The organism is Gulosibacter chungangensis, from assembly GCF_008831155.1.
GTDB lineage: Bacteria > Actinomycetota > Actinomycetes > Actinomycetales > Microbacteriaceae > Gulosibacter > Gulosibacter chungangensis.
Map to the genome: position 1 here is coordinate 1 of NZ_WBKB01000005.1, position 230,686 is coordinate 230,686.

Consider the following 230,686-nt stretch of genomic DNA (forward strand, 5'->3'; position numbering starts at 1 on the left):
AGTGGGTTGTACTCACTGTGGTTGCGGACGGTGTGAACGCAGAAGACATAGATGTCTGCGTTATAGGTAATTTCGGCGGAATACTTCCCGGATGGCAGCAGGATGCGTGATTTGAGTCCGCCGAACGAGATTCGGGAAGGTGCGCGCTGGTCCCATAGCTGCAAGTAGGCGCTGCTCTTGACCTCGATATTGAGGCCCTGCCAGCGAACGTCGGCAACATCCCACTCAACGCGAGCCGCGTTGACGCCGAGTGCTTTATGGACAAGGAACTCAGCAAGGTAGCCCCGGGCATTGTTCATTCGTAGGTCGGGCAGCGCGAATCGCCAGAAATCCAGCACTGTCGCGTCGACACCTTGGAATTCCTCGTTGCCCGTCAACGGATCAAGTTTGACCGGGCTCAGCATCAGTTCTGGCACCGTCGTTGGATTCATACCGTCGTCTTCAACCGGCAAGTTTCGCCTCCTCATCTCTGCTATTCCTTGGCCGCCACTAATGGTGCCAACGCCATTCCTATATTCTCGTGCGTTACCTCGCCGGGTGCGTCTTGTTAGCGACAGACGTTTGGTTGAGCCAAACTAGAGGGGTTGCCATAGAAGGAGTCCCAATGAGTACTGTGCAGTTCAGCCCCGTCGCTACCCAGCACACGGAGTTTGACCGCCTGCTTCAAAAGCTTCGGGATCTCGCCGATTCAACGCGAATGCAGGGCAACTACTTTGAAGAGCTCGTCCGGCACTTCCTCATGCAGGACGCCACTTGGGGCACGCAACACGACGAGGTCTGGCTATGGAATGACTGGCCCGATAAGAACGGCACGGATACGGGAATCGATTTGGTTGCCCGGCGCAAAGACGGCGGGTTGACGGCCATTCAGTGCAAGTTCTTTCGCGAAGACCGCAAGGTGCAGAAGGGCGACCTCGACTCCTTCCTCGAAGCGCTCGGCCGTGAACCGTTCACCGACGGAATCTGGGTAGACACCACAGCGGTGCCCTGGTCGGGTAACGCGACTGAGGCGCTGAAGAACCGGAACAAGAAGGTTCGCACGGTCGGCCTCGAGCAGTTCCGGCACTCCAACATTGACTGGTCGACCTACGAAGTCCTCGACCCGCGAACTGCACCGCAGACATTTGACCGTAAACAGCTGCGGCCGCACCAATTCAAAGCGGTTCAGTCAGTGATGTCGGCATTCGACGATGACGTCACGCGCGGCAAGATGATCATGGCCTGCGGAACCGGTAAGACGTTCACCGCGCTGAAGCTGGCGGAAGAAGTCACCCGCAAACACGGGCGAGGTTATTCAACGATTCTTTTCCTCGTCCCGTCGCTCGCGCTATTGCAACAAACCCTCGAAGAGTGGTCGGTCGAGCACGACCCAGAGCTTCCGATGACAGCGTTTGTCGTGGGCTCTGACCAAACCGTGGGCCGTACAAAGACTGGCGACATTACAAGCGTCGCCATCGAGGAACTGGCAGTGCCAGCGACGACCGATGGGAAATCGCTGGCACGTGATTTTGATCACCGAGCTGATACCGCTGAGGGAATGACGGTGGTGTTCTCGACGTATCAGTCGCTGCAGGCTGTGCACGAAGCTCAGCAGATCAGCCTGCCCACTTTCGACCTTGTGATCTGTGACGAGGCGCACCGCACGACTGGCGTGACGCTCAGTGAAGAGGACGAGTCTTCGTTCGTGAAGATCCACGACGAGGATTACATCGACGCCGAGCGCCGCATCTACATGACGGCAACACCGCGTATTTACAACGACACAGTGAAGAACACGGCACGCGAAAAAGAGGCCGTGCTCGTGTCGATGGACAACGAGGAACTGTTCGGCAAGACGCTGTACCGACTCTCATTCGGTGAAGCGGTCGAGCAGAACCTGCTTACCGACTACAAGGTGCTCGTGCTCGGGGTGACCGAGGATCAGGTCACCGATTCCTTCCAGTCACAGCTTGCGGACTCGACCTACGAGTTGCCGCTCAAAGACGTTACGAAGCTTGTCGGATGCTGGAACGGCTTGGCGAAGCGACAGTCGGGTGATTTCTCGGATGGTTTCGGTACCGACCGGGCTCCGATGAGACGCGCGGTGGCGTTCTTGAAGGACATCAAGACTTCAAAGCGCGCGGCGAGTGAGTTCCCGGCGCTGGTCGACGACCACCTGTCGAATATCACGAACGACGATCCGACGGATGACCTCGCGGTACAGGTACGGCACGTCGATGGCACGATGCGGTCGGTGGAGCGGCAAGAGGCGCTGGACTGGCTCAAGGAAGACATCGGTGAGGACTCGCTGGGGCGACCGGTGACGCGGATCCTTACGAACGCGCGCTGCTTGAGTGAGGGTGTCGACGTACCGAGCCTGGACGCGGTCTTGTTCCTCAACCCGCGCAAGTCCCAGGTGGATGTGGTGCAGGCGGTTGGCCGCGTAATGCGACGTTCTAAGGGTAAGCAGTTCGGGTACATCATCTTGCCGATCGCGATTCCGGTTGGGGTTTCAGCGGAAGCTGCGCTGGGTCAGAACGAGCCGTACGAAGTTGTGTGGCAGGTGCTGCAGGCGCTTCGCGCGCATGACGAGCGGCTGGATGCGCAGATCAACCAGATGGCGATCTCGGGCAAGGCTCCAGAGACGGTGGTGGTCAGCACGATAGATTTGAACCGGAAGTCCACTGGCGAGGGCGACTCGATGGGCCAGCCGGCCGCCGAGCCCGAACGAGAGCGGGACTCCGGGTCGCACTCGCAAGATTCGGCGCGGATGCTCACAGGCTTGAGCGCGGAGTTCGACGAAGCCTGGAAAGACGGCGTCTACGCGAAGCTCGTAAAGAACGTTGGCGACCGCATGTATTGGGACGACTGGGCTCGCGATATCAACGAGATCGCAAGCCGGTTCATCCGGTTGATCTCAGCGCACCTCGAAGCGCCGGCCACCGATCGTCGTCCATTTGATCGGTTTGTGCAGGCATTGACGAAAACGGTGAACCCAGAGGTCACGGACTCCGAGGCCATCGAGATGCTCGCGCAGCACATGATTACGCGCCCGATTTTTGATGCGATGTTCCCAGAGCATGAGTTTTCGGAAGAGAACCCGATCTCGAGCGCAATGGGCAAGGTAGTTGCGGCATTCAGCGAGAACGCGGCGTTTGAGAAGGAGATGGAGCCGCTCGAAGGGTTCTACGCGAAGGTCACCGACCGAATTCGGGGCCTGGATGATGTGACGTCAAAGCAGAAGATGCTCGTCATGCTCTACGACCGGTTCTTCTCGCAGGCCTTCCCGCGGCTGCGGGACAAGATGGGTATCGTGTTCACCCCGATTGAAGTGGTGGATTACATTATTCACTCGGCGGATGTGCTGACTCAGAGCGCGTTTGGCAAGTCCTTGTCGGACGAAGGCGTGAAGATCCTCGACCCGTTCATTGGCACAGGCACGTTCATGACACGTCTGTTGCAGTCTGGAATTATCCGACCCGAGGATTTGCAGCGGAAGTATCGTCACGAATTGTTCGCGAATGAGATCGTGCTGCTGAGCTATTACATCGCGGCCGTCAACGTCGAGGCCGTGTATCGCGAGGTCTGCGAGGAACAGGGGCTGGATGCAGGGGACTCGAGCTTCCCGGGGATTTCGTTGGTGGATACCTTCGCGATGTATGACCGGGAACGTCGACTGGCCGGGGACGTATTCCCCGCGAACACGAAGCGGATCGAGAAGCAGCGCGACTCAAAAATCAGCGTGATTATGATGAACCCGCCGTATTCGGTGGGACAGTCGAGCGCGAACGACAACAACCAGAACGAGTCGTATCCGCTGGTCGATGATCGCATTCGCAATACGTACGCTGCCCGGTCGACGGCGCAGAATAAGAATGGTCTGTACGACTCGTATTATCGGGCGCTGCGGTGGGCTACCGACCGCTTGAACGGGCGCGGGATCATCGCGTTCGTGTCGAACAGCGGCTTTGTGGACGGCAACACCGCTGACGGAGTGCGGCTTTCATGGCAGCAGGAATTTGACGAGATTTTCGTATTCAACCTGCGTGGAAATGCTCGGACACAAGGCGAGTCCCGTCGAAAAGAAGGCGGCAACGTCTTCGGTGAGGGGAGTCGGACGGGCGTCACGATCACGTTCCTGGTGAAGACTAGCGAGAACACCGAACCCGCGCAGATTCACTACTGCGATATCGGTGACTACCTCACGCGTGAAGAAAAGCTTGAGCGGCTTGCGCGCGACCGTGACGTCACGGGTACTGAGTACGTCGCGATCACGCCGAATAAGCACGGTGACTGGATCAACCAGCGTGATGAGCGCTTTACGACCTACCAGCCGATCGGGGACTCAGATACCGCGCTGACGCGGGGCATATTTGACCTCTATTCGCGTGGCCTAGCAACCTCGCGCGACGCTTGGTGTTACGGATTCTCTCGCAGAGCGGTTGAACACAATATGGAGCGGCTGGTCCTCAATTACAACGCGTTTGTCGACGGTGACGTTACACAGGATGATCCGTCGAAGATCAACTGGAATCGGGGCTTGCGGGCTGACGCAAAACGAGGTCGCCTTCATGAATATCGACCTGAAGCAATTCGGATCTCGACGTATCGACCGTTCACGAAGCAGTGGGCATATTTTGATCGACCGTTGAACGACATGGTTTATCAGCTGCACCGACTCTGGCCAACAAATCGCACTGAGAATCTTGGGATTTACCAGGTCGGCGCTGGCTCGGCAGTGAGATTTAGTGTGTTCATGACCTCACTGTTACCTGATCTGCACGTTACCGGTGCAGGCAGCGGTGGTCAGGTCTTCGCCCGCTGGCGGTGGGAACCTGTCGACGCTGACGATGGCGGCCTGAACCTCGACGCGCTCGACGCATCCGAAGACGACGTCGTTGTCGACGGGCACCGGCGACTCGATAACATCACCGACGAGACCTTCGACCTGTATCGAGCGACCTACGCGAACGAGCCAGGCGGTGATGAACTATCGAAGGACGACATCTTCTACTATGTCTACGCGCTGCTGCACCACCCCGAGTATCGCGAGCGGTACGAAGCCGACCTCAAGAAGCTGCTCCCGCACATCCCTTGCTGCCGTGGATTCTTCGAGTACGTGCGCATCGGTCGCGAGCTTGCCGATCTGCACGTGAACTATGAACAGGTTCCTGTCTGGGAGGGGCTCGAGTACGAGTACAAGGTAGACACAGATCTTGACCCGTACCGGCTCTACCGTATTGGCATGAAGCGCATGTCGTGGACTGCCCGCAACAAACGCACAGGGCTCAAGTACAACGAGAACCTCACGATCACCAACATTCCGGCCGAGGCGGACGAATACAAGATCGGCGGTCGCAGCCCGCTCGAGTGGATCGTGGACCGCTACTACGTCAAGACAGATAAGGCATCGGGCATCGTCAACGACCCGAACGATTGGCTCCGTGAGCAAGACAACCCGTCATATGTCGTCGACCTAATCGGCTCGCTCGTGACGGTCTCGATGGAGACACAGCGACTTGTCGGCGAGCTGCCGGAATTTGAAGTAGTCAGTTAGCGTGACCAAATTCGTCAGTCGGCTGGGGCGAACGACTAATCCAAGTTGCTGCGGCTTTCTTGAGGGAAGCTGCAGCACGTTCTTGAGAAAGATCAATTGATACGATCCGAATCCGTGGGCCTCCGTTCGCAACAACGTAGTTGCTTTCACCACTACTGATGTTCGCATGCAACAGGGTGCCTTCTGGGAGGCCTGTCGCAGTGAGGTAAGCTAAGAGCTGATAGACGTCGGCTTGATTGGGCCCGGTGCTATCAAGAAATTTGTATTTCACATCACCAACAAACCGCCAGGTGCCAGAAGTCCGTACCGCGAGATCTGGATAGAGCGGAATCTGCTTGCCCTCATCAAGCCAAAGTTTGCCGCGCCAGCTGTCTGGCATCTCTCGCTCACTGAGAGCCCACGCTTGCCGTAACTGAACTCTTGCCCACTGCTCAACTACCGCTGGCATATTCACCACGAAACCGGGTACCGCGATCTCTTGTCCGTCCACGATGATGGAGCCCGCAGCGAGAACGAGCTTTGCGAGCATAATGGCCGGTTCATACCTGCGGTTGTGACGACTCCATTGGATGCGCTCAGCGTCTTTCAACGGGTCTCGGAGCTCGGTGACGTGGCGCACCTCACGCCACTCGCGGTGAGCGGCCACGCGAACGGATTGTGAGATCGTCGTATCCACACGTAGACGCTGGAGTGCTGCCGCTAGTACTTGGTTCTCGAGGACATCGTCATCGAAGACTTCGGCCTCCACCGCGACCGGTACTGGGCTCGGCCGGCGGATGGTCTGAGGGATCAATATCTTCCCTCGCACAAACCTCAAGTCCTGCCTTTCCCGTCGATAAGACCGGTGCAGACCCCTTGAAAACGTGTGGTGACAAGCTCGGATGAAAAGCACTGCCACAGCATCCTCTACGGACCAATCTGCTTGGACCTGAAGATCGAGATCGAGCCATCGATACGGGTCTATCGACTCAGCTATGAGCGCAAGTACGCGATGAACGGGTAGCTTCGGTCGTACTGTGACGTTAAGGCCATCAACGTTGCTGCCGCCAACCCGACTCCCGGGAATTACAACGACCTTTCCGTCTGGTGCGGGCTCAAGAGTTGCGTGAAACCAGTCCTTGAGTTTTCTCTGCTGACTTGGCGTTAACTCAACGGGATCACTCCTACGGTGCTCACTCAGTTTCAACATCGTCAACTGCACCCATTGCACGAGCTCGGAGAGTGTCGAACTGGAGCTTCTCAACGACTTCAGGCTGCCCGTAGAAAAATTCGCGAAGCGTGGGCATCACCGTGAATTCCCACGCGCGCATTGCGTTTTCGTCCGTGAGCTTGTCGTCCGGCAGTAAGAAATGGCTTGGGCCGATGTGCTGATCGGGATCACCAATGAGCTCATTGGCATGGGTTAGCAAGGTTGACAGCCAAGTGAGTTCGGGTGCCCGAGTGGAGAGCCATTGGTCTAGGACACCGTCCATGGGGAGTTCCCCCGGTCGTAAATCTCGGATGACGAATCGACGACGGAGCGCTGCATCAATTGAAGCAACGGAACGATCAGCGGTGTTCATAGTTCCGATAAACAGCAAGTTTGGCGGTAACCGGAAAGTATCACCGTAGTTCAGCGTCACTTCTTCATTCCGATACTCAAGTAAGAAGTACAACTCACCAAAGACAGCGGGTAAGTTTGCGCGGTTGATCTCATCGATGATGATGACGTGTGTTTCAGAGGGTTCTTGGCGTGCTTGGTCCGCTGCCTTCAGTAACGGACCATCCAAGAGGTCGAACCTGCCGCTTTGTTCGCGTGAAGGACGGAGCCCCTGCACGAAATCTTCATACGAAGTGGCGGGATGGAATTGAACGAGCGTTACGCGGCTGGGATCTTGGGCAAGGAAATTGGCGAGTTTGCGTGCGACAAAAGTCTTACCTGTGCCCGGCGGGCCCTGAAGAATCAGCTGACGTTTCTCAGTGAGGAGATCTCGCGTGAGCTCTAACCAGGTCTTGCTTCCTGGTGACACGAAGTTGAGTGAATGTGCCAGAGCATCAATTGTCTGGGGTACGGACGGCTGCGCGGTTTGGTTCGGTGCTACGCGTTGAGGTGTGTGATCTTCCGGTAATGACTCGACGTCATCAGGGGAGATACGTTTTCTTCCATCTCGCCAGTCGCGGAACGCCTGTTGGAGTTCCAGGCTCCAATCAGTGTCGGACGGGTTTAAACCCAAAGTTTCTTGCGCAAGGTTCGCGAGCGATGCAATCGTGAGGTCGAGACCTTCCCGGTCGAGGAGCCCTGCGCTGAGTGATTCCATTGCTTCGAGAAGGACTTGGAAGGCTTCACCAGGTGTGGCGTTTGAAGAGAGATGAATATTGCCGAGCTTTTCCACGATTGTTGGGACGTGGGTACGGAAGAAGACTGGAACGCTTGGATCGAGAGCGTTTAAGAGCACAGTTGCTGCCTCGACGAACTCCGCGGTATCGCCCCTAAAGCGCACGTTGTCGCAAAATTGGTCGATATATCTCGCAGGCTCCGCAGTTTCCGCCTTTGCGAGGAAAGCTGCCGCGGCCTCATCTTCTTCGAGCCACGTCAGAATCGCGCTCGCTGCATCGGTGTGAAGTTCCACCAGCGGGCTGCGAAGACCATTGAGATCGTTCGGAGCAATCGGAAGGTGGACAGTAGCCTCGGTAGTCCCTTCAAGCACGAGTGTTGCCCACCCGGCCCAATCCCTGAGTGATTCGCCTACTTCTTTCCATAAGAATCGATGAGGCGCGGCGTATAAGTTCAGCTCATGCCTATCCCCGTAATGAAGGTTGGCGTCGAGAACCGCTACGAGAGAATTTGGATCACCATCAAAGTCGACTATCTCGGAGAACGCAGACGCCATCTTATTGCGGTCTTCAGTGCTCGAGCTGGCCATGGCGTGGTCAGGGAAGAGCATGTGTTCAACGAGTTGTCGGATGGACTTTGAAGCGGGGACATCAATTGATGACGAGATCGACCGGAACGAGTGCCAATCTGACAGTGCCTGTCGACGTGCTGCCATGTCTTGATTCGCGAGAGCTGCGGTTAGCCGAATAAGAAATTCGAGTCCGCGCCATCGATATGTGAGGTAAGCAGTGCCGACATTCACGATGCCGGAGTTAAGTGCGGCAATTCGTGCGTCGGGCACTGTCTGTAGGTCTGCACGCCATGTCAGTACGGTGTTCAGCTGCTTCATCTTCGTGTCGCCGCGCATGCTATCGGGCAACATTGGTAAGACATACAGATATAACAACTCCGCAGTCAGTTGGACAGCAACGCTCGACGCCGGTGTCAATTGACTCTCGAGCTTCTCGAAGAAAGACGCATTACTCAGATCCGGGGAATCAATGTAATGGGTAACCAGTTCTGCGGTTGCCGCACGATAGTCAAGCGGCTCGCCCGTAAAAAGCGACTGATCATTGATGAGCGCATCTCGCCAGGCATTAGCCGCCTCGTAAACCGGGTCGGCCGACGGCCGCGAAGCACGAAACGAAACAATGTCGGAGATCTGCCATTCCTTCTTTGCAGCATCCCGGTAGCGTGACCAGAAGTCAAAGGTCAAGAAAAGATCGATGTTTTGAGGTTCGTCTTCAAAAATGAATCGGAGTAGAGGCTGAACGTAGCGGTCTTTCGACGGGTTCGGACTCACTCACCATACGCTGACTCCAGATGTATAGAAGAACCATTCACGGGGTGTGAAGTCCTTGTCCCATTCGACGAGAACCCGGTCGTCGAGAATCGCAGTAACGGTGCCACGAGCCTTGATGAGCATTGACGAGACTCGCTGCCCGTAATTCTCAAACGGAACATCAGTTGTGCGGATACTTTGACGCTTGACGGCGATGCGATCACCGGGGCGTATCTGGAGGGCCTTGCCGGACAATCCGTCGGCTAAATTCCAATAGCCATCCACCACAAATTGCTTGGTGAGGTCTATGCTGCCGTGATTAGCATTGACCAACCAAACACTCTGTACTGTGTCTTTGGTGTCACCATGTTCTTGGGCCATGAGGGTGCGTGCGACCTCGGGGTTAGCTGCGAGCGACTCGAAAAGTTCGGGCTGTTGGTGGATGCGCGACAGGGTGGAGATACTGGCCAAGCTCAGCGCGGCTTCGGGTGGGAGAGCAGAGCGCGGGAAATCTGTGAGCGCCCAAGTCACTGGTAGCCGATGTCGGTGCGTTGGTTCGCCGTCTGCATGAAAATAGGGGCCCGATACGTGCCCAATCCTGAGTCGTGTTCCATCTGAATGAGGCGCGACGACGACGTCACCTTCGTGTACTTCTTGATAAAAGCGACGGAGGGTGCCAGCCCACGCGCGTAGGGCGTTTACTGATTTGTCGCGACGTGTCTGCTCTAAGCGGTCAACGAGGGACTCTGTATCGAGCGACATCGAGGAGAGATCAGGAACGTCATCCCAGCCAATTGAAATGAAACTCTGTTCTTCGAGCTCTGCATCGAACACATCATTCCGAACGAGCCACACCGTCGTCATCTTGAACCCTCTCGCGTTGCTTCAACTGAGCTTATTCCTTCTTTCTTGGCCAACGACGCGGCTCAAGTCGGTTCCATTGCGTCAGACATTGCCGCAGCGTGTGGCGGCTTAAAGGTGTGTGATTCGTGTTGTTTGGCTTTGCGCAGAAGCGTTGGCTACATGCTCAAGCAGCGTTGTCTGACGCTTATTCAACTCATACTGCTGGTCGAAATGCGCGGCGACGCCGTAGAGAACGAGTGCGACGCTGACGATAAACAGCACAGTAGAAATGACACCGATCCCGATAAGGAGGATCCAGAGAAGGTCCATGCTTGCTGGGTCCACATTTGAAGGGATTCGGCTCGTGAGGACAGCAGCGACCGCCCACAAAATAATATCGAGTACGAATAATGCCGCTGCGGTGCGGAGTTTCCCGGAAGCCCGATTCTCAATCATTGCTTCAGGCTAGCTCAGGGTTGTGAAGAGAGATTTGCTGCCTGTGGCGAGCAGTTACGTAGTCTCGCTCTCCTCAAGCCGCTCCTGCAGGATCTCCTTCAGTCGCGCGAAGTTTGCCATGATGTGTGCCGTCACGAGCTCTGACGCTTCCGCCCGCCGGCCGCGACGAATGGCTTCCACGATTTCCGTATGCCGGGCGAGGATCGGCTCGTCGGGGTTGGCGTATTCCTCGTCGGCGTACGACAGCACCGTGAAGTAGAAGATCATCTCTTTGCTGATCTGCTCGTAGAACGCGCTGAGACGTTCGCTCTCGAGTAGGCCGACGATGGCGTGGTGGAAGGCGAGGTCAGCGTTAACGATCGGCTCGACTTCCTTAGACTCGACGCTTTCCTTCAACTGCTCGAAGGTGCGCTCGACCTCCTCGAGTGCCTCGGGGGAGGGGATCTCCTGCACTGCCATGGTCTCGAGCATCAACCTCGTGCGGTAGAGATCGTCGAGGTCCTTCAGGGTGGGTGTGCTCACAACGGCGCCGCGGTGCACCTCATACTTCACGAGGCGGCTCTGTTCGAGCAGGCGAATGCCCTCGCGCAGCGAATTTCGGGAAATACCGAGTCGGGTGGCCAAGCTGCTCTCACGCAGTGGCGCTCCGGCCTTCAGTTCGCCCTCGACGATGAGACGCATCAACGTGTCGGAGACCACCTCTGCTGTGCTCCGGCGCTGGAGCGAAATGTCAGTGGGTGTGCTCATGGGCTCTAGTCTAACAATGTGGGTCTAAAAGTAGGATCGTAGGACAACTCTTGTCAGAATTTAGTTTTGATTGTAGTTTTGTAGGACAGTAGGGCGGTTAGTGCAAAGCTGGCCGAATGTTACCCCTACGTGCGTACCCATCACCGTCGATCTCGACGCACCCACCAACGAATCGGAGCCCATCTATGAGCCTGACGAACGTCGCATCCGACCGCCTTCGTGCATCCGACGAAGCCCTCGCGAGCATTCCCGATTTCTCAAACCATGAGCCGGGCGCGAATGAGTTTGCGATTCTTGACCCCTCAACCGAGGAACGCATCGCGACCCTCCCGAGCTACTCGACCGAGTACGCCATCGAGCAGCTCGGGATCGCCGACGAGGCCGGCCGCGCCTGGGCGAAGACCACGCCGCGCCACCGTTCGGACACGCTCCACAACGCCTACTCGATCCTGATCGCCAACCGCGACCGGCTCGCGTATGTGATCAGCCGCGAAATGGGGAAGACCCTCGCCGAAGCGCAGGGCGAAGTGCAGTACGCGGCCGACTATGTGCGCTGGTATGCCGACGAACTGCTGCGCCCGGCCGGTGGTTTCCGCGAGAACCCAGCGGGGAATTCCACGATCCTCACCCGTCGCGCACCGATCGGCACCGCGCTGCTCATTGCACCGTGGAACTTCCCGATGGCGATGATCACCCGCAAGATCGCGCCGGCCATCGCTGCCGGTTGCGGCGCGGTCATCAAGCCTGCCAAGCTCACGCCGCTGACCACTCTTGTGACGGTAGAACTGCTCGCTGAAGCCGGTATCCCGCGCGAACTCATGCGCGTGGTGACCACGACCGACTCGGGCGCGTTCAGCGAGGCGCTGTTGAGTGACCCGCGCGTGCGCAAGCTCTCGTTTACCGGCTCGACCGGCGTCGGCAGCACCCTCATGGAGCTTGCAGCGAAGAACATCGTCAAGAGCTCGATGGAGCTCGGCGGCAATGCGCCGTTGATTGTTTTTGATGACGCCGACCTCGAGCGCGCGGTTGAGGGCGCGTACCTTGCGAAGCTGCGCAACGGTGGCCAGTCGTGCATCGCCGCGAACCGCATCTTCGTGCAGGACGGCATCGCGGACGCCTTCGTCGAAGGCCTCGCTGAAAAGATGTCGCAGGTGCGCGTTGGTCGCTCGATTGATGACGGTGTTGACCTCGGTCCGCTAGTCGACGACCGCGCGGCTGTGAGCATGCAGCGTCTCGTCGCGGATGCGGTGGTCAAAGGCGCAGACCTCCGTGCCGGCGGCAGCGCGCCAGAAGGTGCGGGCTACTTCTTCGAGGCCACCGTCCTTGACAAGGTCCCGACGGACGCGGACATCGCGAACACGGAAATCTTCGGGCCGGTCGCAGCAGTGAGCCGCTTCTCTTCGCAAGAAGAAGTGCTCGCCGCGGCGAACGACACCCCGTTCGGGCTCGCCGGATACGTCTTCACCGAGAACCTCGACCGGGCGCTGAACGTTGCCGACGCGCTCGAAACCGGGCTTGTTGGCATCAACAACGGTGTTCCTTCGAGTGCCGCGGCACCGTTCGGGGGTATGAAGCAGTCCGGCCAGGGCCGAGAGGGCTCCGGCGAGGGGCTCGAGGAATACCAGGAGATCCGCTTCTACAACATCGCGCGGCGCGAAACCTTCTAAGCCGCATACGGGAGCCGACCTTTCGGCATCCCGAACTTCACAGCATCCAACCGTTCAACCCCAAACTTTTACACCCCAAACTTTCGAAGGAGAAAGCATGACCACCACGACCACCAGCCGCCGAATCCGCACCGAAATCCCCGGACCGCGCTCGAAAGAACTCGCCGCCGCGAAGGAACAGTACGTGTCGAGCTCGGTGAACCCGGCGACACCGATGTACATCGAGTCGGCCTCGGGCTCGATCCTCACCGACGTTGATGGCAACGAGTTCATCGATTTCGCCTCGGGCATCGGTGTGACCTCGCTCGGGCACGTGAACCCGGAAGCGATTGCGGCGGCGATCGAGCAGACGCAGAAGGTGACCCACACGCTGTTCTCGGTCTCGCCCTACGAGTCGTATGTTGAGGTTTCGCGCCGGCTCGCGGAGCTCACTCCCGGAGATTTCGCGAAGAAGTCGGCGCTCAGCTCGACCGGTGCCGAGGCGATCGAGAACGCGGTGAAGATTGCGCGCGCGTACACGCGTCGCAACGGGATCGCGGTCGTCGACCACGGGTACCACGGTCGCACGAACCTCACGCTGGGGCTGAACTACAAGGCGCAGCCGTACTCGGCGGGCGTTGGTCCGCGGCCGGGGGAGATCTACCGTGCGGCGAACTCGTACCCGTTCATCGACGGGCTCGACGGGGTGACCGCAGCGCGCCGGGCCATTGCGCACCTCGAGAAAATTTCGGGTGCCGACAACCTCGCCTGCCTCGTGATCGAGCCAATTCAGGGTGAGGGCGGCGTGATCATTCCGGCGGAGGGGTACTTGACGACCCTCCAGGAATGGGCCGCCGCGAACGGGATCGTCACGATTGCCGATGAGATTCAGACCGGCCTCGGCCGCACCGGCACCATGTTCGCGAGCGAGCACTTCGGGTTCGTTCCGGACCTCGTCGTCACCGCGAAGGCGATCGGTGCAGGCTTCCCGCTGTCGGCCGTGACCGGTCGTGCCGAGATTATGGATGCGATCCCGGCTGGGGGCCTGAGCGGCACCTTCTCGGGGAACCCGGTTGCGTGCGCCGCGGCGCTGAAGATCTTCGACCAGCTTGAAGCGCCCGGCACGCTCGAGCGCGCGGTTGCCGTGGGGGAGCGGATCCAGGCGGGGCTGCGCGCCCTCAAGGAACGCTTCGCGGTGATTGGGGATGTTCGCGGACTCGGCGGGCTGCACGGCATTGAGCTGGTGGATGCAGACGGTGCGCCGAATGCCGCGGCGTTCAAGCAGGCGAGCCGCGCGGCATACGAGCGAGGACTGCTCGTACTGCCAGGCGGTAGCGATGGACACGTGCTGCGACTGCTGCCAGCGATCAACATCTCGGATGCGCTGATTGATGAGGCGCTGGAGATTCTGGAGGAGGCGTTTGCGACGGTGAAGTAACGCGTCGCTGCCGGTCTGTGGGGTGCTTCGCATTGAGCGAAGCACCCCACAGTTTGCGTTAAGCGGTGTTGTGTTTGACAGACGGAGTCTGTGCTACTTGGGGCGGAAATTGCTCGATCGTTGCTGCGCTTTTGATACCAAAACGGGGCATGTCGGTGGCTCAACTTAGTGTGTGGTTAAGCATCGAAAGGAAACACATGTCTGCCAATCAGCCGCCCTCGGGTTGGAACCCGAATCCGCATCCACAGCCTCCATACGGCCAGCAGCCGGGGTGCTCGCAGCCGCAGTCCGGGTACGGACAACCGCAGCAGAATTATGCGCAGCCTGGTGGTTCGCAAGCCGAGTTCGACGCGCCAACGCAGGTATTTACGCAACCGCCGAGTCTGACGCCGCCCCAGTATTACAGCGCGACTGCTCAGCACGACCCGTATGCACCTGGTGGCGGCAGCGGTTGGGAAGCCCAGCTGCCTCATTCGGATCGGGAATACAACACCACTTGGCTGTTAGCGCTGTTTCTCGGAGGTCTCGGCGTCGACCGTTTCTATCTCGGCAAGTTCGGCTCTGGCATCGCCAAACTCCTGACCTTGGGCGGCGTCGGAATCTGGTGGCTCGTGGATGTCATTGTCTCGGTTAGCGGAAATGCCAAGGACGCGGCAGGACTGAAAGTTCGGCCTGCAAAGCCCGAACACCGTGTAGTCGGTTGGGTGACGGCCTCTGCGCTCATCGTCATCAGTCTCATCATGGGCGGCGTGAATTCTGACGACGAGGTAGAACACATTGCCGAAGAGCCGGCTGCGTTGATGTCTACGCAAGACGAGGAGGTCGCAGTGGAGGTTGAGCCTGAAACTGTTGACGCCGAACCAGTTGAGGAAGAACCTTCACCCGATCCTGTCGCGGCTGATAACTCTCCGTCGATCACCGTAAGTCAGAGCGAAGCTCTCGAAAGTGCGCAGAGCTATCTCTCTTTCATGGCGTTTTCAAGAGAAGGCCTCATCGACCAGCTGGAGTATGAAGGCTTTTCGAAGGAAGACGCAACCTTTGCTGCAGACAACGTTGGTGCCGACTGGATGGAACAGGCGGTGAAGTCAGCGGAGAGTTATTTGCGCACGATGGCTTTTTCGAAAGAGGGACTCATCGACCAGCTGCTTTATGAAGGCTTTACGCAGGAACAAGCCGAGTACGGCGTGGAGCAGGCTTACGGCGACCCCACCACCCAGGCGATCGAGTCGGCGGAGAGTTATCTACGCACCATGCCGTTCTCCCGAAGCGGGCTAATCGACCAGCTCGTATATGAGGGGTTCACCGTGGATGAAGCGACCACTGCCGTCGACTCGCTCACCGTCGACTGGAATGAGCAGGCTGCGGAGCAAGCCGAAAGCTATTTGCGATTCACGTCATTCTCGCGCTCCGGGCTAATCGATCAGTTGCTCTACGAAGGGTTCACTCAATCGCAGGCGGAGTATGGGGCGAACGCGGTCGGGCTGTAAAGGCTGTGATCGAACGTGGTGAACGGTGACCGTGTCACCACGCTACTTTCGATCGATCTGCCCCGTGCGAGGTCGACTTCGCAGGCTGCTCGCGGGAGCGCAAAGTACATCGATCAAGGAAATAACGGCGCAGTCGACAGCTTGGGATTTTCCCAATTTATCGCGTTATGGTAGGAGCATGAACACGATTGGAGAGCGTGTTCGAGCCGCGCTAGAGCGAGACGGCCGCACGCAAAATGAAGTTGCATCTGAGGTGGGCATCGCCCCGGATGCTTTTTCGCGCGCCATAAACGGCAAGCGCGGATTTGGGGCATTGGAATTGGCCGATATAGCGCGTGCCCTGGGAGTCTCCGTGCACTGGTTGATTACTGGTGAACGGGATCCATTCGAACTCGTGCTGTCTGCTCGACACGAAACGAAACCGGGGACTTTCGACCGACGGGTGTCTGGGGCGGTCGCTGATGAATCGGTTCTTACGAATATTGCGCTTGCATATCATCAGTGCGGTGACCAGATTGAGTCGACGTCATTGCCTGAGTCTCTTGCTGAGCTAACGGAGGATCTCGACGGTGACTTCGTGCCTCGATTTATCGAGCAGATCGAAACACTAGGCATCGACGTGATACGGGTAGAGCAGCTATCCACTGCGTATTCGTTTCAGATCGATGGGCGTGCTGTAATTGCATTGAACTCTTCGGGGAACTGGTTTCATCAAAACTGGAGTGTCGCTCACGAACTCGGGCATCTCATCATGAAGCACGAGAACGTGATGCCGGGTAATGGTGATGTCGGTCGTCTGGAGGCGGAAGCGAATCGTTTTGCTGCCGAACTACTGCTACCAGGCAGCGAGATGAAACTGATTGATTGGGCCACCATCTCGAAAGCGGAAGTAGCAGATTTCCTCTGGGATCGTGGAGTCTCGGCCGCGGCGCTCTCTCTGAGGCTGCAAAAACTCGATCTGTGCATTTCTGACGAAATCGTGGAATTACTTTCACAGAAGACACAGGGAGTGATTCGTCGGCACAGCACCGAAGCTAGTAGTGCGGATATTAATGCTCGGATGGTTGGTTCGACCGAGCGCAAATTTCCATCTTGGTTGATCGGCGCACACGTATCGGCGATTGCAGCAGGGAAAGTGGGAAAAGCCACACTGGCTTGGATGCTGGATGTTGACGTTGCTGGCCTAGATGTCGAAGAGCCAGAAAGCCCGGACCTTCTCAGCGCCAACGACCTAATCGAGCTGTTTGGATGAGCAGTCCACTTCTCCTTTTCCCTGACACGACGGTCCTCATCAATTTCCGCATCTGCGAGGAACTTCATACCTTTGAGCGACTCGTTGGAAGGAACGGGAGATGGACGAACACGATTGCGCGAGAATGCGGTCGGAAGGAAGTAGATTTGAATCTGCCTGGGCTGCGGGCAGAGGCCGAGAGCGTTCTTGGCGACCCGATAGTTCCTCACGGCAGCGAGCATCGCTCAATACGCGGATTGCGGATATTGATGGCAGAACCCGACGATCACGCCGACCAACACCTTGGGGAAGCTGAAGCAATTACGATTCTCGAACACCGACGAATACATGCTGTATTTATTACGGACGACAGTAAGGTGAGTAAGCATACGAATGTTCCTTGCGTTATGACCTGGGATTTGCTTGGTATTGGTTTGGTGCGCGGAATCATTGAGCCGGAACGTGTGCGTCAGATCAGGACGAAACTATTACAAGTGAGACGCGTTCATTTGGCACATATACGCGATGAAACGCAATTTGAACGTTGGATTGAGGAAAAACTACTCAGTCGGCGCGGCTGAAGTTATGTCAGCGATGCGCTGGCTATCTTTCCTAGTCACAAGGCAATTGCGTCAGCGAGTGCGGACTCTGAAATAGATTCTTTGAGAAGCTGCACGGGAAAAATGTCAATGTTGTCATTGCCGAAGAGAGCCCGGGTTTCTTCCATTAGGCCTGATGCACGCATGAGTACATTGCCGTCCACCGGATTCATCTCGACGATGATGTCGATGTCGATGTCGATGTCGCTGTCGCGATGGGCTGTACCGCGGGCAACTGAACCGAATAAGCGTGGCTTCGTGGCAGCATATTTTGACAAGAGAGCGTAAAACTCGTCCCGGTGCGCGTCAAGCAGCTCACGCAGGGCGAACGACTCAGGCGTTGCGGCGGGCACGGACATGCCCCCAGGGTACCTGGCAACCCAAAGATCTTGATGAGTTCGATTCAAAGCGACCTGCCAAGGACACGGTTGATTGAGATCAATCATTCCGCCTACGGTGGCGAACCCCGACCCATCGCGGCACGCGCGCCGCATAATCGCGATACTCGGTGCAAAACTTGCGCCGCGAGGCGCAGCGCTCAAAACGCTCGGTAGTCGATCTTTTCGAGGCGGGGTCCGCGACGATCTCGTCGCGGACCAGTTGCCAGGATGAGTCGGAGCGCGCGGAACCGGTGACCGCGCCAAGGTTCGAGGGCGACGAGCATTTCTTCGTCGGTGAAATCGCGCCCTTCGAGCGCGTGCCCGACGTGCTTTCGTAAGTGGAAGTCGCCAACCGATACCGCATCCGCATCGCCCAGTGCACGCTGGGCGACTTCAGCGCTCGTCCACGCACCCACGCCGGGGAGCGACTCGAGCCTTGCCCGAGCATCCGCCGCATCGAAGCGCGTGAGTCGATCGATTGCTGCTGCGCGCTCAGCCAGCTGCACCACGGTGCGGCTTCTCGAAGGGTCGACTCCGGCTCGGTGCCAGGCCCAGCTTGGGATGCGCCGCCACGTTGCAGCATCCGGTGCCACGCGCATCCGCGCCGCGAGGTCTGCAGGAAGTGGACCCGGTGCTTGCTCGCCGAAGCGCATGACCAATCGCCGGTAGGAAGCAACAGCCTGCACGACGAGAACCTTTTGTTCAAGCACTACCGGCACGAGCTCGGCGAAGACCTCACCCGTGCGGGGAATGCGCATACCGCGGCGATGGCGATGCTCTGACTCGAGTTCCGGAAGAAGCGGCTCGAACCTTGAATCGTCGTCGGTTGCACCGCAGATATCGGGTGCGCGATCCAACGCTATCTCGGCACCGGGGCCCCACGCATGGGCACGGATGGAATCGCCCGATAGCTGTGTGAGCTGCAGTGTCGCCGGTCGACCGTTGAAACGTCGGGTAATGAGCGCATCCTGCCCAGGCGTAAGCCACTGAAACGTCGGATCGTACGCGCCATGCTGCAGCGACGACACTGTCGCACCCAAATCAGTGGGGTGCGGCGGCGTCCAGACGCGTTCGAGGTGTTCACTCATGCGCCAATCATCATGCCACCATCCGACGTTACGTTCGTTCGGTCTTGGTACGTGCGTTTTCATGAATGTCGGTGGCTTGTGATCAGATGTTCTTGGAACAAGGGAACGTTCCAAATTATTCACTGTGGCCGTCATAGCTCGGCCAATGCACGGAAGAGGACGAATCGAAATTGAACGCGAGCGGCAATAATGCTCAACCAGGTTGGTATCCAGACCCGAGCGGGCAGCTTCGCTATTGGGACGGGAGTACTTGGCTGAATATCCCGGCACCGGCGCAAAACTCGGCTGCGCCTGGCACGGTTCCGGGGACTCCCATGCCTGGTGTTGTCCCGAATCTGGGAGCTGGGCCTACGAGCAATAAGCCGCGCCGCAGAATGAGCAAGAACGCTCGTCGTTGGCTCATTATTGGGATCATCGCAGCCGTGGTTCTTGTTGGTGGAAGCGCAATCGGGGTCGCGATTGGGCAGGCCAACAAGGAAGCAGCAATCGCCGAAGAAGAACAGCGCCAGCAGGAAGAACAAGACCGCGAGGAAGCCGATGCAATTGCCGCGCAAGAAGCCGAAGATGAAGACGAGCGGGAATTCCGTCGAGAACAAGTGGCGTTTATCGAGTCAAGAATCCAAAGCATGGCTGAGGAGCACGCGGCCGAAGGCTACATCGACGGTCCGATCATTGACGTTTCGTGCGCGCCCACGAATGGCGGTTCAACTGATGACCTCACCGCGAAAACCACTGTCTTTGAGTGTTTCGTAGCAAATGAAGATAACGGTGACGGCACGATGCGCGGGCACTACTACAACGCAACGATGAATTGGACTGACGGCACGTTCACCTATGGGATGGGGCGCGCTTAGCGGAGGCCTGAACCCGCTGAAGAACAACCGGCTTTAGCCAGGTTCGGGCAGTTTGCTAGAGTGTCGACGAACGCCCCGGTGTTGCCTCTGCTTTAGCATGCACCCGGGGCTCTTACGTTACTTCTGGTAAAACTGGCCCGGCTTGGTCAAGGTAGTGGGCGGCCTGGGAGTGGTTGCACTGAAGTGGTCACCCTGATGTATAAACGCGCTTTCGACCACTCAAATATCAGGTGCATCGCTCGTAGCCGACTCGCGAATCTGCCGCGCCTGTTCGATGTCCTTCGCGTGACGCGCTGCACGCTTATCGCTCGCCCTCGTATCGCGCGGTGGCAGCTGGATTTCGTACTCGGCGTGAATTCCAGCCTGCAGCTGGCGGCGACGCTCGAGTTCGCTATCGAGCTGGGCACCGAACAGCAGAATCGCGTTGATGATGTAGAGCCACATCAGCAGGATGATCACACCGGCAAGCGCACCATAGGTCGCGTTGTAGTTCGCAAAGTTCGCGACATAAATCACGAACCCTATCGTGGCCAACACCGAGACTGCGATCGCGAGGAGCGCACCGATGCTCAGCCAACGGAACTTCGGCTGCTTCACGTTTGGCGTGACGTAATAAAGGAGCGCCACCACAAACACCACAATCCCCGCGAGGATGAACCACTTCACCACATTCCAAATCGCGAGCGTCAGCGGAGCTAACCCGAACGCATCCCCAAACGCCTCGGCGACCGGACCCGACAGCACCAGGATCGAGACCGAGATCGTACCGAGCACAAGCAGCAGCACAGTCCACAAATACATCTGTGCGTAGTACTTGATGAAGCTGCGGCCCTCGGTGGTGTCGTAGATTCGATTCATCGCTCGACCAAACGCGCGCACGTAGCCCGAAGATGACCACATCGCGACCACGAGACCGGCAATCAGACCCGTGCCGGGAGCGGGCGCCGTGAGGATTGCGGCGACCGTGGGATACACGGCCGTCCACGTCGTTTCGGTCACAAGACCGCTGGCGTGCTCGAGCGCGGAGGACAGCGCATCCGGGCTCTGCCCAAACAAGCTCAGGATCGCGACGATCGCGATCAGCGCGGGGAAGAGCGAAAGTAGCGAGCGGAAGCTCAGCCCTGCAGCTAGGTCGAGGCAACCATCCGCGAGAAACTCGCGATAGGCATATCGGCCCACGATCAACCAGCTGGATTTCGGGGTGGCTGCGGTGTCGCTCGGGGTGGCTGCAGGGGGCTGCTCATCCTGGGAACTCATGGCGGGATCTCACTAACCGGGTCGACGCTGCTCGTTGCTGTCTATCGTCCCAGGCCGCAGGCGATTCGGTTGTCGAGACACGACTTCGGGCTTGAGCGGTGGACGCCGGATGTGGTTTCCGAACGCGGTAACGTATTCCGCCGATTTTGCAATCACCTGGTCCGCAGTATTCCGAGAAATTCTTGAGTTCACCCCAATCTTTACCAATGAAGGACTACGAATGACTCGCACATATATTGTCACCGGCGCCGGCTCTGGAATCGGTAAGAAAACAGCTGAGCTTCTTCGCGAACAAGGCCACCGCGTGATCGGTGTCGACCTGCGCGGCACCGACGTTGACGGTGACCTTGGCACTCCCGACGGTCGGCAGGCCGCAGTCAAGGCCGCGCTCGAGGCGGCCGATAACAAAGTGGATGCGGTGATCGCCTGTGCGGGAATCTCCCACCCGATCCCGGCGACTGCGGCCGTCAATTACTTCGGTATGACCGAGTTCCTTGAAGGAGTTCGCCCAGTTCTTGCGCAGTCGGATGCGCCGCGCGCTGCCCTGATCTCTTCGATGTCGTCGCTGCAGCCACACTTCCCACAATTAACCGATGCACTGCTTGAGAATGACGAACCAAAGTCGCTTGAAATCGCGGCCAAGCTCGCCGAGGACCCGCAGCTCGGGAACCTCATCTATGCATCCTCGAAGCGTGCAATCTCACGCTGGGTACGCGCACAGTCAGTGACGGCTGACTGGGCCGGGGCAGGTATCCCGCTCAACGCCGTCGGGCCGGGCGTCGTCAATACGCCGATGACGGCCGAGCTGCTGAGCAACGAGGAATCGGTCAAATTCCTCGACGCTGTTGTGCCGATGCCGCTCAACTCGCACCAGCCGCCAGAATCGATCGCCAACCTGTTGATCTGGCTCACCTCAGTTGCGAACACGCTCTGCGCAGGCCAGACCATCTACTGCGACGGCGGCGCGGACGTGGTCCTGCGCGGTGAGGACGCCTGGAGCTGGGCCGACGAACGGGTCGCGGAGTACTTCTCGAAGCTTGGCTAAATGAGACCCTTCTCAGTCAGCCACTGGCTGGCGATGTCGGCCGGTGACATTTGCTCCTCGGTGCTCTGCACACCCATTGCGACGAGGCCGTCTTCGGTGAGCTGCGCGCTAACCGCATTAATCACATCGGCGATTTCTGGGGCAACATCGGTCGAGGCGATCGGGACCACGTTGGATGCGAGGATCAGGTTCTCGGGGTCTTCCAACGCCACGATGTCCTCGGTCTGGAAGGCGGGTGAGGCGGTGTAAATATCCGCGACCTGCACCTCACCGGCGAGCAAGGCCTCAAGCGTCGTGTCGCCGGTCGCAGAGAATGCCAGGTCCACGCCGTACACGTCCTTCGCACCGGCGGGACCGTACGGGCGCTGCTCGAATTCGGGTGCTGCCCCGATCGTCACCTGCTCCGGCACGTTGGTGAGATCCGCAATTGTCGTGAGATTGTGCTCAGCGGCGAATTCCTGTGTGACGGTATAGGTGTCTTGATCGCTCGCCTCCGAGTAATTAAGCGCGGTCAACTGTTCGGGCAGCGCATCCTGCAACGCAGCATAGACATTCTCCGGGCTCGTGGCCTCGACCGCATCGTCATAGAACTCCAGCAGGTTCCCGGTGTACTCCGGGAACAGATCAATCGCGCCCGACTCGAGTTCGGGCATATACGCATCCCGCTGGCCGACATTGAACTGCCGCTCGACCGTGAAGCCGGCATTCTCGAGTGCCTGCGCGTAAATCTCGGCCACGATCTCATTCGAATAGTAGGCCTGCGAACCGACCACAATGGTCGAAGCGTCGCCGTCGGCCGCATCGGTCGGCTCGTCGAGTGGGTTGCCACTCGCGCAACCTGAGAGCACTAATGCGAGGGCCAACGCGCCACCGGTCGCCATCGCGAGGCGCGAACCTGATCGTGAATTTCGTCGCTTGAACATGAGCTTCCTCTCGATTGTGATTTAGGTCGTAGCTTCGGCGGGAATTTTGGCCCGGATGCCTTTGGGCACGACGGCGCGTTGCACGAGGGCGAGGATGAGATCGACGATGAGTGCGAGCACCGCGACGAGGATCGCCCCGCCGAGCACCTGGTCGAAGCGACGCAGCGGGATGCCCTGAATAATCGGCCAGCCGAGCCCGCCGAGATTCACGTACGCGGCGATCGTCACGGTCGCGATCACCTGCAGCGTCGCCGATCGCAGGCCACCGATCAAAAGCGGCAACCCGAGCGGCACCTCCACCTTCCACAGCACCTGCCACTGCGTCATACCAGATGCGCGGGCCGCGTCGACGACTTTGCGATCCACCGCCTCGAACCCGGTATAGGCACCCGCAAGCAGCGACGGAATGGCGAGCAACACGAAGGTGATCGTCGCGGCTTCCGGAACCCGCAGCACACCCAGCAGCAGCACGAGCAGGACCATCAACCCGAAGGAAGGCACCGCGCGGGCAGCACCCGAAAATGTGACCGCCACCTCCCGGCCGCGACCGGTGTGGCCGATCCACCAGCCGACGGGGACGGCGATAACAGCCGCGAGCAGCACGGCAATCGCGGTGTAGAACAGGTGCTGTCCGAGTAGCACTGGCAGGGCATACGCGCCCTCGAATCGTTCGGGGGAGAAGAGCCAAGCGAACGCTTCTGCGAAGAGATTCATGCTGTGTGCTCCGCGATTGTGGAGCGTTCTGCGCTCGCAGTGTTGCCCTCGGTCTGCGGGGCCGCTGCCCGCAACCACGGCATCAGGATGCGGCCGGCGACTACCAGCAGCAGGTCAATCACGAGCGCCACGATGACCACGGCGACGACACCGGCGAAGACCTCTGCGATCAGTCTTCGCTGCAGTCCATTTGTAAACAGGTAGCCGAGGTTTGTGACGCCGATGAGGATGCCCACGGTGGCAAGTGAAATCGTGCTCACGGCGGCAACGCGCAGGCCCGCCAGGATCACCGGTCCCGCAAGCGGTAGATCGACCGCCCAAAACCGGCGACCACCCGCGTAACCCATCGCGGTCGCCGATTGCCGCACATCCGCATCCACCGAATCGAGACCATCGGCGACCGAACGCACCAAAATCGCCACCGCATAAATCGTCAGCGCGATCACAAGATTTATCTCGCTGATCGCAGAATAACCAAGCACCGCGGGCAGCAGCACGAGCAGCGCGAGCGACGGGATCGTGTACAGCAGGCCCGTGAGCACAATGATCGGGCCGCGCACGAGCCGGAAGCGCCACGCGAGCCAGCCGAGGGGCACCGAGAGCACAAGGCCGAGCAGGATTGGGATGACGCTCTGCCGCAAGTGGATGAGCGTGAGTTCGAGAATGAGCCCGAGATTGTCGGCGACCCAGGTCACGTCACTCGCCGCCTTCGGGTGTGGATGCATGGTCGTCGGGACTCTCGCGCAAGACGCCCTGCGTGCGCCCCTGCTCGTCAACGAGCACCCGACCGTTCGGGGTCTGCTTGATGTGCAGCGCGCGGCGGCCGCGTTCGGCGCCGATGAATGATGCGACGAACTCGTTGGCGGGAGCCTCTAGGATCTCGCTGGGGCTTCCGACCTGGATGATTTGCGCACCCTTGCCGAGGATTACCACCTGATCGCCCAGCAGGAACGCCTCGTCGATATCGTGGGTTACGAACACCACGGTCTTGTCGAGTTCGCGCTGCAGCCGGATGAGTTCCTGCTGCAGATCGGCGCGGACGATCGGGTCAACCGCACCGAAGGGCTCATCCATGAGCAGGATGTTCGGGTCGGCAGCAAGCCCCCGTGCGACGCCCACACGCTGTTGCTGCCCGCCGGAAAGCTGGCTCGGATAACGCTTCGCGAGATTCTGGTCGAGACCCACCGTGTCGAGCAGCTCGCGGGCGCGTTCATGTGCTTCCCGCTTTTTCGTGCCGCCCAGCCTCAGCACCGTGGCGATATTGTCGAGCACCGTGAAGTGGGGGAGTAACCCCGAGTTCTGCATCACGTAACCGATGCTCCGGCGCAGCGCCACCGGGTCCTTGCTGAGCACGCTCTCGCCGTCGATCGCGACATCGCCTGACGTGGGTTCAACCATCCGGTTGATCATCCGCAGCAGCGTGGTCTTGCCGCATCCCGAAGAGCCAACGAACACCGTGGTCTTGCGGCATGGGATCACGAGACTGAATTCCCGGACAGCCTCGGTGCCATCGGGAAAACGCTTCGTCACCGCGCGGAACTTGATCATGAGGCAGGCACACTTCGGGTTCGGAACTGCAAAAACCCTGATGTAGCGATCAACGGCTCGCCTCCTCGCATGCTCTTCGAGCGTATCGCAGAAGCCCCAAGAACCCTGCGAAACCGGTAAGCACAGCCATCACCCAGCAAATTTATCTTGACATCAAGATAAATTTGGCCTGTACTGGAATCACTTAGGTAAGGCTTACCTAAGTTTGCAATCAGTAGGAGGGCAACCGTGAAAACAGAAGTCACCCAGCTCGCCGAATTCGTGGCCAAGGCCTCGTTCGACGACCTCAGCGCAGAAGCGCTCGAGCAGCTCAAGATCCGCGTTCTCGACACCCTTGGCGTCGCCATCGGCGCAATCGACGCCGAACCGATCGTCGCAATTCGTGGCCTCGTCGAAGACCTTGGCGGAGCACCCGCAGCCACCCTCATTGGCGGTGGCAAGACCGCGCCCGACCGCGCGGCGTTCTACAACAGCGCACTGAGTCGCTACCTCGACTTCATGGACTCGTACCTCGCTAAGGGCGAAACGAACCACCCGTCAGACAACTTCGGGGCCGTGCTCGCGGCCGCCGAATCGGTCGGCGCATCCGGCAAGGAATTGCTTACCGCATTCGGCGTCGCCTACCAGGTCCACGCACGTCTCTCAGATGTCGCGCCGGTGCGCGCCAAGGGCTTTGACCACACCACCCAAGGTGCCTATGCTGCAGCCGCCTCGGCGGCGAATTGAACCCCGCGCAGTATGCGCCCGAGCGCATCGTGGCCGATGACGTGCAGACGCTGATGAAGAAGATCACCATCGTGCCGTCTGATGAATATTCGGCACGCTTCCCCGACGAGATGCCAGCCTTCCTCGAAGTGGAACTCGCAGACGGCAAGGTGCTCAGCTCCGAACGCAACTCCTACGAGGGCTTCCACGACGACCCGCTCAGCTGGGAAGGTGCGCGCCGCAAGTTCGACGCGCTCACCACGCCGTTCGCGGATCTCGACCTGCGCGAGCAGATCGCCGCAATCGTGAACGATCTCGAAAACCGCGACGTCGCCGAACTCACCGAGGTACTCGCCCGCGTGAGTCTCACCCGCTGCGAAGTCCAGCCCGCCCTCGCCTAATCGACTCCAGACCTAAGGAAACACCTATGAGTAACGCAATTCCCTTTGACGTCTCCTGCAACTTCGTGCCGCGCGCACACCGCCCGGAGAAGCCGCGCACTTTCGGCCTCACCGAAATCCGTGCCCCCTACTACGCCACCTTCGGCACTCGCCACCTGCAGGACGTCTTCGACGTCGCCGCTCCCTGGGTTGACGGCATTAAGTGGGCCGGTGGCTCCTTCTCACTCGTCCCACCCGAGCAGGTCAAGGCCATGAGCGAGATCGCTCACGCAAACGACGCCTATGTCTCCTCGGGCGGCTGGATCGAAACCGTGCTCCGCTACGGTCCGGATGCCGTTGACCACTACCTCAAAGAGGCCAAGGAACTCGGCTTCGACGTGATCGAAATCTCCACCGGCTTCATTATGCTGCCGACCTCGGGCCTACAGCGACTGGTCGAGCGCGTCGTGAAGGCTGGCCTCAAGGCCAAGCCGGAGCTGGGCATCCAGATCGGTTCGGGTGGCGACTCGGGTGAGGCCGAACTCGCCGCCGAGACCAAGAAGGACGTTGGCGATCTCATCGACCGCGGCAAGGCGGCACTCGATGCCGGCGCCTCGATCATCATGATCGAATCCGAAGGCATCACCGAGAACGTGACCGAGTGGAACACCGGCGCCGCCGCATCCATCATCAACGGGCTGGGCCTCGAGAACGTCATGTTCGAAGCTGCCGACGGGCCGGTCTTCGAGTGGTACATCAAGAACTACGGCAACGAGGTCAACCTCTTCGTCGACCACTCGCAAATCCTGCAGCTCGAAGGCTTGCGCCAGAACATCTGGGGCAACAAGTCGACGTGGGGCCGCGTCATCAACCCGGCGTGGTAGAGGGCAGTTCATTGACCATCACAGAAGTGACCAACATCAGCTGGAACGGCGGGCTGCAGTATCAAGCACTCGATATTCTGCGCCAGGAAGGTGGGGTCGTCGTCAGCCCGACCAAGGTTGGCTACATCATCGTCACCACCGACGAGCAGGGGCTGCAGCGAAAATTTGAGCTGAAGAACCGCCCGCTGCGCAAGCCCGGCGTCGTCCTGTGTGGATCCCTCGAGCAGCTCTTTGAGCTCGCCGAGGTGAACGACGAGATTCGCGAGTTCTACGAGACGCACTGGCGACAGGATGTGCTGATGGGATGCATCCTGCCCTGGAAATCGAGCGGGCTGGACTTCATCCCCGAAGGTGCTGAGCCCTATGTTCGGGATGCTCGCGGCACCAGCTGCTTCGTCGTCCGCTTCGGCACTCCGGCCGAGAAACTCGCGTCTGAGCTCTGGGAAAAGGATCGCTCGCTGCTGTTCGCCAGCTCGGCGAACCCTTCCGGTAAGGGCAACCGCGGTGTCGTCTCGGGCATCGGCGAACGCATCGCCGGGGGTGTCGACCTTGTCGTTGAGGGGGACGAGTATGTCCGCTCGATTCAACCGGACACGGCCGGTCGATACGAGCAAGGCGTGATGGTCTCGTTCGTGGATGCTGAGGGTCGACTCGTGCCTGAACAGCGCGGCGAGGCGCGTCGCGGTGAAGTGGTGGATGCGGGGGAGGAGTTGCCGACGCTGATTCGTGCTGGCCTCTCGCTGCCGCAGATCCTGCTCAACCTCGCTGAACAGTTCCCCCGCTGGAACTACCGCCACGGTCAGTACTACTAGCTACTGCCAAACGAAAGCTCCTTTCGGTGCGGGTCGTCGCATACCGGCTTGCGCCGGAGGGCGGTCCCCGAGTAGCGCGTAGCGCGTATCGAAGGGTGGTCCCTGAGTGCGCTTCGCGCGTATCGAAGGGGGCGACACCCGGTCGCGCAGGTGCGGAAGGGTGCTCGTGCGCTCGCTCACGCACGGGTGCCTTTCTGCACCTGCGCGACTTTTCTTGAGCTGAGGGGTTGCGTACAAGTAGACGAGACCTTGTTCTGGCTTGCGAAATAGTTTTCGGACGGGAGAAGCTCGGTATGGATTAGCGACGAAGCTGGCAAGCTCCTTCAATCTCGCGATGCACAACTTGCCGCGACGGGATCGACATCAGTCTCGCTTGGAGACCCTGCCAAACGGTTAGCCATAGCCTTGTCACGCGTCACACGCGTCACACGCGTCACACGCGTCGCGAATAGTCCTCTTTGTGGGTGTGGATGTGCGTCCAGGTCTCGAACTTGTCGATGCTTGGCAACGAAAGGATCGACTCAATTCGCTCGTGGATGGTCTGGAAATCCTTGCTGACGAGTGTGCCAATCACGTCAAACCGACCGACGCATTCCGCGACAAATTCCACGTCGGAATGTTCTTTCAAGTGGCCAATAAGGGGCTCGAGACTATCGGAGGAATTAATGCCGAAGCCGACCGAGACCTGGCGCCCAGTCACGCCTCGGCTCTCGACTACCCCGAACTGAATTACCTGCGCCTCCTCGAGGCGCTGGATTCGGGAGCGCACGGTAGTCGCGGTGAGTGACACACGGGGCGAAATCGACGTATAAGAAGCGCGACCGTCACGCTGCAAAATTTCCATAATTTCCCGGTCAGCATCATCAATGCGCACCTCGCTGACGTCTCTCGAGGAGTGATACCCCTTCCGCACGTTCGAGTAGATGAGGGTGTCAATGCGGGCAACGTTTGAATGCAGTCGTATTTCTGATAGCAGTGAATGAAGGTCGGCATGCGTGCCTGTGCGAAGTTCTGCCACGACTGAATGGCTTCCGGTGATCGACGTGACGAGCACGGATTCATGGAGCGACGCGATGAATTCGGCGATGGGAGTCACCGGGCCACGCGGTTCGATTGACACATGCGCGATGACGTGGATCCCGAGGAAGCTCGGATTCACCGCTGCAACGATGCGGATCGTGTCGCTCGACAAGAGGGAATCCACGGTCTGAGCGACGACTGCACGAGGTGCCTGGAGATTCTGAGCGATCGCAGTCACGCTCATTCTCGGATCGTCTCGAAGCGCCGAAATTACCTGGTGAGTCAGCTCGTGGCGCGGTCTTGTCGAGGTATTCTCAGGAATTTTCTCCATGCGAAGAACCTATTGGGGTGCCAATCAAATATCAAGAAATTACGGTAGCTGAGTGTAGGTAAATTTCGAAAAGGTGTCTGAGTCTAAGAAAAACACAAATATGCAGCGTTTGAGGCAAATGTATTGCTCTTGAATCAGGCGAAGATTCGGCCTACGCTCTGGGCAATTGCTCGACTCAGGTACCGCAATGACGCTTCTGTCCGCGCCACACGTGTCGCAGCTACCAGTCACGATCAAAGGTGTTCCATGACGACCCATTTGCCTCCCGCCCAAGAATTCAGTCACAAGCGTGCGCTGCGTGCTGGATTTGCTTCGTTCGTCGGTACGGCGATCGAGTTCTACGACTTCTATGTGTATGCGACGGCTGCTGCTCTCGTATTCCCGGCGCTGTTCTTTCCTGAAGGTGATCCATTCCTCGCGGTGCTCTCTTCCTTCGGGATTTACGCGGTTGGATTCTTCGCGCGGCCGTTCGGCGCCATCGTGTTCGGTCACATCGGTGACCGGCTCGGTCGTCGTCTTTCGCTGATGCTCACGTTGGTGCTGATGGGGGTTGGCACCGCACTCGTCGGTGTTCTCCCGACATACGCACTCGTTGGTATCTGGGCACCGATCCTGCTCGTGATCCTCCGCATCGCGCAGGGCCTCGCGATTGGTGGTGAGTGGGGCGGTGCTGTCCTCATGTCCGTCGAAAACGCGCCCGACAAGTACAAAGGCTTCTACGGGTCTTTCCCGCAGCTCGGTAACCCGATGGGAGCGCTCCTCGCCGCCGGAATTTTCTCGCTCCTGACAATTGGTGGCGACGACTTTCTCATGAATGGTGGCTGGCGCATCCCGTTCTTGCTCTCCATCGTCCTCATCGGCGTTGGGTTCTGGGTTCGATATGCGGTCGAGGAGACTCCGGTCTTCCAGGAGGAAGCGAAGCGGTGGAAGGAAGAAGGTGTCAAGCCCGAGCTTCCGCTCAAAATCGCCATCAAGAACAACTGGCGCCAAATGCTCCTCGCAATGGGCCTCATCCCAATCTCAACGGGTGGGTATTACATCGTCACCACCTTCGCGACCTCGTACGCGACCGATCCCGGCATTAGCGATATCAACATGCCGGAAAACACGTTCCTTAACGTGCTCTCGATTGCAGCGCTGTGCGAGCTAATCTCGACGCTCTTTATCGGTGCGTTGTCTGACCGGATCGGTCGAAAGCGCACCTTCGCGATCGCACTCGTCGGTACATCCTTGCTGGCGATTCCGATGTTCCTCTCGCTCGAAGGCGATCAACTCTGGCTTGTGTTCCTGCTGTTCGCAGCCGTTCGAGTCGTGATGAACGGCACCTGGGCACCGATGGCTTCGGTCCTGTCGCAGATGTTTGCGCCCGACTCGCGACAGACAAGCCTCTCGTTCTCCTACAGCCTGGGCAACGCGATTTGGGCGGGGCTTTCGCCGCTCGTCGCCACGGCGCTGTACGGCCTCACCGGTTCAATCTGGTCGGTTATCGGGATGCTCGCAGCGATGGCAGCGCTGAGCCTGGTCTGCCTCGCATTCGCGCCACAGCGGAAGGACTACATCTTCGATCCGAAGACCGTCGCGGTGCCCACACCAGACGAGCAGACCCCCGACGTACAGAAATAGGAAAAACGACATGCGTAAACTCCACACCTTTGACTCGGTTCCGGACTCGTACCGTCCCCGCATCCTGCGTGCCCGTCGCATTCGCACGATGGATGCGCAGACTCCTGAAACCGAAGCGATTCTTATCGCGGGTGGCCGAATCGTGGCAACCGGGACCGTCGACGCGCTCGGCAGCGCCGCATCCTCTCTGGGCCTCACTAAGCCAGAAGTTGAAGACCTCGGGGACGCAACCATTCTCCCTGGATTCGTCGACCCACACACGCATCCCCTCATGCACGGACAAATGATGATGTGGGTTGATTGTGGCCCATCCAAGGCACGGAGCATCCCAGAGATTGTCGCGCTGCTGAAAGCCCGTGCCGCAGCGACCCCGGGTAATACACCGGTGCGGGGATACGGGTATGAGCAGTCGAATCTCGTGGAGCGTCGCCACCCGACTCGACAAGAACTTGATGAGGTCGCAACCGACCGCGAGGTTTATCTCATGAACGGGTCCGGACACGGTGGAGTCGTTAACTCGTACACGTTCGCGAAGTATGGCGTTACGCGTGATACCCCGAACCCTCCTGGCGGCACGTACTTCCGTGATGATCACGGTGAACTCACGGGTGAGCTATCAGACGCGGCCTGCAACATTCTGACTGGCATCGATGGGGTCAAGATCGGTAATCACGGGCCGAACTTGCATCTTGGCGACAGCGTCGCTGATCACATCCATCAGCTCGAACTCGCACAGGCTTCGTTCGTCGCCGGGGGAGTGACCACGGTCGGTGACTGCCAGGTCACCCGCCGCGAGTTTGATATGTACCTGCGCCTCGCAGAGGCGGGTGGGCTTGGCATTCGCTACTCAATGTATTTCCTCTCGCACCTGCTCGATGAAGGTCTCGAGATCGGGATGCGTGGGGCGTTCGGCAACGCTTTCCTCAGTTTTGCAGGGTTCAAGTTCTATGCCGACGGCACACTCGGCGGCTGGACTGCTTACTTCCCAGACGGCTATAACGGCGACCCCTGCCGCACCGGCATGCTTTACCACGAGCCTGCCGAGTACCGGGAGCTTATTCGCCGTGCTCATGCCGTCGGGTTGCAAACAGCGACGCACGCGCAGTCACCGACCGCCATCGACATGGTGCTAGACGCCGTAGCGGCTGCTCAAGCTGAAACCCCGACCAGGGACAACCGTCACCGCATCGAGCATTGCGGGCTGCCGACCCTGGAACAGATCGTGCGGATGCGTGATCTGGGTGTAATGCCGGTCAACCAAACCCAGCACTATTACCAGTGGGGCGAAGGGGTCGTACGTGCGCTCGGCGACGTGGGTGAACGATTCAATCCACTCGGTGAGTTTGCCGCGGCGGATGTTCCGGTCACGCTGTCGTCGGATGCTCCGGTTGCTGACCCGAGGCCGATGCAAGCGATTGAGACCGCGGTGACGCGTCGTACGAGCCAGGGAAACGTGTTCGGCGCCGAAAACCTGCGCATCTCGCTGCAAGAAGCACTTCTCGCGCACACGCTCGGTGGTGCGATGGCACTAGGGCGCGAGGACGAGATCGGCTCAATCACGCCCGGAAAGCGAGCGGACTTTGCGGTGCTCGACGCCGACCCCTTCGACATTGCCGAAACTGAACTCGGCGATATGCGGGTGCGCGAAACATGGGTGGATGGCCGACGGGTCAATGCGTAAGCGCATAAGAACGAATTGGAGAATTTCATGACTGAGACAGTGAACCTGCCGGACGGTGTCGTGACCGATAACGTCGGCCTCGCGGTGCTCACCACGCTGAAGAACTACGGAATCGACACCATCTTTGGGATTCCGGGGACGCACAATCTTGAGTTCTATCGACACCTCGAACCGCTCGGCATCCGTGCGGTCACTGCCCGCCATGAACAGGGTGCCGGGTACGCCGCGGACGGCTGGTCGCACCAAAGCGGCAAACCTGGCGTCGTAATCACTACCTCCGGCCCGGGGCTGCTCAACGCGCTGTCCTCGGCCGCAACGGCGTTCTGTGAATCCAGACCGATGATCGTGCTCGCGCCAGGCGTTCCGCTTGGTTCGGAGTTCGCTGACGTGGGACTGCTGCACGAAACGAAGGACACGCTCGGTGCTGCGGCCGCAGTCGTTGAGTGGGCTCGAAGGGTGTCGACTCCCGAGGAGGCTATTGCTGCGGTACATGACGCATTCGAGTTGTTCGCGACGGGACGCCCGCGTCCCGTGTATATCGAGATTCCACTCAACGTTCTTGAAGGACCGGGTCCTGTCGGCGAAGGGCTGCTTGCGGCACGCGAGTTTTCGGCGCCAACTGCTGCCGGACGCGAATCGATCCAGGCTGCAGTGAATGTGCTTGCCGAGGCAAAATCGCCGGTAATTCTTGCTGGTGGTGGATCAATTCCTGCTGGCGACCACCTGCGTGAACTTGCCGAATTCCTTGACGCACCGGTCATCACCACGCTGAACGGCAAAGGCGCTATTCCCGAGTCGCATCCGCTGGCTCTCGGCTCAGCGTTGCGGTTCCAATCCGCTCACGAGGTAGTGAACAATGCGGATGTTGTGCTCGCGATCGGAACCAAAATCGCTGAGGTCGAGATGTGGTGGGGCCAACTCGAACCAAAGGGCAAGCTCATCCGCGTTGACCTACTCGAAAGCCAAATCAACAAAAACCTCGAAGCAGATCTTGGCATCGTGGGGTCCTCGGCCTCGGTCGTTCCTGCACTCGTTCAATCACTCACAGAGACTGGGGCGGACGAGCAGCGTAACACTCCTGGCGAAGAGCGAGTGAAGAAGGCTCTGGCGGAATTCGCAACCGAAGGAGAGACGTTCGCACCAGACCTTACTGCCGTCGCGAAAGCGGTGGCCGCTGGTGTACCCGACAACGTCGTGATCTCAGGTGACTCCTCACAAATCTGCTATTTCGGAACTTCGACGAACATCCCGGTCGAGTCCGCGAAATCGTTCCTCTATATGGCGACGTACGCGACTCTCGGTTATGGGCTGCCTGCCGCCATCGGTGCCAAGATTGCGAGCCCAGAGCGGCCCGTAGTTTCGGTGCTTGGCGATGGCGCGCTGATGTTTTCCGTGCAAGAGTTTGCGACCGCAGTCGAGCAGGGCGTCGATATCGTCGTCGTAGTCGTCGACAATGGCGGCTATCGCGAGATCGAGCAAAATGAAGCTGACCGCGGTATTCCACCTATTGGCGTGCGACTGACACAGCCGAACTGGCCTGCGCTCGCGGAAGCTTTCGGTGGGACCGGCCACGCACTGGCTGACGCCGCCGAACTTCCGACGCTCGTTGCTCGTGCCGTCGCCGACGGCGGCGTGCAACTCATCCATGTGCCCCTGGCGCTATTTCAGTAGCCAAACCGCTACCACAGCCGTCACACCGCGACGGAAAACTTCAATCACTCAATTAGAGAAAGGGATGTCGATGTCACTCACCCTTGACGCAAAAGCCACTGCCAAAGCTTGGATCGATGACCACCAGCAAGAACTCTCCGACTGGCATCAACATATTTGGAACCTCGCCGAACCCGCTTGGCGCGAGTATGAGTCGAGCCGCTGGTATGTAGAGCTGCTGCGTCAGTACGGATTTGAGGTCGAAGCCGGTTCGGCGGGGATGCCGACGGCGTTCGCGGCACAGTGGACCAACGGACCAGCACAAGGCGAGGAAGGTGCTGGTCCGGTCATCGCGAGCTACGCAGAGTACGACGCGGTGCCCGGTAACAACCAAGCGGCAACGACGAGCGAGTCACCTCGCGAAGGCCTCGGGAGCCACGCGCCCGGCCACACCGACCCACACTCGGTGCTTGGAATTTCTACCCTGGCGGGACTCCTCGCGACGCAGCACGCGATGCGCGAGCACAACATCCACGGCACCTTGAAATATACGGGCGAGCCCGCCGAAAAAATGCACGGATCGAAGGTCGTGCACGGCCTGCGAGGCTACTACGACGGCATCGATGCCATGGTGAGCTTCCACCCGTTCTATATGCTGCCGCTGTGCAATACCGCGCGCTGGGACACGCAGTGCGGCGCTTATTACTCGAAGGTCTACACCTTTGTGTGTGATGAGCCGGAGACATGGCAACTTAGCAATAACCCGAACTCGCCGATTCCGGCATCGCACTCGGCGGCCCGCGCACCTGGCGCGAACGTTGCGCTGATGCAGATGTACACCGCGTCGCGCGTTATGCAAGACGCCATGCTGCCGAGCTTCGGCGGCTGGAGCCTTTCGGACGCGATTCTCTCATCAGGGCAAGCGACAGCCGATAACCTGCCCGCTCGCGTCGCTCAGATTCAGTACTCCTGGCGCACGCCAGATATCGAGATGGCTGAACACGTACTGAAGGTGCTCGACCGCAACGCTGAACACGCTGCCGCGATGTCGCACTGCCGCCTCGAAGTGACTTGGGTCGCGCGCTCGCGACCGGGAATCACCAACCACGTGCTCGCACAAACGCTATATGACAACCTTGCCGAGATCGGTGCACCGCAGTATGGTGACGCGGCGATCGAAGCCGCTCAGCGCATCCAGCGCGAGCTCGGTATCGAGCCAATGTCGAAGCCGTATCTCGATGAGTGCGAAGCACTAATTACGCCGCAGGATGCGGAGGCCGCCTTGCGGGAGCATCTTGCGCCCTGGCAACGCAACTGGACGAGTGACGACTATGTTGAGATGACGCATTACGCCCCGACAGTCCGGTTCTATATTTCGCGTCCCGCGCTGAAACCGGCGGCGGAGCGAGGTGCCTATCCCGCATGGGTGATGAATGCGCTCGGGGGTATCCCAGCTGCGATCGACCCCACCATTGACGTTGCGGGCAAGACGGTAGCGACGACGTTCATTGACCTGCTGACAAAGCCCGAGATCGTCGCCGAAGCGAAACGCGAATTCGCCGAGCGGCGGAGCACTTTTGACGTTGAGCCGCTCTTACCAAGCGACTTCGAAGCGCCGATCGATCTCGCCTGGCCGGAATACATCAACAATTCCGCCCGCTCACCAGAACGACAGTGGCTGCCGTAAGCAGCTCTGATTTCAAGACAATTCGCACTAGAGCTGAGGAAACAACACAATGCGTGAAGATTACGTACAGTACGAAACCGGCAATGTCGGCCCTGCCGACGCGAGTAAAGCGCCTCGATATTCGGGCTTCGCAACCTTCGCTCGTCTCCCACAGCAAGAATTCGTTGACCGCGCCGACATTGCGGTGGTCGGTGCTCCCTTCGACTCGGGAGTGAGTTATCGTCCGGGAACTCGATTTGGTCCAGCCCACATCCGGCAGTCATCGCGGCTCCTACGTCCGTACAACCCAGCGGCGGACGTGTCACCGTTTGCCGAGGCACAGGTGGTCGACGCCGGTGACATCGCGATTAATCCGTTTGACATTTCGGATGCTGTCAAGAGTGTCGAGGAAACCGCGGACGCGCTGCGGAAAGACGGTACGCGCCTCGTAATGATTGGTGGCGACCACACCATCGCGCTGCCAAACCTCCGGAGTCTTCACAAAGACCACGGTGAAATCACTGTCATCCACTTCGATGCTCACCTCGACACTTGGGACACGTACTTCGATGCACCGATCACGCATGGGACGCCGTTCCGCCGTGCCTCCGAAGAAGGGCTCATCGATAAGGAACACAGCCTGCACGTCGGTATCCGTGGCCCGCTCTATGACCGCAGCGACCTCCGCGACGACGAGCGCCTCGGCTTTGCGATCATCTCGACCGTTGAGATCGAAAACGAAGGCGTTGAGCGCGCGATTGAACGGATGCTCCAGCGAGTGGGCGACGGACCCATCTACCTCTCGATCGACATCGACGTGCTCGACCCAGCCCACGCGCCGGGCACGGGAACGCCGGAGGCCGGCGGCATGACGAGCCGTGAGCTCCTGCGCATGATCCGGGCGCTTTCGATAAAGAACCTGGTCGGAGCAGAAGTCGTCGAAGTATCGCCTGCATACGACCACGCGGAGATCACCGGCATCGCGGCTGCGCACGTTGCCTACGAATGCATTTCGGCGATGGCAATTGGTCTTCGGGACCGCAAGTAATCACTTCCCGACGAGAGGCATACCGTGACTGACACACCACTCGTGCTCTTTGCTGAGTTCACCGATCTTGATCCGGAACCGGCTCGCGAGCTTCTGGCTGAGCGGGGCATTCGCACTGAGGAGATGCGCTTTACTGCGGCTGGCGAAGTCGAGCTGGAGCAGCGCCGCGCGATTGGCATTATTGCTGGCTATTCGACCATCAACGCCGAGTTGATTGACCAGTTTTCGGATCTCGGGATCATCGCAGCATCAAGCAACGGCACCAACATGATTGACGTTGAGCACGCAGTCTCCCGAGGAGTGTGGGTCACCAACGTCGGCCATGCGGCGACAGACGAAGTGGCAGTGCACACACTCGCCCTTGCGCTCGCACTGCTGCGTGAATTGCCAGAGATGACCCGGACGGCGGCAGCCGGTGGATGGACCGATGACTTGCCGGTGACCCCGCGGCGGGTGAGCTCGCTGACATTGGGACTCATCGGCTACGGCAGAATCGGTGCACTCGTGGCTCGATTTGCTCGGCCAATCTTTGGCCGAGTTATTGCTTATGATCCGTTCCGACCACCCGCAGATGAGTACGCAGAAGCGGTATCGCTTGCGGAAGTGCTCGAAACATCCGATGTCGTATCGCTTCACTTGCCGTTGACATCGGAAACCGAAGGCATGATCGGCGCGACGGAAATAGACCGGATGCGGGATCAAGCGATTCTGCTCAATGTGTCGCGTGGTGAGTTAGTTGATTTGGAGGCCTGTCGGAAGGCTCTGGATGACAGAAAGCTCGCGGGTGTCGGGTTCGACGTGCTCGTCGGCGAGCCTCCCGCAGCAGACGATCCGTTGCGCACGCATCCGCGCGCAATCGTGACTCCACACGCTGCTTTCCTCTCGGACGCTGCGCTTCGCAGCTATGAAATTGATCCCGCAAGTTACATTGCAGACTGGTTCACGACTGGGGAACCGAGGGCATGCGTGGTGGGGCGACCCGCTCGCTGATGAGTGAGCAAGAAGGGCCGGTGAACACAAGGTCACCGGCCCTTCATCGCTCAGCGGTTACCTACTTCGCAACCGGCAGCAGGTGCTGCGCGAAGTACTCCGAGATCTCGTCGAAGGCATCCAGCGGGAAGATGCCCGAGACATACATGTCGGGGCGAACCACCACAATGGCACCATCGCGGCTGATCTCGCGCTCGGCGTGGATGTCCCGGCCGTGGCCAGCGGCAAAGATCTGGTTCTGGTCAACCAAGCCAAATGGCACCTTGACCGGCTTGTATGCCGCGGGTACCGCGTAGGGTTCCACCTCGGTGTAGTCCTGCTGGTAGATCACCTTGGTGTCAAAGAGTGCGTCCTCATCGCCACCCGCCGGGGTGTACTTCACGCGAGGCGAGTCTTCGCTCGTCGCCCACCAGTTCGCGAAGTCCGCAGTCGGGCTGCCCTCGAGTGCGGGGGCTGCCGCGTCGGCGAAGACGTAGACGCGCCAGCGACCGTCGGCTTCGTGCAGGTGACCGAGGTGACGCCAGCGGTTGTCTGAGCGGCGGATAACCTCAGCCGACTTGAAGCGCTTGCCGACCGGGAAGCCCTTCGCGAGATCCTGGTGCTCGAGACCGGTGGTGATCATCGATTCCTTGTACTCGGTCATGAACCCGGCCGGGAACTCGAAGGTCGACACGTAGTAGCGCTGCAGCTCTTCCGGATCTTCCCACTCGTCGGCAGGCTTGGCCATCAGCGAAGACCATTCCTTATCGAAGTCGATGAGGTTCTTCGCGACGACGCGACGCTCTTCCGAGTAGGTCGACAGCAGTGACTCGGGGGAGCGACCCTCCAGTACCGAGGCGAGCTTCCAGCCGAGGTTGAAGCCGTCCTGGATCGACACGTTCATGCCCTGGCCAGCCTTCGCCGAGTGCGTGTGGCAGGCGTCGCCCATGATGAATGCGCGCGGGCTCAGCTCGCCACGCTGCTCATCCTCAAGGTCATCGAAACCGTCGGTAACGCGGTGCGCGACCTCGTAGACCGAATGCCAGGCGACCTCGCGCACATCCACCGAGTAGGGCGCGATGATCTTGTTGACCGTGTCGATCATGGTCTTGACTGAGGTCGAACGAATCTTGCCCGCATCCCCCTCATCGAGGTTGCCGAGGTCAACGTACATCCGCACGAGGTAGCCACCCTCGCGCGGAATCAGCAGAATCTGCCCGTGCTCGTGCGACTGAATCGCGCACTTGAGGTAGTAGTCGGGGAAGTCCGTGTTCGCCATGATGTCGAGTACGCCCCAGGCGTGCATCGACGCGTCACCGTGCAGCTTGTGGCCGAGAGACTTGCGCACCTGGCTGCGCGCACCGTCGCCACCGACGAGGTATTTCGCGCGTACGGTGCGCTCTTCGCCCTCACGTTCACCCGCGGTGTAGCGGATGCGTGCCTCAACCGGGTACTCGTGCTCGCGATCGATCTTCAGATCGACAAACTCGACGCCGTAGTCGGGGACGATGCGGCCCGGTGCGCGGACCGCTTCGCGCAGGAAGTAGTCGAGCACGCGCGCCTGGTTCACGTAAATGTGGGGGAACTCGCTAATGCCGGTGGCGTCGTCGGGGGCGCGGGAGGTGCGGATGATCTGTGAGGGATCCTCGGGGTCCGGTGCCCAGAACGCCATCTCGACATTGCGGTAGGACTCGTCGATGATCTCGTTCGCGAAGCCGAAGGCCTGGAAGGTTTCGACCGAGCGGGCCTGGATGCCGTCGGCCTGGCCAACCTCGAGGCGACCGTTTCGCTGCTCGATCGCGCGCACGTTGAGGTTGGGGAACTTCGCGAGCTGGGCGGTCACGGCCACTGCGGCGGGGCCGGTGCCCACGATGAGCACGTCCATCTCATCCGGGATCTCGTTCGGGCGATCAATACCGTAGCCCGCAGCGGGTTGGATGCGGGGGTCGTTCGAGACATATCCGCGGTGGTGCATCTGCATGTGAGTGACTCCTCAAAACTTCACGGGTGTACATCGTTGTATCAATTATGGTTTCGATATTTGAAACAGCGTCGTAACTATAGATACGATCGTATCGGTAAGTGGAGAGTGCTGCAAGACAAGAGTGCGCATCAAAGGTGACAATCCCTGGGGTTTGTTGCGTCCGAGCGGTATTCTTGAACGATGTCTTCGGAGGGTTGGTGCCGTCGGTACCTCGAAGACAGGGCATTCAATGCCGCGAAGGGAAGCAGTACACATGGGTTCACTGACCCGCACGATGTTTAAGTCCAAGATTCACCGCGCCACGGTGACGCACGCCGACCTGCACTATGTGGGTTCGGTCACGGTGGACCAGGACCTGCTCGATGCTGCCGATATTCTTCCCGGCGAACTCGTCTCGATTGTTGACATCACCAATGGTGCGCGCCTGGAGACCTACACGATCGCAGGGGAGCGCGGCTCCGGAGTGATCGGGATTAACGGTGCGGCAGCGCACCTCGTGAACATCGGCGACCTCGTGATTCTCATCACCTACGCGCAGATGGACGACGCGCTCGCCCGCGAGTTCCAGCCCAGCGTGGTGCACGTGGATGCGGACAATAAGATCGTGCAGCTCGGCAACGACCCGGCCGAAGCGCCCGTCGAAGGGCTCGAGCGCCCGCCACTCGCGGCCCGCGCCTAATCGGCACCCAGGCACCGAGACTCACCGACCCCTCCACCGGGGTACCCTCATCAGAATGAATACAATCGGTTGCTTTTGGGGGCGGCGCGCGGCAGTAGCAGCGCTGAACTATCGATGAACGGCGCTCGACAACTCGCTGCCTCGGTGCCGATCCGCACCGCCTCAGGCGGAGTGCAGGTTGCGATCCCGATTCTTGCGGTCGAGGTAATGGGCGACGTCGGCCTCGGCGCAATGCTCGTTGCCCTCGCGTTGCTGCCGAGCATCGTGGCGGCCCCCGCGGTCGGTGCGATCCTCGACAGCGTGAAAACGCCCCGCGTGCCGATGATCGCATCCGCGGTGGCCACCGGAGCGATCTTCGCCATTGCGGGTGGCCTGGGCATCCTCCCCACCTGGCTGATTGCCGTACTACTGGCCCTCAGCGGCCTGTTGAGTCCCTTTGGTTTCGGCGGGCTCTCGAGCTTCGTCGGCCATTCGGGGCGGGATGCGCACCGCGCCTATGCGCTCGACTCGCTCAGCTACAACATCAGTGGGGTCGCGGGGCCGGCGCTCGTGGCCGTACTCGCACCCACGGTTGGCTCGCGGGTAGCGATGTTTGTGATGGCCGCGATCGTGCTGGTTTCAGCGGTGACCTATCCGCTGATGCCGATGGCCTCGCGGAAATCTGCCACAAATGTGGGGCTGCTGAAATCCATGGCCGGCGGGGTCGTCGCGATCATGACCCAGCGCAAGCTCACCACCAACGCGTGGTCGGGTGCGCTCGCCGAACTCGGGCGCGGCATGATGCCGATCGCGGCGGTTGGGATCGCGATTGCGGCCACGGGGGATGCGGCGATGAGCGCCGTGATCGTCGCCGGCTTTGCGGTCGGCGCCCTCGTCGGGGCCCTCGTGGAGACCGCGCGAAGCTCGCCCAAATATCCCGAACGGGCAATGCTCGTTGGGTTCGGGCTCAGCGGAATTTCGATGATCCTCGCGGCGATCGATTTCGGGTTTGTTTGGACGATTGTCTTCGTGGCACTTTCCGGTGCCTTTAACGCGCCCGCAGCCGCGGCCATGTTGTTGATGCGCCGTAAAGACAGCCCACCGGAGGTGGTTGGCCAGGTCTTCACCCTGGGAGCCGCGATGCGCACCGCCGCCAGCGCAATCGGTACTGCGATTGCCGGCATGCTCGCGGGGCTCGACCCTCTCTGGGTACTCGCCCTCGGTGGGCTGGTCTGGGTGGTCGGCGCCTCGCTGATGTTCTTCTATCCTCGCGCGCCCAAGTAGCGCCCTACGCATCCAAGTAACGTCCTGCGCATCCCAGTAACGAGCGCGTGGGCAAGCGAGTGTCCGGCGCGTCCAGCCGAGCGCTCGGTCAATCGACCGGCCCACGCATCTCGATGGCGATTTGGGAAGCATCGAGATTCGCGAGGGCGCTTTCGAGCACGTCGGCCTCGAACGTGCCGTGATCGCGAGCCTTCAGCAGCGCCTTGCGTTCGGCATCGAGCTTCGCGAGGTGGTGACGCGTCATCGCATCCAATCGCTGCTCTTTCGAAGCCGTCTCGGGAAGATCCGGCTCGGGTACCGCATCCGCACTCGCTCGCATGAGCTCAAGCAAGCGCGCGCGTTCGGCCTTCGCCTCTTGCTGTGCCGCCCGATAGTCCACGTGTGGGCTGATCGCGCGCACCAGCGGGCCGATCGTGCCGCCCTGCACCAGCAGCGAGAGGAACGCGACCGCGAAAGCAATCAGAATGAGCGTGGAACGCAGCGGAGTATCGGCGGGCAGCGTCTGGGCCGCCGCGACCGTCACCGCCCCGCGCATCCCCGCCCACACCACCGTGGTCGCTTCGCGCCAACCAAGCGGTGCCTTGAGGAAGTATTCAATATCGGCGAGGCTGCGCGTGGTTTGCCGGGCATAGCGATTGAGCTGCCGATCCGAGACGACATGCCCGTTTCGCGAGAGCCGTTGCTTGGCGGCCTCACGTCCCTCGGGCGTGGTGAGGCGATCTTTCAGTCCTTCAAGCAGCGGTTGCGCGCGCATGAGCCGTCGCCGGCGGAGCGCGAGCAGGCCCAGTAGCGGCACCAAGAACAGCGCTCGCACAAGCAGCATCAGGATCAGCGCGCCAATCGCAATCAGCACGGCGATGTGCGCCCCGCCGTGATCCTCCTCCACGTGCTCAACGATCGCGGTCACCTGCAGTCCCATGGTGAGAAACACGACACCCTCGAGCACCATCTCCACGGTGTGCCAATTATGCGTATCCGAAATACGGTTCTGCGGCGCGAACACCCGTGCCGCCCGCACCCCGGTAATCAGTCCAGCGGCCACTGCCGAGACGAGGCCAGAGCCGCCCAATAGCTCGGTGGGCACCGAGGCAGCGAAAGGCACCGTGAATGAGATCACGGTATTCGCGGTCGGGTCGGTGATGCGCTTGCGGATCCAGAGGTTCAGAAGCCCCACCGCGAGGCCAATGAGCACGGCGACCAGCACCGAATAACTGAAGGTGCCGATCGTGCCCCAGAACGAGAAGGATGCGGCGGTCGCCACGATCGCGGTCCGCAAAAGTACCAGCGCGGTCGCGTCATTGAGCAGGCTCTCACCGTCGAGGATTGAGACCACGCGCTTGGAGACCGAGGTGCGCTTCACGATCGAGGTGGCCACCGCATCCGTCGGGCTCACGATCGCACCGAGGGCGACGCCCCAGGCGAAACCGAGTCCCGGCAAGACGAGCATGAAAAATATCCCGAGGATCAGAGCGCTCGCGACGACGAGGAAGACTGACAGACCGCTAATGGCCATGAATTCGCGGCGGAAATTCATGGTCGGTATCGACACCGCCGAGGAATACAGAAGCGGTGGCAGTAGCCCCTGCAACACCAGGTCGGCATCCATTTCAAAACCGTTGAAGAGTGGCAGGAAACTCGCGGCCACGCCAGCCACGACGAGTACGAGCGGGGACGCAACCCCGAATTTCGGTCCGATTAGCGTTGATCCGGCAATGACCAGCAGGCCGACCACGAAGACGACGAGCGCCTCATCCATGTTTCGTCCCCTCGTTTGAAGGAATTATTGACGGTTCCGGCGGGGAAACTCTGGATGCATCAGGCTAAGCCCGGTACTGGTCCCGGATGTCGCTGCGCCGGCTAGATGCTGATTTCGAAGTCGTCGCTATCGGAGAATTCTTTGCCCGTGGCGAGCGCGTTCTCGGTGGCCTGCAGGCGCGCAATGTCGAGGCGGGTGTTGGAGACACCCTGCTTCCAATACCCAAAGACCTGCACACGTTCGGCGGGGAGGAAGAGCACCGAGCGGCAGTGGCGACGCAGCGAGCGCATGTCTTCGCGCTCGCCGGATGCCCACACACTCGTGTGCAGCGGCACACGCTCGCGCCGGAACGCGGTCGATAGTGGCAGTGGATCATCGCTCGGAATGGCGCGAATGTGCAGTGGTTCGGTCGCGAAGGGTTCCGCCTCGGCACGGAAAAGCTCGACCTCATCGGTCGGCGCGGCAATAAATACGGTGGTTTCGGTGGCGAAGGGGGTTCGGCGCAGGATACTCAGGGCCGCGGGCAGTGCCGAAGAATCGGCGAGCAGGATGCGCGGGGCGCCGGGTGCGGGTACACGGTGTGGGCGCGGCCCGAGGATTGGGATCGAGTCGCCGGGCTGGACTGTCTCGAGCCATCGCATGGCGGGGGATTCTGCGTTGTGGCGCACGATGTCAATGGCGACCGTGCGGGTTGTCACGTCGATTTCGGCAATCGTATAGGCGCGGGATGCATTGGCTGGTGCGTTCGCCACACCCTCGAACTCGAGCGGTTGCTCGGGGTAGAAGAGCCGCACGGCAACATTCGGCACTCGCCACGCCTCAAGCGGATCGCTACCCGAGAGCTTCCCGGTGACTCGCACGAGTGCGTTCGCGCGGTTGATCACGGATTCAATAACAATGTGGCGTTCCTCAAGATCCCGCTGGTGGTCGGGATGGTTGAGGACCGCGAGTAACCGACGCACAGCGGTCGGCGTGAGGTTGAGTTCCTCGGTCATGCGGAGCTCCAGGATGAACGATCAGGCTCAGGTAAGGCTAGCCTAAATGTGGAATTCTGGTGCGACCGGCACGCACTTTTGGATGCGCCGGGCTCACGTCGGTGCGCGCGTATGAGTGTCGGGTATGGGGTGTGGTGCGCTGGATGCGGGTCTGCGGGTCTGGGGGCTCCGAGTCTATGACGTCAGCAGCGCGGAGATCGCGGCGATGCGCATGTCCACCAGGCGCTCGAACATCGTGTCACTGTCGGGGGTCGGGAGTGTGGCCGCCTCGCGAGAGTGCGGAGCCGCCACGTCAGGGAGTGCCTCGAGCCAGATCCTTGGCACCGGCTGGGTGATTGCCTCGCGAACCGGCGCCGGGCTCGAGTCATAGCGGTAGTCGATCATCAACGTGAAGCTAAAGAGGTCGAGCAGGAAGCTGTTTCTTGCGGTGATGGCCTGCTCGAGGGTGAGCCCGAGGTCGACGAAAAACTGCAGCGTGTGCTCGGCTAGCAGGATGCGGCTCGGGTCGATTTCACCTGGCGTCACGGTCTCGTCGAGGGAGATGAGCGTGGCGCGCGGAAAGCGTCGGTAGGCTTCGCGGCCCTCGCGGTACGCGGTGCGGAGTGAGTCTTTCCAGTTGGTGGCATCGAGCTGCGGCGCCGGGATGGACTGCATGATCAGTGCGGCCACCCCGTCGACCACATCCTGCCTGCTGTCCACGTGGTTGTAGAGCGCTTTCGGGCTGACCTCGAAGTCTCGCGCGAGGCGGTTCATGGTCAGTGCCGGAAATCCTTCGGCGCCCGCGATCTCGAGGCCACGCTGCAAAATTGCCTCGAGGGTGAGGACGGCACCCTCGCTTCGCCGCGGTCGCCCGCGGCCCCTCGGCGCAGAGTTTGCGTTCTCGCTCATGCCTAGGAGTGTACGGCCCCTTCACTATAAATCCATAGCTATTGATTAAGTGACAGTCCGTGGCTAGATTCACTCAGGTGAGCCTTACTTCGCAGCAAACCCGCTCGATTTCCCTCGGAGCCGCGGTGCGCAACCACCGTCCGGCGCTGATCCTTTCCGCGGTCTTTTCGGCAATCGCGGCCGCCTGCTCCCTTGCGCCCTTCTTCGCGGTCTACGCGGTGACGGTGGCGCTGTTTATTGCGGAAGATGCATCCACCATCGCGATGATCGTGGGGCTGGCAGCCGCCGCACTCGTGCTGCGCGCCGTCGCGAGCGCGATATCTAGCCATGTCGGGCACGTTGCCGCCTATCGCATCCTGGAAGAGCTGCGACTCGGTATCGGCCAGAATCTGCAACACCTGCCGCTCGGGGCTGTGCAGGCCCGTTCGAGTGGGGAGATGAAGAAAATCCTGCACGATGACATCGAGCAGCTCGAAGAGGTGCTCGCCCACGGCATCCCGGACGGTGCTGCCGCGGTGTCCATGCCGATCGTGACGATATTGGCAATGTTCATTGTCGACTGGCGACTCGCGCTCTTGGCGCTCGGGGCGCTCGTACTGCTTGTCGTGGTCTCGGGGATTGGCATGACGCTCGCACAGAAGAACAATCGGGCGCTTGCCGAGCATTCGCTCGTGCTGAACCGAGCGGTGATGGGGTATCTGCACGGCATTCGGGTGATTCGTGCGTACCTGCGCGCCGATGCTGGCTTCGACCGGGCGAAGGATGCGGTGGTCACCGGCGCCGAGCTGCAAGACGCTGCGACCTCGGGCCCGCTGCGCTGGCTGGTTGCGGGGATGGGCGCGGCGATGGGGCTCGCGGTGCTCGTCGTTGTGCTCGCGGCCATCGGTGAGCTCCCCGGTCTGGCGCTGGATTCGGGCACAGTCTGGGGCATCACGGCACTCCTCGGCGCCGCACTGCTCGCGCGCGTGCTCGCGACGGCGTGGTCGAACCAACTCGTGTGGCACCTCGCCGCGCAATCGAAAGCTGACCTGCAGCTATCGATCCTCGATCGGCTCCGTCGCGTACCGCTCGGATTCTTCCAACGCTTTGATGCGGGCCGCGCGGGTGCGACGGTGACCAGTGACATCCCCATGCTCGATTTTTAGAAACATCCCACAGCAGATCGTCGGTTCCCTCATCCAACCCTTCTACGCGAGCATCATCCTGTTCATCATCGACTGGCGGCTCGCACTCGCGGCCATAATCGGGGTCCCGTTGTTTTGGGCCATCACGATCTGGACCGACCGGATCTACCAGCGCGTCTTTGCCGATCTTCACCGCGCTCGCAGCGAAGCCACGGCCGTGATGCTGCAACAGGCACGCGGCGCTGCCGTACTACGCGGAAACCCAGACTCCAAGGTCGCGCGCCGATACGACACCGCCATGCGCGGTCTTGCCGCAGCCAGTATCGCGATGTCTGTGAAGGGGACCCCAGCATCCGCCATCGGCGCGATCGTGGTGGAATCCGGGCAGGTGCTGCTGATTGCCGTTGGCGCAGCCCTCTATCTGGGCGGCAGCGTCAGCGCCGCGACACTGCTGATCTTCCTCTTCCTGTCCCTGACCTTCTACCAGCCAATCCAGGAGCTGAGCGGGCTCGCGGGCTACCGCCTGAATCAGCAGCAGATCGCCGCGAAAATTGGCGAAGTGTGGGACGCGCAGACGCTCAGCGAACCCGCACAGCCAGCCTCGCCGAGCGGCACCACAATCGAATTCGATCAGGTCCGCTTCGGCTGCGGCGAAGAAACGACCCTGCACGAGGTGTCGTTCCGTGCACAGGCCGGCGAACTCACGGCGCTCGTGGGGAAATCGGGTGCCGGAAAGACCATCATCGCGAGCCTCGTTGCGCGACTGTGGGATGTGGACTCCGGGGCGATCCGGATTGACGGCGCCGACGTGCGCGACCTCGGCAGCGCATCCGTCACCTCCCTCGTAACCGCCGTCTTTCAGGACGTGTACCTCTTCGACGACACGGTCCGTGCGAACCTCGCGCTCGGTCGCCCCGATGCCACCGATGCGGAAATTTGGGATGCGCTTGTCGCGGCGCAGTGCGATGACGTGGTGGCAGCGCTCCCGGAGGGGCTCGACACAGTGCTCACCGAGGGCGGCAGCGACCTCTCCGGCGGACAGCGGCAGCGACTATCGATCGCCCGAGCGCTCCTGAAGAACTCACCGATTCTGATTCTGGACGAAGCGGTTGCCGCCGTTGACCCGGGAACTGAGGATCGCATCCAAGCCGCCCTCTCGACCCTCCTTGCGGGGCGCACCGTGATCGTGATCGCGCACCGCCTGAGCGCCATCGCGAATGCCGATCGCATTGTCGTCGTCGACCGCGGCACCGTCGTCGGCTCCGGCGGGCACGACTCTCTGCTGCTGACCTGTGACGAATATCGCGTGCTTGCGGCCGTGCAGGGGCTCGAGCCCAATCAAAACCGCAGCAACAACGCCTTTGAGAAAGTAGACCAGCGATGACCGAATCCACTGCCGCAGCCACGCCCGTGGACCTCCCTGCCACGGCACACACTCCCGAACCCGGGCGAGCCCGTCGACTCGCGCTCGTTGCGGCGCTCTATTGCACGCAGAACCTCAGCCTCGGCTTCTACACCTATGCCTTCCTGACGATTGCGCAGGCCCGCGGGGTCGCGCTCGCGAGTATCGGTGCGGCTGCTGGTGTCGCGATGATCCTGACCCTGAAATTTCTGTGGGCGCCGCTGATTGACCGCTTCGGTTCCCGCAAACTCGGCCACTATCGGGGAGGGTTGATCGTGACGCAGAGGTTGCTCGGGCTCGGCATCGCCGCGCTTGCGCTCCTCGACCCAGCCGCAGACTTCGGGGTGATGCTCAGGATGTTCGCGGTGCTGTTCTTCCTCGCCGGCACGCAGGACATCGCCGCGGATGCGGCCGCCACTCGACTCCTCCGCCCCGAGGAGCGAGGTCTTGGCAACGGCTTCCAATCGGCAGGATCCTGCGTGGCCCAGGTAGTGGGCGGTGGTCTCGTGCTGGTCGTGTATGGCTTCGCGGGGTGGCAGGCCGCCGCGCTGATGCTCGCCGTGTTTAGCCTCTTGCCACTGCCGCTCATCCTCGCTTGGCGAGAGTCGGCAACCACACAGTCGCAACCTGTGCCGCACATTACCCTGCGCTCGACTCTGGCCTTCTTCGCGCGCCCGGCGGTGCGGTTGTGGTGCTTCGTGCTGCTGCCCGCGTACACGGTGGGATTCACGATCGCCTACACGGTCGGCTTCACGATCGTGTTCACCATTTCGATGGACCTCACCCGTCCCGAAAGTGCGGGCACGGACTTCACCTTCTTCACTACGGTCACTTCGATTCTGATGGTGATCGCGGCCGGGCTTGGCCTCGTCACGGCGGATGCATTCGGTTTCGTTGCCGTGGTCTTGGTCGCAGGAGTGCTTGCTCTCGTGGGTCTTGTGATCACCGTGCTACGGATCGGCCGGGTGCTGGCCGCTCCCGCGCGAGCACAGAACCTCCAGAATTCAGCCCAAGTAACCGAGTAGCGCCATCATCCCGAGCGTCGACCCCATCACGAGCATGGACAGAATTGCGCCGAGTAATAGCGGCCGAAAACCGGTGCTGCGGATTGCCTTGAGATCGGTGGAAAGCCCGATACCGGCGAGCGCCATCGCAACCAGGAAGACACTGACATGGCCCAGCGCATCCTGCACGACCGGCGAGATGACGCCGGTTGAGGTGACGGCCGCGACGAGCAAGAAACCGACGAGGAACCAGGGGATGAGTTTGATAGCTCGGCCGAAGGTGAGTCGCTCGGAACCTGCGGTACGACGAGCTTCCACGACCGCGAGGGTGAGGCTCACCGGCACGATCATCAGCGTGCGCACGAGCTTCACCGTCACAGCGAACCCGAGCGCGGCGGTGCTGAACACGCTCGTGGATGCGACCACGGAGCTCGTGTCATTCACCGCTGTGCCCGCAAAAAGGCCGAAGGCGTGTGGTGACATTCCGAGGGCATGGCCGATGAATGGGAAGGCCAGCACCGCGAGGATATTAAAGAGGAACACCGTCGAGATCGCGTAGGACACGTCGGAATTGCGCGCGTGAATGACGGGTGAGACTGCCGCGATCGCGGAGGCCCCGCAGATACCGGTACCCACGCCGATCAGCGTGCGAATATCGCGCTCAATTTTTAGTGCTCGCCCGATGAAATACGCGGCGGTAAGGCACACCGCGAGTGAAGTCAGCATGACCGGCAGCGATTCTGTGCCGACCGTGAGGATGCTCGCGAGCGAGAGCTGCGACCCCAGAAGCACGACCGCGAGCTGCAGCACGGTCTTGCTCGAAAAGCGGATGCCCGGAGTGGCCCAGCGGGGTAGCGACCTGGTGAGGCTGATCAGGATACCGATCAACACCGCAGGAATCGCAGAACCGAGTACCGGCACAAGTGTGCCGATCACCGTGGCGGCTGCCGCAATAGTTGCGCAGATTAGCAGGCCCGGAACCCAGCGCGCCGCGCGGACGAAGCCTCGGTTATAGGGCTTCCGTGATATGCGGACGAAGGCGCGGTCAATGGACTTCTGCGGTGCGCGGACAACGCAGAGATCATGGGGTTTGCGTGTTGCGCGGGTTGTGGCGGTCCTGTCTTGCATGTTGGCAAGTCTGCGCCGGTCCGAAACTGGCCGGTAGAGAGCAATTTATTGCATGGCTACAAACACAGGTTGTAGCCTCTGCCACGGTTTTGGCTGACACCGCCCGAGTGGAGGCCGGAGCGTATGTCAGAAAAGTGCACGCTACGCGCGACACGCCTACGACACGCCGCGGGAAGTCTCCGCCCGTGCACTTTTCCGACGCGGTCCGATGGCACTGGTTCGCGTCCACCTTTTCTTGACAGGGGTCGGTGGGCAGGGTTTCCCGTGCACATTGCTGGCGGGTGGTGGGTCAGGCGCCGAGGGCTTGTCGGAGTCGGGTGAGTCCTTCGTGGAGCGCACTTTCGCTGAGGTGCGCGTAGCCGATCACAATGCTGCTGGCGCTGGGTGTGGGTGTGGATGTCCCGGTGCCGGTAGCTGTGGCGATGGGGGCGCCGGTGGCAGCAGCTGGGGCAGCTGTGTCGGCGGCAGCGGTAGCGCCGGAGGCCGATTCGGATGCGGGGCCCGCCGCATCCGGGCTGCGCCAGTAGTCGGCGCCGGGCGAGACCAATACTCCCGCAGCCTCACAAGCCGCAAGCAGTTCAGCCTCGGGTCGATCGCTGCGCACAACGGCATGCAGGCCCCCGTCCATCGGCGCCACGGTGACCCCTTCGAGATCTCCGATTGCTTCAAGAACGAGACCGCGGCGTTGCCGATAGGTCCGACGCATCCTGGCTGTGTGCCGACGCAGCTCACCCGACTCGAGGTACTCCGCAAATGCGTGCTGCACGACGGCGGACACTGGTGTTCCCAAGTCACGCCGCGTCGCCAGGAGTCGTTCGCGAATACGATCCGGAACGCACAGCATCCCGATGCCCAAGGCTGGCGCCACGGTTGTCGAGAAGGTGCCGAGCAATGCGACATGCCCCTCGGTCGGCTCATCGAGCGCGGTGAGTGTAGGCAGTGGCTGCCCCACGTAGCGCAGCTCGGAGTCGTAGTCATCCTCGACGATAAAGGCTTCCTCTCGCCTCGCCCACTCGAGGAACTCGAGCCTTCGGTCAATCGGCAGGGAACCACCAAGCGGATACTGGTGACTCGGGGTCACAATCGCCAGGTCCGGTCGATTGGCGCCAGTGGGCAGGAGGTCGGTGCGCAGCCCTTCGCGGTCGACTTCGAGCGGCACGAGCGTGCATCCGAGGCGCGTGGCCGTGCGACGCAGGGACGGGTATCCCGGCGACTCGACTCCCACACGAATCTTCCTTGATCCACCAAGTTCCGAGGCCAGCGTCTCGATGATGAGCGCCAGGCCCTCGCGGCCACCGGCGGTAACGAGAAAGTGCGCCGGATCACGGGCCAGCCCGCGCATCCGCCGAAAATGGTCCGCGACATTCGCGAGGAATTTGGGGTCCCCCTCGGGTGGCAGCGACGTGAGTTCCGCATCCGCGGCGTTGCGCCACGCGCGCCGCCAAGCGGGGGTGTGCAGCCAGTCGGTTGCTGGGCGCCCCGGCAACATGTCGACCGGCGAGGGTGGATGCTGGTCTCGCCGCGGATCCGTATCTCGCGCCCGCGGGCGGAGTGTGTCGGGGCGCTGATGAGCGGAAAGTTTCGGTGCGGATGTGTCGCGGATCGCAGGTGCATCGGGACCGTGCCGTCGGGTGCTGGCGTTGGTGGATGCAGGGGAGGGCTGCGCACTCGTCGTCGAGGTAGAAATTGGCAGGGATTCACCCGCGGGATCGAAACGGATGACTCCTCGGCTTGGTTCTGAGCCGAAGTTCGAGCCAGCGGAAGAGCCGGGGCTAGCGCCTGAGCCTGTGCTGGGGCCAGAACCGGCCCGACCGCCTGGCCCGCCGGTGCCAGCCTGATCACCCCGCCCCGACGCATCCGGCCGCAGCGGGTGCGTCTGCCGTAGCCGCGAGTTGATCCGCGTTGCCGAGCCGCGCTCGCCAGACAGATATCCCTCCGCAGTGAGCTGTTCGTACGCAGAAACCACGGTGCCGCGGGACACCCCGAGCCGAGCGGCCCACGCTCGAGTCGAGGGAAGTTCATCCCCCGGCAGCAGCGCGCCGTCGTCGATGAGCTGTCGAACCGCGCGCGCAAGCTGCAATGGAAGCGAAAGGTGACTTGCCCGATCGAGTTCGATCGGGACCTCGGGAATGGAAGTGGACCGCACGCATCCAGTCTGGCACAAGTGGTCTATCAAAGTGGTTCAAAAGTGGCACTAGGAATAGTCCAATTTGCGGTCCAGGATGGTCGGCATGACCAATAACGAATCTTCAGCTCAGTCCGCCGCAACCTCGCAGACGGGCACCCCTCTCGTCAAGACTGGCCTCGCCGACATGCTCAAGGGCGGCGTAATCATGGACGTCGTCACCCCCGAACAGGCGCGCATCGCCGAAGATGCTGGCGCAGTGGCGGTGATGGCGCTTGAGCGCGTCCCCGCGGATATTCGTGCGCAGGGCGGCGTGGCTCGCATGAGCGACCCGGACCTGATCGATGGCATCATTGAGACCGTCTCGATTCCGGTAATGGCGAAGGCGCGCATTGGTCACTTCGTCGAGGCACAGATTTTGCAGGAACTCGGCGTGGACTACATCGACGAGTCCGAGGTGCTCAGCCCAGCTGACTACGTGAACCACATCGACAAGCACAGCTTCAAGGTGCCGTTTGTCTGCGGCGCAACGAACCTCGGTGAGGCGCTGCGTCGCATCACCGAAGGTGCCGCGATGATCCGCTCGAAGGGTGAAGCCGGTACCGGTGATGTCTCGGAGGCGATGAAGCACATCCGCACCATTCGCGGCGAAATCGCCCGTCTGCAGGCGCTCTACGCCGTCGAGCCGGACGCACTGTACGTTGCTGCAAAGGACCTCCAGGCGCCCTACGGCCTCGTCAAGCAGGTTGCCGAAACCGGTGAACTGCCGGTCGTGATGTTCGTTGCCGGTGGTGTCGCGACCCCCGCCGATGCAGCAATGATGATGCAGCTCGGCGCCGACGGTGTTTTCGTGGGCTCCGGCATCTTCAAGTCTGGTGACCCCGCCAAGCGCGCCGCCGCGATCGTCCGCGCCACCGCGCAGTACAACGACCCCGCCGCCATCGCCGACGCCTCGCGCGGCCTCGGTGAGGCAATGGTCGGCATCAACGTGGCTGACCTGCCTGCCCCGCACCGCCTCGCCGAGCGCGGATGGTAATCGCCGACCACAGCACTGGCGTGACGATGAACGAGAAAGGGGCGCCCGGCCTCCTCACCGGCGCGCCCCGAATCGGGATTCTCGGGCTGCAGGGTGGCGTGCGCGAGCACGCCACCCTGGTCGAGTCGCTCGACGCGCAGCCGGTGCAGATCCGTAAGCCCGCCGACCTGCTTGGCCCGGACGGGGCCCGGGTGGATGCGCTGATTCTGCCCGGTGGGGAATCCTCGGTGATCGACCGGCTGGCTCGCATGTTCGGGTTGGATGTGCCGCTCAAGGAACTCATTGGCCAAGGGCTTCCGACTCTCGGAACCTGCGCCGGACTCATCCTGCTCGCGAAAAACATTGAGAATCCCGCGCCTGGGCAGCAGTCGCTCGGAGTGCTTGATATCACCGTGAACCGAAATGCCTTCGGTCCGCAGGTCGAATCGGCCGAGGCTGACCTCGCGACCGAATGGGGTGCGATTCGCGCGGCGTTCATTCGTGCCCCGCAGATCGTCTCGGTCGACGGTGTGGATGCGCGGGTCATGGCTCGTTTCGGCGACGCGATCGTCGGGGTCGAACAGGGCAATGTCCTCGGCGTCTCATTCCATCCGGAACTCACAGGTGACACCGTGCTGCACCGGCGGCTCCTCGAATTGGTGGGGTAGGAGCGACTACGCGGCGGTAGTCGCCTCGCCGCGGGAGCACATCCAGAGGCGATATTGCTGCAGCATCTGCCAGGCGAGTATCAAGCTCAAAGCCGCGATAAGCCGCGGCGCGATATTGCGGAAGAAGACGAAGATGGATTCGAAGGCGAACGCGCCGACGAACTCCAAACCGCTCATTTCCCACAAGCCTGGCGTGCGATACCAATCTTCCGGTGGGACGCCCATCGCACCGGAGTAGATAAAGACGAACGTCGCGATGGCGAACACCAACAGTGCGGATGCCCGACCCGTGAGAGTTCGTCGGTAGCGCTGTGCTTTCGAGGCTTCGTCGGAAAATATCTCGAGGCTGGCGGACGGTTCAACCGCGGCGAAATACTGGGCGCCACTGTTCCGGCTGCCCGCCAAATGGCGCCAGCCGGAATCGGCAAAGAGGGTTACATAGTCGGTGAAGTCTTCGGCTCGCATTTCGGGTTGGTAGTCCACACGGATGCGGGCAGCGGCTTCCAGGGAAGCCGGGTTGATCTTCTCGAAGTGGTAGAAGATGCCAACCCGCGTGAGTAGGTTGCCCTCGCACGCCATCCGGTTTAGCCAGGCTTCCTCGCGGTCGAAATTGATGAATGAGCGGAACTTTTTCATGATGCGTCTCCCGTCTGGGTTGCGTTCGTGAAGGCATTGATGAGGTGCGCCATCCGTTGGGTGTCTGCCGAGAGCGCCTCGAATCCGCTCTTGGTAATTCGGTAGACCTTGCGTCGGGCATCCTCGCTCGGTGCTCGCTCAATGAGTCCCTGCTTGAGGAGATTGTCGAGCGCACCGTAGAGCGTGCCCGGTGCCATGCGCACCTGGCCGAGGCTTGCCTCTTCGACGCGGGACATGATCAGGTACCCGTGTGCCGGTTGCAGCAGTGCGAGCAGCACGTAGTAGGTCGTTTCGGTAAGGGGAAGGAGTGGGTGTCGCTTCATGGGGCACCTCCTTTTGTATCGGCCAACTGAATATGTAGTTCAACTGAATAGCCTGACGATAGTCAGTGCAACTGGATAGACCACGTTATTGGCTTAAACTCAGAATCTCTGAGACTGCAACACCCTCCATTGCCGATCCGAAGGACTTCGCAGTGCTGCTAATCCGCCCCGCCCGGGCATCCGATGCCGAGGTTGTGCTTAAGATCTTGACTGACTCGTTCACCCCGTACCTCGAGCGAATGGACCGCAAGCCCGCCCCGATGCTCGCGGACTATGCGTCCCATATCGCCGCGGGCGAGGTATGGGTCGCTGAGGCTGAAAGTCAGGTACTCGGGATGCTGGGGCTGATTCCCGAGGCGGATCACCTGCTGCTTGATGTGGTGGCAGTATCGCCGACTGTCCAGGGCCAGGGAAACGGCAAGCTGCTCCTCAAGTTCACTGATGAACATGCCCGGGCACTTGGGCTCGACGAAGTGCGGCTGTTCACCAACGAAGTGATGACTGAGAACCTCACGTACTATCCACGACACGGATTCGTCGAGACACATCGCGCGGTTGATGGTGAACACCGTCGGGACTTTTTCAGCAAGCGTTTGTGATGCCTCGGCTACGTTGCCTCGGGCGGATGCGAAGCTGGCAGTTTCGCAGTTGCAGAACTGCTGCGGGCAACGCGGTATTTCGCGCTTTGATCGGGTATAATTTCGAAGCAGCCGATGAATTGAGTCGGTTTTCCGCGCAACATATAAGCGCTTCGATGAAGGGGCCGAAATGTCCGTCGAATCCTCGACTGTAACCACCAAGAGCATCCGCACCGCGCTGGGAATCGGCGGCTTGCTGGCACTCATCCTCGGTATTCTGATCCTCGTTTGGCCGGGCAAAACCGCGATGGTGGTCGCCGCGATGATCGCGGTCTACGCAATCATCACCGGTATCGCCTATGTGGTCATCTCTTTCCGGGCGAAATCCAAGGGCGGCTTCGCGCGGGTTGGACATTTCCTCCTCGGACTCCTATTTCTCGTCGCGGGTATCTTCGCCTTCGTGAACCTCGGCGCCACCACGGTGTGGCTCGCGGCGATGCTCGGGATCATGGTCGGCATTATGTGGATCGTTGAAGGGGTAGTGGCGCTATCCACCCTCTCCGACGCGCCTTCCAAAGTGGTGACCGCCATATTCGCGGTGTTGAGCATCATCGCCGGTCTCATGCTGGTGTTCTCGCCGTACTACATCGTCGCCCTGTGGTGGATGCTCGGGATCTCGTTCGTGGTCCTCGGCATTCTGCAGATCTTCCGAGCCCTAAGATTCGGCCGCAGTCGCTAGTCGCTGCTAGTGGCTGCTAGTTCCGCAACCGCCCCCTCAACTCGCTCGTCACTGGATGCTGTGCCGACGGTGTTTTTCAGCATCCATCGACGAGTTAAGCGGGTGGTGTGGGGTGGATGCGGTGCGCGGGGCTCCGCTGCCCGGCGGCTTAACGCAAATCGGTCACTCGTTGTAGAACGAGTGACCGATTTGCTGAGTGCGTCGCCGTCGGTGTTGAAGCGACAGCGCTAGCGGTTACTTGCCGATCTTCACCGCGGCGCCGTTCTGGGCAGCCGACTGCGCGACCGCGTCGAGGAGCTGCATGTTCCGCAGACCGTAAGCGAGGCTCGGCACGCGGGGGAGCGACTCCGACTCGGGGATACCGGCGACCTCTTCGAGGAACGCGCGTGCCTGGTAGACAAAACCGTCGTTCTGGCCGATGCCGACACCCGGTGCATCCATCGCGAGGCCGTCCTTCCAGTACGGGTGGCTCGGGCCGAGGATCACGGTGCGGAAACCGGCGTTCGCGAGATCGTCGTCGGCGAGGAAGACCGAGATTTCGCTGGGACGCTCGAAGTCATACTTCAGCGAGCCCTTCTCACCGTAGACCTCGAAGGACAGACCGTTCGGGTGACCAAGCGCGACGCGCGAGGCCTCGAAGGTGCCCGCGGTGCCGTTGGCGAACTGAACGCTGAAGGCGGCATAGTCGTCGTTCTCAACCGGCTCGCGCTCCTCCGACACCGCGCCGCGCTCGTGGCCGACGACGTTGCCGATGGGCTTCGGGCGGCTCTTAATGACGGTCGTCAGGGTGCCTCCGGAGACGCTTTCGACCTCGCCACCGAGCGCCTCGATGATGTAGGAGAGGTGGCTGGCGACGTCAGCGAGGGCGCCCGAGCCTGCCGGCCCCTTGTAGCGCCACACCATCGGTGCCTGCGGGTCTGCGGCGTACTCGGTGTGATAGCGACCGGATACGTGATAGATCTGGCCGAGACGCCCCGACTCAATGAGCTGCTTGGCGTAGGCGATACCGGGCTGGCGGAGGTAGGTCAGACCGACGCGTGCAATGGTGTCGGCGTTGTTAGCCGCGGCAACCATGGCCTCGGCGTCCTCGAGGGTGTCCGAGAGTGGCTTTTCGCACAGCACGTGCTTGCCAGCGGCGAGCAGACCCTCAACGATTTCGCGGTGCAAGCGGTTCGCGACGACGACACTCACGACGTCGATGTCCTCGGCCTCGGCGAGTGCCTGCCAGGTGGTGTCGTGGCGCTCAAAGCCGTAGCGCTTTGCGGTGGCTTCGGCGAGCGGTTCGTAGACATCAGCAATCGACACGAGACGAATCTCGGGAAGGGTGCTGTCGAAAACGGCGGATGCGGAGCGGTACGCGGCAGCGTGGGCCTTACCGGCCATGCCGGCGCCGATGACTGCGACTCCGATGCTCTTCGTGCTCATTGTGTCCTCCTAGACAGGTATTACCGGGGCCTAAACACGGCTCCGTTGCGGTGATGAGGTCGGATGGAATCGCGCCCCAATGCAGTCTAGCGTAGAGATGTAAATATGTCATGTCAAATGAAAGTTTTGGGCCCTTCCCCCGCATATTTACGGGGAAGGAGGCGATATGACAAATGTCGAAAAATGGGGTTTGGCTCAGGTGTGCGGATTGGAACGGTCCACCCTCAGTCACTCGTAAGGGATGCTTTTCGCATTACTCAGAGATGTACGAAGAAAGCTCTCGTACGCTGGCCGGGCGTCACAAATTTGCCGGGACCACATCTGGAGGTGCGAGCGTGGAATCTGATGCCAAAAACCCGACCGAAGGTAATGGGCGTGAAAAGCCACGGCGACGCAAGTGGTCAAGGCCGCGCGAAGGCCTCGGTGTCAGCCGCATCCAACACCACTTCGCCGACCCACTGAAGGCAGACGGCGGCAACCCCTCCTACGTCGAATGGCTGCGCAAACAATCGATGCTCGGCGATGCGAGCGTCATCGGCCGGGGTCTCGCCGGCCGCTCGAGCATGTGGCGGAACACCTACGCGATGCCCGACCCGCGTCGGGCGCTCGCGGCCGCATCCGTGTGGTTCACGACCTACCCCGCGGCCTTCATTACCCGCGAGAATGAATCTTTCCTCGCATCCATCGCCGACGAAGCCCTCTGGCAGGCCTTCGAGAAAATCGGGATTGGAGCGATTCACACCGGTCCCACCAAGCGTGCCGGCGGCATCGTCGGCTGGCAGTTCTCCCCGAGCGTGGACGGGCAATTCGACCGCATTAGTACGCGCATCGACGGCCAGTTCGGGAACGAAGCCGAATTTCAGCAGCTCGCCGATGTGGCCGAGCAATTCGGTGGCATCATCATCGACGATATCGTGCCCGGTCACACCGGAAAAGGCGCGGACTTCCGCCTCGCCGAAATCGCGTATAAGGACTATCCGGGGATCTACCACATGGTCGAGATTCCCGAAGAAGACTGGGATCTACTGCCGGAAGTTCCAGAAGGCGGCGACTCGGTGAACCTCAGCCCCGAAGCCGAGGTGCTGCTCACACAAAAGGGGCACATCATTGGCTCGCTGCAGCGGGTGATCTTCTATGAGCCGGGCGTGAAGGAGACCAACTGGAGCGCCACCCGCCCGGTCCTCGGTGTTGATGGCAAGGTCCGCCGCTGGGTCTACCTGCACTATTTCAAGGAGGGCCAGCCCACGCTGAACTGGCTCGACCCGACCTACTCGGCAATGCGGCTCGTCACCGGGGACGCGCTGCACTCGCTCGGCGATCTCGGGGCGAGTGCGCTGCGGCTCGACGCGAACGGGTTCCTCGCTGCCGAGCGCGGGCCGGATGGGCAACCTGCCTGGTCGGAAGGCCACCCGCTTTCGCACGCGGCGAACCAGTTCATCGCCAGCATGATCCGCAAGGTCGGTGGCTTCTCCTTCCAAGAGCTCAACCTCACGGTGGAAGATATTCGGGATGCGGGAATGGCCGGGGCAGACCTGTCTTACGACTTCATTACCCGGCCCGGCTACCAACACGCACTCCTCACCGGCGACACCGAATTCCTGCGCCTAACCCTGCGCACCTCACTCGAGTCGGGCATCCAACCCGTGAGCCTCATCCACGGCCTGCAAAACCACGACGAACTCACCTACGAACTCGTGCACTGGGAATCGCGGCACATGCATGACGAATACGAGTTCCGCGGCGAGGTTGTCACCGGGGCGCACCTGGCGAAAACCATTCGCAGGGAACTTCAAGAGGCGCTGCTCGGTCGCGATATCGACTTCAACCTCGTGTTCACCACCAACGGCATTGCCTGCACGATGGCCACCGTGGCCGCGGCCTCGCTCGGCGTGACTCGCCTCGAGCAGATTCAGGGTGAGGTGACGGATGCGGTCCGTCGCGCGCACCTGCTGCTCGCGGCCTATAACGCCTGGCAACCGGGCGCATTCGCGCTGTCGGCCTGGGATATGGTCGGCGCGCTGACCGTCCCGCAGGATGCCGTGGCCGAGTTAATCGCGGACGGTGACACTCGCTGGATCGAACGCGGGGGAGTGGACCTCATGGGCGTCAACTCGGAAGCGACCCACTCGCCGGCGGGGCTCCCGAAGGCGCCGTCGCTGTACGGGGCACTTCCCGAGCAACTCGATGATGAGGAATCCTTCGCTAGGAAGCTCAGTGAGCTGATCCGACTTCGGGATCGCTATCGCATCCCGTTTGCGACGCAGCTTGATGTGCCGAATGTGTCCGACCCGGCCCTGCTGGTGCTCGTGCACCGCCTCGATGACGGCGACCCGACGGCCACCGAAGCGCCCCTGCAGATCACGGTGTTGAACTTCGCGAACAGGCCCGTGGTCGGCACGATTCGCTCGGAACATTTGCCGCCCCGTCGGCTCGTGTCGAGCGCGGTCACCAAGGAGACCATCGGGCGAGTGGATGACCTGCAGAGCTTCCCCGTGAGCCTCGCGCCCCACGAATATCAGTTCTTCCTGGTCGGCAATGAGGACGTCCCCACCCAGGCGATTCCGATCGTGCCCTTGGACGCCGCCTGAGCCTCGCATCTCGCCCGCCTGGGCCATGTATCCCGCCCGCTTAAGCCGTGCATCCCACCCGCCTGAGCCACACATCCCGTCGCCTGAGCCACACATCCCGTCGCCTGAGCCTGTCGAAGGCAGCGTAATTATTACGTCCGATTGTGGTTTATGACGTTATGAGGCGCCCGGTCTTACGTTCCGAGCGGATGCACGCCAGACTTGCCGGGTACTGATCGAGGTCCGACGTCCGCCGGGCCGGGAACGGACGGAGCTAAACCCCCATGGCAAAACGCATCATCCTGAACGCCTTCGACATGACCTGTGTCTCGCACCAGTCTTCAGGAACGTGGCGTCACCCGGAAAGCCAGGCGCACCGCTACAAGGACCTCGAATACTGGACCGAGCTCGCGAAGACTCTCGAGCGCGGCAAATTCGACTCCATCTTCATTGCGGATGTGCTCGGTACCTACGATGTCTACCGCGGCACGGTTGCCTCGGCGCTGCGCGATGCTGACCAGACCCCGGTGAACGATCCGTTCTTCCAGGTTCCCGCGATGGCGGCCGTCACCAAGCACCTTGGCTTCGGTGTCACCTCGGCGACTACCTACGATCAGCCCTTCTATCTCGCACGCAAGTTCGCGACCCTTGACCACCTCACGAAGGGCCGAGTGGCCTGGAACGTGGTGTCCTCGTACCTCAACAGTGCCGCTGTGAACATGGGGTACGACAAGCAGCTCGCACACGGTGACCGTTACGAGATCGCGGATGAGTTCATCGATGTGACCTACAAGCTCTGGGAAGGTTCGTGGGAGGACGACGCGGTCGTCTTCGACAAGGAGCGGGGTGTCTACACCGACCCCACGAAAGTGCACCCGATTAACCACGAGGGCAAGTACTACAAGGTTCCCGGTATCGCGATCACCGAACCCTCGCCGCAGCGCACCCCGGTAATTTTCCAGGCCGGTGCTTCACCCCGCGGTCAGCAGTTTGCGGCCAAGCACGGTGAGGGCATCTTCATCTCGCCCGCGTCGGCTAAGGGTGCCCGCGTGGTGTCGGATGCGATCCGCGACCAGGCAGAGGCCGTCGGCCGCGCTCGCGAGGATGTGAAGATCTTCGCGCTCGTGACCGTGATCGTCGACGAAACCGACGAGAAGGCCCAGGCGAAGTTCCAGGACTACCTGAGCTATGCATCCCCCGAGGGTGTGCTCGCACTCTACGGCGGCTGGACGGGCCTCGACTTCTCGCAGTTCGCACCCGACCAGGAACTCGAAGCGGTGGACAACGACAGTCTCCGCTCGGTACTCGCTTCGCTCACGACCCTCGACCCGGACCGCAAGTGGACCGTGGATGACGTGGTCAAGCAGCGCGCAATCGGCGGCATGGGCCCGGTCATCGTCGGTAGCCCGACCACGGTTGCGGATGAACTCGAGCGCTGGGTCGACGAGGGTGGCATTGACGGCTTCAACTTCGCCTATGCAGTAACCCCGGGCAGCTTCGAAGACCTCGTCGAGTACGTGGTTCCGGAACTGCAGCGCCGCGGTCGCGCGCAGACCGAGTACACCGGTTCGACCCTGCGCGAGGCGCTCTACGGCGAGGGTCAGACCCGAGTGAAGGACACGCACCCGGCCGCACAGTACCGGGATGCGTACAAGAACGCGCCTTCCGCATTCGACGGCACCCTGCCCTCGCGCTTCGACCAAAGCGAACAGCTCGCGCACTAAGCGCACAAGGCGGCTTCGGACTGCTGCTGCCGGTTACTCGCTGGCGTTGCCGTTGCTCGCTGTTCGCGAGCCACTTTTTCCCGGATACCACCGAGGATGCAGTTGACTGCTTTCAGGAAAGTAGTCAACTAGATCCTCGGTGGTATTTCCGTATGCGGCGGTCGTCACAGTGTGACGTCACACTGTGACGCTCGCGTTGCCGCATTTGAATTCCTCGGCAAAACTAAGGGCATGACAAACGACCAGAACGCCCCCGCGGTCTACATCCTGCACGAGAACCCCGAGTGGCTGCCCGCGTTGCGCACCGGCTTCGAAGCCGAAAACGTGCCCTACCGTGAACTTGAACTCACCACCGGTGCCATCGACGTTGGCGCAGAACCGCCGCAGGGTGTTTTCTGGTCGCGACTGAGCGCATCCTCGCACACCCGTGGCAATGACCACGCGAAGGAATATGCCCGCGCAATTCTTCGCTGGCTCGAAGCGCACGGTCGCCGCGTCGTCAACGGTTCGCGGGTCCTTGAGCTCGAGGTCTCGAAGGTTGCCCAGTACACGGCACTTGCCGCGGTAGGGTTCGATGCCCCGAAGACCACCGCGGTGTTCGGGAAGGATGCGCTGAGCGAGCAGGCTCGCAACTTCGAGCTCCCGTTCATCACCAAGCACAACCAGGGTGGCAAGGGCCTCGGCGTGCGCCGCTTCGACAGCTACGAAGAATTCGACGCCTACGTCGCCTCGGATGAGTTCGAAGAGCCGATCGACGGCATTACCCTGCTGCAGGAATACATCGCCACCGCGGAGCCGTTCATTACCCGCGCCGAGTTCATCGGCGGCAAGCTCCACTACGCGGTTCGCGTGGACACCTCCGCCGGCAGCTTTGAGCTTTGCCCGGCCGAAGCCTGCGCGGTCCCAGCTGATGGCGAAGCCGAGGCGGATGCACTGCCCGCAATTGACGTCGCCGGCCTCACGGTCGCCGCGAGCGACCTCGGTGGCTTTGTTGCCGCATCCGCAGCCTGCGAGGTGCCTGCCGACAGTGGGCTGTTCCGCATCCGCCCAGAAATCACCGCCGAGACCCCGCTGATCGCGAAGCTCGAGAAGTTCCTCGCTGAGCAGGGAATCGAGGTCGCCGGCATCGAATTCTTCGAAACCGCGGACGGCCGCACGGTGGTCTACGACATCAACACGAACACGAACTACAACCCGGACGTGGAGGCCACTGTCGAGTTGGCTGGCGCACGTAAGATCGCTCGTGTGCTCGGCGAAGAACTCGCCACCCTGCACCAGCCCGCTTAATCCTTGGTTCCTGAGTAGGGCCGTAGGCGCGTATCAACCGTCGATTCCTGAGTAGCGCCGTAGGCGCGTATCGAAGGACAGCAACGCGAACCTTTCGATACGTCGCTTCGCTCCAACTCAAGGATCGCCCCCCGAACATCCAAAGACAAGAGAAGAGAACATTTCAATGCGTTTTGGCTATTGGACCGCCATTACTGACAGCTGGTTGCGTAACGTCGACGACACGTTCGCATTCGACCTCCCCGCGCAGCGTCAGATCGCGCAGGATGCCGAGCGGGTCGGCTTCGACATCACGCTGGTTCCGGAACTGAACCTCAGTGACATCAAAGGCAATGAAGGTCCGGTGCTGGATGCATGGACGCTCGCCTCGGCGCTCGTCGCCTCCACCGACAAGCTCGAGATTCTTGCGGCCATCCGCCCGATCTATCACCGTCCGGTGCAGCTTGCGGCCAAGCAGGCGGCTACCCAGCAGTACCTGTCGAACGGTCGTTTCAGCCTCAACATTGTGTCGGGTTGGTGGGCTGAGGAAGCTCGACAGTACGGCATCGAGTTCCCCGAGCACGATGACCGCTACGAGTTCACCGCCGAGTACGTGCACGCGCTTAAGGCCCTGTGGAGCCAGTCGCCGGTGAACTTCGACGGCAAGCACATCCAGATCGAGAACACCTACCTCGAGCCCAAGCCCACCCCGGCCCCGCACATCTTTGCCGGCGGCGAGTCGGAAGCTGGCCGCGCATCCATCACCACCTACGCCGACTCCTATGTGACCCACGGCGGTACGGTCGAGGAGCTGCGCGAGAAGATCGAAGACATGCGCGGTCGCCGCGAGCGTGCTGGCCTCGCACCCTTCGCGAACTACGGCATGGCCGCGTTTGTGATCGTGCGCGACACCGAAGAGGAGGCGCGCGCCGAATTCGAGCGAATCACGAACGTCTCGGAAGGTAGCGCCGGTTACGAGTCGTACCAGGACTTCATCTCGAAGTCGCAGCTCAACGTCAACGTTTCGCTCGAGGACTACTCGGTGTCGAACCGCGGCCTGCGTCCCAACTTCGTCGGGACGCCCGAGCAGGTCGCCGAGCGCATTCGCGAATTTGAGGAAGCGGGCCTCGACCTGCTGCTGCTGCAGTTCGGTAACCCCGCCGAGGACATCGTGCGCTTCGGTGAGCAGGTTATCCCGCTCGTCAACCGCGAGCGCGCAGACGTTTCCGCGTAGTCGCGCCGCTGCGCGACGCTAGCCCCTGCCGTTTGTCGCACCCATTGCCAGTGCAGCGGCAGGGGTTAGCCATAACGGCCATGGTTACGCGTCTTCCCATTGCCATTAGCTGTAGGCATTGCAGGCCTAGCGGCAAGGGGTTAGCGATAACAGCCATGGCTGCCACGCTTGCCCCTACCGTTTGCTGGGCTCATTGCTGGCGTAGCGGCCGGGGTTAGCGCTATCGGCAATGGGAAGAACACCTCCCATTGCAGCTCGCGGCATCTATCGATTAGGTCCGGGCGGAGTTGGCCCAGGCACTGTGGGACCAGGGCCGGGCATGCTGCGCGGCACAAAATCGCTGGGCGCGGCGAACTGCTGCTGCGGTTGCCGCATTTGCTGGTCACGACGCCACAGATCGATCGACTGCGGCGTCGACCCTTCATCGTCAGGGCCAAGCGCCTGCACGATCACCGCCGTGCCGTAGGCGCACACTTCGGTCCACTGACCGGCGATCTCACTCGTGTCGAAGCGCATGGCAATGATCGCGTTCGAGCCGCGCTGCTGCGCTTCCGCCACCATCCGTCCCATTACTTCCTGCCTGGACTCATAGAGCAGCGACGTGAACTGCGTGATTTCACCACCGCCAATCGACTTAAACCCGGCGACCCAGGAAGACCCAAAGTCGCGGCTGCGGACGGTCAGGCCCATCACCTCACCCTGCACGGCAAGGATGCGGAACCCCGGAATTTCGTTGGTCGTCACGATAATCACTTGGCCATTGTGCGCGGCAATTTTCTGAACCACAGCAAATTTGGTCGAATATCCACACTCAGAATGACCAGATCTGATCGCTAAAGTGCCGGGCATGACTACATCCGCTGAATTCGCATCCCAACCCATCGGCTTTGGCACTTGGCCATTTAAGGATGAAGAAGCCGTCCGCAGCGTCGCCTCGGCGATCGAGATCGGCTACCGGCTCATCGACACTGCCTCAAAGTACGAGAACGAGCAGGCTGTGGGCCGCGGTATTGCTGCGAGTGGCTTGCCACGGGAAGAGCTCTTTGTGCAGACCAAGCTGCGCGGTCACGATCACGGGGATGTGCGCGGGGCGCTCGAGCGCAGCCTCGAGTGGCTGGGCGTGGACTACCTCGATTCGTGGTTGATTCACTGGCCGCTACCCATGTTGGGGCTGTACTCGAAGGCGTTCGAGCAGATGGCACATGCCCGGGAAGAGGGGCTCGTGCGTTCGATTGGCGTGTCGAATTTTCTGCCTGAGCACCTGGATGCGTTGAAAGCAGAGACCGGACTTGTGCCTGCGGTCGATCAGCTCCCATGCGACCCGAGCCTGAACCGTCCGGAGCTTCGTGCCGAGCTTGCGGCACGTGGCATCCAGGTGCAGTCCTGGTCGCCGCTGGCTCGCGGTGGGGAAGTGCTCGAGGCACAGCCGGTACTCGAGGTCGCGCAGGCGCGTGGGATCACTCCCGGTCAAGTCGTCCTCGCGTGGCATCATTCGAACGACCTGGTGCCCATCGTGCGCTCGGGGAGTGCGCAGCGTCAGCGCGAGAATCTCGAGGCGGTATCGATCGAACTGACGGATGCTGAGGTGGCCAGTATTTCGAGTCTCCCGCAGCGCGGGCTCGGCGATTTCGATCCCCGCACCCGAGATGAGCGATAGCCACGAAATGAGCCCTTCCTGGCACAACACGCTGATCTGACCTGGGGTTTTAAATGTTCCGCGAACTCCAAGTTGACTTCAACTTTTCATCTATGCCAAGATAGACGAGTTGTCAGCGCGGCCCCATCGTTTAGCGGCCTAGGACACCGCCCTCTCACGGCGGCAGCGCGGGTTCAAATCCCGCTGGGGTCACCAACCTGACAAAGCCCGGATCGCAAGGTCTGGGCTTTGTTGGTTTCCCGAACCCCGAGCTGCGTCGGTCACGCCTTCGAGCCTTCGCAAAGCCCGTTTCTGGTTCAGTGCCTGGCTCTAGTCCAGCAGTGAAACCCCAAAGTCAGTGACCACGGCCCGCAACTCGGCGAGGTAGAGCTCCGCCTGTTTGGTGAGCGGGATTGAAGAGTGACTGATCCAGCCAATTTCGATTCGGTCGTCGACCTCGAGTGGCACGGCGGCGATCTCCGGGTCGAGGTCGTCACTGACGATGCCGGTGGAGATGGTGTAGCCGTCGAGCCCAATCATGAGGTTGAAGATGGTCGCACGGTCGGAAACCTGGATCTCCTGCTTACTCGAAAGCGTGGAGAGGATTTCCTCGGCGAAATAGAAGGAGTTGTTCGCGCCCTGGTCGAAGGTGAGCCGCGGCAGCTCGGCGAGGTCATCTAACGTCACACGACCGCGAGCAGCGAGTGGATTCTGTCGGGAAATGAAGATGTGTGGCTCCGCGAGAAACAGCGGGTGAAACGATAGGCCGGATTCTCGTAGGAGCTTGTCAATGACCTTGCCGTTGAACTCATTGCGGTAGAGGACCCCGAGCTCGCTTCGCAGGGTCCGGACATCCTCGATGATGTCCCAAGTACGAGTCTCCCGGAGCGAGTACTCATATTCGGGCGCCCCGCTGTCTTTCACCATCCGGATGAATGCCTCGACAACGAACGAGTAGTGCTGCGCCGATACGCCGAGCAAGCGACGCGACGGCGCCCGGCCGAGATAACGCTGTTCGAGAAGCTCTGCCTGTTCGACGACCTGCCTGGCATAACCGAGAAATTCGGCGCCGTCGGTGGTGAGCATGACTCCTCGGGTCGAGCGAAGCAGGAGCGATCGGCCCACCCGAGCTTCGAGATCTTTCATTGCCGCAGACAGCGTTGGCTGGGCAACGTAAAGGAGGTCAGCCGCGGCGCTGATCGAACCTTCAGCGGCAACTTCAATGAAGTACCGCAGCTGTTGCAGGGTGATATCGCTCGACTTTTTTGCCATAGATGCATCCTATAGGGGGTCATAGCTGTTTCTAGTTACCTGATAACCCCTGGTCGCGGGCAGGATGAATTCATCGACTTCCGCGCGGCCGACTCTGGCCGTGCAGGATCAACCACAGGATTGGATGCCCACGGTGAGCGACTTCACGTTCAACATCACTACGACCCGTTTCGACGAGGATTATTCGCCCTCGGAAATTTCGCGAGCAACGACGAACTTCGCGAACCTGGCTCGCGGCGAGCAGCGCCAGCAGAACCTCCGTCGGGCACTGACGATGATGAACCAGCGCTTCAACGACCTCGCACACTGGGACAACGCTGCCCGTGACCGTTACGCAGTCGAACTCGACATCGTCTCCGTAGAACTGCGCTTCACCGCGGACGGCGCCGAGCGCACTTTCCCGCTGTTCGAGGTCCTCGACGCGAACATCCTCGACCACCGTTCCGGCAAGCGCCACCACGGGATCGTCGGGAACAACTTCTCGTCATACCTGCGTGACTATGACTTCAGTGTGCTGCTGCCGAAGATCAAGGCCGCCGCGGCCGACGCAGGCATCCCGGCTGACTACGGTGTCCTCCACGGCAAGCTGTTCCAGAGCTTCCTCGACTCTGCCGCTTACCAGGAGCGCTTCGCGCAGTCGCCGGTGATCTGCATCAGCGTCTCGACGAGCAAGACCTACCAGCGCACAGGGAACCACCACCCGATTCTCGGTGTCGAGTACGACAACGACGACCTTTCGCTGACCGACGAGTACTTCGGCAAGATGGGGCTGCAGGTGCGCTACTTTATGCCTCCGGGTGCGGCAGCACCGCTCGCGTTTTACTTCCGCGGCGACCTGCTCAATGACTACACCAACCTGCAGCTCGCGGGCACGATCGCCACGATGGAGACCTTCCAGAAGATTTACCGTCCCGAGATTTACAACGCGAACTCGGCCGCGGGAGACATCTACCGTCCGAGCCTTGAGCACGACGATTACTCGATCCCGCAGGTCAACTACGACCGCGTTGAGCGAAGCCAGCTAGGGATCAAGCAGGGTCAATACACCGACGTCCACTTCGTCCAGCCCTACGGCGAAATCTTCGAGCGCTGGGCCAACGGCACCGCCGAACCCGTAGCACCGGTACTCGTCTAATCGGCAGAAAGTTTTTGAACATGAATGCACTTCTTCCCACTTCGACCGTGGGTAGCCTGCCGAAGCCGTCTTGGCTTGCGGAGCCCGAACAACTCTGGTCGCCTTGGAAACTGAGCGGCGACACACTCGCCGAGGGCAAGCAGGATGCGCTGCGCATTACCGTCCAGGAGCAGCAGCTTGGTGGCCTCGACATCGTCAGTGATGGCGAGCAGACGCGTCAGCACTTTGTCACGACGTTCATCGAGCACCTCGACGGCGTCGATTTCGAGAACCGCGAGACCGTACGTATCCGCAATCGATATGACGCGAGCGTGCCGACGGTTGTCGGTGCCGTGAACCGCGAGCAGCCCGTGTTTGCCGAGGATGCGAAATTCCTGCGTCAGCAGACCGATCGACCAATTAAATGGGCACTGCCGGGGCCGATGACGATGATCGACACGCTCGCGGATCGCCACTATGGCAGCCGCGAAAAGCTGGCCTGGGAGTTCGCGAAGATCCTCAACCAAGAGGCCAAAGACCTCGAGGCAGCGGGTGTAGACATCATCCAGTTTGATGAGCCCGCGTTCAATGTTTTCTTTGAGGATGTGCAGGACTGGGGCATCGCCGCACTCGAGCGAGCGGTCGAAGGGCTGAGCGTGGAGACCGCGGTGCACATTTGCTACGGCTACGGCATCAAAGCCAATAACGATTGGAAGAAGACGCTCGGATCGCAGTGGCGTCAGTACGAGGTGTCGTTCCCGCTCCTGCAGCAGTCGAGCATCGATATCGTCTCGCTGGAATCCCACAACTCCAATGTTCCGGTCGACCTCATCGAGCTCCTCCGCGGCAAGAAAGTCATGCTCGGGGCAATCGACGTGGCTACCGACGAGATCGAGACCCCAGAAGCCGTCGCGGGAACGCTCCGCAAGGCACTGCAGTTCGTCGACGCGGACAAGCTCATCCCGAGCACCAACTGCGGGATGGCGCCGCTGTCGCGGGAAGTGTCGCGTGCGAAGCTGAGCGCGCTGAGTGCCGGTGCGACGATCCTTCGCGAGGAGCTCGCGGCCGCACTGGTCTGACACCGCGTTGGTCTAACGCTGCAATCACCACTGTGCCCGACGCCTGGATCTCCCAGACGTCGGGCACAGACTATTTAGGAATGGCACCGCGCACTCCAAATCGCGGCACGCGCGGGCGGTGTTCGCCGCCGTTCGTTTCTCGGTGTTAAGATCGCCAGCGAAATTCACGTGATCAGGGGCTCGTTCGAATCCCGCGATGCCGGTAGAGTTTCCCGGTACGCCAAACAGGGGGTTTCAGTGACTGCTGAGTTCAACGCGACCGTCGACACGTGCGCCGGTGAGCTAGAACTACGCGTCTCTTCGTCGACGGATATCGGCACGGTTCGTGCGGTCAACGAAGATTCCGTCTACGCGCGTCCGCCGGTCTTCCTCGTTGCCGACGGTATGGGTGGTCATTCCTATGGCGACCGGGCCAGCCAATCGCTGGTGGAAGCGTTTAGCGAGCATTTCACCGAAAATGAGCCCACGCATCCGGTTGAGGTGCTCAAAGCGATTGACGACGCAAATATGCGCGTGCAGCAGCTCATTACCGAAGCGGACGGGCCGGGCGCGGTGGCCGGCACGACTCTGTCGGGAATCGCTCTCGTGGAGGTCGCCCCGAACGAGGATGCAGCTGTCGCCCCGCACTGGATGATTTTCAACGTCGGTGACTCGCGCGTGTACGGCTGGAACGGTCGCGACGTGGTGCAGATCACCGTGGACCACTCGGCAGTGCAGGAACTCGTGTCGCTCGGCGTGATCACCGCCGAAGAGGCACTCGTACACCCAGACCGCAACGTCATCACTCGCGCAGTGGGGTCGGATGCAGAGATCGAGACCGATCTTTGGCTCATGCCGGTACAGGGTCACCAGGTCTTTGTGATTTGTTCGGACGGGCTCACGAAGGAGCTTGACGATCGGCTCATTTCCGACACGATCCGTACGCACATGCACGAGTCGGCCCCGCTTCATTCACTGTCAGAGCGGCTCGTGCGCCTCGCGGTGGAACTCGGTGGCCGGGACAATGTCAGCGTGGTCACCCTCGAATCCAACGCACTTGGCCGAGAAGGCGTGGAGACTCCCGCCGCCGAATAGCGTCACGATCATCTCGCACCCCGCCGGTTGACTCGAACCCGCGGGGAATGGTCCGTACCTGCCCGGTGTTACCATTGGCAGCATCCGAATGCCGGGAAACATTACACCCTTTTAACATTCGGAGCCCTCTCAATCAGGAGAACTTCCAGGAATATGACGACTGAAACTCAGGGATCTGCACCCAAAACGCTGCCAGAAAAGGTCTGGGAAGCCCACGTTGTAAAGCGTGGCGAAAACGGTACCCCCGACCTTATTTACATTGACCTCCACATCATGCACGAGGTCACCAGCCCGCAGGCTTTCGACGGCCTTCGCCAAGCAGATCGCCAGCTTCGTCGTACCGACCTTACGATCGCGACCGAGGACCACAACACCCCCACTGTGGACATCCTCAACCGCATCGCGGATGACACCTCGCGCACGCAGATCGAAACGCTCCGCAAGAATGCGGAAGACTTTGGTGTACGCCTGCACTCCCTCGGCGACCGCGAACAGGGCATCGTGCACGTGGTTGGCCCGCAGCTGGGACTCACCATGCCCGGTATCACCGTCGTGTGTGGTGACTCGCACACTTCGACCCACGGCGCATTCGGGGCCATGGCCTTCGGTATCGGTACCTCCGAAGTTGAGCACGTGATGGCAACTCAGACGCTGCCGCTGAAGCCCTTCAAGACCATGGCAATAAACGTCGAAGGCACCCTGCGCCCGGGCGTGACCGCGAAGGACATCATCCTCGCGGTGATTGCCAAGGTCGGTACCGGTGGTGGCGCTGGCTACGTCTTCGAATACCGCGGCTCGGCAATCCGTTCGCTGTCCATGGACGGCCGGATGACCATCTGCAATATGTCGATCGAGGCCGGTGCTCGTGCCGGCATGGTCGCACCTGACGAGACCACCTACGAGTACCTCAAGGACCGAGCACACGCACCGAAGGGCCAGGACTGGGATGACGCGGTCGCGTACTGGAACACCCTGTCCACCGACGAGGGCGCAGAGTTCGACGCTGAGATCTTCATCGACGCCAACGAGCTCGAACCCTTCGTGACCTGGGGCACCAACCCCGGCCAGGGCGTGCCGCTGTCCGCGACGGTACCCAACCCGGAAGATTTTGCTGACGAGGTAGACCGCAGCACCGCCGAGCGCGCGCTCGAGTATATGGACCTCAAGGCCGGCACCCCAATGAAGGAAATCGCGGTCGACACCGTCTTCATGGGCTCCTGCACCAACTCGCGCATTGAAGACCTGCGCGCCTTCGCGAGCATCATCGAGGGCCAGAAAAAGGCCGATGACGTGCGTGTCATGGTCGTCCCAGGCTCCGCACGCGTGCGACTGCAGGCAGAAGCTGAAGGCATTGACAAGATCGTCAAGGACTTCGGCGCCGAATGGCGTTTCGCTGGCTGCTCAATGTGCCTGGGCATGAACCCCGACCAACTGGCCCCGGGGGAGCGCTGCGCATCCACCTCGAACCGCAACTTCGAAGGCCGTCAGGGTAAGGGCGGCCGCACCCACCTCGTCTCCCCGGTGGTTGCCGCAGCGACCGCGATCCGCGGCAAGCTGTCGAGCCCCTGGGACCTCGAGTCGGCTACGAACGCAACGAACGAACAGGCGGTTGCCTAACTCATGGAAAAGATCAATAACATCACCGGCCCGGCCGTACCGCTGCGCCGTTCGAATGTCGACACCGACCAGATCATCCCGGCGGTCTTCCTCAAGCGGGTCACCAAGACCGGTTTTGATGACGCTCTCTTTTACCACTGGCGACAGGACCCGGACTTCATCCTGAACCAGCCGGAGTACGCGAACCCGAAGGTGCTCATCGCGGGCCCGGACTTCGGAACCGGCTCGAGCCGTGAGCACGCCGTGTGGGCACTGCGTGACTTTGGTTTCCGCGCGGTCTTCGGTTCACGCTTCGGTGAAATCTTCCGTGGAAACTCCGCCAAGCAGGGACTGCTGGTGGGCGTGCTGAAGGAAGAAGAGGTCGAACAGCTCTGGAATGCAATTGAAGCAAATCCAGGAACCGATGCCCAGGTGAGCCTGGAAAACCAGACGGTGTCGGTGGGGGAGGTCTCTTTCGCTTTCGAGATTGACGAGTACACTCGTTGGCGCCTCATGGAGGGGCTCGACGATATCGCGCTGACCCTCCGTGATGAAGACGCGATCACCGCGTTCGAGAAAACCCGTCCCTCGTGGATGCCTAAGACTCTCCCTGCACTCGATGACACAGAGCCCGGTACCCTCGCGGGAGACCTAATTGAACTTTCTGGAGGTACACGCGAGTGACCAGCCTGAATCAGGACGCGGCTCGCGCTGCGCAGTTTGTTGGCCTCAACGCCGACACCATCACCTTCCACGGAGGGCAGCCGCTCAACGGGCGTATTGAAGTCCGCGGAGCCAAGAACTTCGTCACGAAGGCGATGGTCGCATCGCTCCTTGGCGACCAGCCGAGCGTGCTGCGCAACGTTCCGGATATTTCCGATGTACGCGTGGTTTCGGGCCTGCTTGAAGTGCACGGCGTGAAGGTCGAGCGTGACGTGGCAGGGGGCGAGCTTCGACTCGACCCCTCGAACGTCAAGATCGCCCACATGGCCGAAATCAACGCACACGCAGGTTCCAGCCGCATCCCGATTCTGTTCTGTGGTCCGCTGCTGCACCAGCTCGGGGAAGCATTCATCCCTGACCTCGGTGGCTGCCGCATCGGTGACCGGCCGATCGACTTCCACCTTTCGGCGCTGCGTTCCTTCGGTGCCGTCGTCGACAAGCTGCCGGAAGGCATCCGCCTCACCGCACCCAACGGCCTGCACGGGGCAAAAATCCACCTCGACTACCCGTCAGTGGGCGCGACCGAACAGGTCCTGCTCACCGCGGTGCGTGCCCAGGGCATGACCGAGCTTACGAACGCCGCGATCGAGCCCGAGATCATGGATCTCATTAATGTGCTCCAGAAGATGGGCGCCATTATCTCGGTGGATGCGGACCGAGTGATCCGCATTGAGGGCGTCGACCGACTCGGCGCGTATGACCACTTCTCGCTGTTTGACCGCAATGAGGCCGCCAGCTGGGCCGCGGCAGCACTGGCCACCAACGGTGAAATCTTCGTTGAGGGCGCAAAACAAGCGGAAATGCTGACCTTCCTCAACGTGTTCCGGAAGGCCGGTGGGGTCTTCGAGATTCACGATGACGGCATTAACTTCAAGCACCCGGGTGAGGCAGGCCTCAAGCCGGTGGTGATCGAGACGGATGTGCACCCCGGCTTCATGACGGACTGGCAGCAGCCGCTCGTGGTCGCCTTGACCCAGGCTCCGGGAGTATCGATCGTGCACGAGACGGTGTACGAACAGCGCTTTGGCTTCACCGACGCCCTGGTCAAGATGGGTGCCACGATTGAGCTGCACCGCGAGTGCCTCGGCGGCCAGAAGTGCCGCTTTGGGCAGCGCAACTTCGTGCACTCGGCGGTCATCTCTGGCCCCACCCAAATGCACGGTGCGGACATTGAGGTGCCCGACCTTCGCGGTGGCTTTAGTCACCTGATTGCGGCGCTCATGTCCGACGGTGTCTCGCGCGTTTCGAACGTTGGCATCATCGCTCGTGGGTACGAGAACTTCCTCGAGAAGCTTCGAACCCTCGGTGCGGACTTCACAGTAGGAAGCTAGGTCGGTGGCGGAGGAATCGCGGCGATCAGCATCTCCCGAAAAGCGTCGGCCCTCGATTTTCTGGCTCATGGCCGCAATCGCCGTGCCCGCGCTGAACCTGCTGTTCAAGTACGACATTAAGGGCAGCCTGCCGAAAACCGGGCCTTATATCCTGACCCCGAATCACTACTCGGACATCGACCCGGTGGTGACCGGCTACGGGGTGTGGCGGCTCGGCCGAGCCCCTCGCTTCATGGCGAAGGCCTCGCTCTTCAACATCCCGGTCGTGGGTTGGCTTCTGCGCAAGAGCGGCCAGGTGCCGGTGGAACGCGCACGGTCGCGGGCCAAGGCTGATTCGATGAAGGCTGCTAACCAGATCGTCGACATGGGCGGTGCGGTGATTGTGTACCCTGAGGGGACGCTCACCCGTGAGCCCGCGATGTGGCCGATGCGCGGTAAGACAGGGGCGGCACGCCTCGCACTGCAGTCGGGCATCCCGGTGATTCCCGTCGCGACCTGGGGCGCACAAGCCGTGGTCCCGCGCTTCCAGAAGAAGTTTAAATTCCGCTTTCGCGCGCCGATCAAAATGATCGTCGGCGAACCCATCGACCTCAGCGAGTTCGAGGGGAAGTACACCTCGAAGCGTGCGATCGACGGTGCCACCGTCAAGATCATGGGTGAGATCACCAAACTCGTCGAAGAAATCCGCGGGGCGAAAGCACCTGCAGAACTCTACGATCCCGTGCAAAACGGGCAGACCGAATTCGGTCTGCCGAATGAGATCCAGTCGTGAGCGAATGGTATCCAGCGACCTCGCCAATCACCCTGCCGACGCTCGCTGATAACGGAGCCGAGCCCGGCGGTGAACGCATTGTCGTGATCGGTGGCGGCAACTGGGGGACGACCTTCGCGAAGATCGTGGCCGACGGTGGGCGTAATGTCACGCTCGTGGTGCGTCGTCCCGAAGTCGTTGACGAGATCAACGAAGCCCACCGAAATACCACGTATCTGCCGGGCATTAATCTGCCCTCACGCATCCATGCCACGTGCGATCTGGCGGCTTCGGTCGCGAGCGCGGACCTCATCTTCCTCTCGGTCCCGGCGCAAACCGCGCGCGAAAACATTGAAGAGTTCCGGCCCTTCATGACCGCCGACGCGAGCATCATCAGCCTCATGAAGGGGATGGAGCGCTCGACCGGGAAACGGATGAGCGAGGTCATTAGCGATGTTTCGGGCCTCGGCGCCGATCGCATTGCGGTCGCATCCGGCCCGAATATCGCGCTCGAAATTGCCCGCGGGGAACCGACGGCAATCGTCGTCGCGAGCGAATCCGAGCAGCTTGCCGTACGCGTCGCACAGGTTGCCCGAAACTCGTACTTGCGTTCCTTCGTGAACCAGGATGTTGTGGGCACCGAATTCGGTGGGGTCCTCAAGAACCTGATCGCGATCGCCATCGGTATCTCGGACGGTGTCGGCTACGGCGAAAACACCAAGGCCTCGATCATGACTCGTGGACTTGCCGAAATCACCGATTTTGCGGTCGCGATGGGCGCATCCCGTGAGACCATGATGGGTCTTGCCGGGCTCGGCGACCTGATCGCCACGTGTATGTCGCCACTATCGCGCAACTTCACGGCCGGGCGCCTCCTTGGCCAGGGCTACAGCTACCAGGACGTCAACAGCCGAATGGAGCAAACCGCCGAGGGCCTGCGTTCGGTGGAGTCGATTCTGCTGCTGGCCAATCAGCACAGCGTGCCGATGCCGATCGTGCAGCAGATCAACGATGTGCTGGACGGCAAGATGTCGCCCACCGACCTGGCACCACACCTAGCAACCGATAACGAGATTCCGCGGGGAGAATGATGACGGATACCGCACAACACAGCACGGACAACCTGACCACGGTGGTGGTGCTGTTTGGCGGAAGGTCGAGCGAGCATCAGATCAGTTGCGCGACCGCAGCGGGAGTGCTCGCAGCAATCGACCGCACCCGGTTTCGGATTATCCCGGTGGGCATCACCCGGGATGGCGTGTGGGTACTGGAAGAAGATGACCCGGAGAAGTTCCGCCTCAACCCCGAAAACCTGCCCGAAGTGGTCGACAACGGAACGCGCATCCACCTGCCAGACTCGGCACAGCACCGTCGTATTTCGGTGAGCCGTGCAGACGGTAGCTTCGAGCAGCTCGGGAATATTGACGTGGTCTTCCCGATTCTGCACGGACCCTACGGTGAGGATGGGACGATCCAAGGGCAGCTGGAACTGGTCGATCTGCCGTTCGTGGGCTCGGGCGTGCTGGCATCGGCAGCCGGTATGGACAAGCACTACACGAAGATTCTGCTCGAAGCCGCGGGGCTGCGCGTGGCACCGGGCTTCACGGTGCACGCCCACGAATGGGCCACCGAGGCCGAGGCAATTACCGAACGGGTGGCCTCGGAAATCGGCTACCCCGCTTTCGTGAAGCCCGCACGCGCTGGTTCTTCAGTTGGTGTCTCCAAGGTTAAGGAGCCCGCAGCCCTTGCGGAGGCCATGGCTATCGCCCTTGCCGAAGACGATCACATACTCATCGAGCAGGGCATCGACGGTCGCGAAATCGAGATCGCCGTGCTCGGCTCGCGTCGCGGGGAACGCGCTCGCGCCTCGGTGGCTGGTGAGATCATCGTCGACAACGCCGAGTTCTATGACTTTGCCGCAAAGTACCTTGACGATTCCGCCGTGCAGCTGAGCTGTCCGGCAGAGATTTCGGATGCGCAGCTCACCGAGGCGCAGGACCTCGCGATCCGAGCCTTTGAGGCTTTGGGCGCGGAAGGCCTTTCGCGTGTGGACTTCTTCCTCGATGAGGAAGGATTCCTCGTCAACGAGGTGAACACGATGCCCGGCTTCACGCCGATCTCAATGTTCCCGCGCTGCTGGCAGGAGTCCGGTCTGCCCTACGAACAGCTGATCACCGAACTCATTGACGTGGCGCTGGATCGCACGCAGAGCCGCTAATCCACGTCGTCGGTGCCTTCGGCCGGGTCGGTGCCCTCGGTCGCATCCGGCATATTGAGCTCCGGAATACCGAGCACATCCTCGGCGCCCACGCACTGGCCGGTTTGCGGTAGGTACCCGACGACCTCATTGAGATCCATCAGCGCGTTGAGCCCGGAGACCCCGGTCGAGGAGTCAATGATCACCTCGAGCGCGGGGGTACGCCCATAGGTGGTGTAGCGATAGGTGGGGGCATCGGACTCGTCTTCGACCCAGTCGATGCCATCCAGGCTGATGCACTGGTCGGTGGTGGGTCCGGGCGTGGCGACCCCGCAGCGCAGCAATACCGAAGCGGGGTTCCCCCAAGCGCCGGTGGCCTGCGCATTCGTGTACCGCTTGGAGAGGTTGTCCACCGTTTCGGGCAGCCGCACGGAAACTTCTGCGCATTCTGCAGCACCCGCATACTCGGCAGGCTGCATTGGCACGGAAGGCCCGGTGCAACCGGTGAGTGCCACGGCGGTGAAGACGAGAACTGGCGCAAGGGTGGGGAGGATTCGGCGAGACATATCCCCTCCAGGGTATCGTGGCGCCGTGCCTGCCATTGCCGATTCCTCAGCCAACATGACCGTCGCCGCAGCGGGGGAGCGTGAAACGCTCCGTCGCCTGCTTCGACACCTCCCGAAAGGGGATACCCTGCTCGGCCCGGGGGACGATGCCGCCATCATTGCGGCGCCGGATGGGCGCGTGGTCATCAGCACCGACACGATGATTGAGGGTCCCGATTTTCGCCTCGAATGGTCGACCCCCGAGCAGCTCGGTAGCAAAGCGGTAGCCTCCAACCTTGCCGATATTGCGGCGATGGGTGCCCGGCCAACGGGAATGGTAGTTGCCCTCGCGGTGCCTCGCGACACTCCAGTGGATTTCGTGGAGGGCCTCGCACGCGGGTTCGCCATCGGATTGGAGGGGCTCGCTCCCGGTGTCGGGGTGGTCGGTGGGGATCTTGCAACCTCGCCCGTGGTGACGATTGCCGTCACGGTGTTTGGTTCGATGGATGGGGTTCCCGCGGTCACGCGTGCGGGCGCTCGGCCCGGCGAGGTGGTCGCGGTGGCGGGCGACATGGGCCGCGCGGCGGCAGGCTTGCGGCTGTTGTTTGCTGGTGCTGGTGCTGGTGCTGGTGCTGGTGCGGATGCGGATGCGGATGTGGATGCAGGCACAGATGCAGGGGATTCCGCAGCGCTCACCACGAAACTCATTCAGGCTCAGCTCGCCCCGGAGCCACCGCTGGCCGCAGGCGTGGCCGCGGCCAGGGCGGGTGCCTCCGCGATGATGGACCTTTCGGACGGCCCGCTCCTCGACGCCACTCGACTCGCGATCGCGAGCGAGGTCACCATCGCGATCGACTCAGCCACGGTGGCGGGGGATATTGCCACGTTGCTGCCGCCATTGCGGAGCGCCTTCGGGCTGGATACTGACGCCGCCAAAGACCTCGCCTCACGCCTCGTACTCGGTGGCGGGGAGGACCACTCGCTGCTGGCAACCTTCCCGGCCGACGTCGAACTCCCGGCACCCTTCCGTGCCATCGGTCGCGTCGTCGAACAGCAGGATGCACCGGTGCTGGTCGACGGTGAGCCCGCGCAGCCAGACGGCTGGGATCCGTATATCGGGATCGAGTAACAAACGGGATTGAGTAACTCGGTGCAGCGAGATATTTCGCTGCACTCATACGCGTCGAGCGGAATCCGGGTAACGCTGAGTAATGATCGGCTCGCGTGGGTCCGCGCGGACGTAGCCTGAAGCGGTTCCCACCCGAATTCGACGCCAGGAGACTCATGTCAGACTTTTTTGACCGCGAGAACGACCGCCACTACACGAAGGACTACAAGGAGACCACGCCGGACATCCTGAAGGCCTTCGCCGACTTTGACAGCGCCGTATTTGCCGCTGAGGGGCGGGAGATCCCGCTGAAGTACCGCGAACTTATCGCTTACGCGGTGGGGCTGACCACCCAGTGCACCTACTGCATTGATGCGCACAGCCAGAACGCCGTCAAGGCTGGCGCGACCAAGGGCGAGCTTGCGGAGACCGCGTGGGTAGCTGCGGCAATTCGTGCCGGTGGCGCGTACGCACACGGACGCCTGGGCTTCAAGCTCTCGGGCATCCACGACCACGACGCCTAATCGCGCCCTTCGATACGGCTTCGCCTACTCAGGGGACGCCTTCGATACGCGCTTCGCGCTACTCAGGGGACGTAAAAATGCCGGTCCCTGAGTAGCGAAGCGTATCGAAGGGTATCGAAGCACGTCGCCCTCGATACAGCTTCGCCTACTCGGGGAGCGCGGCGGGCTCTAGGAAGTGCAGGGCGGTGTCACCGTAGTCGCGGCGCCGCCACAGCTTGAGGCCCGCCGGAAGTGCCAAGTCGCCGGAGCGTGCGGCGCGCTCGACCACGAGGAGCGCGCCCTCGCTCAGGCGCGGTGCCAGCAGCGCAAGATCCGCCTCGCAGTCCGCATTCGAGAGCTCATATGGCGGGTCCATAAACACGAGATCAAATTCGCCCCCGGCCGTGCCGAGCCAGGAACGTACCGATGCCTCGACAACCGTCACCGGTGCATCCTCACCTATCGCGGGGCGAAGCACCGCAATATTGCTGCGTGCGATGCGGCAGACGGAGCCGCTGCGCTCTACCAGCGTGAGCGATTCTGCGCCACGCGAAAGCGCCTCGAAACCGAGCGCGCCAGAACCCGCGTAGAGGTCGAGCACGCGCGCCCCGGCAAATTCGAAAGCCGATTCGAGGGCTGAGAAAAGTGCCTCTCGAACCCGGTCACTGGTGGGGCGAGTGCCACTGTGGGAGGCTCGAAGTACAGTGCCTCCAGCAGCCCCGGCAATGATTCGCGTCATGAATCGATAGTAAGTGTTGGGGTGTCGTCCCCGCAGACATGGAAAGATAGCCGTCATGACTCAGCACGTCTCCTCAACTAACCCGCTATTCGAGAACGCGACCCGATTGCAGGAGGCCGTCTCGAGTGTTGTCGTTGGTAAGTCCGAACAGGTCCGACTTGCGGTGACGGTGCTGCTTGCCGGTGGACACCTGCTCGTGGAGGACGTGCCGGGTGTGGGTAAGACCGTGCTCGCAAAGACGCTCGCAAAGGCGATGAACTCGAAGGTTAACCGCATCCAGTTCACCCCCGACATGTTGCCGAGCGATGTCACAGGTGTGGCAATTTTTGATCAGCGCAAGACCGAGTTCGAGTTTCAGCCGGGGCCGGTGTTTGCCAACGTCGTGATTGGTGATGAGATCAACCGAGCCTCGCCAAAGACGCAGTCGGCGTTGCTCGAGTGCATGGAGGAGCGTCAGGTTTCGGTGGACGGGCAGACCCACCATTTGCCCGACCCGTTCACCGTGTTTGCCACGCAGAACCCCTCCGAGATGGAGGGCACCTATCCGCTGCCGGAAGCGCAGCGCGACCGCTTCATGGCTCGCATTTCGATGGGCTATCCGGATCGCGAGTCGGAGCTGCAGATGCTCGAATCGCGTGATCGCGTTGACCCGCTGTCGAGTCTCGAGCCGGTCCTCAGCGCGGCCCAAGTGCGGGCGATGATTTCGCAGGTGCAGGATGTGTTCGTTGCCCCGAGCGTGAAGCAGTACGTGGTGGATTTGGCTCGCGCGACTCGCGAGCACGAAGCGGTGCGCGTCGGCGTGAGCCCGCGCGCCTCGCTCCACCTGCTGCGTGCCGCGAAAGCGTCCGCCGCCATCGCAGGGCGCTCCTATGTCGTGCCCGATGATGTTCGCTCACTGCTGGTGAACGTATTCGCCCACCGACTCGTGGTGGGCAGCCGCGGCGGCCGCAAGTCGAGCTCCTATGCTGAGGCGAGCCGGGTGCTGGAACAAATCGCCGCGCAGATCCCAGCGCCCACGGGGGCCTAGCCCTGATGACTACCGACGCGCAGCCCGTCAAAGCGCGGCGACTGCGGCCAACTGCCCGAGCCTGGGGTCTCGCGATCGCGGGCGCGATCGTGATCGCGCTCGCAGAACTTTTCGGCGTCAGTGAACTGCGGTTCTTTGGCATCGTGCTGCTCGCACTGCCACTGATTACGCTGCTGCTGCGGCTGATCGCACGGCCCAAGATCGAGATTGACCGTGCCGTGTACCCGACCACCGCGGCCGCGGGGGACCGCATTCGGGTGGTTGCCGAGGTGCGAAATAAGTCGATTTTCGGGCTCGAGGCGACCAGTTATATGGACACCGTGACCGGCACCGATCGCAAACTGGTTGCCGGGGTGCTGCCGCCGGTGGCGAGTCGGTTGCACCGTCGCGAAGGTCGGCGGCGGCGTCGAATCGCCTACGGTCTCACCCGGATGCGCCGGGGCATCAGCCAGGTCGGCCCACTTTTCCTTGAAAATGTGGACGGGCTCGGGCTGACGCGTCGGGTGATTCAGGTTGGCGAGCCGGTCGAACTTGAAGTTTGGCCGCATGTGCACAATGTCGACCGGCTGGACATTCCGGCGCTGCGGACCGGTTCGGAAGCGGATGTTGCGCTTGGCCGCTCGGGAGACGCGGACGATGTAGTCACTCGTGAGTATCGTCGCAGTGATGCGTTGCGAAGAGTGCACTGGCGGGCGACTGCCCGCGCTGGTGAGTTGCGCGTGCGTCAGGAAGAGCATCACGCCGAGGTCGTTGCGATCGTGGTGCTCGACACCGCGCCCACGGCGCGCACCGATATTGATCCCGGATTTGAACTGGGGGTTTCCGTGGTTGCTTCGGTGCTTACGCGTCTGCATGAGATTGGCTATGACACCGAGCTGCTGGAGACCGTCACCGACGCCGATCCGGATGCGCCGCCGCAGGATGCCGTGAACCTGCGCACCTCGGCCTCGGAAAGCCTCGGCCGAATCATGCGCCACTTGATGTTGGTGCAGCCCGCGCTGCAAGAGAGCCCGGAAGAACTCGAGTCACTCCACGCGCGCGCCGCGAGTATGGGCAAAGGCCCGCTGGTGTTCGTAACCCGCACCGACCGTCCCGTGGCTGAGGCGGCTATTGACCTCGCCGGGTACGGTGATCCGGCGATCGCGATCCTCTGCGGCCCGCCCAGCGAAGATGACGCAGTCGTGGAGGATTTCGTGCAGGCCGGTTGGCAGGTTGTGCGCATGAACAGCGCCGCCCGTGACCCCTGGGGGAGCCCCCGTCGTTATGGGCAATTGGGATTCGGGGTGCGCGAATGAAAGACCGCGGCTCTTGGAACGTCACAATCGGGCTGATGCTGCTGATGTGCAGCGGGATCCTGCTGGCGACCCCGATTGTGGGCACGAATGCGTGGCTGCTGCCGGCGATGATCACCATCGTGGTGCTGCTGGCCATCACACAGGCCTCGCGCCAGTTCACGAACTCGCGAGTGCTGAGCGTCGTGATCGGCTTGATCACCCTCGCGGTGGCCGGGATTGTGCTCGCGCAGCCCACCGGCGTGGGGGATGTGTTCACTGCCGTCGGTCGACAGCTTTCGACGCTTGCCGAGCAATTGCCAAGCGACCAACCACCGCTGCGGGAAACCCCCGCAACGATTTATGTGCTCTCGCTGAGTGCAGGGCTCCTGGCGCTGGTGGCGGATCTCCTCGCGAATGTGCTGCGGGCACCGGCCGCGGCGATGGTCGCGGTGGCGCCGATGGTTGCGGTACCGATCGCAGTGGGGCTGCCGGCGGCCGACTGGTGGGCCTGGATTCTCTTTGCCGCGATTGCGGTGTTCTACCTTTACCTCGGCTATCGCTGGCTGAAACAGGTTGAGGACGATGAACGCACGAGCGCTGGATTCTCTGTCGAGGGTCGCGGACTCGGTGGCTTTTTCGGCGCCGCGGCCACAGGCGGCGTGACGGTACTCGTGGCACTGCTGATCGCGGTACTTGCCCCGGGCCCGAGCGGCCTGTGGTGGAACGCGCTGGGCGCAAACTCATCCATTTCCACCAACCGCGTCAACCCGATCATTGACCTCGGTGACGATCTGCGCCGAAACGACCCGATCGAAGTGCTGCGCTACGCAACCTCGCAAACCGAGGGGCAGTTGCCCTACCTCTCGCTCGTCACGCTCTCCACCTTCAGTGCCGATACCGAATGGCAGCCGGCCGAGTTTGCATCCTCACGTTCCGCAGTCGGAGACGACCTGCCGCTACCGAGCCAGCTGGCAAACCAACCCAATGTGATTACGGTGAACACCAATGTCGTGATCGAGCAGGGCGTGAGCGCGTACCTGCCGCTGCCTTCGAGCCCACTGCGGCTCGGCGCGGTGGAAGGCGAATACGGGTGGGATTCGACCACCGGCAGCATCCGCAACCTGGAGGATGAAGCACTCGCCCAGAGCTTCCACGTGGATAGCGTGCTGCCGCGGCCGACCGAGGAAGAGATCTCGAGCAGAACCGCGCCGACGAGCGACGACTTCGCGCAGTTCCTCACCCTGCCGGATGATCCGGCCCTCGAGCAGATCCGCGCGGTCATGAACGAGGTTATTGATCCAAACGCTTCGGCGTATGAACAGGCCCTGGAATTGCAGGCGTGGTTCACCGGCGGTGCCTTTGACTATTCCGAACTTGCCCCGGTATCCGGTGGCTATGACGGTACGGGACTTGAGGTGATCAACGAGTTCCTGAGCACCCGCAGCGGCTATTGCGTGCATTTCTCGAGCGCCATGGCGGTCATGGGTCGCCTCCTCGGCATCCCCACGCGAATCCAGGTGGGGTTCACTCCCGGCACGTTTGCGAGCGTCAATGACATCGGGCAGCCGGTGTATTCGGTGACCACCGACAACCTTCACTCCTGGGCTGAGTTCTGGGTGGAAGGCTACGGTTGGGTTCCCTTTGAGACGACCCCAAGCTCCGGTATTGGCGAAACCAATGTCGCCGAGATCCAAGACGAGGGTGAGACCGCTCCGGAACCGGAAGACACCGTCGCCCCCATCCCGACCGAGGCACCTGAAGACGCCACCTCTGAGCCGGAGCCGACCGAGGAAGCTGAAACGCCGGAGCCCACCGGTGCCGACGGTCAAACTGAAAATGATGGTGCCGGCTTTGTGTGGACGGGCACCACCGTGCTGACGCTTGTCGTCGTACTGCTATTGCTCATCCTTGCCGCGGTGGCCCTGGCACCGCGCTTCCTGCGGGCACGGATTCGCAAGCAACGCGAACAGGCAGTTGCCGCGGCGGCTCCCGAAGCCGCCGAAGCGGCCTGGCAGGAGTTGCTTGACACGGCCACCGATCTGCGGCTGCGGCTGCCGCGGGGCCGCACCACCGGGATGCTCAGCGCACGACTCGCGACGCTGATCGGGCTCGAGCCCGGTGACAACGCGGCATACGCGCTGCGGCGACTGGGCGAAGCCTTGGACGCGGCAACCTTCTCCGACCCCGAAAACCCGCAAGCGCATCCGGTGGCCTGGCAGGATGTGGAACTCGTGCGGGACGGGATGCTCGAACACGCCAGTGACGCGGACGTGCGTAGGGCAACCTGGTTCCCGGCCTCGATCGTCTCGCAGGTGCGGGCGCGAGGGGCCCGAAAGCGGGGCCGAGGGTGAAACCCATTCCAGAACCCGAGGTGCAGCTCGGGCGGGATAAGCAACCGGTGACCTTCGATTCGCCGCTGGAATCGGTCATGTCGAAGCCCGATGCGAAGGCGGTCCGCGAACAGCTCGGGCTCGACACGGTCGGCGATCTCATCAGTTACCTGCCGCGACGGCACCAGAAACCGGGGGAGCACAGTCGCACTGACGAACTTGAGGTCGATGAGCACGTCACGGTGATCGCCGATGTGGTGAGCGCTGCCAACCATCCCATGCGCAGTAAGAGCGGTACCCGGCAAGAGATTGTCATTACGGATGGCCACGGCCAGATGACCGTAACCTTCTTCAACCAGCCCTGGCGGGTGCAGCAACTTCCGAGGGGACAGCGGGGGCTGTTCTCCGGCAAAGTGCGGTTCTACCGCGGGAGTCCACAGCTCTCGCACCCTGACTGCGTGCTGCTCGACGAGCTTGATGGCGAAGCGGAACTGCTTGAGTTCGCGAAGCGGCCGATGTCGATTTACCCGGCGACCTCGAAACTGCAATCCTGGCGCATTTCGAAGTTGATCAAGAACGCGCTTGACTATGTCCCCACCATCCCGGACCCGGTACCGGCAGAGTTCCGTGCCGATCGGGACGAACTCGACTACGACAGCGCGATCCGCTTCATGCACGATCCGGATGATGACTATGACCTCGGCTCAGCGATGACGACGCTGAAATTTACCGAGGCGTTCATGTTGCAGACCGCGCTGCTGCAGCCGCGGTATGTCGCGGCGATTGTGCCCGCGACACCGCGACCGGTGCATCCGGGCGGTCTGCGCGAGCAACTCGATAAGAGCCTGCCATTTGAATTGACTTTTGACCAGTTCACGGTCGGCGAGACAATCGAGCGCGAACTCGCGAGCGAAACGCCAATGAACCGGCTGCTGCAGGGAGAGGTGGGTTCCGGTAAGACCCTTGTCGCCGTGCGAGCGATGCTGCAGGCAGCGGAGACGGGTGGCCAGTCGGCGCTGCTGGCACCCACCGAAGTGCTCGCGAATCAGCACCTGCGTTCGATTACCGAGTCGCTCGGCCCGGAACTCTCGGCGAAACTCATGCCTACCCTGCTGACCGGTTCGCTCACGAGGGCAGAGCGTCAGAAGGCGATGCTGCGCATCGTCACGGGGGATGCGCGGATCATCGTGGGCACGCACGCCCTGCTTACCGACACGGTCGAGTTTGCAGACTTGAGCCTCGTGGTGATCGACGAGCAGCACCGCTTTGGGGTTGAGCAGCGCGAGTCCCTGCGTCGGAAGGGGAAAGCCACTCCGCACACGCTGGTGCTCACCGCCACGCCGATTCCTCGTACGGTCGCGATGACCTCCTTCGGTGACCTCGATGTGTCCACGCTGCGGGAGCTCCCGGCTGGGCGCGCGGGAATCTCGACCTTCATGGTGAGCCTGGCAACGCATCCGACCTGGGAAAAACGCATTTGGCAACGTACTGCCGAGGAACTCGCGGCGGGCCGGCAGGCCTTTGTGGTGTGTCCCTCGATTGAGCCGGGGGAGCCGGACGAAAACGGCGAGAACACGGATGCGGCCACGGCCTCGGTTGCCCAGACGGTGCAGTTGCTGCGTGAGAATCCGGTGCTGCAGGGGCACCGGATCGAGCCGCTGCACGGTCGCATGACCGCCGAAGAAAAGGATGCGACGATGCTCGCGTTCGCGGCCGGGCAGATTGATATTGTCGTCGCCACCACCGTGATTGAGGTGGGGGTGAATGTCCCGAATGCCTCGACCATGGTGGTGTTGGATGCGGATCGTTTCGGGGTCTCGCAGCTCCATCAGTTGCGTGGCCGGGTGGGCCGCGGTGAGCACGCCGGGGTGTGCCTGCTCGTGACCAAGGCACCACCGCAGTCATTGGCCCACGAACGCGTCGCGGCCGTTGCGGCAACACTCGACGGGTTTGAACTTGCCGAACGTGACCTCGAGCTGCGCCGAGAGGGAGACGTGCTCGGTACCCGGCAGTCGGGCGGGAAATCCTCGCTGAAGGTGCTGCGAGTCACCCGCGACGCCGAGGTAATCGCCGAAGCCCGCACGCTCGCGATGTCGCTGCTCAGTATCGATCCGGAGCTCAAGACCGTGCCGCAATTGCGGGCGGCGATCAAGAGGCTGTCGGGCAGCGAACTCGCGCACCTGGAGATGGGCTAAGCGGCCGACGGAGGGCTCACCACTCTTTTCGCTCCGAGCGCCAACTGCGAATCGAGTTCGGGTCGGCTGGCCACTAGGATTGGTCGTATGACCAAACGTGATGCGACCACGGCCCGAGGGCCGAGGACGCTCATTCGCGGTTGGGCAATGGCCGCGGTCGCGACGGTGCCCGCAGCAGCACTGCACGGTGGTGTGGATGGACACACCCCCTCGGGGATCACACTGCTGGTGGCAACCGTATTGTCGGCCGCAGTGTGTGTGCCGCTGATTGGCAAGAAGTTCACCCGAGTGCGCTCGGGTGCGGCGATTCTCGCGAGCCAGGCCCTCTTCCACACGTTCTTTTCAATGACCGGGAACGGTCACGTCACCTTGAGCGGCGCTGGCGGCACCGGCGGTCATCACCACCACGCCATGCACTCGCCGCTCACCATCACGGTGCAAGACGGCGCCGAAAGCGCGGCCGGGATGCACTTCACGGGCTGGATGCTCGCGGCGCACGTGCTTGCAGCGCTGATCACCGTGGGCCTCGTCTGGTACGGCGAAAGCCTGCTCGGTGACATCCTCTCCGCCTTCGGCACCGCAGTGGCGAACGTTTCGGCGCTCGCGATCACCGCTCAGGCGAGCCTGGTGCTGCCAAAGCCGGCGCGCATCCCGGTCGTCGCACAACTGCCGCGCCCCATTGCATCCCGCGTGGCTGAGCTGATTATGGGACGAGCCCCTCCGGTGTGCGCCTAATCACCCGCACAATTTTTCTTTTTATTACCGGAGAACTCTTCAATGCTTCAACGCATCCGTAACACCCGTTTCATGCTGCTCGCTTTGCTGGCAGCCGCCACGCTGCTCTTTGCGGTTCCCATTTCGGGGATCGCCTCGGCGCACGACCAACTTATTTCTTCGAGCCCGGTCGAGGGCGAAGAATTCGAACAGGCGCCAACCGAGGCGACCCTGCGATTCTCGGCTGAAATGATCGAGATCGGTGCCGAAATCGCGCTGCAGAATGTCGACACCGGCGAGACCGTCGAACTGCCGGACGCATTCGTGATCGACTATGACACGCTGACGCAGCCGCTGCCGGAACTCCCGGCCGGGGCCTACGCGATTAACTGGCGCGTGGTGTCACAAGACGGCCACCCGATTTCGGGGACGATCAACTTCACCGTCACCGTGGGCGCCGCTGCCGAAGACGCTGCTGATGAGAACGCTGTCGGCGGGAACGCCGAGCCGACCCCTGAGGCAACGGCGGGATTCGGGAACGCTCCCGCACAGACGGGCGATGACTCGGCGCTCGCCGGTGAGAACGACGACTCGAATTCGGGCGTGTTCTCGGAGCCGTGGATGATCGTCGTGATCAGCATCGTGGGTGTACTCGTGCTGGCCGGTGCCCTGGTGATGTTCGTGATGCGGATGCGTCGCGGTAACCAGCCAGGTCAGTAGTTATTCGAGAAGCCGATTGAGCAGCTCGGTCGGTCGAATAGCTCGGCTGATCGAGTAGCCCGGTTCTCCGGGTTATTTTGCGCACCTGGGAGGGTGCGCCGGTTAGGAACCCTTTTTCATTATGAATACCGCATTTACGCGGGTGCTTCGCGTGCCCGCAACGCTCTTGGCCGTCTCTGGGCTCGTCGCTTTTGGCTTGACCGGATGCGCGACTTCCGAACCCGAGGCCACCGACGCTGCGATAGTGCAGACCTCGAATGGCTTCCAGATTTCGGATGCCTGGATTAAGGCCACCGACACCGACATGACCGGCGTCTTCGGCACGATTCGGAACACCACCGACACCGATTTCACGATCGTGTCGGCCAGTACTGAGATCGCAGAGATGACCGAACTGCACGAAACCATCGTGCAATCGGACGGCTCGAGCGTGATGCAAGAAATGGCCGGTGGCATCACCGTGCCCGCGGGCGAGGACTTCGTGCTCGAACCGGGTGGCAATCACATCATGCTGATGATGCTGACCGAGCCGATCCTGTCGGGGGATGAGGTCGCCGTCACGGTGACCACGGATGCCGGCGAGCAGTTCGAGTTTGTCGCCACGGCTCGCGAATACACCGGTGCGCAGGAGACCTACGCGCCGGACTCTGAGCACAGCGGCGGCTCGCACGAGCACGAGCATGACGATGAGCACAGTCATGACGACGAACACAGTCACGACGACGAGCACGGTCACGAGTAGCCAGCATGTCGAAATCACGTACAACTGAAGCGCTTTCGGGTGCGGAAGGTGCGCGTGGGCCGCGTCGACGGGATGTTCTCGTCGGCGCGGCCGGCCTCGGCATCGGGGCCACCGCAATGCTCGCGGCTGGCACGGCCGTCCAGGCTGCCGCCAGCCCCGCGACCTTCGGTACCGAAACCGTCCCGCAGCCGGACGCGAACGCCGCTGGGTCCGACGTAACTGAACCCACCGCATCCACCGGGCCGCTGCCCGCACCGCAACGCGGCGTACTTGCTGAACCACCCGCACATGCGGTGTTTATCGCCGTAGATCTTGCCCCGGAGGTCGACCGCGCGAGGCTTGAGAAGCTCCTTCGCATCCTCACCAACGACGCGAACCGGCTCATGGCCGGGTATGCGCCGGTTGGTGACCAAGAGCCGCAAATGGCAGAAGTGCCGGCGCGACTGACGATCACCTTTGGGTTCGGGCCGAAACTCGTCGACCTGGTCAATCCGGATGCGAAACCCGACTGGCTCGCACCGCTGCCGGCGTTCGCAATTGACCGGCTCGAAGAGCAGTGGTCGGGCGGAGACTTGCTCGTGTATGTCGCGAGCGATGATCCGCTGACGCTCGCGCATGCTCAGCGTCTGATGCTCAAGGATCTGCGCGCATACACGACGATCCGCTGGCAGCAGCCGGGCTTCCGAAATGCGCGAGGTTCGCTCAAACCGGGGACCACACAGCGGAACCTCTTTGGGCAAATCGATGGCACGGTGAATCCGCGGCCGGGAGATGAGGACTTCGATGCGCTGGTGTGGATCGGTAGCGGCGGCACCAGCGGGACGGGCGGTTCGGCACCGCAGTGGCTGGCTGGTGGCACGAGTTTCGTATTGCGGCGGATCGAGATGAATCTCGAAACCTGGGATGAAGTCGATGAACCCGGGCGGGATGCTGCGGTTGGCAGGCGCCTCGATAGCGGGGCACCGTTGACCGGCAGTCACGAGTTTGAGGAACCGGATTTTGAGGCGCTCACCCCGCAGGGGTTCACGGTGATCAATCCGGTGAGCCACATAGCCCGCGCGAGATCCGAGGACCCAGCCGAGCGCATCCATCGGCTCACCTATAACTATGACCACCCGGTCATGGGAGTCGGCGGGATCGGCGCGAGTGTGTCGAATTCTGGTTTATTGTTCGGTTCGCTGCAAGCGAATCCGCTCACGCAGTTCGTTCCCATCCAGCAGCGCCTTGCCGATGCTGACCTGCTGAATGAATGGACAGTGCCAATCGGATCGGCGGTATTTGCGATCCCGCCAGCGGCAAGTCGGGGTGGATTTGTGGGTGAGAATCTCTACGCTGTGTAGAGCGTCAATCCGAAAACGACATACGATGGAGATCATGTCCAACATTGCAGTTGTCCCGGGGTCCTTTGATCCGGTTACGCTCGGTCACCTCGACGTGATCCAGCGAACCGCGAACGTATTTGATGAGGTGCATGTCCTCGTCGTACACAACCCGGACAAGAATGCGATGATCCCGATCGCTCGTCGGCTCGAGCTGATCGAGCAGGCACTGCTCGAAACGGGCGCACCGCGCAATATCGTGGTGCGCTCGTGGAGTGTGGGACTGCTGGTCGATTACTGCACCGATGTCGGCGCCGGCGTGATCGTCAAGGGTGTGCGCGGTGCGAAGGATGTGGACTACGAGACGCCGATGGCGATCGTGAACCGTAATCTCGCGCGCATCGAGACCATGTTCATGATGCCGAACCCGCAGCATGCGCACGTGTCGAGCTCGCTCGTGCGGCAGGTGGCCTCACTCGGTGGGGATGTTTCGCCCTACGTACCGGAGGTCGTGCGCGAGTTCCTGCAGGGTGACACTGACCCGAATATTTCGGTCTAGCCCCGCAGAATCATCGGCGAGCGAACAGGGCCCCTTCAGTGGCGGTCTTGTCGCTGGTAGCGCGTAGACTCCGAGCATGACAACTTCACCGTATGCCGTGAATGTGGCCACTCTGATCAACCGGCCCGGCACTATGCGGGAACTGGAACTGGACGTAACCGTGCCCGAGCGTATCGGCGAGGGCATGCTCTACTTCGATAAGGGCGCGGTGCTCGAAATCGACCTGCGACTCGAGTCGCTCGTCGACGGTGTGCTCGCGACCGCCGAGGTGTCGGGCACGCTTACGGGCCAGTGCAGCCGCTGCCTGCAGGACCTTGCCGAGCCCTGGTCCGGCACCGTGACCGAACTGTATAGCTTCGAGGAAGACGAATCGGTCGAGTACCTCGTCAAGAACGACCTGCTCGACCTCGAGGGGCCGATTCGGGATGCCGTGGTGCTGGAACTCCCTTTCCAGCCGCTGTGTGAGCCGGGTTGCCTCGGGCTTGACCCGGAGACCGGTGAGAAGCTCACCGAGCCGCGCGAGGAACCGGAAGCGGCCATTGATCCGCGCTGGGAACAGCTCAAGGGGCTCCTCGAGTCTGGTGCGGTTGAGGGGGATGCCGACACTGGCTCTGACGCCGAAGCCGACGCCGAATCGAGCGAGGACCGGGGCTGAAGCGAGGATTGGGGCTGAAATCGGGGTCGCGCGGATGTTGAATCTGACGTAGACTTGGGCGTTGGTGTAGGGCTCAATGCTTCGAGACCTCTTGACTCAGCCCGTTCCGGTCGTTTGGCCGATGCGCGGTGGAGCCCCATCGCCCGCGTGGCGCGCACCGATTGCGAAGCCAATTCGCGGAAGCAGACATTGTTTATTTAGAAAAGGAAGGCAACCATGCCAGTTCCCAAGCGCCGACTGAGCCGCTCGAACACCCGTTCGCGTCGCTCGCAGTGGAAGGCTACGGCCCCCGCACTCGTAAAGACCGTCGAAAACGGTAAGGTCACCTACAGCCTCCCGCACCGCGCGAAGCTCGTAGAAGACGTTGACGGCACCCCGCTCTACTACGAGTACAAGGGCCGCCGAGTCGCCGACGCCTAGTCGTCGACTACGTAGTTTTCGACTGCACAGTCTGTGACGAAACAGTCTAAGAAATTCGACCCCGAGGTCGCCGACCCAGCTCCGCTGGCACAGGCACTCGGGGTCGAATTTGTTCCTGAATTACTCGACCTCGCGCTGACCCATTCTTCGTGGGCCTACGAGAACAACGGAGCGCCCGATAACGAGCGGCTCGAGTTTCTCGGCGACTCGGTCCTCGGGCTCGCGGTTGCGAACATGCTCTACGAAGAGTTCCCCGACCTCAACGAGGGGGAGCTCTCGCCGCGACACCACGCGCTCGTGTCCACGGTGACGCTGGCTGATATTGCCCGCAAGATCGGCCTCGGCCCGTACCTGCGCCTCGGTAAGAGTGAGCACCTCACCGGTGGTGTCGACAAGGACTCAATTCTGGCGGATGCGCTGGAGGCGGTGTTCGGGGCGGCCCACCTTTCGGTTGGATTCGAGACCGCGACTGAACTGGTGCTGCGCCTCGTGCGTCCCTATGTCGGTGATGTCGAGCGTCTCAGCGCCGAGATGGACCCTAAGACGGCGCTGCTGGAATTCCTGGCCGAGCTCGGTGCGGGAACGCCGACGTATGAGGTCTCCGGCACCGGGCCTGATCACGATCGAGTCTTCACCGCGAAGGTGACGGTGCCCGCGGGCAAGGTCACGCTGGTAGAAGCGGCCGGTACCGGTCGGAGCAAGAAACAGGCTGAGCTGGCTGCTGCGCTGGCTGCGTGGACGGAATTGCGCGAACGGCAGGCTGCCGGGAAACTGCCGGTCGGGAAGGCTGCTGCGAAGAAACCTGCCGACGAGAAGTCTGCTGACAAGAAGTTTTCTGAGCGGAAGTAGCCGTGCCGGAACTTCCCGAAGTTGAGGTCGTAAGGCAAGGCCTCACCGCTGGGGTCGCGGGCGCCGTGATTCGCTCGGTCGAGGTGCTCGACGAGCGCGCGCTGAAGCGCCACGTCGGCACACCGCTTGATTTCGTCTCGCGACTTGAGGGCCGGATGCTGTTGCCCGCGAGCCGTCGCGGCAAGTTCCTCTGGGTGCCACTGGCTGACCCGGGCGCGGCCACGAACATGCTGGGCACCTCGTCGGCCGCGCCGGTGGGGGCACCCGTACCCATGCATCCACCCGCGACGGGACTAGGTGCGCATACTGATGCTCAGGCATCCGCCGGCTCCGAAGCCGCAGGTCGACCGGCTGAGGCGCTGCTGACGCACCTCGGTATGAGCGGCCAGATGCTCGTGCGCACACTCGGTGCTCCCGAGGACAAACAGCTGCGCATCCGGATGCGCGTGGAAGGCCCGGCGGGGGAGTACGAGGTTCGGTTCATTGACCAGCGGCTGTTCGGGTCGCTGGCGATTGACACTCTGGTGGCGCCGATCGATGAGGCCGAGGAACGCATCCCGAGCCAGGTGACGCATATCGCTCGCGACCCGATCGACCCGCGCTTCGATCGCAAGCTCTTTGGCCTGCGCATCCGCTCGACCAAACGAGGAATCAAGGCCGCCCTGCTCGACCAAGAAATCATCTCGGGCGTGGGCAATATTTATGCCGATGAGGCCCTGTGGCGAGCCCGACTGCACTGGGCGCAACCCGCATCCACCGTCTCGACGCGGAAGATCAACGAGCTACTCGAGCACGTGCAGGATGTGTTCGTGCAGTCGCTCGAGGAGGGCGGCACCTCCTTTGATTCGCTCTACGTCAACGTGAATGGCGAGTCCGGATACTTCTCGCGCAGCCTGAAGGCCTACGGCCGCGAGGGCGAAGCTTGCCCCCGCTGCGGCACCGCCATCAAGCGCGAGCCCTTCGCGAACCGCTCCTCCTACCGCTGCCCCCGCTGCCAGCGGATGCGGTGACGGGTGAGTGCCGCGATGAATCTGGAGTGGCTGGATGCTCCAGCAGATGAAGTGTTGGCGGGTATCGCGAACGCGGAACGCGGCGAGCGACCGGCCTGGGTGCCAACCTGGCGGCAAATGGTCGTGCACGTCAACAACTGTCTGATGCTTTGGTATCTCGCGATCGCATCCGTCGCGATGGGTGTGCGGATCGACACCGTGCAGGACAACCGGATTCTGCCGAAAGACATTCGAGACATCGTTATCCTCGCAGGGATCCTGTTGGTTTGGATTCTCGCATCGGTATGGCTCGAACGCTGGTCGCGACGACCGCTGAGTGATCGAATTCGGGTTCAACACGGGCGTGCATCCCTCACTGCGCTCGCGAATGGTTTCGAACCCAAAGCGACCATGCGCATCCCATTTCGGTCGCTTATTACGGCGGGTGCGAGACGTGCGTTTCCGCGCTTCGTCGGCAGTTCCGGCACTGAATTCGGCAATCTCTCGCGGAACAGGCCGCATGCTGAATCCTGGCACTACATGCGGGTGAAATGTCCCGTCGCATTGCCGCATCTCATTCTCGATTCGACGGCAACTGCGGCCGTGTCAAAGCACTTGCCGGTTTCAATAGCGCGCGGACAACTGCTCTCGCTCGAAGGCGATTTCGACGATTGGTTTCGGGTGTATGCCCCGGAAGACTACGAAACCGACGCCCTCGAGCTCCTCACACCAGACGTCATGACCGTGCTCACCGACCATGCGTCTGGGTACAGCGTCGAGATGATTGACGACTCGATCGTGTTCTTTTCGCCCGGTCACGACGATTTTTCATCCCGCGAGGTGTGGATGCGGATGGCTGCGGTGTTGAGTCGAGTGCTGCCGCCGCTGCTGGCCAATGCGCGGGTGTATCGCGACGATCGGATTCCGGCGCAGGTAATGTCCCGCGCAGAAATATCGTGGCGGGCGGCGCTTGAAGATGCGGAAGAAATCGTCGTGCAACCCGCGCGCATTGATGAGCGCGGCAGACGCTTGCGAGTTCGGGATCGGCGCAGCGGGATCTGGGCGTTGTTCGGATTCCTCGGCTGGATTGCGGCACTCGCGGTGCTGTATGTGGTGCCCGGTATTTTTGCAATGGCCGGACTTCTGTCCATTGTCGATGGACACTGAACCGGTTGGCGTAGGCCGGGTCTTTCGTGCGCTCGCCTCGAAAGGTGAAAATCATGACAGATTCCGGGCAGTTCGGTTCGCGGTCGCAGCCAGCGTCGCAGTCGCAGTCAGCATCGCAGCCACAGTCGCAGTCGCAGCCATCGCTCGCATCGCAGCCACAGGCATCATTGCAGCCGGACTCGACACCTAGTCCAGAATCCTCACCTCTGACCCGAACTGGTATGCGACCCGTGAGCCACTTGGGCCGACGGCTTATCGCGGGCCTCGCGCTGGCGGCGCTGTGGCTCGTCTTCGGGCTTGGCCCATACGCGCTGCAACATCTCGGTGGGCGCGTCGAGCTATTGGGGCGGTTGATTCCATCGCCAATGCGCGGTGGATTTTTTGGCGCACCAGAAGGCTGGGCTTGGTCGATGCACAGTCTTGCCGTGCTGTTAGTGATTACTGGGTTTGCGACGATTTCCGCATGGTTTGGGCGTCGGATGCGCTTGAGCTTTGCCGCAGGCTGGCTCGCGGCAGTGCTCACCGGGTTTCTCATTGGTGCGGTGTTGGACCTTGGTGATTTCGTTGAATCGGTCGGGCTGTTTGGAGTTCGTGGGGCACTCGGCACCAGGGGAGCGACCCAAGCGACCGTCTTTTGGGGATTGCTGGTGGGGTGGATTCCCGGGGTGTTGGTTTCGGCAGGTGCCCAGAACGGGATGTGCAACCAAGTTGGGCGCGAGGCCGGCGAGGATGCAGCTGGCCAATCGAGCAAGGCGTCGGTAGACGTGTTGAAGATGAGCCGAGGGTACCGAGCAGTGAACACTGCGATCGCTGTCTTGGCAATCCTCGCAGCCGTTGCACTACCGCTGGTAGCAAGCGGCGCGCATACGGCGTCGCAGGAAGCACTTCGGGAAGAACAAGCTGCGGAAGAGGCCGCAGCCGAGGCGAATGCCGACCCTGCCGGTGCCGCTCCGCGAGACCTGGAGGCAACAGGCGAACCGGTGCCGACTGTGGCGCCGGTGGCGGACACCCCGCCTGCGGACGCGTGCGACGCATCCAACTCGACCATTCTTGCGCCGCCCGCAGGCGCGGCGACCGGACATCGGGTGCAGTCCCTGGAACTCGTGAATATTTCTGAAGCACCCTGCAGGGTTGAGGGTTACCCGGACATCGCGTTCGGCGACCAAAACGGCCATGTGATGGATGTCGTGGTCGAGCGCGGTGACTCCTTCCTCGCCAAGGATGCTGGCCCCACGCTCATCACGGTCGAACCCGGTGAGTCGGTAGTTGCGAGTATTGGTTGGGACGCGAATTCGATGCACGGCAGTCTCGCTGCCAGGTCGTTGTGGGTCGCACAATTCGCGGGTGCGGAGCGGCTGACCTGGGAAGTGTTGCTCGATATTGTGCCCGAATCGACCGTGTACGTGACCGCTTGGGGAGCTGAGTAGCGAGCCAGTGCATCCCTGAGTGCCCTAGAAGAGAATGCGGATAACCTCGGCACATGTCTACGACAGCGGAGTCGAAGCGGCTAACCCTGGCCTGGGGAATTCTCGCGGTTCGAATCGGCGCGGTCTTCGTCGTCACATTGGTGATGTGGGGCCTACTGGCGGGCTTCTTTAATACTCCGGGCTTTCCGCCGAGTACCCTGTGGGCAACGCTCGGATTGCTGCCGGTCAACCTTTTCTGCCTGTGGCTAGTGCTGCGGCTTTATCGCCGCGAGGGCATTCCGCTTCGGGATGCACTGGGAATTCGACGGGGCAAAGTCGGTCGGGACATTCTTTGGGGATTGCTGTGGTTGTTCGTCGTGAACATTCCGTACGTGATCGCGATCGGGGCCATGGTCTATTTGCTGTACGGGGAGGATGCTCCCGCGGCATTCGAGACAATTTTTGTGAATCCTGACGCGACCACCGCAATATCGCCGGTGTGGCTCTTGGTGATTTCGATTGTGTCGGTGATCCCGTTCATGATCATTAACGCGCCCACGGAAGAATTGGTTTATCGCGGCTATGCGATGCGCGGTTTGGCTGAGAAACACGGCGGTGCGTTCGCGGTGCTTGCGACCTCGGTGACGTTCGGCGTTCAGCACATGGCCTTCGCTGCGACACCGGCCGGGATGATTGTCTTTTTCGTTGCATTTACGGTGTGGGGGCTCGGCGCGGCGATCATCGTGCGGAAGCAGGGGCGGCTGTTTTCGATAGTGGTGGCGCACTGGCTGATCAACATCATGCTCGCCGCGCCGGCGATCGTGTTTCCGATCCTGCAACTGACTGGCGTTGCCGAAGCTAGCTAGAACGTGTTGCGCAACGGGCCAAGATGACTTGCTGAGGCTCAGGTGGAGTAAGGGATAAGGCCGACCGGCCTCGTCGGTCTCGCTGCGTCCGACGACCTCGAATCCACGGTGTGTGTAGAAGCCGACTGCAGGGACGTTCTGCTCGTTGACATCGACTTTGGTAACTCCGTGTTCCTTGATCGCGTGGGTGAGTAGCGCCGTGCCGATTCCACCCGCCCGTTGCTGCGCATCGATGAACAGCATCTCCAGCGTTCCATCGAGCACGCCGGAGAACCCCAGCGGTCGACCATCGCGCTCGGCGACTGAGAGGACGACTGCCGGGAAATAGTCGGACTGCAACTTGGCTTCGATCTCGTCTCGATGCGTAGCTGCAAGGAGATCGTGCGACGCATCCACAGAGCGCCGCCAGATCGCAGCAAGTGCCGGATACTCCGAAACTCCGAGCGAGGGCCGAATGGTCAACCCGAATACGCTGGGTCTCGTTTGCGGATTCATCAGCCCATCATCCCAGACAATAGCAGGCAGTAAACGACGGTAGACGAGCGCAGGCGAACGCACTATCGCCACTTGATTCGCGATCTGCCATAGTCGTGGCTGCTGCTGCCGGCGGGGCAGGGTGGGCTTTCGAACACGGGCTATTCCTGATAAACATTGTTAGGTTGATGGACTGCGCGATTCGTGCGCAGCTCAGCGGTCAAATCAGTAGTCAAAGGAGACTCGAATGACGGACAAGCTATCCCTCGAGCAGCGAATTCAGCGTGTTGAGGATCGAGCTGAAATTCAGGAACTCGGGATTCTGTACGGGTTTGTGATGGATGAACGCGACGATTTCGGTATCCGACAGATTTTTACCGAGGACGCGACCCTGCGATCGCAAGATGGCGTGTTTGCGGCGAATGGTATTGACGAGATCGTGGAGACGTATTTGGGGCGGTTCAAGCGTCTGGGGCCAACGAATCATTACAGTCACGGGCATGTGGTTCGTTTCCGCGACGAGGATCCAGATTCTGCATTTGGGCTTATTGCTTCGCACGCCGAAGTTGTGCGCAATGGCACGGCGATGCAGGTTGCGCTGCGGTACAAGGATGAATATCGACGTGTGGATGGAAAGTGGCGCTTCTCGGATCGCCTGATGTCGTACATGTACTACCTGCCTGTTGCAGAGATTCCCGAGTCGTTGGGTGATCGAAACACCGTGCGCGCCTACGGGGACGAGCGACCGGCAGAGTGGCCAGAGGTGCTGTACTCAGAGACTGGGAGTGAGTGGCTGCACAAGTACTTGTAGCCTTGGTGGCGTTTCTCGCGGTGGTTTGCTGATGCTGTGTTGATTGTGGCTTTGTGGCTTTGTGGCTTTGTGGCTTTGTGATCTGGCTGGCTGCCTTCTTTGTGCGACTCTCATGGTGTCGGGGTGGGTGGGGTGAGGGCCTAAATCTGCTCAACGTCGGTGGCTGCCCTTACTCTGTTGTGTAACTCGTCAAGTTCTTACATCTCCGCAGTCGCGAATTCGAACATCGAATTACTATTCGATAACTACGTGACTTATCACTAGTTTATTCGTTCGAATCTCGATAGGGTGGAATCACCAGCCAGCCTTCCCGGGAGGTGATCCACGATGACCGTGTGCGACTCGACGTTTGCCGACGATGACGACGACTTCAATAGGCATCGTGGTGCCTCCGGTGCGTCCGGTGCCTCGGATGCTTGGGGCGCCTTGGGCGCACCCGATACCGGGTTTGAAGACATCGTCGCTGGGCTCTCCAGGCCTTCCCCATGGGATGAAGTCGTTGCAACAGGGGCTGCAGAGTCTGAATCCGATTTCGATTTCACGTCCCCAGGCTTCGCAGGCCATGAGTTTGCCGAGGCCACAACCACGCCCACTGGTGATAGCACTGCTGCAGGGGCTGCTGGTGCTCGTGCTGCTGCAGACGCCGATTCCTGTTCCTGTTCCGGTGCTGGTGCCGCTGCGGATTTCGATGCTGGTGCTTTCGTGTTTGGGCCGGGTTTCACGCTGCCGGAGGGTATGTCGCGGGATGGTGATCTCGCCCGGTTGATCGAGTCATTCACTGGCTTAATTGACTCGTACGCGCGCAATTTCCCGTTCTCTCGAGGCGTGCTCGAGGACGACGTGGAAGCGGCCTCGCAAGACCGGTTCCTCGACTTGATCGAGGTTGTGTCGGCCCACCAACGGCAGCTCTCGGCAACACTTGCGGTACTCGCACAAGAAGTCGCGCACCGGTCCCGGGGAGAGTTGTTAGACCAGCGGCTTGACTTCCAATACGGCTACAAGTCTCCATCGCAGTTCTTCGCGGACTGCGTCCAGATCGAGCGTCGTGACGCGTTCGCGATCACCCGGGTGGGGAAAGCCATCGTCGGCGAGCGTTCCCTCACGGGCGAACGGTTGCCCGCAACAGCCGAGATCGTTGCCGACGCTGTCCGCGCCGGAGAAGTCGGGTTCGCGCACGCGAACGAGATCGTGCGCACCACCGAGAAACTCCGCGAGAAGCCGGAGGTGGATCCCGACGACATCGACGAGGGAGAACAACTCCTGGTCGATATTGCCTGCGACGGGCTCCCCTTGGCCGAGTTCCGTGCCGCAATCACCCACCTCGAGGGGTATTTGGACCCCGACGGCGTCGCCCCAACCCTGGAAGCGCAGCGACAGCAGAACAGTCTCACCTTCCGCATAATGTCCGACACCGGCATGCTCCACATCAATGGGAAGATCGATGCCGAGTCCGGCGCATATGTCCGCCACGCCCTCGCAGGCTACGTCACCGGCACCCTGCGCGAATGCCGCGATCATAACCACCCCGGCGCACTCGCCCCGGAACGCCCCGATGCCACAACCACGGCCGCTGCGACTGCTGGCGCTACCGACCGTGCCAGCGATGCCGCGAATGACGAGAACGTTGGCGACATGGCAAGGACTGCGACAACTGCTAGTCGCACACCGCAAGACCTGGCCTCGGAAGCTGCACCGGCAACCAATCCCGCGCCGGAATATCTCGGAGAAAACTCCGTCTACCCGGACGCCAGCTTCCGTGACGACCATGACAAAGACCCCTACCGGCACGATCGCGTCGCCGTCGAAACTCGTACGATTCCGCAGATCCAGGCAGCTGCGCTAGTCGATTTCGCGAAACACGTTATTGGGTGCGACCTGCACAAGCTCTCCGGCCCTTCAACCAGCGTGATGGTGCGCATGGGCCTGGAAGACTTCGTCCCACCCGAAGCACTCGCCGAGGCCACCGCGATCGCCGACGCCACGTTTAACGCTGCTGACGCGGCTGACGCGGCTACTGCTGCGAAGGCTGGCGACACTGGCGACCTCGACAGTACGAATCCAAACCACGAGACCGGTGACCAAGCCGCAGCATTCCGCTACTCAACAACATCCGACTGCGCGAGCACTCACCAGCCAGGCACTAGCTACCCCACCCGAGTACACACCGGGATCGCGACTATCGATGGGCATGCCGGTGGCACGATTATCGACGTCGGTACAGCTCGCAGACTCGCTGCCGGAGCTGGGGTGATCCCGATCGTGCTGGGGTACGACTCGGTCGCGCTCGATATGGGCCGAGAAGTGCGCTTATTCACCCGCCAGCAACGCAACGCGCTCATCGAACGCGACGGGGGTTGTGCGTTCTGTGGCCTACCGCCCGGAATGACCGAAGCTCACCACATCGCCTACTGGACCGCGCACGAAGGCACCACCGATCTCGACAACGGGATCCTGCTGTGCAGCTCCTGTCACCGGCGGGTGCACACGGGTTGGGAAATCCGAATCGTGCACGACCCCACCAAATCAAAGCGTGCCGCGAGGCTCGCGAAACAACACGGTGGCGGGACGGTGTGGTTCATCCCACCCGCAAACGTCGATCCACTGCGAGAACCACGACTCGGTGGCCGCAAACGATTCGACTTGGGATACCGGAAGGCGCATCCACCGGTGCCGATCCCGGGGTACGAGAACGCGTCCTGGAGCAGCCGCGGACCAACCTTCCGACCAAAGGTCTAGCGAAAGTACGCGTGGTCGACGAACAGACCTCGCTGTTGCTGTTGCTTAGCGCCAAACTCACCTGGACGTTATTCCACAGCGGCTGGAACTTGCGAGGGCGACCCCAACACCTCATTGATGATGATTGAAGCAAGGGAAGCACTCAGCAGAATTCCCGCGAGGACCACCAACTGGAAAAGCCCAGCCTCAAGTGGACTCGCGCCAGCAAACACCGCCCCAGTGAACGCGCCGGGAAGTGTAACTAGACCGGTTGTTTTCGTCTGGTCAATCGACGGAATCAAGGAAAGCTTCGAAGCCAATGCGCGAAAGCGTGCTGTCGCTTGACGATTCGTTGCACCGAGAGCCAGCCAACCTTCGACCTCACCCCGATGATCCGCAAGCTGTTCCTGCAGTCGGCGAGCAGAAAGCGTCGTGACATTCATCGAATTACCGATGATGATGCCACCGACCGCGAGCAGATACTGCGGGCCGAGATCCACGGCACCCGAAACAAACGCCGTCCCGATAGCAGCCGCCACTCCCGCAGTAAGCGCAAGCGCAACACCCAGAACCACCCTGGCACTCCGCCCAATTCTTCTCGCCGAGGTAAAAACTGCGATCGCAAGCATGACCCCAAGCCACAAAAAGACCCAACCCAGCTCGGTCATCATCACCGACAGAATCACCGCAAGCAAAGCCAGCTGAATTCCTGCGCGCACTACAGCAATCACCGGTTCCCAGCCGAGAGGCACCCGAGCTCGCCAAAGGATCCCTGCAGCGAGCAGCGCCATGCCCACGCAGATAATCACAGTGCGAACCGGATCGATACCTTCAGTCACACACTCAAACCTATCCGCTGATGAAACTCATATAGTGCGCAGATTCTTGCTAACAGATCCCTACCCCAATTACTGAAAACAGGTTCCCAACGGTTTCCAGCTGAACGGCGGCGCCAGATCCAACACCGTACTGGTTCTGGAAAATCCGACCGCCGCGCCAAATGGCCGGTCGGAGGCGGGCACGCCGGTAGGATTCAGGCATCCATCCCGCTGATCGAAAGTCGACAAAATGCACCTCAAGAGCCTGACGCTCAAGGGGTTTAAGTCGTTCGCAAAACCGACCACGCTCGAATTCGAACCGGGCGTGACCTGCGTTGTCGGACCAAACGGTTCGGGCAAATCGAATGTGGTGGATGCGCTGGCCTGGGTCATGGGGGAGCAGGGCGCCAAGACCCTTCGCGGCGGCAAAATGGAAGACGTTATCTTCGCCGGCACCGCCACTCGTGGCCCGCTCGGGCGCGCCGAAGTCGCCCTCACAATCGACAACGCAGACAACGCGTTGCCGATTGACTACACCGAAGTCACCATCAAACGCACACTCTTCCGAGCGGGCGGCAGCGAATACGCTATCAATGGTGAGCAGGTCCGCCTGCTCGACGTGCAAGAGCTCCTCAGTGACTCCGGCCTCGGCCGCGAGATGCACGTGATCGTCGGCCAGGGACGCCTCGACACGGTCCTGCGCGCCACCCCAGAAGAACGCCGCGGCTTCATCGAAGAAGCCGCGGGAATCCTCAAACACCGCCGCCGCAAAGAAAAAACCGTCCGCAAACTCGAGGGGATGGAACAGAACCTGCAGCGCCTGCGCGACCTCGTCAGCGAAGTTCGACGCCAGCTGAAGCCGCTCGGGCGTCAGGCTGAGGTCGCACGCAAAGCCCAGGGGATCGCCGCAATCGTCCGCGATGCGAAGGCACGCCTCTATGCCGACGAGGTCGTGACCCTGCGCGATCAGCTGCGCCGCGCATCCGCCACCGAGCAAGAACGCACCACCGAACGGCTCGTCCTACAAGAAAAACTCGATCAGTCGCTGCAACGGATTGAACAGCTGCAGCAAGCACAGCGTGGTGATGACGTGGACCGTGCCCGCCGCGTCGCATTCGACCTCGAAAGCGCCCGCGAACGCTTGCGAAACTTCCAGATGCTCGCAGGCCAACGCGAGTCCATGCTGCAGGCGCGACTCGCTGAGCCCGCGCTGACCGTTTCGGTGACCGATGCCGATATCACCGCGGTCCGCGAGGAAGTCGCTGACCTTGAACGGCGCGTCAGCGAAGCCGAAACGAGCTGGCAGCACGCGCAAGACGCCACGGCCCGAGCTCGCCAAGAACTCGACGTGCTCGACCAAGAAATCGCGACCCAATCGGCGCTTCTTTCACAGCACGATCTGCGCACCACCGAACTCAAAGGTAAAGCGGAGTCGGCGGCAGGCCGACTCGCGGCAGTCCGCGGTGAAGTGCTCCGCAGCGACAACACGCTCAAGTCGGCAGCAGACCGGCTGAAGTCAGCGGAGCAGGAACTCGTGCAGGTCGAATCCGACGCGGAAGCTGGCGAAATGGACTCGTCCGGGCTCGACGACCGTTACGCCGAAGCGCAGGACCAGGTAACCAGCGAGCAAGCCGCGATGGACGAATTGCGCGATGACATTCACGACCTGGAGCGTGAACGGGATTCGCTCGACGCCCGCCGCAAGGCGCTTTCGCTCGCATCCGAAGTTCGGGACGGCGCGCAGTCGCTCCTCGCGAGCGCACCCGAAGGTGTGATCGGACGAGTCAGTGACAAGCTCCGCGTGGACCGCGGCTTCGAGACCGCAATTTCGGCGGCCCTGGGACAAGCGGCGGATGCCGTGCTCACGGCCTCCGATCAGGTCGCGTTTGGTTTGGTGGCTGATTCGAAAGTGGATGGCCGAGTGCAGCTCGTTGCGGACTTTGCGGATGCGCAGGCCGACGAAGAGTTCGCAGCTACGGCCGAAGAGGTGGCCGGGAAGCACGGAATTACTGTCACGGTCGCGACGTCAGTCACTCGCGGCGTGAACGCGATTCTGACGCAATTGGCGCGGACGCTCATCTTCGAAGAACTGCCACCTCGCGAAACCGCGAGAGCGATCCTTTCGCATCTGCCGCACGGGACCGTGCTCGTGAGCAAAGACGGAACCGTGCTTACTGCGAGTACGCTCACGGCAACCAGCGGCAGCGACAAGGACTCCGGGGGCGCCAGCCGAATCGAGCTGCTTGCGGAACGGGACCGGGCCGCATCCGAACTCGAGCGGGTAACCAAACTCCTCGACGTGAGGTCGATCGAACGAGCCGAACTGCGCGCATCCTTACAAGCCGCGAAAGCGGCAGCCGAAGCCGCGCTTGCCGACCTGCGTGGATTTGACGCGGAGCTTGCTGCCCGGCGCGAGGCCCTCAACCGCGCGCGTTCGCGAGTGGAGTCGGCGAAAGCCGAGCTGGGGCGCGCCGAAAAGTCGAAGGAACTGGCTGCACAGAACATCAGCGAGGTGGAGGAACGCGCGGCGAAGGCGAAGCACGAACTCGAAACTCACCAGTCACAACCGCGGCCGATTTTCGATGGTTCAAAGCGAGGCGAGTTTGCGGCGGCGGTGGAAACCAAACGTGAGGCAGAAGTTGAGGCGCGTCTGGCCGTGGAGACCCTGCGGGAGCGGCTTCGCGCCGAACAATTGCGCATCGGTGAGCTTGAACGCAAACGCGAGGCGGAACGCGAAGCCGCCGACCGCGCCGCACGCGAAATGATCCTGCGCCGCGCCGAACATGAGCGAGTCGAAGGCGTGATTGCGCGCATCCCGCCGCTTCTCGAATCCATTGATCGCAGCCTGACTGAGGCGCGCGGTGAACTTGCTGAGGCAGAGAAGCAACGCGAGGCGCAAGACAAGGAGCTCGTGCACCTGCGCGAGCAGGAAGCGCAGCTGCGGAAGCGGCTCAACGTGATCACTGAGGATGTTCACGCGCTTGAGCTGCAAATGTATGAGCGCAAAATGCAGCTCAATAATCTGCTCGAGCGTGTCGCGAGCGAACTCTCGCTCGTCGAGGCGGTGCTGCTGGATGAATACGGTCCGGATGAGGAGTTTGACCGCGCCGAGCAGAAAAAGCGTCTTGCACAGGCCGAGAAGGAAATGTCGCAGTTGGGGCGAATCAATCCGCTCGCGCTCGAGGAATTTTCGGCGCTCGAGCAGCGGCACGCCTATCTAAATGAGCAGCTTTCGGACCTCGAAACCACTCGTGCCGACCTCATGAAGATCGTTTCCGACATTGACGAGCGGATGCGCACGGTATTCGCCGAGGCGTTTGAAGATACGCGCGAGGCCTTCCATGAGGTGTTCCCAGTGCTCTTTCCCGGCGGAAGTGGGGATATTTCCCTTACTGATCCCGGAAACATGCTCACTACTGGTATCGAAGTGGCGGTAAAACCCGCAGGAAAGAAGATCGACAAGCTTTCTTTGCTCTCCGGTGGAGAACGTTCCCTCGCCGCGGTGGCCCTGCTGGTGGCGATTTTCAAGGCTCGCCCGAGCCCCTTTTACATCATGGATGAGGTCGAAGCAGCCCTTGACGACGCCAACCTCGGCCGCCTGCTCGAGGTGTTTGAGAGCCTGCGCGAGTCGAGCCAGCTAATCGTGATTACCCACCAGAAGCGCACGATGGAAATTGCGGATGCACTCTACGGTGTTTCGATGCACCGCGACGGGGTTTCTACCGTCGTCGGGCAGCGCGTTCGGGAGTGACAGGGTGGTCGTCGGACGCTGTTGCAGGGTTTTTTCGTTGGCGGGGCTTAGCATGGGCGGCACGAGAGAAAAGGGCCTTCCGGGGCCGAAGATAGCGGTGTGAAGAGTATTGCGGTGGCCGGTATCGCCGCGACCAGCAGTGCGATGAACAGCAGCACCGTGCAGAGCAGCAGTGAACAGGGCGTTTGACAGGCGCGTTTGACAAGGGAGTCAAAATGGCAGAACAGTTGGCGACGGCAATTGAATTCGTGCGGTTAAAGACGCAGCATACGGCCGTGGTTCGTGGCGAAGGAGTGCCGGTGGCGGACATGATCCGCTTTCTCGACTCGGCCTTCACGGTGCTGCGCGCGGCGGTGGATGCGGCGGCGATCGCTCCGGACGGTCCGGCGTACAGTCGATATGACACAGAGCTCGAGGGGGATGTGACCATCGAAGCGGGGATCCCTCTGCTCGCGGCGCTCGAGGAATCGCTTGAGTTCAACGGTGTGACGATAGAACCGGGGGAGCTACCCGGCGGCGAAGTCGCCCGCGTAACGCACGTGGGGCCGTATTCGGAGCTTGCGGATGTTTGGCAGGGGTTCCTTCGTGACCTTGAGGCCGCGGGGCGCACCCCACAGAAGCCGTACTGGGAGAGTTATCACGTCACGCCCGGCCCCGGCACGGATCCCTCGCGGCTGCGCACCGACCTCACTGCAGTGGTTGCCTAAGGAGTTGGCGTATGTCGCTTTCAGCAGTTGAATACCTTGAATTTCCGGGTTGCCCCACCGCGGTGATCCGGAGATCCGGCTTACCGGTGAGCGAAATGGCACCGTTTATGGACAGCTCTTTCGGCGCCCTCGGCGATGCCATTCAATCCGGAGTTTTTGCGCCCATAGGGCCAGCGTTCACGAGATACGACTCGGCCTTTGGCGAAACAGTCGACCTTGAAGTGGGGTTCGCGGTGGCCGAAGCGCTCACTCAAGACCATGTCTCGAATGGCGTCATCATCGTTGCTTCGGAACTGCCAGCCGGACACCTAGCGACAACAAAATACACCGGCGGTTATGACGGCCTCGGGGATGCGTGGGGCGAGTTTCTCGAGGCGGTCAAGACTGAAGGGTATGAAATATTGATGCCATATTGGGAAGCCTATGACACCGAGCCAACCCCCGACATGAACCCCGCGGACCTCATTACGGGACTCGCGACACTCGTTCGGAAAGCGGGTTAGCGCCAGTTCTCAAGCGCGCGCACGGTCGCAATCGCGGCCTGCGCGGCTTCGGCACCCTTGTCTTCGCTCGAACCCGGTAGCCCCGAGCGGTCGAGCGCTTGCTGCTCAGTGTCGCAAGTGAGGAGGCCAAAGCCAACTGGAATTCCGGTTTCCAGCGCAACCGAGTTGAGCCCGTCCGTGGCGGCAGTGCACACGAAGTCGAAGTGCGGAGTGCCACCCCGAATCACCACACCCAGCGCGACGATCGCGTCCGGAGCATCCTTGGAACGGGCAATCCGCGCCGCCGCAACCGACAGCTCAAAGGAGCCCGGCACTCGCACCACCGAGACCTCGCTGACATTTGCCTCGTTGAGCGCACGCTGGGTGCCCTCGACGAGCGCAGTCATGATCTGTTCGTGCCACTGCGCGGCAATCACCACGACGCGCAGTCCGTTGCCGTCGACCTGAATAGCGGGGGAGCCTTCTTTACTCACTGGGGTCCTTTGTTTGTGGGGATCTGTTTATGGGGTCTTGTTTATGGAGAGCGTTCGGGAGGTGTATCGGGAGCGTGACTTTAGTGCGCGACCAGCGCGGTTTCTGCCGCTGCAGGTGCCGCAGGGCCTGTACCGACATATGCGGTCTCTGCTGGACGCGCGACTACTGACGGATGTGGGGCTACGTCCGGACGTGCAGCTGCTGCCGGAGGCGCAGCCAGCGCATCGTTCTCGCGTCGCCAAGCGATGAGGTCACTAATGTGCAGAATCACGAGTCCCTCGGCTTCCGCAAACTGCTCTGCCTCGGGAAGCCGCATGACTTCACCCGAATCGTGCACGAGTTCCGCAATCGCCCCGACTTCGCCCGCACCTGCCAGGCGCACGAGGTCCGTCGCGGCTTCCGTGTGTCCGGGGCGAACGAGCACGCCACCGTCTACCGCGCGCAGCGGAATCACGTGACCCGGCCGGATAAGGTCCTCCGCGACCGCGTCAATATGTCCCAGAGTTCGCAGGGTGAGCGCCCGATCGGAGGCAGAAATACCAGTCGTGACGCCGACCGCCGCATCCACCGACACGGTGTACGCGGTGCGGAACGAATCCTGGTTATCAGGAACCATCAGCGGCAGGTCAAGCTGATCTGCGCGCTCGGTGGGCATCGGCGCGCAAAGGAACCCGGAAGAGTGGCGGATCGTCCAAGCGATCCAGCGAGGTTCGGCACGGTCGGCCGCGAGGATCGCATCCACTTCGTTTTCTCGGCTCGCGCTATCGGCGACAAGCACCGGACGGCCCGCACGGAGCTCCGCGAAGGCGCGTTCGAGCAGCGCGTTGGTGGCGTCGGCGGCTGTGCTCGTCGTGCCTGGGCTCGCCGTGACTGAGTTCACCGTCACTGAGTTCACCGTCACTGAGTTCACCGTGACTGGGCTCGCCGTGGCGGTGGTAGCGGCTTCGGCAGTAATTGGCGTGGTGTTCATCGGAGCATTCCTTCGGTTGCGATGGCCGCCTCGGCATTGAGGTGACCGGGGTGATTTAGGTGACCGGCCTGATTGAGCTGACCGGGCTGATTGAACTGACCAGGCTGACTGAGACGACTGGGGCGCGAGTCTTGCCGTAAGTGAGCGGGCTGGTAAGTGGATGTTTCGAAACGCGCTTCGAGCGCACGCTCGACGTATTTCGCAAGCACATCGACCTCGATATTGACGCGGTCGCCGGGCTGCAACGCCCCGATCGTGGTGGCTTCCGAAGTGGTGGGGATGATCGACACCCCAAACCCGGAAGCATCCACTTCGGTGACCGTGAGCGAAGTGCCATTGATAGAAATCGAACCCTTTTCGGCGATATATCGGGTCAGCGCAGGATCGATGCTGAAACGCAGGTCATCCCAGCGCTCGCCGGGCACCCGGACCTCAAGCGTTGCGATGCCGTCTACGTGGCCCTGCACGATGTGGCCGCCGAGCCGCGCATCCGCCCGCATGGCTCGTTCGAGATTGACGCGAGTTCCCGGCTCGAACTGAGCCAGGGTGCTGCGCTCGATCGTCTCCGGCATGACGTCGGCAGTGAACGATCCATCGGCGAAGAGATCGACGACGGTGAGGCAGACGCCGTTCACCGCGATCGAGTCGCCGGGGCGAGCATCCGCCGTGACGATGGATGCATTGACGGTGAGTACCGCGTCCGGCCGTTCTGGTGATTGTTCGAGGGCGAGAACGGTGCCGATCTCTTCGATGAGTCCGGTAAACATGTTTAGGCTCCAGGGTGCTTGGTGGTTGATGGCTGTGCGGGGAGTTTGACCGCGCGGATGAACGTGTCCTGCCCGAGACGGCGCACTTCCTCGGTGTGCCAGCGTTCGGCATCCGTGAGTGTTTCGATGCCGAATGGGTCCACGGCGCTTTTGCCGCTGCCGAGGATCATCGGGGCGAGATAGGTGTGGAGTTCGTCGACGAGGCCAACCTTGAGGAATGCGGCGGCCACACTCGCGCCGCCTTCGACGAGCACGTGGCGGATCTCGCGGTCGGCCAGAGCGGCGAGCGCTTCGGCCGGGTCGCGGGTAGCGAGGTGAAGGAACTCGTCTTCGTTGCCGCGCATCCGCGCATCCATCGGCACTTGCCGGTGACCGAGCGCAACCCGCAACGGCTGCTGGGGGAACGCCGTGCCGTCGGGATCCCGAGCGGTCAGCGAAGGATCATCGCTCAGGACCGTCCCGGTGCCGACCAGAATCGCGCCGACCTCCGACCTCGTGCGGTGCGCGTGCTCGCGTGCCGCGCTCGAGGTAATCCACTGGCTGGTGCCGTCTTCGGCCGCGATCTTGCCATCGAGCGTGGTCGCGAGCTTGAGCGTCACGAAGGGGCGGCCGAGACGGAGGGATGTTGCCCAGACGCGCACGACCTCGAAGGCTTCCTCGCGACCGACTCCCGATTCCACCCGGATGTCCCGGTCACGCAAGTACGTCGCGCCACCCGCAGCTTCGGGGTTCGGATCGTCGACCGCGTAGATCACCTCACGGATGCCCGCGGCGGCGAGCGCTTCCGTGCAGGGCCCGGTGCGACCGGTGTGCGAGCAGGGCTCGAGCGTTACGATGGCGGTTGCGCCGCGGAGTGGGTTGCCATTCGAAAGGCTTGCACGCTCTCGGGCGTCGCGGAGAGCATCCACTTCGGCGTGTGGTGTTCCGGCGCCCCGGTGGTATCCCTCGCCGAGAATCCGTCGCGGTCCGCCGTCGTCGGCAGCAAGGATTACGCAGCCAACTCGCGGGTTCGGGCCCGCCGCGGGACCCTGGTACGCGAGCTCAATTGCACGGCGCATCGCCGCAGCCACATCCGGGACGGTGCGTGCCGGAACCGGACCCGGGACCGTGCGAGTCGGATCCGTGGCCGCGGGTGTCAGCGCGGTGGCCGTAGGTGTCAGAACCGTGCGTGTTGAAACCGTGTCCGCGAGGAAAACAGCTGGTACGAAATCGTGCGTATGCACACCCGCGGTGGCGGTAGTGAGAGTCATGGGTGTCCTTCCGGTGCTGGAAATACACCGGGGGAGAAGAACACCAGTTCACGTTCGCCAAAATTCGGTGAACGTTCGCTGAGCCGCGACACTTAATCGTGCCGCGCATGCGCCTCCCATCCAGACTTTGACTGTCGGCTCTGGAATTCCACCAGATCAACGCTGCACTCGTTCGATACTTGGGTATCAATCTCGCGAAGCGGTCGCGGGCTATCACCGCCGGTTCGGACTTTCACCGACCCCGGAGCATGTTGCTGCGGTTACTGTAACCAGGTCCCACCGACGAACGCAATGGTGAATGTCGTTTCTTTACGCTGCGCCCGACTTCGCGCCGCCCCCCACCTCGCGCTGCCCCACCTCGCGCCGCGTCGGCCCGCCCCTCCTCGCGCCGCGCTGCCCCACGCTGAGTAAGTACCCATCGACGAATCTCCTGCCGAGCTTCACTTAATCCGTCGATGGATGCTGTTTTGGCGGCCTGCGGGAGCATCGAGTGACGAGTTGGTTGTGGGGTTTCAGTTGATCCGTCGATGGATGCTGTTTTGGTTGGCTGGGGGAGCATCGAGTGACGAGTTAGCGGCGGCGCAGGTGTGGGTTCGTGGCGATGTGGGAGGATCGAGAGGACATGTCTGACGCCGCGCCCAAGAGCATCCCTTCGCTATCCGATCTCATCCCGACGCTCGTCGACCCCGACGCTCCGTACGATCCCGACCACGCGTACGAGGCGATCCTCGAGTGGACGAGCGCTCGCGGAGTGAACCTCTACGACGCGCAAGACGAGGCGATCATCCATCTCGTTTCGGGCGCGAACGTGATTCTCGCAACCCCAACCGGCACCGGCAAGTCGCTCGTGGCGATCGCAGCGCACGCAATCGAACTCGCCCGCGGCGGTCGCACTTACTACACAGCGCCAATTAAAGCCCTGGTCAGCGAAAAATTCTTCAGCTTGGTTGAGATTTTCGGTGCCGAGCGGGTGGGGATGGTCACCGGCGATAGCTCGGTGAACCCGGATGCGCCGATCATCTGCTGCACGGCCGAGATTCTCGCGAATAAGGCGCTCCGTGAGGGTGCGGATGCGGATGTCGACCAGGTCGTGATGGACGAGTTCCACTATTACGGCGACCCGCAGCGCGGCTCAGCTTGGCAGATTCCGCTACTGCTGCTGCCGAAAGCACAATTCCTGTTGATGTCAGCCACGCTCGGTGACACCAAAGCACTCCGCGAAGACCTTACCCGCCGCACGAACCGCGCCACCGAACTGGTCGAAGGCGCGACCAGGCCGGTGCCGCTGAGCTTCCACTATGTGCTCACACCAGTACACGAAACCGTCGAGAAGCTCATCGAAGACGATGAAGCGCCGATCTACATCGTCCACTTCTCACAGGCCGCAGCGGTGGAGCGCGCGCAAGCGATCTCAAGCATCAAGGTTGCGAGCCGCGAGCACCGCGACAAGATTGTTGAGACGATCGGGGATTTCCGCTTCACCACCACCTTTGGCAAGACCCTCGGTCGCTACCTCCGGCAGGGCATCGGTGTGCACCACGCCGGGATGCTGCCGCGCTACCGTCGCCTCGTCGAGCAGCTCGCACAGCGGGGACTGCTCAAGGTGATTTGCGGTACCGACACCCTCGGCGTCGGTATCAACGTGCCCATTAGATCGGTGCTGATCACCGCGCTCAGTAAGTTCGACGGGCAGCGGATGCGGCACCTCAGCGCGCGCGAATTCCACCAGATCGCGGGTCGGGCGGGCCGCGCGGGTTATGACGATCACGGCACGGTGATCGTTGAGGGCCCCGAGCACGTGGTCGAATACGAGCACGCCCTCACAAAGGCTGCGGGTGATCCGAAGAAGCAGCGCAAGATCACCAAGAAGCAGCCGCCGAAGGGCTTCGTGAATTGGACCGAAGCGACCTTCGACCGCATCGTGGCTGCCGAGCCCGAGCCGCTCACGAGCCACATGGAAATGACTTCCGCCACGCTCATCAACGTGATCGCGCGCGGGGGAGACGTCATTCAGAACATCCGCGATCTGTGTTTCGACAATCACGAGCCACGGCCGCGGAAATTCCAACTCGCCCGCCGCGCGCTCGAGATTGGCCGCACCCTGCTTGATGCGGGGATTGTGGAAGATGTCGACGGTCAGGTCCAGCTCACGATTGACTTGCAGGCGAACTTCGCCCTCAACCAGCCGCTCTCACCCTTCGCGCTCGCGATGCTCGACGTGCTCGACCCAGAATCCGATGACTATCCGCTGGATGTGGTGAGCGTTATCGAAGCGACTCTCGACGATCCCCGCCCGGTGCTGCGCGCCCAGGAGCACAAGGCTCGCGGCGAGGCGATTGCCGAGATGAAGGCCGATGGTATCGATTACGACGAGCGGATGGACCGGGTCGAGCAGATCTCCTGGCCGAAGCCGCTCGAGGAACTACTCGAGCAGAGCTACGAGATGTTCGCGCAGTCCCAGCCCTGGGTGCGCGACTTCGAGCTGTCGCCGAAAAAGGTTGTCCGCGACATGTTCGAGCGGGGCCTGAGCTTTGCCGAATATGTGGCCTTCTACGAACTCGGACGCTCCGAAGGCGTGGTGCTGCGCTATCTCTCCGACGCCTATCGCGCGCTGCGCCAGACCGTGCCCTCGGATGCCCGCACTGACGCCTTCATGGATGTGCTCGAGTGGCTCGGCGAGCTCGTGCGGCAAATCGACTCGAGCCTCGTCGACGAGTGGGCCGACTTGGTCGCACCGGTGGATGCACAGGGCGAGCCAGTCCTGCCGCCGGCACCAAAGAGCGTGGTCCAGAATGTGCGCGCGTTCACGGTGCTCGTGCGCAACGAACTGTGGCGGCGTGTGCACCTCGCGGCCCTCGAGAAAGACGAGGAACTCGGAAGCCTCGACCCCGCGATCGACTGGCCGAGCATCCTCGACGATTACTACGACGAGTACGAGGACATCCAGATCGATGGTGCCGCGCGCTCACCGCAGTATTGCCGGATCGATAAGTCGCGCGAGGCGGCTGGATTCTGGGATGCCGAGCAGACGCTTCTTGACCCCGAAGGCGACAACGCCTGGCGCATCCGTGCCGAAGTCGATCTGAACGAATCGGCGGCGAATGGCCAGGCGGCGCTGCGGGTGACTGAGGTCGTGCGGCTTTAGCGCTGACGTTGGCTGCTGGTGCGGCCTGCTCGCAAGCCGCACCAGGCAAGGCGCTAGGAGACGGTTACTTTCTCGCGGTTTGAGCCAGCTGCAGCCTCGGTCGGACCAGTCTGAGCCGTGTTGTCCTGAACCGAATCAGCCTGAGCCGAGCCAGTCTGAGCATCCTCAGCCTTAGCAGCCATCTCGGTAGCATCCTCGATCTCATCAGCCGCATCATCGTCGGCCACATCGTGGTCGCCATCGAGAGTGCTCTCGTCGAAGGGAATCTCGCCGGCGAGCACGGCCTTGACCCGATCGCGGTCGACCTGCTTGGTCCAGGTGCCGATCAGGAGCGTAGCGATCGCGTTGCCACTGAAGTTCGTGAGGGCACGTCCTTCCGACATGAATCGGTCGATACCGACGATCACGCCGACGCCTCCGACGAGCTCGGGGCGGTAGGCTTGGAGACCCGCGGCGAGCGTCGCGAGGCCCGCACCGGTGACACCGGCAGCACCCTTCGAGGCGATGATCATGAAGACCAACAGACCAATCTGCTCGCTGATCGACATGGGCTGGCCCATCCCGGTGGCGATGAACAGCGATGCCATCGTGAGGTAGATCGCGGTGCCATCAAGGTTGAAGGAGTACCCGGTCGGAACGGTGATGCCGACCACGGGCTTCGAGACTCCGAGGTGTTCCATCTTCGCGATCAGTCGCGGCAGGGCTGACTCCGAAGAGCTCGTGCCGACGATCAACAGGTATTCGCGACCGAGGTACTTCATCAGGCTAAAGACATTCACACGGGTGACGGCGTACAACAGGATCCCGAGCATGACCACCACAAACAGGATGCAGGTGATGTAGAACGCGACCATCAGCAGACCGAGGCTCCAGATCGCGGCGATGCCGGTCTTGCCAACCACGGCGGCGATTGCGCCGAAGGCACCGATTGGTGCGAGCCACAGGATCATGCCGAGCACGCGGAAGACGAGCAGCTGACCGTACTTGACCGCACGCATGATGGGCTTACCGCGCTTACCGAGCGCCTGCAGCGCGAAGCCAGTCAACAGTGCCACGAACAGTACCTGCAGTACGTTGTCGCCGGTGAGCGGCGAGAAGAACGTGGTCGGAATGATGCCGAGCAGGAAATCAGTGGTGGTCGCGGCTTCGCCGGTCGTTTCGTACGTCGACGATGACATGTCGAGACCCTCACCCGGGTGGATGATGTTGCCCACGACGAGGCCGATCGCCAGCGCAATCGTTGACATTGCCATGAAGTAGCCGAGCGCGAGGCCACCGATCTTGCCGACCGTCGCGGCCTGCGCGATCGAACCGACACCGACGACGATCGTGCAGAAGATGATCGGCGCAATCATCATCTTGATGAGCGCCACGAAGCCCTTACCGAGCGGTTCGAGAGCGACCGCGAAGTCGGGCACGAGAAGACCGACGACCGCACCAAGCACGACGGCGAAGATCACCGACATGTACAGCCACGTGTGCTTGTCCCAGCCCTTGCGAGGCTTCCCACGCTTCGAGAGGGGGACAGTAGTTACTTCAGTGTTCTTGGCGCCGGACCTGTTTTCAGGACCACTTCCGGGATTGTTTGCCGAGTTGCTGACGAGAGTCATCATTGCCTCCGAGTTGGTGACGGCTTCGCAACCGTCGCATGCTCTTTCGTGGCGGGCCATTGCCACGCGTTCGTAGACATACGATGCTGGAGTCAGACGCGGAAGTCAGGCTTGTGGTCATATTGTTCGTGACCACAATTGCCGCGACCGGGAGGAACGCCATGGCCGCCACCCACACTCGAAGAAGTGCCGCCTCGGGCGTCTTCCTGATCATCGTGATCGCGGTCTTTCTCTTGTCGGCAGCGCTGTTCGCCCTGTTGGTTTCGATGGGTCGCCTGCACGCGAGCGAAAAAGCTGAGGACGTTACCGAAGCGGTTTCGGTCACGCTCGCCGATCTTGAGTTGGTGCAGGATGCGATGCTCAGCGACAATCCAACGGCGATTCTGCAGCCGGTCACGCAGCAAATCGTTGACCACAGTGACGTCGACTTCATCACGATCATGACCCCGGAAGGTGTGCGGGTCACGCATCCAATTCCAGAAGAGATCGGCCAGCAGTACACGGGCGTGATTCCCGAGGAGCCGACCATTGCCGTGGGCACCTTCATGGGGCAGCTCGGCGAATCGTTGCGCACGATCGTGCCGATTCAGGTGGATGGTGAAGTGGTCGGCTGGGTCGCGACCGGGCAGACCCTCGTGACGATTTCAGAGGAGGCGCTCAAGCAGTTACCGATCAGTATCGTCGCGTTCGTGGTGCTGCTCGCCTTCGGGATCTTGGTCGCCGTTCTCGCGCGGCGGATGATCTGGAAGCTCGCCGGGGACCTCCCGGCGAGCGAGATTCGCAGCACCATCACCGCGCGCGAGTCGATTCGCACGCTCTCGGATGCGTTGCGTTCGCAGACACACGAGTACCGCAATCGGATGCACACGGCAGTCGGTCTGCTGGAACTCGAACGTAGCTCGGAGGCGGTTCAGCTGCTGACTCAAACCGAACAGCAGAGCCAGTTCTTGCTCGATTTCGTGGATGCACACGACCGGCTCGATCCGGCTATCATTTCGCTGCTCCTCGGCAAAGCATCGCAAGCGAAAGAGCGCGGCATCGAGTGGTCAATGGAGGTCGCCCCGGATACTCCGCGCAGCGTCCTCGGCGCCGTCGACTGCGTCGCGGTGGTCGGCAATATTCTCGATAACGCGATGGATGCTGCGATGGATTCTGCGACGAGTACAGTCGCGAACGATACAGCGGCGACCGGTACAGTGACGACCGGTGCGGCAGTGACAGACACAGTGGCGACCGGCACCGAGGCCCCTTGGGTCGAAGTTTCGCTGCATGCGAGCGTCAGCGGTGACCTCGAAATTGTGGTGATGGATAGCGGCGACGGGATTCCGGAGGATCTGCGCGAGCGGGTGTTGGACCCCGGGTTCTCGACCAAACCCGCGGGTAGCGCGGGCAGGGGAGTGGGACTCGCGCTCGTCACCCAAGTTCTTGCCGGGGTCGGCGGCGAACTCGAACTCGCAACGGAACTCCCGATGACTGTCACGGTTCGGATTCCGGCGGCGAGAGCGCCAGGCCCGGGAACTACAGGCATTGGAACGTCAAGCATTGCAACTTCGAACGTCGCAAATTCAGGCACGGGAACGTCAACTGCGGCAAGCTCAGAGACGGGAGATGCCTCATGATCGGTGTGCTGATCGTCGATGACGAAGCGATGAGCCGCGAACTCCACCGCACGTATCTCGAACGGCTCGACGGCTTCGAAGTGGTCGCCGAGGCAGCCGGCGCGAGGACGGCGCTCGCGAAGATCTTCGACCCGAATCTCCGCGACCGCATCCAGCTCATCCTGCTCGATATGACGATGCCTGACGGCTCCGGGCTGGATGTGCTGCGGCAGATCCGCGCAAAGCGGCTCACGACCGACGTGATTCCGGTATCCGGTGTGCGCGATGCGGACACGGTGCGCCGGGTGCTGTCCCACGGCGCGGTGCACTACCTCGTAAAGCCCTTCACCTTCGCGGTCTTCCGCGAGCGACTCGAGCAATATCGCGAGTACCGCGAAAAGCTCGATATCGCAAAGGACGAACCCACGCAGTCGGACATCGATGCGCTCATCGGGGCACTGCGGCCTGGAGGTTCCGCAAAGCCGGGGGAAGAGCTGCCCAAGGGCCTCTCGCCCGATTCGCTCGAGCGGGTGCGCGCTGCGATTCGCGAGCGTGGTGCGCTCACCGCGGCGGAGGCAGCAGAACTGGTGGGGATGTCACGGGTCACCACTCGGCGCTACCTCGAATATCTGCAGAGCCTGGGGCGAGTTGAACGGGTATCTCGCTACGGCACCGGCGGCAGGCCGATTTCGGAATATCGCTGGCGAGAAATATAGGCGGAGCCCGCTGGCGGGACACATAAACAGCGCCCAATGGAGGGATACACCGGCAGAGGCTGCTGGCGGGATGCATAAGCAGGTGGGCACCCGCCGAAGCGAGTGCCCACCTGAGATACAACCGAAGCCAGGTCTCGAAGCCAGGGCTCGCGGCCAGGGGTCGAGGCCAGGGTGCCGAAGCGCTAGTGTTCCACCGCCGCTTCAGCGCCGTGACCGGTCAGCGAACGCACCTCCATCTCGGCCGCGAGCGCAGCGTCCTCGGCTCGCTTCGAGGTGACCGATCCCAGCCAGCCGAATAGGAAACCGAGTGGAATCGAGATGATGCCGGGGTTCGCGAGCGGGAAGATCGCGAAGTCCACACCCGCACCGAGTAGTGAGGTCTCCGAGCCCGATACCACCGGTGAGAAAGCGATCAGCACGAGTGCTGAGATGAGCCCGCCGTACATGCTCAATACCGCGCCGCGAGTGTTGAACTTCTTCCAATACAGCGAGTAGATGATCGTCGGCAGGTTCGCGGAGGCTGCGACCGCGAAGGCAAGCGCCACGAGGAAGGCAATGTTCTGCCCTTGCACACCGATACCACCGACAATCGCGACGATGCCGAGCACCACCACGGTGATCTTGCCGACACGAACCTCCGTTTCGGGAGAGGCCTTACCCTTCTTAATCACACTGCCGTAGATATCGTGGGCGAAGGATGCCGCTGCCGTCAGGGCGAGGCCAGCCACCACCGCGAGGATGGTCGCGAAGGCGATCGCGGAGACTACGCCCATGAGGATCGGGCCGCCGAGTTTGAGGGCGAGCAACGGTGCGGCGGAGTTCACCCCACCGGGAGCGCCCAGGATAGTTTCCTGTCCGACCAGTGCCGCGGCACCGTAGCCCATCACGAGTGCGAAGAGGAAGAACGCACCGATCAACCAGATTGCCCAGACCACAGACTTGCGGGCTTCCTTTGCGGTGGGCACCGTGTAGAAGCGCATCAGCACGTGGGGCAGCCCCGCAGTACCCAGCACGAGCGCAAGGCCGAGCGAAATGAAGTCGAGTTCCTTTCCGCCGTATTGCAGACCCGGCGCAAGCATCGCCGCACCCTGTTCGGATGCCGCCACGGCGTGCTCGAGGACGCTGGAAAAGTTGAAGCCGTGTAGTCCCAGTACCCAGACGGTCATGATCAGCGCCGCACCGACCAGCAGCCAGGCCTTGATGATCTGAACCCAGGTGGTGCCCTTCATCCCGCCGATGAGGACGTAGACGATCATCAGCACTCCGACCACGGCGACGACCACGCTCTGCCCGACCTTATTGTCAATTCCGAGCAATAGCGAGACCAGTCCGCCTGCGCCTGCCATTTGCGCGAGCAGGTAGAAGAAGCACACCGCGAGGGTCGTGGTGGCGGCGGCCATTCGCACCGGCCGCTGCTGCAGCCGGAAGGAGAGTACATCGGCCATCGTGAACTTTCCGGTGTTTCGCATTAGCTCAGCAACGAGCAGTAGCGCCACGAGCCAGGCGACGAGGAAGCCAATCGAGTAGAGGAAGCCGTCGTAACCGTTGATCGCAATAGCACCGGTTACGCCGAGAAAGGATGCGGCCGACAGGTAGTCACCCGAGATCGCGAAGCCGTTCTGGGTGCCGGAGAAGGAACGGCCACCGGCGTAATAGTCCGCCGCGGACTGGTTCCTACGACTGACGCGCACCACGATGAACAGTGTGATGGCGACGAACGCGATGAAGATGGAGATATTGAGGATCGGGTTGTTTTCGATCGTGTCGACGGCAGCGACAATTGGTGCGGTCAGCTGTTCGAGATTCATGCGCGATCTGTTCCTTCGGTTTCAAGCACGCTCGGGACGGCCGAACCGGCCGAATTCGCGGATCGTGTCGACACTGCTGGGATAGGGGTACCGGCTTCGATCGCAGCGAGTTGTTCGCGCAGTGCCTGGGCTTGCGGATCGAGTTTCGCGTTGGCAAAGCGGACGTACCACATGGTGATCGTAAAGGTGGTCAGGAACTGGGCAAGTCCGAGCAGCAATCCGAGGTTGATGGTCCCGACAATAGGGGTCGCCATGAACTGCGGCGCATAGGCCGCGAGCAGGACGAAGGCGAAGTACCAGGCCAAGAAGAACACGGCCATCGGGAAGACGAATGAGCGCTGACGTTTCCGCAACTGCTGGAATTGGGGCTCCTGATCGAATTTCAGGTAGTCAACGGTATGAGTGATATTAGTCTCGGCGCCGTGTGGGGTCGCCGAATTTACGTCATGCATGAGGCCTCCTTGCCGCATGGTGGGACGGATGGTGTTGGGTTGCTCGGCTGGGCGGGTGCCCAGCCGAGCAGTGTGCAGGTGAGTATTAGCTTGCGATTTGGGTCACGATGGCGCCGGTGTGGGCGACATCCGGGTCGGCGGGTCCGAGCGCAACGATTTCGTCCAGCGTCGAGCGGTCTTCGATCGTTGCCGGAACCTTGACGTCCTCGCCATCGAGGATCTGTCGGATGGTCTTGCGCAGTACCTTGCCTGAGCGGGTCTTCGGTAGGCGGGAGACGATCGCGACATCACGGAAGGCCGCGACCGGCCCGATCGTCTCGCGAACGTGAGCGATGAGTGAGCGCTGCAGCGCATCCTCGGCCACCTCAACACCGTGTTTGAGGGTCACGACCCCGTAAGCCCGATGGCCCTTGAGATTGTCCCGGACCCCGACCACGGCCGCCTCGGCGACGGCCTCGTGTTGACCGAGGGATTCCTCAATCGCACCGGCGGAGATGCGGTGGCCCGCGACATTGATGACGTCATCGGTGCGCCCCATGATAAACACGTAGCCGTCCTTGTCGACATAGCCCGAGTCACCGGTCGAGTAGTGCCCGGGGAATTCGGCCAAATACGAGCTGTGGAAACGCTCGGGCGCACCCCACACGGTCTTGAGGTATCCCGGTGGCAATGGCAGCTTGAGGGCGATATTGCCTTCGACGCCCGGTTCGGTGATCTCGGTGCCGTCGGCATCGAGGATGCGAAGGTCTACCCCCGGGCAAGGCACGGTCGAGGAACCCGGCTTGGTTTCGAGCAGCTCGATGCCGCGCGGGTTCGCGGTGATGGCCCAACCGGTTTCGGTCTGCCACCAGTGGTCGATCACCGGGCAGTGCAAACCGTCATTGGCCCAGTGGTAGGTCTCGGTGTCGAGGCGTTCGCCGGCGAGGAAGAGCGCCTCGAGCGAGCTGATGTCATAACGATCGGCACCCTCGAGTTCTGGATCTTCACGGCGAATTGAGCGCAGCGCGGTCGGTGCGGTGAACAGCACCTTCACACCGTATTGTTCGACGACCCGGAAGAAAGCCCCCGCATCCGGAGTGCCGACGGGTTTGCCCTCGTAGATCACCGTGGTGGCGCCAGCGAGCAGGGGCGCGTACACGATATAGCTATGGCCAACGACCCAGCCCACATCGGATGCCGACCAGAACACATCCCCGGGCTTGATCCCGTAGATCTGCCCCATCGAACGGGTGAGGGCGACCGCGTGACCGCCGGTGTCGCGCACGATGCCCTTGGGGTTTCCAGTCGTGCCCGAGGTGTAAAGAATATAGGCGGGATGCGTGGCCTCGACCGGAACCGGAGCCACCGGCTCGGCCTGCTGTTCGGCTTCCTTCCAGTCGAGATATCGAACCTCGCCACCTTGATAGTCGGCGGCGGAGCCCGGAATGAGATCGCGATCAGCCACGATCACGGTCTGCACGCTGCCATTGGATGCTTTCAGCGCCCGGTCGACAATCGGCAGGTATTCGACCACGCGCTTGGGCTCGAGACCGCCTGAAGTCGTCACGATCACCTTCGGCGAAGCATCGTCGATACGCACCGCAAGCTCATTCGCGGCGAAACCACCGAAGACCACCGAGTGGATAGCGCCGATGCGGGCGCAGGCAAGCATCGAAATGATTGCCTCGGGAATCATCGGCAAGTAGATCAGCACGCGGTCGCCCTTTTCTACGCCGGATGCGCGCAGCACTCCAGCGAAGCGGGCCACGTGCTCCTGCAGTTCGGCGTAGGAAATCCTTGACTGGGTGCCGGTCATTGCCGAGTCGTAGATGATCGCGGTGCGGTCGCCGTGACCGGCGAGCACGTGGCGGTCCACCGCGTTATACGAAGTGTTAAGCATCCCATCGGGGAACCACTCCCACTCGGTATCAGAGTGGCGGTGGATCGCACGGGTGGGCTTGCGGTCCCAGTCAATCAGTTCGGCCGAGTCAAGCCAGAACTGCTCGGGGTTGGTTATGCTCCGTTGCCAAATCTCGGCGTAGGCATCGGTGCGAACCGGCGCATTCGGGTTCAGAGAGTGAATCGTCATGAGTGTTCTCCTCGGTTTCCACGCGTCTTTGCGGGGTGCGGCAAACCTGAAGCACTTCGCTGTGCCAGGTGTTATGGTTCACGCTACGAACCACCTCAAAGTCGAGGTACCCCCGAAAGTTGGTATCGCCTCGGTGCTAGAAATACCGCAGCGAAACACACCAATGGAGCGAGCCCCGCAATGTCACGACGCGCCCCGCGATCCGAATACGAACTCCTCGAAGCTGCCCTCACCGAGCTTGGTCACATGGGCTCTTTCCCGCTGGTCTTTGGCGGGCTCACGAGTGGGGACGGCCTTCGGGTGTCTTCGCTTCGCGGCAATGAAACCGGTTCCCTTGCCGGCCTGCATGTCGTGCAGCGCCGTGGCTTGGGCGGCCAGGCACTGAGCGAAATGCGGCCGCGGCTCGCGAGCGATTACCGCACCGCCCGCCACATCACCCACGATTATGACCATGAGGTACTCGCTGAGGGGGTTACGGCCCTCTTGGCCGTGCCGGTGATGATCGACGGCAATGTGCGCGGGATGCTCTACGGCGCCGAACGCGAGGGCGTAAGTGCTGGTAATCGCTCGGTGGATGCGGTGGTCCGGGTCGCTGCCTGGTTGCAGGAGCAGCTTCGGGCCAGAGATGAGGCCGAGCGTGAGCGACTGCGACTCGAACTTCGAAAGACCATGCCAGCGCAGGGAAGTGTGGCGGCGCGCGCATCCGAAGCGAAGCTCAGTCCGACCGAACTGCCTCCCGAAAAACTCGAGGAGTTGCGCGCGAGCTATGCCGAGCTTCGTGCGATCACCGCATCCTTGAGCGACCCGGAATTGATCGATCGGATGCGCCAGGTGGAGGCGCGGCTGGCCGCGATCTCACAGTTGAAGCAGCATGGGGAGGCCGCTGGGCAGATCACTCGGGAGGAAGCCTGGGGGCAGCTTTCACCGCGCGAAATAGATGTGCTCGGCTACGTGGCGATCGGGCTCAACAATGGCGAGATCGCCATCGAACTCGCGCTCGCGGAATCCACCATCAAGAGTTATCTCGCCGCGGCCATGCGCAAGCTGGGTCAGCGCACCCGGTTCGGTGCCGCGACCGAAGCGCGCCGACTCGGGCTGATTCCCTAGCTCGCGGGAGCTGCCTGGACGGCGCTGTCCGACCTCCGCACATCCTTGGTGTATCCACAGAGTGGGTCAATTCCGGGTTGCAATTCCAAATTCAGCCGCTAATGTATACATAAAGCTAATGTATACATAAGCGTGGGTATCGTTCGGGTCAATGGAGGATTCATGCGAGCAAGCGATAGGGCGTACGCGGCACTGCGTGACGAGATCCTTTCCGGCGAGCTCGCGCCCGGCACGGCACTGGCTGAAGTCGAGCAGTCCACCCGCCTCGGCGTAAGCCGCACCCCGATCCGTGAGGCATTCTCCCGCCTGACCTCCGAAGGGCTACTGACCTCGAAATCACCGCGCGTGCTCGTGGTCACCGAACTTTCGCCCGATCGCATCCGCTCGCTCTACGAGCTGCGCTCGGCCCTCGAAACCAGTGCCGCCGCACTTGCCGCACAACGACGCGATCCGCACACTTTCGCTGAGCTTCGCGCGCAACTCGCGGCCGCACCCGAACTGCTCGATCAGGCGTCTTCGGGCGCCAAAGATGACGCGATCGCGCGCTACTACGAGATTGTGGATGCGCTCGACCTCGCCATCGAAGACGCGGTCGCGAACCCCTACGTCACGAACGCCCTCGCGAGTGCCCGGCTGCACTCCTCACTCGTACGCCGACTCGCCCAGCATGATTCCGAAAGGCTTCGCGCTGCCGCCAGGGAACACCTCCTCGTGGTCGACGCGATCATCGTCGGCGACGCCGACCTGGCCGCGGCCGCGATCAAGATCCACCTGCACAACAGTCTCGAAAGTGCGCTCGCGCACATCGGAGATGACCAACCCGCAGCGGAACCAGCTCCCGCGCTGACTCGATAACACCACTCGCCAAACGGCAGCCAGCCGAACCGAAGACACACCGAACAGATAGGACCGACTCCCATGGCACAGAAAGTTGACGCTCGCCCAATGAAGCAACACGAAGTTCGCACCTACAAGTCCGAAGAGAACCTCGCCCGCGAAGACCAGCTCGCGTGGAAGATCGCTCAGGTCGCAACCGACCCCGTCGAGGTGACCGAAGAAGTTACCGACATGGTGATCAACCGCGTGATCGACAACGCTTCGGTGGCCGCCGCATCCCTCAACCGTGCCCCGATCGTGGCCGCACGCGGACAGGCCACCTCCCACCCCGCATCCAAGCACGGTGAAGGTGCGACCATCTTCGGTCTTGCCGAGGCCGAGCGCACGAGCCCCGAATGGGCCGCCTGGGTGAACGGCGTTGCTGTTCGCGAACTCGACTTCCACGACACCTTCCTCGCTGCCGACTACTCGCACCCCGGCGACAACATCCCCTCGATCGTTGCGGTTGCACAGCACGCGGCGAAGTCCAAGGGACTGACCGGAAACGAACTCGTGCGTGGTATCGCCACCGGCTACGAGATTCAGGTCGACCTCGTGAAGGCCATCTGCCTGCACGAGCACAAGATTGACCACGTCGCCCACCTCGGCCCTTCGGCTGCAGCCGGTATCGGTACCCTCCTCGGTCTCGACACCGAAACCATCTTCCAGGCCGTCGGCCAGGCGCTCCACACCACCACCGCCACCCGCCAGTCGCGCAAGGGTGAGATCTCCACCTGGAAGGCCCACGCCCCGGCCTTCGCTGGCAAGATGGCTGTCGAAGCGGTAGACCGCGCGATGCGTGGCCAGACGAGCCCCACCCCGATCTACGAGGGTGAAGACGGCTTCATTGCGTGGCTGCTCAGCGGCCCGACCGCTCGCTACTCGGTGCCGCTGCCGGAGCAGGGCGAAGCCAAGCGCGCGATCCTCGACACCTACACCAAGGAGCACTCAGCCGAGTACCAGGCCCAGGCCTGGATCGACCTCGCGCGTAAGCTCCACCGCGAGCACCCCGAGCTCGTGCAGCACCCCGAGAGCATCAAGTCGGTGCTGATCAAGACCTCGCACCACACCCACTACGTAATCGGCTCGGGTGCGAACGACCCGCAGAAGTACGACCCCACCGCCTCGCGCGAGACGCTCGACCACTCGATTCCGTTCATCTTCACGGTCGCGCTGCAGGACGGTGCCTGGCACCACGTTGATTCCTACTCGCCTGAGCGTGCCGGTCGCCCGGACACGGTCGAGCTGTGGCAGAAGGTCACCACGGTGGAAGACGCCGAATGGACCCGACGCTACCACTCGCTCGACATCTCGGAGAAGGCATTTGGTGGCGCAGTCGAGATCGAACTGAACGACGGCACCGTGATCCGCGATGAGATTGCCGTGGCTGACGCGCACCCGCTCGGCGCCCGCCCCTTCGCCCGTGAGCAGTACATCGAGAAGTTCCGCACCCTCGCCACCGACATCCTCGGTGAGGCTGAGGTCAACCGCTTCCTCGACGTCGCCCAGCGCCTGCCGGAGCTCAAGGCTGAAGAGCTCGGCCAGCTCAACATCGTGGCAGCCGAGGGCCTGCTCATCCCGAGTCCGAACACCGGACTCTTCTAAGTCGCGCAAGCGGTCACGTTTCGAGGACAACGCAGAAAGAGAATTATGCTCTACGCCAAGAACACTCCGGCCCAGAAGCGGGCGAACCTCCGCCAGCAACTCGTCAGTGGCGAACTGCTGCGCTTCCCGGGTGCCTTCAACCCGCTATCGGCGCGCATGATCGAAGACAAGGGCTTCGAAGGCGTCTACATTTCGGGCGCGGTGCTCGCAGCCGACCTGGGGCTTCCCGACATCGGCCTCACCACTCTCAGTGAGGTCGCCGGTCGCGGCAAGCAAATCGCCCGGATGACCGACTTGCCTGCGATTATCGACGCCGACACCGGCTTCGGTGAGCCGATGAACGTGGCCCGCACAGTACAGGAACTCGAGGATGCTGGCCTGGCCGGCTGCCACATCGAGGATCAGATCAACCCCAAGCGCTGCGGTCACCTCGACGGCAAGCAGGTGGTCGACTCGGCGACCGCGACTAAGCGCATCCGTGCCGCTGTCGATGCGCGCCGTGATGAGAACTTCCTCATCATGGCCCGCACCGACATTCGCGCCGCCGAAGGCCTCGACGCTGCCCTCGACCGTGCGAAGGAGCTCGTGGATGCGGGTGCCGACGCGATCTTCCCGGAAGCGATGCGCACACTCGAGGAGTTCGAAGCCATGCGCAATGCGGTGGATGTGCCGCTATTGGCAAACATGACCGAATTCGGTAAGAGCGAGCTGTTCTCAGTGGATGAGCTGCGCAACGTCGGGATGAATCTCGTAATCTGGCCGGTATCGATGCTGCGTATCTCGATGGGTGCCACCGGGCGCGCGCTCGATGAAATCAATGAGGTTGGTCACCTGCGTGACAAGCTCGGTGAGATGCAGCACCGCGCTGACCTGTACGAACTGCTCGACTATGAGGCGTATAACCACTTCGACACATCCGTATTCAATTTCCGCGTCGAGCGCGAGCCCATCGGCTAGCGAGCGACCGCAGACCGCCAACTACGCAGACCGTCAACTACAACGCTGTAGCTAGAAAGATTGGAATTCCACATGGAAGAGAAGGAAATCTATAAGGGCCTCGCCGGTGTTCCGGTGGACTACACCGCGATCTCGAAGGTGAACCCCGAGACCAACTCGTTGCTCTACCGCGGGTACCCGGTTCAGGAACTCGCCGCACACTGCAGCTTTGAAGAAGTGGCGTGGCTGCTTTGGTACGGCGAGCTCCCCACCGAGGAGGAACTCGCAGCATTCACCGCGGAGGAGCGTAAGGGTCGTGCGCTTAGCCCCACGCTCAAGGGCATCATCGACTCGCTGCCGAAGAGTGCCCACCCGATGGATGTCGTACGCACGGCAGTCTCGGTGATCGGTGCGAATGACCCCGAGACCGAGACGAACACGGAGGAATCAAACCTCGCGAAGTCCAAGCGCCTGTTCGCGGCCCTCCCCGCAGTGGTTGCGTATGACCAGCGTCGCCGTCACGGTCTGGATGTTGTCGAGCCGCGGGAAGACCTCGACTACTCGCAGAACTTCCTTTGGATGAGCTTCGGCGAGGAAGCGGCACCCGAGGTCGTGGATGCTTTCCGCGTCTCGATGGTGCTGTACGCCGAGCACTCCTTCAACGCATCCACCTTCACCGCACGAGTGATTGCCTCGACCACCTCCGACCTCTACAGTGCGGTCACCGGTGCCATCGGCGCGCTCAAGGGTGCCTTGCACGGTGGTGCGAACGAAGCGGTCATGCACACCTTCGCTGAAATCGGTAGCGCCGAGAACGTCAAGCCCTGGCTCGACGACGCCCTCGCTCAGAAGAAGAAGATCATGGGCTTCGGCCACCGTGTCTACAAAAACGGTGACTCGCGCGTACCCACCATGCAGGCTGCGATGGAGCGCATGATTGAGCACTACGGACGCCAGGACATGCTCGACCTCTACCGCACGATGGCCGAGGAGTTTGTCGCGCGCAAGGGCATCCACCCGAACCTCGACTACCCGGCGGGCCCGACCTATCACCTGATGGGCTTCGACACCCCGACCTTCACGCCGCTGTTCGTGGCCTCGCGCGTGACCGGTTGGACCGCGCACATCATGGAACAGAACGCCGCCAACGCGCTCATCCGCCCGCTGTCGGTGTACAACGGCGTGGACCAGCGCGTCGTGCCGGTGCGGGTGAACTCCTAGTCACCCGCTAGCCAGCCGCTAGTCTCCGCGCAATAACAAAGCCCGGTCCGCAGCAAGTTTGCTGCGGACCGGGCTTTGTTATTGGATGCGCGGACTAGGCTTCGTCGGTTGTCTCCTTGGCGCCCAGCTCGGCCTCGGTCTTCGACGACTCATCCTCATCCTCATCGTCATCATCGTGGTGCGAGGAATAGATTAGCGAGGTGACGGTCGCGATGACGAGCACACCCATGATGAACACGAGCGAGAACCAGGTTGGGATTTCCGGTGCCCAGAGGATCGGTTCGCCGCCGTTGAGCCAGGACAGCTCGTTCACGTGCATCGCGTGGAAGACGAGCTTCACACCAATGAAGCCGAGGATGAACGCGATACCGAGGTCGAGGAAGACCAGGCGGGTGAGCAGCGCATCCAGCAGGAAGTACATTTGCCGCAGCCCCAGCAGCGCGAAGGCATTCGCCATGAAGACGAGGTACGGCTCCTGGGTGATACCGAAGATCGCCGGAATCGAGTCGAGCGCGAAGAGAATATCGGTCATCCCGAGCGCGACCACGACGATGGTTAGGGGAGTGGCGAGCTTCTTACCGGCCTCGACAATCGTCCACTTATCGCCGTTGTAGTGCTCGGAAGAAGGGATGATCTTGCCCAGTTTCGAGACCCATTTCGGCATCTCTGGGTCGGAGTCATCGAAGGACTCCACAAACTGGCGAATCGCCATGAACAGCAGCCAGGCACCGAAGATATAGAACACCCACGACAGCTCATTGAGCACCCAGGCACCCGCGATGATGAACACCGTGCGGAACACCAAGGCCATCGCGATACCGATGAGCAGGACTTTTTGCTGGGCGATCTTGGGGACTTTGAAGCCCGTCATGATCATCAGGAAGACGAAGAGGTTATCGACGGAGAGCGCCTTCTCAGTGGCGTAACCGGCGATGAAATCACCGCCGTGGTCCCAGCCCCAGAACCAACCGACGCCGACCATGAAGACGACGGCAATTACGACATAGAACAGCGTCCACAAGCCAGATTCTTTGATGGACGGCACGTGTGCGTGCTTGACGTGGGAATAGAAATCAAAGAAGAAGAAGCCGACGATTACGGCAACGCTGATGATCCAGACCCAAAGATCGACATGACCCATTGACTTAGCCTCCAGGGTTCACAAAAACTCTGAAGGTCTCTTCCGCCGCGGCTGCGGCCGACGCTCCCGGGTCGGAACTTAGGTGTCCGAGGCCGTGATGACGAGAACGTCGCGAGAGGAATACTCCCCTTCACCATCCGCAAGGTTACACGTAGATAACGAAGATGGCACATTCACTTTCAAACACTGTGGCACATCACAGCTGGAATCGGGCGGCGGACATACTGAGGATTGGACTTCGCGCGGGTGATTCGACCACGGGTGGTTCAGCCGCGATCGATTCAGCCGCGAGTGAGTCGACCTGGCGCGATTCAGCGTGGGCCGGTTCAGTGCGGGCCGGTTCAGCGCGGGTAGTGGCGGTACCCGTTCGCGGAGCGCACCGCGAAGCCGCGTGGCGAATCGGCATCACTCTCCAATACCGACAGCGCGACATTGGAAATATGCGGTGCCTGCCAGTCCAGCAGCTGATCCAACACGAATCGGATCACGGTGCCGTGCGAGAGCGCCAGCACATTGTCGTTCGGGTAGCGAGTGGCGATCTCGGTGAGCGCCTCGAAGGCTCGCTCGACCACCGCATCCACCGGCTCGACACTGGGATGCTCGAGCGAGGTTCTGCTGCCATCTGGCCGGTAGACATGCTGGCCCTCGAGTTCGCCGAAGCTGCGCTCGGCGAGATTCGGGATGAGCTCGGGTTCGTCGAGGCCCAGTTCTGCGGCAATGAGCTCACCGGTGTGGCGGGCGCGGGTGAGGGGCGAGGCAACCATCCTGGTCCAGTCGCTGCCGCGCAGCAGTCGCCCGGCGTCGGCCGCCTGCTCGACGCCGCGCTCATTGAGGGGAATGTCCGTTGCACCCTGCAACTTCATTTGAGCATTCCAGTCAGTTTCTCCGTGCCGAATCAGGCCGATGCGCATGGTTCCTGCCGTTCAAGATTGAAGTGATTGGTCATCCCGTACCCTAATGGCATGGCGGAACGTAAATCCTGGTCACTCGGTGGCGCACTTCGAAACATGTTCGGTCGGCAGACGATTGACGAGTCGACCTGGGAGGACCTCGAGGATGCGTTGCTCTCGGCCGACTTCGGGCCGACGATCACCGATGAGGTGATTGAAGAGCTTCGTGAGCAGGTTTCGCGCTTCAACACGACCGACCCGCGGGACCTCAAGCGCATGCTGCGCGAGGTCATTGAAGAGCGGCTCTCGAAGTTTGACACCACGCTGAACCTTTCGGCCCGCCCCGCGGTTACCCTGATGGTGGGCGTGAACGGGGTGGGGAAGACCACCACGATTGGCAAGTTCGCGCGCTTCCTGCGGAACTTCAATCGCTCCGTCGTCGTGGGAGCCGCCGACACCTTCCGTGCCGCTGCCGTGGAACAGCTCGATACCTGGGCGATGCGCGCGGATGTGCGCATTGTCCGACCGCAACAGTACGGTCAGGACCCTGCCTCGGTCGCCTATCAGACCGTTGAGGTGGCGATGAACGAGGGCTTCGAGATGGTCATCATCGATACCGCGGGGCGCCTGCAGACGAAGGCCGGGCTGATGGATGAACTCACCAAGATTCACCGCGTGGTCGAAAAGCTCACGCCGGTAAGTGAGGTGCTGCTGGTGCTGGATGCGACCACCGGCCAGAACGGGGTCTCGCAGGCCGAAGCCTTTATTGAACACGCCGGGGTGACAGGCCTCGTGATCACGAAACTCGACGGCTCGGCCAAGGGCGGATTCGTGCTTTCGGTGCAGGAACGTACGGGCTTGCCGATCAAACTCATCGGCACCGGCGAGGGCATCAACGATCTCACCGGTTTCACTCCGCACGTCTTCGCCGAGCAGCTGCTCGCCGACGCGTAACCCTCTGCTCATTGAGTAGCGGCGTAGCCGCGTAGTACTCACGCTCATTGAGTAGCGGCGTAGCCGCGTATCGAAATGACACAACAGCGGGGCGGATCGTAGTAATCGATCCGCCCCGCTGTCATCTGCCGCAATCAGCGCTACTGCTGCTCGACAACCGTCGTCATGGGCTGACCGAACTTACCGGTCTTCTTGAGGTTGCGGCGGACCAGCGGCCACACCGCAATCAACACGATGACCGAGATGAGGCTCGTCCACACCTGCGCCTGCGTTGACGGCCCACTCAGAAGCATGATCACTACGATGCCGGCAACTGCGGCAATCGTGAGGTACGCCAGCCACGGGTGTAGCCACATCGGGAGCTTCAGGTTCGCCTGCTCCTCCTGAGTCATGCGGTTGCGAAGGCGCACCTGCGTGAGCGCGATGAACACGTAGACAAACAGCGCCACCAGACCCGAGGAGTTCATGATGAAGTCAAAGATGCCGCTGTTCGGGAAGATGAAGCTTACGAGCACGGCCGCAAAACCACCGAGCGTGGATGCGATCACCGCGGCAACGGGGACACCGTTGGTGGAGGTCTTCGCGAAGGCCTTCGGTGCAAAACCACGGCCCGCGAGCGAGGCGAACATGCGCGAGGCCGAGTAGATGCCGGAGTTCAGCACCGAGAGTACAGCCGTCAGGATGACTGCGGTCATGATGAAGTCGGCGCCCGGGATCCCATACTGCGAGAACAGGAACGCGAAGGGTCCCTGCACGTCGGGGTCGGGCAGGGCATTCCACGGCACGATCGCGACGATGAGGAGGACCGAACCTAAGTAGAACAGCAGGATGCGCCAGATGATGGTGTTGGTTGCCTGGCGAACGCCGCGGGCTGGGTCTTCCGATTCCGCGGCAGCCATCACGGCAATCTCGGTACCGAAGTACGAGAAGATCACAATCGCGACTCCCGAGAGGATCGGCCACACCCCGTTGGGCGCGAAGCCCCCAACATCCCACAGGTGGCTGATACCGGGAGTCGAATTCGGCCAAGCGCCGAAGACAAAGAGCGCACCCACGGCGATGAAGACGAGGATCGCGGCCACCTTGACGCTTGCGAGCCAGAATTCGACCTCACCGAAGGAGCGCACCGAGATGAGGTTCGTGGCGATGAAGATCACGAGCAGTGCCACCGCGAACACCCACGCGGGTACTGCCGGGAACCACCCGTGAAAAATCGCTCCGCCAATGACCGCTTCGTAGGCAATAACACCGACCCAGAAGTACCAGTACAGCCAGCCGACGAGATAGCCGGCCCATTCGCCGAGACCGGTTCTGGCGTATTCCATGAAGGAACCGATCGAGGGGCGCGTGGTCGCCATTTCGCCGAGCATCCGCATCGCGAACATGACGAGCAGGCCGCCGATGGCGTAGGAGATGAGAGCAGCGGGACCGACTTGCGAGATGACGTTGGCGGAGCCTACAAACAGGCTCGAGCCGATGATCCCGCCGAGGGTGATCATCGTCACGTGTCGGTTGCGAAGTTTTTTGGTTTTCTTGGTCGGTTGAGCAGCGGTGCTCACCGGCGCGGTATCTGTTGACATATCTTTCCGGATTGCGCGCTCGATGGCGCTGATACAGGGTGACCCTCTGCGTGAGGGCACGCCTGTGTGCAATCCACATCGCGGTGGTTTGCAAGTACGCGCCCCACCGTTGGGAAGTCGGCGGTAATGCGTCTCGCGTCGCCGTCGGCGCCCGAAAGTTTAGCGCGCGAATCGCGCTGAGCAAAGGAAAGATCGCGAATTAACGCATCAAATGCTGGCTGAATGGCCAGAGTGTGAGCAATCTGACTAGTCGTCGTCGGTTAGCGCGGCGCCTGCTCAGCGAGCCGCTGCAGCGCGAGTTCTGCCTCTTCCATGAACGCTCGAGTGATGGCGTTCATAGCGAAGTCATAGCTTGCTCATCGTTCGCTCATGAGGCGCGCTGGTGTAGTGACCGACATGAACACCACGTCGAACCCCGAACCCGAACAGCCGACCCCTTCGTCGGGGTCACAGGCGCAGCCATCCGAACCGACTGCCGACAAGAACCAATACGAAAACGCGTCCTGGCAAGACTCAGCGCCGTATCCATATCAACAAGCACCTGAGCTGACCTGGCAGGGGCAGTCGAATGTCACGCGTCCCTATCAAACCGTGCCGCAATACGGCATGGACCCCACGGCCGACGGTGGCTTTGGGGGTGCCGGAGGCTACGAGGGCGGTAGCGGTGGCTACGGTAGCGGTGGCTACGGGGGCAGCGGCTACGGAAGTAACCCGCCGTATGGCGACCCGGGACAGTTTGCCCAGCATCCGGCCGGTGCCGCTCCGGCGGGGCAAGCGAAGCCCGCGAGTGGGTGGAAGCGTGCCCTCGTGGCGATGGGCGCCGCGCTTGCCCTCGTGCTGGCCGGCGGTTTCGGTGGCGTCGCGGTCGGTACGGCACTTGCCGACGGGGCCACGCAACAGAGCACCGGTGAGACACCACCGCAATGGAATGGTGGCGCCGATTCGCAATCGGACTCCGGCCCGACCTATCCCTGGGACGAATCTCAAGGGCAAGGCCAGCAGCAGTTCCCGAACTCTGGCGGCGCGACGGACAGCGCCGAAATCGATGCGAACCCCGCGAGCGACAGCGAGTCGGCCGGCGTGGTGATCATTGAAACGGTGCTCGGCTACCAGAGTGCTGAAGCCGCCGGTACCGGCATCATGCTTAGCGCCGACGGCCTCGTGCTGACGAATAATCACGTCATTGAGGGCTCCACCGAAATTGCCGTGACCACTGCCGACGGCGACACCTACAGCGCCACCGTGGTCGGCACCGATTCGACCGAAGACGTTGCCGTGCTGCAGCTGGATGACGCCAGCAATATGACCACCGCGACCATTGACGATGACGATGATCTCGCGGTCGGTGACGAAATCGCGGCGATCGGCAACACCGCCGGCGGCGGGGAATTGCTCTCGGCAGCCGGAACTGTCACCAGCCTTGATGCCAGCGTGACTACCTCGAGCATGTCCAGGTTGGAAGCGACCGAGACGCTCACTGACATGATTGAGATCGACGCGGATGTGGTCTCGGGCGACTCAGGTGGCGCCGTGCTTGATGACGAGGGCGAAGTAGTGGGCATGACCACCGCCGCCTCAAGCGGCACCGCTGACATCACCGGCTACGCGATCCACATCGACGATGCCCTCGATATTGCTGCGGACATTGTGAACGGTGTGGAAACTGACACGAACACCATCGGCACACCCGCCTTCCTCGGGATTGCGCTGAGTTCGGAGACTTCTTCCCAGCAGGGACAGCGAGGCCAGCAGCCCGGCGGATCACAGCAGCTCAGTGGTGCGACCATCGCCGGAGTCTACGAAGACACCCCAGCCGCAGAACTCGGTCTCGCTGCCGGGGACACGATCACCGCCATCGACGACGTCAGCGTGAGCAGCGCATCCGAACTCTCGGGCCTGATCGCGGAATACACTCCCGGCACCGAAATCACCGTGACTTGGACCACGAGCGCCGGTGAATCGGTCTCGGGTACCACCACCCTCATGGCAGGCCCTGCCGACTAGGCAATAGCCGAAATCGGCGTCCCCTCGGCAACCGCCCGGCGGGCGCGTCGGGCGACCTCTGCGAGTTTCGCCTCATCGATACCGGTCTCGTAGCCCTGCTCGTGGAGCACCCGGACAATCGCTTCAGTCGCAATATTTCCGTGTGCCCCCGGGGCGAACGGACAGCCGCCGAAGCCTGCGAGTGCGGCATCAAACTGTGTAATGCCTTCAGCCGCCGCGGCAACTACGGTGTCGAGTGCCTGACCCTCGGCATTGTGCAGGTGCAATGAGAGCGGAGTATCGGGATGGGCGGCGCGGACATCAGCGATCGTCGTCAATACCTTCAGAGTCGTTGCGGTGCCGAGCGTATCGGCGAGACCCACGTGCGAGACACCCATTTCGGCAAAGGCACCGACGAGATCTGCGACCTTCGCGGCGGCGATATCGCCCTCAAACGGGCAGACGAAGGCGGTGGATATCCCCGCAAAGAATGTAATTTCTGGGTGTCTCGAGACCGCCTCCGCGAGGCTAGCCAACGCATCCTCAGTGCTGCGGCCAGCGTTCGCTGAGCTGTGCGCCTGACTTGCCGAGGCGACGATCTGCACGTGCGTTGCGCCCGCATCCGCCGCCCGGTCAATGCCTTTACCGTTTAGCGCGAGCACCGTGTACTCGGCGGCATTCGGGACGAGCCCGGCGAGTACCTCGGCAGCGTCCGCCATCTGCGGGACGCGCTTGGGATTAACCAAGGATGCGACCTCGAAACGGCGTACCCCCGCGGCAATGAGATCCGCAGCGATGGCGAGCTTTTCTTCGGTGCTGACAATGACTTCCTCATCCTGCAAACCATCACGCAGGTACACATCGATGATCTCGATGAAAGTCATGCGTTCACCGCATTCTCGGTGGGTTGCGCGTCGGAGAGCGCCGCAATCTCATCGGGGGAGTAGCCGAGCTCACTCAGCACTTCCGCGGAATGCTCACCGAGCTCCGGTCCAACCCAACGCGTCTTCCCCTCGTGACCGGGAAGCTTCGGCACGATACCGGGGAAGCGCACGGTTTCAGGCGCGCCATCGATGACCACATCGTGTTCCTCGATCATGCCGCGCTCGCGGTAATGGGGATCTTCGGCGATGCTCGGGGCGTCGTACACCGGGCCGGCTGGCACACCGGCGTCATCGAGCGCAGCCTGCGCCTCGGCGAGGGTGTGCGACCTCGTCCACGCGGTGATGAGCGAGTTGAGTTCGTCTTCACGAGCGGTGCGGCCCTGCGCGCTTTCGAGCGACTCGTCTTCCGCAAGATCTGGGCGGCCAATTGCAACCATGAGGCGCGCAAAGACCGATGCGGAATTGCCACCAATCACAATCTCCAAACCATCGGCGCAGGGGTACGCCCCCATCGGTACCACGCCGGGGAGCGTGCCGCCGCTGCGCTTGCGGACCATGCCGTACGCGTCATAATCGGGCACGAGTGAATCCAGCAGACTAAAGATGCCTTCGTACAGCCCGATGTCAACAACTGCCGGAGCCTTCGTGGCCCCGCCGCGAGCCCGTTGCAGCATGAGCATGAGTGCTCCCAGTGCGCCATAAAGTCCTGCCACGGTGTCGCCCATGCTCGCAGCCGATCGGGCCGCCGGACGGTCAGCATCGCCGGTGATGTAGCGAAGGCCGCCAAAGGATTCCGCAGCGCTGCCGAAGCCGGCGCGCTTCATATACGGGCCGGTCTGACCGTATCCGGAGATGCGCACGAGCACGAGATCCGGGTTGGCTTCGTGCATCACCTTGGGGCCGAGGCCCCACTTCTCAATCGTGCCGGGACGGAAGTTCTCGATCACCACATCGACACTCGGCAGGAGCCGTTTAATTGCCTCGCGACCTGCCTCGGAACGTAAATCGAGCACGATCGATTTTTTGTTACGGCCGAGCGTCCGAAACAACATTGAGGTTTCGCCGCGGGGCTTACGCCAGTCGCGGAGCTCATCACCGGTGCCTGGCTTTTCGACCTTGATGACTTCGGCACCGAAATCACCGAAGATTCGCGCGGCAAAGGGGGCCGCGATGAAGTTACCGAGTTCGAGAACGCGGATTCCGTCGAGCGGCATTGTGGTGGTGGGGAACACTGTGAGCCTCCAAATTCAGGTTCTGCGGCGCACGAACAGCATTGTTCGTGGCTCATGAGCATGACGCTATCGAGCTTCCCGTTTTGTGGTCAATGCGATTCGCGATTATCCCACCCAATGGGAATTAATCGCCGCCTAAAGCCGCCCCAATCGCCTTGGCACAGTCGATCGCCGCCTGACCAAACTCTTCACCGGGGCCAGTATCGAGTCGCGCGATTGGTACTGCGATGCACACAGCGCCAAGCAGTTTCCCATCAACCCGAACCGGTGCGCTCACCGAGGCCAACCCCGGAGTACGGACGCTGACCGACTCAACCCAGCCGTGCTGCCCGAGCGAAAGCAATGCCGCAGGGGTACCGCTGAGCAATTCTCCCGCGGAACCGGTTGGCAATTCGAGTCGCGCGAGTTCGGGCAGGGTTGCGCGAAGTTCATGCTGACTATCTGCCGACGTGACACAGACTCGGAAATTGCCTTGCCGTACCCACAGCTGCGTGGTTTCTCCCGTGGCGTCTCGACAAGTCTCGAGGAATGGTCGGGCGATTTCACCCGCCGTGGAACGGTTGAAGCGCCGTCCGAGGTAAAACTCACCGTCGGGGGTGCGACGGAGAAAACCTAGCTCTAACAAGTCAGAGGCGAGCCTGTGGGTGGCCGACACCGAGATGCCGGTGATTCGCGAAATCTCACTTACGGTCCGCGAGACATCCTCAACAGCATCAAGAATCTGTGCGGCGCGCAGCAAGCTGCGGTTTGGGGTGGTGTCGGCCACTGCATTGCCTCCTAGCGAAACCGGACGTGGTCTAGCGAAACCGGACTTGGTCGAGTGACACAGCCTCGGCGAGATCGGCCTGTGCTTTCGAGAGTGCCACGTAGCTTGCCGCGTGGGGGATAAACCCTGCGGATTCCTCGTCGGTTAGCTCGCGACGAACTTTGGCGGGAACCCCTGCTGCGAGTGCGCGATCGCCGATCTCGGAGCCTTCGAGCACCACCGCGCCAGCGGCAATGAGGGACCCGGTGCCGATCACCGAATGGCTCAGCAGCGACGCACGCATCCCGACCAAGGTGCCATTGCCCACAGTCGTGCCGTGCAGCATTGCGGCGTGGCCGACCGTGACATCGTCACCGAGGGTGCAGGGCGCATCCGCATCGACGTGGACGACGGTACCGTCTTGGATGTTCGTGCGAGCACCGACGCGGATGGGTCCGGAATCGCCACGCAACACGCAGCCGTAGAAGACACTCGAATCCGGGCCGATCTCGACGTCACCGATGATCGTCGCGTTCGGGGCGATCCAGGCGGTCTCGTGGATGCGCGGAAGTTTGCCATTGTGCGGGAGAATGAGCGGTCCATTGATCATGGAGCCAATCTTCGCACGTCGCAGGTAGGTTGAACCTATGCCTCACATTGATCACGAATCCCTCGAACTCTTTGTTGGCATCGTGGATATAGGCAGTATTAATGCGGTTGCGGCCAAGGCTGGTCGTTCCCAGCAGGCGGTGTCCGAGCGGATGCGCAGGCTGGAGCAATCTCTCGGGTTGAACCTCCTCGAGCGGGGCGCGCGCGGGTCGAAACCCACTGAAGTTGGCAAGCTTGTTGCCGACTGGGCGGCCGATCTCTTGGAGGCAAACAAGACTTTTGCCGCGCGGATCGATTCCCTGCGGGACGATAGCGATGTCGACTTGTGGGTTGCCGCATCCCAAACCATCGCGGGATACCTATTGCCGGGCTGGATCGGCACGCTGAAAACCGGCGGGCAGAACGGGGCCACAAGCCCGCATGTGCACGCAGTGAACTCGGTTGAGGTGATGCGTGAGGTGCGCGAGGGCACCGTGTCAATTGGGTTTATCGAGACGCTTGATTTGCCGAGTGATCTTGCCATGCGCACCGTTGGTCACGACGAACTTGTGGTTGTGGTTGCGCCGGGCCACCCTTGGGCAGAGCTTGCTGATGGTGTCTCCCCGGAAGTGCTCGCGCAAACCCCGCTGGTCGTACGCGAAGAGGGCTCCGGTACGCGGCAGGCACTGGAGACCTTGCTGATGGAATCCGACGCGACCCTGCAGGTGGTACCGCCAGCCGCGGAATTCTCGGCGGTGATTTCCGTGCGTAACGCGGTGGCCGCCGGTATTGCGCCCTCGGTAATGAGCGCGATTACGGTTGCCGACGACCTCGCGGTGGGCAGGCTCGTTCGAGTACCCGTGCGCGGGTTGGAGCTGCGGCGGCCGTTGACCGCCGTCTGGCGCGAAGACCGCAACCTGCACGCGGCTGCCCTGGAACTGGTCGAGATCGCTGCCAGATCTAAGCCCAACTAAAGCGGCCCGGAGGCGGTAGGATAGACCCCTATGGCTATGTTCGGGAACCTCTCAGATCGGCTCGTCGAAGCCCTCAGTAATCTTCGCTCGAAGGGCAGGCTGACCGCCGCAGACATTGACGGCACAGTACGCGAGATCCGTCGCGCCCTGCTGGAAGCTGACGTCGCGCTGCCGGTCGTCAAGGAATTCGCCGCGCACGTGCGCGAGCGGGCCCTCGGTGACGAGGTCAACCGAGCGTTGAACCCGGCCCAGCAGGTCGTCAAGATCGTCAATGACGAATTGGTGCGCATCCTCGGTGGTGAAGAATCCCGCTCGCTGACCTTCGCGAAGCGTCCGCCGACGGTGATCATGCTCGTGGGTCTGCAGGGTGCAGGTAAGACCACCCTTGCGGGAAAGCTTTCGAAGTGGCTTGCGGGGCAGAAGCACTCGCCGATGCTCGTTGCGGCGGACTTGCAGCGCCCGAATGCCGTCACTCAGCTGCAGATTGTCGCTGAGCAGGCTGGAGTGCCGGTCTTTGCTCCCGAACCCGGAAACGGTGTTGGTGACCCGGTCCAGGTTGCACGGGATGCAATGCGAATCGCGACCGAGAAGCTCCACGATGTGGTCATCATTGACACCGCGGGTCGTCTCGGTGTGGACGAAGAGCTCATGCGCCAGGCGCGCATGATCAAGGAAGCCACGAACCCCGACGAGGTTCTCTTCACGATCGACTCGATGATCGGTCAGGATGCGGTAGCGACCGCGCAAGCCTTCAACGAGGGCGTTGGGTTCTCCGGTGTCGTGCTCACGAAGCTCGACGGTGACGCCCGCGGTGGTGCCGCACTTTCGGTGGCGCAGACCACCGGTAAGCCGATCCTGTTTGCCTCTACCGGTGAGCGACTGGATGACTTCGAAGTCTTCCACCCCGACCGGATGGCTTCGCGCATCCTCAACATGGGTGACGTGCTCTCGCTCATCGAGCAGGCGCAGAAGGCCTTCGATGAGGAAGAAGCGCGCAAGACCGCCGAGAAGATCGCGAGTGACCAGTTCACGCTCGAAGACTTCCTCGTGCAGATGCAGCAGATCCGCAAGGCTGGCAACTTCAAGAAGATGATCGGCATGCTCCCGGGCATGGACCGCAATATGAAGGACCAGCTAGAGAACTTTGATGAGTCGAGCCTCGTGCACATTGAGGCGATCATCCAGTCGATGACACCGCTTGAGCGGAAGAACCCGAAGGTGCTCAACGGCTCGCGTCGCGCTCGTATTGCCCGCGGTTCGGGTACCGAGGTTAAGGACGTCAACGAACTCATCAAGCGCTTCGAGGCCTCCGCGAAAATGATGAAGACCATGGCTCGCGGGGCTATGCCGGGTATCCCCGGGATGGGCCCAATGGGTGCCGGTTCACCAGCTCGCGGCGGCAAGAAGGGTAAGAAGGCGGCCAAGGGCAAGAAGTTCTCGGGTAACCCCGCGAAGCGTGGCCTCGAGCCGGCTCCGAAGGAGTCGAAGCCCACCGGCGCCGCGTTCGGCGCGGGTGCCGGTGGGGCCAAGGCTGGCCCGACTCCGGAAGAGCTCGAAAAACTGCAGAAGTTCCTCGGCCGCTAGCGACACCAAACGCGCGCCGCCCCGCAAACGGCAATGGGACCCGACGTTCCCATTGCCGTTTGCTGTAGGTGGGGTCGTTGTACTGGCCGGGGTTAGCGCTATTGGCAATGGGCGCTGCGGGAGAGCGCGGCGTCGACTATGCCTGTGATTCAACCCACTGTTCGTAGAGATCGGGGCGCACACGCTTGGTGCGTTCGACTTGCTGTTCGTGGCGCCACTTCTCGATGTTGGCGTGATGGCCACTGAGCAGAATCTCTGGCACTTCGTAGCTGCGCCACTGCGCAGGCTTGGTGTAGCTCGGATATTCGAGGAGCCCACCTTCATGCGATTCTTCAACGAGCGATTCGGGATTACCGACAACCCCCGGGATGAGTCGACCGAATGCCTCGATCATCGCCATCACAGCGACCTCGCCACCGTTGAGCACATAGTCACCCATTGAAACGAGCTCCACGCGCGCTCGGGTTGCGGCCCAATCGAACACGCGCTGGTCGATGCCCTCATAGCGGCCGCAGCCGAAGACGATGTGCTCTTCTTGGGCGTAACGTCGTGCAGTCTGCTGGGTAAACACATCGCCCGCGGGGGAGGGGAAGACAATCAACGGGGCGGATGCACCGGGCGCGATCGTCGTTTCGGTGCCAGCATCCCCCAGAATCCCATCGAGAGTCTCACCCCAGGGCTCTGGCTTCATCACCATGCCGGCGCCGCCACCGTATGGAGTGTCGTCTACGGTGCGGTGACGGTCGTGGGTGGCGTCGCGCAGATCATGCACGCGCAGGTCGACGATGCCGTTCGCTCGGGCCTTGCCGAGGAGCGAGATATCGAGGACGTCAAAAAACTGCGGAAAAATCGTGACGATGTCGACGCGCATCCGGCTATGCATCCTCGTTGGTGTCGGGTTTAGGCTCGGCGGGTTCAGCCTCGATGTCCTCAGCCTCAGCGGCATCCGCTATGTCGGCGGCAGCAGCTTTCGCAATGGCAGCCTCGACCGCATCCGCCGCAGCATTCTCGGCGTTTTCGGCGTCGAACAGACCTCGCGGGGGAGTGACCGTGATGGTTCCCGCGGCAATATTTACCTCTGGCACGATCGCCTTTACGAAGGGAACCATGACGGAGCCGTTCGGGGTTTCGATCTCCAGCAGGTCCTGCGCGGGAAGGTGATTCACGCGGGTGACCTTGCCAACGACCTTGCCGTCGAGGACAACTTCGAGGTCGATTAACTGGTGGTCGTACCAGGTGTCCGGGTCAAGTTCTTCGGCATCGTCCTGGTCGACCCAGAGGATCGCCTTCACCAGCGTTTCGGCGGTGGTGCGATCAGTAACGTCTTCAAAGAACCCCACTGGTGCTTCATTGAACCAGCGAAGTTCGCGCAGTACGAGCTTCTTCCCTTTCCAGGGTGAGGTGCTCGGAACCTGCAGCGAAAAGGATGCGCCCGGAACGAAACGTTTCTCGGGCTCATCCGTATAAAGCTCAAGTTTTAGCGCACCCTTGAGACCGTGCGCTTTCGAGAGGCGGCCAACTCGCAGCTGAGTGATGCCGCGCTTGTTGCCCGCCAACTTAGTTGTCTGCCACGTCCACGCGGACGCGGCGTCCTTCGGCGAGTGCCGTGATGACGGTACGCAGCGCCTTGGCGGTGCGACCCTGGCGGCCGATTACGCGGCCGAGGTCCTCAGAGTGCACGTGCACTTCGAGGACCTCGCCGCGCGAGGAGTTGATTGCGTCCACACGGACGTCGTCGGGACGATCGACGATGCCGCGGACGAGATGTTCCAGTGCGGACGCAAGCATTACTAGGCCTCGGTTTCCTCGGCGGCAGCTTCGGCTGCCTCAGCGGGTGCTTCTTCTGCCTTGGTCTCTGCCTTCGGGGCAGCCTTGGGCTTCAGAACCGGCTTCTTCGCGGTGTCAGCAACGAATGCTGCCTTGGGCTCGGGCTGCTTGACCTGCGACTCGGTCGGGCCTTCACCCTTGAACTTGCCCCAGTCACCGGTGAGCTTGAGGAGTGCCAGAACGGGCTCGGTGGGCTGTGCGCCTACCGAGAGCCAGTACTGTGCGCGCTCCGAGTCAATCTCGATGAGAGAAGGTTCGAGGGTCGGCTGGTACTTGCCGATCTCTTCGATGACACGACCGTTGCGCTTCGAACGCTCGTCGGCGACCACGACGCGGTAGAACGGTGCCCGGATCTTACCCAGGCGCTTAAGACGGATCTTTACAGACACTTGTCTCCTGCGGGTTAAAAGTAATCAATGAAAAGAACATCGACCGGGGATGTGGGGCACTCTCGGTCAGGGCTCGGATTTGCTGCACACGCGGTTAGAGGGTCGCTGGCGCAGACTCAGCTCTCCATTCTTGCAGAGTTTCAGAATTTTTGTGAAGCCAATCCTTGGCCTTCTGTGAACCGCGCTTTACCTCCCCTACGATAGGCGTATGGATTTCGCCCCAACGGAGCGCACCACTATCGGTATCGAGTGGGAGTTGGCACTTGTCGACCCCGCGAGCGGAGACCTCACCGGTCGAGCAAACGAGATCATTGCCGAGGTGGCTGACCCCAGATGCGTGGGCGAGTTCTTGACCAATACGGTTGAACTCGTCACCAAAGTGCATCACAACGTCCACGGGGCAATCGAAGATTTACGCGAGTTGCGCGGTCGCCTTACCGCGGCCGCCGCACAATCTGGCGTCGCCGCGATTGGCGTTGGCACGCATCCATTTGCCGACTGGAAACTGCAGACCGTGACCCCGGCCGAGCGCTATTTGCGGGTGACCGATCGCTCGCGGGACTGGGGTCGGCAACTCTCCATCTGGGGCGTGCACGTGCACGTGGGGATCCCGGAACGTGACCACGTCATCCCGACCATGCACGCGGTGCTCGCGAATGTGCAGTGGCTCCTCGCGCTGTCGGTGTCGAGCCCCTATTGGGACGGGCACGACACCGGCTGGGCATCCCATCGCACGATGCTCTTTCAGCAGCTTCCGACCGGCGGGCTGCCACCGGGGTTAGAAACTTGGGCGGACTACGAACGAACGCTCGAGGGCATGCTCAAGGGTGAGGTTGTGCTTGACCCGCTGGAACTTCGTTGGGATGTGCGACCGGCACCGCAGTTCGGGACGCTCGAAGTGCGCATCGCTGACGGCCTACCTTCGCTCTTCGATGTTGGAGCCAACGCGGCCTTCACGCAGTGCGTTGTGGAAGAGTCGATGCGCGCGCTTGAAGAGGGACGCCAGCCCATGCGTCTTCCCGACTGGGCGGTGCGGGAGAATAAGTTCCGCGCGGCACGCTGGGGTTTTGATACGAAATTCATCACCTCCGCGGATGGTGCTCAGGAAAGCGGCCGTGAGTCGCTTGCCCGCCGAATCGATGAGCTGATGCCGATCGCCGAGGACCTCGGGTGCGAGGGCGAGCTCGTGGCAGCACTCGCCATTGTCGACAACACCCCGGCGGACCGGATGCGCGCAGCTCTGCGCACCGGCGGCAAGGTCGGTGTGATTGATTCGCTGCGCGCGGAATTCCTCCGTTAGGTTCCCGAATTCGCAGGTCGCTCGACTAGCGTTTTTCTATGCCCAAGAGTGCCCGAAACGTCTTTTATCGGATCCTTATCCCAGCGCCCTTCGTGCTGGGGATCTGGATTCTCGTGGCGTGGCTGCTATTTCACCAGTCGGTAACCGGTTTTCTCTCGCTCTTCATCGCCATCCCGGCAGCGTTCATCCAACTGGCGGTGATGGGGTTCATGCTGTGGCTGCGTCCCAGCATCAGGCTGTCGCAGGAATTCGCCACTGAGGATGCGCTCTGGTACTTCGGCACGTTCGTGGTCTGGGCACTCGGTGCCTCGTTGGGGAGCCCCTGGGGTGGGCTCGTGATGGTCGCTGGCTTTGTTATTGGCGGCATCGGGATATCGCGGATTGGGCAGCGCTCGCGTGAAGAAGCAATGAACACCATGTCGCAGCGGGCAGAGCGGATGCGCGAATACCTCGGGCAAGAACCGGGTAGTCGACTGCCGAACGCCACAGGCCCCGGGGCTGGACGGGTCATCATCGTTGACACCGAAACTGAATGGGAAGAAAAGGGCCCCGCAACTAACCCGCAGCGCAAGCCCGTTGAGGGAGAAGTGGTCGACGAGCGTGACTCGGATGACCCGGACATTGATGAGTGGGAAGCTCGTCCACATTCAAGCTAGCGCCGGTAGTACGCGAGCAGGTATGCTTATCGCTTGTGCCGCGTCGTGACTCTGCCACAGGGGACACTCCGAATGCGGAATTTTGACTTTCTTTTTTATGCTCCCGACCTGTGGCGGGGCAGAGAGTGATGACTCATCATGACTAACATCATCGACCAGATCAACGCGGACTCGCTCCGCGAGGTACCCGACTTCCGTCCCGGCGACACCGTCAAGGTGCACGTGAACATCGTTGAAGGTAACCGCTCGCGTATCCAGGTGTTTCAGGGTGTCGTGATCGGCCGTCAGGGTGCTGGCGTTTCGGAAACCTTCACCGTTCGCAAGGTGAGCTTCCAGGTGGGCGTGGAGCGTCTGTTCCCGGTTCACTCGCCGATCATCGACAAGATTGAAATCGTCAGCCGCGGTGAGGTTCGCCGTGCGAAGCTGTACTACCTTCGCAACCTTCGCGGTAAGGCCGCGAAGATCCGCGAAAAGCGCGAGAACTAATCTCGATTTCGTAACAAGCCGACCCCCATACTCAAGGTGTGGGGGTCGGCTTCTTTCTGGGCCTAGACTCAGTCCAGACTTATTTACGAGGAGAATCCCGCTTGCCCATTCCCGACCTTCCGGATGACGATGACCTGATCGAGGACGTTATCCGGCATTCATATGGACCCCGGCATCGAGTTCGGGAGGGCATGGGCGTGGATGCCAATGGCAATGTGGTGCAGCGGAACACGGTGGGACTGTTTCTGCGTGACTTACTCGTCATCGCAGCCCTCGCACTGGTGATTTCGATGGTCGTGAAGACGTTCTTCTTGCGGCCCTTCTATATTCCTTCGGCTTCAATGCACGACACCCTGATCGAAGATGATCGAGTTCTGGTGAACCTGCTCATCCCCGATGTCTTCGACCTCACCCGCGGTGACGTGGTGGTCTTCGAAGATCCGGGCGGGTGGATGCCCGTGGTGGAGCAGGAAGAAAAGGAGCCGCTGCAGGCGTTCGGGGATGGAGTACTCGAAGCCGTTGGCCTAAAGCCTGAAGAGACTACGAATCACCTCATTAAGCGCATCATTGGCCTTCCCGGGGACCACATCGTCTGCTGCAATGCCTACGGTCAACTGGTGATCAACGATGTCGCGGTTCAGGAACCCTACGTTGTGCTGGGAAGCAACACCGCCGCATCCGGGATCGAATTTGACGTGACGGTGCCCGAAGATTCCATCTGGGTGATGGGGGACAACCGCTATAACTCGCAGGACTCGCGCGCCCACCAGGATCTTCCTACCGGCGGCTTCGTGCCCTACGAAAATATTGTTGGCCGCGCCTTCGCGATCAACTGGCCCGCAGATCGGATGCAATTCCTCGGCAACTATCCCGAGGTGTTCTCCGACGTGCCCAGTAGGGATCCCGCAGAATGACCCCGGCGGTACCAACCCTCGATGTTGAGCGGGGGATGCTTGACGAGGTCCCGATCGTGATTTGCATCGATGAAGTTGGCCGCGGTGCGCTTGCCGGACCGGTGGCGGTGGGCGTCTGTGCGATTCGAGCGGAAGATATTGCGACGCCATTTCCCGAGGGGCTGCGCGACTCGAAGCTGCTGAGTGAAAAGAAACGGGATGTGCTTGCCCCCGCAAGTCGTCAGTGGGTGTGGGAGAGCGCTGTGGGTTGGGCTAGCGCCGAAGAAATCGATCGCTTCGGGATCGGCGCGTGCCTGGCGGCTGCGGCGGTACGTGGGCTCGGTGAACTGTGGCAGGCTGGCGTCCCGGTCAGCGAATCGGCCGTGTTGCTTGATGGTTCACACGATTGGTTGAGCCCGGGGCTCGAATCGCCGCTGCGGGTGACGGTGCGGCCAAAGGCCGACCGTGACTGCGCGGGCGTGGCCGCGGCGAGTGTGATCGCGAAGGTCGCGAGGGATGCGCATATGCGTGAGCTCATCGTGGCTGACGAATCGCTCGCGGTTTACGGCTGGGATTCGAATAAGGGATACGGTTCGGCCAGCCATCGTGAAGCCATCGCGACCCATGGGGCGAGCGCGCAGCATCGCAAGACCTGGCTCAGTCGCATCCTGCCGGGCTAGCCGAATCCTGCCGCCAACTGCATCCTGTCGGGCCGGTATCAACCTGAAGACTGCCGCGGCGAGAATAACTATTCACAACTAGACTGGTGAGTTATGAATGACGATGCCTTCGACGACTACGAGCGCGGGCTCGAACTCTCACTGTTCCAGGAATACCGCGATGTTTCATCGCAGTTCAAGTACGTGGTGGAGACCGAGCGCCGGTTTTACCTCGCAAATGAGGTCACTCTCGAACGCCGGGATGCCGCGAATGACTTCTATTTCGAACTGCAGATGCGCGATGTGTGGGTGTGGGATATCTACCGTTCCGATCGCTTTGTGAAGCAGGTTCGAGTGCTGACGTTCAAGGACGTCAACGTGGAAGAACTCAACGCGCATGACTTTGAACTCCCGAAGGAGCTCTCGCTGGACGACTGATTTGTCGTGCCGTCAGGGCGGGCGGATGCCTGGGCAGTGGTGACTGCGCGCATCCCCTGGCAGAGCCCAATGCTGCCGGTGACGGGGCAGCGCAACCGCTGACAACAGGGCGGGGCCGACTGATTCACTCAGTCGGCCCCGCCCTGTCGCGTGTGTTCCTAGAAGCTGCTTAGGCCGAGACCGTCGCCTGCTGCGCGCGCTTGAGATTCTCCATAATCTCGCGCTGATACGGCGCGACGATCGAGTTCGAGATGCGGCAATCCAGCAGCCAGGCACCCGGCTCACCACTGGCTGCCCAAGCGGCCCACTCCTCGAGATCCGCGAGGCGGTTGACCACCGTGCCGCGCGCGCCGACGCCCTCGGCAAACTTGGTGAAGTTGAGCTGTTCGATCCGCATTGGCTGCTCGTTGAGGCCAAGCTGACCGTACTGGGTAACTTCGGCCGTATACGCGGCGTCGTTGTACACGACGATGGTGACTCGATCCGCGGCGCGAACGGTCGAATCAAGGTCCGCCACTGCCATCACGGCGCCGCCGTCACCGGTGGCGACCACGAGCATCCGGTCGGTCGCATTCGCGGCGAGGGCCGCACCCGGCGCGGAAGAAAAGCCCAATCCGATCGACTGGAACTGGGTGCCGACCAGCACAATTGAGTCTGGGGATGGAACGCTCAAGTGGGTGTTCGCCCAACCGATGAAGTGACCGCCGTCCGAAGCAATCAAGCGGCCTTCCGGCAGGCGCTCATTGAGTGCGCTGGTGAGGGCTCGCGGGTCGAGCTTGCCGTCTTCGGCGAACTCGGCGGATTCTTCGCGCGCGAACTGGGAGGTAGCGACTTCCTCGGCGTTGAGCTGCGGCCAGGTATCCGTCCGCGTGGTCACCTCGGACAGGAGCGCCTCGGCAGTGGATGCGGCACTCGCCTGCATGAAGTGTGTCACGGCAGGGTTCGTTGGGGCCTCGAGAAGATCTACCTGGATGAGCTTCACGTTGGCATCGAACAGCCGATTGAAGCCCATCGTGAACTGGTTGAGGCTGGCACCCACGGCGAGCACTACATCCGCCTGGCCGAGGTACCCCATTGTGCGTTCTGAGGAGAAACCGCCGCAGACGCCGGCATCGAGTTGGCGGCCAGTAAACATGCCGCGGGCGGGTGCGGAGGCCACCGTGATCGCGCCGAGTCGGTCTGCGAGTTCGCGCAGTTCGGCTTGTGCCTCGCGGGCGCCGCGACCGGCAAGAATGACCGGCTTGCGGGCGCCATTCAGCAGCGCTGCGATTTCCGAAACCTGCTGCTGGTCGGCCACCGGTGCCAGTGGTACGTGTGCCGTGAAGTCCCCTTCACTCTCTTCGGTGATTGCGGTGGGGAGGTCATAGGGGATCGATAGCACTACCGGGCCGCGGGACTGAAGCGCCAGCTCGATGGCGGCGAGCGTGTCTCGACCGGGCGTTGCCTGGCTGACCACGACGGTTGGTGCGCCACAGGCCTGGGCGACGGCGACCTGGTCGATGTCCCAGGGGCGCGGCCCGCTGGTGGGCGCGTCACCGACGACCAGGAGCAGCGGAGTGCGAGACATAGCCGCGTCGGTGAGCGCGGTGAGGGTGTTCGTGAACCCGGCGCCGTAGGTCGCCGTGGCGACGGCAAGCTTTCGGGTGGCGCGGTGGTAGGCATCGGCGGATGCGACTGTCGCGGCTTCGTGACGAACCGCGGTGTAACGCAGGTTGGTCAGACGCAGCATGGCGTCAATGAGGAACGCATTGCCGTTTCCCATCAAGCCAAAGACTTCCTCGGCATTGGCGTCGAGGGTGGTGGCGATGCGTTCTGCGACGGTCGTCATTCGCGATGCTCCAATCTGCGTTGAGTGATGAGTGGTACGAAGCTACATGAACTTTCTCTTCTGCGATATTGATTCAAAAAATGCTTTACAAATTGAAAATTAAGTACGTCAAACGGCGTCATTAGTGCAGGGATAGCTGCGTAATTTAGCTCGTTTGCGCTGGCTGCCTTGCGCTTGCGATTCCGCTTCTTCATCGAGTGGGCGATGGCATGCGCACCGGCTGTGGAAAAGCTGCCATCCACAGCGCAAACCTTGAGACGAGCGAACTCCCCGGCCGCCAAGCATCCTGTTCGTCAAGCCAGTTGACGCCATCGCGGCGCCCGCTCGGGAAAGGAACGCACATGACGACGAACGTGGAACTCGGCAAGTTCGGGGAGTCGCTCGCTACACAGTATTTTGAACTACTTGGCTGCGAAATTCTCGATCGAAATTGGCGCTGCCCGCTCGGCGAGATTGATCTCGTCATTCGCGACGGTGGCTATACCGCCTGTGTAGAGGTGAAAACGCGCCGCTCGCTGCGCGCCGGGCATCCGCTGGAAGCGATTACGCCCGAAAAGCTTCAGCGGATGCGCCAGGTTGCGGGCCAGTGGGCCGCCGCACACCCAGGCCAGCGAACGAAGCTACGACTGGACGTGATCTCCGTGGTCGTCACGGGCTGCAGTGACCCTGTGCTCAAGCACCTGGAAGGTGTCGGATAGACGATGGTAGGGGTAACGAGTAAGTCCTGGGCGATTGCCCTCGAGGGGCTCGGCGGCCACCCGGTGGAAGTGGAAACTCACGTGGCTTCGGGGTTGCCGAAATTTGTCTTGATCGGTCTACCGGATGCTTCACTCGGGGAAGCGAAGGATCGTATCCGTGCGGCACTCAACTCGGTGGGTGCCAAATTGCCGCCGGAACGGGTGACGACCAACATGTCGCCGGCCTCGTTGCGGAAACACGGTTCTGGCTTTGACGTGGCGATCGCGGCCTCGATTCTGGGGGCTACCGGTGTGATCGATCGCGCAGCCTGCGCGCGGAATGCGCATATCGGCGAGGTGTCGTTGACGGGCTCAGTGCGACCAGTGCCTGGTGTGCTTCCCGCGGTGCTCGCGGCTCGGAACAACGGATTTGACGCAGTGCTGGTGCCCGCGGCTTCGGAAGCCGAGGCGCGTTTGGTGACGGGAATCCGAATCGTACCGATCGCATCCATCTACGACCTCGCCGTGCACTACGGTGCCGAGTCCACGCTGCTGAACGCGCCGTCCGAACAGCCGGTCCCGATGCCGGCCTCTGAGGCACAATCAGCGTCGCGGCGTGCAGCACCGGATTTGCGAGACGTGCTCGGGCAAGAAGACGCTGTGCGAGCGCTCATGGTTGCTGCCGCTGGCGGACACCACATGTACCTCGTTGGTCCGCCCGGGTCGGGCAAGACCATGCTTGCCGAGCGGCTTCCCGGGATCTTGCCCGATCTGGATGCACGGCGGGCGATCGAGGTCGCCGCACTGCGGTCGCTTCGCGGTTTGGCGATTCCGGATCAATTAAGTTTGCGACCACCGTTTCAAGCCCCGCACCACACGGCATCCGCGGTCGCGCTGATCGGCGGTGGATCTGGTGCAATTGCGCCCGGCGCGCTGTCTCTGGCCGCGCACGGTGTGCTCTTCTTAGACGAAGCCCCCGAATTTCCGAGGCATGTCCTCGACAGTCTTCGGCAGCCGCTGGAGTCAGGCGAGATCACAATCCATCGGGCACGCCAAAGTGCGACGTTCCCCGCACAAGCGCAACTCATCCTGGCAGCGAATCCCTGCCCCTGTGGCAACGCGGGCGCCGCCGACCTCGATTGTGAATGCACACCGCAGACCAGACGTCGATATTTGTCCCGACTGAGCGGGCCCCTGCTCGATCGTGTGGATGTGCAGCTCCACGTAGAGAAAGTGGGTATCGCGGCCATCAAGATGCAGGCTGATGGTGCTGTCGGAAGCATCGATACCACACACGCTGCGGCAGTCGTCGGCGAAGCAAGAGCACGTACTCGACATCGTCTCGCCGACTCCGGCATTGACAGTAATGCCGAAGTGACCGGGGCCATGCTGCGCAGCCAGGCCCTACGTCCCGAGCCCGGTGCTGCGGACATTCTCGACGAGGCACTCGTCCGCGGTCAGATTTCTATGCGCGGGTACGCCCGTGTGCAACGCGTCGCGTGGACCATTGCCGATCTTGCAGGCCGCCGTCGGCCAAACGCTTCGCATGTGGCCGAAGCCCTCTACTACCGAGTCCGCGACCCGCAGAAAGGCGCTTGACATCTCATGGTCATCACACCCCAATTCATGCTCTCCCAAGCGATCACTCGGCAGCTGGATGCAGAGCGGCTCCAGTCGCTCCTGGGCCCGATTGTCGATCGCAGCCACCTCGCTGACGCCTCACGCCTCTTGGGTGTTTTCGGCCGGATCACCTGGAACACGGTCGTTGAACCGGGTGATGGTGACGCGGGACTGCTCACGAGCGTTCTCGGCCAGGAGTCCTGTTTCGCCCTCGCGGACGGGCAACTCGAGGTTGTGCGTGATTCGCTCGCGGCGCTCGGGGAGTCGGAGATTGATCTCGCCAAAGCCGCCGCACGCTGGTCACCGCGACTTGATCTGGATCGAGTGGTGATGCTGTGTCGACAGGCGGCCAATCTGGGTCTGCGCTTTATCTCACCGGAAGACAGCCTCTGGCCTTCGCAATTGGATGACTTGGGGCCGCATGCCCCGCAGGGTCTCTGGGTGCGGGGAAACGTGGATGCCTTACGCGAAACCCATCGCTCCCTCGCTCTTGTCGGAGCCCGAGCCAGCACGAACTACGGCGATCGTGTTGCGGGAGACCTGGCTGCCGAACTCGCCATGCGGGGGTTGACGATCATCTCCGGTGGGGCCTACGGCATCGATGCGGCCGCGCACCGAGCTGCGCTCGCGAGTGGTGGCAGTACGATTGCGATCCTCGCGGGCGGAGCCGACCGCTTATATCCTTCCGGGAACCGACAGCTACTGGAGCGGATCAGCGCCGAGGGCGCGATCATTACCGAGGCTCCGGTGGGGCAGCCGCCAACCCGGTGGCGTTTTTTGCAACGCAACAGACTCATTGCGGCGCTCACACAGGCGAGCATCGTGGTCGAAGCGGGGGCTCGGTCGGGTGCGCTCAACACTGCCAATCACGCGCAGCAGCTGGGCCGCCCACTCGGCGCAATTCCCGGACCGGTCACGAGTGCATCCTCCGTTGGCTGTCACCGCCTGCTCAAAGAAGAGCAAGCGCAGCTCATCGCGAATTCTGCCGATGCTTTTGCGCTCTGGCGCGAGGGCGCCGTGGACTTTGAAATGCGCAGTGGATTCGGCTGGGACGAGGCCGTCGAGAACACGGCAACGGGCGCACCCGAGGCTGCCGGGACGGGTGATCAACCCCTTGAACTCGGAGGGTTTCCGACGGTGGAAACGCCTCGCCTCTCGGCCGCTGCGACTCGTGTGCGGGACGCACTGCGACCCCGAAAACGTCAACGCGTCGGTGAGATCGCTCGCGAATGCGGCATGAGTGAGGCCGAGGTCAGAGCGGGGCTGAGCGAACTGCAGCTCCTCGGTCTCGCTGCGGACGACGCGTCAGGCTGGCGAAAGGCCTAGGCCTGCTTACGATGGCGGTATGACTACGCTTCGAGATGCGATTGCCGACTATGTGCGAGCGATGCATCTCGAGTTTGGACGTTCGGTACACACCTGCCGGGCGGTGGAGAGCGACTTGACACGGTTTGCGGAGTTTCTTGAGGGGCATGGTGTCGGCAACGATGCCGAGCCGCCGACTGCGGATGCGCTTGATCTGGAACAGTTCCGCGATTGGTTGTGGGAAGAGACTCAGGCGGGGTTCGCCGCGACGACCATTGCACGTCGCGCTTCGAGCGCGCGCGGATTCACGGCGTGGCTCAAGAACACCGAGCGTGGTCCGGATGCGGCCCGCCGTCTGCGCTCACCGAAAACGAATCGATCCTTGCCTCGTATGGTGTCAGGGGATGCCATGGCAGACATCTTTGCCGATCTACGCGCACGAGCTTTGTCGGGAGATCCAGTGGCTTTGCGCGACCTCGCGATCGTGGAGCTGCTGTACGCAACCGGTGTGCGTGTATCGGAACTGTGTTCCCTCGATATTGACTCGCTCGATCTCGACCAGCGGATTGTGCGCGTAATCGGGAAAGGCAATAAGGAACGGGTGATGCCGTTCGGTCAGCCTGCCGGAACTGCGATTCTCGATTGGCTGCAACGCGGCAGGCGAGAGCTCTCGAATGACCGTTCTGGCGATGCACTCTTTCTCGGTGCCCGCGGTGCTCGCGTGAACCCACGCACCGTGTACGAGCTCTCCCGCAGTCTGCTCGAGCACGCCCCTGGCGCGGGACCTTCGGGGCCGCACGCGTTTCGGCACACCGCGGCCACCCATCTTCTCGACGGCGGGGCAGATCTCCGCGGGGTGCAAGAGTTCCTCGGCCATGCCGATCTCGGCACCACGCAGATCTATACCCACGTTTCAGCCGAACGGCTTCGCGAAACATATCAGCGAGCGCACCCTCGCGCGTGATTGCCGACAGCGTGATTGCCGAGATCGTGGTTGTCGATTGCGTGATTGCTGACAGGTGCAGCGGCGACAGCGTGACGCGGTGACAAGGTGACGCGGTGACAAGTCGCAGCAAGTGGTGGTGCGGGTCACGACGACGCGACCCGCACCACCACCCATTGGTGACTGACTGACTCAATCCGATCTCATCACCACAATTGTGCGCGTTCCTTCTTTCGCTGCATGGCGCGGGACATCAACCATCCGCCCACGCCGATGAGCGTCACACCGACGCCCACCGGGATAAGCCAACCCATGGGGCTTGCACCGGTTTGTGCCAACTCTTCCTCATGCAGCCGGGGTTCCTTCGCGGAGGGTTTAGACGTATCCGTGGAAGGAAGATCTGGCTGCTGGGAAGCCGAAGGTGTTGGCGTTTCTCTTTCGGTAGGTGTCTTCGTTGGGGTCTCGGTCGGAGCGGTCGCAACCGGTGTCTTTGGGGTGTCAAGTTCAACAGTGGGTTCCGGTTCTGGCTCTGGTTCTGGGCTCGGCTCAGGTTCGGACTCTGGGCTTGGTTCTGGCTCCGGGGTTGCTTCTGGCTCTGGCTCCGGCGTCGCTTCTGGCTCCGGACTCGGCTCTGGCTCGGGGCTCGGCTCTGGCTCGGGGCTCGGTTCTGGCTCCTGAGAGGGCTCAGGCGATGGCTCCACGGGCTCCTCGGGTTCCGGAGTGGGCTTCGGCTTGCTCGTAGCGCCGGGCACCGACTTGGTCGGTGCATCCAACCGCAGGGATTGCGAAGCGCTCCACGGCTCAGCCTGCTGAATCAGGAGCTGTCGACCCTCGGTGACGAGTACTTGCACGTCAGCTGACCAATAGTGGTCCGCCGGTTTCGTGGTGATCTGCGCACGAATCTCTTCAGCATCCTGATTCACCAGGAGTGGAAGCTCGTGCGCGGCGCCGGACCCCAGTTCGAGCATCCGCTCACCGTCCACGGTGGCGTGCTCCAATTTCACTTCCACCACAGCACCCTCGGGGACTTCGGCGATGGATAGGACAGGCGTCCCATCAACAGTGTCCAAGGAGGCAGGAACACTGCTAAGTGTGGGTGCGACCTTGATCTGTGCGGCACCGGTACGCAGGGCGTCAAGCCGTTTGGCGACTTCCTCTCGCACCTCGGCTGGCAGCAGGTTCATGTAGTGCTCGTCACCGCGGTAATGCGTCGGGTCGGCGGTCTCCCACACGAACAGTCCGGTGGCCGCGGTATCCCGAGGGTCATTGGAACTGCCACGGGAGGAAATCGCCCAATGGAGCTGCGCTAGCGTCAAAGAATCGAGGGCTGTGACCACAGCGGGTAGTGCCTCGTCTTCGCGCAGGGCGCGAGTAGGTGCTCCGATTGGGGATGCCACCGAGAGCTGGATGCAATACGCATTGGTGCCGTCGTAGGACAACGCCCCGATGAAGCTCGCCGCAGAATTGTCGCGCGAGTAGCCGGGACCAGCGTCGGCGGCTTTTGCGCTCGTGGTGCCGAGCCAAAACCAGGAACAGGCGAGCGCGAGGAGCACGACAACGGCAAGGAATGCCCGCAGTGCGAATCCAGAGAATTGATTAGCGGTTGGTCGTTGTGGAGGTAAGTAGTTCAAGACTTCTCCTCTAAATACGTAGTGAGTCGGGAATGGGATCGGTTTGGGACGCGGGAGCGAACTATGGCGTTGAATGCGGCAGGAGGACTGCCCGCGGCACAGCGCCCAGCAGGGCAAGGGGATCGATATACGTCTCGCCATCCCTGGCCCCGAGATGCAGCCCGCCGTTCGGTGCGTGGAGTTGTTCGGTCGCCAGGTGGCCAATGACATCCCCGCGACCGACCGCATCTCCTTTGGACACGAGCGCGGTCACCGGTTCAAAGCTTGAAATCAGACCGTTGGGATGTTGAATTGACAGCACCGGCCGATCAACGACCCAGCCTGCAAAATGCACCACCCCGTCATCGGGCGCGAGCACTGGATCCCCCGGTGCTGCTGCAAGATCGACGCCGCGGTGCCCTGCACCATAGGGATGCGGCAAATCGAACGGTCGAGTCACATCCGGAATCGGGCTCAAGGGCCAAGCCCATATCGCGGTCTCGCTGCTCGTTTCAGTCACGGAGATCATCGAGGCCACGGAGACCACGGCCGAAGGCATTGCCGCACGAGAAATATTCGAGGCAGACGCCGAAGTCGGCGGTGCAAGTATCCACGCTCCGAAGAGCAGCAAGAGCAGGGCACTTACGGCCCGAGTTCTGGTCAAGGAAGTCATGCGACCATGGTCGAATTCAGCGGCGGATCCTGCTCGCGGACCTCGACCGTCTGGGGAAAACTCGCTATCCACAACCTCGGGGTATGCCAGAGCGCAAGTTAAGCGCTAAACTCGTACCCGCAGTCTGTGTAATCAGGCTGACTTCGCGTGCCCGGTTCCGGCGCGCCCTTCGGTCCTCACCGTACGCGGTGGGGTGGGCGTGACCTCGGGCACCAGGATTGCCGGGATCCCATCCGGTAGTAACAACCGCAATGCACGCCGCTTGGCGTGCCCAACCCAAGGAGACTACGACCATGGCAGTCGTCTCAATGCGTCAGCTGCTTGACGCCGGTGTCCACTTCGGCCACCAGACCCGTCGCTGGAACCCGAAGATGAAGCGCTTCATCTTCACCGACCGCTCGGGCATCTACATTCTTGACCTTCAGCAGTCGCTGGCCTTCATCGACAAGGCTTACGACTTCGTGAAGGAAACCGTCGCACACGGCGGCACCATCCTCTTCGTTGGTACCAAGAAGCAGGCTCAGGAAGCCATTGCTGAGCAGGCCACTCGGGTCAACCAGCCCTACGTGAACCAGCGCTGGCTCGGTGGTCTGCTGACCAACTTCCAGACCGTCCAGAAGCGCCTGAACCGTCTGAAGGAGCTCGACCTCGTCGACTTCGACGACACCTCGAAGGGCTACACCAAGAAGGAACTGCTCATCCAGCGTCGCGAGCGCGACAAGCTGGAGAAGACCCTCGGTGGTATTCGCAACATGACCCGTACGCCTTCCGCGCTGTGGGTTGTTGACACCAACAAGGAGCACCTCGCTGTTGACGAGGCCAAGAAGCTCGGTATCCCCGTTGTTGCGATCCTTGACACCAACTGCGACCCCGACGACGTTGACTTCCCGATCCCGGGCAACGACGACGCAATCCGCTCGGTTGCACTGCTGACCCGCATCGTTGCTGACGCTGCTGCTGAGGGTCTGATGACCCGTCACCAGAAGCCGGGCGAGGCTGAGCAGGCTGCAGAGCCGCTCGCTGAGTGGGAAGTTGAACTGCTCAAGCAGGGCGAGAACGCTCAGGAATCGGCTACCGAGGCAACCGAAACTGCAACTGAGGCCGCATCGGCCGAAGAGACCAAGTAACCAAAGGGAGAGCGAACCACATGGCAAACTTCACCATTGCTGACGTGAAGGCGCTGCGCGAGCAGCTCGGCACGGGCCTGACCGACACGAAGAAGGCCCTCGAAGAAGCCGACGGCGACATGGAGAAGGCCGTTGAGCTGCTCCGCCTGAAGGGTGCGAAGGGTAACGCCAAGCGCGCTGACCGTTCGGCTGCTGAAGGTCTGATCGCTGCCAAGGTCAACGACAATGGCACCGCGACCATCATCGAGCTCAACTGTGAGACCGACTTCGTAGCCAAGGGTGAGAAGTTCATCGAACTCGCGAACCAGGTTCTCGATGCAGCTGCAGCTGCTGGCGTATCCAACGCGACCGAGGCACTTGCGGCTTCGGCTGGCGACCAGACCGTTGCTGAGCTCATCGACGGCGTTGCCGCGGTGATCGGCGAGAAGTTCGAACTGCGCAACGTTCGTTCCGTCAAGGGCGAGAAGTTCGACATCTACATGCACCTCACCTCGAAGGACCTCCCGCCGCAGGTTGGCGTGGTTGTTGGCTACGAGGGCGACGACGAAGAGACCGCACACGGTATCGCGCAGCACATCGCTTTCGCGAACCCTTCGGTGCTGAACCGCGAAGACGTCTCGGAGGAGGACATCGCTCGCGAGCGCAAGGTTGTCGAAGACCTCACCCGTGCCGAGGGCAAGCCCGAAGCCGCACTTCCGAAGATCGTTGAAGGCCGCCTTGGCGCATACTTCAAGCAGATCGTGCTCAACGAGCAGGAGTACGCTCGCGACCCCAAGTTCAACGTTGCTCAGGTTGCTGAGAACGCTGGCATCAAGGTCGTTGACTTCGCACGCCTGAAGGTTGGCGTGGGCGTCGAGGCTGCGGAAGAAGCAGACGCTTAGTCCACACCGATAACCCGCTGGGATATACGCACTGGGGCGGTCAGCTAGATAGCTGACCGCCCCAGTGCGTATATCGGAGATTTTCTGGCGCTGGCAAGTAGGCTTGCTAGCGCCGTGTTCGACAGATTTTAGGAGCGCAATTGCCAACATCGTCTAGCAAACAGCGTCGCGTTTTGCTCAAGCTTTCCGGCGAGGCATTTGGTGGTGGTCGACTCGGTGTGGACCCGGAAACCCTGACCAATATCTCGCGAGAAATCGCGAAGGCAGCCGAGAGTGTTCAGGTCGCGATCGTCGTCGGCGGTGGCAATTTCTTCCGCGGTGCACAGCTCGCAAATTCGGGCATGGACCGCGGCCGAGCCGACTACATGGGGATGCTCGGTACCGTGATGAACGCGCTCGCCCTGCAGGACTTTCTCGAGCAGGCCGGTGCCTCAGCTCGTGTGCAGTCGGCAATCGAAATGCGTCAGGTCGCTGAGCCGTACATTCCGCTGCGTGCCGAGCGTCACATGGAAAAGGGTCGCGTAGTCGTCTTCGGCGCCGGCGCCGGACTGCCATACTTCTCGACTGATACGGTCGCTGCACAGCGTGCCTTGGAGATTCGGGCGGATGCGCTGCTGGTCGCCAAGAACGGGGTGGACGGTGTGTACACCGCCGACCCGAATAAGGACCCTGACGCGAAGATGATTAGCGAAGTTGAGTACAACGAGGCGCTGCAGCGTGGCCTGAAGGTGGTCGACTCGACCGCGTTCAGCCTCTGCATGGACAACAGCATGGACATGCGCGTGTTCGGGATGCACCCGGAAGGCAATATTGAACGCGCTCTCCTCGGCGAAACGATTGGCACACTCGTGTCGAATCACGTCAGAGGCATCTCGACCGCGTCGTAGATCAGTAGGATGGGGATACCCCAGCAGCGAAAGGATTCAACGTGATCTCTGAGGTACTTGCCGAGACTAAAGAAAAAATGGAGAAGGCTGTCGAACACGCGCACGAGCAGTTCGGCAATATCCGCACCGGACGTGCAAACCCCGCCCTCTTCGACAGGCTGCCGGTGGACTACTACGGTACGCCGACCCCGATGGGTCAGCTCGCGTCGTTCCAGCAGCCTGAGGCTCGGATGCTCGTGATCACGCCCTACGACAAGTCGGCGCTCAAGGAAATTGAGAAGGCCATTGCGGCAAACCCGAACCTCGGTGTGAATCCGCAGAATGACGGCCAGCTGATCCGCGTGGTGATGCCGGAGCTCACCAAGGAGCGTCGCCAGGAATACGTCAAGCTCGCTCGCGACAAGGCTGAAGAAGCTCGCGTAGCTGTGCGCAATATTCGCCGCAAGTCGAAGACCGATCTGGATGCGCTCGAGAGCGAAGTTGGCGAAGACGAGGTTTCGCGCGCGGAGAAGGAACTCGACAAGATCACCAAGTCGTACACCGACCGCATCGATGACGCGTTCAAGGCCAAGGAAGCCGACCTCCTCGAGGTCTAATCGTGACCGAGGATGCGCGTGACAACAGGGAGCGGGACGCCGATGATATCGACGCCCCGCTCCGTGGTGTCGCTGGAAATCCTCAACTGAGCGGACACCGTTCGCTCGAAGAAGAAGCCGCTCGCATTAGTAAGCGCGTCCGCGAGATCAACGAACAGGTCAACAAGCGCAGCGGCCGAAACCTCGCCAGTGCCATTGCGATCGCAATCGTGCTGGTCATCGCGGTATTTTCAAGCCTGCTGATTGACAAGCGCTGGTTCATCATCCTCGGTGTCGCAATGGTTGGGGTGGTGGTTCTCGAGCTGTCCACCGCGATGCGGACGGCCGGGCATCGAATTCCCCGCATCCCGTCAATGCTGGTGGCCTTCGCCGTGGTGCCAGCCGCCTTCTATCTCGGCATGGCTTGGCAGTGGGCTGCCCTCATCGTCGGGACGACCGCGGTGCTGCTGTGCAGACTCCTCCAGACCCTGTGGGAGCGGCCCAGGCCCAACGCCCGCCAACTTGGCAATGATGCGACATCGATTATCTTCGTGCAGCTCTACGCCACCTTCATCGGCTCATTCTCGGCGCTGCTCGTAGCGCAGCCCGGGGGAGAGTATTGGACCCTCGCGTTCATCATCATCGTGGTGTGTGTGGACACCGGAGCCTATGCTTCGGGTCTCAAATTCGGTAAGCACAAGCTCGCCCCCAAAATTAGCCCCGGTAAGACCTGGGAAGGCACGATTGGCGGGACGCTCCTCGCCACAATTGCCGCGATCCTGCTGTGTGTCTTCCTACTCGAATTGCCTTGGTGGTTCGGGCTCATCATGGGTGTCGCGATTGCCGTAACCGCAACCTGTGGGGATCTCACCGAATCCATGGTGAAACGCTCACTCGGGATTAAAGACATGTCGAACTGGCTGCCTGGCCACGGCGGTTTCTTTGACCGTCTGGACTCGATGCTTCCCTCCGGTGCAATGGCATTTGCCCTGTATTTCTGGGCCGCACCGCTCATCTCTTGAGTGCCGCGGCGACCAACTTTGCGGTTTGGGCTTCTGTTCACCCGAGCATGGGGCAGAATGGGTGGGTGACATCTTCAGCCCCTTTCCCAACTGCACCTCGCGGCGAATTCGGTTACGACCGGGACGAAGTCGAGCGTGCGCTTGCTGTTGCCCGCGAACGCTATGAGAACTTCGACAACGCCTCGGGCGGAAAGCGACTCACAGCAAAGAGCATCCGCCACACCGCCTTCACGATGCGGAAGAAGGGCTACTCCGCGCCACACGTGGACGCAGCGTTGGAGCGCCTGGAAGATGCCGTGGCCGTGCGGGAGCAGGAAGAGCGGATCGCGCAGATTGGTCGCGATGAGTACCTGGCAGAGACGAAGGATGCAGCTCGTGCGATTTTGAAGCGACTGGAACGCGGCCCGGGACAGCGGTTCGAGCGCGTCTCAGCGTTCCAGCGTGGCTACTCGGTTGGGGAAGTGGATGCATTCGCCGAGCGGATTGATAGCTTCCTGCGCGGCAAAGCACCGATGACGCTCCGTGAAGCTCGCGGGGTCGCGTTTACTTCGAAGCGTCGCGGTTATAGCGAGGGGCAAGTGGACTTGCTGATCGACGCCGTCGTGGACGTCATGCTGGCCATTCGCTAGACTGGTGCGATTGCTGTCTTGGCGGATGCCCCATTTCGAGGGTGCCTCCGTGCCCAGCCTGAGAGTTTGTAACACTGCCGTTGCCTCTTCGTGATCATTCCGTTATCGTTGGAGCTGTCCTTGTTCCAACGAGAGGCTTTTGAATGACCGACATTATGCGCACTGGTTCTACTCGCGCAGCCAAACCCGCAACGCTCAATCACGGGCGACGCAACCGCGCGTTCATTGCGATTGGCGCGACCTGCGCTCTCGCAGGCATCGCGGCAGTCGGACTACTCCAGCCCACCGGGGAGTCCTCGGTGGCAGCCGCAGCGCCCTCGCTGGCTGAGATCACCACCTCGCAGGCACAGAGCTACCAGGCAAACCTGGTGACCGCGGCCGACGACGCTACCGGCCTCGAGCGTGAGGAATCCGTCCAGGTCGAACTCGAGCCGGAGCCCGAGCCCGAGCCGGTGGAGACCGTCGAAGAGCCGACCACTACTGAGGAATCAAGTAGCTCCTCATCGTCGAGTAGCTCCTCATCGAGCAGTTCGGAGTATCCGACGGGCGGTACCTACACCGGTGAGTCGCCCCAAGCCATCGCACAGCAGATGCTGGCCGACCGCGGCATGAGCGATCAGTGGGGTTGCTTCGAAGCGATCATCAGTCAGGAATCTGGCTGGGACCCCTACGCCACGAACCCGTCGTCGGGTGCCTACGGCATCCCGCAGGCGCTGCCTGGCAGCAAGATGGCTTCGGCAGGTTCTGACTGGGCTACGAACCCCGCCACGCAAATCTCCTGGGCAATTGGGTACATGAACGACCGCTATGGTTCACCGTGTGCCGCCTATGACTTCAAGTTCACACAAGGTAACGGCTGGTACTAAACCGGCCCTAGCCTCGCGTCCACGGTGACGCACTCGTTGGAAAGCAAGACGACTCGGTCCCTTTGGATCGGGTCGTTTTGCGTTTCCTGGGGGACACTAGAAGCATGCCTCGATCAAATAGACCCCGCCGCCAGCATCCTCGAGGACGAAGCAACCGACGCAACGCGGAATGGGAGCCGCTGGATCTCGATCGCATCCAAGGTGGCATGCGCCGCACCGAAATCAAGCGCAGTCGCGAATACACGGTGCAGCCAATTCGTGCCGAGCGGGCGGTGAAGTCCTATATCTGCCCGGGATGCAGTGGCGAGATCCTCCCCGGCACGGCGCATGTGGCCGTGTGGCAGGCCGACAGCATCATGAGTGATGACTCGGCACTCGCAGATCGCCGCCACTGGCACAATCACTGCTGGAAGGTTGCCTAGGCTTCCCGCTAGCGCTCGTTCTGGTGCGGAATGAAAACCTTCCGCACAATGATGATGAGACTTGCAGCCACGGGGATCGCGATCAGAGCGCCGAGGAGCCCCAACAGGGTGCCTCCTGTGAGCGCGGCGATGACAACCACCGAGCCGGGCACCTGAACCGCCGAGGACATGATTCGCGGGCTGATTAGGTAGGCCTCCACCTGCATGTACACGAGGTAGTAGATCGCGGCGATCCACCAGATGGGGGAGGACGGCTCGCCAAGCAACAGCTGGGCGAGCACGATGATCGCGGAGGCACTAATCGTGCCGACCATAGGAATGAGCGAGCCGAGGGCTGCAATCACCGCAAAGACCATCGGCATCGTCGCGCCGATGAGCGAGAGAAAAATAAAGCTCAGCACACCGTTGAGCAGGCCCAAGGCAATCTGCCCAACCACGTACTTACCGACCGAGCCGGTGATCTCTTCCGTGATCTGCTCGGTAAATTCGCGATTCGAAGCGGGCGTGAGCTTGTAGAAGACCCGCTTGATCGAATTCATGCTGGTGACGAAGTAGATCATCAAGATGAAGACGATCAGTACGCCGAATACACCGTTAATGATGCCCACACCCACCTGCAGCACACCGCCGGTGATGGATGCGGCATTCTCTTGCAGCCAGGACGTCGCCTGCGCCAGCGCGGCCTGCACATCCAATGCCGGGAAATTTGCGGATAGCCAATCGACGATATTCGAGTTCAGCAGGTCCCCGATGATTGCGCCGTAGCGCACCGAAATCTCATTGACCTGCTCGGTGATCGACGGCACGATCGCCCATACGACCAACACGATCAGGGACAGGGTCACCAGGAACATCACGAGCATCGCAAGGGGCCTGGGCCACTTCTTTTGCTCGAGCCACGCGATCATTGGCTCAAAGCCGAGCGCGAGGAATAGGGCTGCTCCGATATAGGTCAGGACCGTTGACAGCGAGCCGAGAATCCCCGCCAGCATGATCGCCACGAGCGCGCCAAGCGCGGCAAGGAACCCCAGTTTGAAGGGGTTCTCAACCGTCCAGGCGCGCTTTTCCATGACCAGGGGATGCGTTCAGTTACTTGCTCTTCGTCTTCTCGGACACAGAGTCGGTCGCCTCGGCATCTTCAGCTGAGTCAGCGTCGTCTGCGGCATCAACATCCAGAGCCTCTTCCGGAAGCTCAGCCTTTTCCGCAAGCTCAGGCTCTTCGAGCGGTTCAGCCTCTTCCGCAAGCTCGGCCACATCGAGTTCGACATTGGCCCCCTCGAGACCCTCGCTCTCAAAACCTTCGGCGGGCTCATCCGAGCCGGGTTCGGGTTGGGCGATCGTGGGAATATTCAGCTGCGAGAATACTGCCCGCATTTGTTCGAGGTGTGCGGCAATCTGGTCGCGTTCATCGCGCAACTGAGTGAGTCGGCGTTCGGCCCGCTGCTGTTCACCGCGAGCACGGTTTTCGAGTTCACGGGCGCGTTCGCGTGCCTGACGGTTCGAGTTTTCCAACAGGTTCGCGGCCTGCTTTTCGGCCGCTTGAATGGTTTCTTGCGCGCGCTGGCGGGCATCCGCGGTGATCTTGCCCGCCTCACGACGAACCATTTCGCTGCGCTGGTTGAGGTCCGCAAGCTGTTCGGTGGCGTCATCGATGAGCTTCTTCGCGGCAGCTTCGGCGTTGCGCCCGGCAACGACGAGCTGCTGCTCGAACTCGTTGCGCTTCGCAGCGAGCTCGACCTCTTGATCGCTCCTGGTCGTAGCGAGTTCGCGGAGAGAGTTTTCCCGAAGTTCAGCGATTTCGGTGGTGACGCGGTGACGTTCCTGCTCGAGCTCGCGCGTTTGACGCGTGCGCATCTCGTTCAGTTCCAGATGGGTCGTCGTCTGCAGCTCGGCGAGTTCGGCCTCAAGCTTTTCGCGCTCATCCCTGATCGCACGTTCGTGACGCGAGCGCTCTGCCGTGAGCTCGTCGGCCAGCAGAGCACGTGCCTGGGCAATCTCGGCATTGAGCTGTTCACGCTGTGTGGTCTGGGTGCTCGTCCACGCAGCTTGTGCCTCGCTCAATTCCTGCTCTTGAGTCCGGCGAAGCTCTGCCAGGGAGCGTTCCATCGAGGTGCGTCGTTCAACGCTCTCGCGCTCGAAGGCCTCACGGGCTTCCGCCAATTCGTGGCGTGTCCGAGCCTCATAGTCGGCAAATTCACGCTGCTGTTTGGTGAGGGATGCGAGGGCCGTGGCGAGCTCTTCTTCGTGCTGTTGGCGCTGGCGAGCAATTTCTTCACTGGCTTGCGCCTTAGCCGCTTCGATTTCGCGGTCAGTTGCGTGACGCAGTTCGCGCAGTTCGGAAGTGACCTGGTCCTTGACCGAGTCAATCTCGCGTTCCTGGTTGAGCTTCGTGAGCTCTGCTTCTTGGCGCGCGTTTTCTACCAGCTGGTCCGCTGTGGACTGTGCTTCCGCCGCGATGCGGCGAGCGGATTGGTCAGCATCATTGGAGACTCGCTCGGCATAGTCATTGGCATCTTCGTGAATCTTGACTGCCTCGCGCTGGGCGGTTTCACGAATCTGATCGGCCTCGCGGTTAGCATCTGAAACGAGCCGAGCGGCCTGATCTTCCGCCGTCGCGAGCGTGCCCGCGAGTTTGGTACCGAGGCCGGCGTAGCTGGGGGAGTCTGCCTCTCTGAGCTCGTCACTGAGCTGGCGCACCCGCGATTGCAGCGTCGAGATCTCCTGCGAAGCGCGTTCCTGGGCGGCCTGCGTTTCGTGAAGTCGTCGCTGCAGCTCACCGATGACCTGGTCAACCTCCTCGCGGTTGTATCCGCGCATGGTGGTGGTGAAGTTGAAACCGTCCACTGCCGTCCTTCCAAGTGAAGCGTGAGAAGCACGAAATCGCACTACTGAGATGTCTGAAGTCTAGTTGCCAGATCGACCGGAGGATGGTTGAACGCTCTGCAAGCTCGCAGGTCATCGCGAGGAGACGGTGTCATGTCGATTTCGTGTGGATTCGACTTCTCCCGAAGCTTCCGTACGATCAGATCACGATCAGGTCACAAATCTGCCGGTGCGATAAGATTTAACGCTCAGATTTTGTGCAACTGGCCCCAAACCATAAAGGAGAACGCGTGCGATTCATCCTGGCAGCAGTGGCGTTCGTTGCGAGTGTCATAATGCTCATCGTCGGCGGTGTGCAGTACTCGCAAGCAGCGAACGTTAGCGAGGTGACCGCGGTCGGGACCGCCGACTCCACGGCTCCGATCACCGTCATCAGCCACGACATTCTCGCATCGAGGGCAGGGACTCAGTCGATGGAACTCACGGGCGACGGTGAAATTTTCGTTGCGGTGGGCCGAACCGACGATGTTACGGCGTGGGTGGGCGATGCACTGCACAACACCGTCACACTGGGGGAGACCGCCGACAGCAGCAACGGTCACACGACCGATCTCACCTTCACCGAGACCGGCACGGAAGCTACGGTGCCCTCACCGGCAGGCAATGACCTCTGGTTTGAAGAGCACACCGGTGAGGGATCCCTCTCCCTCGACCTGGTGGTCTCGCCCGGTTATTCGGTGCTGATTGCCTCAGACGGTACCGCGCCCGCTCCCAGCACGATCGAGATTAGTTGGCCATTTGGTGGTTATGCACCCATGGTTGGCCCATTGTTGACCGCCGGGCTGATTCTGCTGGTGCTCGCGCTAGCTCTCCTCGCCTGGGCGCTGCTGCACCGTCGCCGCGTCAAGCGCGAAGACGCGCTTGCTGCTAAGCGCGATGGTGCGAAAGCGGCGGCCATCGGAACCGAAGCGGATGCACAGGGTGCGGATGCGCAGGGCACCTCGGTCGGTCCCTGGTCGCCCGTGCCTTGGGTCGATTCGGTCGCAGCTGCGGAACCAGAGCCCGCAGCTCCGGTCGCAGAAACGGAGACAGAGTCTGCACCCTCAATTGCGCCCACGGAAGCAACACCTGCAGCCGCCGCTCCGGAAGAACGCCCTGAAAGTCGACCGGAAGCGTTTGCGCCGCCGGTGACGCCGGTCGCGCCGGTTACCGAACCCGAACCTGAACCCGAGCCAGCGAGCACCCCCGTGAATGAAGCCTCGCCTTTTGCACCTCCCGTAGGTGGTGCATCCACTGCCGAACCCGCAGTCGAAGCCGAGCCCGTGATTGCTTCTGAGCCCGAGCCTGCTTCGGACTCTGATGCTGTTACTGAGCTTGAGCCCGTCGCCCAACCTGAAACAGCCGTTGCGGAACCCCAGCCTGTGACCGCAGATGACTCCTCCGAGAACTCCCCGAAGCCGCAGGCAACCGCGGCGGAAGCGACCTCCGAGTCCTCTCCGGAGTCGGGCGAAGCCGAGGAAGAATCGAAGTGGCGCCGTCCCCGCGGGCGCAACCGCTCGAGCGCCCCGAAGCGGCAGTTCTTCGTGGCACCGCTGATGGTGGTCGCCTCGCTCACGCTTGCAGGTTGCGCGCCGCAGTACTGGCCCACCGAATGGACCAATACCGAGATCGCACCTACCGGCACGCCAACCTCGACGGTGGAAGCCGCGCTGATTGAGGAGGGCGCAATGCCCCCCACACTCAACGAGGCCCAACTTGAGCAGGTGATCGCCGATGCGGCAGCCTTGGCAGCCGAGGCCGACGCCGCACTGGATGCGAGCATCCTGGAACCGCGCTTCACCGCGGATGCTCTGCAGAACCGCACCGCGGTGTACAAGGCAAAGACCGCTGACGATTCGCTCTCCGGACCTGTACCGTTCCCGACCGGGGACATTGTCTACGCGGTGCCGGAAGCAACCGATTCGTGGCCACGAGTGGTGTTCGCGGTGGTGAACCCGGGGGAGGATGCTGGCGAAGGTGCCTCTCCAGCGGCCGTCATGCTCGTGCAGGAAGATCCTCGCGCAAACTTTAAGGTGGCCTCACTGACCGAACTCGCCGCCGGTGTGGCGCTGCCGGAAGCTGCTCCCGTGAGTGTGGGTGCACCGAGCATCGCGAACCTCGAGGGAGACCTCGTACTGGCTCCCGATCAGCTCGCGGCGGCCTACGCGGACATCATTGCCAAGGGCGACGCGTCCGAATATGCCGCGCTCTTCGACCCGAATAATGACGCCTTGCGTTCGCAGGTGAATGATGCCTATCGAGATGGCCTGTCCGAGGAGCTCGACCCGGAAGTGATCTCGATTAGCTTCGCGTATGCCGCAACCGGCACCGAGCCGATCGGCATCACCTCGATTGACGGTGGTGCCATAGTTGCTGTGTCGATTGCCGAAACCGAGACCCTGGAAGCCGCCAACGACCGGGCACTGATCACCGTTGCCGGTCGCACTGCGGCCTTGTCGGGGGTGGAGACCAGCGAAACCGGTTTCGTGCGGACGTACACTGACCAGCTGCTGTTCTACGTCCCGAGTGCTGAGACCGGGGGGACCATCCAGTTCCTGGGTGTCTCGCAATCCATGACCGATGCCAAAGAAATTGAGGAGTCCTAACCACGATGACTAATCCGAATCTTCCGATGGCCGCGATGGGCGGCGGTATCGATCTGAGCGGGCTCGCGCAGGCCCACCAGCAACGCCAGCAGGCAGCCGCCGGTGGAGCACAGCCCGGAGGACCCGCAGGAAGCCCCGCCGGAGCATCGGGCGAAGCATTTATGTCGCTGCCGGATGCCGTGGTCAACGGAGGCGAGGCCGAGCTCGAACAGTTCTCGCAGTATTCCACGCGGATCCCCGTGATCGTGCAGGTCTACTCGGCTAGTGACGCCGATTCGGCGGCACTTGCACCGGTACTGGATGACCTCATCCGCTCGGCTGACGGTCGGCTGTTGCTGCTTCGGATTGACGCGGATGCACACCCTCAGCTGGGCGGGCAGCCCTCGGTGCTGGCGCTCCTCGGCGGTCGACCGGTGCCGCTTTTCCAGGGCAACCCGCCGCGCGAGCAGATCGTGCAGGTAGTGAACGAACTCATCCAGGTCGCAGCCCAGCAGGGCGTTACCGGCAAGGTGGAGATCACCGGCGCTCCGGCTGAAGCCGGCGAGCCCGCCCCGAAGCCGCTCCCGCCGCTGCACCAAGAAGCACAGGACGCACTCGCTCGCGGCGATGTGGAAGCGGCCAAGGCCGCCTATGAGCAGGCGATCAAGGAAGCTCCTGCGGATGAAGAAGCCAAAGTGGGTCTCGCGCAGGTGAGCCTGCTGGTGCGGCTCAAGGACAAGACCCTCCCGGAGATCCGCGATCGGGCAGCCAAGTTCCCGGATGATCTCGACGCGCAGTTTGACGTCGCCGACCTGGACCTCTCTGGCGGACACGTCGACGACGCCTTCAACCGTCTCCTAGGCCTGCTTGCGAAGTCGGACCCGGAAAACAAAAACAAGGTGCGCGAACGCATCCTTGAACTGTTTGAAGTGGTGGGGTCGACTGACGCGCGCGTGGTCCGCGCGCGTCAGCAGCTCACCAACCTGCTGTTCTCCTAGGGCCATAGCCGGGCCCAGGAGAGCGCCTTAGCGGCGTTGCAGGAACGTCGCACCCAACGGGGGCACTCGCAGCGACACGGACTGTCCGTGGCCGTGTGCGGGTGCCCCGTTTGCGATCAGGCCAGAGTTCGTAACTCCGCTGCCGCCAAAGGCGACATCATCTGAATTGAGCACCTCGTCCCACGCGCCGCCCGAGGGAAGACCGAGCTGGTAGCCCTCAAGCGCGTGGTTCGAGAAGTTGAATACGCAGGCAAGCGGCGCCCCCGAGCGGTCGCGGCGGATGAATGCAAGCAGACTGTTCTCTGCGTCATCACCGGCAATCCACTGCAGCCCAGCCGGATCATTGTCGAGCTCCCACAGCGCCGGAGTGTTGCGGTAAAGCCGGTTGAGTTCTGCGACATAGCGCTGCACACCCGAGAACGTTGGGTTCTCGAGCAGCCACCAATCGAGGCCCTTGTCTTCGGACCACTCACTCGGCTGACCGAACTCCTGCCCCATGAACAGCAGCTGCTTGCCCGGGTGCCCCCACTGGTAGGAGTAAAACAGTCGCAGGTTTGCGGACTTCTGCCAGTCATCGCCGGGCATCTTCGCGAACATCGAGCCCTTCCCATGCACCACTTCATCGTGGGAAATCGGCAGAATGTACTGCTCGCTCCAGGCATAGACGAAGGAGAAGGTGAGATCGCCCTGGTGCCACTTGCGGTAGATCGGGTCCTTCTCGATATACCGAAGGTTGTCGTTCATCCAGCCCATATTCCACTTCAGGCCGAACCCCAGTCCGTTCCAGTCGGTTGGCTTGGTGACGCCTGGGAAGCTCGTCGATTCCTCAGCGATCATCAGCACGCCGGGGTTGAGCTTGTACGCGGTCGCATTGACTTCCTGCAGGAAGCCGATCGCCTCGTAGTACTCCCGGCCACCGTCCTTATTTGGCAGCCACTCGTCGCGAGAGTAGTCGCGATAAATCATCGAGGCCACCGCATCCACCCGGAGGCCATCAATGTGGAACTCCTCGAGCCAGTACAAGGCATTGGCGACCAGGAAGTTTCGTACCTGGGAGTCACCGAAGTTGAACACATAGGTACCCCAGTCGGCCTGGTGCCCCAGCCGCGGGTCCGGGTGCTCATAGACCGCCTGGCCATCAAACTCGGCGAGACCGAATGCATCCTTCGGGAAGTGCCCGGGGACCCAGTCCATGATCACGCCATAGCCAGCCTGGTGCAGGCGGTCGATCAGATAGCGCAGATCATCGGGGGAGCCCAGGCGCGAGGTTGGCGCGTAGTAGCCGGTGACCTGATAGCCCCAGGAACCGCCGAAGGGATGCTCAGCGAGCGGCATGAATTCCACGTGGGTGAACTGCAGCTCATCGAGATAGTCAATCAGCTCATCCGCAAGTTCGCGGTAGCCGAGCCCCGGTCGCCAGGACATGGCGTGAAGTTCGTAGACGCTCAGCGGCTGATTGTGCGGGTCGTTGGATGCGCGCTTGGCCATCCAGGCATCGTCACCCCATTCGTGCCGCGAGGGTTCGGCAATCACGGATGCGGTGTGCGGCGGCTTCTCGGCGTGCCGAGCCATCGGGTCGGCCTTGTCCACCCAGTTCCCGGCGGGAGTGAGGATCTGGAACTTATAGGTTTCATGGGCACCGATGCCGGGGATAAACAGTTCCCAGATGCCTCGCTCATTGAGGCGACGCATCGCGTGCTCGGCGCCGTCCCAGCTATTGAACGACCCGACCACGCGCACGGCCTGGGCGTGTGGTGCCCAGACTGCAAATGCGGTACCGGCGACGAATTTCTTCGTGCCGTAGTGCTCGCGCACGTGTGCGCCGAGCACCTTCCAGAGCTGTTCGTGGCGGCCCTCACCGAAAAGATACACATCGGTTTCGCCGACGGTGGGGAGGAACCGGTACGGGTCATCCGCGGTGTAGGTTTCGCCGCCGTCGTATTCGGTGACGATCACGTAGTCGTCAAGACCGTGCCGATGCGTGCCTTCCCAAATGCCGTGCGCGAGGTGCTGCAGTTCGACCGTGTGACCAGTCGATTCAAGCTCGATGCGCACGCTCTTGGCAAGCGGTCGACGGACACGGACGATGACAGTGCCGTCATCCCCGAAGGGATGCTGACCGAGGACGCCGTGGGGGCCCGAATGGCGACCCTCTGCGAGCGCGAGCAGTTCGGGGTCGGGAATGATTGGCTGTTCGCTAACTGCTGTGTTCACAACGAAACCGGTATTTCTCTTAGTGGTGTCGAACGGAGAGCACGTGCGACTGTCCGGGGGCGAGACGCACGAAATTGTGGGTGGACCAATCCCAGATGGCGCCGCTGAGGAGATCCTCGACCTGGAACGCGGCATTTCGGGGGAGTCCAAGCTTTTCAGCGTCCACGGTGAGCGTGGACTCCTGGGTGGCGAACGGATCGAGGTTCACGACGGTGAGGATCGTGTCGGCGATGCCCGAATCGGTGTATTTTGCAGCCAGATGCTTGGAGAACGAGAGAATCTGCGGGTTGTCGGCGTCATGAATCTCGAAGTTGCGCAGTTGCCACAGCGCGGGATGCGCGTGGCGGATGCCGTTGAGCTGTGTGATTAGCGGCGCAAGCGAGCGACCGGCGGCTTCTTCGGCGGCCCAGTTTCGCTGCTTGAATTCGTACTTTTCATTGTCGATATTTTCTTCCGACCCGGGCCGGGCGACGTTCTCGACGAGCTCATACCCGGCGTACATGCCCCAGTTTGAGCCGGCGATCGCGGCGATTACCGCGCGGGCTTCATAGGCGGGTCGACCGCCGCGCTGCAGATATTCGGTGAGGATATCCGGGGTGTTCACGAAGAGGTTGGGGCGCATGAAATCGCTCGTGTCGTGCGAGATTTCGGTGAGGAACTCCTCGAGCTCCTCACGGGTGTTGCGCCACGTGAAGTAGGAGTAAGACTGGTGGAAACCTGCCTTTGCAAGCGACTGCATTACCGCCGGCCGGGTAAACGCTTCGGCGAGGAAAAGCACCTCCGGGTACTCGGCGTTGATGTCGTGGATCAACCATTCCCAGAACTGCAGGGGCTTGGTGTGTGGGTTGTCGACACGGAAGATCTTGACCCCGAGGCCGATCCAGTGCCGCACCACATCGAGCACTTCTGCGTAGAACCCATTGCGATCATTGTCGAAGTTGATCGGGTAAATGTCCTGATACTTCTTCGGTGGGTTCTCGGCATAGGCGATGGTGCCATCCGCGAGGGTAGTGAACCACTCGGGGTGTTCCTTCACCCAGGGGTGATCCGGTGTGGCCTGCAGCGCGAGGTCGAGAGCAACTTCCATTCCGAGCTCTTCGGCGCGCTCGCGGAAGGCGACAAAGTCGGCCTCGGCACCCAGGTCTGGATGCACATCCTTGTGGCCGCCGGTATCGGCACCAATGGCCCAGGGCGAGCCGGGGTCATTCGGGCCGGCGACGAGCGTATTGTTCGGGCCCTTTCGGTTGGTGTGGCCGATCGGGTGAATCGGCGGCAGGTAGACGACGTCAAACCCCATCGCGGCAACGCCGTCGAGGCGCTCGGTGGCAGTTTGGAAGGTACCGCTGCGCCAAGAACCGTCAATGTTGGGTACTGCGCCCTCGGAGCGCGGGAAGAATTCGTACCAGGCGCCGTAGCCCGCGCGCTGCCGCTCAACGCGGATGGTTCGGGTCGCTGACGGGGTCACGAGCGAACGCACCGGAGCCTCCGTGAGCTGCGCGACGACGTCGTCTGCGATGAGTGCACGCAACCGATCGAGCGCCTTGAGGGCGGTGTTTCGCGCAGCTTTGGCTGCCGCCACCACTGCCGGGGTCTGCTCGGCGCGATCGAGGACTCGAGCGCCCTCTTCCAACATGACCTCGACGTCGATGCCCGCGGGCACCTTAATCTCGGCGTTGTGCCGCCAGGTCGCAAAGTCGTCCCCGAAGGCTTCCATGTACCACTGCCACTCGCCTTCAACGGTGACCTGTGCGGTGGTCTGCCACTCATCAAGTCCGGGATTCCCGCGGTCGAGGCGGATGCGGGTGGCATCCCCATTCGGCGCGGTCAGCACCAGATCGACGGCGATCTTGTCATGGCCCTCACGGAACGCGACGCAAGAGAAGGGGATTACCTCCCCGACATAAGCCTTCGAAGGGAAAAGAGCACACTCAATTTGCGGCCGTAGTCGCATGATCGGGATGCGACCGTACACGGGCTCGTAGCCCGAGCCCGGGAAATTGGTCGAACGGGAAGAATCACGGTTGCTCATTCCAGATGTCGTAGCCACGTCAGCGAACCTAGCAAGTTTCGATGGCGGAGTTCCTGGCTATCCACAAACCCGACTGTGCGTGCGCAGCGACAGAAATCTCCTAGTGCTCGTCGAGCACCGAATAAATCCGCATCGAGGGGCCGACCAACCGCATCCGCTGCTGTGGGGAGGCCACCGACATCGCATCCGTATCAATCTCCGAAACGCGGTAGGCTGCCGAATCCCAAAGCAAGCGATACCCAGCCACGCCATCCACCTGCGGCAGCCGGAAAGGCGCGGGATCTGTCACCCCGTGAATGATCACGAGCACCTGATCGGTCCTGCCGTCGGAAAGTAACGCGGAGGCGATGAACTGCACCGAACGACTGGCGGGTGTGGTCCACTGCCAATCCGCCATGTGCCGGCCAAAGGCATCGAACCAGGTGAACCGGGTCGAATCTTCGAGTGTTTCGGTCGTGTGGTTGTAGTACTCGGGTCGCAATACCGGGTGATTGCGACGAATTTCAATGAGCCGTCGAGTGTGCAGGATCGTCTGCTCCTGCGCTTCATCGAGGCGCCAATCGATCCAGCCGAACTCGCCGTTGTCTTGGTTGTAGGGGTTGTTGTTTCCGTGCTGTGTGCGGGAGAGTTCATCCCCGGCGGTGAGCATCGGCACACCCGCCGAAATCAGCAGCGTGCCGATCAGATTGCGCACCGTGAGCCGGCGGAATTCCAGGATGCGTGCATCCTCGGTCTCGCCCTCAACCCCGAAGTTATAGGAGTGGTTGTTGTCGGTACCATCACGGCCGAGCTCGTGATTCATCAGATTGTGCTTGACGTTATAGGACACCAGATCCCGCAGCGTGAAGCCGTCGTGCGCGGTCACGAAATTAACGCTGGCAAGCGGACCGCGGTCATCGCTAAAGCGGCTCGAGGACCCGGCGATTGCGGTGGCGAGCTTGCCGATCGCCTCGCGGTGCTGCCCGGTCACTCGGGCGTGCGCAAAGCTTTCGACCCAGAAGCGGCGCAGCCGATCCCGATATTCGTCATTCCACTCCGACCACCCCTGCGGGAACCGGCCGGTCTGCCAGCCACCAACACCCACATCCCAGGGTTCGGCGATGATCTTGCTCTCGCGCAGAGCCGGATCATGCACAATTTCGTGCAGCAGCGGGTGATGGGGAGTGAAGGCGTGCCCAGTATCACGCCCCAGGGTCACCGCGAGGTCGAAACGGAAGCCGTCGATGCCAAATTCTTCGGTCCAGTAGCGCAGCGAATCGAGCACGAACCGACGCACATAAATATTCGAGGTGTCCACTGAATTGCCGCATCCGGTGACATCCACGAGGTTGCCGCCCGGATCCTGCCGGTAGTAGGTGGCCTCGTCGATGCCGCGAAAGAGCACCGGGTCACCTTCGATACCCTCGTCCGCGGTGTGGTTGTAGACCACATCGAGCAGCACCTCGATGCCCGCCTCGTGCAAGGCACGCACGGTGGACTTAAGCTCGCGAGCGATTGCCTCCGGCCCTTCGCGGCGAGCGGCCTCGGTCGCGTATTCGGCGTGCGGTGCGAAGAACCCGAGGGTGTTGTAGCCCCAGTAGTTCGTGAGCTCGTCACCACGGAGGTGCTTCTCGCTCGTGAATGCCTGGATCGGCAGCAGCTCCACCGCGGTAATGCCGAGGTTGGTCAGGTGCGCCACGACATTCGGATGCGCCAGCCCCGCGTAGGTGCCGCGCAACTCTTCCGGCACGAAATGCGCCAGTTTTGTGAGCCCCTTGAGATGGGCTTCGTAGATGACGGTATCTCGCAGCGGGGTGTGTGGATGCTTGTGCTCACCCCAGTCGAATTCCTCCCGGCGGACGACCCTCGCGACCCAAAAAGGATGCAGGTTGTCGCCGAGGTTTTCGACGTGCCGCGCGTAGGGGTCGAGGTAGAGCCGCTTCGGATCAAAGCTGTGCTGGAAATCGCGCGGGCCGTCAACCCGCAGCGCGTAATAGGAACCCGGCACCAGCACACTGCTGGTGACCTCCCAAATATCACCGGTACGCGCGAGCGGTAGCTCATGCAGCACGGTGCGCTGCTCGGAGAGCAGCACCACAGAGACCGCGGTGGCATTCGCGGAAAACACTCGCAGTGTGGGCTTGCCATTGAAGAGGGAGATCCCGAGTGCTGGGATGTCGATGGCGTCCATAGCGTTCACGTCCTGGTAGAAAGCGGGCCAGCCTACCGATCTTAGCGATCCGAGAGTCATTTCGTTGAAGCTCTTGTCGGAACTCTTGTAGAGAATCTGCCGCAACCGCTCGGCACGGTGGGACAATGGAGTCCATGTCCGTGTACCTCGACCATGCCGCCACCACTCCGCTTCACCCCGCGGCCCGAGAAGCCTGGTTGCAAGCCACCAGTCGCGTCGGTAATCCCGCCTCAATTCACGCCCACGGACAGCGCTCCCGCGCCGAATTGGAAGAAGCCCGGGAGCGCATCGCCAGCACCCTCGGCGCGCAAGCCATCGAAACCGTCTTCACCTCCGGCGGCACCGAGTCAAATAACCTCGCCATTAAGGGTCTGTGGTGGGCACGGAACCGCACCGCCTCGCGGCCGGTGATCATCACCACCCGCACCGAGCACCACGCCACCCTCGACGCTGTCGAATGGCTGGTGGCAAATGAGGGTGCCGAGGTTGAGTGGCTCAAGGTGGACGCGACCGGCCTGATTGATCTGGCCGCGGCTGCGGAAGTGATTGCGCGCGTGGGGGAGCGCGGCGCCCTTTTGACGACCCTGCACGGCAATAACGAAATCGGCACCGTGCAACCGGTGGCCGAGCTCGCGAGCCTGAGTGAGGCGCAAGGCATCCCGATGCACGTGGATGCGGTGGCGTCCTATGGGCAGCTCTCGGTCTCCATGCGTGACTGGGGTGTGGCCGCGGTGAGCGTGTCGGCACACAAGATCGGCGGCCCCGTCGGTGTCGGAGCGCTCGCGGTGTCACGTCACGCGACCCCCGAGGCGCTCATGCACGGTGGCGGCCAACAGCGGGGACTGCGCTCCGGAACCCAAGACGTGGGTGGGGTGCTCGCCTTCGCGGCCGTGGCTGACACCTTCCAAGGCGGCATCCTGCCGGACACCGAAGCACTGCAAGCTCTTCGTGACCGGCTCATTCGAGAGATTCAGTCGCGCATCCCGCAAGCGGAACTGCGCGGCCCAGAACCCGGGCCGCTGCGGTTGCCCTTGAACGCGCACTTCACCTTCCCGGGCTGCCAGGGCGACTCCCTGCTCTTCCTCCTCGATATGGCAGGGATTTCGGTTTCGACAGGATCGGCCTGCCAGGCGGGAATCCCGGAACCGAGCCACGTGCTGCTCGGTTGCGGCTTCGACGAGGCCACCGCGCGTGGTGCCTTGCGATTCACCCTCGGGCACACCACGACCGCTGAGGATATTGACGCGGTGCTGGCGGCACTGCCGGATGCGGTGGCGCAGGCTGAAAAAGCGGGACTGTCGAATCGAACCGCGCCGCGGCACTAACATTACGCTTCGGAAAGCCGCACACGCGGCGGAGCAGGTGATGGTCGAGGGACCGGCGCTGAAGGAGCGAAATGTTCAGATGGAAACTGCACGGTAACGGGCGTTCGGTTGAGCCGGGTGCGGTCGTTGCTCCCAAGGAACGACTGTCCTGGCCAATTACGATCGGCATCGGCGCCCAGCACGTGATTGCCATGTTTGGTGCGACCTTCCTGGTGCCGCTGCTGACGGGCTTTCCACCTTCCACGACGCTGCTGTTTTCCGGCATTGGCACGCTGCTGTTCCTACTGATCACACAGAACCGGGTGCCGAGCTATCTCGGCTCAAGCTTTGCGTTCATTGCGCCGATTATCGCGGCCACCCAGGCCCACAATATGGGCGTTGCGCTCGGTGGCGTGCTCATCACGGGTTTGCTGCTTGCGGCCGTGGGGTTTGCGGTGCAATTCATCGGTACTCGGTGGATCTCGGTGCTCATGCCACCGGTGGTGATGGGCTCGATCGTGGCGCTCATCGGGTTCAACCTCGCACCTACCGCCTATGACAACTTCCAGCAGTCCACGCCGACGGCATTGGTCACGCTGTTCGCGGTGATCCTCTGCACGGCACTTTTCCGCGGCATTCTCGGGCGGGTGTCGGTGCTCCTCGGAGTGATCGTTGGATATGTCTTTGCGGCTATCCGCGGCGAAGTCGACTTCACGGCCTTCCACGAGGCGACCTGGTTCGGGCTGCCGGAATTCCACGCGCCAGAGTTTGATCTCTCGGTGTTGCCCATGTTCTTGCCGGTGGTGTTCGTGCTGATCGCCGAGAACGTCGGGCACGTGACCTCGGTCGCGCAGATGACCGGGAAGAACCTCGACCACATGATTGGTCGCACCCTCGCTTCGGATGGCCTCGCGACCGCCGTATCAGCAACCTTTGGTGGCTCGCCGACCACCACCTACGGCGAAAACATCGGTGTGATGAGTGCCACCCGCGTGTATTCCACCGCGGCCTACTGGGTCGCCGGGCTTGCGGCAATTGCCCTCGCGATGAGCCCCAAGATCGGCGCACTGATCTTTTCGATCCCCGCCGGAGTGCTCGGCGGCGTCACCTTCGTGCTCTACGGCCTGATCGGCATCGTGGGCATTCGCATGTGGGTGGAGGCGAAGGTCGACTTTGCGAAGGCCAAGAACCAGATGACCGCGGGTGTTGCCCTTGTTGTCGGTATCGCCAATGTCACCTGGGACTTCGACGGCGTCATCTTCAACGGGATTGCGCTCGGCAGCATTGCGGCGCTGGTCATCTACCACCTGATGAACCAGGTCGGCCGTCTCACCGGTACTGAACCGCGCGAACCGCTCACTGCCACCGCGCCAGTGCAGACATCCAGCCCCGAAGATCGCTGAGGTAGGTTCTCGCGGCTCCACAAGTGAGGCAGGCTGGGTGACGTGCGCCAACTAGAGTCATCACTATGACGATGATGGGGCCGGGTGGCGCGGGCGGACGCGGTGGTGGCGGTGGTCGTGGAGCGTCCCTGCGCGATGAATCGGTGCTGCGCGAGCAAAACGCGCACGCCCCGGAGGTTGACCACCTGTGGCGCAAGATTGGCGGCCTCTTCACGCCGTACCGCGGGGAACTCATCCTCGCCCTGATTCTGGTGCTCGCCACCGGTGCACTCGGGGTATTACCGGCGCTACTGACCAAACAGGCCTTTGACCGAGGGCTGTTTCCAGTGGATGCCGCGGGAACCGCCGACGGTAGCGGGCCAAACTTCGTGGCCCTGTGGTGGATCCTCGCCGCAATGGTCGGGGTGCTGCTACTGAATTCGGCCATCACCATCTGGCAAACCTGGCTCACCGTCCTAATCGGGAACAACGTCACGGCCGATCTGCGCATCCGTCTCTTCGACAAGCTGCAGCAGATGGAACTGTCCTTCTTCGCCCGCACCAAGACCGGCGAAATCCAGTCCCGGCTGCAAAATGACGTGGGCGGGGTCGCGAACACCCTGCAGAACACCTTCACCTCTGTGGTCGGCAATATTGTTTCGACGATTGCCGCGGTGGCGGCCATGTTCGTGCTCAACTGGCAGCTGGCGATTCTGTCGCTGATCATCATGCCGCCGCTGGTGCTGATGCAGCGCAAGGTCGGCCAGCGTCGCGCACGGATCGCGACGAAAACCCAGCAATCCCTGGCCGATATGACCGCGATGACGCAGGAGTCGCTCTCGGTCTCGGGGATCCTCCTCACCAAAACCCTCGGCCGAGAGGAAGCCTCACTCGAGCTCTATCAAGAGGAAAATCGCCAGCAGGTGCTGCTGCAGCGGCAGCTCGCGATGATGGGCCAGTGGTTCTTCGGGTTCATGCGCGTGGTGATGGGGATGATCCCGGTGATCATCTACCTCGTGGCCGGATTCCTGATCGCCGGTGGTGCGGGGCTGACCTCCGGCACGATCGTCGCGTTCACGAGTGTCAACAGCCAGCTCACGCGGCCGTTGACCGGTCTGATGCGCACCGGTTTAGAAATCCAAACCTCGAAGGCGCTCTTTGCCCGCATCTTTGAATACCTGGGCTTGCAGCCCGCGATTCAAGATCCGGCGCAGCCCGAAGCTCCGAATCCGCAACGGGCTGGCGAGATCGAATTCGATTCGGTCGTCTTCCGCTATCCGGATCAAGCCGAGAGCGAACCGCCCACGCTCAAGGACGTGAGCTTCACCGTCCGCGCGGGTCAGATGGCCGCATTCGTGGGCCCGTCAGGGGCAGGGAAGTCCACGATCGGGTACCTTGCCGCCCGGCTCTATGACGTCACCGACGGCACCGTTCGTTTCTCAGGGGTGGATGTGCGCAACCTGCGCCGCAAAGACATCCTCCAGCACATGGGGCTCGTGAGCCAGGAGTCCTATCTCATTCACGCATCCATCGCCGAAAATCTGCGGCTGGCAAAGCCTGATGCCGACTTGGCGCAGCTGCAGGAAGCCTGCCGGAAGGCGAGCATCCACGAGCAGATCATGTCTTTTCCGAACGGCTACGAAACCATCGTCGGGGAGCGTGGCTATCGGCTCTCGGGTGGCGAGAAGCAACGCATCGCGATCGCGCGGGTGCTGCTGAAGGATCCGCCGGTGCTGGTGCTGGACGAGGCCACGAGCGCGCTAGACACGGTGAGTGAGCGGCACGTGCAAGAGGCGATTGACGAGGCGAGCCGGGGCCGCACGGTGATTTCGATTGCGCACCGGTTGTCCACCATTCGGCATGCGGATGTGATTCACGTGCTCGACCGCGGCCAGATTCTGGAACGCGGCACGCACAGCGAACTCCTCGCATTGAATGGCCGCTATGCCGATCTCTATCGCGAGCAGGATCCGCAGGTAACTGAAGCTGCGCCGGATGATCCAGCAGCGAACACCGACCCGCAGCACGAGGCTCGCGAGTAGAATCGGGCGCATGAAAGTACTAGCGGCAATGAGCGGCGGGGTAGATTCCTCCGTCGCGGCAGCGCGCGCAGTGGATGCGGGCCACGAAGTCGTCGGGGTGCACCTTGCCCTGTCGCGGGCTGGCGGCACCCTGCGGGCGGGTTCGCGAGGCTGCTGCACGATCGAGGATGCGATGGATGCGCGGCGCGTGGCCGACGCACTCGGCATTCCCTTCTATGTCTGGGATTTCTCGGAGCGATTCCGGCTCGATGTAGTCGACGACTTTATCGCCGAGTATGAGCAGGGCCGCACCCCCAACCCGTGCCTGCGTTGCAATGAAAAGATCAAGTTCGCGGCGCTATTGGATAAGGCCATCGACCTCGGGTTTGACCAGGTGGTCACGGGGCACTACGCGCATATCATCGACCGTGAAGACGGTGTGCGGGAACTGCACCGGGCAAGTGAAGAGGCCAAAGACCAGTCGTATGTGCTCGGGGTCCTCACCGAACAGCAACTCGCGTACTGCGCCTTCCCCCTCGGCGAGACACCCTCTAAGGAACTCGTGCGCGAGGAGGCACGGGAACGCGGTTTTGTAACCGCGAGCAAGCCCGATAGCTATGACATCTGCTTTATTCCGGATGGTGACACAAAGACCTGGCTGGGCGGGCACATCCCGATGCGCCCCGGCGCGATCGTCGACCGCGATGGCGAGCAGCTCGGCGAGCACGATGGCGCGGTCGGCTTCACGATCGGCCAGCGCAAGGGCCTGAAGCTCGGCCGCCCGGCGGCAGATGGCAAGCCCCGCTTTGTGCTCGGCACCGACCCGGAGTCGAACACCGTGGTGGTGGGCCCGAAAGAGGCGCTCGCGATCGGTGAGATTGCCGGTCAGCGCTGGACCTGGGCCGGCGCCAAGCCGGAGGCTGATCGCTTCCGCTGCGAGGTGCAGATTCGCGCGCACGGCGAGACGGTACCGGGGGAGTGCGTTATCCGTGCTGCCGAAACCGCGACCCGACCCGACGCAACCGAGGCTGGCATTGAAATCGCGGTGCGGGTGGATGAAGCGCTCCTCGGGGTTGCCCCGGGGCAGACCGCGGTGATCTACGCTGGCACGCGGGTTGTCGGTCAGTTCACGATTGACCGGGCCGTGTCGCAGCTTGATCTTGACGAGGCTCGCGAGCCGCAGGCCGATTCCGTCGTGACGTATTCTGCAGCCTAGGTGCTGCAAAGGAGATTCATTGAGCAATCGCAGCGGCGGTGGTTCCGCCAGTGGCGTTCCCCTGATGAAAGATGGCGAAGCGGTCGACCGGCTGAGTGATCGTGTCGAGCGTTGGGCGAAGAAATTCCAGCGAGCGAACGACGAGGAAGGCTTCCTCGAGGGGTTCGAGGCGAAGTTCCGTCCAGAAGCCGAAGAGCTCGCACGCCAGTGCACACCACCGGCACGCCCCTTTGGCCTCAAGGAATGGATCATCGCAGTCCCGCTGTGGCTGATCCTCGGGGCCATCGTCTTCGTGCTCTCGCTGCTGGTGATGCAACCGACCGGCATCTGGCTGTGGCTCTTCGCGGCGGTGGGCGTGCTGATCGCGATCATCGGCATTGGCTATGTCTATTTCGACACCACGAGTGAAAAACGCGCAGCGAAGCGCCTGGCGGATAAGACCGAATGGTTGCTTGGCGTTGCCCGAAGAACCGGCACGGACCTAATCCGCGGCCTGAACAAGCGCTAACACCGCAGCAGCACCGAGCGAGAACACACAGGAGTAGGGCGATGTCGAGCGAGACCGGCGTGAGTGAATTCGAGCAGGCCAGAACCGAGGTCGATCGGCTACGGGAGCAGATTGCCACCTGGGCAGATAGCTACTACGCCAAAGACGTCCAGGAGGTCCCGGACTCGGAGTACGACGCCGCCATGGCGCAGCTTCGCGAGCTTGAGGATGCGCATCCCGAGCTTCGCTCTCAGGACTCACCGACCCAGACCGTCGGAGGTCGCGCATCCACGCTATTTGCACCGGTGGTGCACCTTGAGCGGATGCTCTCGCTCGACAATGTTTTTTCGACCGAGGAACTCGAAGCCTGGCTTGTGCGCGCGGGCGCCGCCGCGGGCGGCAAGGTGGACTGGCTCACCGAACTCAAAATTGACGGGCTCGCAATCAGCCTGACCTATGAGCGTGGCAAGCTCACCAAAGCCGCTACCCGCGGTGATGGTCGCACGGGTGAAGATGTTACGGAGAACGTCGACTTCATTCACGCGATCCCGCAGCAACTTCGGGGCGATCAGGCGCAGCTTCCCGAGGTCGTCGAGATCCGCGGCGAGGTGTTCTTCCGGGTTGACGACTTCACTGAGCTCAATGCTTCGCAGGTGGAGGCGGGGGAGGCCGCCTTCGCGAACCCACGGAACGCGGCATCCGGTTCGCTGCGGCAAAAGGCAGAGGGAAAATCTCCGGAGCGCCTGGACCTCATGCGCGCGCGGCTCGGCCGACTCAGCATGTACGTGCACGGCATCGGTGCCTGGGAAAACCCGCCGGTGGCAAATCAGTCCGAGGTATACGAATTGCTTGCCTCCTGGGGGTTGCCGACAAGCCCGCACTCGCGAGTGTGCACCTCGATTAAGGATGTGCTGGCCTACGTTAGCGAGTTCGGTGAGCGCCGTGCGAGCATTGAGCACCAACTCGACGGCATCGTGGTCAAGGTCGATAATCTCGCGCAGCATGAAGAACTCGGAGCCACCTCGCGCGCCCCGCGCTGGGCGATCGCCTATAAGTACCCGCCCGAAGAGGTCCACACCGAACTGCTTGATATTCGCGTGGGAGTCGGCCGTACCGGCAGGGTGACCCCGTACGCCGTGATGAGTCCGGTGCAGGTGGCCGGCTCCACTGTCACCTTTGCGACCCTGCACAACCAGGATGTTGTGAAGGCCAAGGGTGTGCTGATTGGCGATACGGTCGTGCTGCGGAAGGCCGGAGACGTGATCCCGGAGGTGCTCGGACCGGTGCTGGATAAGCGCCCGGCGGATGCTCGTGCATTTGTGATGCCGACGCAGTGCCCCGAGTGTGGCGCCGAACTTCGCGCCATGAAAGAGGGCGATGTTGATCTACGCTGCCCGAACGCGCGCAGCTGCCCCGCGCAGGTACGCGGCCGGGTGGAACACATCGGGTCACGGCAGGGCTTGGATATTGAGGTGCTCGGTGAGGTGACCGCCGCGGCGCTGACCCAGCCGGATGTGCCCGAGGTGCCGCCGCTGACCACCGAGGCGGGGCTCTTTGACCTGCAGCTCGACCAGCTGGTGCCGATCGTCGTCACGGTGCGCGACTCGGAGACGGGTGAGCCGCGCGTTGACGATGACGGCGCGCCACGGCAGCGCACCCCCTTCCGGACGAGTACGCGGACCTATCCGCCGGGTTCCGAGAACATGACCGCAGCCGAGCGTCGGGCCGCGAAGATCAAGAAGGACCACCTCGTCTATAGCCCGAGCAAGCAAGCCGAAAAGCTGCTTGCCGAACTCGAGAAGGCAAAGACCAAGGAACTGTGGCGGCAACTTGTCGCGCTCAATATCCGTCACGTCGGCCCCGTTGCGGCGCGTGCCCTCGCCGACTGGTTCGGATCACTCGCGGCGATTCGGGCGGCCTCGGTGGAAGAGCTTTCGAGCGTCGAAGGGGTCGGGCCGATCATCGCCGAGTCGATCACCGACTGGCTTGCGGTGGACTGGCACATCGAAATTATCGAACGCTGGAGCGCCGCCGGCGTACGGTTCGCAACCCCCGGGCATCCGGGACCCGGAGAGGCCGAAGAGATTGCCGGGCCGCTGACCGGTCTGACCGTGGTGGCCACCGGAACCCTCGAAGGGTTTACCCGCGAGGGGGCCAAGGAAGCGATTATCGCCGCCGGGGGTAAGGCCGCGGGCAGCGTGTCCAAGAAAACCGACTTCGTGGCGGCGGGCCCCGGTGCCGGCTCAAAGCTCACCAAGGCGGAAGAGCTCGGTATTCCGGTCCTGGATGCCGATGGCTTTAGAGCACTTCTCGAGGGCGGTCCAGACGCTGTTGCGGGCCTCACCAATCCTTGAGGTTTTGGGCCGAGACTTTATATCGTTTCGCACACAAAACCGGATTTAGCTTCGCGGTGAAAAATGACTCCGATACTCTTATCCGGGATTTGCCCCCGAATTCCCATCACCAAGGAGCTCCATGATCAGTGAAAAATTGCGCGATTTAGCCGCAATGTCACTGTTCACGCATGTTCATGCGGAAACTGAAATGACCGCCTTGACCTTGGACTCACAATGGCAGGTGGACTTGCCCGCAGCCTCGGTGACCTTCGCGACCGCCTACGGCAACTTCACCTATCCCATCCAACTCATCGGCTCAATTGCGCATGCCGCGGGCACCTGGATGTGGGGCTGGCAGGAAGACAATATTGAGCGCTTCCCCACGCAGGCACTCCGTCTCGCTCAGGCAGTGCTCGACAAGGGCCTTGCCGTGGGTATCCCGGAACTTGCGACCCCGGTAATTACCCTCTCAGAGACGCCCTCGCTCGTACTGCGGCTCGCGGCACAGACCATTGGTCAGGTCTCCCACACCCTCACGGTGGATGCGGGGCGCGGATTGAGCCTCGTCTTTGCGGTGGACATGGGGCAGCTTCGCCCGCTGTCTTCGCACGACCTCGTTGAAGTGGCTATGCAAGCCACCGACCTGGGCGTCACGGATAACCACCTGGATGCGCTCGAATGCTATGCGCGCCGCAACGGTTTTGATTACCTCGTCACCTCGCATGACCCGCTCACTGCTATGGTTGGCAGTCCCGCTGGCGGTATCGAAATTGAGTCGGATGAGGGCGGTCGCTTCATTGGTCTGCGGGAACGGACCCTTCAGGTGCAGCGTCAAGCGAGCTAGCAACTAGACTGGCGTGCGTCGTATTCGCATTCGAAGACGGAGCACTATGTCCGACATTACCGCTGCCGATGTTGCGCACCTCGCCAACCTCGCGCGCATAGACCTCACCGAAGACGAGGTCGCCGTCATGACCGAACAACTCGGGTCCATCCAGTTCCTCATCGAGAAGGTGAGCGAAGTGGCAACTCCCGAAATTCCACCGGCCAGCCACCCGCACGTCATGAGTAACGTGCTGCGCGCCGATGAGCCCGGTCAGGTCATTGACCGTGCCGACGCGCTCGCGGGTGCCCCCGACCATGACGAGGAGCAGTTCCGTGTTCCCGCAATTCTCGGTGACGAGCACTAGGAGCGACGAATGACGAATCTCACCACACTCACCGCCGCGGAGCTTGCCGCAGCGATCGCTTCGGGCGACACCACCTCGGTTGCCGCCACCCAGGCTCACCTCGACCGCATCGCGGATGTTGAAGGCGCCGTCAAGGCATACCTCACGGTGGATGCCGATGGCGCTCTGGCACAGGCTGAGGCAGCCGATAAGGCACGTGCCGAGGGCACCGCCACTTCGCCGCTCGCGGGTGTGCCCGTGGCGGTCAAAGACAATATCGTCACCAAGGGCCTCGAGACCACCGCGGCGAGCCGCGTGCTCGAAGGCTGGGTGCCGCCCTATGACGCGCACGTGGTCGAAAAGCTGCGCGCAGCCGGCCTGCCAATTCTCGGCAAGACCAACCTCGATGAATTCGCGATGGGCGCATCCACCGAGATGTCAGGCTACGGCCCGACGCACAACCCCTGGGACCTCGACCGCGTACCGGGCGGTTCGGGTGGTGGCTCGGCCGCTGCCGTTGCCGCCTATGAGGCGCCGATCGCCCTCGGTACTGACACCGGCGGGTCGATCCGCCAGCCGGCATCCTTCACCGGCACCGTGGGCGTGAAGCCCACCTACGGTGCGGTGAGCCGTTACGGTGCGATTGCCATGGGCTCTTCGCTCGACCAAATCGGTCCCGCGAGCCGCACCGTGCTCGACGCAGCGCTGCTGCAGGACGTCATCGGTGGCCACGACCAGCGCGACCAGACTTCGCTGCCCGAGGCCTGGGCATCCCTGGCCGATGCCGCGCGCGCCGGTCAGCAGCCGGGCTCCATCAAGGGCCTGCGCATCGGTATCCCGCGGCAGGTTGCCGAAGGCGATGCGTATGAGGACGAGGTCGCAAGACTCTTCCAGCAGAACATTGATCTGCTCAAGGAACTCGGCGCCGAGGTCACCTGGATTGACACGAAGTCCTTCGAATACGCGGTGGCGGCCTACTACATCCTGATGCCTTCGGAGGTCTCCAGTAACCTCGCCCGCTATGACTCGGTGCGCTACGGCGTGCGGGTGACCCCGGAACAGCAGAACGCGAATGTCGAGCGCGTGATGAGCGCGACTCGCGCCGCGGCACTTGGCCCGGAGGTCAAGCGTCGTATCGTGCTGGGCACCTACACGCTGTCCTCGGGCTACTACGACGCTTACTACGGTTCGGCCCAGAAGGTCCGCACGCTCGTGCAGAACGATTTTGCAGATGCGTTCAAGCAGGTCGACGTGCTCTTCACTCCGACCGCGCTCAGCGGTGCGAAGAAGTTCGGTGAACTGACTGAACCGAAGGACATGTACACCTCGGACCTCACGTCGATTCCCGCGAACCTTGCCGGGGTACCGGCAATTTCGCTGCCGGGCGGTCTTGCCGGTGGCCTGCCGGTCGGGATGCAGTTCATGGCACCCGCCCGCGAGGATGCCCGTCTCTACCAGGTGAGTGCCGCGCTCGAGCAAGCACTCGAAGCCGAATGGGGCAAGCCCTTCCACACGCAGGTACCCGAGCTCGCAAGTGCAGTATCGAAGGAGTCGAACCGCTAATGGCCAAGCCAGAATTGATGGATTACGACAAGGCGCTCGAACTGTTCGAGCCGGTCATTGGTCTCGAGGTGCACGTTGAACTCGCGACCAAGACGAAGATGTTCTCGCCCACGCCGAACCCGGCGTACGAGAACAACGATAAGGACCCGAACACCTGGATTGGTGCGGTGGACCTCGGGCTTCCCGGCACGCTGCCGGTCGTGAACGAGCAGGCCGTGCGCTATTCGATTTCGCTCGGGCTCGCGCTCGGCTGTGAGATCGCCGAAACGACCACCTTCGCGCGGAAGAACTACTTCTATCCGGACAACCCGAAGAACTACCAAATCTCGCAGTACGACGACCCGATCGCCTATGACGGGAAGGTCGAGGTCGAGCTGCAAGACGGCAAGGTCTTCTTCGTCGACATCGAGCGTGCCCACATGGAAGAGGATGCGGGCAAGCTCACCCACGTGGGTGGTAACGCGAGCCGTATCCACGGCGCGAGCTCCTCACTGGTGGACTACAACCGCGCCGGGGTGCCGCTGGTGGAGATCGTCACCAAGCCCATCTTCGGTGGCGAGGAACGCACTCCGGAGCTGGCCGCACAGTATGTCTCGACCATCCGCGACATTGTCCGGGGCCTGGGCATTTCGAAGGCGCAGATGGAGCGCGGCAACCTTCGCTGCGACGCGAACGTCTCGCTGCGCCCGCGCGGCGAGGAAAAGCTCGGCACACGCACCGAAACGAAGAACGTGAACTCCTTCCGCTCGATTGAGCGTGCCGTGCGGTATGAGATCCAGCGCCAGGCTGCAATTCTCGCTGCCGGTGGTTCGATCCTGCAGGAGACCCGTCACTGGCACGAGGACACCGGCCGCACCTCCTCCGGGCGCCCGAAATCGGATGCGGATGACTACCGCTACTTCCCGGAGCCGGACCTGATGCCGATCGAACCGACGGCCGAGCTGGTCCAGCAGCTGCGGGATGCGCTGCCCGAGCAACCGGTGCTGCGTCGCCGCCGGTTCAAGAAGGACTGGGGCTTCGGTGACCAGGAGTTCCAGGACATCGTCAACGGTGGCCTGCTCGACGCGGTAGCCGAGACCGTAGCCGCCGGTGCGACCCCAACCGGGGCCCGCAAGTGGTGGCTCGGTGAGGTGAGCCGGATCGCGAATGAGCGAGGCGTGCATCCGTCCGAACTCGCAGCCCCGGCACAGATCGCGGAGATTGAGGCGCTGATCGCCGAGGGCACCGTGAACGACAAGCTCGCCCGCCAGGTGCTCGAGGGCGTACTCGCCGGCGAAGGCTCGCCGCGTGAGGTCGTTGAGGCCCGCGGCCTCGCGGTGGTCTCCGACGACGGCGCCCTCATTAGCGCCATCGACGAAGCCCTGGCCGCGCAGCCGGATGTGCTCGCAAAGATCCAGGACGGTAAGGTCCAGGCCGCGGGTGCCATCATCGGTGCCGTCATGAAGGCAATGGGCGGTCAGGCCGACGCCAAGCGCGTGCGGGAACTGATCCTGGAGCGTGCGGCGGGCAACTAGCCCTGCAAGTAGCGCAGCTGCGCGGCGATTGACTGTCGCGCGGCTGCTTTCACCCGTTCGGGAGCGTCGGCGTAGACGATCGCAAGAATTTCGTCCACGTCGGCGCTCTCCCCATTTTCCGCGAGCACGGTTGAGATCTGTGCGAGTCGCTGCTGGCGGTGCACACGAATCTTTTGCGCTTCCTGGGCGGCGCTATCGATGGCCGGGCCGTGTGCGGGAAAGATTTTCGCGTCCCCGAGTGCCTCGATTTTGTCGAGCGAGTCGAGGAAATCGGCGATGGAACCATCGGGGTGGTCGATCATTGTGGTCGAGCCGCCAAGGATCGTATCGCCCGTGAGAATCGCGCCGTGTTCACCGAATTCCGGGAGCACAATACTGACCGAATCCGAGGTGTGACCGGGGGTCGCGAGGATGTGCAGGGTGGTACCGGCGGCTTCGATCTGCTCGCCGTCTCGCAAGGGCTCAGCATTACGGGTAAAGTCGTCACGCAGCGCGCGTGCAGGAGCACCGGTCATCGCAAGAAATCGATCTATCGATTCGGTGTGATCGCTGTGCCAGTGAGTGAAGAGCACCAGCTCGACCTCACCCGCCGCTGCCAGGATTGCCTCGAGATGCTCGGGGATATCAGGACCGGGGTCAACCACCACGGAACCACCGTGCCCGGTCCCAATCACGTATGAATTTGTTCCTTGGAGCGTCATGTGGTTTGGATTTGGCGCCAGGATGCATTGAACTAGATTTTTGGGGCCATCGAATGTGGTCATGAATACAGGCTACTCGTGCGTGCGACGCAGAAAAGGTAGTCTGCGATGCACGCACTTGATGCTCAAGCACGACATTTGAGGAGGCATGTTCGACATGCAGTCAGCGGATCGGACGGGAACTCGACTTGCGGCGACGGCAATCTTGTTGCGTGATGGCGAGGCGGGCCTCGAGACGCTCATGATGAAGCGCCCCGCCAACGGTTCCTTTGCGGATGCGTGGGTCTGGCCCGGTGGGGCTGTCGAACAGCAGGACCAGGAAATCGGGATCGCCCCGAACGAGGCTGAGGGCGCGGCGGCGCTGGCGGCCGCGGTGCGGGAGACCTGGGAAGAAACCGGATTGCGTCCCGATCCGGAGTCATTCGTCGCGCACGCGATCTGGAGCCCGCCGCAGGGAGTAACTCCGCGATATCGCACTTGGTTTTTTATGGGCCCGAACCCCGGTGGCCAGACCGTGCCCCACGAAGTTGAAGTCGTGAAACTCGAGTGGGTGAACCCGGCGGCGATGCTTGAAGCGCACGCTCGTGAAGACATCGTCCTCACGCCGCCAACTTGGGTCACCCTCTTTCAGATCAGTGCTTCCGCGACCGCCGAGGAAGCCCTCGAACGCTGTGCGGCGGAACCCTTCGAGCACTTTGAAACCCGCGTGCGCGATGGCGGCAAGCTCTTTTGCTGGTTTGGTGACGCAGCCTTCGAAGACGTCGGGGGTACCGGCACCGGCCGGCACCGCCTCGAGGCCGCAACCCGTCCGTGGCGCTATATCAGCGAGCCCGGTCCGCGGGGCTCAACTCGGGCCTCCTAGCCCTCTTTGAGCCGGAACATGGCTTCTTGGGAGACCGACGCGATCAGTCGCCCCTGGCGGTCAAAGAAGCGCCCGTTGGCGAGTCCCCGACCGTTTTGTGCCGAGGGTGATTCCAACTCGAACAGCAGCCACTCATCGGCCCGCGCGAAGCGGTGCCAGCGCAGCCCGTGGTCGAGACTCGCCACGCGGATGCGGCGATCAATCCAGGTGAGCCCGTGGCGGCGCAGCATCGGGTCGAGCATCAAGTAGTCGCTGACATAACAAAGCGCTGCCCGGTGCACCGCCGGGTCATCGGGAAGCGCGCCCTGTGCTTTCACCCACACCGTCTCGGTGGCTTTGCGGCGTTCGGCTGGCTGCAGATAGAGCGGCCCATCCACGTGGCGCATCGCAAACGGGCGGCGGTGGACCCAATAATTCGCCAGCGACTCACCCGCGACCGCCACCTGGCTTGCCTCACTCTCGAGCGTTTCCGGGTCGGGAATGCCGTGCGGCATTTCGACAGCGTGGCTGAGCCCCTCTTCCTCCACCTGGAAGCTCGCGATCATTGACCAGATCTGCTTGCCGTGCTGGTACGCCCGCACCGAGCGGGTGCTGAAAGAACCCCCGTCGTGGATGCGGTCGACCGCGAAGGTGATCGGATACCGCACATCGCCCGGCCGCAAAAAATACCCGTGCATTGAGTGCATGGGGCGGGATTCATCCACGGTCATGCTCGCAGCAATGATCGACTGTGCCGAAACTTGACCGCCAAAGATCCGTCCGTGCGGCATCCACTGGCTCTTGCCCGTAAAAATGTCATTACTCGTGCGAGCACCGGTGTCGACGAGGTTCAGCGTCTCGAGGAAGGACTCCAGCGGCGGCAGCTTGTCGATGTCACCCAGCTCAGGCACATTCGAATGGTCGAGGGGGTTATTAGCCATTGATGATCTTCTCTTTCACCTGTCGACGCAGCACCTTACCCAGCAGCGACTTGGGGAGCTCATCCCAGACGATGTAGTTGCGGGGAACTTTGTGTTCGGCGAGGTGCTCGCGTGCGTAGGCGCGAACTTCCGCCTCATCAAATTCTTCACCGTCCGCGACGATGACCACCGCGGTGATGATCTCCGCCCCCGAGCTTCCGCGTGCGATCCCGACCACGGCGCTTTCGGCGATGCTGGTGAAGGAGTTCAGCACCTGTTCGACTTCCGTCGGCGCGACGTTATAGCCGCCGGTGATGATGAGCTCTTTCTTACGGTCAACGATCGTGACAAAACCATCCACATCCTGCGTGACGAGGTCGCCGGTGCGAAGCCAACCTTCGGCCAGCAGCACCTTCTCGGTCTCCTCCGGGTTATTCCAATAGCCCTGGAATACCTGTGGTCCCTTCACGAGCAGTTCGCCGGTCTCGCCGAGCTCCACCTCGCGCTCGATGTTTTCTGGGTCCACCACTTTTATGTGGGTGGATGGGCAGGGCAGGCCAATGGTGCCGATCTTGCGCTTGTCCGAGAACGGGTTGGCGAAGAGGAAGGGTGCTGCCTCGGTCAGCCCGTAGCCCTCATTGAGTTTGCCCTTGGCGACCGCCTCCCAGCGATCGACCACCGCATCCGACAGCGTCATGGCGCCGGACATGGCATAGGTCGCCTGGCTGAGGTCGAGGTCGGGGTTCTGCCGCGCGACTCGCGCGAGGCGGTCGTACATTGGCGGCACGCCGGGGATAAACGTCGCGGGGTGTTTCTTGGATGCATCGACGATGAGATCCGGGTCGAAGGTCGGAAAGAGCGTGACCCGGGATGCGGAAACCACCCCGTAGGTCAGGCCCAGCAGCAGCCCAAAGGAGTGGAAGAGCGGCAGGAAGGAGTAGATGGTCTCTTTGCCGGGTCGGAAATCGGGCATCCAGGCCGCGCCCTGACGGCCGTTGGAGAGCAAATTGGCGTGCGTCAAAATGACACCCTTTGGGGTGCCGGTGGTGCCGGAGGTGTATGCGAGGCACGCGACGTCGCTTGCCGCAGGGCCGGGGAGGGACTCGGGCACGGGCTGCTGGCGCAGGAGCTTCTCAAAGGGCACCGTGCCGGGCGCCTTGCCGGTGAGCTTTTCGCGGGACTCCTGCGCCTTCTTCACCGGCAGTGAGAGCATCAGCCGGAGCTTCAGCGGCATCATTTTGGTCATGTTGACTGCGATCACGTGCTGTAGGTCGACCTCGCCCGCGAGTGACTGCACGGTGGGGGCGACCTTGTCCCAGGCAATGGTGATGGTCGCGCCGTGGTCCTTGTACTGGGTGAGTAGCTCGCTGCGGGTGTAGAGCGGATTGTGCTCGACCACGATCGCGCCGAGGCGGACGATTGCGAAGTAGCTGATCACGTGTTGTGGGCAGTTCGGCATGACCAGCGCGATGCGGTCGCCGCGCTTCACGCCAATCCGGCGCAGACCGTTGGCAAAGCGCAGCACGTGTTCGTGGAGTTGCGCGAAGGTGAGCTCGGCAGCGAAGAACTCGAGGGCGGGGGAATCGGGGAAGGTGTTGGCACGCTGCGCGAGCACGTCGTAGAGCGATTCGGTCACGGGTTCGATGTCGGTGGGAACACCCTCGGCGTAGTGCTTCGTCCACGAGCGGGTGGCGTTCATCTGCTTCGCATCCATGCTCAGAGTCTATGCGGATGCAAATCAATGTCGCTGGCACAGGCGAGAATAGAAACATGTCGAAGAAGGATTTTGGGGCGCGAGCCGTGGGTGTGGCTGCCGACGATGCCAGCGCAACGATCCTGCATGTCGATATGGACGCCTTTTTCGCCGAGGTGGAATTGCTCGATCGCCCCGATCTGCGGGGTAAGCCCGTGGTTGTGGGTGGCGCGAGCGGGCGGGGTGTGGTGTCCTCCGCGAGCTATGAGGCGCGCGCGTTCGGGGTGCGTTCGGCCATGCCGATTGGGCGTGCCCTGCAGCTGTGCCCACACCTAGAGATGCTCCCCGGGCATATGGAAAAGTACCGTGCCGCGAGCAGCGTGGTGATGGACATTTTCCGTGAGATCACCCCGCTGGTTGAGCCGCTGTCGATCGACGAGGCTTTTTTGGATGTCTCGGGCGCAACGAAGCTCTTCGGCTCGCCTACCGTAATCGCCAAACTGATTCGTGCGCGCGTGCTTGAACGCACAGGGCTACCGTGTTCGGTGGGCGTTGCGGCCACGAAGTTCGTCGCGAAGCTTGCCAGTGGGAAGTCCAAACCGAATGGTTTGCTGGTGATCCCCGCCCAAGACACCTTGGCGTTCCTGCACCAGTTGCCGGTGGGTGCGATGTGGGGTGTCGGGGACGCGACCGAAAAGCGCCTCGCGAGCCGCGGCATCCACACCGTGTTTGAGCTCGCGCACACTCCAGTGCCGGTGCTCGAGCGGATCGTTGGCAAGGCGAACGCGGGCCGACTTTCGGCGCTGGCCTGGGGACGCGATACGCGCGCCGTACAGACCGAGCGCGCCGAGAAATCGATCTCGCACGAACAGACGTTTTTCGACGAGGTCACCTCGCACGCGGACCTCGAGCGTGAAGTCCGGGCCCAGGCGGATGCCGTGGGCACGCGACTGCGAAAAGCGGGCCTCGTCGCGAGTACCGTGGCCTTGAAGCTGCGTTGGTCGAGTTTCGAGACCATTACCCGGCAAACGCGACTGGCCAGGCCCACCGACACGGGCCTGACGATTTTCAAAGCGGCCAGCGGCCTGCTCGATGAAGCCCACCGGGAGGGCCAGGCCGTGCGACTCATCGGCGTGCGTGCCGACCAGCTCAGTGAGGGTGGCGAGGGCATGATGCTGACGCTTTGGGATGAGCATCACGCTGATGAGTGGGACTCTGCCGAACGCGCCATTGACCAGGCAACCACGAAGTTCGGTCGCGATGCGTTACGCCCAGCATCCCTGTTGGGCCGCCGCGAGCGACGCGATCGCGCCACCGGCCTCAGCGAGCGCCCGAACCGGCCATCTCAGGGCCTGGACTAGGCTGGCCCGGACTAGTCGCAAGGCCGGGACCAGACTAGTCAGGGCCCGGGCTATGCGGGACGCGGATCCAGGAATTCGCTGGTGCCGGTGGCGCCGGCTCGGACTAGAACGTCGGGGCTAGAACGCTGCGGGTACGCCGAGCTCTTCGAGCTTGGCGCGCACCTCGTCGCTGTGGAAGGCGTCCACGAGTGCCGCGGTTGCTTCAGAATCAGCATCCTCGGCGCGCGTGACGAGGCTCACCGCGAAGCGCGGGTCCTGTTCGAGGATGAGCGCGTCATCTTCCGGGGTCAGCTCAAGCTGGCGAGCGAAGGTCGGGTGGAGGAACACCGCATCTGCCTCGGGGTATGCCGCCACGAGCGACATGATGTCAATCTCGGTGAAGGTGAGGTTCAGCGGGTTATCGGTGATGTCGGCCACGGTGACCGTCAGCTCGTCGGCTTCGGGATCGAGGGTGATGAGTCCCGCATCCTGCACCATCAGCAGCGCGCGAGCCTGATTGGAGGTGTCTTGCGGGATGACGATCTGGCCGCCCTCGGGCACCTGGTCAAAGCTGTCGTGCTTGGAGGAATACATGCCGACCTGCGTGAGGTAGACCGGTTCGACCGCGACGAGCGTCGCGCCGTTCGCCTCGTTGTATTCCTCCATGAACGGCGGGTGCTGCACAAAGTTCGCGTCGAGCTCACCGTTCTGCAGCATCGAGTTTGGCTGTACGTAGTCGGCAACTTCGATCATCTCGATCTCATAGGGGCCGTCAATTGCCTCGGCCGCGGCTTCAACCACATCGGTCATCGGGGTCGTGGTGGCCGCCACCTTGAGGGTGATGGTCTCCGCCGCCGCGTCATCGTCGCTGTTGCTGGTGCAGCCCGTGAGTGCGAGCGCGAGGACCGCGGCGGTGGCGGTCACAAGCTTCAGCGGATTGCGCTTCGAGGAGGTGAGGAAGGTCATGCGAGGGTTCCTAATCTGGTTACTAACTGGTGTTGATGACGGCGCTAACGCCGGTCGAGGGCGCGTGAGACACGGTTACCGAGGCTCTGCAGTAGCAGCACTGCGATGATGATCAGCGCGATCACCGTGTACATGAGGATGAAGTCGTACTTGTGGTAGCCGTAGCGCATCGCGAAGTCGCCGACGCCACCGCCTCCGACCACGCCCAATACGGCGGAGTAGGAGACGAAACTGATGGTCGCCGAGGTCAGGGCGTATACGAGCCCGGAGCGCGCATCCACGAGCAGGAAGCGGGTCACCGTCTGCGGCACGGAAGCCCCCATCGATGCCGCGGCCTGCAGGAGTCCGCTTGGCAGTTCGAGCAGGATCTGTTCGACGAATCGCGCGTAGATGGCGACCGCGACGAAGGCGAGCGGGAAGGTAGCCGCAACGGTGCCGAAGCTCGTCCCGAATACGGCTCGGGTGATCGGAATCATGAAGACCACGAACAGCAGGAAGGGGAATGACCGCACCACCGTGACGTAGAAATTGCCAAGGTTCCAGAGCGTCCGGTTCGGCGTCAGTCCGCCCGCACGGGTGAGGTAGATGAGCACACCCAGAGGGAGTCCGAAGAGGACCGCGACGAGGATTGACACCCCAACCATGTAGCCGGTCTCGGCCATCGCGACACCGATCTCGCTGCCATATTCGCCGAAGATGCGCTGTATCTCATCGAGAATATTCATTCGCCGAGCACCGTCCGGACGTGGTCGAGATAGGTCTGACTGCTTTCGGCGTGTGAGGCGTTGACCGACACGATGTCCTTGAGATGGCCGGTCTCAAAAATTGCCGCCTGATCACAGATGGCTTTGACCGCATCCAACTCATGCGTGACGAGCACGATGGTCGTGCCGAAACGATCGCGAGTGGAGCGCAGCAGATCGAGAATCTCGCCGGTGGTGTGCGTGTCGAGCGCCGAGGTTGGTTCGTCGCAGAGCAGGAGCAGGGGGCTCGTGACGAGCGCTCGGGCGATGGCGACTCGTTGTTTTTCGCCGCCGGAGAGCTGTGCCGGATAGTGTCCCGCTCGATGCCCGAGACCAACGAAGTTGATCATGTCCTCGACCTTCTGCGGGTCCTTGAGCTTTTGCAGCTTCAGCGGCAGGGCCACATTCTGGGTGACGGTGAGATTGCCGACCAAATTGAAGGCCTGGAAGACCACGCCAATCTTGTGACGCATCCGATTGAGTTGCTTCTGCGTGAGCGTCGCAAGATCCGTGCCGCCGACCAGTACCCTGCCTTCGGTGGGATGATCGAGCCCATTCATCATGCGCAGGAGCGTCGACTTCCCGGCGCCGCTTTCACCGAGGACTCCGAAGACTGATCCCCTGGGGATTGCGAAGCTGACGTCGGCGAGTGCGGTAACGGGATGCGTGCTGTCACCAAATTGCCGTGTTACGGAATGGAACTCGACCGCGTTTGCGGCGGTCGTGTTTGATGAAAGCATAGGGATATGACGTTACTCGGTTGAGGACGGGGAATCAGATACCCGCGAGCAAATGATTGCTGGACGCAGTTCAATATATGCTTTGCCTCGCGTAAATACAAGGCGACAGGGGGATCCGCGTGAGTGATAACGAGTTCGGGCCGGCGATTTATTCCACCCACGCCGAAAATCGCGGCGGCGCCAACGGTGAGAGCTGGGTCGAGGGCGGGATGCACGTCGACGTGCGCTCACCCCTCGGTGAGAATGCCGAGGCGGGAACGAATCCCGAACAGCTCCTCGCACTCGCGTGGGCAACCTGCCTGAGCGCCTCGGCACGCATCGTCGCCGGGCCCGGAGTGGAGGTGCGGGTGCGCACGCGCATCACCCTGCACCAACGCCTGGACGGGGCAGCGTTCGAGTTCCGTGCGCATGCCGAACTGCACTTTGCGGGTAAGAGCGAGGGGAAGGCCGCAGAACTCGCCGCGGCAGCGCACGCCCGCTGCCCGGTCTCACGGATGTTCGCGGGGAAGTCCTCCGTGTCGGTGGCTGCGGTGTAGCGGGGCCGGTAGCGGCCTTGCGCCGTGGCGACCGTGGCGACCGTGGCAGTCGGCTGGCGGACTTGGCGGTGCCTGGTGCGTGACCGCGCGCTGCGGTCGCCGGTTACTCGGGCGTTGGCCCAAAGACCGCGGCGCTGTGCGGCGGGAGCGTGGCTCGTTCACCGTCGAGCGTTACAGCTTCGTTCGTGGCGAAGAGAATGCGCGGCAGCTCGCGGTATTCGGTCCAGCGCACATCCACATCGAGTGCGGTGTGCTGCTCCTCGTCCGAGAAGTTCAGCACGATTTCGAGGTCTCCGCGCCAAAACGCGAAGAGCCCGGTTTGCGGATCGTATTCCACTGCGACCTCAGCCAGCCACGGCGAGGTGAGTTCCGGATGTGCCTTCCGCAGTGCAATCAGTCGTTTGTAGAGTTCCAGCAGCTCCGCGCGTTCGGGCTTATCGAGTTCCATCCAATCGAGCTTTGAACGACGGAAGGTTTCGGGGTCTTGCGGGTCAGGGACATCCTGTTCGCCCCAACCCATGCGGGAGAATTCCCGTACCCGGCCTTCGGTAACGGCGCGACCTAGGTCCTCCTCGGGGTGAGCGGTGAAGAACTGGAAGGGTGTCGTTGAACCCCACTCTTCACCCATGAACAGCATCGGCGTAAACGGCGAACACATGAGCAATGTCGCGCCCAGCGCGAGCTGCTCCGCAGACAGGGTCTCGGAGAGCCGATCACCGGTGGCACGGTTACCGATCTGGTCGTGATTTTGGGTGGATGCGACCAGTCGCCAGGCGTTCAACTCCGGCGCGAGAGGGCGGCCGTGATGGCGGCGCCGGAAGGTGGACATCGCGCCATCGTGGAAGAACCCGCGGGTGAGCACCTTCTTGAGCGCTCCCATGCCGCGACCGCGAGTCTCAGCAAAGTCTTCGTAGTAGCCATCCACCTCGCCGGTGAGCGTGACGTGAGCGGCGTGGTGGAAGTCATCCGACCACTGAGCCGTCAGCGCATAGCCTCCGGTCATCCGGGGCTGAATAATGCGCGGTGCGTTCATATCCGATTCGGCAATCAGGCTGAGCGGTCGACCCAGGTGAGCGGAATACGCGTCCACTTCCATCGAGATGTCTTCGAGAATGTGGGTGGCGCGGGTATCGACCAGCGCATGGACCGCATCGAGCCGCAACCCATCCACGTGGAAGTCCCGCATCCACATCAGCACATTGTCAATGATGTAGCGGCGCACCTGGTCCGATTCGAAGCCATCCAGATTCACCGCATCGCCCCAGGCGGTCTGGTGCTGATTCGCGAGGTACGGGCCGAACTTCCCGAGGTAGTTCCCGGAAGGGCCGAGGTGGTTGTACACCACATCTTGAATCACCCCCATGCCGCGCTGGTGGCAGGCATCCACAAAACGCTGATAGGCAAGTGGGCCGCCATAGGGTTCGTGGACGGCATACCAGTACACCCCGTCATAGCCCCAACCGTGGTCGCCGTTGAAGGCGTTTACCGGCAGCGGTTCGACAAAATCTACGCCGAGTTCCACAAGGTGATCGAGCCGTTCGATGGCGGCATCGAGCGTGCCATCCGGGGTGAAGGTGCCGATGTGAAGCTCGTAGATCACGCTGCCCGCAAGCTGCCGGCCCCGCCAGTCGGCATCCTGCCACTGGTACCAATTCACATCGAAGGTGCGCGAAAGCCCGTGCACCCCGTGGGGTTGGCGTAGCGAACGCGGATCGGGGTACGGATGCGGGTCATCGTCAATGAGGTAGCCGTAGTCCGCCTCTTGGACGGGACCTTCCGCCGGGATTTCCGGGACACCCACGGGACGCCACCAGGACTCATCGCTGCGAGCCATGTCGTAGATCTCGCCGTTGATTTGCACGCGCATCCGCTCGGCGAAGGGTGACCAGACATCGAACCGGGGGTCACGCATCCTCTTGCATCTCCTTAGTGTTGTCGAAGCGCGGGTAGCAGCCGCGCTCAGCTCCGCAGCAAAATGACCAGGGGTAGCTGATTGAGTAGCGCACCCAGGGGGACCGTGCCCGAGAACTTCCGGCCGGAAAGCTGATCCACCCAGGTGCCCTCGGGCAGCGGCAGCTTCGTGTCGTGCCAGCCGCCACCGCGTTCTAGACCAATCGGGCGGCGCATCCCGACGAAGGCCACGCCGCCGCGATCGAAGGCGATCACGTGGTCCTTCGCCGCACCCTTCGCATACCAGGGCTGATAATCCTTGAATTTCTGCCCGAAGTGCTTCCGCAGGCGCAGGGCCGCGGTGGTGATCATGAGCTTCACGGCGCCGGACTCGTCGGTCTCTGGCCGGGCACCGCGGTTGACCGCTTCCAGCGCGGTTTCGCGGGACTCCCAGCGAACCGCCCGGCGATTATCCGGATCGACGAGCGAATAGTTCCACAGCTCGGAACCCTGGTAGACATCCGGGACGCCGGGGGCGAGTAACTGCATCCCCTTAATGACCAGGGAGTTGGTCCAACCGGGAACCCGCACTTGATCGAGGAAATTGCTGATCAGCGCCCTTGCGGCCGGGTGATCGAATGCCGCGTCCACTGCCGCAAGGATCTCGTCCTCGTATTCTTCGTCAACTTCCGTCCAGGTGGTGTAGTCACCGGCCTCGCGGGCCGCCTTAATCGCGTAGTTTGCGAGGCGCTCGCGGCGGGCTGGCCAAACACCAATAATCGCCTGCCACAGCAGATTCGCGAACGCATGGTTGCGAATTGGTGCGATCTCTAACAGATCTTCGAGGAGGTCGTGCCACTCCTCGGGTAGTTCCGAGAGCACATCAATTCGCGCGCGGACATCCTCGCTGCGCTTGGTGTCGTGCGTGGTCAACGCAGTCTGTGCCGCGGGCCAATTGTCGAGACGGCGCTGTTGCAGCTCGTGGAATTTGGCCACGTCAATGGCGAAAAGCGATGGATCCCCGCCGACCTCATTGAGTGAGGTCAGCCGCGAATAGCGGTAGAAGGCGCGGTCTTCCACCGCCTTGGCCATCACCATGCCGGTCACCTGTTGGAAACGTTTCGCCGCCGGATGCTCGGGGTCGGCGAGCACCGCATGCACCTGTTCGATCGATTCGGCAAGATCTTCTCGCCAGTCGGCGGCATCGCGCGCGGCTTGGCGCAGGTGATCCGCCCCAGTCGGAAGGTAGGTTCGATAGACCTCGAAGGCGGCCGCAATCTCGGCCAGTGCATCCTCGGCCTGGTCGATTTCAACACCGGAGCGCGCGATCTCTCGCGCCACCCAGTGGATCTCGGCCCGTAGCGGCCCGTCGGTCACGTAGCGCTTCATTTTGTGGATGAGCGTGGGCCAGTCATCCACGTCCGTGCGGGAGAGTGCGGAAGTGGAGTCGTCCAACACCTGCGCGGCCGTCGCATCCACCATCACCCGCTCGTATTCACCGAGTGCGTCGTACCCGGTCGTGCCCTCGCAGGCCCAGTCGGGGAGGTCCTCACCGAAATGCAGAATCTTTTCTACCGTGACGTAGATGCCGCCGGTTTTCTCGCGCAGCCGGGCAAGGTAGCCGGCGGGATCGCGCAGGCCATCGGGGTGGTCGATGCGCAGCCCGTCGACGAGGCCGTCGCGCACCCAGGAGAGAATCTCGGCGTGGGTTGCATCCCAGACCTCGTCATCTTCGACCCGGACGCCCGCGAGCGAGGTAATCGTGAAAAAGCGACGGTAGTTGAGCGCGAAATCCCCTTCGCGCCAGTGCGCGAGACGGTAGTGCTGGCGGCGCAGGACCGTGCGTGGATCGTCCTGTTCGTTGTCGGCGCTGCCCGGAGCGAGCGGATATTCGTGGTCGTAGTAGCGCACCACGCCCGCGCCGCGGTCGATCCAAAGATTCCCGATGGGCTCACCCGGACCCGTCGGCATATCGTCGTCGCCGAGCACCGGGAGCCGGATTTTTCCGTTGCCGGCCTCCCAATCGATATCGAAGTACTTCGCGTACTCCGAGCCCTGGCCGTGCTGCAGCACATCCCACCACCAGGGGTTTTCCTTGGGTACTTCGACGCCCATGTGGTTGGGCACGATATCAACCAGCACCCCCATTCCTGCCTCGTGGGCGGCGCGGGCGAGCTGTTCGAGGCCCTCGCGACCTCCGCGGGCAGCATCCACACGGGTGGGGTCAACCACGTCGTAGCCGTGAGAGGAGCCGGTCGTGGCCTGCAATATGGGGGAGAGATACACCCAGTCGACCCCGAGTCCCGCGAGATACGGCACGCGGGCCGCAGCATCGTGAAGGGTGAAATCTTCAGTGAGCTGCAATCGGTAGGTACTGGCTGGAGTACGCATGTCCTTACACCTTTTTCGAAAAAATGGGGGCGGCTAAGAATCGGGGGCGGTTAGGAATCGTAGGGGGCTGAGAATCGTGGGCGGTTAGGAAATGGCTGGTTGAGGGTCAGTCTTCGGGGGCGGGCTCCGCGGTGTCGGTGACTGCGGGGGAGATGACTTGGATGGGCTGGGTCCAGTTCGCGACCGAGGCGGCCACCGAGTGGTCGGGCTCGACTTCGGGGGCTTCGTATTCGCGCAGCACCATCATGGTGCGTTGCGGGATCGTGAAGGTGGAGCCGGGGTCTCGTACATCGCTGTCGGTATTCACTCCCGAGGTGTCAATCAGCGTCTCCCAGCGGAAGGTGATCTCGCCCGATGGCAGGGTGACCTCGACGTCCTGTTCGGAAGCATTGAAATAGATCAGGAAGCTGTGGTCGGTGATGCGCTGGCCGCGGGTGCCGCGACCGGCGATTGCATCCCCGTTGAGGAAGTAGCCCATTGCCCGGATGTAGGCCTCGTTCCAATCCTCGTGCTCCATTTGGGTACCTTCGGTAGACACCCACACGACATCGGGCAGCCCCTGGCCTTCACCGCGCTTGGCGGGTTTGCCGTTGAAGAAGTGGCGGCGGCGGAAGGTTGCGTGATCGTGGCGCAGCTGCGCGAGTGCTCGGGTGAATTCGACGAGCGCCTGATCTGCCTTGTCCCAGTGCACCCAAGAGAGCTCATTGTCTTGGGCGTAGGTGTTGTTATTGCCGTGCTGTGACCGGCCCATTTCGTCGCCGTGCAGCAGCATCGGCACACCCTGCGAGAGCATCATCGTGGCAATGAAGTTTCGCTGTTGCCGGGCGCGCAAGGCGTTGATTTCGGGGTCGTCGGTTGGCCCTTCGACGCCCATATTCCAGGAGCGATTGTGGCTTTCGCCATCGCGGCCTTCCTCACCGTTGGCATCGTTGTGCTTCTCGTTGTAGCTGACTAGATCGCGCAGGGTGAAGCCGTCGTGGGCGGTAACGAAGTTAATGGATGCGACCGGGCGGCGCCCGGAGTGCTCGTAGAGGTCGGGAGAACCGGAGATCCGCGTCGCGAACTCCCCAAGCGTGGAAGGCTCACCCCGCCAGAAGTCGCGGACGGTGTCGCGATATTTTCCGTTCCATTCCGTCCATAGCGGCGGGAAGTTCCCGACCTGATAACCGCCGGGGCCGACATCCCAGGGCTCGGCGATGAGTTTGACCTGCGAGACGATCGGATCCTGCTGCACGAGGTCGAAGAAGGCCGAGAGCTTGTCGACATCGTGCAATTCGCGAGCCAGCGTGGAGGCAAGGTCGAAGCGGAATCCGTCCACGTGCATCTCGGTCACCCAGTAGCGCAGCGAGTCCATGATCATCTGCAGTGAGTGGGGGCTGCGCATATTGAGCGAATTGCCGGTGCCGGTGTAGTCGGTGTAGTAGCGGCGGTCTTCTTCGAGCCGGTAGTAGGACTCGTTGTCGATGCCGCGGAAGCTCAGCGTAGGCCCGAGGTGGTTCCCCTCGGCGGTGTGGTTATAAACCACATCAAGAATGACTTCGATGTCATTCTCGTGCAGCGTTTTCACCATGGACTTGAACTCCTGCACCTGCTGGCCGTGATCGCCGGCAAAGGAATAGTCGCCGTGTGGTGAGAAGAAGTTCAGGGTGTTGTACCCCCAGTAGTTTCGCAGTCCCTTCTCCTCGAGTACCGAATCGTGCACGAATTCGTGCACCGGCATCAACTCGATCGCGGTCACGCCAATTTTCTTGAGGTGATCGATGACGGCGGGATGCGCGACTCCCGCGTAGGTGCCACGCATCTCTTCCGGAATCTCGGGGTGAAGCTTGGTCAGGCCCTTGACGTGTGCCTCGTAGATCAGCGAGTCGGCGTAGGGAGTGCGCGGCGGGCGGTCGCCAGCCCAGTCAAAATACGGGTTGATCACCACGCCCTTGGGCATGAAGGCCGCGGAATCGGTCTGGTTAAAGGAGTCTGGGTCGCCAAAGTTGTAGCTGAACACGGCCTGGTCCCATTTGATCTCGCCGCTGATCGCCTTGGCGTAGGGATCAAGCACGAGCTTGGCGGGGTTGAACCGCTGACCCGATGTGGGGTCATAAGGGCCGTGGATGCGGTAACCGTAGCGTTGGCCGGGTAAGACGGAGGGCACGTAGCAGTGCCAGACAAATGCATCCTGCTCGAAGAGACGGAGCCTTCGCTCATTGCCCTCCTCATCAAAGAGGCAGAGCTCAACTTTCTCTGCGCCCTGCGAGTAGATCGCAAAATTTGTGCCGGAGCCGTCATAGGTCGCCCCAAGCGGATATGCGGTGCCGGGCCAGGTCTCAGCGATAGTTGACTCGTTCATCAGGCATCCACTCTAAGCCGGGATGGTGTGCGATGACCTGAAGGCAGGCTTGTTCGGCGCGGAGTGGCGTGGCTGCGCTTCCAGGATGTACGGATGCAAGCTCCGTAGCGTGAAGCGTATGAGTGAACGACTGAATTCAGCAGGTGACGCAGTTTCGAGGATCGGTGCCCGTCTCGCCTTTGGCGACCGTGTTGATCTGGGCCACGAGCAGGTGATTCCGGTCGCGTTTTGGGCCGGCGGTTCGGCCGAAGGCGATGGTGGAATCGACAGTGACCGACGTGCCGAGGGCGGCGCCGTTGGCGGCGTGGCGATTCCGCTCGGTGCCTACGTTGGCGACGACTACGGTACGCGGTTCCGCCCCAACCTCATCGCACTGCTGGCGGTATGCACGCCGCTGACGCTCGCGCTGGGGTGGGCACTGCCACGCCTGATCAAAGCACTGAAGAAGTAGTCCGCCCTGCACATCGTCGCGATCGACGGTCGTTCGGGCGCCGGCAAGACCACGCTCGCGGCCGACCTACAACAACGCACCGGCTGTCAGGTCCTCCACGTCGAGAATTTCTATCCCGGCTGGGAGGGCCTGGACGCTGGCGCGGAGTACCTTGCCACTGAGGTCCTCGCACCGCTTCGCGAGGGCAAGAGCGTGCACACCCATCGCTGGGATTGGCATGAAGATCTATTCCTCGCGGGCGATCAGGTCCAGCCGGCCGGATTGATTGTGGTGGAGGGATGCGGCGCAATTTCGCAGGCATCCCGCCCCCTGCTCGACGCGGCCGTGTGGCTGGAAGCGGTGGAGAGCATCCGGCACACGCGAGCGATTACGCGTGACGGCGACGAAACCTGGTGGCGCGGCTGGCGAGACCAGGAGGATGCATTCTATGCACGGGAGCGATCGCAGCAGCTCGCTGACTTCACGCTCGGGCCGGATGTGGGGGTCGACGAACTGCTTTCGCTCTTGCGTGAGGCGCGCGGTTAGTAGTTCACCGAGGTACTCGATTGGTCCAGGTACGAGAAGAACGTCACGCCCATAATTGCCATGACCACGCCAATCACGATCGAGATCACCACCAGGATGACCATCCACAGCAGTGTCGCCCGCGCGTAGTTCTTCTTGGCGATTGATTCGGTGCCACCGAACGCGAGGACGAGTAGATAGATGAACCCCACAATCGGGATCATCATGAGGAATACCGCGAGCATCCAGCTGCCGAGTGAGTCGGTCTGGCTCGCGGGTCGCTCATAGTTGTACTGCGGCTGGCCGGGGTGTTGCGGGTAGGGCTGGTACTGCGCCAAGGCGATTCCTCTGCTGTTGGTGGGCGGGATGACTACGCCCAACCCAACTCGTGCAGGTGCTCGTCGTCAATACCGTAATAGTGGGCAATTTCGTGCACGAGCGTTACATGGATCTCGTGGCGGAGTTGCGCTTCGTCCTCGCAGATGGCGAGTAGCGGCTCACGAAACAGCACGATCCGATCGGGCAGCTGCCCGTAGCCGTAATTGGCGCGTTCAAAGAGGTCGTACCCCTCGTACACCCCGAGTAGGTCGAGGGAGCCATCCTCGGGTCGATCCTCGACCACGAACACCAAATTTTCGAGTCCATCGACGACCTCATCCGGAAGCAGATCGAGTTCTTCAACCACCAGTTTCTCGAACTCATCCATCGTCAAATCCATGCTGTGCACTCCCTGAGCAGCCTCTGCCATCGTGAACCGGCTTTGCTAAAGTTACCTGCTGTGGCCCGGTGATTGGGCTGGCGGACGAGGGAGCAGTACCCGCTCACGACAAGACTGACTCGAAAGGGTTGATCGCATGTCGTGGGCGATTTTGATTTTTAGCGGGATGCTCGAAGCCGTCTGGGCGAGCGCACTCGCTGCTTCCAACGGCTTCCGTAAACTGTGGCCGACCGTGTTGTTCTTGGCTTCAATGATGCTGAGCATGGTGGGGCTTGCGTACGCGATGACCGACCTGCCGACCGGAACCGCCTATGCCGTGTGGGTGGGAATCGGCGCCACGCTGACCGTCGTGTGGTCGATGGTTTCTGGAGCGGAGAAGGCCTCGATTATTCGAGTGGCGCTGTTGGTATTGCTGATCGGTTCGGTCGCTGGCCTGAAGGCGGTGAGCTAGATGCCGTGGCTCGTATTGATTTTGAGCGCGGTGTTCGAAGCCGTCTGGGCGACGGCACTTGGGCTGTCTAAGGGCTTCAGCCAGCCCGTGCCCACCGTAGTGTTCTTTGTGGCGGTGACCGTGAGCATGCTCGGGCTTGGCTGGGCGGCGAAGTCGATCCCAATGGGAACTGCCTATGCGGTGTGGACCGGCATCGGCGCCGCACTGACCGTGACCTATGCCATGCTCACCGGTGCTGAGTCAGCCTCACCGCTCAAAGTGTTGTTTTTGATCGGCATCATCGGCGCGGTAATCGGGCTGAAGCTGGTGCCGACAAAAGAATCGGCAAGCAAACAGCCGAGCGACCCCGTTCGCCGAGTACGAGCGTAGTGAGGCTGGGCCCGTTCGCCGAGTACGAGCGTAGTGAGGCTGGGCCCGTTCGCCGAGTACGAGCGTAGCGAGGTATCGAGGCGTCCGAGCGTTCACGGGCCTCGATACGGCTTCGCCTACTCGGCCAACGATGGCCTGGCTACGCCTACTCGGCCAGCGAGGGCCTTGCTTCGCCTACTCGGCCAGCGAGGGTGCGTGCGCCTGGCAAGCAACACCCTGGTCTGCGCATCCCTCGCAGGTGACGAGGCGCTCGCGGCAGGCCGGGTCGTCACAGTTCTGGAGGCGGGCAGTGGGCGCTTCACAGCGGTGACAGCGACCGATCACCTTCGGGTTCGGCGCGAAGTCGATGTGTTCCCGGGCGTCGAACACGGTGAGGGAGCCCTCCCACAGCCCGTCGTTGCCGAAGCGTTCGCCGTAACGGACGATGCCGCCATCGAGCTGGTAGACCTCGTTGAATCCGCGCTCGATCATGAGCGCGGAGAGCACCTCGCACCGGACACCACCGGTGCAGTACGTGACTACCGGCTTGTCTTTGAGATCGTCATACTTACCCGACTCGATCTCAGTGATGAAATCGTGGGTCGTATCCGTGTTTGGCACGATCGCGCCCTTGAAGCGACCAACCTCCGCCTCGACCGCATTACGACCGTCGAAGAACACCGCATCCGGTTTTTCTGCGAGGAGTTCATGTAATTCCTCGGGCTTCAGGTGCTTGCCACCACCAATGACTCCGGCCTCATCTACCTGCAATTGCTCGGGCGCACCGAAGGACACGATTTCATCGCGTGCCTTGACGCTCAGGCGAGGGAAGTCGAGCGAGTAGCCATCAGCATCCAGACCAGTGCCATCGGACCACTTCATGTCGACGTCCTTGAACGCCGGGTATTCGCGAAGGCGCCGAACGTACATTTTGCACGCGTCAATGTCGCCACCCACGGTGCCGTTGATCCCGTGCTTGGACACGATAATGCGCCCGCGCAGCCCGAGTCGTTCACAGAGGTCGCGCTGCCAGAGCCGAATCGATTCGGGGTCAGACAGCGGTGTGAATACGTAATAAAGCAGGATCTTTGGGACAGCCATCAGACAATTCTAAGGTGGTTAGACTTATGGAATGACAGCGGAAAACATCTCCTACGAGTTGTCGGGAGACACCAAAAAGAAACCCAAGGTTGGCCTACTGCTGCGCATCGTCATCGCGATCGTGCTGGCCGTCATTCTTGGGTTCTTCCTGCCGGACTGGATCGCGCGAATCTTCCAGACCTTCAATGGCCTCTTTTCGCAATTCCTGGGTTTCCTCATTCCGCTGATTATTGTCGGCCTCGTCACACCAGCGATTGGTGAACTCGGCCGGGGCGCGGGTAAGTGGGTGGGCATCACGGCGCTGATCGCGTATGTCTCTACCCTATTCGCGGGATTCCTCGCACTGGGCGTCTGCTGGATGCTGTTGCCGCGACTGCTTTCCGGGGTGAACGTCGGTCCGCTCGCGAACCCGGAAGACAGCAATCTGGCGCCCTATTTCAGCATTGAAATTCCGGCAACCTTCGGGGTCATGACGGCGCTTGTCCTGTCCTTCTGTATCGGCATCGGTCTGACCTTTATCCGCAAGGGAACGCTGCAGAAAGCGGCCGTTGAATTCCGCACGATCATCGTTCGGATCATCGAAAAGGTCATCATCCCACTGCTGCCGATTTACATTTTCGGGATGTTCCTGAGTCTCACGATGAATGGCCAGATCTGGACGGTGATCGGCACCTTCGCGAGTGTGATCGTGATCGTGTTCGTACTCACGGTAGTGGTGCTGCTGGTTCAGTACCTCATCGCGGGCTGGGCCATGCACCAGAATCCGTTCAAGATGCTCTGGAACATGATGCCCGCGTACATGACTGCGCTCGGCACGAGCTCCTCAGCTGCGACCATTCCGGTGACCCTGGAATGCACGCTCAAGAACCGCGTGCCAGGGCCCATCGCAGGGTTTGTGGTGCCGTTGTGTGCCACCATCCACTTGGCCGGTTCGACCCTCAAGATCACCAGCTTCGCGATGGCGATCATGATTATCACCGGTCAAGGAATCGACCTGCTGCCGCTGATCGGCTTCGTGTTTATGCTCGGCGTGATCATGATTGCTGCGCCAGGAGTTCCGGGCGGTGCCATCATGGCGGCCGTGGGCATCCTGCAATCCATGCTCGGCTTCGACGACGTCGCGGTCGGCCTCATGATCGCGAGCTATATCGCGATCGACTCCTTCGGTACTGCCACCAACGTCACCGGTGACGGCGCGATCGCCGCGATCATGGCGCGCATTACCAAGGGCAAGGAATTCAACGTCAACACCGAAGAAGAAGGCGAAGCGGAGGCTGAGGCGGAGGCGAACGCTTAGCTGAACTTCAACAGGGTAGACAGCGATATGGGTGGGCGCGCGATTCGGTCGTGCGCCCACCCTGCTGCTTAAGAGAGGGCATGCTCCAACATGCTCATGGCCTCTCTCAATCTGGTGACTGCAAGATCGAGTCCTTCTTCCGGTGCATAGGCCACATCTTCATGCTCGATACTAAGCACGCCGTCATAGCCTGAAGTGCGCAGCGCCGCGCAGAATTCACCCCAGAACTCGAGACCACGGGGATGCCCTTCACCGAGCGTGACGTAGTTCCAAGCCCGTTCCTCACGACGATCGAAGAAGTTCGTTTCGAGGAGTGAACGAGTTGCTGACAGCGGCTCAATCTTCGTGTCCTTTGCATGGACATGATGAATGGCGCCCTTGAGCGCTTTGACGGATTCGATGGGCTCGGCGCCCATCCACATAAGGTGGCTGGGGTCAAAGTTGGCGCCAACAGTGTCGCCGGCCAGCTCCCGCAGGCGAAGCAATGTCGGCACGTTGTAGACGAGTTGATCGGCGTGCATTTCCACGGCAATGCGGGTGACGCCATGGTCGTTTGCGAAGGGGACTAGTGCTTGCCAGTACTCGGCGGCGGCCTGCCATTGCTTCTCCAGATTGTGACCGTTTTCTGGGGGCCAGCAAGTGGTGATCCAGGGAGCCACTTGATCACCGGGGTTGACGGCCGGAAGGCCTGACATCATCACGATCTTGGAGACCCCGAGCTGTTCGGCGAGCAGAATGGTTTTCCGCACCACACGATCCTGGTCTGGGCCGGAAGCTGGATGCAGCACGTTACCGCTTGCGTTGAGGGCTTCAATGTGCAGTCCACGCTGTTCGATCTGGGCGCGCAGTGAAGCGATTTGGGCCGGGTCATTCACGACGGCGTCGAGATCAATGTGGGGTGCTGAGGACCAGTTGCCCGTGGCGATTTCAACCTGCGTCAAACCGAGCTTGCTGACCAGGTCGAGTGCCTGGGGGAATGGGAGATGGCCGAGGCCGTCTGTAAGAAAGCCAATCTGCATGTGTTTTGCCTCATCTTCGAGAATTAACTTGACACACATAGCGTAGAGCGCTCTACACTTTCGATCAACCCCGAAATGCTCGACGAAGCAGAGTTGAGGAATTAACGGGTATGACTTCAGGAGATTTCAATGACGAAAGAATTTCGCGTCGCCCTTGTCGGGGCAGGATATGCGGGTCAAGCCCACGCCTTTGGTTACCGAAATGCACAGATGGCCGACAACCTGAGCGGACTGCGTGTAGTCCTTGACACCGTTGTGGACCCAAACGTAGAACTCGCCACGCAAGTTGCGGAGCGGTACGGGTTTGAACGCACCGCAGCGGATATCGATGAAGTGCTCAAGAACCCCGCAATTGACGCCGTCAGCGTGGCGCTACCGAACTTCGTCTACCGAGAAGTCCTCGCGAAAGCACTGCGTGCCGGAAAGCACGTTTTCGCGGAGAAACCACTTGGTACGTCCGCGGCGGAAGCCAAAGAACTTGCGGAGATCGCTGCCGAGAGTGACCGAGTGGCGGCCGTTGGCTTTTCCTTCCGCAGGGTGCCAGCCGTTGCTGCAGCTCGACAGGCCGTCCAGCAAGGAAAGATTGGCGCCGCGTATTTCGCTCGCGGGTTCTATTACGCGGACTACGCACTTGACCCGAAGTCACCTAGAACCTGGCGATTTAGCCAAGAGAAATCTGGCGGGGGTGCACTGATTGATATCGGTGCGCACGTAATTGACCTGATGGTTCATTTACTTGGCCCTGTCAAGGCTGTCCTGTCGTCATCCCTCACCACGCTGATCTCGGAACGGCCGTTGCCTGCCGGTGGGATCGGACATCAAGCCAAAGCTTCCGAGACAGAGACTGCTCCTGTTACCAACGACGACGTCGCGCTGCTTACGCTCGAATTTGAGTCGGGTGCGGTAGCGAGTGTCCAGCTCAGTCGTGTCTCCGCAGGGACGCCGAACCAGCTCGGTTTTGAGGTATTCGGCTCGGACGGCCATGTGAGCTTTGACTCCACGAAGTCGGATGAATATTCGATTTTTGAGTTAGGGAAGTCTGCCGCTGGCGCAGACGGGCCTCAACGTGTGATTTCTGGTCCGGATATGCCCTACTACGCAGATGTGTCACCCATGCGTGCCCGTGGGACAGGAACGGGATACGGGGAAGCATTTATCGCTGAAATCCAGGAGTTTATTGCAGCCGCAGTCAACGAAGAGGCCATCGAAACGACCTTCGCGGCTACGGTGCATCCTATGCTGGTGATCCAAGCCGCACTAGACAGTGCGCAGTCGCAGAAACCGGTCGAGATTCGCGCCTAGAGCGATTATTCGAATTCGAGATTCGTGAGATGAGGATGCATGAAAGACCAGCGGCGAGACGAAGGTAAGGGCTTCACCAACGTCAGCACGCAACGACCCACAATGGAGGACGTTGCCGCCGCTTCCGGCTATTCCCGAGCCCTCGTATCAAGGGCGTTTCGGGGTAAGCCGGGAGTGAGTTCAGCCGCCAAGATCGCGATATTTTCGGCGGCTGACTCACTCGGATATCGGCACAATCTCATTGCCTCAAGACTGGCATCACAGTCAACAAACTCAGTCGGGCTGTTCATGCTCGATATCTATAACGAACTCTTCGCTGATATCTACTCGGGGCTTCGAGAGAGAGTCCAAGAACAAGCAATCGAGGTCATTCTCGCAGTCGGCACACCCGACGGCGAGAATGACCTCAAACGCATCGAAAACCTTCTGAATATGCGTGTGGACGTTGCGGTGGTGGCGGGAACACTGCTCCCCGACGAGGTGCTCCAGAGACTTTCAAAATCTGTTCCATTAATTTCCGTTACCCGGTTAGTTCCCGGAATCTCATCAGTTGCTACTGACGACGGTGTCGGTGGTCGGCTTGCTGCGGAACACCTATTGAAATTGGGTCATCGTCACATCAGCCTTCTGGCGCCCGCGTTTGAAACAGTTTACGGAGAGCGCGAGCGCGCCTTTGCGGATTCGATGCTTGGGGCCGGTCTAAAACCTCAAGTGGTTCGAAGCAAACTTACTCAGGACGATGCACATGTGCAGGCGCGAGAGTTGCTCAGTAGTGTGAACCGGCCGACGGCAATCATCACGCACAACGATGTGATGGCTCTCGGCGTGCTTGAGGCCGCAATCGACCTTGGTTTGTCCGTACCGAACGATCTCTCAATTGTGGGTTATGACGATACTCGGGTGGCCAGGCACCCGCGCGTGAATCTGACCTCAGTAGGTCAGCAATCACATCAGCTTGGCGAACTTGCCGCCTCATTCGCGTTGGATGATGAAGTCCGTGCAGGTGCAGTCGCAAGACACCGCCTGCTCAACCCACGACTCGAAGTGCGAGGGTCAAGCGGGCCAGCCCCAACGGTGTAGTTACCGTGTGGCCATGCGTTGCGCATGGCCAGGGGCCGGCCCGGAAATGCACTAGACGGTGTCTTGCTCTCCGTCATGACTGGCGCGAATGAGCAACTTCACAACGTCAGGAGAAGATTTCATCTTGGCAAATGCATCCAGCCCTTCATCAAGCGAAACGATCCCCGAGATAAGAGGCCGCGCGTCGATCTTGCCGCTTGCGAGGAGGCTGATTGCTTCTGCGAATTCGTGGGTGTAAATGAATGACCCCATCAACGACACCTCCTTGTGAAGCAGATCGGCGGCGGCAAATTGCGGGGGTCGGCGTGAGAAACCAGACACTGTCACGACACCTCGCTTGCGTACGATTCGGATTGCAATCCCAACGAGCTCGGCTACGCCAGAGCATTCAAAGACGTAGTCAGGCTGACCTGCTTGGTCGAAATGATCAACGGTGTCCACCGCATTGGGGTCGATCACATACTGTGCCCCCTGCTGCAGCGCGTACTTCCGTCGGGTGGGAGAGGGCTCCACGACGGTGATTTCGGAAGCTCCGGCAGCGGCGAGGAGGGTGGTGACCAATAAGCCAATTGGCCCAGCCCCGAGCACCACCGCGGTTTGACCGATTGCAAATCCCGACCGGCGCACAGCATGCAACGCGACCGCAAGCGGTTCAACTAGCGCAGCCGTCGCAAAGTCGACCGAATCTGGAAGCTTGTGCGTTGAACCCGTCTTGGCCGTGGTGAACGAAGCAAGACCGCCATCGCGAACGAGTCCGGTGGCGGTCTTCCAAACTCCCGCACAAAGATTGGTCAGTCCTCGACGACATTCCTCGCATTCTCCGCAGACCTGGGCGTTGGGGTGCACCACCACGCGATCACCCACGGCGAATCCTGTCGCTCCGGGACCAAGGTCAACCACTGTTGCTGAGAACTCGTGCCCCATGATCGTTCCCGGGTGGAAATCAGGCTCGCCAGCATGAATGTCGCTGCCGCAGATTCCACAGTATTCGACTTTGAGGAGAAGCTCATTCTGACCGGCAACTGGTACCGGACGCTCTTCGAGCCGTGGTCCTGAGGGGTGAAAGACGATTGCTTTCATCGATTTTCTTCCTTTCCAATTGGCCAAGGCCGGTCTTTCGGGTCGGGCCGCTGTGCCAGGAGTTGTTCCAAGAGCGGCTCATTGATCGGTGTCGATGCGGCTTGGATCGCCTGTCGAAGGTGATTGATTTTCGCCGTTCCCACGACGGTCGTCGCTGCCTTAGTGCGCTGAATCGCATATTGGTTTGCAATGAAAGCAATGTTTTCACCCGCTGCTTGAGCAATCTCAATCATCCGTGCGGCTGCATGTCGCACGGCTGTCGGTGCGGGATGGTCAAACGGAAGTTGCGTTCCTCCCGGGGTGAGTAAGCCCAACGACACCGCAGCAGCATTCATTAGACCAACCTGGCGTTCAGCTGCGATCGGGGCCAGCAAGGTGCTGAGTGAATCATCAAGGAGGGTGTCTTTGGCGTAGGTGAGGATTGCATCCACGTCAGTTTGTTCGATGACTCGGCGCATGGTGTGAATCGGGTAACCGGTCATGCCAATGAATCGACATTTTCCTTCATCTCGAAGCGTGTGCAGCATGCTGAGTGAGTCTTCAAAAATCCAATCGAGATTCGAGAACTCAATGTCATGCAGATGCAAGATGTCTACATAGTCGGTGTTCAGTAGACGAAGGCTCTGCTCGAGGCTCTGCCGGATTCGTTCGGGGCTGAAATCAAAGTCGTCGACTCCGTATCGACCCGCTTTTGTGGCAATGGTGATGCGCTCACGCTTGTGCGGTGTGAGCCATCTTCCGAGCCGCTCTTCGGCGAGACCGTAGTACGGGGATGTGTCGAGCAGGTTGATTCCGGAATCGAAGGCCTCGTCGAGGACCTTCGTTACTTCGTGCTCGTCAACATCGCCGAAGACGCCGCCCAGCGGTGCCGTGCCGAAAGCCACTGACGATACCTTGATGCCGGTTTTTGACAACAGTCTGTAGTCCAACAAAAGCTCCTTTGCTCAGGGGTAAAGCTGCATGGATGTGTTGCTAGTTTAGAGCGCGCTAGAGCGTGTTTCCAGTCTTTTTGAGAACGTGAAGTGAAATTTCCTCGCGGGGCTTCAGGAGAATTCCTTGAAATTGAGCCAATGTATGGGGTCTTGCGAACCCTGAAGGTGCGTGGTAGCGTCCTAAGCGTTTAGAGCGCGCTAAACAGAATGATGCAAAGACAACGCCGTCGGTTCATCTGCCACACCAAGAGAAATCAGCACGATTCCCGGCATTGCTTTGTGTGGCTCTCTACCCGAAAGGTTTCACCGTGAAGTACAAACTCAATCGATCCACTTTGCTCGGAATTGCGAGCGTCGCTGCCACCGGCTTCTTGCTTGCTGGCTGCACCGGGGGAGCATCCTCGCCTGGTGCCACACCGGGAAGCAACGATGTCTCTGACCTGCACGTCGGATTCTCGACTGCGTCAATGCGTGACAGTCTGCTTAAGACCTGGGCGGAATCGACTTGCGACGCCGTGGTGGATGCCGGCGGTACTTGCACCATTTCGGATGCGCAGGCTGACCCCGGTAAGCAGATTTCCGACCTGCAGGATCTGATTGCCGCAGGTGCGAATTTCATTATCGTCAACCCTGTCGATGCTCAGGGAATCGTACCCGCCGTGGAAAACGCCAACCGTCTCGATATTCCCGTGATCACTATTGACTCGACCGCTGAGGGTGGCGAGGTGCTCACCGCGGTTCACGTCGATAATTACGCGGCTGGGTACGAGGCCGCTCGGTACTGTGCTGACCAAAACGCGGGACAAGATGTGATCAAGGTCGCCGAGCTTGAAGGTCAAGCCGGGCAAGCCAATACGATCAACCGCCACGAGGGATGGCAAGCCGGCGTGGAAGAGTTCGGCCTCGACGTTGTATTTAATCAGTACACGGACTGGGACACAGGAAAAGCCGAGCAGGCAACCCGTGACCTACTCAATTCACAGCCCGATATCGACTGCATCTGGGCACATGCCGACGGCATTATTTTGGGCGCAACCCGCGCTCTTGAAAGTAGCGGCATAAGCGACGTCATCACCATCGGCATGGGTATGTACGGTGGTGGGCCCGAAGCCATCGACGCGGGGAGCCTAACCGCTTCGTGGTACATGGAACCGGAGAAAACAGGTCAGGCAGCCGCGGAGGCTGCCATCGAGTACTGGGAGAACGGAACCTCGGAGCCAGACATCGCCATCGAAATGACCTTCGTGACCAAGGAGAACGTCAATGACTTCCCGTGGAACTAGCACTGAACCGACAGCAACCAATTCTCGACTCGAAAGTAGCACCGCTGTGTCCCCTCAAGATCCGGCTCCGACCACTGGAGTACTGCTTACTGCACCTCAGCCGCGGCTGCTGAAATTTGGTGCCGCATTTGCCAAGATATGGACTTCCTACGGGATCTTCCTCATTTTGGGAGTGTTGGTTGTGGGCTTGGCCATCGCGACCCCGACCTTTCTGACCACGAATAATCTATTGAACGTCGGCGGTCAGATCGCGGTGATGGGCTTTATCTCACTGGGTGTTTTACTGACCGTCATCACCGGGAATGTGGACCTCACCGTCGGCGCGATGGTTGGTTTGGCCGGCGCGATCATGGCCATGATCGGATTGGGAATGCCGGCGCCGGTGGCGCTCGCCGGAGGACTTGTGCTCGGCTTCGCGGTCGGCATCATCAACGGCTATCTCTCGACTCGAGGGAAGAACCTTTCAGTGATCGTGACGCTCGCAGGAATGAGCATTATCCAAGGTGTCACGCTCTTGATCACGAATGGGCAGCCTGTTTACGGCTTTGACAATGCGCTGAACTGGCTTGGATTCGGAACCGTATTCAACATTCCAGTGTCACTCATCGCACTGGTGCTCACCTCAATTATTCTGTCGTTGTTCCTCCAGCGAACCCGCTGGGGACGCGAGTTCTATGCCGTGGGTGGTAATGCCGAAGCAGCTCGTCTGGCGGGAATTCCGATCAATCGTCGCGTCATGCTTGCATTTGTGTTGTCGGCAATTCTTGCCGTGATTGGTGGGCTGGTCCTTCTTGGCCGCGTTGCCAGCGCGCAGCCTAGCGCCGGTGTGGGGATGGAACTGAATGCAGTGGGCGCTGTTCTCATTGGAGGGGCAAGCCTTAACGGTGGCGCTGGCAAGGTGATGAACACACTGGCTGGTGTTCTCATCCTTGGCCTGATTACCAACGGCATCAACTTGCTCAATATCAATGGTTTTGTCGCCTACGTTGTGATTGGTGTTGTCATCCTCTTTGCGATCCTGATGAACCAGTGGGAACGAAAGGGCGGCATCCGATGACTACTGCAAATCGTCTGGAAGCGCAGCATTTGGGCAAAAGCTACGGTCACGTACATGCACTCAAAGACGTGAGCATTACGATTCGGCCGGGCGAGATCCATGCGCTCATTGGGGAAAATGGAGCCGGCAAGAGCACTCTGATCAAAATCTTATCTGGCGTAGTTCGCCACGACCGCGGCAAGATACTGCTCAATGGTCAAGAATTCGCGCCCAGTAATCCACAGGATTCGCTTCGCGCCGGAGTCGGTACCGTGTACCAGGACCCGCAGATCGTTGAATCACTTACTGTCGCTGAGAATGTATTTCTTGGCCGGTTCTTGACCGGTGGATCTGGATGGCTGCAACGAAAAGAAATGATTCGGCGTACCGAGAAGTTGCTTCAGTCGCTCAATATTTCCTTGGACCCGTTGCAACTGTGCACAAACTTGACGGTCGCGGATCAACAGCTGCTGCAGATCGCCAGGGCAGCATCATTCAGCGAATTACAATTACTCATCCTCGATGAGCCAACGTCAACTCTGACACCGACCGAAGTGGAACGACTCTTTACCCTTGTCGATCAGCTGCGACAGCAAGGTGTCTCCATCCTGTTTGTCTCTCACAAGCTTGAAGAAATCGAGGAGCACGCTGACTCGGTGACCGTGTTTCGGGATGGCACCTATGTCACCGAATATCGTCGTGACCACTATTCTATTGACGATCTCGTTCACAACATGGTCGGTCGAGAGCTCGATCAAGTGCAGCCGAAATCTGGACTAGCAACGCCACAAGACTTGCGGCTATCTCTGGATGCATTGTCGGGTAAAGGGTTCAAGAACGTATCCTTCGAAGTCCACGCGGGTGAAGTATTTGGGCTTTTCGGGTTGGTCGGATCGGGGCGCACCGAAATCTTGCGTGCAATCTTTGGCGCAGATCGAACGTCTTCCGGATCAATGACTCTGGCGGGATCCCCATATCAACCGAAATCTGTTGGAGACGCTTTACGAAGCCGCATTGCTTTGGTTCCAGAGGATCGGCGTGGACAGGGGTTGATTCCTGAAATGAGCGTTGGCGAAAACGCCACACTTTCCGTGCTGAAACGGAATAGTAAATTCGGTTGGCTGTCCTCCGCTGCAATTCGTCAGACTGCAGATGACCTGGTCAAGAAACTAGGATTAAAAACCGCGGGAATCAATGCTGTGATCACAAGTCTGTCGGGTGGTAACCAACAGAAGGTAGTCATTGGACGTTGGCTCGCCACGGAACCAGAACTGCTCATGCTGGACGAGCCAGCCGCTGGCATTGACATTGGTGCCAAGAATGAGGTTTATCGGCTCGTTGATGAAGTTGCAGATTCAGGAGTACCCGTCATTGTCGTTTCATCTGAGTTGCCGGAAATCCTGCGGCTGTGTAACCGGGTCGGTGTCATGCATGAAGGACGGCTGGTTGGCATTCTTCCGCGAGAGGAAGCCACAGAAGAGTCTCTTATTGCACTCGCCACACTCGGTGCTGGGCAACCTGTAGCGCAGTGATTCAATACCATGGGACTTTGTAGCGGGACAGAGGCTGACGGTTGTGACCCTTGCGCCCGACGATTTACCGAGCCGATAGCGATGTGAGCATGAACAAGTCAGGTGCACAACCCGCGCCAATTGCGCGGCGGGTGACGATGCAGGATGTGGCAACGCGCGCGGGTGTTTCACGGGCGCTGGTGTCGATGGCTATTCGTGGCATGGAAGGAGTTTCAGCCGAGTCCAAAGCGCTCATCCTCGATGCGGCTGCTGAGCTTGGCTATCGTCATAACGCAGTCGCGGCACAACTGGCTGCTCGCCACTCGAAATCACTTGGCTTTTTCTTGCTTGATATCTATAACGAAGTGTTTGCGGATATCTTCACTGGGCTTCGGACACGTGCCGAAGCCCGCGACACCCGAGTTGTGCTGTCAGTAGGCCAACCGTCTCCAGAAGCAGAGCGGCGACATGTTGATGGTCTTCTGACGGCACAGGTCGGAACCGTGGTGTTTGCTGGCACCATGCTGCCGGATGAAGCGCTCGAATTCATTGCACGGACAGTTCCTGTTGTGACCGTGACGAGATTGGTGCCAGGTATTGATTCGGTTGCCTGCGATGATTATCTCGGCGGGGATTTGGCAACAAAGCATCTCCTCGAGGCAGGACATCGATCGGTCGCATACTTCGGTCCTTTGGCCGGTGGCTTGTATCCTGACCGCCGCAACGGATATCGCAATGCAATGGAACAAGCCGGCCTACAGCCGCGGGTAATTGATGCTGAGTTGAACCAGCTTGATGCCGCTCGAGCTGCGACTGAGTTGCTGCAATCTGAGCACCGCCCGACCGCAATTTTCGCGCATAATGACATCATGGCCATCGGGGTCATGGAAGCAGCAGCGGAGCTGGGTCTTGACATCCCGAAAGACCTGTCCGTGATCGGCTATGACGATACGCGGGTATCTCGTCTCCATCGAGTGGGACTGACTTCTGTCAATCAGCAAGCTAGTCGTCTCGGCGAGATTGCCGGCGATTTGGCTTTGCGTCGGATGAATGAACAAGGCGGTGTGGCGCAGCACACGTTGCTGACGCCCCACCTTGTTGCACGCTCTACCGTTGGAACAGTTTCCTAGCGCTATGCGACCGTCGCGCTGAGGAGGCTTGCAGCCTCGTCATCGAGGAGCACTGACACCTTGCTGTGTTCGTGGAGGAGGGTTACCGGCCAGTCGACGGAAACTTGGCCCTCAACGAGCTGGTGAATTGCGGCGGCCTTCGCTTTGCCGAGCGCGATCAGGTAAATACGACGAGCTTCGAGAATGGTGCCGAGGCCCTGCGAGACGCAGTGAGTGGGGACGGCATCCACGACATTGTCGAAGAAGCGTGAGTTATCGCGACGGGTCTGCGCGGTGAGCCCGAGCATCCGGGTACGTGAGTCTTTTGCCGAACCGGGTTCGTTGAAAGCGATGTGGCCGTTGGAACCAACGCCGAGGATCTGTAGATCGATGCCGCCCGCGGCAGCGATCGCCTTGTCGTACTCAATCGCGGCGGCCTGTGGATCGTCGGTGAGACCATCGGGGCCGCGCACCGCATCCGCAGCGAAGTCAACCTTGCTCACAAAATCACGCATGATCACATTGAAGTAGCGCTCCGGGTGATCAGCAGGCAGTCCCACGTATTCATCCAGCATGAAGGCGCGAGCATTCGCGAAGCTAATGCGACCTGCCTCGTAGCGACGGGCAAGTTCGTCGTAGACAGCGAGGGGACTTGAGCCAGTTGCCAGGCCGAGAACGGCGGTTGGCTTATCGCGAAGCAGCTGTTCGATCTCATCGGCGATGGTTTGAGCGATTTGGTTGATTTCGCGAGCGATGATGACGTCCACGGGATTTCTCCAATACATCGGGCCCGGTGATTGCCGGACGATAGTTGTGGAAAACGCCCTGATTTGCATCAGCGATGACAAATCAGGGCGTTCCCCCGTATAGCTGGGGTGTCGGCGCTTGCGTCCGCTCAAACCCAAATGAATCCCTCCAGGATAGCTCGACTCAGAGATTCAAGACAAACTCAAAGTTTTCTTGGCCGCCGGTGGTGGTAAACGAGATGCTTTGCTTGCCCGAATTGACTATCCGTGCGTTCCTCCGAGCGAGGTGAATAAGGGCCAGGCCGCTTCGGCAATGAGGGCCAGGCCGAGGCCAACCATCACCACGCCCGAGAGGATTCCGACGATCTTTGCCGCACGAGGTCGGCCAATGAGGATGCTGCTGGCTCCGTATCCCACTGCGAAATAGGCGCCTGCGCAGGTCAAAATGTGAATCCCGCCGAGCAGCACGATCTGGACTCCGATGGGCCAGCTCGCAGTGGTGCTGATGAATTGGGGGAGTAGTGCGACGAAAAAGAGGTACAGCTTTGGGTTGAGGAGATTCATCACGAGACCCTTGACGAAAAGCCTGCTGTTGTTCGCGCTGATGGCGCGGGTTTCGAGATTGGTATTCGCCGGCTGGCGCAAGATTTGGATGCCGAGCCAGATCATGTAGCCGGAGCCCGCGAACGTGAGGATCGTCATTGTCACGGGTGAGGCAGCGACCAGGGTCGCAAGCCCTGCGGAAACGGCGAGCGTGGCGATTGCATGCCCGCTGAGGACGCCGAGTACCGCCGGGAGGACACCTTGGCGTCTGCCGAGACCGGCAGAAATTACGTAGGCCCAGTCCATGCCGGGTGTGAGTACCAGCAAGATCGAAACACCCCAAAACGAGGCGACCATCGGCCAATCCATTGCACTCCTCTCGTGTCTTGCCAAATTTGGTTGAAGACTATGAGGAATAAGGCCGAATATGTTCCTAAAGTGACGTCACTTTTGCGGTAGACGTGGAAGAATCTTGCGTATGGATTCGATAGATCGAGAAATTCTTGCGTTCCTGCATGAGGATGGCAGGGCAACAATGACGGAGGTCGCCCACAAGGTGGGGCTGAGCCTGTCTGCCTGCCATCGACGATTCCGTGACTTAGAGGGTGCCGGCGTCATCCGCGGATTTCGCGCTGACCTTGATTTCGAACTCTTGGGGCTCCCTTTCGAGGCTCTGGTATTCGTGACGATGCAGGCTGCCGACTTTGCCTCATGGTCGGCATTTGAGGATGCGGTGGCAGCGATGCCCAATATTGTTCAGGCGCATCGTCTGTTCGGCGAGCCTGACTATCAGCTTTATATTGCGGTGCGGTCAAAGCAGCATTTCCAAGAGATTTACGATCAGCAGCTCACTCAGCTTCCGGGTGTACAGCGGCTCACCTCAACGCTCATCATGAAAACGGTCGTAGCAGGTCGTGCGCCCATCTGACTCCCGCATGACCCAGACCATCTCGACAGCCGTTACCGGATTGGGATGACCGTGAGGGGCTTTTGGCCGACAGCTCACACGGCTTTCTCGGACGTTTGCGGGATATTAGGTGGTCAATTGCGGAAGCGAATCCGCGTGGAGCAGAGCCGCTCGAGTCTGGCGACAATGGTGTTCGTCGTCGCATCCGAAACGCTGCGCAATGCGTTCCTTCCGCAGCCGACCAGGTACCGACAGGATCTGCCATGTGTGCACGCCCGATAATGCCGAAGATCGACGTCGGCGAGATACCGAGTGAGGATGCACTCGCACTTCCCGACGGCAGTATTGACACGGCATTGGAAAAGTTGCCGGATATCGTCTCCGCGGCCATGGAGCGCAGGGATGTGCCCGGTATTGCCGTGGCGGTCGTGCACGGCGGTGAGACAGTGTTTGCCGAAGGCTATGGCGTGCGGAAGAAGAACGAAAGCGCCACGGTTGATGCGAACACTGTGTTCCAAATAGCGTCCGTCTCCAAACCGATCAGCGCGACTGTCGCGGCGACACAAGTCACGCAGAAAGTCATCAAATGGGACACTCCGGTCTCTGAGGTGTTGCCGGAATTCGAACTCGCAGACCCCTGGGTCACCGAACACGTCACAGTTGGCGATTTCTTCGCGCACCGCACCGGACTTCCTTTCGCGGCCGGTGACTCGCTTGAAGATATCGGGTACGACCGTGAATACGTCCTGGACCACCTACGGCATCAGCCGCTCGCGCCACTGGGAACGAGCTATGCCTACGTGAATTTCGGCATCACGGTTGGTGCTGAAGCCGTGGCGAGCGCAGCGGGAACGGAGTGGGAGACGCTTGCCGATGAACAGCTCTTTACGCCACTTGGAATGTCGTCCACCAGCTTCCGCTATGACGATTTCCTCTCCCGAGATAACCGGGCGACGTTGCACACGCTGACCGCGGAGGGAGAATTCGAAGCGCTCTACGAACGCAACAACGATGCGGCGTCGCCAGCCGGTGGAGTCTCCTCGAGCGTCACCGATCTTGCGGAGTGGATGAAATTACTGCTCGCCGACGGAACTTATGGCGGCGCCCCGTTGATCTCACCCGCAGCACTGCTTCCGGCTGTGAGCCCGCAGAACTTCTCTTCCAAGCCACAGACAATGACGCAGCGTGCCGGGCAGTACGGGTTTGGATTCGGTGTTGGGGTGCAGCCCGGCGGACGCGTGAGTTTGAGTCATTCTGGCGCGTTCGTGCTCGGGGCTGCGACGAATTTCCAATTGCTCCCTTCCGTGGATATCGGGATCATTGTGCTCACTAACGCGGCACCCATCGGTGTGGCGGAAGCAATCGCGACCGAGTTCCTCGACATCGTTCAGTTCGGGCAGAGCACACGCGACTGGCTCACCGACTACGGGCACGCGACAGCCCAATACCAAGAACCGGCGGGTGACCTTTCGGGTGTTGAGCGGCCGAGCGATCCGGCGCAGCCCGGCCCCCTGTCCACCTATATCGGTGAATATTCGAATGACTATTACGGTACGGCCACGGTGACCGAGCAGGATGGTGCACTCAGCGTTGCGATTGGCCCGGCTGGTGTGATGGTGATCCCGCTCGAACCGTGGGACAGCGATGTATTTGCCTTCACCCCCACGGGCGAAAACGCTCCGGCGGGATCCTTCTCCTCCGCTGCGTTCACGGTCGAAGACGGGACTGCCACCACGATGACTCTGGACTTTTTCAATGCGGAGCCAGGCCTGCTTGGTACCTGGATGCGCGTCGAGTGAGGCGACAATCTGCATCCGGGTTAGGAGACAATCGGATGACGTCAGAGCGGCGTTATCAACCGCGACCGTTTTGAACCATGCCTCACCCGACCGAGAGAAGGGTCCCGCCCGTGACGCAGCGCATCTTCGATACCCACCTGCATATCATCGACCCTGCGCACCCGCTGGTAGAGAACAACGGGTTCATGCCAGCTCCGTTCACTGTGGCCGACTACCAGTCAAGGATTAAAGGGTTGGGCGTGGCCGGTGGCGCCGTCGTATCCGGTTCCTTCCAAGCGTTCGACCAGGGCTACCTTATCGATGCGCTCCGAGCCCTCGGCCCGAGCTATGTTGGGGTGACTCAGATCCCCGTGACTACCAGCGACCGAGAGATTCTCAATTTGCATGAGGCTGGTGTGCGCGCGGTTCGATTCAACGTCGCTCGCGGAGGGTCCGCAGATCTTGACGAACTGGAACGGCTCACCCGCCGTGTCCATGAGCTCGCAGGATGGCACGCCGAACTCTACATCGACGCCCGCTCCATCGACGAGGATCTCTCGCGCCGGATCGCGGCGTTGCCTTCGGTGAGTATCGACCACCTCGGCATGCACGAGGACGGTCTGCCGAACCTACTGCGCCTGGTTGAGCAAGGAGTGAAGGTGAAGGCCACGGGTTTCGGCCGCATCAACCTTGACCCTGAGGAAGTGATCAAGGCGATTATCGAGGTTGATCCGACCGCGCTCATGGTCGGTACTGATCTGCCCTCCACCCGTGCGCGTCGCCCGTTTCAGGATGAGGATCTCGAAGTTATCAGGCGAGCCCTGGCCCCCGAGCACGTCGCCGCAGTGTTCTGGCGCAACGCCGCCGCCTTCTATCTAGGTTCCTCAGTGGCAGATGGTGAACGCGTCAACGCCTAGTCTTGGGAAGTAAAAAAAGAGGAGAGGTCCAAACCGGACAGAGAATAGAGAGGTGACTCTTGTCGAGGGTTTGAACCTCAGCGGATGCTAGGCGCGGCCGAGGCCTTCGTTGCGGCGTTCATCCTGCGAACCGAGGTCAGTACGCTCTCCGCCCTGGCCCTCGAATGCTTCATCGCGAAGCTCTTGACGGTGCTCTTCCTGCTCGCGACGTTCTTCGCGAAGTTCCTCGTTCTTGTCCTGGCTCTGGCTCATGGGTGATCCTTTCGTTTTGGTCATGGTACTGAGCAGACCTGCAGTTATGCCGTTTGGGCGCTGTACGGTGCCTTGCCTCGAAGGACGGTATTCGAAACCGTCAACGACGATGGTGTGCGCTCGTGTGGGTTTCGCTCCGCGAAAGAGCCAGAGATTCGTGCGCGGAGCGACGCCGCCACCTGGCGTCGCGACATCATCGCCCGCATATGACCATTCGGCTTGAGTGGACCCGAAGGAGCTCCGGAATTGCACTCGTTGTGGCGACCAGGTCAGCAAGTGCTCACTACGCCCCATGCCGGGCGTGAAACGCTCGATTGCGGGGCGGCTGGGCGAGGGCCGCTGCACGGCGAAACTTCCGGTCACGGGATCCCACGCCTTGCCCCAACGAGAGAACTCGATGTCGAGTTCTCGATTGGCCTGCGCATCCTCATCCGACCAGGTGAAAAGGCCCAGCACCGTTGCTGCTTCGTAGTCGAGAACCGTGGATTTCAGCGACCAATAGTACGTGCCGTATCCGAACTCACCCACGCCGATCACTTCGGAGCAGGACCATCCGCTGGTCGACCGAGCGATGCTCAGCTGAAGCCGCCCAGCAGAATCGACCCGGACATTCGCAGCGGAGAACAGATTTGGGCCGGGCCCGACCGGCACTGTTGACGCTTTCACCCGCCAAAAACGATCAGCGAAGCGGATAGTTGACGCGCCCTCGTCGGACACGAATCGATCCTCGTGCGACATGTCGCAACGATATCGCGCAGGACCGAGTATCGGCTGCGCCGCGTGCGCGCGGAGCTAGGTCGTTTCGGAATCGGTGACCGGTTGCCGTAGCAGGGTGCGCATCCGGTCAGGGGCGACCTTGCGGACATCACTGAAGTAAATTTCATGATGTTTGCCGCTGGGGCGCAGCCGATTTGCTGGAATGAACTCGGAGTGCATGCGCTCTAGGATCGGGGCCTCGTCATCGAAGGAGCCGAGGTGAAGGGTTTGTACGCAGCGTCCCTCTGTGAGGGTTTCGAGCCGCACATCAGCCAATCGGGAAGGCTTATTCTTTGCCCCGGCTTGCTCGACGGCGTGCAGGAAGGTTTCGTGATCGAGCCAGTCCGGAACCATGAGCATCATCGTCCAATCCCACTGGGACTTATCTCGTGACGTGGTAAAAGCGGCCATGTCTTCGGCCCACCACAAGCCCTCGAGCGGGGGTACGACGTAGTCGCGATCAAGTTCCCGTTTGCTGATGAACTTCAGTTTGTAAGCGACGGGGTACAGTGCGCTGATCGCCTCTGTATATGCCGGGGTGGTGTTGGGATCACCGTGACCGTCGACCATGAGGTACTGCATTTCGGGCACATCAACGATGCGGAACGCATCGCGCCGCGCTTGATAGCTGTCCAGGGTCTTCTTGAAATCGATTATCTCGGCCATGGGGTACCGGGCCCGACGATCGAGCCACGACCTTTCTGTCATGCAGAAGCCTAGCCAGCGTGAGAAGGCCCGAGTCCATCGGACTCGGGCCTTCTTATTGGGGTGAGTAACGGGGCTTGAACCCGCGACCTCCTGGACCACAACCAAGCGCTCTACCAACTGAGCTATACCCACCGTGCTGACCACCCTGCGGCAGCCAACCATGAGATCCTACATCATTTTTTCAGGTAGGGCGAAAACGACTCCACGACGGCCTCTGCGGTTGCCTTCAACGACTTCGAATCCGGGCCCGGCTGCGGCACGCACATCGCCTCGCGGTAGTAGCGAAGCTCACGGATTGATTCGAGAATGTCAGCAGTGGCACGGTGCCCGCCGTTCTTTACCGGGGAGTTGAAGTAGACCCGCGGGTACCAGCGGCGCGAAAGCTCCTTGAGTGTCGACACGTCGATATTGCGGTAGTGCAGGTATGCATCCAGCGCTGGCATCTGCCGATTGATGAACATCCGGTCGGTGCCGATCGTGTTGCCCGCGAGCGGTGCCTGGCGCTCTGCCGGGACGAACCGCTTGATGTAGTCGAGGACCTGTTCCTCAGCCTCCGCCATCGTGACACCGTTCGGCATCTCTTCGATCAGGCCCGAGGTCGTGTGCATATTCGTCACGAACTCGTTCATGTTCTCGAGCGCCTTCTCGGACGGCTTAATGACGATGTCCAGCCCCTCTTCCTCGATGAGGTTCAGTTCAAAGTCGGTCACGAAGACCGCGATTTCGCAGATCTCATCGATTTCGACATCGAGGCCGGTCATCTCACAGTCGATCCAAACTAGGCGGTCTTGTGCATTACTCATGGTCCCTAATCGTAGTGATGTGTGGGGGAGCGCGAGTCAGGAAGGCGCGGCGACAGGATGCTGGGCACAATTCCTCTATCCTGGTATCTGCACGATGCCTCCGTAGCTCAGTGGATAGAGCAGCGGCCTTCTAATCCGCCGGTCACAGGTTCGAATCCTGTCGGGGGCGCCATTGTGGCTTCATTGTCGTTGGTCTCAAACCACTCGCAGACACGAGGGCGTCGCTCAATACGATCAGGCCGATGCCGACCCACTCGTAGAGCTGCAGCGCCTGTTGCAGCAGGATCCAGCCAGCAAGGGCTGCCCACACCGGGTTCACACTTGTGAGCGTGCTGAACACGGAAGCGGGGACGCGCCGCAAGGACAGCAAGTCCGCGGCATAGGGAATTACCGATGAGAGCACTCCGCAGGCGACTGCGAGCAGGATGCTTTCGGCGGTGGGAAGGTGAAACACGAACCAGACTGCCGCAATCGGTGTCCAAGCCGCGGCGGTGAGGACGCTCGCAGCAGCGGTACCTTGCAGTCCAGGAAGCTGCCTTCCGAGTGACCGATTCAGCAAAATGTATGCCGCCCAAGCTGCCGCGGCTAGTAACGCGAGACCTACTTGGCTATGCCTGGGCAGCACTCGGCAAACACACCCCGAAGCTGCTGCGGGACTGGGAATCCGCGCATCCCGACCGTGAGCTGCGGCTGGTCCGACACAACTCGCCCACGGGCGGACTGTGTGAAGGCTCCTGCGATGTGGCCATCGTGCGACGGTCGGTTGAGGACGCTCAATTCGATTCCGTCATCGTCGGCCTCGAGAAGCGAATGATCGCATTCGCCGCCGATGACGCGCAGTGGTCCAGACGCCGCCAGCTGACCATGTCGGAAGTTGCCGATCGGCCCATCCTGATGGATCCGCGTACCGGCACCACGAACATGCAGCTCTGGGCGGGCGTGGATCACCAGCCACAATTCATCGAGTCCTTTGACGTGGATGAATGGCTCAACACGATTGCCGCAGGGCACGGTGTTGGGACGACCGCGGAGGCAACTGCACACCACCACGCTCGACCTGGCGTGGTGTTCCGGCCGATCAAAGACAGCCCGCGGATTCCCGTGCGCTTGGCGTGGTGGCGCGAGAATCCGCCCGGGGGCCTCACGGAACTCGTGGATGCGGTGACCAAACTGTACGCGGCCGCGCGCAACTAGGCGTTTGCTGGCGTTTCGGCGTTTGCAAATGTTCGTCGGCCACTCAAGACTGATGGCATGGTGGAGCAGAAAACAGCCGAACGGATGCGTGTTCCAGTGATCGCAGTGACCGGTCACCTCGGTTCTGGTAAGACTTCGCTCTTGAACCACCTGCTACGTGAGCCCGGTGCCCGGATTGGTGTGGTCATCAATGACTTCGGCGAGCTCAACGTCGACGCGGCCCTCGTTACCGGTCAGGTTGATCAAGCGGCGGCAATTTCCGGCGGCTGTCTGTGTTGCCTGCCGAATGCTGGCGGTTTGGATGACGCCCTGCAGCAACTCTCACAACCGAAACTGCGGCTGGATGCGATCATCGTGGAAGCTAGCGGTGTCGCCGACCCGGTCGCGCTGGCCCGCATCATTCAGTTCAGCGACGTCGGAAACGTTCGTCTCGGTGGCGTCGTGGAAGTGATCGACGCGGTAGAGCACTTCCGCACGGTCGATACCGAGCCAATCCCGCCCTCACGCTATGCCGTCACAACCCTCGCCGTGATTGGGAAGACAGACCTGTTGACTGCGGCTGAGCGAGAGGCGGTATCAGCACGCATCCGCGACAGGATTCGCGAACGAAACCCCGACGTCTACACCGTCACGGCCGACTACGGCCGCATCGACCCGCAGCTGGTCTTCGACACCGTCACCGAAGAAGACCCGCTCGACCAGCTCCCGATTGCGCAACTGCTGCGGGAAGAAGCAGCCCAGGACCACACCGGTCACCAACATGCCAGTTCGGTGTCGCGAGAGTTTGCCGAGACGGTGTTGCCGGGCGCGCTGGTGGATCTGCTCGAGAACCCGCCCGCCGGTGCCTATCGGATGAAGGGAAGGCTGCGGGTGCGCGGGCCGCGACAACCGCGTGGCTACTTGGTGAACGTGGTCGGCCGCAGCGTGCAAGTGGAGCGGCTGCGCGAAGTTCCCGAAGCCGGGGAGCTCGTGGTCATCGGTATGGACTTGGCTACGGATGCTGCGGCAGCGAGCCTCGAGGCGCTCGCGGCAGCGGATGGTGGCAGCCCCGATAAAGAGGGTTTGGCGCGGCTAGAACGCCACCGACGCCTGAGCGAATGACCCCGCGGTCGAGGAAAAGCTGCCGTACGTGAAACAATTTCGGGATGCACGAGCAAAACCCGCAGGCGGTAGAAACCGCGTATCTATCGATCGGCGAATCCGAGATGTACTCGGAGGTTGCCGGCGCGGGGGAGCCGGTGCTCTTTCTGCACGGCGGTTTTTGCTCGATCGAGTCGCTTCGCGCGCAGCAGGATGCACTGCTCGGCGACTTTCGGGTGTTCGCCTTCGAGCGTCCCGGGCACGGTCGCACGGCCGATATAGAGGGCGACTATCACTACGCGCGGTGGCTGACGGATACCCTCGCCTATCTTGATGCGCAGGGCCTGTCGGATGCGCACATCGTTGGGTATAGCGACGGCGCGATCCTGGGGTTGCTGCTCGCAATGGCGCATCCGGAAAGGGTGCGCTCGGTGGTGGCGATCGGCGCGAACCTCGACCCGAGCGTGTTTAGCGACCCGAGCGATGAGGATGCGCTGCTCTCACCTCCCGACGACGGCGAAGACAAAGACGGCCTGGAGCGGATGCATTACGCTCGGCTCTCGCCGGACGGCCCCGAACATGCTCAGACGGTGATCGATAAGCTCCTGCGGTTGTGGTCGAGTGAACCGAATATCGATCCGGCCGAGCTTTCGCGCATCCACGCTCGAACCCTAATTATGGCCGGTGACCGGGATCTGATTCCGCCCGCGCACACGCTGCAGATCGCGGCGGCCATTCCGGGTGCACAATTGTGCATTCTGCCGGGCACCAGCCACTGGCTGCACGCCGAGCGACCGGCGCTCGTGAGTCAGCTGATCCGCGAATTCTTGCTCGAAGAACGACGTTAGCTGCGCATCCTCGTTAGGCGAGCATGCGCGTTAGCCGCGCATCCGCGTCGCCCGCGCATCCACGTTAGCTGAGCATCCGCGTTAGTCGCGCGACTGCCGCAAAGCCACACAAAGTACGGCGCGCCGAGCCCGTTGAGTCGGGTTCCAACTTCGCCGAGCCGGGCTCCACCTTCGCGGAGCCGGGTTCGGGCTGCGCCGAGTCGGGTTGCGATTGCGCCGAGGCAGGTTCCGACCGTGCCGAGTCGGGCTCCACCTTCGCGGAGCCGGGTTCGGGCTGCGTCGAGCCGCGTTGCGATTGCGCCGAGGCAGGCTTCGAGCGTGCCGAGTCGGGCTCTTGCTTGACCGAGCCGGGCACCTTGCACCGAGCGGGGGCGGTAGAACAGCCTGTCTCGGTGCGAAGTACCCGGCTCGATGCCTGAAGTACCCGGCACGGCACTCAAAGCATGAAGCGCCCGGCTCGACGAGGTCGCTGCATCGGACGCGTGTGAGTCTAGGCCGGTGCACAGCACCGTGGGAGAATGCCACGTATGAGCCAGCTGCAAGCAGAGATCATCCAAGCCCTGGGCGTTAAGCCTGAAATCTCGCCCGCGGATGAGATCCGCGAACGGGTCGAATTTATGAAGGAGTACCTCCTCAAGACGGGTGCGAAGGGCTTTGTCTTGGGGATCTCTGGCGGCCAAGATTCCACTCTCGGTGGCCGCCTCGCGCAGTTGGCGGTCGAGGAGCTTCGCGCAGCCGGGCATGAGGCAACCTTTGTCGCGGTGCGGCTCCCACACGGGGTTCAGCGTGATGAAGCGGATGCACAGGCCGCATTGGCGTTCATCGCGCCGGATGAGTCGATCACCTTCGATATCAGCCCGGCGGTGACCGGAATCGACGCGGGCAGCGACTGTGAGTTCAGCGACTACAACCGCGGCAATGTGAAAGCGCGCATCCGCATGGTTGCGCAGTACGCGATCGGCGGTGAACGAAACCTCCTGGTAATTGGCACCGACCACGCCGCCGAGGCAGTGACCGGATTCTTCACAAAGTTCGGCGACGGCGCTTGCGATCTCACGCCCCTCGCTGGACTCAACAAGGGGCAGGGCCGCCAGCTGCTCGCCGAACTTGGCGCACCCGAAGCGCTCTACCTGAAGGTGCCCACGGCAGACCTCCTCGACGGGGTGCCCGGTCGGCCCGATGAAGTCGAACTCGGTGTGACCTACGCCGACATCGACACGTACCTCACGGGTGGGACCGTGAGCGAGGACGCCCGTGCCGTGATCGAACGACACTATCTGCGCTCGCAGCACAAGCGGCACTTGCCGGTTGCCCCCTATGACACCTGGTGGCGCTAGCGGTTACATCCACTTCAGCGCGGCGGTGGCTTCCGCCATGGATGCGAATGCCCCGAGGGTTAGGAAGCCGCGCCGGTCAGCGGTCATCCGCATGATTGCCCAGCGGTCGCTCGCCAACGCCGTCGGCCGCTCTTCGAGGTAACCGACGACGGCACCGGTGGTATTGGAAATGCGCCAGCGCACCTCGGTGAGGCGCTGAAAGCGAAACCCGTGGCGCTCGAAATTGAGCTCCGGCGAGTGGGGGAGCAGCGTCGATTGCAGTTGCGATACGGACATGGCGTGGGCCCCTTTCGGTTCCTGATTGCTTGCTCGTAACGCTATGTGCACCTTCCGACATTGGGACTACGATGAGCGCCATGACGACTTCATTTGTT

205 protein-coding genes, 3 tRNA genes, 2 pseudogenes and 2 riboswitches (1 of these 212 cut by a window edge) are annotated in these 230,686 nt (G+C 61.5%); of the genes and pseudogenes, 131 read left to right on the top strand and 79 right to left on the bottom strand.

What is annotated here, in order from left to right; genetic code table 11:
- The coding region (locus F8O05_RS08660) for a hypothetical protein (RefSeq protein WP_225735813.1) at positions 1 to 452 on the bottom strand (452 nt) is incomplete at its 3' end.
- Between the two features lie 152 nt (positions 453 to 604).
- On the opposite strand from F8O05_RS08660, the gene F8O05_RS08665 reads away from it, so the two are divergent.
- Positions 605 to 5,536: a DEAD/DEAH box helicase gene (locus tag F8O05_RS08665; RefSeq protein WP_192497103.1), complete on the top strand. Its 4,932-nt coding sequence runs from the start codon at positions 605 to 607 to the stop codon at positions 5,534 to 5,536.
- Here the strand turns inward: F8O05_RS08665 and F8O05_RS08670 are convergent.
- The 5 genes from F8O05_RS08670 to F8O05_RS08690 all read right to left on the bottom strand — a co-directional run bounded on the left by F8O05_RS08670 (position 5,529) and on the right by F8O05_RS08690 (position 11,217).
- Positions 5,529 to 6,725: an McrC family protein gene (locus tag F8O05_RS08670; protein WP_225735839.1), complete on the bottom strand. Its 1,197-nt coding sequence runs from the start codon at positions 6,723 to 6,725 to the stop codon at positions 5,529 to 5,531. The two genes, F8O05_RS08665 and F8O05_RS08670, sit on opposite strands and share 8 nt — an antisense overlap.
- Entirely contained in the window at positions 6,709 to 9,192 is a 2,484-nt protein-coding gene (locus F8O05_RS08675) for an McrB family protein (RefSeq protein WP_158052345.1), read from the bottom strand. Before F8O05_RS08675 ends, F8O05_RS08670 begins: the two co-directional genes overlap by 17 nt.
- On the bottom strand, positions 9,193 to 10,035 hold the full coding sequence (locus F8O05_RS08680; RefSeq protein WP_158052346.1) for a restriction endonuclease: 843 nt from the start codon (positions 10,033 to 10,035) through the stop codon (positions 9,193 to 9,195).
- 108 nt (positions 10,036 to 10,143) lie between these two features.
- Entirely contained in the window at positions 10,144 to 10,470 is a 327-nt protein-coding gene (locus F8O05_RS08685; RefSeq protein ID WP_158052347.1) for a hypothetical protein, read from the bottom strand.
- Between the two features lie 54 nt (positions 10,471 to 10,524).
- The gene (locus F8O05_RS08690; protein WP_158052348.1) at positions 10,525 to 11,217 is read right to left on the bottom strand and encodes a GntR family transcriptional regulator; all 693 of its coding nucleotides are present in this window, start codon (positions 11,215 to 11,217) and stop codon (positions 10,525 to 10,527) included.
- 185 nt (positions 11,218 to 11,402) lie between these two features.
- Between F8O05_RS08690 and F8O05_RS08695 the strand changes: the two genes are divergently transcribed.
- The 5 genes from F8O05_RS08695 (at position 11,403) to F8O05_RS08715 (ending at position 17,600) form a co-directional block, all read left to right on the top strand.
- Positions 11,403 to 12,884: an NAD-dependent succinate-semialdehyde dehydrogenase gene (locus F8O05_RS08695; protein WP_158052349.1), complete on the top strand. Its 1,482-nt coding sequence runs from the start codon at positions 11,403 to 11,405 to the stop codon at positions 12,882 to 12,884.
- Positions 12,885 to 12,981: 97 nt separating this feature from the next.
- Positions 12,982 to 14,301 (top strand): aminotransferase class III-fold pyridoxal phosphate-dependent enzyme, encoded by a 1,320-nt coding sequence (locus F8O05_RS08700; RefSeq protein WP_158052350.1) that lies wholly within the window; start codon positions 12,982 to 12,984, stop codon positions 14,299 to 14,301.
- A gap of 197 nt (positions 14,302 to 14,498) precedes the next feature.
- Positions 14,499 to 15,788, top strand: a complete 1,290-nt coding sequence (locus F8O05_RS08705; protein ID WP_192497104.1) for an Ltp family lipoprotein — start codon at positions 14,499 to 14,501, stop codon at positions 15,786 to 15,788.
- A gap of 178 nt (positions 15,789 to 15,966) precedes the next feature.
- Positions 15,967 to 17,040: a helix-turn-helix domain-containing protein gene (locus F8O05_RS08710; protein WP_158052352.1), complete on the top strand. Its 1,074-nt coding sequence runs from the start codon at positions 15,967 to 15,969 to the stop codon at positions 17,038 to 17,040.
- A gap of 146 nt (positions 17,041 to 17,186) precedes the next feature.
- Entirely contained in the window at positions 17,187 to 17,600 is a 414-nt protein-coding gene (locus F8O05_RS08715; protein ID WP_158052353.1) for a hypothetical protein, read from the top strand.
- Positions 17,601 to 17,635: 35 nt separating this feature from the next.
- Here F8O05_RS08715 and F8O05_RS08720 read toward each other — a convergent pair whose 3' ends face one another.
- Both F8O05_RS08720 and F8O05_RS08725 read right to left on the bottom strand, forming a co-directional pair.
- Positions 17,636 to 17,977 (bottom strand): nucleotidyltransferase domain-containing protein, encoded by a 342-nt coding sequence (locus F8O05_RS08720; RefSeq protein ID WP_158052354.1) that lies wholly within the window; start codon positions 17,975 to 17,977, stop codon positions 17,636 to 17,638.
- A gap of 179 nt (positions 17,978 to 18,156) precedes the next feature.
- A complete protein-coding gene (locus F8O05_RS08725; protein WP_158052355.1) occupies positions 18,157 to 19,086 on the bottom strand; it encodes a DNA-3-methyladenine glycosylase family protein in 930 nt (309 codons plus the stop codon).
- A 170-nt stretch (positions 19,087 to 19,256) separates the two neighbouring features.
- Between F8O05_RS08725 and F8O05_RS15025 the strand changes: the two are divergent.
- Positions 19,257 to 19,364: pseudogene (locus F8O05_RS15025) on the top strand (DUF2510 domain-containing protein); the annotation flags it as partial.
- Between the two features lie 96 nt (positions 19,365 to 19,460).
- Positions 19,461 to 19,940, top strand: a complete 480-nt coding sequence (locus F8O05_RS08730) for a DUF2510 domain-containing protein (RefSeq protein ID WP_225735841.1) — start codon at positions 19,461 to 19,463, stop codon at positions 19,938 to 19,940.
- Positions 19,941 to 20,159: 219 nt separating this feature from the next.
- On the opposite strand, the gene F8O05_RS08735 is transcribed toward F8O05_RS08730, so the two are convergent.
- Positions 20,160 to 21,197, bottom strand: coding sequence for a YihY/virulence factor BrkB family protein (locus F8O05_RS08735; protein ID WP_158052357.1), 1,038 nt, complete (start codon positions 21,195 to 21,197; stop codon positions 20,160 to 20,162).
- A gap of 220 nt (positions 21,198 to 21,417) precedes the next feature.
- Between F8O05_RS08735 and F8O05_RS08740 the strand changes: the two genes are divergently transcribed.
- Positions 21,418 to 22,242 (top strand): SDR family oxidoreductase, encoded by an 825-nt coding sequence (locus tag F8O05_RS08740; protein WP_158052358.1) that lies wholly within the window; start codon positions 21,418 to 21,420, stop codon positions 22,240 to 22,242.
- Here the strand turns inward: F8O05_RS08740 and F8O05_RS08745 are convergent.
- From F8O05_RS08745 to F8O05_RS08760, 4 genes are read right to left on the bottom strand one after another with little or no spacing between them, the layout of a single operon-like run.
- Complete coding sequence (locus F8O05_RS08745; RefSeq protein WP_158052359.1) at positions 22,239 to 23,165, bottom strand: ABC transporter substrate-binding protein; 927 nt, start codon at positions 23,163 to 23,165, stop codon at positions 22,239 to 22,241. The genes F8O05_RS08740 and F8O05_RS08745 overlap by 4 nt on opposite strands.
- Positions 23,166 to 23,186: 21 nt before the next feature.
- Complete coding sequence (locus F8O05_RS08750; protein ID WP_158052360.1) at positions 23,187 to 23,879, bottom strand: ABC transporter permease; 693 nt, start codon at positions 23,877 to 23,879, stop codon at positions 23,187 to 23,189.
- Positions 23,876 to 24,574, bottom strand: a complete 699-nt coding sequence (locus tag F8O05_RS08755) for an ABC transporter permease (RefSeq protein WP_158052558.1) — start codon at positions 24,572 to 24,574, stop codon at positions 23,876 to 23,878. Before F8O05_RS08755 ends, F8O05_RS08750 begins: the two co-directional genes overlap by 4 nt.
- Before the next feature lies 1 nt (position 24,575).
- The gene (locus F8O05_RS08760; protein ID WP_158052361.1) at positions 24,576 to 25,427 is read right to left on the bottom strand and encodes an ABC transporter ATP-binding protein; all 852 of its coding nucleotides are present in this window, start codon (positions 25,425 to 25,427) and stop codon (positions 24,576 to 24,578) included.
- Positions 25,428 to 25,655: 228 nt separating this feature from the next.
- Between F8O05_RS08760 and F8O05_RS15030 the strand changes: the two genes are divergently transcribed.
- Genes F8O05_RS15030 through F8O05_RS08775 form a run of 4 tightly spaced genes read left to right on the top strand, consistent with a single transcriptional unit; the run spans position 25,656 to position 28,208 of the window.
- Positions 25,656 to 26,153, top strand: a complete 498-nt coding sequence (locus tag F8O05_RS15030) for an MmgE/PrpD family protein (RefSeq protein ID WP_225735814.1) — start codon at positions 25,656 to 25,658, stop codon at positions 26,151 to 26,153.
- Positions 26,150 to 26,533: a hypothetical protein gene (locus F8O05_RS15035; protein ID WP_225735815.1), complete on the top strand. Its 384-nt coding sequence runs from the start codon at positions 26,150 to 26,152 to the stop codon at positions 26,531 to 26,533. Before F8O05_RS15030 ends, F8O05_RS15035 begins: the two co-directional genes overlap by 4 nt.
- A 26-nt stretch (positions 26,534 to 26,559) precedes the next feature.
- Positions 26,560 to 27,396 carry a phosphosulfolactate synthase gene (locus F8O05_RS08770; RefSeq protein ID WP_158052362.1) on the top strand — a complete coding sequence of 279 codons (837 nt, stop codon included), beginning with the start codon at positions 26,560 to 26,562 and terminating at the stop codon, positions 27,394 to 27,396.
- A gap of 26 nt (positions 27,397 to 27,422) precedes the next feature.
- Complete coding sequence (locus F8O05_RS08775) at positions 27,423 to 28,208, top strand: L-threonylcarbamoyladenylate synthase (protein ID WP_225735816.1); 786 nt, start codon at positions 27,423 to 27,425, stop codon at positions 28,206 to 28,208.
- Between the two features lie 433 nt (positions 28,209 to 28,641).
- Here the strand turns inward: F8O05_RS08775 and F8O05_RS08780 are convergent, their stop codons facing one another.
- The gene (locus F8O05_RS08780; RefSeq protein ID WP_192497105.1) at positions 28,642 to 29,472 is read right to left on the bottom strand and encodes an Lrp/AsnC family transcriptional regulator; all 831 of its coding nucleotides are present in this window, start codon (positions 29,470 to 29,472) and stop codon (positions 28,642 to 28,644) included.
- 333 nt (positions 29,473 to 29,805) lie between these two features.
- Between F8O05_RS08780 and F8O05_RS08785 the strand changes: the two genes are divergently transcribed.
- The 6 genes from F8O05_RS08785 to F8O05_RS08810 all read left to right on the top strand — a co-directional run bounded on the left by F8O05_RS08785 (position 29,806) and on the right by F8O05_RS08810 (position 38,217).
- Entirely contained in the window at positions 29,806 to 31,182 is a 1,377-nt protein-coding gene (locus F8O05_RS08785; protein ID WP_158052364.1) for an MFS transporter, read from the top strand.
- Between the two features lie 10 nt (positions 31,183 to 31,192).
- Positions 31,193 to 32,863, top strand: coding sequence for an amidohydrolase (locus F8O05_RS08790; protein WP_158052365.1), 1,671 nt, complete (start codon positions 31,193 to 31,195; stop codon positions 32,861 to 32,863).
- A gap of 27 nt (positions 32,864 to 32,890) precedes the next feature.
- Positions 32,891 to 34,534 carry a thiamine pyrophosphate-binding protein gene (locus tag F8O05_RS08795; protein WP_158052366.1) on the top strand — a complete coding sequence of 548 codons (1,644 nt, stop codon included), beginning with the start codon at positions 32,891 to 32,893 and terminating at the stop codon, positions 34,532 to 34,534.
- Between the two features lie 70 nt (positions 34,535 to 34,604).
- Positions 34,605 to 36,200 (top strand): zinc-binding metallopeptidase family protein, encoded by a 1,596-nt coding sequence (locus F8O05_RS08800; protein ID WP_192497106.1) that lies wholly within the window; start codon positions 34,605 to 34,607, stop codon positions 36,198 to 36,200.
- 49 nt (positions 36,201 to 36,249) lie between these two features.
- Complete coding sequence (gene speB, locus F8O05_RS08805) at positions 36,250 to 37,227, top strand: agmatinase (RefSeq protein ID WP_158052368.1); 978 nt, start codon at positions 36,250 to 36,252, stop codon at positions 37,225 to 37,227.
- Positions 37,228 to 37,251: 24 nt separating this feature from the next.
- Positions 37,252 to 38,217 carry a C-terminal binding protein gene (locus tag F8O05_RS08810; protein ID WP_158052369.1) on the top strand — a complete coding sequence of 322 codons (966 nt, stop codon included), beginning with the start codon at positions 37,252 to 37,254 and terminating at the stop codon, positions 38,215 to 38,217.
- Between the two features lie 61 nt (positions 38,218 to 38,278).
- On the opposite strand, the gene F8O05_RS08815 is transcribed toward F8O05_RS08810, so the two are convergent.
- Positions 38,279 to 40,177 (bottom strand): FAD-dependent monooxygenase, encoded by a 1,899-nt coding sequence (locus F8O05_RS08815; RefSeq protein ID WP_158052370.1) that lies wholly within the window; start codon positions 40,175 to 40,177, stop codon positions 38,279 to 38,281.
- Positions 40,178 to 40,442: 265 nt separating this feature from the next.
- On the opposite strand from F8O05_RS08815, the gene panD reads away from it, so the two are divergent.
- Both panD and F8O05_RS08825 read left to right on the top strand, forming a co-directional pair.
- Entirely contained in the window at positions 40,443 to 40,859 is a 417-nt protein-coding gene (gene panD, locus F8O05_RS08820) for an aspartate 1-decarboxylase (protein ID WP_158052561.1), read from the top strand.
- A 114-nt stretch (positions 40,860 to 40,973) separates the two neighbouring features.
- Entirely contained in the window at positions 40,974 to 42,122 is a 1,149-nt protein-coding gene (locus tag F8O05_RS08825) for an MFS transporter (protein ID WP_158052371.1), read from the top strand.
- 88 nt (positions 42,123 to 42,210) lie between these two features.
- Here the strand turns inward: F8O05_RS08825 and F8O05_RS08830 are convergent, their stop codons facing one another.
- The 3 genes from F8O05_RS08830 to F8O05_RS08840 form a co-directional block, all read right to left on the bottom strand.
- Positions 42,211 to 43,878 carry a cation:proton antiporter gene (locus F8O05_RS08830; RefSeq protein WP_158052372.1) on the bottom strand — a complete coding sequence of 556 codons (1,668 nt, stop codon included), beginning with the start codon at positions 43,876 to 43,878 and terminating at the stop codon, positions 42,211 to 42,213.
- Between the two features lie 101 nt (positions 43,879 to 43,979).
- Positions 43,980 to 44,873: a siderophore-interacting protein gene (locus tag F8O05_RS08835; protein WP_158052373.1), complete on the bottom strand. Its 894-nt coding sequence runs from the start codon at positions 44,871 to 44,873 to the stop codon at positions 43,980 to 43,982.
- A gap of 174 nt (positions 44,874 to 45,047) precedes the next feature.
- A complete protein-coding gene (locus F8O05_RS08840; RefSeq protein ID WP_158052374.1) occupies positions 45,048 to 45,761 on the bottom strand; it encodes a TetR/AcrR family transcriptional regulator in 714 nt (237 codons plus the stop codon).
- Positions 45,762 to 45,838: 77 nt separating this feature from the next.
- On the opposite strand from F8O05_RS08840, the gene F8O05_RS08845 reads away from it, so the two are divergent.
- From F8O05_RS08845 to F8O05_RS08855, 3 genes are read left to right on the top strand one after another with little or no spacing between them, the layout of a single operon-like run.
- Complete coding sequence (locus tag F8O05_RS08845; RefSeq protein WP_192497107.1) at positions 45,839 to 46,906, top strand: ABC transporter ATP-binding protein; 1,068 nt, start codon at positions 45,839 to 45,841, stop codon at positions 46,904 to 46,906.
- The gene (locus F8O05_RS08850) at positions 46,881 to 48,269 is read left to right on the top strand and encodes an ABC transporter ATP-binding protein (protein WP_158052376.1); all 1,389 of its coding nucleotides are present in this window, start codon (positions 46,881 to 46,883) and stop codon (positions 48,267 to 48,269) included. Before F8O05_RS08845 ends, F8O05_RS08850 begins: the two co-directional genes overlap by 26 nt.
- Complete coding sequence (locus F8O05_RS08855) at positions 48,266 to 49,312, top strand: MFS transporter (protein ID WP_158052377.1); 1,047 nt, start codon at positions 48,266 to 48,268, stop codon at positions 49,310 to 49,312. Before F8O05_RS08850 ends, F8O05_RS08855 begins: the two co-directional genes overlap by 4 nt.
- Here F8O05_RS08855 and F8O05_RS08860 read toward each other — a convergent pair.
- Positions 49,292 to 50,419 carry a YeiH family protein gene (locus F8O05_RS08860; RefSeq protein WP_158052378.1) on the bottom strand — a complete coding sequence of 376 codons (1,128 nt, stop codon included), beginning with the start codon at positions 50,417 to 50,419 and terminating at the stop codon, positions 49,292 to 49,294. The two genes, F8O05_RS08855 and F8O05_RS08860, sit on opposite strands and share 21 nt — an antisense overlap.
- Positions 50,420 to 50,708: 289 nt before the next feature.
- On the bottom strand, positions 50,709 to 52,565 hold the full coding sequence (locus tag F8O05_RS08865) for an aminotransferase-like domain-containing protein (RefSeq protein ID WP_158052379.1): 1,857 nt from the start codon (positions 52,563 to 52,565) through the stop codon (positions 50,709 to 50,711).
- Positions 52,566 to 52,641: 76 nt separating this feature from the next.
- On the opposite strand from F8O05_RS08865, the gene pdxS reads away from it, so the two are divergent.
- Together pdxS and pdxT are read left to right on the top strand one after the other, a co-directional pair.
- On the top strand, positions 52,642 to 53,580 hold the full coding sequence (gene pdxS, locus F8O05_RS08870) for a pyridoxal 5'-phosphate synthase lyase subunit PdxS (protein ID WP_404811369.1): 939 nt from the start codon (positions 52,642 to 52,644) through the stop codon (positions 53,578 to 53,580).
- Between the two features lie 26 nt (positions 53,581 to 53,606).
- The gene (gene pdxT / locus F8O05_RS08875; RefSeq protein ID WP_158052381.1) at positions 53,607 to 54,227 is read left to right on the top strand and encodes a pyridoxal 5'-phosphate synthase glutaminase subunit PdxT; all 621 of its coding nucleotides are present in this window, start codon (positions 53,607 to 53,609) and stop codon (positions 54,225 to 54,227) included.
- A 6-nt stretch (positions 54,228 to 54,233) separates the two neighbouring features.
- Here the strand turns inward: pdxT and F8O05_RS08880 are convergent, their stop codons facing one another.
- Together F8O05_RS08880 and F8O05_RS08885 are read right to left on the bottom strand one after the other, a co-directional pair.
- Positions 54,234 to 54,863: a DUF2812 domain-containing protein gene (locus tag F8O05_RS08880; protein ID WP_158052382.1), complete on the bottom strand. Its 630-nt coding sequence runs from the start codon at positions 54,861 to 54,863 to the stop codon at positions 54,234 to 54,236.
- Entirely contained in the window at positions 54,860 to 55,186 is a 327-nt protein-coding gene (locus tag F8O05_RS08885; protein ID WP_158052383.1) for a PadR family transcriptional regulator, read from the bottom strand. The genes F8O05_RS08880 and F8O05_RS08885 overlap by 4 nt, the downstream gene beginning before the upstream one ends.
- Positions 55,187 to 55,338: 152 nt before the next feature.
- Here F8O05_RS08885 and F8O05_RS08890 point away from each other — a divergent pair, with 152 nt between their 5' ends.
- On the top strand, positions 55,339 to 55,785 hold the full coding sequence (locus tag F8O05_RS08890; RefSeq protein WP_158052384.1) for a GNAT family N-acetyltransferase: 447 nt from the start codon (positions 55,339 to 55,341) through the stop codon (positions 55,783 to 55,785).
- 169 nt (positions 55,786 to 55,954) lie between these two features.
- The gene (locus F8O05_RS08895; protein ID WP_158052385.1) at positions 55,955 to 56,503 is read left to right on the top strand and encodes an HdeD family acid-resistance protein; all 549 of its coding nucleotides are present in this window, start codon (positions 55,955 to 55,957) and stop codon (positions 56,501 to 56,503) included.
- A 234-nt stretch (positions 56,504 to 56,737) separates the two neighbouring features.
- Here the strand turns inward: F8O05_RS08895 and F8O05_RS08900 are convergent, their stop codons facing one another.
- The gene (locus tag F8O05_RS08900; protein WP_158052386.1) at positions 56,738 to 57,928 is read right to left on the bottom strand and encodes a Gfo/Idh/MocA family protein; all 1,191 of its coding nucleotides are present in this window, start codon (positions 57,926 to 57,928) and stop codon (positions 56,738 to 56,740) included.
- 263 nt (positions 57,929 to 58,191) lie between these two features.
- Here F8O05_RS08900 and treS point away from each other — a divergent pair, with 263 nt between their 5' ends.
- The 4 genes from treS (at position 58,192) to F8O05_RS08920 (ending at position 64,719) form a co-directional block, all read left to right on the top strand.
- Entirely contained in the window at positions 58,192 to 60,516 is a 2,325-nt protein-coding gene (treS, locus tag F8O05_RS08905; protein WP_158052387.1) for a maltose alpha-D-glucosyltransferase, read from the top strand.
- Between the two features lie 263 nt (positions 60,517 to 60,779).
- Entirely contained in the window at positions 60,780 to 62,219 is a 1,440-nt protein-coding gene (locus tag F8O05_RS08910) for an LLM class flavin-dependent oxidoreductase (protein ID WP_158052388.1), read from the top strand.
- Between the two features lie 231 nt (positions 62,220 to 62,450).
- Positions 62,451 to 63,506 (top strand): ATP-grasp domain-containing protein, encoded by a 1,056-nt coding sequence (locus tag F8O05_RS08915; protein ID WP_158052389.1) that lies wholly within the window; start codon positions 62,451 to 62,453, stop codon positions 63,504 to 63,506.
- A gap of 166 nt (positions 63,507 to 63,672) precedes the next feature.
- Complete coding sequence (locus F8O05_RS08920; RefSeq protein ID WP_158052390.1) at positions 63,673 to 64,719, top strand: LLM class flavin-dependent oxidoreductase; 1,047 nt, start codon at positions 63,673 to 63,675, stop codon at positions 64,717 to 64,719.
- A gap of 264 nt (positions 64,720 to 64,983) precedes the next feature.
- Here F8O05_RS08920 and F8O05_RS08925 read toward each other — a convergent pair whose 3' ends face one another.
- A complete protein-coding gene (locus tag F8O05_RS08925; RefSeq protein ID WP_158052391.1) occupies positions 64,984 to 65,472 on the bottom strand; it encodes a YbjQ family protein in 489 nt (162 codons plus the stop codon).
- Positions 65,473 to 65,566: 94 nt separating this feature from the next.
- Here F8O05_RS08925 and F8O05_RS08930 point away from each other — a divergent pair, with 94 nt between their 5' ends.
- Positions 65,567 to 66,376, top strand: coding sequence for an aldo/keto reductase (locus F8O05_RS08930; protein ID WP_158052392.1), 810 nt, complete (start codon positions 65,567 to 65,569; stop codon positions 66,374 to 66,376).
- Positions 66,377 to 66,495: 119 nt separating this feature from the next.
- Positions 66,496 to 66,571 (top strand) — tRNA-Glu (locus F8O05_RS08935).
- Positions 66,572 to 66,685: 114 nt separating this feature from the next.
- On the opposite strand, the gene F8O05_RS08940 is transcribed toward F8O05_RS08935, so the two are convergent.
- Positions 66,686 to 67,627, bottom strand: coding sequence for a LysR family transcriptional regulator (locus F8O05_RS08940; protein ID WP_158052393.1), 942 nt, complete (start codon positions 67,625 to 67,627; stop codon positions 66,686 to 66,688).
- Between the two features lie 124 nt (positions 67,628 to 67,751).
- Here F8O05_RS08940 and F8O05_RS08945 point away from each other — a divergent pair, with 124 nt between their 5' ends.
- The 9 genes from F8O05_RS08945 to F8O05_RS08985 all read left to right on the top strand — a co-directional run bounded on the left by F8O05_RS08945 (position 67,752) and on the right by F8O05_RS08985 (position 77,513).
- Positions 67,752 to 68,762: a putative oxygenase MesX gene (locus F8O05_RS08945; RefSeq protein WP_158052562.1), complete on the top strand. Its 1,011-nt coding sequence runs from the start codon at positions 67,752 to 67,754 to the stop codon at positions 68,760 to 68,762.
- A 20-nt stretch (positions 68,763 to 68,782) separates the two neighbouring features.
- Positions 68,783 to 69,820: a methionine synthase gene (locus F8O05_RS08950; protein ID WP_158052394.1), complete on the top strand. Its 1,038-nt coding sequence runs from the start codon at positions 68,783 to 68,785 to the stop codon at positions 69,818 to 69,820.
- A 237-nt stretch (positions 69,821 to 70,057) separates the two neighbouring features.
- Complete coding sequence (locus F8O05_RS08955; protein WP_158052395.1) at positions 70,058 to 70,894, top strand: PP2C family protein-serine/threonine phosphatase; 837 nt, start codon at positions 70,058 to 70,060, stop codon at positions 70,892 to 70,894.
- 153 nt (positions 70,895 to 71,047) lie between these two features.
- Entirely contained in the window at positions 71,048 to 72,511 is a 1,464-nt protein-coding gene (gene leuC, locus F8O05_RS08960; RefSeq protein ID WP_158052396.1) for a 3-isopropylmalate dehydratase large subunit, read from the top strand.
- Positions 72,512 to 72,514: 3 nt separating this feature from the next.
- Complete coding sequence (gene leuD, locus F8O05_RS08965) at positions 72,515 to 73,174, top strand: 3-isopropylmalate dehydratase small subunit (RefSeq protein ID WP_158052397.1); 660 nt, start codon at positions 72,515 to 72,517, stop codon at positions 73,172 to 73,174.
- Positions 73,171 to 74,544: a UDP-N-acetylglucosamine 1-carboxyvinyltransferase gene (gene murA / locus F8O05_RS08970; RefSeq protein ID WP_158052398.1), complete on the top strand. Its 1,374-nt coding sequence runs from the start codon at positions 73,171 to 73,173 to the stop codon at positions 74,542 to 74,544. Before leuD ends, murA begins: the two co-directional genes overlap by 4 nt.
- Before the next feature lie 67 nt (positions 74,545 to 74,611).
- Positions 74,612 to 75,316 carry a lysophospholipid acyltransferase family protein gene (locus tag F8O05_RS08975; RefSeq protein WP_192497108.1) on the top strand — a complete coding sequence of 235 codons (705 nt, stop codon included), beginning with the start codon at positions 74,612 to 74,614 and terminating at the stop codon, positions 75,314 to 75,316.
- On the top strand, positions 75,313 to 76,386 hold the full coding sequence (locus F8O05_RS08980; protein WP_158052400.1) for an NAD(P)H-dependent glycerol-3-phosphate dehydrogenase: 1,074 nt from the start codon (positions 75,313 to 75,315) through the stop codon (positions 76,384 to 76,386). Before F8O05_RS08975 ends, F8O05_RS08980 begins: the two co-directional genes overlap by 4 nt.
- Entirely contained in the window at positions 76,386 to 77,513 is a 1,128-nt protein-coding gene (locus F8O05_RS08985) for a D-alanine--D-alanine ligase family protein (RefSeq protein WP_158052401.1), read from the top strand. The genes F8O05_RS08980 and F8O05_RS08985 overlap by 1 nt, the downstream gene beginning before the upstream one ends.
- Here the strand turns inward: F8O05_RS08985 and F8O05_RS08990 are convergent.
- Positions 77,510 to 78,058, bottom strand: a complete 549-nt coding sequence (locus F8O05_RS08990) for a DUF3515 family protein (RefSeq protein ID WP_158052402.1) — start codon at positions 78,056 to 78,058, stop codon at positions 77,510 to 77,512. The two genes, F8O05_RS08985 and F8O05_RS08990, sit on opposite strands and share 4 nt — an antisense overlap.
- Before the next feature lie 25 nt (positions 78,059 to 78,083).
- Here F8O05_RS08990 and thiL point away from each other — a divergent pair, with 25 nt between their 5' ends.
- Both thiL and F8O05_RS09000 read left to right on the top strand, forming a co-directional pair.
- Positions 78,084 to 79,166, top strand: coding sequence for a thiamine-phosphate kinase (gene thiL / locus F8O05_RS08995; protein ID WP_225735818.1), 1,083 nt, complete (start codon positions 78,084 to 78,086; stop codon positions 79,164 to 79,166).
- A gap of 155 nt (positions 79,167 to 79,321) precedes the next feature.
- Positions 79,322 to 79,669, top strand: a complete 348-nt coding sequence (locus tag F8O05_RS09000) for a carboxymuconolactone decarboxylase family protein (RefSeq protein ID WP_158052403.1) — start codon at positions 79,322 to 79,324, stop codon at positions 79,667 to 79,669.
- Positions 79,670 to 79,814: 145 nt separating this feature from the next.
- Here the strand turns inward: F8O05_RS09000 and rsmD are convergent, their stop codons facing one another.
- Positions 79,815 to 80,444, bottom strand: a complete 630-nt coding sequence (gene rsmD / locus F8O05_RS09005; RefSeq protein WP_263970289.1) for a 16S rRNA (guanine(966)-N(2))-methyltransferase RsmD — start codon at positions 80,442 to 80,444, stop codon at positions 79,815 to 79,817.
- Here rsmD and F8O05_RS09010 point away from each other — a divergent pair.
- The 16 genes from F8O05_RS09010 (at position 80,443) to F8O05_RS09085 (ending at position 97,619) form a co-directional block, all read left to right on the top strand.
- Positions 80,443 to 81,414, top strand: coding sequence for an AAA family ATPase (locus tag F8O05_RS09010; RefSeq protein WP_158052405.1), 972 nt, complete (start codon positions 80,443 to 80,445; stop codon positions 81,412 to 81,414). The two genes, rsmD and F8O05_RS09010, sit on opposite strands and share 2 nt — an antisense overlap.
- Positions 81,415 to 81,419: 5 nt before the next feature.
- The gene (locus F8O05_RS09015; RefSeq protein ID WP_158052406.1) at positions 81,420 to 82,709 is read left to right on the top strand and encodes a DUF58 domain-containing protein; all 1,290 of its coding nucleotides are present in this window, start codon (positions 81,420 to 81,422) and stop codon (positions 82,707 to 82,709) included.
- Positions 82,706 to 85,039, top strand: coding sequence for a DUF3488 and transglutaminase-like domain-containing protein (locus F8O05_RS09020; RefSeq protein ID WP_158052407.1), 2,334 nt, complete (start codon positions 82,706 to 82,708; stop codon positions 85,037 to 85,039). The genes F8O05_RS09015 and F8O05_RS09020 overlap by 4 nt, the downstream gene beginning before the upstream one ends.
- Positions 85,040 to 85,116: 77 nt before the next feature.
- Positions 85,117 to 87,213 (top strand): ATP-dependent DNA helicase RecG, encoded by a 2,097-nt coding sequence (locus F8O05_RS09025; RefSeq protein ID WP_158052565.1) that lies wholly within the window; start codon positions 85,117 to 85,119, stop codon positions 87,211 to 87,213.
- Positions 87,214 to 87,300: 87 nt separating this feature from the next.
- Positions 87,301 to 87,948 (top strand): hypothetical protein, encoded by a 648-nt coding sequence (locus F8O05_RS09030; protein WP_158052408.1) that lies wholly within the window; start codon positions 87,301 to 87,303, stop codon positions 87,946 to 87,948.
- A gap of 42 nt (positions 87,949 to 87,990) precedes the next feature.
- On the top strand, positions 87,991 to 88,647 hold the full coding sequence (locus F8O05_RS09035; RefSeq protein WP_158052409.1) for a copper resistance CopC family protein: 657 nt from the start codon (positions 87,991 to 87,993) through the stop codon (positions 88,645 to 88,647).
- A 121-nt stretch (positions 88,648 to 88,768) separates the two neighbouring features.
- Positions 88,769 to 89,389, top strand: coding sequence for a copper chaperone PCu(A)C (locus tag F8O05_RS09040; protein ID WP_158052410.1), 621 nt, complete (start codon positions 88,769 to 88,771; stop codon positions 89,387 to 89,389).
- A 5-nt stretch (positions 89,390 to 89,394) separates the two neighbouring features.
- Positions 89,395 to 90,729, top strand: a complete 1,335-nt coding sequence (locus tag F8O05_RS09045) for a Dyp-type peroxidase (protein ID WP_158052411.1) — start codon at positions 89,395 to 89,397, stop codon at positions 90,727 to 90,729.
- Positions 90,730 to 90,763: 34 nt separating this feature from the next.
- Positions 90,764 to 91,267 carry a pantetheine-phosphate adenylyltransferase gene (gene coaD, locus F8O05_RS09050; RefSeq protein WP_158052412.1) on the top strand — a complete coding sequence of 168 codons (504 nt, stop codon included), beginning with the start codon at positions 90,764 to 90,766 and terminating at the stop codon, positions 91,265 to 91,267.
- 76 nt (positions 91,268 to 91,343) lie between these two features.
- Positions 91,344 to 91,922: a YceD family protein gene (locus tag F8O05_RS09055; RefSeq protein ID WP_158052413.1), complete on the top strand. Its 579-nt coding sequence runs from the start codon at positions 91,344 to 91,346 to the stop codon at positions 91,920 to 91,922.
- A gap of 216 nt (positions 91,923 to 92,138) precedes the next feature.
- A complete protein-coding gene (gene rpmF, locus F8O05_RS09060) occupies positions 92,139 to 92,342 on the top strand; it encodes a 50S ribosomal protein L32 (protein WP_158052414.1) in 204 nt (67 codons plus the stop codon).
- 33 nt (positions 92,343 to 92,375) lie between these two features.
- Positions 92,376 to 93,191 carry a ribonuclease III gene (gene rnc, locus F8O05_RS09065; protein WP_158052415.1) on the top strand — a complete coding sequence of 272 codons (816 nt, stop codon included), beginning with the start codon at positions 92,376 to 92,378 and terminating at the stop codon, positions 93,189 to 93,191.
- Between the two features lie 2 nt (positions 93,192 to 93,193).
- Positions 93,194 to 94,201, top strand: coding sequence for a bifunctional DNA-formamidopyrimidine glycosylase/DNA-(apurinic or apyrimidinic site) lyase (mutM, locus tag F8O05_RS09070; protein ID WP_158052416.1), 1,008 nt, complete (start codon positions 93,194 to 93,196; stop codon positions 94,199 to 94,201).
- Between the two features lie 15 nt (positions 94,202 to 94,216).
- Positions 94,217 to 95,347 (top strand): hypothetical protein, encoded by a 1,131-nt coding sequence (locus tag F8O05_RS09075; protein ID WP_192497109.1) that lies wholly within the window; start codon positions 94,217 to 94,219, stop codon positions 95,345 to 95,347.
- A gap of 230 nt (positions 95,348 to 95,577) precedes the next feature.
- Positions 95,578 to 96,774: a DUF4232 domain-containing protein gene (locus F8O05_RS09080; RefSeq protein WP_192497110.1), complete on the top strand. Its 1,197-nt coding sequence runs from the start codon at positions 95,578 to 95,580 to the stop codon at positions 96,772 to 96,774.
- A gap of 53 nt (positions 96,775 to 96,827) precedes the next feature.
- A complete protein-coding gene (locus F8O05_RS09085) occupies positions 96,828 to 97,619 on the top strand; it encodes a CPBP family intramembrane glutamic endopeptidase (RefSeq protein ID WP_158052419.1) in 792 nt (263 codons plus the stop codon).
- 42 nt (positions 97,620 to 97,661) lie between these two features.
- Here F8O05_RS09085 and F8O05_RS09090 read toward each other — a convergent pair.
- Positions 97,662 to 98,114: pseudogene (locus F8O05_RS09090) on the bottom strand (acetyltransferase); the annotation flags it as partial.
- A 226-nt stretch (positions 98,115 to 98,340) separates the two neighbouring features.
- On the opposite strand from F8O05_RS09090, the gene F8O05_RS09095 reads away from it, so the two are divergent.
- Together F8O05_RS09095 and F8O05_RS09100 are read left to right on the top strand one after the other, a co-directional pair.
- A complete protein-coding gene (locus F8O05_RS09095) occupies positions 98,341 to 98,904 on the top strand; it encodes a nuclear transport factor 2 family protein (protein ID WP_158052420.1) in 564 nt (187 codons plus the stop codon).
- A 327-nt stretch (positions 98,905 to 99,231) separates the two neighbouring features.
- Positions 99,232 to 101,640 (top strand): HNH endonuclease, encoded by a 2,409-nt coding sequence (locus F8O05_RS09100; protein WP_158052421.1) that lies wholly within the window; start codon positions 99,232 to 99,234, stop codon positions 101,638 to 101,640.
- A gap of 68 nt (positions 101,641 to 101,708) precedes the next feature.
- Here the strand turns inward: F8O05_RS09100 and F8O05_RS09105 are convergent, their stop codons facing one another.
- Positions 101,709 to 102,458 (bottom strand): ABC transporter permease, encoded by a 750-nt coding sequence (locus F8O05_RS09105; protein ID WP_225735820.1) that lies wholly within the window; start codon positions 102,456 to 102,458, stop codon positions 101,709 to 101,711.
- 229 nt (positions 102,459 to 102,687) lie between these two features.
- On the opposite strand from F8O05_RS09105, the gene smc reads away from it, so the two are divergent.
- From smc to F8O05_RS09120, 3 genes are all read left to right on the top strand, one after another.
- The gene (smc, locus tag F8O05_RS09110; protein WP_158052422.1) at positions 102,688 to 106,188 is read left to right on the top strand and encodes a chromosome segregation protein SMC; all 3,501 of its coding nucleotides are present in this window, start codon (positions 102,688 to 102,690) and stop codon (positions 106,186 to 106,188) included.
- Positions 106,189 to 106,403: 215 nt separating this feature from the next.
- Positions 106,404 to 106,895 carry a GyrI-like domain-containing protein gene (locus F8O05_RS09115; protein WP_158052423.1) on the top strand — a complete coding sequence of 164 codons (492 nt, stop codon included), beginning with the start codon at positions 106,404 to 106,406 and terminating at the stop codon, positions 106,893 to 106,895.
- A gap of 11 nt (positions 106,896 to 106,906) precedes the next feature.
- Complete coding sequence (locus F8O05_RS09120; RefSeq protein ID WP_158052424.1) at positions 106,907 to 107,398, top strand: GyrI-like domain-containing protein; 492 nt, start codon at positions 106,907 to 106,909, stop codon at positions 107,396 to 107,398.
- Here F8O05_RS09120 and ribH read toward each other — a convergent pair.
- From ribH to ribD, 4 genes are all read right to left on the bottom strand, one after another.
- Positions 107,395 to 107,871, bottom strand: coding sequence for a 6,7-dimethyl-8-ribityllumazine synthase (ribH, locus tag F8O05_RS09125; protein WP_158052425.1), 477 nt, complete (start codon positions 107,869 to 107,871; stop codon positions 107,395 to 107,397). The genes F8O05_RS09120 and ribH overlap by 4 nt on opposite strands.
- 80 nt (positions 107,872 to 107,951) lie before the next feature.
- Positions 107,952 to 108,842 carry a 3,4-dihydroxy-2-butanone-4-phosphate synthase gene (gene ribB / locus F8O05_RS09130; protein WP_158052426.1) on the bottom strand — a complete coding sequence of 297 codons (891 nt, stop codon included), beginning with the start codon at positions 108,840 to 108,842 and terminating at the stop codon, positions 107,952 to 107,954.
- Positions 108,839 to 109,609: a riboflavin synthase gene (locus tag F8O05_RS09135; RefSeq protein WP_158052427.1), complete on the bottom strand. Its 771-nt coding sequence runs from the start codon at positions 109,607 to 109,609 to the stop codon at positions 108,839 to 108,841. The genes ribB and F8O05_RS09135 overlap by 4 nt, the downstream gene beginning before the upstream one ends.
- A 2-nt stretch (positions 109,610 to 109,611) precedes the next feature.
- Entirely contained in the window at positions 109,612 to 110,859 is a 1,248-nt protein-coding gene (gene ribD, locus F8O05_RS09140) for a bifunctional diaminohydroxyphosphoribosylaminopyrimidine deaminase/5-amino-6-(5-phosphoribosylamino)uracil reductase RibD (RefSeq protein ID WP_225735821.1), read from the bottom strand.
- Positions 110,860 to 110,963: 104 nt separating this feature from the next.
- Positions 110,964 to 111,112, bottom strand: a riboswitch (FMN riboswitch).
- 369 nt (positions 111,113 to 111,481) lie between these two features.
- On the opposite strand from ribD, the gene F8O05_RS09145 reads away from it, so the two are divergent.
- Complete coding sequence (locus tag F8O05_RS09145; RefSeq protein ID WP_158052428.1) at positions 111,482 to 114,004, top strand: DEAD/DEAH box helicase; 2,523 nt, start codon at positions 111,482 to 111,484, stop codon at positions 114,002 to 114,004.
- 53 nt (positions 114,005 to 114,057) lie between these two features.
- On the opposite strand, the gene F8O05_RS09150 is transcribed toward F8O05_RS09145, so the two are convergent.
- Positions 114,058 to 115,470, bottom strand: a complete 1,413-nt coding sequence (locus F8O05_RS09150; protein WP_192497120.1) for a cation:dicarboxylate symporter family transporter — start codon at positions 115,468 to 115,470, stop codon at positions 114,058 to 114,060.
- A gap of 305 nt (positions 115,471 to 115,775) precedes the next feature.
- Here F8O05_RS09150 and F8O05_RS09155 point away from each other — a divergent pair, with 305 nt between their 5' ends.
- Positions 115,776 to 117,233 (top strand): sensor histidine kinase, encoded by a 1,458-nt coding sequence (locus F8O05_RS09155; RefSeq protein WP_192497111.1) that lies wholly within the window; start codon positions 115,776 to 115,778, stop codon positions 117,231 to 117,233.
- A complete protein-coding gene (locus F8O05_RS09160; protein WP_158052431.1) occupies positions 117,230 to 117,928 on the top strand; it encodes a response regulator in 699 nt (232 codons plus the stop codon). The genes F8O05_RS09155 and F8O05_RS09160 overlap by 4 nt, the downstream gene beginning before the upstream one ends.
- A 182-nt stretch (positions 117,929 to 118,110) precedes the next feature.
- Here F8O05_RS09160 and F8O05_RS09165 read toward each other — a convergent pair whose 3' ends face one another.
- The 3 genes from F8O05_RS09165 to F8O05_RS09175 form a co-directional block, all read right to left on the bottom strand.
- Positions 118,111 to 119,736 carry a solute symporter family protein gene (locus tag F8O05_RS09165; RefSeq protein ID WP_192497112.1) on the bottom strand — a complete coding sequence of 542 codons (1,626 nt, stop codon included), beginning with the start codon at positions 119,734 to 119,736 and terminating at the stop codon, positions 118,111 to 118,113.
- Positions 119,733 to 120,188 carry a DUF485 domain-containing protein gene (locus F8O05_RS09170; protein WP_158052432.1) on the bottom strand — a complete coding sequence of 152 codons (456 nt, stop codon included), beginning with the start codon at positions 120,186 to 120,188 and terminating at the stop codon, positions 119,733 to 119,735. Before F8O05_RS09170 ends, F8O05_RS09165 begins: the two co-directional genes overlap by 4 nt.
- Before the next feature lie 85 nt (positions 120,189 to 120,273).
- Positions 120,274 to 122,256 (bottom strand): AMP-binding protein, encoded by a 1,983-nt coding sequence (locus F8O05_RS09175; RefSeq protein WP_158052433.1) that lies wholly within the window; start codon positions 122,254 to 122,256, stop codon positions 120,274 to 120,276.
- 180 nt (positions 122,257 to 122,436) lie between these two features.
- Here F8O05_RS09175 and F8O05_RS09180 point away from each other — a divergent pair, with 180 nt between their 5' ends.
- The 5 genes from F8O05_RS09180 (at position 122,437) to F8O05_RS09200 (ending at position 128,001) form a co-directional block, all read left to right on the top strand.
- Entirely contained in the window at positions 122,437 to 123,363 is a 927-nt protein-coding gene (locus tag F8O05_RS09180; protein WP_158052434.1) for a LuxR C-terminal-related transcriptional regulator, read from the top strand.
- Between the two features lie 162 nt (positions 123,364 to 123,525).
- The gene (locus tag F8O05_RS09185) at positions 123,526 to 124,218 is read left to right on the top strand and encodes a GntR family transcriptional regulator (protein ID WP_158052435.1); all 693 of its coding nucleotides are present in this window, start codon (positions 123,526 to 123,528) and stop codon (positions 124,216 to 124,218) included.
- Between the two features lie 90 nt (positions 124,219 to 124,308).
- On the top strand, positions 124,309 to 125,844 hold the full coding sequence (locus F8O05_RS09190) for an MmgE/PrpD family protein (RefSeq protein WP_158052570.1): 1,536 nt from the start codon (positions 124,309 to 124,311) through the stop codon (positions 125,842 to 125,844).
- A 45-nt stretch (positions 125,845 to 125,889) separates the two neighbouring features.
- On the top strand, positions 125,890 to 126,801 hold the full coding sequence (gene prpB, locus F8O05_RS09195; RefSeq protein WP_158052436.1) for a methylisocitrate lyase: 912 nt from the start codon (positions 125,890 to 125,892) through the stop codon (positions 126,799 to 126,801).
- A 72-nt stretch (positions 126,802 to 126,873) separates the two neighbouring features.
- Positions 126,874 to 128,001, top strand: a complete 1,128-nt coding sequence (locus F8O05_RS09200) for a bifunctional 2-methylcitrate synthase/citrate synthase (protein ID WP_158052437.1) — start codon at positions 126,874 to 126,876, stop codon at positions 127,999 to 128,001.
- 94 nt (positions 128,002 to 128,095) lie between these two features.
- Here the strand turns inward: F8O05_RS09200 and F8O05_RS09205 are convergent, their stop codons facing one another.
- The gene (locus F8O05_RS09205; protein ID WP_158052438.1) at positions 128,096 to 129,142 is read right to left on the bottom strand and encodes a TerC/Alx family metal homeostasis membrane protein; all 1,047 of its coding nucleotides are present in this window, start codon (positions 129,140 to 129,142) and stop codon (positions 128,096 to 128,098) included.
- Between the two features lie 341 nt (positions 129,143 to 129,483).
- Positions 129,484 to 130,053 (bottom strand): histidine phosphatase family protein, encoded by a 570-nt coding sequence (locus F8O05_RS09210; RefSeq protein ID WP_158052439.1) that lies wholly within the window; start codon positions 130,051 to 130,053, stop codon positions 129,484 to 129,486.
- Between the two features lie 51 nt (positions 130,054 to 130,104).
- Here F8O05_RS09210 and ftsY point away from each other — a divergent pair, with 51 nt between their 5' ends.
- On the top strand, positions 130,105 to 130,986 hold the full coding sequence (gene ftsY, locus F8O05_RS09215; protein ID WP_158052440.1) for a signal recognition particle-docking protein FtsY: 882 nt from the start codon (positions 130,105 to 130,107) through the stop codon (positions 130,984 to 130,986).
- Between the two features lie 140 nt (positions 130,987 to 131,126).
- Here ftsY and F8O05_RS09220 read toward each other — a convergent pair whose 3' ends face one another.
- A complete protein-coding gene (locus tag F8O05_RS09220) occupies positions 131,127 to 132,566 on the bottom strand; it encodes an amino acid permease (RefSeq protein WP_158052441.1) in 1,440 nt (479 codons plus the stop codon).
- A 396-nt stretch (positions 132,567 to 132,962) separates the two neighbouring features.
- Here F8O05_RS09220 and F8O05_RS09225 point away from each other — a divergent pair, with 396 nt between their 5' ends.
- Complete coding sequence (locus tag F8O05_RS09225) at positions 132,963 to 134,570, top strand: S1C family serine protease (protein ID WP_192497114.1); 1,608 nt, start codon at positions 132,963 to 132,965, stop codon at positions 134,568 to 134,570.
- Here the strand turns inward: F8O05_RS09225 and F8O05_RS09230 are convergent.
- The 4 genes from F8O05_RS09230 to F8O05_RS09245 form a co-directional block, all read right to left on the bottom strand.
- Positions 134,567 to 135,433 carry a hydroxymethylglutaryl-CoA lyase gene (locus F8O05_RS09230; protein WP_158052443.1) on the bottom strand — a complete coding sequence of 289 codons (867 nt, stop codon included), beginning with the start codon at positions 135,431 to 135,433 and terminating at the stop codon, positions 134,567 to 134,569. The genes F8O05_RS09225 and F8O05_RS09230 overlap by 4 nt on opposite strands.
- The gene (locus tag F8O05_RS09235) at positions 135,430 to 136,647 is read right to left on the bottom strand and encodes a CaiB/BaiF CoA transferase family protein (protein ID WP_158052571.1); all 1,218 of its coding nucleotides are present in this window, start codon (positions 136,645 to 136,647) and stop codon (positions 135,430 to 135,432) included. The genes F8O05_RS09230 and F8O05_RS09235 overlap by 4 nt, the downstream gene beginning before the upstream one ends.
- A 142-nt stretch (positions 136,648 to 136,789) precedes the next feature.
- Positions 136,790 to 137,431, bottom strand: a complete 642-nt coding sequence (locus F8O05_RS09240) for an IclR family transcriptional regulator (RefSeq protein WP_158052444.1) — start codon at positions 137,429 to 137,431, stop codon at positions 136,790 to 136,792.
- A gap of 31 nt (positions 137,432 to 137,462) precedes the next feature.
- Entirely contained in the window at positions 137,463 to 138,020 is a 558-nt protein-coding gene (locus F8O05_RS09245) for a gamma carbonic anhydrase family protein (RefSeq protein WP_158052445.1), read from the bottom strand.
- A gap of 37 nt (positions 138,021 to 138,057) precedes the next feature.
- Between F8O05_RS09245 and F8O05_RS09250 the strand changes: the two genes are divergently transcribed.
- Complete coding sequence (locus F8O05_RS09250; RefSeq protein WP_158052446.1) at positions 138,058 to 138,972, top strand: LysR family transcriptional regulator; 915 nt, start codon at positions 138,058 to 138,060, stop codon at positions 138,970 to 138,972.
- 30 nt (positions 138,973 to 139,002) lie between these two features.
- Positions 139,003 to 140,556: a signal recognition particle protein gene (gene ffh, locus F8O05_RS09255; protein WP_158052447.1), complete on the top strand. Its 1,554-nt coding sequence runs from the start codon at positions 139,003 to 139,005 to the stop codon at positions 140,554 to 140,556.
- Positions 140,557 to 140,692: 136 nt separating this feature from the next.
- Here the strand turns inward: ffh and trmD are convergent, their stop codons facing one another.
- From trmD to rpsP, 4 genes are read right to left on the bottom strand one after another with little or no spacing between them, the layout of a single operon-like run.
- Positions 140,693 to 141,427, bottom strand: coding sequence for a tRNA (guanosine(37)-N1)-methyltransferase TrmD (trmD, locus tag F8O05_RS09260; protein ID WP_158052448.1), 735 nt, complete (start codon positions 141,425 to 141,427; stop codon positions 140,693 to 140,695).
- 4 nt (positions 141,428 to 141,431) lie between these two features.
- On the bottom strand, positions 141,432 to 142,112 hold the full coding sequence (gene rimM, locus F8O05_RS09265; RefSeq protein ID WP_225735822.1) for a ribosome maturation factor RimM: 681 nt from the start codon (positions 142,110 to 142,112) through the stop codon (positions 141,432 to 141,434).
- A gap of 1 nt (position 142,113) precedes the next feature.
- Complete coding sequence (locus F8O05_RS09270; protein WP_026937299.1) at positions 142,114 to 142,344, bottom strand: RNA-binding protein; 231 nt, start codon at positions 142,342 to 142,344, stop codon at positions 142,114 to 142,116.
- A gap of 2 nt (positions 142,345 to 142,346) precedes the next feature.
- Complete coding sequence (rpsP, locus tag F8O05_RS09275) at positions 142,347 to 142,772, bottom strand: 30S ribosomal protein S16 (RefSeq protein WP_158052449.1); 426 nt, start codon at positions 142,770 to 142,772, stop codon at positions 142,347 to 142,349.
- A 208-nt stretch (positions 142,773 to 142,980) separates the two neighbouring features.
- On the opposite strand from rpsP, the gene F8O05_RS09280 reads away from it, so the two are divergent.
- The 6 genes from F8O05_RS09280 (at position 142,981) to F8O05_RS09305 (ending at position 147,204) form a co-directional block, all read left to right on the top strand.
- Entirely contained in the window at positions 142,981 to 144,072 is a 1,092-nt protein-coding gene (locus tag F8O05_RS09280) for a carboxylate-amine ligase (RefSeq protein WP_158052450.1), read from the top strand.
- A gap of 38 nt (positions 144,073 to 144,110) precedes the next feature.
- Entirely contained in the window at positions 144,111 to 144,728 is a 618-nt protein-coding gene (locus F8O05_RS09285; protein WP_158052451.1) for a hypothetical protein, read from the top strand.
- Positions 144,729 to 144,866: 138 nt separating this feature from the next.
- Entirely contained in the window at positions 144,867 to 145,214 is a 348-nt protein-coding gene (rplS, locus tag F8O05_RS09290) for a 50S ribosomal protein L19 (RefSeq protein WP_158052452.1), read from the top strand.
- Between the two features lie 101 nt (positions 145,215 to 145,315).
- Entirely contained in the window at positions 145,316 to 146,128 is an 813-nt protein-coding gene (gene lepB, locus F8O05_RS09295) for a signal peptidase I (protein ID WP_225735823.1), read from the top strand.
- Complete coding sequence (locus F8O05_RS09300; protein WP_158052453.1) at positions 146,125 to 146,787, top strand: ribonuclease HII; 663 nt, start codon at positions 146,125 to 146,127, stop codon at positions 146,785 to 146,787. The genes lepB and F8O05_RS09300 overlap by 4 nt, the downstream gene beginning before the upstream one ends.
- A gap of 93 nt (positions 146,788 to 146,880) precedes the next feature.
- The gene (locus F8O05_RS09305; protein WP_158052454.1) at positions 146,881 to 147,204 is read left to right on the top strand and encodes a DUF2469 family protein; all 324 of its coding nucleotides are present in this window, start codon (positions 146,881 to 146,883) and stop codon (positions 147,202 to 147,204) included.
- Between the two features lie 169 nt (positions 147,205 to 147,373).
- On the opposite strand, the gene F8O05_RS09310 is transcribed toward F8O05_RS09305, so the two are convergent.
- Positions 147,374 to 149,032: a thiamine pyrophosphate-binding protein gene (locus tag F8O05_RS09310; protein WP_158052455.1), complete on the bottom strand. Its 1,659-nt coding sequence runs from the start codon at positions 149,030 to 149,032 to the stop codon at positions 147,374 to 147,376.
- A gap of 341 nt (positions 149,033 to 149,373) precedes the next feature.
- On the opposite strand from F8O05_RS09310, the gene F8O05_RS09315 reads away from it, so the two are divergent.
- From F8O05_RS09315 to F8O05_RS09330, 4 genes are read left to right on the top strand one after another with little or no spacing between them, the layout of a single operon-like run.
- The gene (locus tag F8O05_RS09315) at positions 149,374 to 149,730 is read left to right on the top strand and encodes a YraN family protein (RefSeq protein ID WP_158052456.1); all 357 of its coding nucleotides are present in this window, start codon (positions 149,374 to 149,376) and stop codon (positions 149,728 to 149,730) included.
- 3 nt (positions 149,731 to 149,733) lie between these two features.
- Positions 149,734 to 151,308, top strand: a complete 1,575-nt coding sequence (locus F8O05_RS09320; RefSeq protein WP_158052457.1) for a YifB family Mg chelatase-like AAA ATPase — start codon at positions 149,734 to 149,736, stop codon at positions 151,306 to 151,308.
- Positions 151,309 to 151,314: 6 nt separating this feature from the next.
- Positions 151,315 to 152,655, top strand: a complete 1,341-nt coding sequence (gene dprA, locus F8O05_RS09325; protein ID WP_158052458.1) for a DNA-processing protein DprA — start codon at positions 151,315 to 151,317, stop codon at positions 152,653 to 152,655.
- A gap of 19 nt (positions 152,656 to 152,674) precedes the next feature.
- Complete coding sequence (locus F8O05_RS09330) at positions 152,675 to 153,598, top strand: tyrosine recombinase XerC (protein WP_158052459.1); 924 nt, start codon at positions 152,675 to 152,677, stop codon at positions 153,596 to 153,598.
- Between the two features lie 185 nt (positions 153,599 to 153,783).
- Here the strand turns inward: F8O05_RS09330 and F8O05_RS14795 are convergent, their stop codons facing one another.
- The gene (locus F8O05_RS14795; RefSeq protein WP_192497115.1) at positions 153,784 to 155,208 is read right to left on the bottom strand and encodes a hypothetical protein; all 1,425 of its coding nucleotides are present in this window, start codon (positions 155,206 to 155,208) and stop codon (positions 153,784 to 153,786) included.
- A gap of 61 nt (positions 155,209 to 155,269) precedes the next feature.
- The gene (locus F8O05_RS09340) at positions 155,270 to 155,860 is read right to left on the bottom strand and encodes a M23 family metallopeptidase (RefSeq protein ID WP_158052460.1); all 591 of its coding nucleotides are present in this window, start codon (positions 155,858 to 155,860) and stop codon (positions 155,270 to 155,272) included.
- Positions 155,861 to 156,153: 293 nt separating this feature from the next.
- Between F8O05_RS09340 and rpsB the strand changes: the two genes are divergently transcribed.
- From rpsB to F8O05_RS09380, 8 genes are all read left to right on the top strand, one after another.
- Positions 156,154 to 156,987, top strand: a complete 834-nt coding sequence (gene rpsB, locus F8O05_RS09345; protein ID WP_158052461.1) for a 30S ribosomal protein S2 — start codon at positions 156,154 to 156,156, stop codon at positions 156,985 to 156,987.
- A 20-nt stretch (positions 156,988 to 157,007) separates the two neighbouring features.
- On the top strand, positions 157,008 to 157,868 hold the full coding sequence (gene tsf, locus F8O05_RS09350; RefSeq protein ID WP_158052462.1) for a translation elongation factor Ts: 861 nt from the start codon (positions 157,008 to 157,010) through the stop codon (positions 157,866 to 157,868).
- A 140-nt stretch (positions 157,869 to 158,008) separates the two neighbouring features.
- Positions 158,009 to 158,755: a UMP kinase gene (gene pyrH, locus F8O05_RS09355; protein WP_158052463.1), complete on the top strand. Its 747-nt coding sequence runs from the start codon at positions 158,009 to 158,011 to the stop codon at positions 158,753 to 158,755.
- Between the two features lie 41 nt (positions 158,756 to 158,796).
- Positions 158,797 to 159,351, top strand: a complete 555-nt coding sequence (gene frr / locus F8O05_RS09360; RefSeq protein WP_158052464.1) for a ribosome recycling factor — start codon at positions 158,797 to 158,799, stop codon at positions 159,349 to 159,351.
- A gap of 2 nt (positions 159,352 to 159,353) precedes the next feature.
- Positions 159,354 to 160,352, top strand: coding sequence for a phosphatidate cytidylyltransferase (locus F8O05_RS09365; protein ID WP_192497116.1), 999 nt, complete (start codon positions 159,354 to 159,356; stop codon positions 160,350 to 160,352).
- A 65-nt stretch (positions 160,353 to 160,417) separates the two neighbouring features.
- A complete protein-coding gene (locus tag F8O05_RS09370) occupies positions 160,418 to 160,981 on the top strand; it encodes a DivIVA domain-containing protein (RefSeq protein ID WP_225735824.1) in 564 nt (187 codons plus the stop codon).
- 143 nt (positions 160,982 to 161,124) lie between these two features.
- Positions 161,125 to 161,847 carry an aggregation-promoting factor C-terminal-like domain-containing protein gene (locus F8O05_RS09375; RefSeq protein WP_158052467.1) on the top strand — a complete coding sequence of 241 codons (723 nt, stop codon included), beginning with the start codon at positions 161,125 to 161,127 and terminating at the stop codon, positions 161,845 to 161,847.
- Between the two features lie 104 nt (positions 161,848 to 161,951).
- Positions 161,952 to 162,269 (top strand): hypothetical protein, encoded by a 318-nt coding sequence (locus tag F8O05_RS09380; RefSeq protein WP_158052468.1) that lies wholly within the window; start codon positions 161,952 to 161,954, stop codon positions 162,267 to 162,269.
- A gap of 8 nt (positions 162,270 to 162,277) precedes the next feature.
- Here the strand turns inward: F8O05_RS09380 and F8O05_RS09385 are convergent, their stop codons facing one another.
- Both F8O05_RS09385 and F8O05_RS09390 read right to left on the bottom strand, forming a co-directional pair.
- Complete coding sequence (locus F8O05_RS09385) at positions 162,278 to 163,339, bottom strand: AI-2E family transporter (RefSeq protein ID WP_158052469.1); 1,062 nt, start codon at positions 163,337 to 163,339, stop codon at positions 162,278 to 162,280.
- 19 nt (positions 163,340 to 163,358) lie between these two features.
- Positions 163,359 to 165,113: a DivIVA domain-containing protein gene (locus F8O05_RS09390; RefSeq protein WP_158052470.1), complete on the bottom strand. Its 1,755-nt coding sequence runs from the start codon at positions 165,111 to 165,113 to the stop codon at positions 163,359 to 163,361.
- A 269-nt stretch (positions 165,114 to 165,382) separates the two neighbouring features.
- On the opposite strand from F8O05_RS09390, the gene F8O05_RS09395 reads away from it, so the two are divergent.
- Complete coding sequence (locus tag F8O05_RS09395) at positions 165,383 to 167,737, top strand: hypothetical protein (RefSeq protein WP_158052471.1); 2,355 nt, start codon at positions 165,383 to 165,385, stop codon at positions 167,735 to 167,737.
- A gap of 5 nt (positions 167,738 to 167,742) precedes the next feature.
- A complete protein-coding gene (locus tag F8O05_RS09400) occupies positions 167,743 to 168,714 on the top strand; it encodes a tetratricopeptide repeat protein (RefSeq protein WP_158052472.1) in 972 nt (323 codons plus the stop codon).
- A 27-nt stretch (positions 168,715 to 168,741) separates the two neighbouring features.
- Here the strand turns inward: F8O05_RS09400 and glgB are convergent, their stop codons facing one another.
- The 3 genes from glgB to glgX (F8O05_RS09415) all read right to left on the bottom strand — a co-directional run bounded on the left by glgB (position 168,742) and on the right by glgX (F8O05_RS09415) (position 175,187).
- A complete protein-coding gene (glgB, locus tag F8O05_RS09405) occupies positions 168,742 to 170,928 on the bottom strand; it encodes a 1,4-alpha-glucan branching protein GlgB (protein WP_225735825.1) in 2,187 nt (728 codons plus the stop codon).
- Positions 170,929 to 170,947: 19 nt separating this feature from the next.
- Entirely contained in the window at positions 170,948 to 172,957 is a 2,010-nt protein-coding gene (locus F8O05_RS09410; protein ID WP_263970292.1) for an alpha-1,4-glucan--maltose-1-phosphate maltosyltransferase, read from the bottom strand.
- 100 nt (positions 172,958 to 173,057) lie between these two features.
- Positions 173,058 to 175,187 carry a glycogen debranching protein GlgX gene (gene glgX / locus F8O05_RS09415; RefSeq protein WP_225735826.1) on the bottom strand — a complete coding sequence of 710 codons (2,130 nt, stop codon included), beginning with the start codon at positions 175,185 to 175,187 and terminating at the stop codon, positions 173,058 to 173,060.
- Between the two features lie 74 nt (positions 175,188 to 175,261).
- On the opposite strand from glgX (F8O05_RS09415), the gene F8O05_RS09420 reads away from it, so the two are divergent.
- From F8O05_RS09420 to gatB, 10 genes are all read left to right on the top strand, one after another.
- Positions 175,262 to 176,452 carry a cysteine desulfurase family protein gene (locus F8O05_RS09420; protein ID WP_158052474.1) on the top strand — a complete coding sequence of 397 codons (1,191 nt, stop codon included), beginning with the start codon at positions 175,262 to 175,264 and terminating at the stop codon, positions 176,450 to 176,452.
- A 71-nt stretch (positions 176,453 to 176,523) separates the two neighbouring features.
- Positions 176,524 to 177,834, top strand: a complete 1,311-nt coding sequence (locus F8O05_RS09425; protein WP_158052475.1) for a uracil-xanthine permease family protein — start codon at positions 176,524 to 176,526, stop codon at positions 177,832 to 177,834.
- Between the two features lie 65 nt (positions 177,835 to 177,899).
- The gene (locus tag F8O05_RS09430) at positions 177,900 to 179,855 is read left to right on the top strand and encodes an ABC transporter ATP-binding protein (RefSeq protein WP_158052476.1); all 1,956 of its coding nucleotides are present in this window, start codon (positions 177,900 to 177,902) and stop codon (positions 179,853 to 179,855) included.
- A gap of 10 nt (positions 179,856 to 179,865) precedes the next feature.
- A complete protein-coding gene (gene mnmA / locus F8O05_RS09435; protein WP_158052477.1) occupies positions 179,866 to 181,050 on the top strand; it encodes a tRNA 2-thiouridine(34) synthase MnmA in 1,185 nt (394 codons plus the stop codon).
- Between the two features lie 19 nt (positions 181,051 to 181,069).
- Positions 181,070 to 181,558 carry a hypothetical protein gene (locus tag F8O05_RS09440; protein WP_158052478.1) on the top strand — a complete coding sequence of 163 codons (489 nt, stop codon included), beginning with the start codon at positions 181,070 to 181,072 and terminating at the stop codon, positions 181,556 to 181,558.
- Between the two features lie 41 nt (positions 181,559 to 181,599).
- Positions 181,600 to 183,891 (top strand): NAD-dependent DNA ligase LigA, encoded by a 2,292-nt coding sequence (ligA, locus tag F8O05_RS09445; RefSeq protein WP_158052479.1) that lies wholly within the window; start codon positions 181,600 to 181,602, stop codon positions 183,889 to 183,891.
- Positions 183,892 to 184,045: 154 nt separating this feature from the next.
- Complete coding sequence (locus F8O05_RS09450) at positions 184,046 to 184,717, top strand: DUF6882 domain-containing protein (protein WP_404811370.1); 672 nt, start codon at positions 184,046 to 184,048, stop codon at positions 184,715 to 184,717.
- Positions 184,718 to 184,763: 46 nt separating this feature from the next.
- A complete protein-coding gene (gatC, locus tag F8O05_RS09455; RefSeq protein WP_158052481.1) occupies positions 184,764 to 185,063 on the top strand; it encodes an Asp-tRNA(Asn)/Glu-tRNA(Gln) amidotransferase subunit GatC in 300 nt (99 codons plus the stop codon).
- Between the two features lie 9 nt (positions 185,064 to 185,072).
- Positions 185,073 to 186,605, top strand: a complete 1,533-nt coding sequence (gene gatA / locus F8O05_RS09460; RefSeq protein ID WP_158052482.1) for an Asp-tRNA(Asn)/Glu-tRNA(Gln) amidotransferase subunit GatA — start codon at positions 185,073 to 185,075, stop codon at positions 186,603 to 186,605.
- Complete coding sequence (gene gatB / locus F8O05_RS09465; RefSeq protein WP_158052483.1) at positions 186,605 to 188,119, top strand: Asp-tRNA(Asn)/Glu-tRNA(Gln) amidotransferase subunit GatB; 1,515 nt, start codon at positions 186,605 to 186,607, stop codon at positions 188,117 to 188,119. Before gatA ends, gatB begins: the two co-directional genes overlap by 1 nt.
- Here gatB and F8O05_RS09470 read toward each other — a convergent pair.
- The gene (locus tag F8O05_RS09470) at positions 188,116 to 188,820 is read right to left on the bottom strand and encodes an MBL fold metallo-hydrolase (RefSeq protein ID WP_225735827.1); all 705 of its coding nucleotides are present in this window, start codon (positions 188,818 to 188,820) and stop codon (positions 188,116 to 188,118) included. The genes gatB and F8O05_RS09470 overlap by 4 nt on opposite strands.
- Positions 188,821 to 188,968: 148 nt before the next feature.
- Between F8O05_RS09470 and F8O05_RS09475 the strand changes: the two genes are divergently transcribed.
- A complete protein-coding gene (locus F8O05_RS09475) occupies positions 188,969 to 189,682 on the top strand; it encodes an NUDIX hydrolase (protein WP_158052485.1) in 714 nt (237 codons plus the stop codon).
- On the opposite strand, the gene F8O05_RS09480 is transcribed toward F8O05_RS09475, so the two are convergent.
- A complete protein-coding gene (locus F8O05_RS09480; RefSeq protein WP_158052486.1) occupies positions 189,679 to 190,602 on the bottom strand; it encodes an acyl-CoA thioesterase in 924 nt (307 codons plus the stop codon). The two genes, F8O05_RS09475 and F8O05_RS09480, sit on opposite strands and share 4 nt — an antisense overlap.
- On the bottom strand, positions 190,595 to 192,295 hold the full coding sequence (locus tag F8O05_RS09485) for an AMP-binding protein (protein WP_225735828.1): 1,701 nt from the start codon (positions 192,293 to 192,295) through the stop codon (positions 190,595 to 190,597). Before F8O05_RS09485 ends, F8O05_RS09480 begins: the two co-directional genes overlap by 8 nt.
- Positions 192,296 to 192,351: 56 nt before the next feature.
- Between F8O05_RS09485 and dinB the strand changes: the two genes are divergently transcribed.
- A complete protein-coding gene (gene dinB / locus F8O05_RS09490) occupies positions 192,352 to 193,635 on the top strand; it encodes a DNA polymerase IV (protein WP_158052487.1) in 1,284 nt (427 codons plus the stop codon).
- A gap of 117 nt (positions 193,636 to 193,752) precedes the next feature.
- Here dinB and F8O05_RS09495 read toward each other — a convergent pair whose 3' ends face one another.
- The 3 genes from F8O05_RS09495 to F8O05_RS09505 are packed head-to-tail and all read right to left on the bottom strand — an operon-like array spanning position 193,753 to position 196,063.
- A complete protein-coding gene (locus F8O05_RS09495) occupies positions 193,753 to 194,580 on the bottom strand; it encodes a MetQ/NlpA family ABC transporter substrate-binding protein (RefSeq protein WP_158052488.1) in 828 nt (275 codons plus the stop codon).
- A gap of 44 nt (positions 194,581 to 194,624) precedes the next feature.
- Positions 194,625 to 195,305 (bottom strand): methionine ABC transporter permease, encoded by a 681-nt coding sequence (locus tag F8O05_RS09500; RefSeq protein ID WP_158052489.1) that lies wholly within the window; start codon positions 195,303 to 195,305, stop codon positions 194,625 to 194,627.
- A complete protein-coding gene (locus F8O05_RS09505; protein WP_158052490.1) occupies positions 195,302 to 196,063 on the bottom strand; it encodes a methionine ABC transporter ATP-binding protein in 762 nt (253 codons plus the stop codon). The genes F8O05_RS09500 and F8O05_RS09505 overlap by 4 nt, the downstream gene beginning before the upstream one ends.
- Positions 196,064 to 196,182: 119 nt before the next feature.
- Between F8O05_RS09505 and F8O05_RS09510 the strand changes: the two genes are divergently transcribed.
- Positions 196,183 to 196,599, top strand: coding sequence for an OsmC family protein (locus tag F8O05_RS09510; protein WP_158052491.1), 417 nt, complete (start codon positions 196,183 to 196,185; stop codon positions 196,597 to 196,599).
- Between the two features lie 103 nt (positions 196,600 to 196,702).
- On the opposite strand, the gene treZ is transcribed toward F8O05_RS09510, so the two are convergent.
- The 3 genes from treZ to glgX (F8O05_RS09525) form a co-directional block, all read right to left on the bottom strand.
- A complete protein-coding gene (gene treZ, locus F8O05_RS09515; protein WP_158052492.1) occupies positions 196,703 to 198,511 on the bottom strand; it encodes a malto-oligosyltrehalose trehalohydrolase in 1,809 nt (602 codons plus the stop codon).
- Between the two features lie 47 nt (positions 198,512 to 198,558).
- The gene (gene treY, locus F8O05_RS09520; RefSeq protein WP_158052493.1) at positions 198,559 to 200,880 is read right to left on the bottom strand and encodes a malto-oligosyltrehalose synthase; all 2,322 of its coding nucleotides are present in this window, start codon (positions 200,878 to 200,880) and stop codon (positions 198,559 to 198,561) included.
- Between the two features lie 106 nt (positions 200,881 to 200,986).
- Positions 200,987 to 203,221, bottom strand: a complete 2,235-nt coding sequence (gene glgX / locus F8O05_RS09525; protein WP_158052494.1) for a glycogen debranching protein GlgX — start codon at positions 203,219 to 203,221, stop codon at positions 200,987 to 200,989.
- A 118-nt stretch (positions 203,222 to 203,339) separates the two neighbouring features.
- On the opposite strand from glgX (F8O05_RS09525), the gene F8O05_RS09530 reads away from it, so the two are divergent.
- Positions 203,340 to 203,672 carry a hypothetical protein gene (locus tag F8O05_RS09530; RefSeq protein WP_158052495.1) on the top strand — a complete coding sequence of 111 codons (333 nt, stop codon included), beginning with the start codon at positions 203,340 to 203,342 and terminating at the stop codon, positions 203,670 to 203,672.
- A 129-nt stretch (positions 203,673 to 203,801) separates the two neighbouring features.
- On the top strand, positions 203,802 to 204,197 hold the full coding sequence (locus F8O05_RS09535; protein ID WP_404811371.1) for a uridine kinase family protein: 396 nt from the start codon (positions 203,802 to 203,804) through the stop codon (positions 204,195 to 204,197).
- Here the strand turns inward: F8O05_RS09535 and F8O05_RS09540 are convergent.
- Positions 204,194 to 204,514 (bottom strand): hypothetical protein, encoded by a 321-nt coding sequence (locus F8O05_RS09540; protein WP_225735829.1) that lies wholly within the window; start codon positions 204,512 to 204,514, stop codon positions 204,194 to 204,196. The genes F8O05_RS09535 and F8O05_RS09540 overlap by 4 nt on opposite strands.
- 32 nt (positions 204,515 to 204,546) lie before the next feature.
- Entirely contained in the window at positions 204,547 to 204,894 is a 348-nt protein-coding gene (locus F8O05_RS09545) for a metallopeptidase family protein (RefSeq protein WP_158052497.1), read from the bottom strand.
- A gap of 58 nt (positions 204,895 to 204,952) precedes the next feature.
- Positions 204,953 to 205,018: riboswitch (guanidine-III (ykkC-III) riboswitch) on the top strand.
- 12 nt (positions 205,019 to 205,030) lie between these two features.
- Here F8O05_RS09545 and F8O05_RS09550 point away from each other — a divergent pair.
- Complete coding sequence (locus F8O05_RS09550; protein WP_158052498.1) at positions 205,031 to 205,345, top strand: DMT family transporter; 315 nt, start codon at positions 205,031 to 205,033, stop codon at positions 205,343 to 205,345.
- A complete protein-coding gene (locus F8O05_RS09555; protein WP_158052499.1) occupies positions 205,346 to 205,714 on the top strand; it encodes a DMT family transporter in 369 nt (122 codons plus the stop codon). It abuts the gene before it with no gap.
- 174 nt (positions 205,715 to 205,888) lie between these two features.
- On the opposite strand, the gene trhO is transcribed toward F8O05_RS09555, so the two are convergent.
- Positions 205,889 to 206,794: an oxygen-dependent tRNA uridine(34) hydroxylase TrhO gene (trhO, locus tag F8O05_RS09560; protein ID WP_158052500.1), complete on the bottom strand. Its 906-nt coding sequence runs from the start codon at positions 206,792 to 206,794 to the stop codon at positions 205,889 to 205,891.
- Between the two features lie 31 nt (positions 206,795 to 206,825).
- Here trhO and F8O05_RS09565 point away from each other — a divergent pair, with 31 nt between their 5' ends.
- A complete protein-coding gene (locus F8O05_RS09565) occupies positions 206,826 to 208,091 on the top strand; it encodes a dicarboxylate/amino acid:cation symporter (protein WP_158052501.1) in 1,266 nt (421 codons plus the stop codon).
- Between the two features lie 68 nt (positions 208,092 to 208,159).
- On the opposite strand, the gene F8O05_RS09570 is transcribed toward F8O05_RS09565, so the two are convergent.
- Positions 208,160 to 209,110: a sugar phosphate isomerase/epimerase family protein gene (locus tag F8O05_RS09570; protein ID WP_158052502.1), complete on the bottom strand. Its 951-nt coding sequence runs from the start codon at positions 209,108 to 209,110 to the stop codon at positions 208,160 to 208,162.
- Between the two features lie 129 nt (positions 209,111 to 209,239).
- Between F8O05_RS09570 and F8O05_RS09575 the strand changes: the two genes are divergently transcribed.
- The gene (locus F8O05_RS09575; RefSeq protein ID WP_158052503.1) at positions 209,240 to 210,412 is read left to right on the top strand and encodes a Gfo/Idh/MocA family protein; all 1,173 of its coding nucleotides are present in this window, start codon (positions 209,240 to 209,242) and stop codon (positions 210,410 to 210,412) included.
- Between the two features lie 39 nt (positions 210,413 to 210,451).
- The gene (locus F8O05_RS09580; RefSeq protein WP_158052504.1) at positions 210,452 to 211,492 is read left to right on the top strand and encodes a LacI family DNA-binding transcriptional regulator; all 1,041 of its coding nucleotides are present in this window, start codon (positions 210,452 to 210,454) and stop codon (positions 211,490 to 211,492) included.
- Positions 211,493 to 211,543: 51 nt separating this feature from the next.
- On the opposite strand, the gene F8O05_RS09585 is transcribed toward F8O05_RS09580, so the two are convergent.
- Positions 211,544 to 212,572, bottom strand: coding sequence for a zinc-dependent alcohol dehydrogenase (locus tag F8O05_RS09585; RefSeq protein WP_158052505.1), 1,029 nt, complete (start codon positions 212,570 to 212,572; stop codon positions 211,544 to 211,546).
- Positions 212,569 to 213,456: an aldo/keto reductase gene (locus tag F8O05_RS09590; protein ID WP_225735830.1), complete on the bottom strand. Its 888-nt coding sequence runs from the start codon at positions 213,454 to 213,456 to the stop codon at positions 212,569 to 212,571. Before F8O05_RS09590 ends, F8O05_RS09585 begins: the two co-directional genes overlap by 4 nt.
- 356 nt (positions 213,457 to 213,812) lie before the next feature.
- Here F8O05_RS09590 and F8O05_RS09595 point away from each other — a divergent pair, with 356 nt between their 5' ends.
- From F8O05_RS09595 to F8O05_RS09610, 4 genes are all read left to right on the top strand, one after another.
- Positions 213,813 to 214,787, top strand: coding sequence for a sugar ABC transporter substrate-binding protein (locus tag F8O05_RS09595; RefSeq protein WP_158052507.1), 975 nt, complete (start codon positions 213,813 to 213,815; stop codon positions 214,785 to 214,787).
- A complete protein-coding gene (locus F8O05_RS09600) occupies positions 214,768 to 215,844 on the top strand; it encodes an ABC transporter permease (RefSeq protein WP_158052508.1) in 1,077 nt (358 codons plus the stop codon). The genes F8O05_RS09595 and F8O05_RS09600 overlap by 20 nt, the downstream gene beginning before the upstream one ends.
- Entirely contained in the window at positions 215,841 to 217,355 is a 1,515-nt protein-coding gene (locus F8O05_RS09605; protein WP_158052509.1) for a sugar ABC transporter ATP-binding protein, read from the top strand. The genes F8O05_RS09600 and F8O05_RS09605 overlap by 4 nt, the downstream gene beginning before the upstream one ends.
- Before the next feature lie 89 nt (positions 217,356 to 217,444).
- Entirely contained in the window at positions 217,445 to 218,464 is a 1,020-nt protein-coding gene (locus tag F8O05_RS09610) for a LacI family DNA-binding transcriptional regulator (protein ID WP_158052510.1), read from the top strand.
- A 2-nt stretch (positions 218,465 to 218,466) separates the two neighbouring features.
- On the opposite strand, the gene nagB is transcribed toward F8O05_RS09610, so the two are convergent.
- Together nagB and F8O05_RS09620 are read right to left on the bottom strand one after the other, a co-directional pair.
- Positions 218,467 to 219,210: a glucosamine-6-phosphate deaminase gene (gene nagB, locus F8O05_RS09615; RefSeq protein ID WP_158052511.1), complete on the bottom strand. Its 744-nt coding sequence runs from the start codon at positions 219,208 to 219,210 to the stop codon at positions 218,467 to 218,469.
- 240 nt (positions 219,211 to 219,450) lie between these two features.
- On the bottom strand, positions 219,451 to 220,101 hold the full coding sequence (locus F8O05_RS09620; RefSeq protein ID WP_158052512.1) for a LysE family translocator: 651 nt from the start codon (positions 220,099 to 220,101) through the stop codon (positions 219,451 to 219,453).
- A gap of 109 nt (positions 220,102 to 220,210) precedes the next feature.
- Here F8O05_RS09620 and F8O05_RS09625 point away from each other — a divergent pair, with 109 nt between their 5' ends.
- The 3 genes from F8O05_RS09625 (at position 220,211) to F8O05_RS09635 (ending at position 223,334) form a co-directional block, all read left to right on the top strand.
- Entirely contained in the window at positions 220,211 to 220,660 is a 450-nt protein-coding gene (locus F8O05_RS09625; RefSeq protein ID WP_158052513.1) for an Lrp/AsnC family transcriptional regulator, read from the top strand.
- Between the two features lie 260 nt (positions 220,661 to 220,920).
- A complete protein-coding gene (locus F8O05_RS09630; RefSeq protein ID WP_158052514.1) occupies positions 220,921 to 222,438 on the top strand; it encodes a serine hydrolase in 1,518 nt (505 codons plus the stop codon).
- A 110-nt stretch (positions 222,439 to 222,548) separates the two neighbouring features.
- The gene (locus F8O05_RS09635) at positions 222,549 to 223,334 is read left to right on the top strand and encodes an amidohydrolase family protein (protein ID WP_158052515.1); all 786 of its coding nucleotides are present in this window, start codon (positions 222,549 to 222,551) and stop codon (positions 223,332 to 223,334) included.
- A gap of 87 nt (positions 223,335 to 223,421) precedes the next feature.
- On the opposite strand, the gene F8O05_RS09640 is transcribed toward F8O05_RS09635, so the two are convergent.
- From F8O05_RS09640 to orn, 4 genes are all read right to left on the bottom strand, one after another.
- Complete coding sequence (locus tag F8O05_RS09640) at positions 223,422 to 224,324, bottom strand: LamG domain-containing protein (RefSeq protein WP_158052516.1); 903 nt, start codon at positions 224,322 to 224,324, stop codon at positions 223,422 to 223,424.
- A 54-nt stretch (positions 224,325 to 224,378) separates the two neighbouring features.
- Positions 224,379 to 225,008 (bottom strand): GyrI-like domain-containing protein, encoded by a 630-nt coding sequence (locus tag F8O05_RS09645; protein ID WP_192497118.1) that lies wholly within the window; start codon positions 225,006 to 225,008, stop codon positions 224,379 to 224,381.
- A 98-nt stretch (positions 225,009 to 225,106) separates the two neighbouring features.
- Positions 225,107 to 225,182 (bottom strand) — tRNA-His (locus F8O05_RS09650).
- A gap of 41 nt (positions 225,183 to 225,223) precedes the next feature.
- Positions 225,224 to 225,853, bottom strand: a complete 630-nt coding sequence (gene orn, locus F8O05_RS09655) for an oligoribonuclease (RefSeq protein ID WP_158052518.1) — start codon at positions 225,851 to 225,853, stop codon at positions 225,224 to 225,226.
- 96 nt (positions 225,854 to 225,949) lie between these two features.
- Here orn and F8O05_RS09660 point away from each other — a divergent pair.
- Positions 225,950 to 226,025, top strand: a tRNA-Arg gene (locus tag F8O05_RS09660).
- Here F8O05_RS09660 and F8O05_RS09665 read toward each other — a convergent pair.
- Entirely contained in the window at positions 225,996 to 226,478 is a 483-nt protein-coding gene (locus F8O05_RS09665) for an EamA family transporter (protein ID WP_225735831.1), read from the bottom strand. The genes F8O05_RS09660 and F8O05_RS09665 overlap by 30 nt on opposite strands.
- On the opposite strand from F8O05_RS09665, the gene F8O05_RS09670 reads away from it, so the two are divergent.
- The 4 genes from F8O05_RS09670 to nadE all read left to right on the top strand — a co-directional run bounded on the left by F8O05_RS09670 (position 226,397) and on the right by nadE (position 230,312).
- Positions 226,397 to 227,047, top strand: a complete 651-nt coding sequence (locus F8O05_RS09670) for a LysR substrate-binding domain-containing protein (RefSeq protein ID WP_225735832.1) — start codon at positions 226,397 to 226,399, stop codon at positions 227,045 to 227,047. The genes F8O05_RS09665 and F8O05_RS09670 overlap by 82 nt on opposite strands.
- Before the next feature lie 57 nt (positions 227,048 to 227,104).
- Positions 227,105 to 228,148: a CobW family GTP-binding protein gene (locus tag F8O05_RS09675; protein ID WP_158052520.1), complete on the top strand. Its 1,044-nt coding sequence runs from the start codon at positions 227,105 to 227,107 to the stop codon at positions 228,146 to 228,148.
- A 44-nt stretch (positions 228,149 to 228,192) separates the two neighbouring features.
- Positions 228,193 to 228,975, top strand: coding sequence for an alpha/beta fold hydrolase (locus F8O05_RS09680; RefSeq protein WP_158052521.1), 783 nt, complete (start codon positions 228,193 to 228,195; stop codon positions 228,973 to 228,975).
- A gap of 527 nt (positions 228,976 to 229,502) precedes the next feature.
- Entirely contained in the window at positions 229,503 to 230,312 is an 810-nt protein-coding gene (nadE, locus tag F8O05_RS09685; RefSeq protein WP_158052522.1) for an ammonia-dependent NAD(+) synthetase, read from the top strand.
- 3 nt (positions 230,313 to 230,315) lie between these two features.
- On the opposite strand, the gene F8O05_RS09690 is transcribed toward nadE, so the two are convergent.
- Entirely contained in the window at positions 230,316 to 230,588 is a 273-nt protein-coding gene (locus F8O05_RS09690; RefSeq protein ID WP_158052523.1) for a hypothetical protein, read from the bottom strand.
- Between the two features lie 80 nt (positions 230,589 to 230,668).
- Here F8O05_RS09690 and msrA point away from each other — a divergent pair, with 80 nt between their 5' ends.
- Positions 230,669 to 230,686, top strand: the 5' end (the start) of a protein-coding gene (gene msrA / locus F8O05_RS09695; protein WP_158052525.1) for a peptide-methionine (S)-S-oxide reductase MsrA. 507 nt of this gene lie beyond the right edge of the window; 18 of the gene's 525 nt are visible here — the first part of the coding sequence; it begins with the start codon at positions 230,669 to 230,671; its stop codon lies beyond the right edge, outside the window.

What these genes read in the sequence shown, in the direction of transcription:
- F8O05_RS08665 (WP_192497103.1), top strand. Translation starts at nt 605, where the DNA reads ATGAGTACTGTGCAGTTCAGCCCCGTCGCTACCCAGCACACGGAGTTT.
- F8O05_RS08670 (WP_225735839.1), bottom strand. Translation starts at nt 6,725, where the DNA reads ATGTTGAAACTGAGTGAGCACCGTAGGAGTGATCCCGTTGAGTTAACG.
- F8O05_RS08680 (WP_158052346.1), bottom strand. Translation starts at nt 10,035, where the DNA reads ATGACGACGGTGTGGCTCGTTCGGAATGATGTGTTCGATGCAGAGCTC.
- F8O05_RS08685 (WP_158052347.1), bottom strand. Translation starts at nt 10,470, where the DNA reads ATGATTGAGAATCGGGCTTCCGGGAAACTCCGCACCGCAGCGGCATTA.
- F8O05_RS08690 (WP_158052348.1), bottom strand. Translation starts at nt 11,217, where the DNA reads ATGAGCACACCCACTGACATTTCGCTCCAGCGCCGGAGCACAGCAGAG.
- F8O05_RS08695 (WP_158052349.1), top strand. Translation starts at nt 11,403, where the DNA reads ATGAGCCTGACGAACGTCGCATCCGACCGCCTTCGTGCATCCGACGAA.
- F8O05_RS08700 (WP_158052350.1), top strand. Translation starts at nt 12,982, where the DNA reads ATGACCACCACGACCACCAGCCGCCGAATCCGCACCGAAATCCCCGGA.
- F8O05_RS08705 (WP_192497104.1), top strand. Translation starts at nt 14,499, where the DNA reads ATGTCTGCCAATCAGCCGCCCTCGGGTTGGAACCCGAATCCGCATCCA.
- F8O05_RS08710 (WP_158052352.1), top strand. Translation starts at nt 15,967, where the DNA reads ATGAACACGATTGGAGAGCGTGTTCGAGCCGCGCTAGAGCGAGACGGC.
- F8O05_RS08720 (WP_158052354.1), bottom strand. Translation starts at nt 17,977, where the DNA reads ATGTCCGTGCCCGCCGCAACGCCTGAGTCGTTCGCCCTGCGTGAGCTG.
- F8O05_RS08725 (WP_158052355.1), bottom strand. Translation starts at nt 19,086, where the DNA reads ATGAGTGAACACCTCGAACGCGTCTGGACGCCGCCGCACCCCACTGAT.
- F8O05_RS08730 (WP_225735841.1), top strand. Translation starts at nt 19,461, where the DNA reads ATGAGCAAGAACGCTCGTCGTTGGCTCATTATTGGGATCATCGCAGCC.
- F8O05_RS08735 (WP_158052357.1), bottom strand. Translation starts at nt 21,197, where the DNA reads ATGAGTTCCCAGGATGAGCAGCCCCCTGCAGCCACCCCGAGCGACACC.
- F8O05_RS08740 (WP_158052358.1), top strand. Translation starts at nt 21,418, where the DNA reads ATGACTCGCACATATATTGTCACCGGCGCCGGCTCTGGAATCGGTAAG.
- F8O05_RS08745 (WP_158052359.1), bottom strand. Translation starts at nt 23,165, where the DNA reads ATGTTCAAGCGACGAAATTCACGATCAGGTTCGCGCCTCGCGATGGCG.
- F8O05_RS08750 (WP_158052360.1), bottom strand. Translation starts at nt 23,879, where the DNA reads ATGAATCTCTTCGCAGAAGCGTTCGCTTGGCTCTTCTCCCCCGAACGA.
- F8O05_RS08760 (WP_158052361.1), bottom strand. Translation starts at nt 25,427, where the DNA reads ATGATCAAGTTCCGCGCGGTGACGAAGCGTTTTCCCGATGGCACCGAG.
- F8O05_RS08770 (WP_158052362.1), top strand. Translation starts at nt 26,560, where the DNA reads ATGAGTAACGCAATTCCCTTTGACGTCTCCTGCAACTTCGTGCCGCGC.
- F8O05_RS08780 (WP_192497105.1), bottom strand. Translation starts at nt 29,472, where the DNA reads ATGAGCGTGACTGCGATCGCTCAGAATCTCCAGGCACCTCGTGCAGTC.
- F8O05_RS08785 (WP_158052364.1), top strand. Translation starts at nt 29,806, where the DNA reads ATGACGACCCATTTGCCTCCCGCCCAAGAATTCAGTCACAAGCGTGCG.
- F8O05_RS08790 (WP_158052365.1), top strand. Translation starts at nt 31,193, where the DNA reads ATGCGTAAACTCCACACCTTTGACTCGGTTCCGGACTCGTACCGTCCC.
- F8O05_RS08795 (WP_158052366.1), top strand. Translation starts at nt 32,891, where the DNA reads ATGACTGAGACAGTGAACCTGCCGGACGGTGTCGTGACCGATAACGTC.
- F8O05_RS08800 (WP_192497106.1), top strand. Translation starts at nt 34,605, where the DNA reads ATGTCACTCACCCTTGACGCAAAAGCCACTGCCAAAGCTTGGATCGAT.
- speB (WP_158052368.1), top strand. Translation starts at nt 36,250, where the DNA reads ATGCGTGAAGATTACGTACAGTACGAAACCGGCAATGTCGGCCCTGCC.
- F8O05_RS08815 (WP_158052370.1), bottom strand. Translation starts at nt 40,177, where the DNA reads ATGCAGATGCACCACCGCGGATATGTCTCGAACGACCCCCGCATCCAA.
- F8O05_RS08825 (WP_158052371.1), top strand. Translation starts at nt 40,974, where the DNA reads ATGAACGGCGCTCGACAACTCGCTGCCTCGGTGCCGATCCGCACCGCC.
- F8O05_RS08830 (WP_158052372.1), bottom strand. Translation starts at nt 43,878, where the DNA reads ATGGATGAGGCGCTCGTCGTCTTCGTGGTCGGCCTGCTGGTCATTGCC.
- F8O05_RS08835 (WP_158052373.1), bottom strand. Translation starts at nt 44,873, where the DNA reads ATGACCGAGGAACTCAACCTCACGCCGACCGCTGTGCGTCGGTTACTC.
- F8O05_RS08840 (WP_158052374.1), bottom strand. Translation starts at nt 45,761, where the DNA reads ATGAGCGAGAACGCAAACTCTGCGCCGAGGGGCCGCGGGCGACCGCGG.
- F8O05_RS08855 (WP_158052377.1), top strand. Translation starts at nt 48,266, where the DNA reads ATGACCGAATCCACTGCCGCAGCCACGCCCGTGGACCTCCCTGCCACG.
- F8O05_RS08860 (WP_158052378.1), bottom strand. Translation starts at nt 50,419, where the DNA reads ATGCAAGACAGGACCGCCACAACCCGCGCAACACGCAAACCCCATGAT.
- pdxS (WP_404811369.1), top strand. Translation starts at nt 52,642, where the DNA reads ATGGTCGGCATGACCAATAACGAATCTTCAGCTCAGTCCGCCGCAACC.
- pdxT (WP_158052381.1), top strand. Translation starts at nt 53,607, where the DNA reads ATGAACGAGAAAGGGGCGCCCGGCCTCCTCACCGGCGCGCCCCGAATC.
- F8O05_RS08880 (WP_158052382.1), bottom strand. Translation starts at nt 54,863, where the DNA reads ATGAAAAAGTTCCGCTCATTCATCAATTTCGACCGCGAGGAAGCCTGG.
- F8O05_RS08885 (WP_158052383.1), bottom strand. Translation starts at nt 55,186, where the DNA reads ATGAAGCGACACCCACTCCTTCCCCTTACCGAAACGACCTACTACGTG.
- F8O05_RS08895 (WP_158052385.1), top strand. Translation starts at nt 55,955, where the DNA reads ATGTCCGTCGAATCCTCGACTGTAACCACCAAGAGCATCCGCACCGCG.
- F8O05_RS08900 (WP_158052386.1), bottom strand. Translation starts at nt 57,928, where the DNA reads ATGAGCACGAAGAGCATCGGAGTCGCAGTCATCGGCGCCGGCATGGCC.
- treS (WP_158052387.1), top strand. Translation starts at nt 58,192, where the DNA reads ATGTACGAAGAAAGCTCTCGTACGCTGGCCGGGCGTCACAAATTTGCC.
- F8O05_RS08910 (WP_158052388.1), top strand. Translation starts at nt 60,780, where the DNA reads ATGGCAAAACGCATCATCCTGAACGCCTTCGACATGACCTGTGTCTCG.
- F8O05_RS08915 (WP_158052389.1), top strand. Translation starts at nt 62,451, where the DNA reads ATGACAAACGACCAGAACGCCCCCGCGGTCTACATCCTGCACGAGAAC.
- F8O05_RS08920 (WP_158052390.1), top strand. Translation starts at nt 63,673, where the DNA reads ATGCGTTTTGGCTATTGGACCGCCATTACTGACAGCTGGTTGCGTAAC.
- F8O05_RS08930 (WP_158052392.1), top strand. Translation starts at nt 65,567, where the DNA reads ATGACTACATCCGCTGAATTCGCATCCCAACCCATCGGCTTTGGCACT.
- F8O05_RS08940 (WP_158052393.1), bottom strand. Translation starts at nt 67,627, where the DNA reads ATGGCAAAAAAGTCGAGCGATATCACCCTGCAACAGCTGCGGTACTTC.
- F8O05_RS08945 (WP_158052562.1), top strand. Translation starts at nt 67,752, where the DNA reads ATGCCCACGGTGAGCGACTTCACGTTCAACATCACTACGACCCGTTTC.
- F8O05_RS08950 (WP_158052394.1), top strand. Translation starts at nt 68,783, where the DNA reads ATGAATGCACTTCTTCCCACTTCGACCGTGGGTAGCCTGCCGAAGCCG.
- leuC (WP_158052396.1), top strand. Translation starts at nt 71,048, where the DNA reads ATGACGACTGAAACTCAGGGATCTGCACCCAAAACGCTGCCAGAAAAG.
- leuD (WP_158052397.1), top strand. Translation starts at nt 72,515, where the DNA reads ATGGAAAAGATCAATAACATCACCGGCCCGGCCGTACCGCTGCGCCGT.
- F8O05_RS08975 (WP_192497108.1), top strand. Translation starts at nt 74,612, where the DNA reads ATGGCCGCAATCGCCGTGCCCGCGCTGAACCTGCTGTTCAAGTACGAC.
- F8O05_RS08985 (WP_158052401.1), top strand. Translation starts at nt 76,386, where the DNA reads ATGACGGATACCGCACAACACAGCACGGACAACCTGACCACGGTGGTG.
- F8O05_RS08990 (WP_158052402.1), bottom strand. Translation starts at nt 78,058, where the DNA reads ATGTCTCGCCGAATCCTCCCCACCCTTGCGCCAGTTCTCGTCTTCACC.
- F8O05_RS09000 (WP_158052403.1), top strand. Translation starts at nt 79,322, where the DNA reads ATGTCAGACTTTTTTGACCGCGAGAACGACCGCCACTACACGAAGGAC.
- F8O05_RS09010 (WP_158052405.1), top strand. Translation starts at nt 80,443, where the DNA reads ATGACTCAGCACGTCTCCTCAACTAACCCGCTATTCGAGAACGCGACC.
- rsmD (WP_263970289.1), bottom strand. Translation starts at nt 80,444, where the DNA reads ATGACGGCTATCTTTCCATGTCTGCGGGGACGACACCCCAACACTTAC.
- F8O05_RS09015 (WP_158052406.1), top strand. Translation starts at nt 81,420, where the DNA reads ATGACTACCGACGCGCAGCCCGTCAAAGCGCGGCGACTGCGGCCAACT.
- F8O05_RS09020 (WP_158052407.1), top strand. Translation starts at nt 82,706, where the DNA reads ATGAAAGACCGCGGCTCTTGGAACGTCACAATCGGGCTGATGCTGCTG.
- F8O05_RS09025 (WP_158052565.1), top strand. Translation starts at nt 85,117, where the DNA reads ATGTCGAAGCCCGATGCGAAGGCGGTCCGCGAACAGCTCGGGCTCGAC.
- F8O05_RS09030 (WP_158052408.1), top strand. Translation starts at nt 87,301, where the DNA reads ATGACCAAACGTGATGCGACCACGGCCCGAGGGCCGAGGACGCTCATT.
- F8O05_RS09035 (WP_158052409.1), top strand. Translation starts at nt 87,991, where the DNA reads ATGCTTCAACGCATCCGTAACACCCGTTTCATGCTGCTCGCTTTGCTG.
- F8O05_RS09040 (WP_158052410.1), top strand. Translation starts at nt 88,769, where the DNA reads ATGAATACCGCATTTACGCGGGTGCTTCGCGTGCCCGCAACGCTCTTG.
- F8O05_RS09045 (WP_158052411.1), top strand. Translation starts at nt 89,395, where the DNA reads ATGTCGAAATCACGTACAACTGAAGCGCTTTCGGGTGCGGAAGGTGCG.
- coaD (WP_158052412.1), top strand. Translation starts at nt 90,764, where the DNA reads ATGTCCAACATTGCAGTTGTCCCGGGGTCCTTTGATCCGGTTACGCTC.
- F8O05_RS09055 (WP_158052413.1), top strand. Translation starts at nt 91,344, where the DNA reads ATGACAACTTCACCGTATGCCGTGAATGTGGCCACTCTGATCAACCGG.
- rpmF (WP_158052414.1), top strand. Translation starts at nt 92,139, where the DNA reads ATGCCAGTTCCCAAGCGCCGACTGAGCCGCTCGAACACCCGTTCGCGT.
- F8O05_RS09075 (WP_192497109.1), top strand. Translation starts at nt 94,217, where the DNA reads ATGAATCTGGAGTGGCTGGATGCTCCAGCAGATGAAGTGTTGGCGGGT.
- F8O05_RS09085 (WP_158052419.1), top strand. Translation starts at nt 96,828, where the DNA reads ATGTCTACGACAGCGGAGTCGAAGCGGCTAACCCTGGCCTGGGGAATT.
- F8O05_RS09095 (WP_158052420.1), top strand. Translation starts at nt 98,341, where the DNA reads ATGACGGACAAGCTATCCCTCGAGCAGCGAATTCAGCGTGTTGAGGAT.
- F8O05_RS09100 (WP_158052421.1), top strand. Translation starts at nt 99,232, where the DNA reads ATGACCGTGTGCGACTCGACGTTTGCCGACGATGACGACGACTTCAAT.
- smc (WP_158052422.1), top strand. Translation starts at nt 102,688, where the DNA reads ATGCACCTCAAGAGCCTGACGCTCAAGGGGTTTAAGTCGTTCGCAAAA.
- F8O05_RS09115 (WP_158052423.1), top strand. Translation starts at nt 106,404, where the DNA reads ATGGCAGAACAGTTGGCGACGGCAATTGAATTCGTGCGGTTAAAGACG.
- F8O05_RS09120 (WP_158052424.1), top strand. Translation starts at nt 106,907, where the DNA reads ATGTCGCTTTCAGCAGTTGAATACCTTGAATTTCCGGGTTGCCCCACC.
- ribB (WP_158052426.1), bottom strand. Translation starts at nt 108,842, where the DNA reads ATGAACACCACGCCAATTACTGCCGAAGCCGCTACCACCGCCACGGCG.
- F8O05_RS09135 (WP_158052427.1), bottom strand. Translation starts at nt 109,609, where the DNA reads ATGTTTACCGGACTCATCGAAGAGATCGGCACCGTTCTCGCCCTCGAA.
- ribD (WP_225735821.1), bottom strand. Translation starts at nt 110,859, where the DNA reads ATGACTCTCACTACCGCCACCGCGGGTGTGCATACGCACGATTTCGTA.
- F8O05_RS09145 (WP_158052428.1), top strand. Translation starts at nt 111,482, where the DNA reads ATGTCTGACGCCGCGCCCAAGAGCATCCCTTCGCTATCCGATCTCATC.
- F8O05_RS09150 (WP_192497120.1), bottom strand. Translation starts at nt 115,470, where the DNA reads ATGTCGGTGATCTTCGCCGTCGTGCTTGGTGCGGTCGTCGGTCTTCTC.
- F8O05_RS09155 (WP_192497111.1), top strand. Translation starts at nt 115,776, where the DNA reads ATGGCCGCCACCCACACTCGAAGAAGTGCCGCCTCGGGCGTCTTCCTG.
- F8O05_RS09160 (WP_158052431.1), top strand. Translation starts at nt 117,230, where the DNA reads ATGATCGGTGTGCTGATCGTCGATGACGAAGCGATGAGCCGCGAACTC.
- F8O05_RS09165 (WP_192497112.1), bottom strand. Translation starts at nt 119,736, where the DNA reads ATGAATCTCGAACAGCTGACCGCACCAATTGTCGCTGCCGTCGACACG.
- F8O05_RS09170 (WP_158052432.1), bottom strand. Translation starts at nt 120,188, where the DNA reads ATGCATGACGTAAATTCGGCGACCCCACACGGCGCCGAGACTAATATC.
- F8O05_RS09175 (WP_158052433.1), bottom strand. Translation starts at nt 122,256, where the DNA reads ATGACGATTCACTCTCTGAACCCGAATGCGCCGGTTCGCACCGATGCC.
- F8O05_RS09180 (WP_158052434.1), top strand. Translation starts at nt 122,437, where the DNA reads ATGTCACGACGCGCCCCGCGATCCGAATACGAACTCCTCGAAGCTGCC.
- F8O05_RS09185 (WP_158052435.1), top strand. Translation starts at nt 123,526, where the DNA reads ATGCGAGCAAGCGATAGGGCGTACGCGGCACTGCGTGACGAGATCCTT.
- F8O05_RS09190 (WP_158052570.1), top strand. Translation starts at nt 124,309, where the DNA reads ATGAAGCAACACGAAGTTCGCACCTACAAGTCCGAAGAGAACCTCGCC.
- prpB (WP_158052436.1), top strand. Translation starts at nt 125,890, where the DNA reads ATGCTCTACGCCAAGAACACTCCGGCCCAGAAGCGGGCGAACCTCCGC.
- F8O05_RS09200 (WP_158052437.1), top strand. Translation starts at nt 126,874, where the DNA reads ATGGAAGAGAAGGAAATCTATAAGGGCCTCGCCGGTGTTCCGGTGGAC.
- F8O05_RS09205 (WP_158052438.1), bottom strand. Translation starts at nt 129,142, where the DNA reads ATGGGTCATGTCGATCTTTGGGTCTGGATCATCAGCGTTGCCGTAATC.
- F8O05_RS09210 (WP_158052439.1), bottom strand. Translation starts at nt 130,053, where the DNA reads ATGCGCATCGGCCTGATTCGGCACGGAGAAACTGACTGGAATGCTCAA.
- ftsY (WP_158052440.1), top strand. Translation starts at nt 130,105, where the DNA reads ATGGCGGAACGTAAATCCTGGTCACTCGGTGGCGCACTTCGAAACATG.
- F8O05_RS09220 (WP_158052441.1), bottom strand. Translation starts at nt 132,566, where the DNA reads ATGTCAACAGATACCGCGCCGGTGAGCACCGCTGCTCAACCGACCAAG.
- F8O05_RS09225 (WP_192497114.1), top strand. Translation starts at nt 132,963, where the DNA reads ATGAACACCACGTCGAACCCCGAACCCGAACAGCCGACCCCTTCGTCG.
- F8O05_RS09230 (WP_158052443.1), bottom strand. Translation starts at nt 135,433, where the DNA reads ATGACTTTCATCGAGATCATCGATGTGTACCTGCGTGATGGTTTGCAG.
- F8O05_RS09235 (WP_158052571.1), bottom strand. Translation starts at nt 136,647, where the DNA reads ATGCCGCTCGACGGAATCCGCGTTCTCGAACTCGGTAACTTCATCGCG.
- F8O05_RS09245 (WP_158052445.1), bottom strand. Translation starts at nt 138,020, where the DNA reads ATGATCAATGGACCGCTCATTCTCCCGCACAATGGCAAACTTCCGCGC.
- F8O05_RS09250 (WP_158052446.1), top strand. Translation starts at nt 138,058, where the DNA reads ATGCCTCACATTGATCACGAATCCCTCGAACTCTTTGTTGGCATCGTG.
- ffh (WP_158052447.1), top strand. Translation starts at nt 139,003, where the DNA reads ATGGCTATGTTCGGGAACCTCTCAGATCGGCTCGTCGAAGCCCTCAGT.
- trmD (WP_158052448.1), bottom strand. Translation starts at nt 141,427, where the DNA reads ATGCGCGTCGACATCGTCACGATTTTTCCGCAGTTTTTTGACGTCCTC.
- F8O05_RS09270 (WP_026937299.1), bottom strand. Translation starts at nt 142,344, where the DNA reads ATGCTTGCGTCCGCACTGGAACATCTCGTCCGCGGCATCGTCGATCGT.
- F8O05_RS09280 (WP_158052450.1), top strand. Translation starts at nt 142,981, where the DNA reads ATGGATTTCGCCCCAACGGAGCGCACCACTATCGGTATCGAGTGGGAG.
- F8O05_RS09285 (WP_158052451.1), top strand. Translation starts at nt 144,111, where the DNA reads ATGCCCAAGAGTGCCCGAAACGTCTTTTATCGGATCCTTATCCCAGCG.
- rplS (WP_158052452.1), top strand. Translation starts at nt 144,867, where the DNA reads ATGACTAACATCATCGACCAGATCAACGCGGACTCGCTCCGCGAGGTA.
- F8O05_RS09300 (WP_158052453.1), top strand. Translation starts at nt 146,125, where the DNA reads ATGACCCCGGCGGTACCAACCCTCGATGTTGAGCGGGGGATGCTTGAC.
- F8O05_RS09305 (WP_158052454.1), top strand. Translation starts at nt 146,881, where the DNA reads ATGAATGACGATGCCTTCGACGACTACGAGCGCGGGCTCGAACTCTCA.
- F8O05_RS09310 (WP_158052455.1), bottom strand. Translation starts at nt 149,032, where the DNA reads ATGACGACCGTCGCAGAACGCATCGCCACCACCCTCGACGCCAATGCC.
- F8O05_RS09315 (WP_158052456.1), top strand. Translation starts at nt 149,374, where the DNA reads ATGACGACGAACGTGGAACTCGGCAAGTTCGGGGAGTCGCTCGCTACA.
- F8O05_RS09320 (WP_158052457.1), top strand. Translation starts at nt 149,734, where the DNA reads ATGGTAGGGGTAACGAGTAAGTCCTGGGCGATTGCCCTCGAGGGGCTC.
- dprA (WP_158052458.1), top strand. Translation starts at nt 151,315, where the DNA reads ATGGTCATCACACCCCAATTCATGCTCTCCCAAGCGATCACTCGGCAG.
- F8O05_RS09330 (WP_158052459.1), top strand. Translation starts at nt 152,675, where the DNA reads ATGACTACGCTTCGAGATGCGATTGCCGACTATGTGCGAGCGATGCAT.
- F8O05_RS09340 (WP_158052460.1), bottom strand. Translation starts at nt 155,860, where the DNA reads ATGACTTCCTTGACCAGAACTCGGGCCGTAAGTGCCCTGCTCTTGCTG.
- rpsB (WP_158052461.1), top strand. Translation starts at nt 156,154, where the DNA reads ATGGCAGTCGTCTCAATGCGTCAGCTGCTTGACGCCGGTGTCCACTTC.
- tsf (WP_158052462.1), top strand. Translation starts at nt 157,008, where the DNA reads ATGGCAAACTTCACCATTGCTGACGTGAAGGCGCTGCGCGAGCAGCTC.
- F8O05_RS09375 (WP_158052467.1), top strand. Translation starts at nt 161,125, where the DNA reads ATGACCGACATTATGCGCACTGGTTCTACTCGCGCAGCCAAACCCGCA.
- F8O05_RS09380 (WP_158052468.1), top strand. Translation starts at nt 161,952, where the DNA reads ATGCCTCGATCAAATAGACCCCGCCGCCAGCATCCTCGAGGACGAAGC.
- F8O05_RS09385 (WP_158052469.1), bottom strand. Translation starts at nt 163,339, where the DNA reads ATGGAAAAGCGCGCCTGGACGGTTGAGAACCCCTTCAAACTGGGGTTC.
- F8O05_RS09400 (WP_158052472.1), top strand. Translation starts at nt 167,743, where the DNA reads ATGACTAATCCGAATCTTCCGATGGCCGCGATGGGCGGCGGTATCGAT.
- F8O05_RS09410 (WP_263970292.1), bottom strand. Translation starts at nt 172,957, where the DNA reads ATGAGCAACCGTGATTCTTCCCGTTCGACCAATTTCCCGGGCTCGGGC.
- glgX (WP_225735826.1), bottom strand. Translation starts at nt 175,187, where the DNA reads ATGACTCTCGGATCGCTAAGATCGGTAGGCTGGCCCGCTTTCTACCAG.
- F8O05_RS09420 (WP_158052474.1), top strand. Translation starts at nt 175,262, where the DNA reads ATGTCCGTGTACCTCGACCATGCCGCCACCACTCCGCTTCACCCCGCG.
- F8O05_RS09425 (WP_158052475.1), top strand. Translation starts at nt 176,524, where the DNA reads ATGTTCAGATGGAAACTGCACGGTAACGGGCGTTCGGTTGAGCCGGGT.
- F8O05_RS09430 (WP_158052476.1), top strand. Translation starts at nt 177,900, where the DNA reads ATGACGATGATGGGGCCGGGTGGCGCGGGCGGACGCGGTGGTGGCGGT.
- mnmA (WP_158052477.1), top strand. Translation starts at nt 179,866, where the DNA reads ATGAAAGTACTAGCGGCAATGAGCGGCGGGGTAGATTCCTCCGTCGCG.
- ligA (WP_158052479.1), top strand. Translation starts at nt 181,600, where the DNA reads ATGTCGAGCGAGACCGGCGTGAGTGAATTCGAGCAGGCCAGAACCGAG.
- F8O05_RS09450 (WP_404811370.1), top strand. Translation starts at nt 184,046, where the DNA reads ATGTCACTGTTCACGCATGTTCATGCGGAAACTGAAATGACCGCCTTG.
- gatC (WP_158052481.1), top strand. Translation starts at nt 184,764, where the DNA reads ATGTCCGACATTACCGCTGCCGATGTTGCGCACCTCGCCAACCTCGCG.
- gatA (WP_158052482.1), top strand. Translation starts at nt 185,073, where the DNA reads ATGACGAATCTCACCACACTCACCGCCGCGGAGCTTGCCGCAGCGATC.
- gatB (WP_158052483.1), top strand. Translation starts at nt 186,605, where the DNA reads ATGGCCAAGCCAGAATTGATGGATTACGACAAGGCGCTCGAACTGTTC.
- F8O05_RS09470 (WP_225735827.1), bottom strand. Translation starts at nt 188,820, where the DNA reads ATGACGCTCCAAGGAACAAATTCATACGTGATTGGGACCGGGCACGGT.
- F8O05_RS09475 (WP_158052485.1), top strand. Translation starts at nt 188,969, where the DNA reads ATGTTCGACATGCAGTCAGCGGATCGGACGGGAACTCGACTTGCGGCG.
- F8O05_RS09480 (WP_158052486.1), bottom strand. Translation starts at nt 190,602, where the DNA reads ATGGCTAATAACCCCCTCGACCATTCGAATGTGCCTGAGCTGGGTGAC.
- F8O05_RS09485 (WP_225735828.1), bottom strand. Translation starts at nt 192,295, where the DNA reads ATGGATGCGAAGCAGATGAACGCCACCCGCTCGTGGACGAAGCACTAC.
- dinB (WP_158052487.1), top strand. Translation starts at nt 192,352, where the DNA reads ATGTCGAAGAAGGATTTTGGGGCGCGAGCCGTGGGTGTGGCTGCCGAC.
- F8O05_RS09495 (WP_158052488.1), bottom strand. Translation starts at nt 194,580, where the DNA reads ATGACCTTCCTCACCTCCTCGAAGCGCAATCCGCTGAAGCTTGTGACC.
- F8O05_RS09500 (WP_158052489.1), bottom strand. Translation starts at nt 195,305, where the DNA reads ATGAATATTCTCGATGAGATACAGCGCATCTTCGGCGAATATGGCAGC.
- F8O05_RS09505 (WP_158052490.1), bottom strand. Translation starts at nt 196,063, where the DNA reads ATGCTTTCATCAAACACGACCGCCGCAAACGCGGTCGAGTTCCATTCC.
- treZ (WP_158052492.1), bottom strand. Translation starts at nt 198,511, where the DNA reads ATGCGTGACCCCCGGTTCGATGTCTGGTCACCCTTCGCCGAGCGGATG.
- treY (WP_158052493.1), bottom strand. Translation starts at nt 200,880, where the DNA reads ATGCGTACTCCAGCCAGTACCTACCGATTGCAGCTCACTGAAGATTTC.
- glgX (WP_158052494.1), bottom strand. Translation starts at nt 203,221, where the DNA reads ATGAACGAGTCAACTATCGCTGAGACCTGGCCCGGCACCGCATATCCG.
- F8O05_RS09530 (WP_158052495.1), top strand. Translation starts at nt 203,340, where the DNA reads ATGAGTGAACGACTGAATTCAGCAGGTGACGCAGTTTCGAGGATCGGT.
- F8O05_RS09545 (WP_158052497.1), bottom strand. Translation starts at nt 204,894, where the DNA reads ATGGATTTGACGATGGATGAGTTCGAGAAACTGGTGGTTGAAGAACTC.
- F8O05_RS09550 (WP_158052498.1), top strand. Translation starts at nt 205,031, where the DNA reads ATGTCGTGGGCGATTTTGATTTTTAGCGGGATGCTCGAAGCCGTCTGG.
- F8O05_RS09555 (WP_158052499.1), top strand. Translation starts at nt 205,346, where the DNA reads ATGCCGTGGCTCGTATTGATTTTGAGCGCGGTGTTCGAAGCCGTCTGG.
- trhO (WP_158052500.1), bottom strand. Translation starts at nt 206,794, where the DNA reads ATGGCTGTCCCAAAGATCCTGCTTTATTACGTATTCACACCGCTGTCT.
- F8O05_RS09565 (WP_158052501.1), top strand. Translation starts at nt 206,826, where the DNA reads ATGACAGCGGAAAACATCTCCTACGAGTTGTCGGGAGACACCAAAAAG.
- F8O05_RS09570 (WP_158052502.1), bottom strand. Translation starts at nt 209,110, where the DNA reads ATGCAGATTGGCTTTCTTACAGACGGCCTCGGCCATCTCCCATTCCCC.
- F8O05_RS09575 (WP_158052503.1), top strand. Translation starts at nt 209,240, where the DNA reads ATGACGAAAGAATTTCGCGTCGCCCTTGTCGGGGCAGGATATGCGGGT.
- F8O05_RS09580 (WP_158052504.1), top strand. Translation starts at nt 210,452, where the DNA reads ATGAAAGACCAGCGGCGAGACGAAGGTAAGGGCTTCACCAACGTCAGC.
- F8O05_RS09585 (WP_158052505.1), bottom strand. Translation starts at nt 212,572, where the DNA reads ATGAAAGCAATCGTCTTTCACCCCTCAGGACCACGGCTCGAAGAGCGT.
- F8O05_RS09600 (WP_158052508.1), top strand. Translation starts at nt 214,768, where the DNA reads ATGACTTCCCGTGGAACTAGCACTGAACCGACAGCAACCAATTCTCGA.
- F8O05_RS09605 (WP_158052509.1), top strand. Translation starts at nt 215,841, where the DNA reads ATGACTACTGCAAATCGTCTGGAAGCGCAGCATTTGGGCAAAAGCTAC.
- F8O05_RS09610 (WP_158052510.1), top strand. Translation starts at nt 217,445, where the DNA reads ATGAACAAGTCAGGTGCACAACCCGCGCCAATTGCGCGGCGGGTGACG.
- F8O05_RS09620 (WP_158052512.1), bottom strand. Translation starts at nt 220,101, where the DNA reads ATGGATTGGCCGATGGTCGCCTCGTTTTGGGGTGTTTCGATCTTGCTG.
- F8O05_RS09625 (WP_158052513.1), top strand. Translation starts at nt 220,211, where the DNA reads ATGGATTCGATAGATCGAGAAATTCTTGCGTTCCTGCATGAGGATGGC.
- F8O05_RS09630 (WP_158052514.1), top strand. Translation starts at nt 220,921, where the DNA reads ATGCCGAAGATCGACGTCGGCGAGATACCGAGTGAGGATGCACTCGCA.
- F8O05_RS09640 (WP_158052516.1), bottom strand. Translation starts at nt 224,324, where the DNA reads ATGTCGCACGAGGATCGATTCGTGTCCGACGAGGGCGCGTCAACTATC.
- F8O05_RS09645 (WP_192497118.1), bottom strand. Translation starts at nt 225,008, where the DNA reads ATGGCCGAGATAATCGATTTCAAGAAGACCCTGGACAGCTATCAAGCG.
- orn (WP_158052518.1), bottom strand. Translation starts at nt 225,853, where the DNA reads ATGAGTAATGCACAAGACCGCCTAGTTTGGATCGACTGTGAGATGACC.
- F8O05_RS09675 (WP_158052520.1), top strand. Translation starts at nt 227,105, where the DNA reads ATGGTGGAGCAGAAAACAGCCGAACGGATGCGTGTTCCAGTGATCGCA.
- F8O05_RS09680 (WP_158052521.1), top strand. Translation starts at nt 228,193, where the DNA reads ATGCACGAGCAAAACCCGCAGGCGGTAGAAACCGCGTATCTATCGATC.
- nadE (WP_158052522.1), top strand. Translation starts at nt 229,503, where the DNA reads ATGAGCCAGCTGCAAGCAGAGATCATCCAAGCCCTGGGCGTTAAGCCT.
- F8O05_RS09690 (WP_158052523.1), bottom strand. Translation starts at nt 230,588, where the DNA reads ATGTCCGTATCGCAACTGCAATCGACGCTGCTCCCCCACTCGCCGGAG.